Origin of the sequence: Hydrogenophaga sp. NH-16 (genome assembly GCF_004006415.1) — a bacterium.
GTDB lineage: Bacteria > Pseudomonadota > Gammaproteobacteria > Burkholderiales > Burkholderiaceae_C > Hydrogenophaga > Hydrogenophaga pseudoflava.
This window is the reverse complement of sequence record NZ_CP029344.1, coordinates 3,477,119-3,699,045: the sequence shown is the minus strand read 5'-3', so window position 1 is coordinate 3,699,045 and position 221,927 is coordinate 3,477,119. Positions and strand designations below refer to the sequence as shown.

218 protein-coding genes, 1 tRNA gene and 5 pseudogenes (2 of these 224 running past the window's edge) are annotated in these 221,927 nt (G+C 68.4%); 120 read left to right on the top strand and 104 right to left on the bottom strand.

Annotated elements, in window-relative coordinates; translation table 11 throughout:
* The 3 genes in view from DD542_RS17860 to DD542_RS17850 are tightly spaced (at most 35 nt apart) and all read right to left on the bottom strand, a layout consistent with a single transcriptional unit that may run on beyond the window.
* A protein-coding gene (locus DD542_RS17860; RefSeq protein ID WP_127806557.1) for an AarF/UbiB family protein crosses the window boundary here: on the bottom strand, nt 1-1,158 show its 5' portion. The gene continues 543 nt to the left of window position 1, outside the view; only the first 1,158 of its 1,701 coding nucleotides appear in the window; its start codon is at nt 1,156-1,158; the stop codon falls past the left edge of the window.
* 35 nt (nt 1,159-1,193) lie between these two features.
* Entirely contained in the window at nt 1,194-2,732 is a 1,539-nt protein-coding gene (locus DD542_RS17855; protein ID WP_241559587.1) for a hypothetical protein, read from the bottom strand.
* A gap of 1 nt (nt 2,733) precedes the next feature.
* Nucleotides 2,734-4,035 carry an SPFH domain-containing protein gene (locus DD542_RS17850; protein ID WP_127806556.1) on the bottom strand — a complete coding sequence of 434 codons (1,302 nt, stop codon included), beginning with the start codon at nt 4,033-4,035 and terminating at the stop codon, nt 2,734-2,736.
* A 167-nt stretch (nt 4,036-4,202) separates the two neighbouring features.
* Here DD542_RS17850 and DD542_RS17845 point away from each other — a divergent pair, with 167 nt between their 5' ends.
* The 3 genes from DD542_RS17845 to DD542_RS17835 are packed head-to-tail and all read left to right on the top strand — an operon-like array spanning nt 4,203 to nt 7,662.
* Nucleotides 4,203-4,898 (top strand): response regulator, encoded by a 696-nt coding sequence (locus tag DD542_RS17845; protein WP_127806555.1) that lies wholly within the window; start codon nt 4,203-4,205, stop codon nt 4,896-4,898.
* Entirely contained in the window at nt 4,895-7,045 is a 2,151-nt protein-coding gene (locus tag DD542_RS17840) for a HAMP domain-containing sensor histidine kinase (protein ID WP_241559586.1), read from the top strand. The genes DD542_RS17845 and DD542_RS17840 overlap by 4 nt, the downstream gene beginning before the upstream one ends.
* Nucleotides 7,042-7,662 (top strand): 3'-5' exonuclease, encoded by a 621-nt coding sequence (locus tag DD542_RS17835; protein WP_127806554.1) that lies wholly within the window; start codon nt 7,042-7,044, stop codon nt 7,660-7,662. The genes DD542_RS17840 and DD542_RS17835 overlap by 4 nt, the downstream gene beginning before the upstream one ends.
* A 443-nt stretch (nt 7,663-8,105) precedes the next feature.
* Here DD542_RS17835 and DD542_RS17830 read toward each other — a convergent pair whose 3' ends face one another.
* The 3 genes from DD542_RS17830 to DD542_RS17820 are packed head-to-tail and all read right to left on the bottom strand — an operon-like array spanning nt 8,106 to nt 11,049.
* Nucleotides 8,106-9,014: a transporter substrate-binding domain-containing protein gene (locus tag DD542_RS17830; RefSeq protein WP_127806553.1), complete on the bottom strand. Its 909-nt coding sequence runs from the start codon at nt 9,012-9,014 to the stop codon at nt 8,106-8,108.
* A complete protein-coding gene (locus tag DD542_RS17825; RefSeq protein WP_127806552.1) occupies nt 9,011-9,379 on the bottom strand; it encodes a c-type cytochrome in 369 nt (122 codons plus the stop codon). The genes DD542_RS17830 and DD542_RS17825 overlap by 4 nt, the downstream gene beginning before the upstream one ends.
* Before the next feature lie 2 nt (nt 9,380-9,381).
* Complete coding sequence (locus DD542_RS17820) at nt 9,382-11,049, bottom strand: PQQ-dependent dehydrogenase, methanol/ethanol family (RefSeq protein WP_127806551.1); 1,668 nt, start codon at nt 11,047-11,049, stop codon at nt 9,382-9,384.
* A 170-nt stretch (nt 11,050-11,219) separates the two neighbouring features.
* Here DD542_RS17820 and DD542_RS17815 point away from each other — a divergent pair, with 170 nt between their 5' ends.
* From DD542_RS17815 to DD542_RS17775, 9 genes are all read left to right on the top strand, one after another.
* Nucleotides 11,220-12,422, top strand: a complete 1,203-nt coding sequence (locus DD542_RS17815; RefSeq protein ID WP_127806550.1) for a helix-turn-helix domain-containing protein — start codon at nt 11,220-11,222, stop codon at nt 12,420-12,422.
* 123 nt (nt 12,423-12,545) lie between these two features.
* Nucleotides 12,546-14,270, top strand: coding sequence for a YbaL family putative K(+) efflux transporter (gene ybaL, locus DD542_RS17810; protein WP_127806549.1), 1,725 nt, complete (start codon nt 12,546-12,548; stop codon nt 14,268-14,270).
* Entirely contained in the window at nt 14,267-16,951 is a 2,685-nt protein-coding gene (locus DD542_RS17805) for an HAD-IC family P-type ATPase (protein ID WP_127806548.1), read from the top strand. Before ybaL ends, DD542_RS17805 begins: the two co-directional genes overlap by 4 nt.
* Before the next feature lie 21 nt (nt 16,952-16,972).
* On the top strand, nt 16,973-17,884 hold the full coding sequence (locus tag DD542_RS17800) for a universal stress protein (protein ID WP_127806547.1): 912 nt from the start codon (nt 16,973-16,975) through the stop codon (nt 17,882-17,884).
* Between the two features lie 13 nt (nt 17,885-17,897).
* A complete protein-coding gene (locus DD542_RS17795) occupies nt 17,898-18,893 on the top strand; it encodes a calcium/sodium antiporter (protein ID WP_206610688.1) in 996 nt (331 codons plus the stop codon).
* 47 nt (nt 18,894-18,940) lie between these two features.
* Nucleotides 18,941-19,417 carry a C40 family peptidase gene (locus DD542_RS17790; RefSeq protein ID WP_066152044.1) on the top strand — a complete coding sequence of 159 codons (477 nt, stop codon included), beginning with the start codon at nt 18,941-18,943 and terminating at the stop codon, nt 19,415-19,417.
* Between the two features lie 37 nt (nt 19,418-19,454).
* Nucleotides 19,455-20,549, top strand: a complete 1,095-nt coding sequence (locus DD542_RS17785; RefSeq protein WP_127806546.1) for a 3-deoxy-7-phosphoheptulonate synthase — start codon at nt 19,455-19,457, stop codon at nt 20,547-20,549.
* An 8-nt stretch (nt 20,550-20,557) separates the two neighbouring features.
* Nucleotides 20,558-21,589 carry a patatin-like phospholipase family protein gene (locus DD542_RS17780; RefSeq protein WP_127806545.1) on the top strand — a complete coding sequence of 344 codons (1,032 nt, stop codon included), beginning with the start codon at nt 20,558-20,560 and terminating at the stop codon, nt 21,587-21,589.
* 72 nt (nt 21,590-21,661) lie between these two features.
* The gene (locus DD542_RS17775; protein ID WP_127806544.1) at nt 21,662-22,462 is read left to right on the top strand and encodes a glucose 1-dehydrogenase; all 801 of its coding nucleotides are present in this window, start codon (nt 21,662-21,664) and stop codon (nt 22,460-22,462) included.
* A 25-nt stretch (nt 22,463-22,487) separates the two neighbouring features.
* Here the strand turns inward: DD542_RS17775 and infA are convergent, their stop codons facing one another.
* The 8 genes from infA to minC all read right to left on the bottom strand — a co-directional run bounded on the left by infA (nt 22,488) and on the right by minC (nt 28,185).
* Nucleotides 22,488-22,742, bottom strand: coding sequence for a translation initiation factor IF-1 (gene infA / locus DD542_RS17770; RefSeq protein ID WP_066152059.1), 255 nt, complete (start codon nt 22,740-22,742; stop codon nt 22,488-22,490).
* Between the two features lie 32 nt (nt 22,743-22,774).
* Nucleotides 22,775-23,059 (bottom strand): hypothetical protein, encoded by a 285-nt coding sequence (locus DD542_RS24020; RefSeq protein ID WP_241559585.1) that lies wholly within the window; start codon nt 23,057-23,059, stop codon nt 22,775-22,777.
* Nucleotides 23,060-23,425: 366 nt separating this feature from the next.
* Entirely contained in the window at nt 23,426-24,277 is an 852-nt protein-coding gene (locus tag DD542_RS17760; protein ID WP_127806543.1) for a hypothetical protein, read from the bottom strand.
* A gap of 18 nt (nt 24,278-24,295) precedes the next feature.
* Entirely contained in the window at nt 24,296-25,786 is a 1,491-nt protein-coding gene (locus tag DD542_RS17755; RefSeq protein WP_127806542.1) for a M48 family metalloprotease, read from the bottom strand.
* Between the two features lie 46 nt (nt 25,787-25,832).
* Nucleotides 25,833-26,273 (bottom strand): thioesterase family protein, encoded by a 441-nt coding sequence (locus DD542_RS17750; protein ID WP_127806541.1) that lies wholly within the window; start codon nt 26,271-26,273, stop codon nt 25,833-25,835.
* A gap of 18 nt (nt 26,274-26,291) precedes the next feature.
* Complete coding sequence (gene minE / locus DD542_RS17745) at nt 26,292-26,552, bottom strand: cell division topological specificity factor MinE (protein WP_066152072.1); 261 nt, start codon at nt 26,550-26,552, stop codon at nt 26,292-26,294.
* A 2-nt stretch (nt 26,553-26,554) separates the two neighbouring features.
* On the bottom strand, nt 26,555-27,370 hold the full coding sequence (gene minD / locus DD542_RS17740; RefSeq protein WP_066152075.1) for a septum site-determining protein MinD: 816 nt from the start codon (nt 27,368-27,370) through the stop codon (nt 26,555-26,557).
* 26 nt (nt 27,371-27,396) lie between these two features.
* The gene (minC, locus tag DD542_RS17735) at nt 27,397-28,185 is read right to left on the bottom strand and encodes a septum site-determining protein MinC (RefSeq protein WP_127806540.1); all 789 of its coding nucleotides are present in this window, start codon (nt 28,183-28,185) and stop codon (nt 27,397-27,399) included.
* A gap of 120 nt (nt 28,186-28,305) precedes the next feature.
* Here minC and DD542_RS17730 point away from each other — a divergent pair, with 120 nt between their 5' ends.
* The gene (locus DD542_RS17730; RefSeq protein WP_206610687.1) at nt 28,306-29,253 is read left to right on the top strand and encodes a prenyltransferase; all 948 of its coding nucleotides are present in this window, start codon (nt 28,306-28,308) and stop codon (nt 29,251-29,253) included.
* A 305-nt stretch (nt 29,254-29,558) separates the two neighbouring features.
* On the opposite strand, the gene DD542_RS17725 is transcribed toward DD542_RS17730, so the two are convergent.
* From DD542_RS17725 to DD542_RS17700, 6 genes are all read right to left on the bottom strand, one after another.
* Complete coding sequence (locus DD542_RS17725) at nt 29,559-32,237, bottom strand: bifunctional acetate--CoA ligase family protein/GNAT family N-acetyltransferase (protein ID WP_079366359.1); 2,679 nt, start codon at nt 32,235-32,237, stop codon at nt 29,559-29,561.
* A gap of 7 nt (nt 32,238-32,244) precedes the next feature.
* Nucleotides 32,245-33,171, bottom strand: a complete 927-nt coding sequence (locus DD542_RS17720; protein WP_127806539.1) for a histone deacetylase family protein — start codon at nt 33,169-33,171, stop codon at nt 32,245-32,247.
* A 221-nt stretch (nt 33,172-33,392) separates the two neighbouring features.
* Nucleotides 33,393-34,601, bottom strand: coding sequence for a 5-demethoxyubiquinol-8 5-hydroxylase UbiM (gene ubiM / locus DD542_RS17715; RefSeq protein WP_127806538.1), 1,209 nt, complete (start codon nt 34,599-34,601; stop codon nt 33,393-33,395).
* A gap of 123 nt (nt 34,602-34,724) precedes the next feature.
* On the bottom strand, nt 34,725-35,366 hold the full coding sequence (locus DD542_RS17710; RefSeq protein ID WP_164868425.1) for a Spy/CpxP family protein refolding chaperone: 642 nt from the start codon (nt 35,364-35,366) through the stop codon (nt 34,725-34,727).
* A gap of 165 nt (nt 35,367-35,531) precedes the next feature.
* Nucleotides 35,532-35,993, bottom strand: coding sequence for a Cu(I)-responsive transcriptional regulator (gene cueR / locus DD542_RS17705; RefSeq protein ID WP_127806536.1), 462 nt, complete (start codon nt 35,991-35,993; stop codon nt 35,532-35,534).
* Nucleotides 35,990-36,190 (bottom strand): cation transporter, encoded by a 201-nt coding sequence (locus tag DD542_RS17700; protein ID WP_066152097.1) that lies wholly within the window; start codon nt 36,188-36,190, stop codon nt 35,990-35,992. The genes cueR and DD542_RS17700 overlap by 4 nt, the downstream gene beginning before the upstream one ends.
* 216 nt (nt 36,191-36,406) lie before the next feature.
* Here DD542_RS17700 and DD542_RS17695 point away from each other — a divergent pair, with 216 nt between their 5' ends.
* On the top strand, nt 36,407-38,689 hold the full coding sequence (locus DD542_RS17695) for a heavy metal translocating P-type ATPase (protein WP_164868424.1): 2,283 nt from the start codon (nt 36,407-36,409) through the stop codon (nt 38,687-38,689).
* Nucleotides 38,690-38,704: 15 nt separating this feature from the next.
* Here DD542_RS17695 and DD542_RS17690 read toward each other — a convergent pair whose 3' ends face one another.
* Together DD542_RS17690 and DD542_RS17685 are read right to left on the bottom strand one after the other, a co-directional pair.
* On the bottom strand, nt 38,705-39,907 hold the full coding sequence (locus tag DD542_RS17690; RefSeq protein ID WP_164868423.1) for a peptidoglycan-binding domain-containing protein: 1,203 nt from the start codon (nt 39,905-39,907) through the stop codon (nt 38,705-38,707).
* Between the two features lie 261 nt (nt 39,908-40,168).
* Nucleotides 40,169-40,603, bottom strand: coding sequence for a lysozyme inhibitor LprI family protein (locus tag DD542_RS17685; protein WP_164868422.1), 435 nt, complete (start codon nt 40,601-40,603; stop codon nt 40,169-40,171).
* 220 nt (nt 40,604-40,823) lie between these two features.
* On the opposite strand from DD542_RS17685, the gene DD542_RS17680 reads away from it, so the two are divergent.
* Nucleotides 40,824-41,417, top strand: a complete 594-nt coding sequence (locus DD542_RS17680; RefSeq protein ID WP_127806535.1) for a hemerythrin domain-containing protein — start codon at nt 40,824-40,826, stop codon at nt 41,415-41,417.
* A gap of 150 nt (nt 41,418-41,567) precedes the next feature.
* Nucleotides 41,568-42,785, top strand: coding sequence for a YbfB/YjiJ family MFS transporter (locus DD542_RS17675; RefSeq protein ID WP_127806534.1), 1,218 nt, complete (start codon nt 41,568-41,570; stop codon nt 42,783-42,785).
* A 3-nt stretch (nt 42,786-42,788) separates the two neighbouring features.
* On the opposite strand, the gene gstA is transcribed toward DD542_RS17675, so the two are convergent.
* Nucleotides 42,789-43,400 carry a glutathione transferase GstA gene (gene gstA, locus DD542_RS17670; protein WP_127806533.1) on the bottom strand — a complete coding sequence of 204 codons (612 nt, stop codon included), beginning with the start codon at nt 43,398-43,400 and terminating at the stop codon, nt 42,789-42,791.
* Nucleotides 43,401-43,577: 177 nt separating this feature from the next.
* On the opposite strand from gstA, the gene speB reads away from it, so the two are divergent.
* A complete protein-coding gene (gene speB / locus DD542_RS17665; RefSeq protein ID WP_127806532.1) occupies nt 43,578-44,495 on the top strand; it encodes an agmatinase in 918 nt (305 codons plus the stop codon).
* Nucleotides 44,496-44,497: 2 nt separating this feature from the next.
* The gene (locus tag DD542_RS17660) at nt 44,498-45,811 is read left to right on the top strand and encodes an FAD-binding oxidoreductase (RefSeq protein ID WP_127806531.1); all 1,314 of its coding nucleotides are present in this window, start codon (nt 44,498-44,500) and stop codon (nt 45,809-45,811) included.
* 12 nt (nt 45,812-45,823) lie between these two features.
* On the opposite strand, the gene DD542_RS17655 is transcribed toward DD542_RS17660, so the two are convergent.
* A complete protein-coding gene (locus DD542_RS17655; RefSeq protein WP_127806530.1) occupies nt 45,824-47,314 on the bottom strand; it encodes a PLP-dependent aminotransferase family protein in 1,491 nt (496 codons plus the stop codon).
* A gap of 111 nt (nt 47,315-47,425) precedes the next feature.
* Here DD542_RS17655 and DD542_RS17650 point away from each other — a divergent pair, with 111 nt between their 5' ends.
* The 10 genes from DD542_RS17650 to DD542_RS17605 all read left to right on the top strand — a co-directional run bounded on the left by DD542_RS17650 (nt 47,426) and on the right by DD542_RS17605 (nt 59,720).
* Complete coding sequence (locus tag DD542_RS17650) at nt 47,426-48,226, top strand: gamma-glutamyl-gamma-aminobutyrate hydrolase family protein (RefSeq protein ID WP_079366558.1); 801 nt, start codon at nt 47,426-47,428, stop codon at nt 48,224-48,226.
* Nucleotides 48,227-48,278: 52 nt separating this feature from the next.
* Nucleotides 48,279-49,652, top strand: coding sequence for a glutamine synthetase family protein (locus tag DD542_RS17645; RefSeq protein WP_079366371.1), 1,374 nt, complete (start codon nt 48,279-48,281; stop codon nt 49,650-49,652).
* A gap of 21 nt (nt 49,653-49,673) precedes the next feature.
* A complete protein-coding gene (locus DD542_RS17640; RefSeq protein WP_127806529.1) occupies nt 49,674-51,113 on the top strand; it encodes an aspartate aminotransferase family protein in 1,440 nt (479 codons plus the stop codon).
* A 154-nt stretch (nt 51,114-51,267) separates the two neighbouring features.
* Nucleotides 51,268-52,449 (top strand): extracellular solute-binding protein, encoded by a 1,182-nt coding sequence (locus DD542_RS17635; protein WP_127806528.1) that lies wholly within the window; start codon nt 51,268-51,270, stop codon nt 52,447-52,449.
* 97 nt (nt 52,450-52,546) lie between these two features.
* Nucleotides 52,547-53,650, top strand: coding sequence for a polyamine ABC transporter ATP-binding protein (gene potA / locus DD542_RS17630; protein ID WP_066152134.1), 1,104 nt, complete (start codon nt 52,547-52,549; stop codon nt 53,648-53,650).
* A 22-nt stretch (nt 53,651-53,672) separates the two neighbouring features.
* Nucleotides 53,673-54,578, top strand: a complete 906-nt coding sequence (locus DD542_RS17625; protein ID WP_127806527.1) for an ABC transporter permease subunit — start codon at nt 53,673-53,675, stop codon at nt 54,576-54,578.
* Nucleotides 54,578-55,438, top strand: coding sequence for an ABC transporter permease (locus DD542_RS17620; protein WP_127806526.1), 861 nt, complete (start codon nt 54,578-54,580; stop codon nt 55,436-55,438). The genes DD542_RS17625 and DD542_RS17620 overlap by 1 nt, the downstream gene beginning before the upstream one ends.
* Nucleotides 55,439-55,443: 5 nt before the next feature.
* The gene (locus DD542_RS17615; RefSeq protein ID WP_127806525.1) at nt 55,444-56,793 is read left to right on the top strand and encodes a hypothetical protein; all 1,350 of its coding nucleotides are present in this window, start codon (nt 55,444-55,446) and stop codon (nt 56,791-56,793) included.
* Nucleotides 56,794-56,913: 120 nt separating this feature from the next.
* Entirely contained in the window at nt 56,914-58,392 is a 1,479-nt protein-coding gene (locus tag DD542_RS17610) for an aldehyde dehydrogenase (protein ID WP_206610686.1), read from the top strand.
* A gap of 2 nt (nt 58,393-58,394) precedes the next feature.
* Nucleotides 58,395-59,720 (top strand): type III glutamate--ammonia ligase, encoded by a 1,326-nt coding sequence (locus DD542_RS17605; RefSeq protein ID WP_127806523.1) that lies wholly within the window; start codon nt 58,395-58,397, stop codon nt 59,718-59,720.
* 6 nt (nt 59,721-59,726) lie between these two features.
* On the opposite strand, the gene DD542_RS17600 is transcribed toward DD542_RS17605, so the two are convergent.
* The 3 genes from DD542_RS17600 to DD542_RS17590 all read right to left on the bottom strand — a co-directional run bounded on the left by DD542_RS17600 (nt 59,727) and on the right by DD542_RS17590 (nt 61,541).
* Nucleotides 59,727-60,500: a class II aldolase/adducin family protein gene (locus DD542_RS17600; protein WP_127806522.1), complete on the bottom strand. Its 774-nt coding sequence runs from the start codon at nt 60,498-60,500 to the stop codon at nt 59,727-59,729.
* Nucleotides 60,501-60,597: 97 nt separating this feature from the next.
* A complete protein-coding gene (locus tag DD542_RS17595) occupies nt 60,598-60,789 on the bottom strand; it encodes a DUF2892 domain-containing protein (RefSeq protein ID WP_127806521.1) in 192 nt (63 codons plus the stop codon).
* Between the two features lie 98 nt (nt 60,790-60,887).
* Entirely contained in the window at nt 60,888-61,541 is a 654-nt protein-coding gene (locus tag DD542_RS17590) for a Crp/Fnr family transcriptional regulator (protein WP_127806520.1), read from the bottom strand.
* A gap of 136 nt (nt 61,542-61,677) precedes the next feature.
* Between DD542_RS17590 and DD542_RS17585 the strand changes: the two genes are divergently transcribed.
* From DD542_RS17585 to DD542_RS17570, 4 genes are all read left to right on the top strand, one after another.
* Nucleotides 61,678-62,232, top strand: a complete 555-nt coding sequence (locus DD542_RS17585; RefSeq protein ID WP_127806519.1) for a cytochrome b — start codon at nt 61,678-61,680, stop codon at nt 62,230-62,232.
* A gap of 19 nt (nt 62,233-62,251) precedes the next feature.
* On the top strand, nt 62,252-62,815 hold the full coding sequence (locus DD542_RS17580) for a YceI family protein (protein ID WP_127806518.1): 564 nt from the start codon (nt 62,252-62,254) through the stop codon (nt 62,813-62,815).
* A 50-nt stretch (nt 62,816-62,865) separates the two neighbouring features.
* Nucleotides 62,866-63,438, top strand: coding sequence for a YceI family protein (locus DD542_RS17575; RefSeq protein ID WP_079366381.1), 573 nt, complete (start codon nt 62,866-62,868; stop codon nt 63,436-63,438).
* A gap of 77 nt (nt 63,439-63,515) precedes the next feature.
* Nucleotides 63,516-64,433, top strand: a complete 918-nt coding sequence (locus tag DD542_RS17570) for an alpha/beta fold hydrolase (RefSeq protein WP_127806517.1) — start codon at nt 63,516-63,518, stop codon at nt 64,431-64,433.
* On the opposite strand, the gene DD542_RS17565 is transcribed toward DD542_RS17570, so the two are convergent.
* Nucleotides 64,408-64,692 (bottom strand): YkgJ family cysteine cluster protein, encoded by a 285-nt coding sequence (locus DD542_RS17565; protein WP_079366383.1) that lies wholly within the window; start codon nt 64,690-64,692, stop codon nt 64,408-64,410. The two genes, DD542_RS17570 and DD542_RS17565, sit on opposite strands and share 26 nt — an antisense overlap.
* Before the next feature lie 51 nt (nt 64,693-64,743).
* On the opposite strand from DD542_RS17565, the gene mprF reads away from it, so the two are divergent.
* Entirely contained in the window at nt 64,744-67,335 is a 2,592-nt protein-coding gene (gene mprF, locus DD542_RS17560; protein WP_127806516.1) for a bifunctional lysylphosphatidylglycerol flippase/synthetase MprF, read from the top strand.
* Nucleotides 67,332-68,717, top strand: coding sequence for an AcvB/VirJ family lysyl-phosphatidylglycerol hydrolase (locus DD542_RS17555; protein ID WP_127806515.1), 1,386 nt, complete (start codon nt 67,332-67,334; stop codon nt 68,715-68,717). The genes mprF and DD542_RS17555 overlap by 4 nt, the downstream gene beginning before the upstream one ends.
* A 25-nt stretch (nt 68,718-68,742) precedes the next feature.
* On the opposite strand, the gene DD542_RS17550 is transcribed toward DD542_RS17555, so the two are convergent.
* On the bottom strand, nt 68,743-69,333 hold the full coding sequence (locus tag DD542_RS17550; protein WP_127806514.1) for an NAD(P)H-dependent oxidoreductase: 591 nt from the start codon (nt 69,331-69,333) through the stop codon (nt 68,743-68,745).
* Between the two features lie 130 nt (nt 69,334-69,463).
* Between DD542_RS17550 and DD542_RS17545 the strand changes: the two are divergent.
* The 13 genes and pseudogenes from DD542_RS17545 to DD542_RS17485 form a co-directional block, all read left to right on the top strand.
* A pseudogene (locus tag DD542_RS17545) lies at nt 69,464-69,544 on the top strand (elongation factor Tu); the annotation flags it as partial.
* Nucleotides 69,545-69,562: 18 nt separating this feature from the next.
* The gene (gene rpsJ, locus DD542_RS17540) at nt 69,563-69,877 is read left to right on the top strand and encodes a 30S ribosomal protein S10 (RefSeq protein ID WP_066157716.1); all 315 of its coding nucleotides are present in this window, start codon (nt 69,563-69,565) and stop codon (nt 69,875-69,877) included.
* A 170-nt stretch (nt 69,878-70,047) separates the two neighbouring features.
* Nucleotides 70,048-70,716 (top strand): 50S ribosomal protein L3, encoded by a 669-nt coding sequence (gene rplC, locus DD542_RS17535; RefSeq protein WP_066157714.1) that lies wholly within the window; start codon nt 70,048-70,050, stop codon nt 70,714-70,716.
* Nucleotides 70,716-71,336 (top strand): 50S ribosomal protein L4, encoded by a 621-nt coding sequence (gene rplD, locus DD542_RS17530; RefSeq protein ID WP_066157712.1) that lies wholly within the window; start codon nt 70,716-70,718, stop codon nt 71,334-71,336. Before rplC ends, rplD begins: the two co-directional genes overlap by 1 nt.
* A complete protein-coding gene (rplW, locus tag DD542_RS17525; protein WP_079364209.1) occupies nt 71,333-71,644 on the top strand; it encodes a 50S ribosomal protein L23 in 312 nt (103 codons plus the stop codon). Before rplD ends, rplW begins: the two co-directional genes overlap by 4 nt.
* Before the next feature lie 2 nt (nt 71,645-71,646).
* On the top strand, nt 71,647-72,471 hold the full coding sequence (rplB, locus tag DD542_RS17520; protein ID WP_066157707.1) for a 50S ribosomal protein L2: 825 nt from the start codon (nt 71,647-71,649) through the stop codon (nt 72,469-72,471).
* A gap of 12 nt (nt 72,472-72,483) precedes the next feature.
* Entirely contained in the window at nt 72,484-72,759 is a 276-nt protein-coding gene (gene rpsS, locus DD542_RS17515; protein WP_066157704.1) for a 30S ribosomal protein S19, read from the top strand.
* 9 nt (nt 72,760-72,768) lie between these two features.
* On the top strand, nt 72,769-73,104 hold the full coding sequence (rplV, locus tag DD542_RS17510; RefSeq protein ID WP_066157701.1) for a 50S ribosomal protein L22: 336 nt from the start codon (nt 72,769-72,771) through the stop codon (nt 73,102-73,104).
* A gap of 16 nt (nt 73,105-73,120) precedes the next feature.
* Nucleotides 73,121-73,981 carry a 30S ribosomal protein S3 gene (rpsC, locus tag DD542_RS17505; protein ID WP_066157699.1) on the top strand — a complete coding sequence of 287 codons (861 nt, stop codon included), beginning with the start codon at nt 73,121-73,123 and terminating at the stop codon, nt 73,979-73,981.
* A gap of 2 nt (nt 73,982-73,983) precedes the next feature.
* Nucleotides 73,984-74,400, top strand: a complete 417-nt coding sequence (gene rplP / locus DD542_RS17500; RefSeq protein WP_066157696.1) for a 50S ribosomal protein L16 — start codon at nt 73,984-73,986, stop codon at nt 74,398-74,400.
* A gap of 15 nt (nt 74,401-74,415) precedes the next feature.
* Nucleotides 74,416-74,616 (top strand): 50S ribosomal protein L29, encoded by a 201-nt coding sequence (rpmC, locus tag DD542_RS17495; protein ID WP_066157692.1) that lies wholly within the window; start codon nt 74,416-74,418, stop codon nt 74,614-74,616.
* An 11-nt stretch (nt 74,617-74,627) separates the two neighbouring features.
* Complete coding sequence (rpsQ, locus tag DD542_RS17490; protein ID WP_066157687.1) at nt 74,628-74,897, top strand: 30S ribosomal protein S17; 270 nt, start codon at nt 74,628-74,630, stop codon at nt 74,895-74,897.
* 104 nt (nt 74,898-75,001) lie between these two features.
* Nucleotides 75,002-75,508 (top strand): peroxiredoxin, encoded by a 507-nt coding sequence (locus DD542_RS17485; protein ID WP_066157683.1) that lies wholly within the window; start codon nt 75,002-75,004, stop codon nt 75,506-75,508.
* Between the two features lie 3 nt (nt 75,509-75,511).
* Here DD542_RS17485 and DD542_RS17480 read toward each other — a convergent pair whose 3' ends face one another.
* Complete coding sequence (locus tag DD542_RS17480; protein WP_241559808.1) at nt 75,512-76,000, bottom strand: GNAT family N-acetyltransferase; 489 nt, start codon at nt 75,998-76,000, stop codon at nt 75,512-75,514.
* Nucleotides 76,001-76,107: 107 nt separating this feature from the next.
* A complete protein-coding gene (locus tag DD542_RS17475) occupies nt 76,108-76,782 on the bottom strand; it encodes a cytochrome b/b6 domain-containing protein (protein ID WP_127806513.1) in 675 nt (224 codons plus the stop codon).
* A 152-nt stretch (nt 76,783-76,934) separates the two neighbouring features.
* Here DD542_RS17475 and DD542_RS17470 point away from each other — a divergent pair.
* Nucleotides 76,935-77,388: pseudogene (locus DD542_RS17470) on the top strand (cytochrome c).
* 91 nt (nt 77,389-77,479) lie between these two features.
* Here the strand turns inward: DD542_RS17470 and DD542_RS17465 are convergent.
* Together DD542_RS17465 and DD542_RS17460 are read right to left on the bottom strand one after the other, a co-directional pair.
* Nucleotides 77,480-77,989, bottom strand: coding sequence for a TlpA disulfide reductase family protein (locus DD542_RS17465; protein WP_127806512.1), 510 nt, complete (start codon nt 77,987-77,989; stop codon nt 77,480-77,482).
* A 78-nt stretch (nt 77,990-78,067) separates the two neighbouring features.
* On the bottom strand, nt 78,068-78,481 hold the full coding sequence (locus DD542_RS17460; protein WP_127806511.1) for a thioredoxin fold domain-containing protein: 414 nt from the start codon (nt 78,479-78,481) through the stop codon (nt 78,068-78,070).
* 173 nt (nt 78,482-78,654) lie between these two features.
* Between DD542_RS17460 and DD542_RS17455 the strand changes: the two genes are divergently transcribed.
* From DD542_RS17455 to ptsP, 5 genes are read left to right on the top strand one after another with little or no spacing between them, the layout of a single operon-like run.
* The gene (locus DD542_RS17455; RefSeq protein WP_127806510.1) at nt 78,655-79,191 is read left to right on the top strand and encodes a hypothetical protein; all 537 of its coding nucleotides are present in this window, start codon (nt 78,655-78,657) and stop codon (nt 79,189-79,191) included.
* Nucleotides 79,188-80,447 (top strand): MFS transporter, encoded by a 1,260-nt coding sequence (locus DD542_RS17450; protein ID WP_127806509.1) that lies wholly within the window; start codon nt 79,188-79,190, stop codon nt 80,445-80,447. Before DD542_RS17455 ends, DD542_RS17450 begins: the two co-directional genes overlap by 4 nt.
* A gap of 10 nt (nt 80,448-80,457) precedes the next feature.
* Nucleotides 80,458-80,904 (top strand): PTS fructose transporter subunit IIA, encoded by a 447-nt coding sequence (locus DD542_RS17445; protein WP_066157664.1) that lies wholly within the window; start codon nt 80,458-80,460, stop codon nt 80,902-80,904.
* A complete protein-coding gene (locus tag DD542_RS17440; RefSeq protein WP_066157661.1) occupies nt 80,873-81,142 on the top strand; it encodes an HPr family phosphocarrier protein in 270 nt (89 codons plus the stop codon). Before DD542_RS17445 ends, DD542_RS17440 begins: the two co-directional genes overlap by 32 nt.
* A complete protein-coding gene (gene ptsP, locus DD542_RS17435; RefSeq protein WP_127806508.1) occupies nt 81,139-82,914 on the top strand; it encodes a phosphoenolpyruvate--protein phosphotransferase in 1,776 nt (591 codons plus the stop codon). Before DD542_RS17440 ends, ptsP begins: the two co-directional genes overlap by 4 nt.
* A 4-nt stretch (nt 82,915-82,918) precedes the next feature.
* Here the strand turns inward: ptsP and DD542_RS17430 are convergent, their stop codons facing one another.
* Nucleotides 82,919-83,761 carry a DMT family transporter gene (locus DD542_RS17430; protein WP_127806507.1) on the bottom strand — a complete coding sequence of 281 codons (843 nt, stop codon included), beginning with the start codon at nt 83,759-83,761 and terminating at the stop codon, nt 82,919-82,921.
* A gap of 97 nt (nt 83,762-83,858) precedes the next feature.
* Here DD542_RS17430 and DD542_RS17425 point away from each other — a divergent pair, with 97 nt between their 5' ends.
* The gene (locus DD542_RS17425; protein ID WP_127806506.1) at nt 83,859-84,224 is read left to right on the top strand and encodes a carboxymuconolactone decarboxylase family protein; all 366 of its coding nucleotides are present in this window, start codon (nt 83,859-83,861) and stop codon (nt 84,222-84,224) included.
* Nucleotides 84,225-84,249: 25 nt separating this feature from the next.
* Here DD542_RS17425 and DD542_RS17420 read toward each other — a convergent pair whose 3' ends face one another.
* The 4 genes from DD542_RS17420 to DD542_RS17405 are packed head-to-tail and all read right to left on the bottom strand — an operon-like array spanning nt 84,250 to nt 86,984.
* Nucleotides 84,250-84,954 (bottom strand): AraC family transcriptional regulator, encoded by a 705-nt coding sequence (locus tag DD542_RS17420; RefSeq protein ID WP_127806505.1) that lies wholly within the window; start codon nt 84,952-84,954, stop codon nt 84,250-84,252.
* 1 nt (nt 84,955) lies between these two features.
* Nucleotides 84,956-85,969, bottom strand: coding sequence for a lipoyl synthase (gene lipA, locus DD542_RS17415; RefSeq protein WP_127806504.1), 1,014 nt, complete (start codon nt 85,967-85,969; stop codon nt 84,956-84,958).
* A 30-nt stretch (nt 85,970-85,999) separates the two neighbouring features.
* Nucleotides 86,000-86,692, bottom strand: coding sequence for a lipoyl(octanoyl) transferase LipB (lipB, locus tag DD542_RS17410; protein ID WP_127806503.1), 693 nt, complete (start codon nt 86,690-86,692; stop codon nt 86,000-86,002).
* Between the two features lie 7 nt (nt 86,693-86,699).
* Nucleotides 86,700-86,984 carry a DUF493 family protein gene (locus DD542_RS17405; protein WP_127806502.1) on the bottom strand — a complete coding sequence of 95 codons (285 nt, stop codon included), beginning with the start codon at nt 86,982-86,984 and terminating at the stop codon, nt 86,700-86,702.
* Between the two features lie 243 nt (nt 86,985-87,227).
* Between DD542_RS17405 and DD542_RS17400 the strand changes: the two genes are divergently transcribed.
* From DD542_RS17400 to DD542_RS17355, 10 genes are all read left to right on the top strand, one after another.
* Nucleotides 87,228-87,764 carry an ATP synthase subunit I gene (locus DD542_RS17400; RefSeq protein ID WP_241559584.1) on the top strand — a complete coding sequence of 179 codons (537 nt, stop codon included), beginning with the start codon at nt 87,228-87,230 and terminating at the stop codon, nt 87,762-87,764.
* A gap of 24 nt (nt 87,765-87,788) precedes the next feature.
* A complete protein-coding gene (gene atpB, locus DD542_RS17395) occupies nt 87,789-88,667 on the top strand; it encodes a F0F1 ATP synthase subunit A (protein ID WP_066157634.1) in 879 nt (292 codons plus the stop codon).
* Between the two features lie 79 nt (nt 88,668-88,746).
* The gene (gene atpE, locus DD542_RS17390; RefSeq protein ID WP_066157632.1) at nt 88,747-88,998 is read left to right on the top strand and encodes a F0F1 ATP synthase subunit C; all 252 of its coding nucleotides are present in this window, start codon (nt 88,747-88,749) and stop codon (nt 88,996-88,998) included.
* Between the two features lie 124 nt (nt 88,999-89,122).
* On the top strand, nt 89,123-89,593 hold the full coding sequence (locus tag DD542_RS17385) for a F0F1 ATP synthase subunit B (protein WP_066157630.1): 471 nt from the start codon (nt 89,123-89,125) through the stop codon (nt 89,591-89,593).
* Nucleotides 89,594-89,639: 46 nt separating this feature from the next.
* Nucleotides 89,640-90,170 (top strand): F0F1 ATP synthase subunit delta, encoded by a 531-nt coding sequence (locus tag DD542_RS17380; RefSeq protein ID WP_066157626.1) that lies wholly within the window; start codon nt 89,640-89,642, stop codon nt 90,168-90,170.
* 61 nt (nt 90,171-90,231) lie between these two features.
* Nucleotides 90,232-91,788, top strand: coding sequence for a F0F1 ATP synthase subunit alpha (gene atpA, locus DD542_RS17375; protein ID WP_066157623.1), 1,557 nt, complete (start codon nt 90,232-90,234; stop codon nt 91,786-91,788).
* Nucleotides 91,789-91,817: 29 nt separating this feature from the next.
* Nucleotides 91,818-92,684 (top strand): F0F1 ATP synthase subunit gamma, encoded by an 867-nt coding sequence (gene atpG / locus DD542_RS17370; RefSeq protein WP_066157621.1) that lies wholly within the window; start codon nt 91,818-91,820, stop codon nt 92,682-92,684.
* 45 nt (nt 92,685-92,729) lie between these two features.
* Nucleotides 92,730-94,136 carry a F0F1 ATP synthase subunit beta gene (atpD, locus tag DD542_RS17365; RefSeq protein WP_127806501.1) on the top strand — a complete coding sequence of 469 codons (1,407 nt, stop codon included), beginning with the start codon at nt 92,730-92,732 and terminating at the stop codon, nt 94,134-94,136.
* Between the two features lie 67 nt (nt 94,137-94,203).
* Entirely contained in the window at nt 94,204-94,620 is a 417-nt protein-coding gene (locus DD542_RS17360; protein WP_066157615.1) for a F0F1 ATP synthase subunit epsilon, read from the top strand.
* 120 nt (nt 94,621-94,740) lie between these two features.
* Nucleotides 94,741-95,319 (top strand): cyclic nucleotide-binding domain-containing protein, encoded by a 579-nt coding sequence (locus DD542_RS17355; RefSeq protein ID WP_079364725.1) that lies wholly within the window; start codon nt 94,741-94,743, stop codon nt 95,317-95,319.
* Nucleotides 95,320-95,322: 3 nt separating this feature from the next.
* Here the strand turns inward: DD542_RS17355 and DD542_RS17350 are convergent, their stop codons facing one another.
* From DD542_RS17350 to DD542_RS17340, 3 genes are read right to left on the bottom strand one after another with little or no spacing between them, the layout of a single operon-like run.
* On the bottom strand, nt 95,323-95,850 hold the full coding sequence (locus DD542_RS17350; protein ID WP_127806500.1) for a TPM domain-containing protein: 528 nt from the start codon (nt 95,848-95,850) through the stop codon (nt 95,323-95,325).
* Between the two features lie 5 nt (nt 95,851-95,855).
* Nucleotides 95,856-96,761 (bottom strand): TPM domain-containing protein, encoded by a 906-nt coding sequence (locus DD542_RS17345; protein ID WP_127806499.1) that lies wholly within the window; start codon nt 96,759-96,761, stop codon nt 95,856-95,858.
* Nucleotides 96,758-97,357 (bottom strand): LemA family protein, encoded by a 600-nt coding sequence (locus DD542_RS17340; RefSeq protein ID WP_127806498.1) that lies wholly within the window; start codon nt 97,355-97,357, stop codon nt 96,758-96,760. The genes DD542_RS17345 and DD542_RS17340 overlap by 4 nt, the downstream gene beginning before the upstream one ends.
* Before the next feature lie 71 nt (nt 97,358-97,428).
* Here DD542_RS17340 and DD542_RS17335 point away from each other — a divergent pair, with 71 nt between their 5' ends.
* Genes DD542_RS17335 through DD542_RS17325 form a run of 3 tightly spaced genes read left to right on the top strand, consistent with a single transcriptional unit; the run spans nt 97,429 to nt 99,443 of the window.
* Nucleotides 97,429-97,866, top strand: coding sequence for a nuclear transport factor 2 family protein (locus DD542_RS17335; protein ID WP_066157599.1), 438 nt, complete (start codon nt 97,429-97,431; stop codon nt 97,864-97,866).
* A 2-nt stretch (nt 97,867-97,868) separates the two neighbouring features.
* Nucleotides 97,869-98,867 carry an alpha/beta fold hydrolase gene (locus DD542_RS17330; protein ID WP_079364222.1) on the top strand — a complete coding sequence of 333 codons (999 nt, stop codon included), beginning with the start codon at nt 97,869-97,871 and terminating at the stop codon, nt 98,865-98,867.
* Between the two features lie 9 nt (nt 98,868-98,876).
* A complete protein-coding gene (locus DD542_RS17325; RefSeq protein ID WP_079364223.1) occupies nt 98,877-99,443 on the top strand; it encodes a DUF2946 family protein in 567 nt (188 codons plus the stop codon).
* Nucleotides 99,444-99,505: 62 nt separating this feature from the next.
* Here the strand turns inward: DD542_RS17325 and DD542_RS17320 are convergent, their stop codons facing one another.
* From DD542_RS17320 to DD542_RS17275, 10 genes are all read right to left on the bottom strand, one after another.
* Complete coding sequence (locus DD542_RS17320) at nt 99,506-100,342, bottom strand: c-type cytochrome (protein ID WP_079364224.1); 837 nt, start codon at nt 100,340-100,342, stop codon at nt 99,506-99,508.
* A gap of 122 nt (nt 100,343-100,464) precedes the next feature.
* Nucleotides 100,465-102,186 (bottom strand): alpha-D-glucose phosphate-specific phosphoglucomutase, encoded by a 1,722-nt coding sequence (locus tag DD542_RS17315; protein WP_127806497.1) that lies wholly within the window; start codon nt 102,184-102,186, stop codon nt 100,465-100,467.
* Between the two features lie 92 nt (nt 102,187-102,278).
* On the bottom strand, nt 102,279-103,925 hold the full coding sequence (locus DD542_RS17310; RefSeq protein ID WP_066157584.1) for an alpha-glucosidase family protein: 1,647 nt from the start codon (nt 103,923-103,925) through the stop codon (nt 102,279-102,281).
* Entirely contained in the window at nt 103,922-105,271 is a 1,350-nt protein-coding gene (locus tag DD542_RS17305; protein WP_127806496.1) for a GH1 family beta-glucosidase, read from the bottom strand. Before DD542_RS17305 ends, DD542_RS17310 begins: the two co-directional genes overlap by 4 nt.
* Nucleotides 105,272-105,274: 3 nt before the next feature.
* On the bottom strand, nt 105,275-106,447 hold the full coding sequence (locus DD542_RS17300; protein ID WP_127806495.1) for a carbohydrate ABC transporter permease: 1,173 nt from the start codon (nt 106,445-106,447) through the stop codon (nt 105,275-105,277).
* On the bottom strand, nt 106,444-107,448 hold the full coding sequence (locus DD542_RS17295; RefSeq protein ID WP_127806494.1) for a sugar ABC transporter permease: 1,005 nt from the start codon (nt 107,446-107,448) through the stop codon (nt 106,444-106,446). Before DD542_RS17295 ends, DD542_RS17300 begins: the two co-directional genes overlap by 4 nt.
* A 33-nt stretch (nt 107,449-107,481) precedes the next feature.
* On the bottom strand, nt 107,482-108,783 hold the full coding sequence (locus DD542_RS17290) for an ABC transporter substrate-binding protein (protein ID WP_127806493.1): 1,302 nt from the start codon (nt 108,781-108,783) through the stop codon (nt 107,482-107,484).
* A 65-nt stretch (nt 108,784-108,848) separates the two neighbouring features.
* Nucleotides 108,849-109,850, bottom strand: coding sequence for a sn-glycerol-3-phosphate ABC transporter ATP-binding protein UgpC (ugpC, locus tag DD542_RS17285; RefSeq protein ID WP_127806492.1), 1,002 nt, complete (start codon nt 109,848-109,850; stop codon nt 108,849-108,851).
* A 267-nt stretch (nt 109,851-110,117) separates the two neighbouring features.
* On the bottom strand, nt 110,118-111,185 hold the full coding sequence (locus tag DD542_RS17280) for a substrate-binding domain-containing protein (protein WP_241559583.1): 1,068 nt from the start codon (nt 111,183-111,185) through the stop codon (nt 110,118-110,120).
* 154 nt (nt 111,186-111,339) lie between these two features.
* Nucleotides 111,340-112,245 (bottom strand): carbohydrate porin, encoded by a 906-nt coding sequence (locus DD542_RS17275; protein ID WP_066157567.1) that lies wholly within the window; start codon nt 112,243-112,245, stop codon nt 111,340-111,342.
* 351 nt (nt 112,246-112,596) lie between these two features.
* On the opposite strand from DD542_RS17275, the gene DD542_RS17270 reads away from it, so the two are divergent.
* Both DD542_RS17270 and DD542_RS17265 read left to right on the top strand, forming a co-directional pair.
* Nucleotides 112,597-112,672: transfer RNA gene (locus DD542_RS17270), tRNA-Arg, on the top strand.
* Between the two features lie 57 nt (nt 112,673-112,729).
* The gene (locus DD542_RS17265) at nt 112,730-113,731 is read left to right on the top strand and encodes a 3'-5' exonuclease (RefSeq protein WP_127806490.1); all 1,002 of its coding nucleotides are present in this window, start codon (nt 112,730-112,732) and stop codon (nt 113,729-113,731) included.
* Nucleotides 113,732-113,765: 34 nt separating this feature from the next.
* Here DD542_RS17265 and ytfE read toward each other — a convergent pair whose 3' ends face one another.
* Both ytfE and ccoG read right to left on the bottom strand, forming a co-directional pair.
* Nucleotides 113,766-114,434, bottom strand: a complete 669-nt coding sequence (ytfE, locus tag DD542_RS17260) for an iron-sulfur cluster repair protein YtfE (RefSeq protein ID WP_127806489.1) — start codon at nt 114,432-114,434, stop codon at nt 113,766-113,768.
* Between the two features lie 115 nt (nt 114,435-114,549).
* Nucleotides 114,550-115,977, bottom strand: coding sequence for a cytochrome c oxidase accessory protein CcoG (gene ccoG / locus DD542_RS17255; RefSeq protein WP_127806488.1), 1,428 nt, complete (start codon nt 115,975-115,977; stop codon nt 114,550-114,552).
* A gap of 105 nt (nt 115,978-116,082) precedes the next feature.
* On the opposite strand from ccoG, the gene DD542_RS17250 reads away from it, so the two are divergent.
* Both DD542_RS17250 and DD542_RS17245 read left to right on the top strand, forming a co-directional pair.
* Entirely contained in the window at nt 116,083-118,008 is a 1,926-nt protein-coding gene (locus DD542_RS17250; protein ID WP_127806487.1) for a type IV pili methyl-accepting chemotaxis transducer N-terminal domain-containing protein, read from the top strand.
* Nucleotides 118,005-118,715: a response regulator gene (locus DD542_RS17245; RefSeq protein WP_066157555.1), complete on the top strand. Its 711-nt coding sequence runs from the start codon at nt 118,005-118,007 to the stop codon at nt 118,713-118,715. Before DD542_RS17250 ends, DD542_RS17245 begins: the two co-directional genes overlap by 4 nt.
* 3 nt (nt 118,716-118,718) lie before the next feature.
* Here DD542_RS17245 and DD542_RS17240 read toward each other — a convergent pair whose 3' ends face one another.
* The 5 genes from DD542_RS17240 to DD542_RS17220 are packed head-to-tail and all read right to left on the bottom strand — an operon-like array spanning nt 118,719 to nt 122,892.
* Entirely contained in the window at nt 118,719-119,105 is a 387-nt protein-coding gene (locus DD542_RS17240; protein ID WP_127806486.1) for a hypothetical protein, read from the bottom strand.
* A 14-nt stretch (nt 119,106-119,119) separates the two neighbouring features.
* On the bottom strand, nt 119,120-119,863 hold the full coding sequence (locus DD542_RS17235; RefSeq protein ID WP_127806485.1) for an ABC transporter ATP-binding protein: 744 nt from the start codon (nt 119,861-119,863) through the stop codon (nt 119,120-119,122).
* A gap of 4 nt (nt 119,864-119,867) precedes the next feature.
* A complete protein-coding gene (locus DD542_RS17230; protein ID WP_066157542.1) occupies nt 119,868-121,058 on the bottom strand; it encodes an ABC transporter permease in 1,191 nt (396 codons plus the stop codon).
* Nucleotides 121,055-122,251, bottom strand: coding sequence for an efflux RND transporter periplasmic adaptor subunit (locus tag DD542_RS17225; RefSeq protein WP_127806484.1), 1,197 nt, complete (start codon nt 122,249-122,251; stop codon nt 121,055-121,057). The genes DD542_RS17230 and DD542_RS17225 overlap by 4 nt, the downstream gene beginning before the upstream one ends.
* Nucleotides 122,248-122,892 carry a TetR/AcrR family transcriptional regulator gene (locus DD542_RS17220; protein ID WP_127806483.1) on the bottom strand — a complete coding sequence of 215 codons (645 nt, stop codon included), beginning with the start codon at nt 122,890-122,892 and terminating at the stop codon, nt 122,248-122,250. Before DD542_RS17220 ends, DD542_RS17225 begins: the two co-directional genes overlap by 4 nt.
* Nucleotides 122,893-123,135: 243 nt before the next feature.
* Here DD542_RS17220 and DD542_RS17215 point away from each other — a divergent pair, with 243 nt between their 5' ends.
* Genes DD542_RS17215 through DD542_RS17175 form a run of 9 tightly spaced genes read left to right on the top strand, consistent with a single transcriptional unit; the run spans nt 123,136 to nt 135,001 of the window.
* Nucleotides 123,136-124,404 (top strand): nitrate/nitrite transporter, encoded by a 1,269-nt coding sequence (locus tag DD542_RS17215; RefSeq protein ID WP_127806482.1) that lies wholly within the window; start codon nt 123,136-123,138, stop codon nt 124,402-124,404.
* A gap of 20 nt (nt 124,405-124,424) precedes the next feature.
* Nucleotides 124,425-126,077: an MFS transporter gene (locus tag DD542_RS17210; RefSeq protein ID WP_127806481.1), complete on the top strand. Its 1,653-nt coding sequence runs from the start codon at nt 124,425-124,427 to the stop codon at nt 126,075-126,077.
* A 37-nt stretch (nt 126,078-126,114) separates the two neighbouring features.
* Nucleotides 126,115-129,909, top strand: coding sequence for a nitrate reductase subunit alpha (locus tag DD542_RS17205; protein ID WP_127806480.1), 3,795 nt, complete (start codon nt 126,115-126,117; stop codon nt 129,907-129,909).
* A gap of 20 nt (nt 129,910-129,929) precedes the next feature.
* A complete protein-coding gene (narH, locus tag DD542_RS17200) occupies nt 129,930-131,462 on the top strand; it encodes a nitrate reductase subunit beta (RefSeq protein WP_066157525.1) in 1,533 nt (510 codons plus the stop codon).
* Between the two features lie 11 nt (nt 131,463-131,473).
* Nucleotides 131,474-132,154 (top strand): nitrate reductase molybdenum cofactor assembly chaperone, encoded by a 681-nt coding sequence (gene narJ, locus DD542_RS17195; RefSeq protein WP_079364241.1) that lies wholly within the window; start codon nt 131,474-131,476, stop codon nt 132,152-132,154.
* Nucleotides 132,151-132,876 (top strand): respiratory nitrate reductase subunit gamma, encoded by a 726-nt coding sequence (gene narI, locus DD542_RS17190; RefSeq protein WP_066157520.1) that lies wholly within the window; start codon nt 132,151-132,153, stop codon nt 132,874-132,876. The genes narJ and narI overlap by 4 nt, the downstream gene beginning before the upstream one ends.
* Before the next feature lie 20 nt (nt 132,877-132,896).
* Nucleotides 132,897-133,730 (top strand): peptidylprolyl isomerase, encoded by an 834-nt coding sequence (locus DD542_RS17185; RefSeq protein ID WP_241559582.1) that lies wholly within the window; start codon nt 132,897-132,899, stop codon nt 133,728-133,730.
* A 21-nt stretch (nt 133,731-133,751) separates the two neighbouring features.
* A complete protein-coding gene (locus DD542_RS17180) occupies nt 133,752-134,423 on the top strand; it encodes a carbonic anhydrase (protein ID WP_066157514.1) in 672 nt (223 codons plus the stop codon).
* Nucleotides 134,420-135,001, top strand: coding sequence for a nitroreductase (locus DD542_RS17175; RefSeq protein ID WP_127806479.1), 582 nt, complete (start codon nt 134,420-134,422; stop codon nt 134,999-135,001). The genes DD542_RS17180 and DD542_RS17175 overlap by 4 nt, the downstream gene beginning before the upstream one ends.
* A gap of 43 nt (nt 135,002-135,044) precedes the next feature.
* Here DD542_RS17175 and DD542_RS17170 read toward each other — a convergent pair whose 3' ends face one another.
* From DD542_RS17170 to DD542_RS17160, 3 genes are all read right to left on the bottom strand, one after another.
* Nucleotides 135,045-135,275, bottom strand: coding sequence for a hypothetical protein (locus DD542_RS17170; protein ID WP_127806478.1), 231 nt, complete (start codon nt 135,273-135,275; stop codon nt 135,045-135,047).
* A gap of 41 nt (nt 135,276-135,316) precedes the next feature.
* On the bottom strand, nt 135,317-135,844 hold the full coding sequence (locus DD542_RS17165) for a hypothetical protein (protein WP_127806477.1): 528 nt from the start codon (nt 135,842-135,844) through the stop codon (nt 135,317-135,319).
* A gap of 310 nt (nt 135,845-136,154) precedes the next feature.
* Nucleotides 136,155-136,550, bottom strand: coding sequence for a RidA family protein (locus DD542_RS17160; RefSeq protein WP_127806476.1), 396 nt, complete (start codon nt 136,548-136,550; stop codon nt 136,155-136,157).
* 130 nt (nt 136,551-136,680) lie between these two features.
* Between DD542_RS17160 and DD542_RS17155 the strand changes: the two genes are divergently transcribed.
* On the top strand, nt 136,681-137,679 hold the full coding sequence (locus DD542_RS17155) for a LysR family transcriptional regulator (protein ID WP_127806475.1): 999 nt from the start codon (nt 136,681-136,683) through the stop codon (nt 137,677-137,679).
* On the opposite strand, the gene DD542_RS17150 is transcribed toward DD542_RS17155, so the two are convergent.
* From DD542_RS17150 to DD542_RS17135, 4 genes are all read right to left on the bottom strand, one after another.
* On the bottom strand, nt 137,607-138,422 hold the full coding sequence (locus DD542_RS17150; RefSeq protein ID WP_127806474.1) for a class III extradiol ring-cleavage dioxygenase: 816 nt from the start codon (nt 138,420-138,422) through the stop codon (nt 137,607-137,609). The two genes, DD542_RS17155 and DD542_RS17150, sit on opposite strands and share 73 nt — an antisense overlap.
* Before the next feature lie 76 nt (nt 138,423-138,498).
* The gene (locus tag DD542_RS17145) at nt 138,499-139,824 is read right to left on the bottom strand and encodes a sulfatase-like hydrolase/transferase (RefSeq protein WP_127806473.1); all 1,326 of its coding nucleotides are present in this window, start codon (nt 139,822-139,824) and stop codon (nt 138,499-138,501) included.
* Nucleotides 139,825-139,915: 91 nt separating this feature from the next.
* A complete protein-coding gene (locus tag DD542_RS17140) occupies nt 139,916-140,890 on the bottom strand; it encodes a tripartite tricarboxylate transporter substrate binding protein (RefSeq protein ID WP_127806472.1) in 975 nt (324 codons plus the stop codon).
* A 27-nt stretch (nt 140,891-140,917) separates the two neighbouring features.
* On the bottom strand, nt 140,918-141,883 hold the full coding sequence (locus tag DD542_RS17135) for a tripartite tricarboxylate transporter substrate-binding protein (RefSeq protein ID WP_127806471.1): 966 nt from the start codon (nt 141,881-141,883) through the stop codon (nt 140,918-140,920).
* Nucleotides 141,884-142,015: 132 nt separating this feature from the next.
* On the opposite strand from DD542_RS17135, the gene DD542_RS17130 reads away from it, so the two are divergent.
* Nucleotides 142,016-142,519: a MarR family transcriptional regulator gene (locus DD542_RS17130; protein WP_164868421.1), complete on the top strand. Its 504-nt coding sequence runs from the start codon at nt 142,016-142,018 to the stop codon at nt 142,517-142,519.
* 11 nt (nt 142,520-142,530) lie between these two features.
* Here the strand turns inward: DD542_RS17130 and DD542_RS17125 are convergent, their stop codons facing one another.
* Both DD542_RS17125 and DD542_RS17120 read right to left on the bottom strand, forming a co-directional pair.
* Nucleotides 142,531-143,124, bottom strand: coding sequence for a glutathione peroxidase (locus DD542_RS17125; protein ID WP_127806469.1), 594 nt, complete (start codon nt 143,122-143,124; stop codon nt 142,531-142,533).
* A gap of 66 nt (nt 143,125-143,190) precedes the next feature.
* Complete coding sequence (locus DD542_RS17120; RefSeq protein ID WP_127806468.1) at nt 143,191-144,150, bottom strand: ornithine cyclodeaminase family protein; 960 nt, start codon at nt 144,148-144,150, stop codon at nt 143,191-143,193.
* 89 nt (nt 144,151-144,239) lie between these two features.
* On the opposite strand from DD542_RS17120, the gene DD542_RS17115 reads away from it, so the two are divergent.
* Nucleotides 144,240-144,824, top strand: a complete 585-nt coding sequence (locus DD542_RS17115) for a hypothetical protein (protein WP_127806467.1) — start codon at nt 144,240-144,242, stop codon at nt 144,822-144,824.
* Here DD542_RS17115 and DD542_RS17110 read toward each other — a convergent pair.
* The 6 genes and pseudogenes from DD542_RS17110 to DD542_RS17085 all read right to left on the bottom strand — a co-directional run bounded on the left by DD542_RS17110 (nt 144,782) and on the right by DD542_RS17085 (nt 148,622).
* Nucleotides 144,782-145,918 carry an MFS transporter gene (locus DD542_RS17110; protein WP_241559807.1) on the bottom strand — a complete coding sequence of 379 codons (1,137 nt, stop codon included), beginning with the start codon at nt 145,916-145,918 and terminating at the stop codon, nt 144,782-144,784. The genes DD542_RS17115 and DD542_RS17110 overlap by 43 nt on opposite strands.
* A 148-nt stretch (nt 145,919-146,066) precedes the next feature.
* Nucleotides 146,067-146,144, bottom strand: a pseudogene (locus tag DD542_RS24015) (hypothetical protein); the annotation flags it as partial.
* 28 nt (nt 146,145-146,172) lie between these two features.
* Complete coding sequence (locus tag DD542_RS17100) at nt 146,173-146,454, bottom strand: hypothetical protein (protein ID WP_066157473.1); 282 nt, start codon at nt 146,452-146,454, stop codon at nt 146,173-146,175.
* A gap of 16 nt (nt 146,455-146,470) precedes the next feature.
* Nucleotides 146,471-146,905, bottom strand: a complete 435-nt coding sequence (locus DD542_RS17095) for a hypothetical protein (protein WP_079364257.1) — start codon at nt 146,903-146,905, stop codon at nt 146,471-146,473.
* Nucleotides 146,902-148,224 (bottom strand): hemolysin family protein, encoded by a 1,323-nt coding sequence (locus tag DD542_RS17090; RefSeq protein WP_127806466.1) that lies wholly within the window; start codon nt 148,222-148,224, stop codon nt 146,902-146,904. Before DD542_RS17090 ends, DD542_RS17095 begins: the two co-directional genes overlap by 4 nt.
* 86 nt (nt 148,225-148,310) lie before the next feature.
* Complete coding sequence (locus DD542_RS17085) at nt 148,311-148,622, bottom strand: hypothetical protein (RefSeq protein WP_127806465.1); 312 nt, start codon at nt 148,620-148,622, stop codon at nt 148,311-148,313.
* 66 nt (nt 148,623-148,688) lie between these two features.
* On the opposite strand from DD542_RS17085, the gene DD542_RS17080 reads away from it, so the two are divergent.
* The 4 genes from DD542_RS17080 to DD542_RS17065 all read left to right on the top strand — a co-directional run bounded on the left by DD542_RS17080 (nt 148,689) and on the right by DD542_RS17065 (nt 156,141).
* Entirely contained in the window at nt 148,689-149,741 is a 1,053-nt protein-coding gene (locus DD542_RS17080; protein ID WP_241559581.1) for a DMT family transporter, read from the top strand.
* Between the two features lie 372 nt (nt 149,742-150,113).
* Complete coding sequence (locus DD542_RS17075) at nt 150,114-151,643, top strand: BCCT family transporter (RefSeq protein ID WP_127806463.1); 1,530 nt, start codon at nt 150,114-150,116, stop codon at nt 151,641-151,643.
* Nucleotides 151,644-151,854: 211 nt separating this feature from the next.
* Nucleotides 151,855-153,942: a sensor histidine kinase gene (locus DD542_RS17070; RefSeq protein WP_127806462.1), complete on the top strand. Its 2,088-nt coding sequence runs from the start codon at nt 151,855-151,857 to the stop codon at nt 153,940-153,942.
* 105 nt (nt 153,943-154,047) lie between these two features.
* A complete protein-coding gene (locus tag DD542_RS17065) occupies nt 154,048-156,141 on the top strand; it encodes an ATP-binding protein (protein ID WP_127806461.1) in 2,094 nt (697 codons plus the stop codon).
* 14 nt (nt 156,142-156,155) lie between these two features.
* Here the strand turns inward: DD542_RS17065 and DD542_RS17060 are convergent, their stop codons facing one another.
* Together DD542_RS17060 and DD542_RS17055 are read right to left on the bottom strand one after the other, a co-directional pair.
* Nucleotides 156,156-157,226 (bottom strand): patatin-like phospholipase family protein, encoded by a 1,071-nt coding sequence (locus DD542_RS17060; RefSeq protein WP_127806460.1) that lies wholly within the window; start codon nt 157,224-157,226, stop codon nt 156,156-156,158.
* A gap of 4 nt (nt 157,227-157,230) precedes the next feature.
* Nucleotides 157,231-158,325 carry a calcium/sodium antiporter gene (locus tag DD542_RS17055; RefSeq protein ID WP_127806459.1) on the bottom strand — a complete coding sequence of 365 codons (1,095 nt, stop codon included), beginning with the start codon at nt 158,323-158,325 and terminating at the stop codon, nt 157,231-157,233.
* Nucleotides 158,326-158,441: 116 nt separating this feature from the next.
* On the opposite strand from DD542_RS17055, the gene dinG reads away from it, so the two are divergent.
* The 4 genes from dinG to DD542_RS17035 are packed head-to-tail and all read left to right on the top strand — an operon-like array spanning nt 158,442 to nt 164,338.
* Nucleotides 158,442-160,742, top strand: coding sequence for an ATP-dependent DNA helicase DinG (dinG, locus tag DD542_RS17050; RefSeq protein ID WP_127806458.1), 2,301 nt, complete (start codon nt 158,442-158,444; stop codon nt 160,740-160,742).
* Nucleotides 160,743-160,801: 59 nt separating this feature from the next.
* Complete coding sequence (locus DD542_RS17045) at nt 160,802-162,277, top strand: MBOAT family O-acyltransferase (protein ID WP_127806457.1); 1,476 nt, start codon at nt 160,802-160,804, stop codon at nt 162,275-162,277.
* A gap of 27 nt (nt 162,278-162,304) precedes the next feature.
* On the top strand, nt 162,305-163,828 hold the full coding sequence (locus DD542_RS17040; RefSeq protein WP_164868420.1) for a hypothetical protein: 1,524 nt from the start codon (nt 162,305-162,307) through the stop codon (nt 163,826-163,828).
* 39 nt (nt 163,829-163,867) lie between these two features.
* The gene (locus DD542_RS17035) at nt 163,868-164,338 is read left to right on the top strand and encodes a CopD family protein (RefSeq protein WP_127806455.1); all 471 of its coding nucleotides are present in this window, start codon (nt 163,868-163,870) and stop codon (nt 164,336-164,338) included.
* A gap of 20 nt (nt 164,339-164,358) precedes the next feature.
* Here the strand turns inward: DD542_RS17035 and DD542_RS17030 are convergent, their stop codons facing one another.
* Genes DD542_RS17030 through DD542_RS17015 form a run of 4 tightly spaced genes read right to left on the bottom strand, consistent with a single transcriptional unit; the run spans nt 164,359 to nt 169,447 of the window.
* Complete coding sequence (locus DD542_RS17030; RefSeq protein ID WP_127806454.1) at nt 164,359-165,393, bottom strand: metal-dependent hydrolase; 1,035 nt, start codon at nt 165,391-165,393, stop codon at nt 164,359-164,361.
* A 44-nt stretch (nt 165,394-165,437) separates the two neighbouring features.
* Nucleotides 165,438-166,079, bottom strand: coding sequence for a protocatechuate 3,4-dioxygenase (locus DD542_RS17025; protein ID WP_079364272.1), 642 nt, complete (start codon nt 166,077-166,079; stop codon nt 165,438-165,440).
* Nucleotides 166,080-166,113: 34 nt separating this feature from the next.
* The gene (locus DD542_RS17020; RefSeq protein WP_127806453.1) at nt 166,114-168,792 is read right to left on the bottom strand and encodes a GNAT family N-acetyltransferase; all 2,679 of its coding nucleotides are present in this window, start codon (nt 168,790-168,792) and stop codon (nt 166,114-166,116) included.
* A 10-nt stretch (nt 168,793-168,802) separates the two neighbouring features.
* A complete protein-coding gene (locus DD542_RS17015) occupies nt 168,803-169,447 on the bottom strand; it encodes a DUF502 domain-containing protein (protein ID WP_066157427.1) in 645 nt (214 codons plus the stop codon).
* Nucleotides 169,448-169,532: 85 nt separating this feature from the next.
* Here DD542_RS17015 and DD542_RS17010 point away from each other — a divergent pair, with 85 nt between their 5' ends.
* Nucleotides 169,533-169,850 carry a hypothetical protein gene (locus tag DD542_RS17010; RefSeq protein ID WP_127806452.1) on the top strand — a complete coding sequence of 106 codons (318 nt, stop codon included), beginning with the start codon at nt 169,533-169,535 and terminating at the stop codon, nt 169,848-169,850.
* A 3-nt stretch (nt 169,851-169,853) separates the two neighbouring features.
* Here the strand turns inward: DD542_RS17010 and rsmI are convergent, their stop codons facing one another.
* Complete coding sequence (gene rsmI, locus DD542_RS17005; protein ID WP_241559580.1) at nt 169,854-170,768, bottom strand: 16S rRNA (cytidine(1402)-2'-O)-methyltransferase; 915 nt, start codon at nt 170,766-170,768, stop codon at nt 169,854-169,856.
* Here rsmI and DD542_RS17000 point away from each other — a divergent pair.
* The 3 genes from DD542_RS17000 to DD542_RS16990 are packed head-to-tail and all read left to right on the top strand — an operon-like array spanning nt 170,768 to nt 172,455.
* Nucleotides 170,768-171,184 carry a YraN family protein gene (locus tag DD542_RS17000; RefSeq protein WP_127806451.1) on the top strand — a complete coding sequence of 139 codons (417 nt, stop codon included), beginning with the start codon at nt 170,768-170,770 and terminating at the stop codon, nt 171,182-171,184. The genes rsmI and DD542_RS17000 overlap by 1 nt on opposite strands.
* Nucleotides 171,185-171,211: 27 nt before the next feature.
* Complete coding sequence (locus tag DD542_RS16995; RefSeq protein WP_066157420.1) at nt 171,212-171,832, top strand: SIS domain-containing protein; 621 nt, start codon at nt 171,212-171,214, stop codon at nt 171,830-171,832.
* The gene (locus DD542_RS16990; protein WP_066157417.1) at nt 171,829-172,455 is read left to right on the top strand and encodes a BON domain-containing protein; all 627 of its coding nucleotides are present in this window, start codon (nt 171,829-171,831) and stop codon (nt 172,453-172,455) included. The genes DD542_RS16995 and DD542_RS16990 overlap by 4 nt, the downstream gene beginning before the upstream one ends.
* A 34-nt stretch (nt 172,456-172,489) precedes the next feature.
* Here DD542_RS16990 and DD542_RS16985 read toward each other — a convergent pair whose 3' ends face one another.
* From DD542_RS16985 to DD542_RS16970, 3 genes are all read right to left on the bottom strand, one after another.
* Nucleotides 172,490-173,392 carry an NAD(P)-dependent oxidoreductase gene (locus DD542_RS16985; protein ID WP_127806450.1) on the bottom strand — a complete coding sequence of 301 codons (903 nt, stop codon included), beginning with the start codon at nt 173,390-173,392 and terminating at the stop codon, nt 172,490-172,492.
* Nucleotides 173,393-173,512: 120 nt separating this feature from the next.
* Nucleotides 173,513-174,649, bottom strand: a complete 1,137-nt coding sequence (locus DD542_RS16975) for a PilT/PilU family type 4a pilus ATPase (RefSeq protein WP_066157411.1) — start codon at nt 174,647-174,649, stop codon at nt 173,513-173,515.
* A 19-nt stretch (nt 174,650-174,668) separates the two neighbouring features.
* Nucleotides 174,669-175,712, bottom strand: a complete 1,044-nt coding sequence (locus tag DD542_RS16970) for a type IV pilus twitching motility protein PilT (RefSeq protein WP_066157408.1) — start codon at nt 175,710-175,712, stop codon at nt 174,669-174,671.
* A gap of 38 nt (nt 175,713-175,750) precedes the next feature.
* On the opposite strand from DD542_RS16970, the gene DD542_RS16965 reads away from it, so the two are divergent.
* A complete protein-coding gene (locus tag DD542_RS16965) occupies nt 175,751-176,485 on the top strand; it encodes a YggS family pyridoxal phosphate-dependent enzyme (protein WP_127806448.1) in 735 nt (244 codons plus the stop codon).
* On the opposite strand, the gene DD542_RS16960 is transcribed toward DD542_RS16965, so the two are convergent.
* Nucleotides 176,457-177,002: a DUF3617 domain-containing protein gene (locus tag DD542_RS16960; protein ID WP_127806447.1), complete on the bottom strand. Its 546-nt coding sequence runs from the start codon at nt 177,000-177,002 to the stop codon at nt 176,457-176,459. The two genes, DD542_RS16965 and DD542_RS16960, sit on opposite strands and share 29 nt — an antisense overlap.
* Before the next feature lie 48 nt (nt 177,003-177,050).
* The gene (locus tag DD542_RS16955; protein WP_066157399.1) at nt 177,051-177,524 is read right to left on the bottom strand and encodes an Lrp/AsnC ligand binding domain-containing protein; all 474 of its coding nucleotides are present in this window, start codon (nt 177,522-177,524) and stop codon (nt 177,051-177,053) included.
* Nucleotides 177,525-177,630: 106 nt separating this feature from the next.
* Between DD542_RS16955 and DD542_RS16950 the strand changes: the two genes are divergently transcribed.
* A complete protein-coding gene (locus DD542_RS16950) occupies nt 177,631-180,594 on the top strand; it encodes an L-glutamate gamma-semialdehyde dehydrogenase (RefSeq protein WP_127806446.1) in 2,964 nt (987 codons plus the stop codon).
* A gap of 69 nt (nt 180,595-180,663) precedes the next feature.
* Nucleotides 180,664-182,481 (top strand): annotated as a pseudogene (locus tag DD542_RS16945) (carboxyl transferase domain-containing protein); the annotation flags it as partial.
* A gap of 25 nt (nt 182,482-182,506) precedes the next feature.
* Here DD542_RS16945 and DD542_RS16940 read toward each other — a convergent pair.
* The 3 genes from DD542_RS16940 to DD542_RS16930 form a co-directional block, all read right to left on the bottom strand.
* On the bottom strand, nt 182,507-182,992 hold the full coding sequence (locus tag DD542_RS16940) for a response regulator (protein ID WP_127806444.1): 486 nt from the start codon (nt 182,990-182,992) through the stop codon (nt 182,507-182,509).
* Entirely contained in the window at nt 182,989-186,708 is a 3,720-nt protein-coding gene (locus tag DD542_RS16935; RefSeq protein WP_164868419.1) for a PAS domain S-box protein, read from the bottom strand. The genes DD542_RS16940 and DD542_RS16935 overlap by 4 nt, the downstream gene beginning before the upstream one ends.
* A gap of 112 nt (nt 186,709-186,820) precedes the next feature.
* Nucleotides 186,821-188,323: an FAD-linked oxidase C-terminal domain-containing protein gene (locus DD542_RS16930; RefSeq protein WP_127806442.1), complete on the bottom strand. Its 1,503-nt coding sequence runs from the start codon at nt 188,321-188,323 to the stop codon at nt 186,821-186,823.
* A 194-nt stretch (nt 188,324-188,517) separates the two neighbouring features.
* On the opposite strand from DD542_RS16930, the gene DD542_RS16925 reads away from it, so the two are divergent.
* Nucleotides 188,518-188,946: an Hsp20/alpha crystallin family protein gene (locus DD542_RS16925; protein WP_066157385.1), complete on the top strand. Its 429-nt coding sequence runs from the start codon at nt 188,518-188,520 to the stop codon at nt 188,944-188,946.
* Here DD542_RS16925 and DD542_RS16920 read toward each other — a convergent pair whose 3' ends face one another.
* Complete coding sequence (locus DD542_RS16920; RefSeq protein ID WP_066157383.1) at nt 188,947-189,816, bottom strand: LysR substrate-binding domain-containing protein; 870 nt, start codon at nt 189,814-189,816, stop codon at nt 188,947-188,949.
* Between the two features lie 5 nt (nt 189,817-189,821).
* Nucleotides 189,822-190,670, bottom strand: a complete 849-nt coding sequence (purU, locus tag DD542_RS16915; RefSeq protein ID WP_127806441.1) for a formyltetrahydrofolate deformylase — start codon at nt 190,668-190,670, stop codon at nt 189,822-189,824.
* 140 nt (nt 190,671-190,810) lie between these two features.
* Here purU and DD542_RS16910 point away from each other — a divergent pair, with 140 nt between their 5' ends.
* From DD542_RS16910 to DD542_RS16900, 3 genes are read left to right on the top strand one after another with little or no spacing between them, the layout of a single operon-like run.
* Nucleotides 190,811-192,151: an aminotransferase class III-fold pyridoxal phosphate-dependent enzyme gene (locus DD542_RS16910; RefSeq protein ID WP_127806440.1), complete on the top strand. Its 1,341-nt coding sequence runs from the start codon at nt 190,811-190,813 to the stop codon at nt 192,149-192,151.
* 36 nt (nt 192,152-192,187) lie between these two features.
* A complete protein-coding gene (locus DD542_RS16905) occupies nt 192,188-193,270 on the top strand; it encodes an SPFH and helix-turn-helix domain-containing protein (RefSeq protein WP_127806439.1) in 1,083 nt (360 codons plus the stop codon).
* 12 nt (nt 193,271-193,282) lie between these two features.
* Nucleotides 193,283-194,350, top strand: a complete 1,068-nt coding sequence (locus DD542_RS16900) for a zinc ribbon domain-containing protein (protein WP_127806438.1) — start codon at nt 193,283-193,285, stop codon at nt 194,348-194,350.
* Between the two features lie 20 nt (nt 194,351-194,370).
* Here DD542_RS16900 and DD542_RS16895 read toward each other — a convergent pair whose 3' ends face one another.
* Complete coding sequence (locus DD542_RS16895; RefSeq protein ID WP_164868418.1) at nt 194,371-195,198, bottom strand: ChaN family lipoprotein; 828 nt, start codon at nt 195,196-195,198, stop codon at nt 194,371-194,373.
* A 57-nt stretch (nt 195,199-195,255) separates the two neighbouring features.
* Here DD542_RS16895 and DD542_RS16890 point away from each other — a divergent pair, with 57 nt between their 5' ends.
* On the top strand, nt 195,256-196,377 hold the full coding sequence (locus DD542_RS16890; protein ID WP_066157368.1) for an AbrB family transcriptional regulator: 1,122 nt from the start codon (nt 195,256-195,258) through the stop codon (nt 196,375-196,377).
* Here the strand turns inward: DD542_RS16890 and DD542_RS16885 are convergent.
* From DD542_RS16885 to DD542_RS16870, 4 genes are all read right to left on the bottom strand, one after another.
* Nucleotides 196,349-197,497, bottom strand: a complete 1,149-nt coding sequence (locus tag DD542_RS16885; protein ID WP_127806437.1) for an ABC transporter substrate-binding protein — start codon at nt 197,495-197,497, stop codon at nt 196,349-196,351. The two genes, DD542_RS16890 and DD542_RS16885, sit on opposite strands and share 29 nt — an antisense overlap.
* Before the next feature lie 113 nt (nt 197,498-197,610).
* The gene (locus tag DD542_RS16880; protein WP_066157363.1) at nt 197,611-197,895 is read right to left on the bottom strand and encodes a DUF3567 domain-containing protein; all 285 of its coding nucleotides are present in this window, start codon (nt 197,893-197,895) and stop codon (nt 197,611-197,613) included.
* A 148-nt stretch (nt 197,896-198,043) separates the two neighbouring features.
* On the bottom strand, nt 198,044-199,285 hold the full coding sequence (locus tag DD542_RS16875; RefSeq protein WP_127806436.1) for a DUF3108 domain-containing protein: 1,242 nt from the start codon (nt 199,283-199,285) through the stop codon (nt 198,044-198,046).
* Nucleotides 199,282-200,160 (bottom strand): IclR family transcriptional regulator, encoded by an 879-nt coding sequence (locus tag DD542_RS16870; RefSeq protein WP_127806435.1) that lies wholly within the window; start codon nt 200,158-200,160, stop codon nt 199,282-199,284. Before DD542_RS16870 ends, DD542_RS16875 begins: the two co-directional genes overlap by 4 nt.
* A 145-nt stretch (nt 200,161-200,305) precedes the next feature.
* Between DD542_RS16870 and DD542_RS16865 the strand changes: the two genes are divergently transcribed.
* The 5 genes from DD542_RS16865 (at nt 200,306) to DD542_RS16845 (ending at nt 206,312) form a co-directional block, all read left to right on the top strand.
* Nucleotides 200,306-201,319, top strand: a complete 1,014-nt coding sequence (locus tag DD542_RS16865) for a fumarylacetoacetate hydrolase family protein (RefSeq protein ID WP_127806434.1) — start codon at nt 200,306-200,308, stop codon at nt 201,317-201,319.
* A gap of 97 nt (nt 201,320-201,416) precedes the next feature.
* Nucleotides 201,417-202,910, top strand: coding sequence for a DUF4178 domain-containing protein (locus tag DD542_RS16860; protein ID WP_127806433.1), 1,494 nt, complete (start codon nt 201,417-201,419; stop codon nt 202,908-202,910).
* A gap of 40 nt (nt 202,911-202,950) precedes the next feature.
* Entirely contained in the window at nt 202,951-203,172 is a 222-nt protein-coding gene (locus tag DD542_RS16855) for a DUF350 domain-containing protein (RefSeq protein WP_127806432.1), read from the top strand.
* A 1-nt stretch (nt 203,173) separates the two neighbouring features.
* The gene (locus tag DD542_RS16850) at nt 203,174-204,730 is read left to right on the top strand and encodes a polyamine aminopropyltransferase (protein ID WP_127806431.1); all 1,557 of its coding nucleotides are present in this window, start codon (nt 203,174-203,176) and stop codon (nt 204,728-204,730) included.
* Between the two features lie 7 nt (nt 204,731-204,737).
* Nucleotides 204,738-206,312 (top strand): FAD-dependent oxidoreductase, encoded by a 1,575-nt coding sequence (locus DD542_RS16845; protein WP_127806430.1) that lies wholly within the window; start codon nt 204,738-204,740, stop codon nt 206,310-206,312.
* A 10-nt stretch (nt 206,313-206,322) separates the two neighbouring features.
* Here DD542_RS16845 and DD542_RS16840 read toward each other — a convergent pair whose 3' ends face one another.
* Genes DD542_RS16840 through DD542_RS16825 form a run of 4 tightly spaced genes read right to left on the bottom strand, consistent with a single transcriptional unit; the run spans nt 206,323 to nt 207,962 of the window.
* Nucleotides 206,323-206,706: an S-adenosylmethionine decarboxylase gene (locus DD542_RS16840; protein WP_079364291.1), complete on the bottom strand. Its 384-nt coding sequence runs from the start codon at nt 206,704-206,706 to the stop codon at nt 206,323-206,325.
* 5 nt (nt 206,707-206,711) lie between these two features.
* The gene (locus tag DD542_RS16835; RefSeq protein WP_127806429.1) at nt 206,712-207,146 is read right to left on the bottom strand and encodes a VOC family protein; all 435 of its coding nucleotides are present in this window, start codon (nt 207,144-207,146) and stop codon (nt 206,712-206,714) included.
* Between the two features lie 12 nt (nt 207,147-207,158).
* Nucleotides 207,159-207,536, bottom strand: coding sequence for a hypothetical protein (locus DD542_RS16830; protein ID WP_066157339.1), 378 nt, complete (start codon nt 207,534-207,536; stop codon nt 207,159-207,161).
* A gap of 39 nt (nt 207,537-207,575) precedes the next feature.
* Entirely contained in the window at nt 207,576-207,962 is a 387-nt protein-coding gene (locus DD542_RS16825) for a TraR/DksA family transcriptional regulator (protein WP_066157336.1), read from the bottom strand.
* A 204-nt stretch (nt 207,963-208,166) separates the two neighbouring features.
* Here DD542_RS16825 and DD542_RS16820 point away from each other — a divergent pair, with 204 nt between their 5' ends.
* The 3 genes from DD542_RS16820 to DD542_RS16810 are packed head-to-tail and all read left to right on the top strand — an operon-like array spanning nt 208,167 to nt 211,390.
* Nucleotides 208,167-209,006, top strand: coding sequence for an enoyl-CoA hydratase/isomerase family protein (locus DD542_RS16820; RefSeq protein WP_127806428.1), 840 nt, complete (start codon nt 208,167-208,169; stop codon nt 209,004-209,006).
* Nucleotides 209,007-209,029: 23 nt separating this feature from the next.
* The gene (locus DD542_RS16815) at nt 209,030-210,082 is read left to right on the top strand and encodes a PhaM family polyhydroxyalkanoate granule multifunctional regulatory protein (protein WP_079364293.1); all 1,053 of its coding nucleotides are present in this window, start codon (nt 209,030-209,032) and stop codon (nt 210,080-210,082) included.
* Nucleotides 210,083-210,106: 24 nt separating this feature from the next.
* Nucleotides 210,107-211,390 carry an FIST N-terminal domain-containing protein gene (locus DD542_RS16810; RefSeq protein ID WP_127806427.1) on the top strand — a complete coding sequence of 428 codons (1,284 nt, stop codon included), beginning with the start codon at nt 210,107-210,109 and terminating at the stop codon, nt 211,388-211,390.
* On the opposite strand, the gene DD542_RS16805 is transcribed toward DD542_RS16810, so the two are convergent.
* A complete protein-coding gene (locus DD542_RS16805) occupies nt 211,371-212,198 on the bottom strand; it encodes a ProQ/FINO family protein (protein WP_127806426.1) in 828 nt (275 codons plus the stop codon). The two genes, DD542_RS16810 and DD542_RS16805, sit on opposite strands and share 20 nt — an antisense overlap.
* A 72-nt stretch (nt 212,199-212,270) precedes the next feature.
* Complete coding sequence (locus DD542_RS16800) at nt 212,271-213,002, bottom strand: helix-turn-helix transcriptional regulator (protein WP_127806425.1); 732 nt, start codon at nt 213,000-213,002, stop codon at nt 212,271-212,273.
* 129 nt (nt 213,003-213,131) lie between these two features.
* Between DD542_RS16800 and DD542_RS16795 the strand changes: the two genes are divergently transcribed.
* The 3 genes from DD542_RS16795 to DD542_RS16785 all read left to right on the top strand — a co-directional run bounded on the left by DD542_RS16795 (nt 213,132) and on the right by DD542_RS16785 (nt 216,525).
* Nucleotides 213,132-213,974, top strand: a complete 843-nt coding sequence (locus tag DD542_RS16795) for a hypothetical protein (protein WP_127806424.1) — start codon at nt 213,132-213,134, stop codon at nt 213,972-213,974.
* Between the two features lie 35 nt (nt 213,975-214,009).
* Complete coding sequence (locus tag DD542_RS16790; RefSeq protein WP_127806423.1) at nt 214,010-215,968, top strand: MFS transporter; 1,959 nt, start codon at nt 214,010-214,012, stop codon at nt 215,966-215,968.
* Nucleotides 215,969-216,042: 74 nt separating this feature from the next.
* A complete protein-coding gene (locus DD542_RS16785) occupies nt 216,043-216,525 on the top strand; it encodes a hypothetical protein (protein ID WP_127806422.1) in 483 nt (160 codons plus the stop codon).
* 135 nt (nt 216,526-216,660) lie between these two features.
* Here DD542_RS16785 and DD542_RS24010 read toward each other — a convergent pair.
* Nucleotides 216,661-216,831 (bottom strand): annotated as a pseudogene (locus tag DD542_RS24010) (Arm DNA-binding domain-containing protein); the annotation flags it as partial.
* Nucleotides 216,832-217,335: 504 nt separating this feature from the next.
* On the opposite strand from DD542_RS24010, the gene DD542_RS16775 reads away from it, so the two are divergent.
* The 5 genes from DD542_RS16775 to DD542_RS16760 all read left to right on the top strand — a co-directional run bounded on the left by DD542_RS16775 (nt 217,336) and on the right by DD542_RS16760 (nt 220,651).
* Nucleotides 217,336-217,620 carry a type II toxin-antitoxin system HigB family toxin gene (locus DD542_RS16775; protein ID WP_004629355.1) on the top strand — a complete coding sequence of 95 codons (285 nt, stop codon included), beginning with the start codon at nt 217,336-217,338 and terminating at the stop codon, nt 217,618-217,620.
* A gap of 42 nt (nt 217,621-217,662) precedes the next feature.
* A complete protein-coding gene (locus DD542_RS16770) occupies nt 217,663-218,877 on the top strand; it encodes an ImmA/IrrE family metallo-endopeptidase (protein WP_004629352.1) in 1,215 nt (404 codons plus the stop codon).
* Nucleotides 218,878-219,405: 528 nt separating this feature from the next.
* Entirely contained in the window at nt 219,406-219,564 is a 159-nt protein-coding gene (locus DD542_RS23610; RefSeq protein WP_004629348.1) for a hypothetical protein, read from the top strand.
* An 83-nt stretch (nt 219,565-219,647) separates the two neighbouring features.
* Complete coding sequence (locus DD542_RS16765) at nt 219,648-220,016, top strand: hypothetical protein (protein ID WP_004629345.1); 369 nt, start codon at nt 219,648-219,650, stop codon at nt 220,014-220,016.
* Nucleotides 220,017-220,177: 161 nt separating this feature from the next.
* Complete coding sequence (locus tag DD542_RS16760) at nt 220,178-220,651, top strand: hypothetical protein (protein ID WP_004629343.1); 474 nt, start codon at nt 220,178-220,180, stop codon at nt 220,649-220,651.
* A gap of 160 nt (nt 220,652-220,811) precedes the next feature.
* Here the strand turns inward: DD542_RS16760 and DD542_RS16755 are convergent, their stop codons facing one another.
* Nucleotides 220,812-221,288 (bottom strand): hypothetical protein, encoded by a 477-nt coding sequence (locus DD542_RS16755; RefSeq protein ID WP_127806421.1) that lies wholly within the window; start codon nt 221,286-221,288, stop codon nt 220,812-220,814.
* Between the two features lie 11 nt (nt 221,289-221,299).
* On the bottom strand, nt 221,300-221,563 hold the full coding sequence (locus DD542_RS16750) for a hypothetical protein (protein WP_004629251.1): 264 nt from the start codon (nt 221,561-221,563) through the stop codon (nt 221,300-221,302).
* A 229-nt stretch (nt 221,564-221,792) separates the two neighbouring features.
* On the opposite strand from DD542_RS16750, the gene DD542_RS16745 reads away from it, so the two are divergent.
* On the top strand, nt 221,793-221,927 hold the 5' portion of the coding sequence (locus DD542_RS16745) for a helix-turn-helix domain-containing protein (RefSeq protein ID WP_004629250.1). 327 nt of this gene lie beyond the right edge of the window; the window shows 135 of its 462 coding nt (coding positions 1-135); the start codon lies at nt 221,793-221,795; its stop codon lies beyond the right edge, outside the window.

The window sequence follows — 221,927 nt, the reverse complement described above, 5'->3', positions numbered from 1 at the left end:
GCCCAGCATCTGGCCCAGGTTGAGCTCCGCCAGTGGCGCGCCGTGGTACTGGTCGACGAAGGTCTCGATCTCGGTTTCCAGCGAGGACAGGTTGGCGGTGTGGGCATCGCCCGCCCAGTCCAGCAGCACGTCGGCCACGGTGCGCGGGTCGCGCTCGACCAGGCCCATCAGCAGCTGCAGCAGCTCCTCGCGGCGGCGCGCCGAGAGGCGGCCGACCATGCCGAAGTCGATGAAGGCGATGCGGTTGTCCGGCAGGTAGAACACGTTGCCGGGGTGCGGGTCGGCGTGAAACAGACCGTCCTGCACGATCTGCTTGAGCACCGCCTGGGCGCCGCGGCGCGCCAGCAGGGCGCGGTCCAGCCCGGTTTCGTCGAGCTGGGCCAGCTCGTGGCCCGCGATGCCCTGGACGAAGTCCTGCACGTTCACGCGCGCGCGGGTGAAGTCCCAGTGCACCCTGGGCACCACGATCCAGGGCAGGCCGGCCATGTTGGTGGCGATGCGCTCGGCGTTGCGGCACTCACTGGCCAGGTCCAGCTCGCGGCGCAGCGACTGCGCCAGCTCGCGCACCAGCTGCTGCGGGCGGTAGGGCTTGAGAGCGGGCAGCTCGGCCTCGGCCAGCGCCGCCAGGCGGCCCATCAGCCGCAGGTCGGCCTCGATGGTGCGGTCGATGCCCGGGCGGCGGATCTTGACCACCACCTCGGTGCCGTCGTGCAGCTGCGCGCGGTGCACCTGGGCGATGGAGGCCGCGGCCAGCGGCTCGGTGTCGAAGCGCGCGAACACCGCCTCGGGCTCGTCGCCCAGGTCTTCGCGCAGCTGCGGCCGCAGATCGTCCAGCGGCAGGCCGGGCACGTTGCTGTGCAGCTTCTCGAACTCGGCGATGTACTCGGGGCCGAACAGATCGGCGCGCCCGGCGAGGATCTGGCCGAGCTTGACGAAGGTGGGCCCCAGCTCTTCGAGCACCAGGCGCAGCTGCACCGGCGGCTCCAGTTTTGCGAGGTCGGCCGCGTGCTCCCAGCGCAGCGCATGGCCGGCGCGCTCCAGCCGGTCGGCCAGGCCGAGCCGGCGCACGCTGTCGCCAAAGCCGTGGCGGATGAGCACGCCCAGGATCTGGTTGAGGCGGCCCATGTCGCGGGCCGAGCCCAAAGTTTCGATCAGCATGCGGCGATCATAGGGCGGAGGTGGCCCACTGTCGCTCACCGCAACGCCAGCGACGCCCGCTTCCACGCCGCATCGGGCCAGCGGCTGAACGGGCCCAGGGCTTCGGCGTCGAAGGCGGTGCGTTCGGGCGTCAGCGTGGCCACCTTCACCACCTCGAAGCGGCGGATGGTCTTGCCCTCGGCCAGGGCCTCGCGCGCCACCAGCATCCGCCGGCCGCCGGGCTCCCAGCCGGCGAACTCGGCGTAGCCGATGCCGGGCTGCAGCGCGGCCGGCGGCAGCACCTGCACGCCCCAGCCGCCCGCGTCCTTTTTGAACACCCACAGCTCGCGCCAGCCGTCCACCGGCTGCACCGCCAGCGCGAGCGCCGTGCCTTCGCGGTTGGGCGCGGCCGAGGCGGCCCAGACCTGGCCCCAGCTGCAGCGCTCGGCCAGCGCGGGGGCGTCGGCCCTGGCCTTCGGGTCGCGCAGCAACACGCAGGTCTGGCCGTCGTCGGCGCGGCGGGTGGCGACTGTGAGCCGTCCCGATGCGGGCCCGGCCGGCGCAGCGGCCCAGCGCACGGCGTTCACGCGCACGGCGGCGGCGTGGAAACGGGTCAGGTCGTCGTCGACCAGCTCGGCCTTCTCGATGCGGCCGATGGCGTCGATGGCCTGCTGCGCGGCGCTGCGTGCCCGGTTGGCCTGGTCGCGCTGGGCGCGGGCGTAGGCGATGCGGCTCCAGACCTCGGCCTGGCGCGTGGCGATGCGGGCGCGCCAGTGGGGCGCGAGCGCCGGTGCGTCGGCGTGGGCCAGCAGGTCGGCCAGGTCTTCGTCCAGCGCCTCGCGGTCGGCGAGGCGGGCCGGCTGTTCCACGCACTCGGCGCGGGTCAGGGCCAGGGCGGCGCGGGCCCTCTGTTCGGCGCTGGCGGCGGGCAAGACCAGCAGGCGGCGCCAGGCATCGCCCTCGTAACAGATGGTCATGCGGCCATCCTGCTCTCTGGTCGTCAGTTCGACACCATGGCGGCGCGCCACGTCCAGATGCGCCGTCAGCAGCGGGTCATCGGAGCGGCGGGCCCCGGCCGTGGCGCGTTCGGCCAGGCGCTCGGCCTGGCGGCCGATGGCGTCCATCACGGCCGCGCCGGGCGGCCCCTGCAGCGCTGCCGCGGGCAGGGCCTGGATGGTGGCGGCGGCCAGCGCCAGGCCCAGCGGCTCGGCGCCCGGCTGCTCGCTCACGAAGCCCAGCAGGGCCAGCAGCTGCGGCGCTTCGGCGGCGTCGCCGCCCACGCGCATCAGCTGGGTGGCGCGCACATAGCCGCCGCGTTCGCGGTGGTGGTCCCAGACCTGCAGGAAGTCGCCCCGGGCGCCGCGGATCTCCAGCGCCTCGCCGCGCCAGAGCAGGGTCTGGCTGGCGGCGCTCTCGCTCGGGGCGGCACGCAAGGCGACCTTGTCGCGCGTCACCAGGCCGACGGCAGTGGCCGGCGCGGACGCGGTGGTGGTGGCGGCGCGCGCCGTGGCGGTGTAGAGCGTGGCGGCCAGCGCGATGGCCAGGGTGCCGGCCCAGAGGTAGCGCGCCCAGCGGGTTTTGGGTCCGAGGTCCATCTCATTGCTCCCCGTGGTCGTCGAACCGTTCGGTGTCGCGCGGCGCGGCGGCGACATTGCCCAGCAGGTGGTTGCCGATGAAGCCGCCGCTGCTGGGCGGCGCGATGATGACCTGCACCTTGTCGCTCAGGCGGTCGGCCATGGTCTTCTGGATCAGCAGCGGGTGCCTGGTGATGAGCGCACCTTCCATCGCCATCTGTTCGGCGTTGACCTTGCCGATGTTCCTGAGGCGGTAGGCCTCGGCATCGGCCAGCTTCTGGCGCGCTTCGGCCTCGCCCTCGGCCTCGATGCGGCGCGCCTGGGCCGCGCCCTCGGCCTGCTTCACGCGCGAGACGCGCGCGGCCTCGGCTTCCAGCTGTCGCTGTTCGATCTGGCGCTGCTTGAGCGGCAGCACGTGTTTCATCGCCTCTTCCTGCGCCTTGGCCGCGATCACCTGCTCGCGCGCCGCGGCCTCGGCCGCGACCTCGCGCCGCGCCTTCTCGGCGGCGGCGGTGAGTTCACTTTCCTTCACCTGCTTCTCGCGCAGCTCCAGCGTGTAGCGCATCTTCTCGGCCGACAGGCCTTCGGTCAGCAGCACCTCCATACCGCGGCGGTAGTCCTCGGGCAGGTCGATCTGGCCGATGTGCACCGAGCGCAGCAGCAGGCCGTCGGTTTTCAGGCGCTCGCGGATCTGGGTTTCGATGTCCTGCTCGATCTGCGCGCGCTGCGAGGAGAAGATCTCGCGCACCGTGTGGCGTGCGACGATCTTGTAGACCGTGGCCTGCACGGCGGGCTCGATGATCTGGCCGTCGATGTCCTTCGGGTAGCTCAGCGCCTTCGCGCCGCCGATGCGCGAGGGGTCGATGGCGTAGCGCACCCGCAGGTCCATGCCGATGGACAGGCCTTCCACCGTCTGGGCTGGCGCGGCGCCGTCGGCGGTGGCCATGGCCGCCGCGGTCCAGCTGCGGTCCTGCAGCGAGAGGGTGGCGAGCTGGTGCAGGCCGGGCCAGACCCAGACCGGGCCTTCGCGCCAGACGCTGGTCTCGCCCGTCAGGTTGTTGGTGCGCACCGCCAGGTGGCCGGGCTCCAGCGGCTGCACCGGCGGGTGCTTCACCAGCACCCAGCCGGCGCCCGCGGCGATGGCGGCGGTGCCCAGGGTGAGCAGCACGGGGCGCAGGCCGACGCTGGGCATGGGGCGCATGGGGCGCACCGGGGGTGCGGAGGCCTCGTCGCCCTCTTCGGAGGCGGCGGCGCGGTCCCCGCGCAGCCATTGCGCCAGCGCCAGGCGGGTGGAACGGTTGAGGGTCTTGAGTCGGTGCAGCATGGGGTCCTCCGGGTGTTGTGGCTGGCGTTCCCAACCGCGGGTTCGCCATGCCCTGCATCGTTCCCAAGGCGCGCGGAAGTCTCAATGCGGTCGGCGGGCGGGTTTGCCACCGGCCCCGGAAGAAACACTCACAGGGGCCCATCCCGGGGCGCTTCGATAATCGGCCCATGCCCACCGTTGCCGTGATCGAAGACGACCGCCCCACCAGCGACCAGCTGGCCGGCTGGATCCAGGCCGCCCGCCCCGAACTGACCGTGCACCAGTGGTTCGACCGCGACAGCGCCGAGGCCGCGCTGGCGCGCGAGCGCTACGAGCTGGTGGTGCTGGACATCGAGCTGGGCCGCGAGCGGCACGCGGGCGTGGCCATCATCAACACCATCAACAAGCTGCACCAGGGCACGCCGGTGCTGGTGGTCTCGGCCATGCCGGCCGCCATCTACCGCAGCATCATGAAGGCGCTGGACGCCTGGGACTACCTGCAGAAGACCACCTTCGACGAGGCCGAATTCGTCGAGACCTTTCTGGACATCCTGCGCAGCGCGCGCTCGCAGAGGGGCGCTGAACCGGTGGCCGCGGTGGACGACGAACTGAGCCTGGACCCGCTGTGGCAGCGCTCGCCCACCTGGCGCGGCCAGCGCATCAACCTGCCGCTGACGGCCCAGCGCATCCTGGCCGTGCTGGTGCAGCACAAGGGCCAGACGGTGAGCTACGAGGACCTGTTCGAGGTGGTCAAGAGCGGACGCAACCGCGACAACGTGCGCAAGCACGTGAGCGCGATCCGCGACGCGTTCCGCGACCTCGACCCGGGCTTCGACGCCATTGAAAACGTGCCGATGCGCGGCTTCCGCTGGTCACGGCCGTGAAGTTCGGCCCGCTGGACCTGCCCTCGCTGCCGGCGCTCACGCTGCCGCGGCTGCCGCTGGCGGCGTTCCGGCGGCGCATCGTGTTCCACGGCGTGTTCCTGCTGCTGGCGTTGGCGGTGGTGGGGCTGGCGCTGACGCTGCTGGCCGAGGAGAAGCAGCGCGCGCGGGCGCGCTACGAGGCGGGCTTCCGGCAGACGCTCTCCACCCTGGCCGCGCAGCTGCGCCACCCCACCGGGCAGCTGGCGCTGATCAACGCCGACGCGGTGGCGCCTTCGGACGCGGGGCTCTCGCCGGTGGTGCTGCCGTTCTCGGCGCTCGACTACTCCGACCCGTTCAAGGCGCGGCAGGCGGTGGAAATGAGCGGCTGCGCGGTGCACTGGCCGAACGACGGCGGGCAGCTGTGTGTGGGTGTGGGCAACAGCGCCTACGCGGGCGGCGTGGTCTACCTGGTGGCCGACCTGGTGCTGCCACCGGCGGTGGCGCGCGAGAAGGGCACGCTGGAGCTGGACCCGGTGAGCCACGCGGTGATCCGCGCCGAGACCGCCGCCGGCACCGAGCGCTGGGTCGCGCCCTTCGAGGCACCGGGCGACGCACCGGCCGACCTGGGCGACGGCGGCCTGCGCGGCCGCATCACCGGCTTCGCGGGCGAGGGCACGCTGCTGGTCAAGGGCTCGCGGCCGGTGCGCGACTTCCGCGGCTGGCTCTGGCAGGAGGCCGGCTGCGCGGTGCCGGGCCAGGCCCTGCCGGACTGCGCGCGCCGCAGCCTGCTCTCGCTGCGGGTGCCGGTGGAGGCCTGGCGCAAGGCGCTGTTTGCCAAGGGGCCGCGCACCTGGCCGCCGGCCGATCTGGCGCAGACGCGGCTGCACCTGCAGTGGGTAGCGCCAGGGGGGCAGGTGCTGTTCGACAGCGCGCGGCCGGGCGCGGAGCGGGCGTTTTCGCTGCAGCAGCTGGCGGGCACGCTGTCCGAGGGCGAGGTGTTGCGCATCGAGCGCCTGGGCGGCACCGCGCCGCAGCTGGTGACGCAGCTGCGCGGCCAGGCGCAGGGCGAGGGCGTGGCCGCGCCCTGGCTCACGCGCCTGATCCTGCGGCTGCCCTCCAGCGACACCCGCACGCAGGTCACGGCCCGCGAGACCGTGAGCACCTCCAGCGGCCGCTACCAGCTGAGCCTGAGCGGCGAGCTCGCGAGCGTGGACCGCAGCCTGAGCGCGACCGCCACTCGCATGAGCGGCTTTGTCGGCGCGATGCTCGCCGCCATCTTCCTGGCCTGGCTGGTGATCGAGCTGGGCCTGATCCGGCCGGTGGCGCTGCTGACCCAGCGCGCGGCGGCGCTGAACTACAACATGCAGGACCCGCAGGTCGAGCGGCGGCTGGGCGATCTGGACGTGAGCGAGTTCCGCGGACGCGACGAGATGGGCATCCTGGCCGGCTCGCTGGCGGCGCTGCTGCAGCGGGTGAAGGAGGGCGTGCGGCGCGAGCACCTGCGCAACGAGCAGGAGCGCGACATGTGGCACGCGGTGGGCCACGAGATCATGTCGCCGCTGCAGTCGCTGATGGTGCTGCACGGCGACGCGGCCGACCCCAGCCACCGCTATGTGCACCGCATGCAGCAGGCGGTGCGCGCGCTCTACGGCACGGCCTCGCCGAGCGAGGCGATCACGGCGGCGACCGTGGAAGTGGACGCGCTGGACCTGGACACCTTCCTGCACCATGTGGCCGAGAACGCGCCCTATGCCGGCATCGCCGACGTGGTCTACGCGCCGGCCGGCGCGCCGGTGTGGGTGCAGGCCGACGAACACTCGCTGGAGGACGTGGTGACCCACGTGCTGCGCAACGCCGACCGCTACCGCCCGGCCGGCACGCCGGTCACGCTGGCGCTGTCGGGCCTGGGCGAGGCGATGGTGGCGCTGGAGATCCACAACACCGGCCCGGCGATTCCCGAGGCGCTGCTGGACAAGATCTTCGACTACGGCGTGAGCGACGGCGCGGCCAGCGGCGCGCAGGGAGAGGGCCGCGGCCAGGGCCTGTTCGTCGCACGCACCTACATGGCCAAGATGGGTGGCACCATCACGGCCGCCAACGCCGGCGACGGCGTCACCTTCACGCTGCGCCTGCCGCGCGCCACCTCACGAACGCCCACTTCCGCATGAACCGCATCGCCGTCATCGACTTCGAGACCACCGGAACCTCGCCGAACCTGGGCGACCGCGCGACCGAGGTCGCGATCGTGATGACCGAGGGCGGGCGCGTGGTCGACCGCTTCCAGAGCCTGATGAACGCGGGCGTGCGCATCCCGTCCTTCATCACGCAGCTGACGGGCATCACGAACGCGATGGTGCAGGCCGCACCACCCGCGGCGCAGGTGATGGCCGAGGCGGCGCGCTTTGTGGGCGATGCGCCGATGGTGGCGCACAACGCGGGTTTCGACCGGCGCTACTGGCAGGCCGAGCTGGCGCACTGCGGGCTGCCTGCGGCTCAGCCGTTTGCCTGCACGGTGCTGCTCTCGCGCCGGCTCTACCCGGAGGCGCCGAGCCACAAGCTGGGGCAGCTGGTGGACTGGTTCGGCCTGCCGCGCACGGGCAAGGCGCACCGGGCGCTGGCGGATGCGGAGATGGCGACGGAGTTGCTGGGGCGCATCCGGCACGACCTGATGTTGAAGCACGGGGTGGCGCGGCCGGACCACGCTTTTCTTTGTGCCCTTCAAGCCTGTTCCAAGGCTGCTTTGCCGAAGTTCTTTGCCCGTCAGGCTTCTGTGGCGTTGGCCTGAGTCTTTTCGTTCTGTTTCTTTCGTTGCTGTTGTTCTGAGCCGGGTATGCGCATGGGCGTTCTCCGGCCCACGCTCGCGGGCTGGCTCACCTGTTCGCTGTGTTTGCTTCGTCAACAGCGCTTGTTGTTCGCCTCCGCTCGGGCAACCGCGAATGGGGGCGGCGCCCGCCCATGCGCACACCCGGCTCCAGTAGCGTGAGAGTTTGTGAAGCATGCCCGACTCCACTGCCTTCTGATGCGTTCCCGCACGCCCCTCACAGGGTGATGGCGCCGTCCGCAGGCGCAGGCCCCATTCGCGCATGCCACAGAGTTGGGCGCGCCCACCCGGTGTTCATGAAGCAATGGCGGCGAACAGGCGAGCGCGCGTGCGAGGTGGGCCGGAGCCTGCGGACGGCGCCATCACCCTGGCGCGAGGTCCAAGCCCAGAAAAGACACGAAAGAAGCTCAGTCCCGAAGCAACCCAGCCAACGACAGAGTCCCGGTCACAGCAGGCACAGAAGGCGCCTGCCACGACAGACCCGCCTCCCGCGCCCACACCTGCAGCTCCCCGGAAGCCGAAGCACGCGCCACCACCCGGTTCACCGCCTCCAGCAGATCCGCCTTCGACGACAGCGCCACCCAGCCCAGGTTGATCCCCAGCGGCCGCGCGGGCCCCGCCTGCAGGGTCGTGCCCGGCTTGCGCGCCCGGTGCGTGTCGAACGCCGCAGAAGGCACCATCAGCGCGTCCACCCGGCCACTGTCCAGCGCCGCCCAGACATCCTCGCGCTGCCCCAGCGACACCATGTCCTTGGCCAGCGTACCGCCGCCGTACATGGCCACCAGCGTGCCTTCGAGCGTGCCCGCCACCGCGGCCACCTTGCGGCCCTTCAGATCACCCAGCGACGCCGCCGCAGGCGCACCGGCGCGCTGCACGATCACCAGCGCCGTGCCCTGGTAGGGCTGGCTCGACACCAGCGTGCCCAGCGGCACGAAGGGCCGCTCGCGCGGCGGCTTGGCGCCCGGGTGGTCCGGTGTCTTGAAACGCTCGCGCGTCGGCGGCCCCAGGTCCGAGGCCAGCAGCGGAAAGCCACTGGCCAGATCGCACAGGCCGGCCGAGAGCATGGCGTTGACCTCGTGCGTCAGCATCGCCTCCTTCTCGACCTCGGGCTCGAAGGGCATGAGCTTCAGCTCGCGCCCCAGCTCGCGCGCCACCGCCTCGGCCAGCTTCACGTCGAAGCCCGTGACCTGGCCCTTGCGCGCCATCGAGAACGGCGGGTTGTCCTCGGCCATGCAAACGGTCAGCGGTGCCGCCTGCGCGAAGGCCAGCACGGGCGCGAGCAGCAGCGGCGCCATCAGCGCGCGGGGGGTGTTCACAACTCCTTGCCTCCTCTTGTGGCGACGTAGTTCCACAGCAGCTCGATCGCCTCCGGCTCCAGCGCGCCCTTGAACGAGGGCATGTTGCCCTTGCCGTTGGTCACGGAGTTGTAGAAGCGCTCGCGCTGCTCGGTGGGGAACTTGCGCAGGTCATACACCGTGGTGCCCGCGTTGATCATGTTGCGGCCATGACACTGCGCGCAGGTGCGGTGGAACTGCTCGCGGCCTTTTTCCACCGCCTCGGCGGTGAAGGGGGCTGCGGGCGGGATCTCCACCGGCAGCGTCTGGGCCGGCACGGTGTTCGACTGCGCCAGCGCCGCGCCCGTGAGGGCGAGCGCACACAGGATGGGTTCACGCCAGCGCATCGTCAATCGACAGCAAAGGTCCAGACCGAACCGCCGGCGGGCACCTGCGACATGCGCTCGTCGCCCATCAGCGCCCACACGCCGCCCGCACCCGAGACGATGGTCACGTACTGCTTGCCCTTGTGCTCGAAGGTCACCGGCAGGCCGATGATGCCGCTGCTGGTCTGGAACTCGTAGAGCTTCTTGCCGTTGTTCGCGTCCACCGCGATGAACTCGCCCGTGGCCGCGCCGGTGAACACCAGGCCGCCGCCGGTCGAGAGCGTGCCGGCCATGCTCGGTTGGCCCGGCCACGCCATCTGCCACTTGCTCTTGCCGGTCATCGGGTCGATGGCGCTCAGATACCCGTGCGGTTCGTTCTTGGGCATGTTCACGCCGCGGAAGTTCACGCCCAGGTACCACTCGCCCTTCTTGTACTCGGGCTTGGCCAGCTGGTAGGGCCAGCTGATGTTGAGCGTGTTGGCGTAGGCGAGGCCCGTGGACGGGTTCCAGGACATGGGCGTCCAGTTCTTGCCGCCGAGCACGCTGGGGAAGATCTCCACGTCTTCACCGGCGCGCGCCTTCTTGTCGGTCTCGGTGGGCACCGGGCGGCCGGTCTTGAGGTCGATGCGTTCGGCCCAGTTGACCTTCACATAGGGGTTGGCCGCGAGCAGCTCGCCATTCGCACGGTCCAGCACGTAGAAGAAGCCGTTGCGGTTGGCCTGGGCCAGCACCTTGCGGTCCTTGCCGCCGATCTTCATGTCGACCAGCATGCCGACTTCGGTGGCGTCGTAGTCGTAGGGATCGTTGGGGCTGAACTGGTAGTGCCACACGAGTTCGCCGGTCTTGGGGCGGATCGCCACGACCGAGGCGATGTAGAGGTTGTCGCCCTGGCGCGCGTTCGGGTTCCAGGGGCCGCCGTTGCCGGTGCCCCAGTAGACGAGGTCGAGTTCGGGGTCGTAGGCGCCGGTCAGCCATGTGGGGGCCCCGCCCTTGAGGTGGGTGTCACCAGGCCAGGTGTCGCCGCCCTTCTGGTCGGGCGCGGCGGTGGTGTAGAAGCGCCAGAGCTGCTTGCCGGTGGCCGGGTCCCAGCCATCGATGAAGCCGCGCGTGCCGTACTCGCCGCCGGCGATGCCGGTCAGCACCACACCGTTGGCGATCAGCGGCGCGCTCGTCATGGCCTGGCCGTTCTGGTAGTCGGCGGCCTTGCTCTTCCACAGCTGCTTGCCGGTCTTGGCGTCCATCGCCATCACGTGGGCGTCCAGCGTGCTGCGGAACAGCTTGCCGTCGTAGATCGCGGCACCGCGGTTGAGGATGCCGCAGCAGGCCATCTTGAACACGTCCTGGGGCAGCTCGATCTCCTGCTTCCAGATCTGTTTGCCGGTGGCCGGGTCGATCGCCACCGTCGTGTTGTGCGTGGTCACGTACATCACACCGTTGTGCACGATGGGCTGCGACTCCTGGCCCTGTGGGTTGTTCAGGCTGTAGGCCCAGACCGGGCGCAGCTTGGCCGCGTTCCCCGTGTTGATCTGCTTGAGCGGGCTGTAGCGCTGGTTGTTGTAGCCCATGCCGTAGGTGAGCACGTCGCCGGGCGTGGCGCTGTCGCGCTTGAGGTCGTCCAGGGACTGGGCGTGCAGGCTGGTGGCGAGCAGCGCGAGCGCGGCCGCACCCGCCCATCGGGTGGTCTGTTGCATGGATGTCTCCTGTGGGATGAGGCTGCGCCTCTGGTTGTTGTCCGTCCTCGTTCATTGTGGGAATTTGGGCGCCGCGGATCACGTCCGGGTTTTCCCGGTGGGAAAAGTGTTCTGCGGTGGAACACTCACCCACACCGCCGCTTCGGACGCGAGACTTCGCCCCCACCACCATGCGCGCCACCCACCGAACCCTGTCCACCCAGGACCTGCCGCCGCAGCCGTTCTTCCAGACGCCCGAGCAGCGTGCGGCGCTGGCGCGCCAGCGCTTCTTCGAGGAACAGCAGCACCCCGCCGGTCTGGTGAGCGAGGCGGTGATCCGATCCTGGAGCCGCAGCCGCACGCTGGGCCACGCCAGCCACAAGATGCCCGCGCTGGACCCGGTCAACCGCAGCGCGCTGAGCGCCGCACTGGCGCGCAACCGGCGCCTGCTGGAGGCCGCGCACGGCGACCTGCAGCAGCTCGAAGCCGCGCTCGCAGGCACCGCCAGCCGCCTGTTGCTGACCGACGCGCACGGGGTCATCGTGCACTCCTCGCGCGGCACGGGCGACCCCGAACAGAAGGTGCTGGACGCCGCCACGCGCGTGGGCGTCCAGCTGGCCGAGGAGGTGCTGGGCACCAACGCGCCGGGCATCGTGGTGCAGACCGGCATGGCCTGCACCGTGCAGTGCTGCGAGCACTTCTACGAGGTGTTCGGCCAGGTGCGCTGCGCGGCCGCACCGATCCACGACGTGCACGGCCGGCTGGTCGGTGTGCTGGACGTGTCCACCGAATCGCGCGCCTTCGGCTTCGACGCCGCGGCCGTGGTCGGCGTGTACGCCACCTCGATCGAGAACCGCCTGCTGCAGGCGCAATCCGACGAGCACCTGGTGCTGCATTTCCAGGCCGCCCCCGCGCTGCTGGGCACGCCGATGGAGGGACTGGCCGGCGTGGACCACGGCGGTCGCGTGGTCTGGGTCAACGCCACCGGCCACAGCCTGCTGGGCCGCCCGTCGCGCCAGGAGGTGGCGCCGGTGGAAGAGCTGTTCGGCCACGGGCTGGCGCAGCTGCTGCCCCTGTGCGGCGCCACCGAAGCCCTGCGCCTGCAGCTGCCCAGCGGCCTGGGCATCTGGCTGCGCGCGACCCTGGGTCTGCGCGATGGCATCGACTTCCGGCACGCGGTCGCCTGGCCGGCCACCGTGCCACCCGCGCCCGGGCCGGTACCCGCCGCCGAGCCCGAGGCCCCGGCGCCCGCCCCGGCGGCCGCCCCCTCGCTGGCCCAGACCCAGCAGCGCCTGATCGAAGACGCGCTGCAGGCCAACGGCGGCAACGTCGCGCGCACCGCGCGCCAGCTCGGCGTCTCGCGCGGCCTGGTCTACCGGCACCTGCGGAAATAGGCGCCCGCCCGGGTCGCCCACGCCCACGCTCGGACACCCGGGCGGGTGGCCCCGCGCGTGATAAGGTCAAAAGCGCCACCCGCCAAAAGACCCTTTTTCCACGCCCGAAGGAAGCCCGCACGGATGCCCCATGACGTCACGCTGATCGCCACCATCGCGACCGCCTTTGGCCTGGCCATGGTGTTCGGACTGCTCGCTGCCCGGCTGAAGCTGCCCCCGCTGGTGGGCTACCTGCTGGCGGGCATCGTGGTCAGCCCGGCCACGCCAGGTTTCGTGGCCGATGTCGGCCTGGCCGGCCAGCTGGCCGAGATCGGGGTGATGCTGCTGATGTTCGGGGTGGGTCTGCACTTCTCGCTGGCCGACCTGATGTCGGTCAAGAAGATCGCTGTGCCGGGCGCGGTGGTGCAGATCGCCGTGGCCACCGCGCTGGGGGGCGGCGTGGCCATGCTCTGGGGCTGGGACCTGGGCGCCGCCATCGTGTTTGGCCTGTGCCTGTCGGTGGCCAGCACGGTGGTGCTGCTGCGCGCGCTGGAGGCCAAGGGCCTGCTCAAGTCGGTCAACGGCCAGATCGCGGTCGGTTGGCTGGTGGTGGAAGACCTGGTGATGGTGCTGGTTCTGGTGCTGCTGCCTGCGCTGGCGGGCGTGCTCAAGGCGCACGGCGGAGAGGCCGCGGTGGCGCCCCAGGCCGGCGAGATCTGGACCACGGTGGGCATCACCCTGGCCAAGGTCACGGCCTTCGTGGTGCTGATGCTGGTGGTGGGCCGACGGCTGCTGCCCAAGCTGCTGTGGTGGGTGGCGCGCACCGGCTCGCAGGAGCTGTTCACCCTGGGCGTGGTGGCCATCGCCGTGGGCGTGGCCTTCGGCGCGGCCATGCTGTTCGACGTGTCCTTCGCGCTGGGCGCCTTCTTCGCCGGCATGATGATGCGCGAGTCCGAGTTCAGCCACCGCGCGGCCGACGAGTCGCTGCCGCTGCGCGACGCCTTCGCCGTGCTGTTCTTCGTCTCGGTGGGCATGCTGTTCGAACCGGCGGTGGTCTTTCAGCAGCCGGTCAAGCTGCTGGCGGTGGTGGCCATTGTCCTGATCGGCAAGACCGTGGCGGCCGTGGCGCTGGTGCTGCTGTTCCGCTACCCGCTGAACACCGCGCTGACGGTGGGCGCAAGCCTGGCGCAGATCGGCGAGTTCTCCTTCATCCTGGCCGGCCTGGGGGTGGCGCTGGAGTTGATGCCGCGCGAGGGCCAGAGCCTGGTGCTGGCGGCCGCACTGATCTCGATCGCGGCCAACGCGGCGCTGTTCTCGGCCGTCGAGCCACTGCGGCGCTGGGTCCTGGCGCGGTCGGCCTTCGCGCGCCAGCTGGAAATGCGCGACGACCCGCTGGCCGAGCTGCCGACCTCGACCGACCGCAAGCTGCTCAGCGGCCAGGTGGTGCTGGTGGGCTATGGCCGCGTGGGCCGGCGCATCGCGGCGGCGCTGCGCGAACACCAGCTGCCGTTCGTGGTGGTGGAGCAGAACCGCGAGACGGTGGACGCGCTGCGGCGCGAGGGCATCGCGGCCGTCAGCGGCGACGCCATGACCCCCGAGGTGCTGGTGCAGGGCCACATCGCCGAGGCCGCCATGCTGGTGGTGGCCATCCCCGACGCGGTGGACGTGCGCAAGATGGTGGAGATCGCCCGCACGCTCAACCCCGGCATCGCCGTGGTGCTGCGCACCCACAACGAGGAAGAGGCCGATCTGCTGCGCAAGGAGAGCCTGGGCACGGTGTTCCTGGGCGAGCACGAGCTGGCGCGCGGCATGACCTCGCACATCCTGGACCGGCTGCAGGAGACCGCACCCGCAAGGGGGGCCGCATGAAGAACTCCTGGCATGCCCTGGAAGGACCCGAGGTGCTGCGGCGCCTGGGCGTGGACCCGGCCGACGGACTGGACGCCGGCGAGGTGGCCCGGCGGCTGGCCCAGCACGGCCCCAACCGCCTGCCCGAGCCGCCGCGCCGGCCGGCCTGGCAGCGCTTCGCGCTGCAGTTCCACAACCCGCTGATCTATGTGCTGCTGGCCGCCGGGCTGGCCACGCTGCTGCTGGGCAGCCTGGTGGACGCGGGCGTGATCCTGGGCGTGGTGCTGATCAACGCGCTCATCGGCCACATCCAGGAGGGCAAGGCCGAGCAGGCCCTGGCGGCGGTGCGCAGCATGCTGGCCGCACGCGCCACGGTGCAGCGCGGCGGCGAGCGCCACCAGATCGACGCCGGGGAGCTGGTGCCGGGCGACATCGTCTGGCTGGAGCCGGGCGACCGCGTGCCGGCCGACCTGCGCCTGCTGCAGGGCCGCAACCTGCGCACGGTGGAATCGGCGCTGACCGGCGAATCGGCCGCGGTGGACAAGGACACGGGCGCCGCGGCCGAGGGCGCGCCGCTGGGCGACCGCCACGGCATGGCCTTCTCGGGCACGCTGGTGGCCTACGGCAGCGGCAGCGGCGTGGTGGTGGCCACCGGCGGCGCCACCGAGATCGGCCACATCGGCCAGCTGGTCAGCGGCGTGCAGACCCTGGCCACGCCGCTGACGCGCCGGCTCGACCGCTTCGCGCGCCAGATCACCGCCTTCATCCTCGGGGTGTCGGTGCTGACCATGGCCTGGGGCCACTTCGTGGCCGGCATGGCGCTGTTCGACCTGTTTCTGGCGGTGGTGGGGCTGGCAGTGGCCGCCATCCCCGAGGGCATGCCGGCGGTGGTGACCATCGTGCTGGCCATCGGCACCCGGGTGATGGCGCGCAAGAAGGCCGTCGTGCGGCGCCTGCCGGCGGTGGAGTCGCTGGGCTCCGTCACCGTCATCTGCAGCGACAAGACGGGCACCCTCACCCGCAACGAGATGACCGCGGTGCGCGTGGTGCTGCCGTCGCGCGAGGTCATCGTCAGCGGCACCGGCTATGCGCCCGAAGGCGGCTTCCACCTTGCGGACGGATCGGTGCTGCACCCTGGCGACGAGCCGGCGCTGATGACCCTGCTGCACTGCGCGCTGCTGTGCAACGACGCGCGCATTCACCGCGAAGACGACAAAGGCTGGGTGCTCACGGGCGATCCGACCGAGGGTGCGCTGACCACCCTGGCGCACAAGGCCGACCTGGACGCCGCGACCGCGGCCCAGGCTTTCCCGCGGCTGGACGCGATCCCCTTCGAGTCCGAGCGGCAGATCATGGTCACGCTGCACCACGACCACGCCGGCCACCACGAGCTGCTGCTCAAGGGCGCGCCCGAGCGGGTGCTGGCGCTGTGCACGGGCGAAGCGGGCGGCCGCCCCCTGGACTGCGCGCGCTGGACCGCGGCGGTGGAGCGCGCCGGCGGCGCGGGCGAGCGCGTGCTGGCACTGGCCCGCTGCGACTGGCCCACAGGGCGCACCGAGGTGGACCTGGCCGACCTCACCCCGCGCTTCGAGATGCTGGGCCTGGTGGGCATCATCGACCCGCCGCGCGAGGAGGCGGTGGCTGCCGTGGCGGAGTGCCGAGAGGCCGGCATCCGCGTGAAGATGATCACCGGCGACCACGCGGTCACGGCCGCGGCCATCGGCCGACAGCTGGGCCTGCGGGCCGACCGGGCACTGACGGGTGACGCCGTCGCCGCGCTCGACGACGCGGCGCTGCGCCGCGCCGCCCAGGACACCGACGTGTTCGCGCGCGCCAGCCCCGAGCACAAGCTGCGGCTGATCGCCGCGCTGCAGGCCGAAGGCCACCAGGTGGCCATGACCGGTGACGGTGTGAACGACGCGCCCGCGCTTAAAGCCGCCGATGTGGGCGTGGCCATGGGCGGCAAGGGCACGGACGCGGCGCGCGAGGCCTCCGACCTGGTGCTGACCGACGACAACTTCGCCACCATCGCGCGCGCCGTGCGCGAGGGCCGGGTGGTCTACGACAACATCAAGAAGTCGCTGATGCACATGCTGCCCACCAACGGCGGCGAGGCCGGCGTGATCCTGCTGGCCATCTTCGCGGGCCTGCCGCTGCCGGTGACGGCCGGGCAGATCCTGTGGGTCAACACCGTGACCTCGGTGACGCTGGCGCTGTCGCTGGCCTTCGAGCCGGCCGAGCCGGGCGTGATGCGGCACCCGCCGCGGCCCCCGCAGGAATCCATCATCACGCGCGCGCTGGGCGGGCGCATCCTGTTCGTCATCGGGCTGATGATCGCCGCCACCTTCTGGGTGTTCCACTGGGAGCTCGCGCGCGGCACGCCACTGGAGACCGCGCGCACCGCGGCGGTCAACACCATCGTGATGTGCGAGCTGTTCTACCTGTTCAACGTGCGCCACTTCACCCGCCATGCCTGGCGGGCCGAGACGCTGACCGGCAACCCCGTCGCGCTGGGTGTGGCGGCCCTTCTGGTGGGGCTGCAGCTGCTGTTCACCTACGCGCCGCCGCTGCAGCGGCTGTTCCACACCACGCCGCTGCACGCCAGCTCCTGGGCCATGATCCTGGCCATGGGAGCGGGCGTGTTCGTGCTGGTGGAGGCCGAGAAGGCGCTGTTGCGTCGCCGCGGTGTGCGCCGCATCTGAAGAACCTGCGAGGAGAGAGCCATGACCATGACCCGACACATCCTGAGCGCCACCGACCTGTCGGCGTTCTCACTGCAGGCGGTGGACCGCGCGGCCGACCTGGCCACGGCCAACGGCGCCCGCCACACGGTGGTGCACGCGCTGGGGCTGGACGCGCTGGGCCCGCTGCGCAACCTGCTGGGCGAGCGCGCCGACAGCGTGGCCCACACCGCCATGCAGCAGCAGCAGGCCGCACTGGCCGCCGCCATGGCCGACCCGGCACGCCACCCCGGGCCGGCGCCCACCCTGCGGGTGGAAGAGGGCCTGGCCTCGCGCGTGGTGCCGTCGCTGGTGCGCGAGACCGACACCGACCTGGTGGTGGTGGGCGCGCGCGGGCAGAGCCTGCTGCGCCGCCTGGTGGTGGGTTCCACCGCCTCGCACCTGCTGCGCAGGAGCCATTGCCCGGTGCTGGTGGTCAAAAACCCGTTCCAGCAGCCCTACCGCCGCGTGCTGCTGCCCATGGACTTCTCGCCCGGTTCCGCGCTGGCGCTGGCACTGGCGCGCGAACTCGCGCCCCGGGCCGGCCTGGTGCTGCTGCACGCCTTCGACGTGCCCTTCGAGGGCATGCTGCAGTACGCCGGCGTGTCGCAGGACATCATCCACCAGTACCGCATCGAGGCGCGCGAGCGCGCCCTGCAGCAGCTGCGCGAGATGGCGGCCGAACAGGGCCTGGCGGCTGGCGACTACACACCGCTGGTCGAACACGGCGACGCCGTGGCGCTGATCACCGGCCACCAGCAACGCCTGGGCTGCGACCTGGTGGTGATGGGCAAACACGGCACCCATGTGACCGAAGAACTGCTGCTGGGCAGCGTGACCAAGCGGGTGCTCTCCGAGGGCGACGCCGACGTGCTGGTGGTAGTCGACAAGCGCGGTCCGCAGGACGCCGGCTGACGCGGGACAGGCCGTGGCGCTGCATCCCGCCCTGCTGTTCCTCGGTGGCCTGGTCGTGGTGGTGCTGGGCGCCGAGATGCTGCTGCGCGGCGCGACCCGCATTGCGACCCTGCTGCGCATCAGCCCCATCGTCATCGGCCTGACGGTGGTCTCGGTGGGCACCAGCGCGCCCGAGCTGGCGGTGGGCCTGACCGCCGCGCACGAGGGCAAGGGTCCGCTGGCGGTGGGCAACATCGCCGGCACCAACATCGTCAACATCCTGCTCATCCTGGGCCTGAGTGCGGCCATCCGCCCGCTGCCCACGCGTTCGCTGAGCGTGCGGCTGGACGTGCCGGTGATGATTGCCACCGCCGTGGCCGTGCTCGTCATGGCGATGGACGGCGTGCTCACCCGGGCCGAGGGTCTGGGCCTGCTGCTGGCGGCGGTGGTCTACACCGTGGCGCTGGTGCAGCTGAGCCGGCAGGAGGCGCCGGACACCCGACTGGCGTTCCGCGACGCGCTGGCCGCGCAGGCGCCTCCGCGGGTGAACCTGCCCACCGGTGCCGCGGCCTGGGCCTGGAACGGTGCGCTGCTGCTGGCAGGCATGGCGCTGGCGGTGCTGGGCGCCGAGCTGCTGGTGGCCGGCGCAGTCGAACTGGCCAAGGCCTACGGCGTGTCGGACGCCTTCATCGGCCTGAGCATCGTGGCCATCGGCACTTCGGCGCCGGAGCTGGTGACCACGATGATCTCGACCCTGCGCAACGACCGCGACGTGGCGATCGGCAACCTCATCGGCAGCAGCATCTACAACGTGCTGGTCATCCTCGGCCTGACCATGGTGGCCGCGCCCGCCAGCGGGGTGGACGTCAGCGCCGAGGTGCTGTGGATCGACCTGCCGCTGGCCGCGCTGGTGGCCATCGTCTGTCTGCCGGTGTTCCGCAGCGACCGGCTGGTCTCGCGCCGCGAGGGCATCGGCTTCGTGCTGGCCTACGCCGCCTATCTGGGCAGCCTGCTGCTCTGGCGGACCTGACACCGTTGGACACCAGCCCCCCGCGGGCATGCCGTAAGCTCGCCGCCATGCGTCTGGCCCTGCACACCCTGAGTCTCTCCGCCGCCCTGCTGCTGGCGGCCTGCGGCAGCGCACCACCGGCCCGCCCGCCTTCGTCGTCGCTGCCGCCGCTGTCGGCCGAACACAGCAGCGACCTCGCCATCCACGCCATGGGCCTGGTGGGCACGCCCTACCGCTGGGGCGGCAACACGCCGGAGAGCGGCTTCGACTGCAGCGGCCTGATCGGCTATGTCTACCGGCACCGCGCCGGTGTGGCGCCGCCGCGCACCGTGGCCCAGCTGTCGGGCTTCGGCCAAGCGGTGGATGCCGACGAGCTGCGCACCGGCGACCTGGTGATCTTCGGCCGCGACCCGGCCTGGCACGCGGGCATCTACGTCGGCGACGGCCGCTTCGTGCATGCGCCGTCCAGCGGCGGCACGGTGCGGCTGGACCGGCTGGACAACCGCTACTGGGCGCGCCAGACGGTGCGTTATCGCAGGCCCTGACACGGTTTTTTCGGACAAGCCGGCGACAATCGGGGCCATGACCCACGTTCCCGCCACCCCGCCGCTGTCCACCCACGACACCACCCGCATCGACGACCTGCGCATCGGCGCGGTGCGGCCGCTGATCACGCCGGCGCTGCTGCAGGAGTGGCTGCCCACGCCGCCGGCCGCGCAGGCCCTGGTGGAGAGCAGCCGCGCCGCGCTCTCGCGCGTGCTGCACGGGCAGGACGACCGGCTGATCGTCGTGGTCGGGCCGTGTTCCATTCACGACCATGGCCAGGCCATGGACTACGCGCGGCGCCTGAAGGAACAGGCCGACGCCCTGGCCGAGGACCTGCTGATCGTGATGCGCGTGTACTTCGAGAAGCCGCGCACCACCGTGGGCTGGAAGGGCTACATCAACGACCCGCACCTGGACGGCAGCTTCGCCATCAACGAAGGCCTGGAGCTGGCACGCCAGCTGCTGCTGGACGTGCTGGGCGCCGGCCTGCCGGTGGGCACCGAGTTCCTGGACCTGCTCTCGCCGCAGTTCATTTCCGACCTGGTCAGCTGGGGCGCGATCGGCGCGCGCACCACCGAGAGCCAGAGCCACCGCCAGCTGGCCTCGGGCCTGTCCTGTCCGGTGGGCTTCAAGAACGGCACCGACGGCAGCGTCAAGGTCGCCAGCGACGCGATCCAGGCCGCACAGGCGCCGCACGCCTTCATGGGCATGACCAAGATGGGCCAGGCCGCGATCTTCGAGACCCGCGGCAACCAGGACTGCCACGTCATCCTGCGCGGCGGCAAGACGCCCAACTACAGCGCCGAGGACGTCAACACCGCCTGTGCCCTGCTCAAGGCCGCCGGCCAGCGCGAGCAGGTGATGATCGACGTCTCGCACGCCAACAGCAGCAAGCAGCACCGCCGGCAGATCGACGTGGCGGCCGACGTGGCCGGCCAGATCGCCGCGGGCGACGCGCGCATCACCGGCATCATGATCGAGAGCCACCTGTTCGAGGGCCGGCAGGACATCGTGCCCGGCCAGCCGCTGCTGCCCGGCGTGAGCGTGACCGACGCCTGCATCAGCTTCGAGCAGACCGTGCCGGTGCTGCAGGGGCTGGCGGCCGCCGTGCGCCAGCGCCGCGCCCGCTGACGCGCGACATGCGCCTGCCCTGGCAGACCGCCACGCCCGCGCTGAACCTGGCGCTGCAGGGCGGTGGGGCGCACGGGGCCTTCACCTGGGGCGTGCTCGACGCGCTGCTGGAGGACGGACAGCTCGCCTTCGACGGCGTCAGCGGCACCAGCGCGGGCGCCATGAACGCGGTGGTGCTGGCCCAGGGCCTGATGCACGGTGGCCGCGAGGGCGCGCGCGCCGCGCTGCGCCGCTTCTGGACCGCCGTGGCCGGCAGCCTGCCGTTCGAGGTGGCGGTGCCGCGGGCCGACGGCTCGGGCTACCAGCTGGCGCCGGCCATGCGCCTGATGCTGCAGTGGACCCATCACTTCACGCCCGAGCAGCTCAACCCCTTCGACCTCAACCCGCTGCGCGACGTGCTGCGCCAGCAGCTGGACATCGAGGGCCTGCGCCAGCGCTCGCCGGTGCGGCTGTTCATCGCCACCACCGAGGCCAACACCGGCCGGCTGCGGCTGTTCCGCAACGCCGACCTGTCGCTGGACGCGGTGCTGGCCTCGGCCTGCCTGCCGCGCCTGCACCGCAGCGTGCTGATCGACGGCCAGCCGCACTGGGACGGCGGCTACGCGGCCAATCCCGCCGTCTACCCGCTGCTGCTGGAAACTCCCACACGCGACACGCTGCTGGTGATGCTCACACCGCTGCGCTACGCCGCCACGCCGCAGTCGGCGCAGGACATCGAACACCGCATGCAGGAGCTGGCCTTCAACGCCACCTTCCTGCGCGAGATGCGCATGTTCGCGCACCTGCGCGAGCGCATCGCCCACATCGGCTGGTGGCGCCGCGGCCCGCTGGAGCGGCGGCTGGCCGAGGCGCGCTTTCACGCCATCGAGCCCGGCCCGGTGCTGGGGGAGCTGGGCACCGACACCAAGGCGGCCGCCGGCCAACGGTTTTTCGAGATGCTGTTCGAGGCGGGTCGGGGGCAGGGCCGGCAGTGGCTGGATGCCCACCGGCCGGCCGTCGGCCGCCACAGCACTGTCGAACTTGCCGGGCTGTTCGGCTGACCCGGGACCGGCGCGGCCGAGAATGGCAGGCCCGGATCGCCCTGCGGGCCGTCCCCCACCGGAGAAACACCCATGAGCTCTCTCTTGCAAGGCCGCACCGCGCTGGTCACCGGCGGCGCCCGCGGTCTGGGCGCCGGCATGGCGCAGGCCCTCGCCGCGGCCGGCGCGGCCGTGATGATCGGCGACATCCTCGAAGACACGGGCCGCGAGACGGCCCGGTCCATCGCCGCCAGCGGCGCCCAGGCCGCCTTCGTGCAGCTGGACGTGACCGACGAGGCCTGCTGGCTGGCCGCCATCGCGGCGACCCACACCCGCTTCGGCGGCTTCGACATCCTGATCAACAACGCCGGGGTCGAGGAGACCGCGCTGGTGTCGGAGCTGGATGGCGATGCGCTGCGGCGCATGCTGGACGTGAACATCGTCGGCACTGCGCTGGGCCTCAAGCACGCATTCCGCGCCATGCGCCCGGGCGGCGTGGCCGGGAAAGGAGGGGCCGTGGTCAACGTGGCCTCGGTCGCGGCCACCATCGCCTTCCCGGCGATCGCCGGCTACTCGGCCACCAAGTCGGCGGTGGACCGGCTCACGCGGGTGGCTGCGATGGAAGCCGGCCAGCTGGGCTACGGCGTGCGGGTGAACTGCATCTACCCGGGTCTGGTGCCGACCGACATGGGCATGAAACTGGCAGCCGACGTGGTGACGGCCGGGCTGTTCCCGGCGCCGGAGGCCGCGGTCGGCGCCATCGTCGCGCAGACGCCGCTGGGGCGCCTGGGCACGGTGGCCGACATGGCCGATGCGGTGGTGTTCCTGTGTTCCGACGCCGCGCGCTTCATCACGGGCGCGGGCCTGCCGGTGGACGGCGGCATGGGGATGTGAACCCGACCATGCCGCGGTGGGCCGATCAGCGCGGCTTGCGCGGCGCCATCGGGCCGCGGCCCTCGATGTGGCGGAAGTTGATGCGGCCCTTGCTCAGGTCGTAGGGCGAGAGTTCGAGCGAGACCCGGTCACCCGCCAGGATGCGGATGTGGTTCTTCTTCATCTTGCCGGCGGAGTAGGCGATCAGCTGGTGACCGTTGTCCAGCGTGACGCGAAAACGGGTGTCGGGCAGCACCTCGTTGACGATGCCCATCATGTCGATCAGTTCTTCCTTGGCCATGGTGTGGTTCTCCTGGAGTCGTGGGATTCGGATCAGTTGGTGCGGATCGCGGGGCGCGCGGTCTCGCGCACCCAGTCGATGCCCTGGGCCATGGCGTATCTTGCCGCGGCTTCGTGGGTGGCGAAATCTTCGGTGAAGCGCATCACGCGGTCGGTGCTGGCGCTGCCGGTGCCGCTGGCGATGGACACGAGGGCGGCAAAGCGCCCGTCCGCCAGGGCCCGCGGACGGGCGCTGATGCGGTAACGCCCGAGGGTCAGAGGGGCGGAGGTACAAGGGGTCCGCACCACAGGCGCGGACGCGGGAAACGTCTGGATCATCAAGAACTTCTATGGGCAGGACCTGCGGCTGGGCCGCCAGCCCGACAAGGCCCGACATACACGGTGGCAGCCCCAGGGTGCCGGGGTGCCCGACTGCGCCAACCCGAAGCACCGCACCGCTTCAGCGGCATCGGGGCTTTCTGGTACCAGCCCTCGGCAGAGGCATGGGGAGAGCAGCGGGGAAAAAGTGCCTCGCCGGGGGACCGCGTTGGGTGCGGTGAGGGCTTGGCTCGCGTTGGAGGGGCTGGACAGACCGACCCTCTGCCGGGGTGGTGGGCCGCGCCAGGGGCGCTGCAACCGGGTCTGTCGCCCAAGGCGAAGCCGCTAATGTACCACGATGTGGAAAAAACTGCCAAGCGGGCCGGTTCAGCGGCCGCAGCGCAACCAGAACTGCTGATCGCGCAGCTCCCGGCGCTGCCGAGCCACCCGATCCTGCTCGCCCCCCGTCAGCGGCTGGCGAGCATAGTCATCGAGCGCAGCCACGTGGTCGTTCAAGCGTTTGCACTCGGCCGCCTTCATGCTGGCCGCATTGGACGGAGCTGGCGGACCTGAAACGACCACCGGTGGCCGCGCAGGACGGGTGAGCGCCGCTCGGTTCTGGGCAAACACGATCTGCTCGGCCAGCGAGAGGTTCGCCGGCACCGTGTGCATGCTGACGATCTCGGCACCGCGGTGCTGGCAATGCACCACCGACCAGAACCGGCCGGCACCGCGGCAGCGGTAGAGCGTGGTGCCCTGCGCGCCCTCGACGTTCAGCGCCGTCGTGGTGTCGACCGGGTGGCCGCGCATGCCGGCCGGGCAGGGGCCGTCGGTGTAGGTCACCTGGCTGGCGTTTTCGCAGCGGTGCACCGCCGACAACGGCTCGGCGGGTGGTGGCTCGGCAGCGGGCGCCGGGCCAGCGGCAGCGGTGACCGTGGGTTTTGGGACCACTGAGGGAGCGGCGGGCGCGGCGGGGACGGACGCAGCTGCCGGCTCCGCGACGGCCAACGGAGGTCGCGACCAGGGCCAGTTCACCAGCACATACAGCCCCAGGACCACGACCGCGGCCAGCAACCCGATGGTCAGGCCGCTCATGCCGTCTCGCTCGGGCGGACGGAACGCGGTGTCGGATACCTGGTGCGGCGTTGGCGGCGCCAAAGGCGCGGGCCGGGAAGGCGGGATGCCGGGCGTGGTGTCTGGCACGTTGTCGGGTTCGGGAGTTGTGTCGGGCGTCGCCATCGCAGCCACCAGGGTCGCTCACTGTTCGACCACGGTCTTGACCACCTGCCCCACCGGCGGATCGCTGCGGCCCCAGGTGCCGTTGAGCAGCTGCAGGCGCTTTTCGGTCAGGGGCGACTGTCGGGCCAGTTCGGCGAAGCCGCCGCGCGGCAGCGGCACGGTCTGCACCACCCAGGGCCGGGCGGCCTGCTGGTCGGCCGCGGTCATGGCGCGAAAGGACTTCTCGGCCGCCACCAGGCCGGGCATGGCACGGTTGCGCGCAGCAGCATCGGCCGCGAGGTAGAGCATCACGTAGCTGTTGTTCTTCGGGCCGGTGACCACGGTGGCCTCGATCGCCTGGGACTGTCCGTTCTGCGCCTTGCGGGCGCCGACGAAGTGGGTCGCGGCAAAGCCGTTGATCTGGCCGCGCGTCACCTTGCCCTCGCTGGGCTGCAGGGCGTTGCGGATGATCTCGTCGTGCGTGCCGCCGGCCCGGGGCGGCATGGCGACCATGCGCAACGCGGCGTCGCCCTGGGGTGCGACGAAGGTCAGCGCCTCGGGCTCGTTCTGGATGCGCCAGCCGGCCGGCGCCGTCATCGCCAGGCCCAGCCCGGCGTGGTAGAAGTTCTGGCCACGCGTCAGCCCCTGTTCGGGGCTCTCGCCGAAGCGCATGCCCCGGACCACCTGCAGGAAGCGCTGCGCGCCGTCGGAGGCGTAGCTGCCCTGGTACTTCGCGGCGTTCTGGCTGATCTGCTGCAGGCGCTGGTCGTTGCTGGGATGGGAGGACAGCCAGTTGGCGCCCTCGGGCGCGGGGCGGCCTTCGGCGCGCGCCTCTTCGACGGCGAACGCCTCCTGCAGCTTGAGCACCCGGATCACGTCGATCATGTTGCGCGGGTCGTAGTTGCTGCGCGCCAGGTACTCGGCGCCCAGGCTGTCGGCCTGCAGCTCCTGCTCGCGGCTGTACTTCGCGACGTACCCGGCCGCCACGCCCTGCGCCATCTGCCCGAACATCTCGGTGCCGCCCGAGACCCCGACCTTGCTCTCCAGCACCGCGCCCAGCACCGTCGCGGCCAGCACGCCCAGGCCCGCGGTCTGCTGGCGCGTGGCGCGCTGCGCACCGTGTCGGGCGGTGACGTGGCCGATCTCGTGGCCGATCACGCCGGCCATGTCGGCCTCGCTTTCCATGTAGGCCAGGATGCCGCGCGTGATGTAGACGTAGCCGCCGGGCAGCGCGAAGGCGTTGATCTCCGGGCTGTCGAGCACGGTGAAGGTCCAGGGGATGTTGGCGCGGTGCGACTGCTTCGCCAGCTTCTGGCCGACCTCGTTCACATAGGCCTGCAGGCGCTCGTCCTTGTAGACGCCGTATTCCTTGAGCACCTGGTCGTGGGCCTTCTTGCCCTCGGCCAGCTCGGTGCGCTCGTCCATGACCGTGCGCTCGGACTGGCCGGTGACGGGGTTGACCACGGTGGTGCCGCAGCCGGCCAGCAGGGTCGCGGCCAGCAGCAGGGCGCTGGCGAGAAGTCTCGGCATTCTGGGCTCCTGTCCGCGGCCTTCGCCGCCATGGAAGCCATGATAGTCAGCTCAGCGGTGCGAGGGTGCCCAGCTGCGCCAGAAATACCGGCGGCACGTCGGCCGGCTTGCGGGTGGCGGGGTCGATGAAGACGATGCCGATCTTGCCGCGCGCGACCTCGCGGCCGGTGTCCACGCAGTCCATGCAGTAGGCCAGGTCGAGGCCGCAGCGGCTGAAGTCCTGCGGCAGCATGCGCACCCGCATGGTCTCGCCGTGGAAGCCCTCGGACTTGTACTGGGCCACCAGGTCGCCCACCACGATGGGACAGCCCGCCACATCGGACTCGCGGTAACCGAGGGACTTGAAGAAGCGCACCCGCGCCTCGGACACCAGGGTCAGCAGCTGGGCGTTGTCCAGGTGCCCGCCCTGGTTGACGTGGCTGATGTAGATCTGGATCTCGGTCGAGAAGACGAAGTGTCCGGGCAGGTCGAACTGGATGCGGCTCAAGGGACTACCCGCCCGTCTTCACTTGCGATCCGGCAGCTCGATCTTGACCTCCAGCACCTCCAGGTCGTCCTGGCGCTCCAGGTGGACCTTGATGTCGTCCTGGTTGATCTGGATGTACTTGCTGATCACGGCCACCAGCTCGCGCTGAAGGGCCGGCAGGTAGTCGGGCGTGGAGGCGTTGCGACCGGCGCGCTCGTGCGCCAGGATGATCTGCAGGCGTTCCTTGGCGACGCTGGCGGTCTTCTTCTTCTCGCCCAGCAGAAAAGAGAGGAAGGACATGCTCATTTGCTCCCGAACAGGCGCTTGAAGAAGCCGGGCTTCTCGGCGTCAATGAAGCGCAGCGGCTTGTCCGCCCCCAGGAAGCGGTCGATGACGTCGCTGTAGGCCTCGGCCACGTCGGTGCCCTTGAGGTGGATCGCCGGCGTGCCCTGGTTGGAGGCCTGCAGCACGTTCTCGCTCTCGGGGATCACGCCGATCAGCTGGATGCGCAGAATGTCCTGGATGTCCTCCAGGCTGAGCATCTGGCCGTCGGCCACGCGGTTGGGGTTGTAACGGGTGATCAGCAGGTGTTCCTTGATCGGCTCCTTGCCCTCGATGGCGCGCTTGGTCTTGCTGCCCAGCATGCCCAGGATGCGGTCGGAGTCGCGCACGGAAGACACCTCGGGGTTGGTCACCACCAGGGCCTCGTCGGCGTAGTGCATGGCCAGCAGGGCGCCGGTCTCGATGCCGGCCGGCGAGTCGCAGACAATGTAGTCGAAGCCCATGCCGGTCAGGTCATTCAGCACCTTCTCGACGCCTTCCTGCGTCAGGGCATCCTTGTCGCGGGTCTGGCTGGCGGCCAGGATGAACAGGTTGTCGCAGGTCTTGTCCTTGATCAGGGCCTGGTTCAGGTTGGCCTCGCCGTGGATGACGTTGACCAGGTCATAGACCACGCGCCGCTCGCAGCCCATGATCAGGTCCAGGTTGCGCAGGCCGACGTCGAAGTCGATGACGGCGGTCTTGTGGCCGCGCAGGGCCAGGCCGGCGGCGAAGCTGGCGCTGGTCGTGGTCTTGCCCACGCCGCCTTTGCCGGAAGTGACGACAACGATCTTGGTCATGGTGAGGGTTCCTCGGGTTCAGGGATTCAGGGATTCAGGGATTCGATGACGAGCTTGTCGCCCTCGGGGCCGGAGACCAGGCGCACCTGCCCGGGTTTGCCGAGCACCTCGGCCGGCAGCGGGGTGTCGCTGGTGCGGTAGATACCAGCGATGGAAATCAGCTCGGGGTCCATGGACATCGCGAAGATGCGGGCCTCGGCGTTGCCGCGCGCGCCGGCAATGGCCTTGCCGCGCAGCGGCGCGTAGACGTGTATGTGGCCGTCGGCGATGACCTCGGCACCGGGGTTGACCATGGCCAGAACGACCAGGTCGCGGCCCCTCGCATAAACCTGCTGGCCGGAGCGCAGCGGCTTGTCGATGACCAGGGCGCTCGGCGGTGTGGTGGGAACAGGGGCCGACACCGGGGCCGGCGCGGCGGGGGCGGCCTGCTGGACGGGCGCCTCGGGCGTGCGCGCGGCGGCGCTGCGCTGCACGGTGGCGTCCTGGGCCGGCATCAGGCCGGCCAGCTCGGCGGCGGCGGTCTGGGCGTCGTTGCCACCGCGCACCGCCACCGGCTCCAGCCGGAACCGGCGCAACAGCGAGACCAGCGCGGGGAAATCGACCGGGCTGTCGGCCTGTTCGCCCGCCTGCAGCGGACCCAGGTCGACCAGCAGCGGGTCGTGGTCGAAGAAATCGGGGATGTCGCCGTAGCGCTGGGTCATTTCCTCGGCCAGCTGGCCGAGGTCGGCGGTCTTGAGCAGCAAAGCCACCAGCGGCAGCTGGGCGCTCTTGATTTCGAAACTGGTCGGGGCGCTGGCGCTGAGGACAGTGGACATGAATCCGGCGGGGAACAGAGGGCCGGAAAGGGTCCGGCCAGGTCGGCGGGCAGTTTACCAGCCGGCCACCGGCGGCCGGCGGCCACGCGGTGTCCACATGTGTCGGGCACACTGCGCGCCATGGATGCGCACGATACCCCCCCTGGTTCCTCCGCCTGGCGCCCCGGGCTCTGGTGGCGCATGACCCGGCCGGCCTTCCTTCTGCTGACCGTGGTGGCCTGTGCGCTGGGCACCGCCACGGCCTCGGCCTGCGGCTGCGGGCTGGACCTCCCGCTGGCCATCGGTACCACGGCGCTGGCGGTGATGGCGCACGCCGCCGGCAACGTGCTCAACGACCTGCACGACGCGCGCAGCGGCGCCGACGCCGGCAACACCGGTGGCCTCTTTCCCTTCACCGGCGGCTCGCGCCTGATCCAGAACGGCGAGACCAGCGAGCGCGAGACCGCCGATCTGGCCAGGGCCCTGTTGCTGCTGCTGGTGCCCGGCGGCCTGCTGCTGGCGGTGAAGGCGGGGGGCGGTGTGATCGGGCTGGGGCTGGCCGGCCTGCTGCTGGTCTGGGCCTATTCGGCGCCGCCGCTGAAGCTGATGTCGCGCGGCCTGGGCGAACTCACCGTGGCGCTGGCCTGGTTCCTGGTGGTGCTGGGTGCCGATTTCGTCCAGCGGCGCCAGTTCTTCGTGATCCCGGCCAGCGTGGCCCTGAACTTCGCGGCCATGGTGGCGGCCTTGCTGCTGATCAACGGGGTGCCGGACGCTGCCGCCGACGCCCTGGTCGGCAAGCGCACGCTGGCGGTCCGGCTGGGCCCCACCGGCGCCTGGGCGCTGTACACCGCGCTCACGCTCGGGGCACACGCGTGGCTGGCGGCATCGGTGTGGCTGCTGATTCCGCCAGCGCCTGCGCTGGGGGGGCTGGTCTCGCTGCCGCTGTCGTTGTTCGCCTCGGGCTGGCTGTCCCACCACCGGCACCAGACCGTCCGTCTGCGCCCGGCCCTGGCCGCGACGGTGGCGGCCACCTTGCTGCACGGCCTGGGCATGGCGGCCGGTTTTGCCTGGCTGGGCTGGAACCACTGAGAAGTTTTCAACAACTCTGTTGATAACTTTTTAAGAACACCATGGTTATCCACAATCGAAGCGGCTGTCGCCAAGTTGTTCCTTTTTCGACTGAACAGCGTCAGAACTTTTCGAACAGTGTTTTAAGGCCTTCAGAGGTTTGATTTCAAAAGGAAAAACAGACTTGTCCACACCAGAAGCCGCCCTCTACTACTACAACGAATTAGAGATATTGGAATAGTTAAACAAGATAGGGACAAAAAAAGCGCCGCCGGAAGGGGTTCCGGGGCGCTTTTTGACGGGTGTTCAGCCGCGCTGGTGGCCGTTCAGAGGGTGTGGGTGACGAGCTTGAAGTCCGGGTCTTCCGCGAAGGGCTTGATCTGGAAGCCCAGGCCCTTCATGAGCTTGAGCATGCCGGGGTTGTTGGCCAGCACCAGGCCCTCGATTTCGGCCAGCCCCTTGTCCCGGGCCTCTTCCATGATGCTGAGCATCAGGCGCGATCCCAGGCCCTTGCCGTTGAAGTCGTCGGCCACCACCAGCGAGAACTCGCAACTCGATTTGTCCGGGTTCGTGATGTAGCGCGAGACACCGACGACGCGCTCGGTCTCGACGAACTCGCCCCCGTCGGCGACCTTGCGCTCGCGGTGGATGGCCACCAGGGCCATTTCGCGGTCGTAGTCGATCAGGGTCAGGCGCGAGAGCATGGACGGCGGCAGCTCGGTCATGCTGGAGACGAAGCGGTAGTAACGGCTCTCGGGCGAGAGGTTCTGCACCAGGTCCTGCAGCATCTGGGCGTCGTCCGGGTGGATCGGGCGGATGGTGTACTCGCCGCCGCCGCGCAGCGGCCAGACCTGCTCGTAGCGCGCCGGGTAGGGCAGGATGGCCAGGTGGGCGTAGTTGCGCGCCGTGGCCGGCGCGCTCTCGATCACGATGCGGGCGTCCACCGCCACCGCGCCGTCCTCGTCGACGATGATGGGGTTGATGTCCATCTCGCGCAGCTGGGGCAGCTCGCAGACCATCTCGGAGACGCGCAGCAGCACGTGTTCCAGCGCGTCCATGTCGACCGCGGTGGCGCCGCGCCACTCGCCCAGGGTGTCGGCCACGCGCGAGCGCTCGATCAGGCGGCGCGCCAGGAACTGGTTGAGCGGCGGCAGCTCCATGGCCTGGTCGCCGATCAGCTCGATCATGGTGCCGCCGGCGCCGAAGGCGATCACCGGGCCGAAGGGGTCGTCGGTCTTGAGGCCGATGTAGAGCTCGCGGCCGCGCTTGCTGCGGGCCATCTTCTGGATCGTCACGCCGTTGATCCGGGCGCCGGGCTGCAGCCTGGCCACGCTCTGGATCATGGTGTTGTAGACGTCGCGCACCGCGGTCGCGTTCATCACGTTGAGCGCCACGCCGTTGACGTCGCTCTTGTGGCTGATGTCGGGCGAGTCGATCTTGAGGGCCACCGGGTAGCCCAGCTGGGTCGCGATCATCATGGCCTCGTTGGGCGAGCGCGCCAGGATGGTCTGGGTGACCGGGATGTGGAAGGCCGAGAGCAGGGCCTTGGACTCCATCTCCGTCAGCACCTTGCGGCGCTCGGTCAGCACGTTCTCGATGATCAGGCGCGCGCCCTCGATGTCGGGGTTGGCCAGGGTGGAGAGCGGCGGCGGCGTCTGCTGCAGCAGCTGCTGGTTCTGATAGAAGCTGGCGATGTTGCCGAAGGCGCCCACCGCTGCCTCGGGCGTGCGGAAGCTTGGAATGGCGGCCTTGCCCAGCACCTCGCGCGCCTCGCCGACGGACGCATCGCCCATCCAGCAGCACAGCAGGGGCTTGTTCATGCGCGCCTTGGCCTCGGCCATCACGCGCGCCACGTCGGTGGCGTCGACGCCGGCCTTGGGCGAGTGCACCACCAGCACGCCGTCGACCGAGCGGTCCTGACCGGCGGCGTGGAGGGCGGCCAGGTAGTGTTCGGCGACGGCTTCTTCGGACAGGTCGACCAGGTCGCTCAGCGATGCCAGCGGGGGCAGCTTGGGCTTCAGTTCGGCCATGGTCTCGGGCGAGAGCTTGCCCAGCTGCAGCGCGATCTCGCTGACCCAGTCGGCCGCCAGCACGCCGGGGCCGCCGCCGTTGGTGATGATGGCCAGCCGCTTGCCCACCGGGCGGTAGCGCGAGGCCAGGCACTTGGCGGCCGAAAACAGTTCGACGAAGGAGCGCACCCGCACCGCACCCGCGCGGCGCAGGGCGGCGTCGAACACGTCGTCGCTGCCGACGATGGCACCGCTGTGGGTCTGGGCGGCCTCGTTGCCGGCGGTCTTGCGGCCGGCCTTGAGCACCACCACCGGCTTGGCGTTGGCGGCGGCGCGCAGCGCGCTCATGAAGCGGCGCGCGTTGGAGATGCCTTCAAGATAGACGACGATGCTGTGCGTTTGTGCGTCGGACGCCAGGAAATCGAGCACCTGGGCGATGTCGACCGAGGTCTTGGGGCCCAGTGAGACCACGGTGGAGAAGCCGACGCCGTTCTGGGTGGCCCAGTCCAGGATGGACGAGGTCAGGGCGCCCGATTGCGACACCAGGGCCAGCGGGCCGACGGCCGCCAGCGGACCGGCGACGCTGGCGTTCAGGCCGCTGCGCGGGCGCTGGAAGCCTAGGCTGTTGGGGCCGAGCAGGTGCATGCCGTGGCGCCGCGCCACCTGGTGCATCTCGCCCGCGATCTCGGCGTTGGCACCGCTGCCCACCACCAGGGCGGCCTTGCACTTGATGCGGCCGGCCACTTCCAGCGCCGACAGGGCCTCGGCCGGCGGCAGCGCGATGATGGCCAGGTCGGCCCGGGTCTGGGCCAGGTCGGCCAGGGTGCCGCTGGTGTGGATGTCCAGGAAGACCAACGTGCCCGAGAAGCGCTGGCCGGTCAGCGCGGCGCAGAGGGTGCGCGCGTGGGCGATCTGGCTGTCCGGGTCTTCGTGGTTGCCGGCGAAGACGGCGATGGACTCGGGCTGGAAGAGGGGGGTGAGGTAGTGTTTGTCCATATTTCTTTCAGTCGGCCCCGATGAGGACCCTGACATGTGCGGCCACGCTGCGGGCCAGGGGGCTGAGCACGTAGCCACCTTCGAGGCAGGAGATGACACGGCCGTGGCAGTGTTTTTCGGCGACTTTCATCAGTTGTTGTGTCACCCAGGCGTAGTCGGCCTCGACCAGGCCGAGGTTGCCCATGTCGTCCTCGCGGTGGGCGTCGAAGCCGGCGGAGATGTAGACCAGCTGGGGCCGGAAGGCCTCGAGCGCGGGAAGCCAGTGCTCCATGACCGCGGCGCGAAAGGCGTCGCTGCCTGAGCGGCTGGGCAGGCCGACGTTGACCATGTTGGGTCCCACCGCCTGCTCGCCGTTGAAGGGGTAGAGGCCCTTCTCGAAGATCGAGCACATCAGCACCCGTTCGTCGCCGCGGAAGATGTCTTCGCTGCCATTGCCGTGGTGCACGTCGAAGTCGATCAGCGCCACGCGCTCCAGGTGGTGCACGTCCAGCGCGTGCCGGATGCCGACGGCCACGTTGTTGAAGAAGCAGAAGCCCATGGCGGCCGAGCGTTCGGCGTGGTGGCCGGGCGGGCGGATGTTGCAGAAGGCGGTGGGGGCTTCGCCGGCCAGCACCAGGTCGGTGGCCTGCACGGCCGCACCGGCGGCGCGCAGCGCGGCCTGCAGGGTGTGGGGGCACATGTTGGTGTCCGGGTCGACCGCGCGCAGGCCTTCGGTGGGCGCGGCATCGAAGATTTCCTTGACGTAGAGCGAGGCGTGGGCGCGGCCGAGCTGCTCTTCGGTGGCCAGCGGCGCGTCGTAGGGCACCATGTAGTCCAGCAGCCCCTTGACCAGCAGGTGGTCGTTGATGGCGCCCAGGCGTTCCGGGCACTCGGGATGGTGCGCGCCCATGTCGTGGCGGGCGCAGTCGGCGTGGCTGATGAAGGCGGACAGCATGGTTCGGGTCTCCTCGGGGCGGCGGATGCCTGCCGGGCGACTGCGCGCCCGTGCAGATTGACTTGTGTCAATCTAGACCCGAAGCCTGACGGCTGCCTTGACGCAACGCAACCAGAACAAGCAGGAACCCCTTGGCTCCTTTCCAGAATGCGGCGGAACTGGCTTCGCCAGGCCGCTCGCATTGCCCCCTGGGGGGTGACGCCGAAGGCGGCGCGGGGGGGTTAACGGAGCCCGGTGAGAGAAGCCGCGACCGCCCGCTTGAAAGGGGTGAAGCGCTCCCCGAGTTCCACCATGCCGCGGCGCAGCCAGCGCGCGGGCACGTGTTCGCGCGTGTAGAGGGTCGCCACGGCGTGGGTGGCCATGTAGAGGCCGCGCGCGGCGCGCTGGTGGACCAGCTGGTAGCGCTCCAGCAGCTGGGGCGAGGCGATGTCCTGGCCGTTGCGGTGGGCCTGGATCAACGCCTTCGACAGGGTGTCGATGCTGCGCAGGCCGAGGTTGAAGCCGTGCGCGGTGACCGGGTGCATGCCGACGGCGGCGTCGCCCACGACGGCGAAGCGCTGGGCCACGAAACGCCGCGCCCACACCCCCACCAGCGGGTAGGCGTGGCGCGTGCTGATCAGACGCATGTCGCCCAGCTGGCCACCGAAACGGCGCGTCATTTCGAGACCGAAGGCAGCCTCGTCCAGGCCCAGCAGCGGCTGGATGGCCTGGTGCGGCAGGGTCAGCACCACCGAGGAACGCGGACGGCCGCTGACCGGGTCGGGGTTCATCGGCAGCAGGGCCAGGGTCTGGCCGTGGTCGAACCACTCCCAGGCGGTCTCTTCGTGCGGCCGCTCGTGGGTCATGTTGCAGACCAGCATGGTGCGGCCGTAGTCGTGCATGTCGGCGGCGATGCCCATGGCGCGGCGGGTGCCGGAGTGGCGGCTGTCGGCGGCCACGACCAGGCGGGCCGACAGGGTCTCGCCGCTGGCCAGGGTCAGGCGGGCCGACTGGGCGTCGGTCTGGATGCCAGTGACCTGCTGGCCGCAGCGCAGCTGGGGCGCCGGCCCCTCGCCGTCGCCCATCGCGGCCTCGAAGGCGGCGCGGCGGATGTGGTGGTTGGCAACCAGGAAGCCCAGCTCGGACTTCGGGCTGAGGTCGTGGCCGATGCGCATGCGCGACTGCGCCCTGCCAAAGCCGCCGTCGAGCACCAGCGCGTCCTTCAGCGGCGCGATGTTCTCGTCGCCGAGCCGCGGCCACAGGCCCAGCTGGCGCAGCTGTTCGGCGCTGTGCTGGGTCAGCGCGATCTCGCGGCCGTCAAAAGCGGGTTTCTGCAGCGATTCGAGGGGGCTCTGTTCGATCAGGGTGGTGCGCAGGCCGCTGCCGCGCAGCGCCCGGGCCAAGCTCAGGCCGGCCGGCCCGGCGCCCACGATGAGGAGGTCGTGTTCCATGGCGCGGCAGCTTACGTGTGTGCCACGGCCACGGGATTGACTCAGGTCAACGGGCACAAAAAAGCCCCGGCGAACCGGGGCTGTGAGGGCTGAGGAGAACCGTTCAATGTAGGCTGTGACGCATCAACTGGCCTTGGCACCGGGGCCGTCGCAGCCCATGCCGCCGCCCATGGCGCCCATGCCGCGGTGGCCGCCGTGGCCGCCTTTTCCGCCCATGCGGTGTTCACCCTTCATGCCGGCGCGGTGGAAGCCGCCGTGGGCCTGGGTGTCGAACACCTTCTGCTGCTCGGGCGTGAGCGCGGCGTAGAAAGTCTTGACCGTCTCGATGCGCTTGGCCATCGCGGCATCGCGCTCGGCGCGCAGCGCCTGCATCTTGTCCAGGCGCTGCGGCGTGGTCAGCTGGCTCCAGTCTTCCCGGGCCATGCCGGGCGCGCCGGCTGGCGGGTTCGGCGCGGTGCCGGCGACGTAAGCGTTCCAGGCGGCTTCCTGCGAGGCGGTGATCTTCAGGGCCGACTTGAGCTGCGCCTGGTGTTCGGCGTGGCGCTTCTGCATGCGCTCCAGGCGCTGGGCGCGGCGCTCTTCCCACTGCTTGCTCTCGGCTCCGGCCTGGGTCCCCTGGCCGCGCTGGCCCATGTGCTGGGCGTGCATCTGCGGGTCCATGCCGTGGTGCTGGCCCATGCCCTGGGCGATGGCGGTGGCCGAGACGCCTGCGATGCCGGCGAGGATGGCGGCGACGACGAGGCTGCGTTTGGCGAAGGGTTTCATGCGTAGGCTCCTTGAGGTTGAGGGGGCGGACACCGGGGCGGGATGCCAGGGTGCCATGGGTTCAGTGTCATACCCCCGTGTGTACCGTTGTCTGCCCTTGTGATGCTGTCCGGTAAAGATTTGTTCCAGTACCGGCGCGCTGGGGAGCAGGGGGTTTGATCCTCGTCAAGGATGGGCCAGGTCGTCCAGGATCGGGCAGTCGGGCCGCTCGTCGCCGGGGCAGTGGCACAGCAGGGTGTGCAGGCTGCGCTGCATGGCCTGCAGCGCCTCGATGCGCTGGGCCAGATCGTCGTGGTGTTTCTGGGCAATGCGCTTGACGCTGGCGCTGCTGCGCCGCCGGTTGTGCCACAGGCTCACCAGCTCGGTGATGGCGTCCAGCCCGAAGCCCATGTCGCGCGCGCGGCGGATGAAGCGCAGCGTGTGCACATCGGCCAGGCTGTACTGGCGGTAGTTGCTGCCGGTGCGCGCCACCGCGCCCAGCAGGCCCAGCGACTCGTAGTGGCGCAGCATCTTGGGCGAGATGCCCGAGAGCTGCGCGGCGGTGCCGATGCTGACCGGCCAGCGGATGGTCGCGTCCTGGGCGGTGTCGCTGTCCGACACCGGAGTGCCGGCCGGATCGGATTTCATGCGGCGACCTGGTATCCCTCTTCCCGGATGGCGGCCGCCACCGCTTCGCGCGGCTGGGCGGTGTTCACCTCGACGAGGTTCTGCGCGCGGTCGATCTTGACCTCGGCCTGCGGGTCCAGGGTCTTGATGGCCGTCTGCACGGCGCGTTCGCAGTGGCCGCAGGTCATGCCCTGCACGGTGAAGGTCTGTTGGCTCATGGAGTGGCTCCAGGGTTGAAAGGCATCATCTTCAGGCTTGACACGGTGTTAAGGTCAAGCAATTGGTGAGCAGACGATACACCTTGTGGCTTGACCTTCCCATGGTGGGAAAGCTTATAAACGGGTTCCCCCTGCGCCGCTTCGCGTCTTCCCCCTTGGGGACCTTGCCAGTGGCCCGGCAGAGCCGGTTCCACGGCAAGTGCTTGAACAAAAACCATGAACACCCCTGTTGCTGCTATTTCCGACGACACCTGCCAGATCGACCTGGGCATCGGTGGCATGACCTGCGCCTCCTGCGTCTCGCGCGTGGAGAAGGCCTTGCGCAAACACCCGGGCGTGGAGGCGGCGACGGTGAACCTGGCGACCGAGTCGGCGCGCATCGTCTACCGCGGCAGCGACGCCACCCACGCCGCGGCGCTGATGCGGCGCGCGGTGCGCGATGCGGGCTACGAGCCGCGGGCCATGGACGCGCCCGAGGTGGAACAGGATCGTCTCTGGGGGCTGCCGGCGGACCTCTGGCCGGTGGTGATCGGCGCGCTGCTGTCGGCGCCGCTGGCCCTGCCCATGGTGGGCGACCTGTTCGGCAAACACTGGATGCTGCCGGCCTGGATCCAGTTCCTGCTGGCAACGCCGGTGCAGTTCTGGCTGGGCGCGCGCTTCTACAAGGCCGGCTGGCACGCGCTCAAGGCCCTGACCGGCAACATGGAGCTGCTGGTGGCCATCGGCACCACGGCAGCCTGGGCGCTGTCCACCTGGCTGTGGTTCAAGGCCGAACCTGGCGAGATGGTGCACCTCTACTACGAGGGCGGCGCGGTGGTGATCACCCTGGTGCTGCTGGGCAAGTGGCTGGAGGCGCGCGCCAAGCGCCAGACCACCGACGCGATTCGCGCGCTGCACGCGCTGCGGCCGGAAAGGGCCCATCTGGTGCCCGATGGCGTCAAGCGCACCGAGATGAGCGATGTGCCGGTGGACGAACTGCTGGCGGGCGACATCGTGCGCGTGCTGCCCGGCGAACGTTTTCCGGCCGACGGCGAGCTGCTGCTGGGCGAGACCCAGGCCGACGAATCCATGCTGACCGGCGAGGCGATGCCCGTGCCCAAGCGCCCGGGCGACCGCATCACCGGCGGCTCGCTCAACGGCGAGGGCTCGGTCGAGATCCGGGTGAAGGCGGTGGGCGCGCAGAGCGTGCTGGCCCACATCATTGCCCTGGTGCAGGACGCGCAGGCCGGCAAGGCGCCGGTGCAGCGCATGGTGGACCAGGTGGCGGCGGTGTTCGTGCCGGTGGTGCTGGTGATCGCGCTGGTCACGCTGGCGGGCTGGCTCTGGACCGGCGCGCCGATGGAGGACGCCCTGCTGCACGCGGTGGCGGTGCTGGTGATCGCCTGCCCCTGTGCGCTGGGCTTGGCGACGCCCGCGGCCATCATGGCGGGCACCGGCGTGGCGGCGCGCCACGGCATCCTGATCAAGGACGCACAGGCGCTGGAGATCGCGCACAAGGTGGACACCGTGGCCTTCGACAAGACCGGCACGCTGACGGTGGGAAAACCGCGCCTGCTGCTGATCGAGGCAGTGTCCGGGGCCGACGAGGAGGCGGTGCTGGGCGCGGCGGCGGCGCTGCAGGCGCAGAGTGCCCACCCGCTGGCGCATGCGGTGCTGGAGGCGGCCACGGCGCGCGGCCTGGTGGTGGCCGCCGACGCGGCCCGGGAGGTGCAGGCGGTGACCGGCCGCGGCACGCTGGGGCAGATCAAGGGCGTGACCCTGGCGCTGGGCAGCCTGCGCTGGATGGACGAACTGGGTGTGCCGCTGGGGCCGCTGGCGCTGTCGGTGCACCGGCACCAGGCCGATGGCGCCACGGTGTCGCTGCTGGCCAGCCGTGCGGGCGAGGACCAGCCCTGGTCGGCCCTGGCCCTGCTGGCCTTCGGCGACGAGCCCAAGCCCGGTGCGGCCGGGGCGCTGGCGGCGCTCAAGGCCCAGGGGTTGAAGACCTACATGGTCTCGGGCGACAACCGCGGCGCGGCCGAGGCCATGGCGCGGCGGCTGGGCATGGATGTGGACGGCGGTGCGGTGATCGCCGAGGTGCTGCCGGGCGACAAGGCGGATATCGTCAAACGCCTGCGCGAAGAAGCGGGGGCCGGTCACACACACACCGTGGCCATGGTGGGCGACGGGGTCAACGACGCGCCGGCCCTGGCCGCCGCCGACGTGGGCATCGCCATGGGCAGCCGCGAAGGCGGGTCCGACGTGGCCATGCACGCGGCCGGCATCACCCTGATGCGCGGCGACCCGGCGATGGTCCCGGCGGCGCTGGACATCTCGCGCCGCACGGTGAGCAAGATCCGGCAGAACCTGTTCTGGGCCTTCGCCTACAACGCGGCCGGCATCCCGCTGGCGGCGCTGGGCTACCTGAGCCCGGTGCTGGCCGGCGCGGCGATGGCGCTCAGTTCGGTCAGCGTGGTGAGCAACGCGCTGCTGCTCAAGCGCTGGAAGCCCGGGCGCTGAGGCGGTGGCGGACGGTCACTGCCGCACGGCGTCGGCCGTGCGTTCGGGCGCCTGCACAGGAGTGGCCGGCGCCTCCACCAGGGGCTGTGCGGGCCGGTAGCCGTCGAGCGCCTGCCGGGTGTCCAGTTCGCGCATCTGGCTGAAGCCGTTCTGGAACAGGATCTTCTGCCCGTCGTTGCGCAGCTGGACGCGGGTGACCTCGCCCAGCGCGGCGCGGTGCTCCAGCAGGTAGTGGTGCGACGACTCGGCGATGCGGTCGATCTGGTCGCCGCTGAACCGGCCACCCGTGCGCAGGCCGTCCACCATGCGCTGCAGGGAGGCCGAGCTGGTGGCGTCCAGCGCCGGCGCAATGCCCAGCGCCTGCAGGGTGGGGTGGTCGCCAAAGCCGGTCGGGGCGAGCCGGTGTTCGCGCTGGAACTCGGTGAGCAGGCGCTCGGTGCCCGCGCCGAAATCGCTGTCGTCCTTGAGGGACTTGCCGTTGCGCTGCAAGGCCTGCTGCAGCAGCCGGACCTCGTTGCCCTGGTCCCCGCGGTCGAGCACCGACGGGTCGTTGACATCGCGCCGGTAGGCGGCGAGGGCGGTCTGGATCTCGGGGATGTGGCGTTCTTCGGAAGGGCGGTAGCGGTCGCTGGCCACCTGGCGGTGCGCGGCTTCCATCGCCAGCGCGTTGCCGGGTTTCTGGAAGTTCTCCTGGTACTGGCGGGCGAGTTCGCCGGCTTTGTCCGCGTCGTAGTTGGGCACCGAACCGTTCAGTTCGGCCACTTTGTTCATGAACCTCTCATAGTCCGCTCCCCCCTTCAACGAACCGACCAGTTCCCGGTACGAGGCAGGGTGCTGGTTGGCGTTCTTTGCGAGGATGCACAGCACCTCGAAGCGGCGCTGTTCCGGAATGTGTTGGCCATGCTGGTCGATGACCTCCTTGGCTGCGTCGGCCACCGCCTGGACCTGTGGAAAGTCGATGTTTCTGTGAATCCACTGCTTTCCTGCATCTGAACCCGCCCAGGCGTTGAAGGTGTCCCGGTGCTCGGCGGAGATGAACCGAATGGAAGGTCGGTTCCGCTGGCCGTTGCCATGACTGAGCAGATCGCTTCTCAGTTCAGCGAGGCCGGCCCTGTCGTCGGGGAAGGGCAGCTGGTGGGTACGGGCATAGGCCGAAGTCTGGGTGATCACCGCATCCACATAGGTGGTCTCTCCGGGCAGGAGAGACCTGCCGTTCACGGCTCCCAATGGCCAGGTGCCACGCTGCCCGAGGTCGACCTGGATGGACCCGAGCGAATAACCACTGTTCGCTGCTACGGCAGAGACGGTTCCCCATTCCTGGGGGCCCACCCCGGCGACGCTCAAGCGGTACGAGGCAGGGCCTCCTTCGGTGCCTCGTCCCACGACGAAGTACACCGCTCCGGCACGTTGTGCCGCGTCATTGATATCGATGTGTTTCATTGTCTTTCCCCCTGAATCGGTCTCTCTGGACCGTGGTGCTTATTTGCCGAGCCTGGTGATGGTCAGGTGGCGTTGCAGCTGCTGGCGACGCTGTGCGGTCCAGCGGATTTCGTTCTCATCGACTCCCATGTCCAGTCCCTGCGGGTCGTAGACGCTCTGTGCCAGGGTGCCTTCCTGTTCGATGAACGTCTTCCATGCGTTCTGGGACTTCGTCAGCTCGGCCCGCTGCGACTCGTTCAGCTGTCTGGCCAGGGCTTCGTACAACTGGTTCAGCTGATCCTTCTGCCAGGCCAGCTCTTTCTGGATGCACGGCGCCTGCTCCACGCGCCCGTTGGCCTTCTTCATACAGTCCAGGTAGGTCTTGCTTTCCAGCAGCCCGAGCGGGGGCGGGGCTTCCGGGGTTTCGCTGGCGGTGGTGGCGCAGCTGGCGGCGCCCAGGGACAGGGCGAGGAGGGCGATTCGGATGGGTTTCATGGTGGGTGGTGTGACAGCGGTGGACAGAACCAGGCAAGGCCCGGGAACCCCAAAAATGCTAGCACTTTGGTATGCAACGACTTGTAAGACCCACCCCCTTCGGCGGGTGCCGCCCCGCGAGGCTTGACATGTATCAAACCCCCTGGCACCCGGTTCCGCCATATTCGGGGAACCATTCGCCGACCGGACGGTCGGCTATGCACAGCCGGAGACAACACCCATGACCCACGAAGCCCTGCGCGTCATTCGCGAAGAACACGCCACCCTGGCAGCCATGCTGCAGTCGCTGATGCAGCTGGTGCGGCGCGGGCCCGAGGTCAACGGCCTGGACGATTCCAGCCGCTTTTTTGATGTGCTGCGCGCGATGCTGTTCTACATCGACGAGTTTCCCGAACGTCACCACCACCCCAAGGAGTCGGACCTGCTGTTCCCGCGCGTGGTCAAGGCCGCGCCGCACACCATGGCCACCATCGACCAGCTGGAGCGCGACCACCTGCGCGGCGAGCCCCGGGTGCGCGAACTCATGCACATGCTGGTGGCCTGGGAGTTGCTGGGCGACGGGCGCCGGGCGGCCTTCGTCGACGAGGTCACGCGCTATGTCGACTTCTATCTGGAGCACATGCGGCTGGAAGAGACCGTGATCCTGCCGGAGGCCGAGCGCCACCTCACCGAAACCGACTGGCACGCGCTCAACGCCGCCTTCGCGACCAACCAGGACCCGCTGAACGGCCGCATTCCGCGCGACCCGCAGTTCGACCGCCTGTTCACCCGCATCGTGATGAAGGCGCCGGCGCCGGTCGGTCTCGGCGGGTAAGGCATGGCCCCCACGCTCCGCCGCTGACGCGGGTCGCTGCCCCCCGAGGGGGCGCGAATTCAGCTTGGGAGCGGCCCTGCGCTGAATTCGGAGCCCCCACGCCCCACCGCTGCGCGGGTCGCGGCTGCCTTGGCGCGCCACAATGGGCGGATGCCTCTTTCCTTGCCTCACGACCCCATTCCCTATGGGCGCCTGGCCCTGGCGCTCTCGCTCGGTGCGGCGGTGTCGCTGGGCATCACACGCTTTGCCTACGGGCTGCTGCTGCCACCGATGCGCGAGGACCTGGGCTGGAGCTATGCGCTGGCCGGGTCGATGAACACGGCCAACGCCGTGGGCTACCTGCTCGGCGCGATGGCCATGGCCCGGCTGCTGCAGCGCACGTCGCCCAGCCGGCTGTTCGTGGTCGGGGCCGTGCTGGCCACGCTGTTCATGGCGGCCAGCGGCTTTTTCACCAGTGCCGCGGCGCTGCTGCTGCAGCGGCTGCTGGCGGGTGTGGCCAGCGGCCTGGTGTTCAGCACCGGTGGCCTGCTGGCGGCGCGGCTGGGGACGCGGCAGCCACAGCGCAGCGGCCTGCTGCTGGGCCTGTACTACGGGGGCACGGGCATCGGCATCGCGCTGTCGGCGCTGGGGGTGCCGCTGGTGCTGGACATGGCGCAGGGACGGCCGCACGCCTGGTCCTGGGGCTGGTGGGCGATGGCGCTGCTGTGCGCGGGCGCCACGGCGCTGATGGTCTGGCCGGCCCGCGTGCTGGACCGGCTGGAGGCCACGCCGCCGCAGGCCGCCAGCGGTGCCGCCGGGTCCACGGTGTCGCTGCGCCCCTTCCGCTGGCGCGACTTTGCCTTCGGCCTGCTGGGTTACATGGGCTTCGGCATCGGCTACATCGGCTACATGACTTTCGTGATCGCGCTGCTGCGCGAGCAGGGCGCCAGCGCGGCGGCGGTGTCCACCTTCTACGCGCTGCTGGGCCTGGCGGTGATCGCGTCCTCGCGCATCTGGGCCGGCCTGCTGGACCGCCACCGCGACGGCCAGCCGCTGGCGCGGCTGAACGCGCTGCTGGGGGTGGCCGCCATCGTGCCGGCACTCACCACCGCCTGGCCGCTGCTGCTGGCCTCGGGGCTGCTGTTCGGCGCGGTGTTCCTGTCGGTGGTGGCCAGCACCACGGCCCTGGTGCGCCACAACCTGCCGCCGACGCAGTGGGCGGCAGGCATCAGCGCCTTCACCGTGACCTTCGCGGCCGGGCAGATCGTCGGCCCCACGGTGGTCGGCGTCATCGCCGACGGCCCCGGGGGCCTGGCGCGCGGCCTGGTGTTCTCGGCCGGCGCGCTGTGGCTGGGCGCACTGCTGGCCTTGCGACAGCGTGCCCTCTGAGGTTTATTTGGCCAGACCCTCGGCCTTGAGGGCTGCCTGCACCGCCGGGCGGGCACCCACGCGGGCCCGGTAGGCATTCAGGTTGGCCAGGCCGCTGATGTCCACGCCGACGAAGGCGGCCCAGTTGGTGACGGTGAACAGGTAGGCGTCGGCCACGCTGAAGGCGTCACCCAGCAGGTACTGCTTGCCGGCCAGTTCGCCGTCGACCCAGGCCAGGCGCTGCTCCAGGCGGTCCTTGAAGGACTGCTTGGCTTCGGCGGGCATGGCCGGGTTGAACAGGGGCGAGAAGCTCTTGTGCAGCTCGGTGCCGATGAAGGTCAGCCACTCCATCAGGCGGTAGCGGCCCAGGGTGCCGTAGGCCGGGGCGAGGTTCTTCTCGGGCGCCTGGTCGGCGATGTACTGGACGATGACCGGGCCTTCGCGCAGCTTCTCGCCGTCGGCCATCACCAGCAGCGGCACATAGCCCAGCGGGTTGATGGTGTAGTAGTCGGTGCCGTCGGGCAGCTGGTGGGTCTTGGTCGGGGCCGGGATGGCCTCGAAGGGCTGGCCGGACTCGTGCAGCACGATGTGGGGCGAAAGCGAGCAGGCGCCGGGCGAGTAGTAGAGCTTGAGCATGGGAGTCTCCTTGGGGGATGAACGACGAAAGCGGGTGATGCTATCGGGCCGCCGGAATTTCTGCAGGGCGCGGGCCTGGCCCGACGCGCAGGGCCTCAAGTGGATCTGTCAAGTTGAACGTATCAATGTATCTTTCGAGCCACTTGGGCCCTTGCCGCCCGCCACTTCCTCCAAGCCATGGCCACCGGTCAATTCGCCTTCGCCGTCAACACCAACCGCTTTCTCGCCTGCGAACCGCTGGCGGACCAGCCCTTCGCCATCTCGGGCGTGCCCTACGACGGTGTGGTGACCAACCGGCCTGGGGCCCGCTTCGGTCCGCAGGCGATCCGCGCCGCCAGCCTGATGCTGTGCGACGGCATCCACCCGGTGTTCGACGTCTCGCCGCTGGAGCTGCTGGGCGACGCGCTGGACATGCGCCTGCCCAACGCCTCGCCGCTGCCCGAGGTGCGCGCGCACATCGAGCGGCAGGCGGCCGAGCTGATGGCGAAGCACCACTGCGTGTTCCTCGGCGGCGACCACTCGGTCACGCTGTCGCTGCTGCGCGCCGCCAAGGCGCGCCACGGCGAGGCCCTGGCCTGCGTGCACTTCGACGCCCACTGCGACACCTGGACGGACCACTTCGGCGAGCCTTCGGGCCACGGCACCTGGACCTATGAGGCGATCCAGGAGGGCCTGATCAGCGCCGAACACACGGTGCAGATCGGCATCCGATCGGCCGGCGTGCGCGCCGCGCGCGAGTACGTGGCCGACCAGGGCGGGCAGATCTTCACGGCGCGGGCGCTGCGTGGTCTGGACGGCGCGGCGCTGGGTCCCGTGCTGGCAGCGATCCGCGAGCGCATCGGCGACCGGCCCTGTTACCTCACGCTGGACATCGACGTGCTGGACCCGGCCTTTGCGCCAGGCACCGGCACACCCGAACCGGGCGGCCTGACCAGCGCCCAGGTGCTGACCTTCATCGAGGAACTGGCCGGGCTGAACTGGGTGGGCATGGACTGCGTCGAGGTCGCGCCGGCCTACGACCACGCCGAACTCACCACCAACGCGGCCGCCACCTTCGTGTGGAGCTACCTCTGCGGCCAGGTCGCAAAACGTTGACCATGTTCGCGCGATCTCTCACCGGCTCCGACACCCAGCTCAACCAGAAGAGCTACTACGAGGCCAGCGTGGTCCGGCCGGCGGCCTGTGCGCCGCTGGAAGGGGCGGTCGAGGCCGACGTGGTGGTGGTGGGCAGCGGGTTCGCCGGGCTGTCGGCGGCGCTGGGGTTGCGGCAGAAGGGGTTGAGCGTGGTGCTGCTGGAGGCCGACCGCATCGGCTCGGGCGCTAGCGGCCGCAACGGTGGCCAGGCCATCGTCGGCTACGCCAGCGGCCAGGGACCGTTCGAGGCGCAGCTGGGCGCGGCGGACGCGCAGCGCGCCTGGGACCTGTCGGTGGAGGCGGTGGAACTGATCGAGCAGCGCATCGCGGCGCACGGTATCGATTGCGACTGGCGGCGCGGCTACACCTACGTCGCCGATTCGCCAAAGAAGGCGCGGGCCCTGCACGAAGAATTCGAGGACCACAGCCGGCGCGGCGTGGCCTGCGACTGGGCCGAGGGCGCGGACGTGGCGCGCTTCATCCGCAGCCCGCGCTACGTGGCGGCCTTCCGCGAAAACACCTCGGGCCACCTGCACCCGCTCAAGTACGCGCTGGGCCTGGCCCAGGCGGCGCGGGCGGCGGGCGTGCGCATCCACGAGCACTCGCCCGTGACGGGGCTGGACCGCGGCCGCACGCTGGTGGCGCGCACCGCCCGAGGCCAGGTGACGGCGCGCTTTGGCGTGCTGGCGGGCAACTGCATGCTGCCGGAGTTCGGGCCGGCGGTGGCGCCCGAGATCGCGCCGCGCATCATGCCGGTGGGCACCTACATCGTCGGCACGGCGCCGCTGGACCCTTCGCTGTGCGAGCGCCTGATCCCCGGCAACGCGGCGGTCTGCGACAACAACTTCGTGCTCGACTACTTCCGCTTCAGCGCCGACCACCGGATGCTGTTCGGTGGCCGCGTGAGCTACACCACCATGACCCCGCCCGACCTGAAGGGCGTGATGGCGCGGCGCATGGGCGCCGTGTTCCCCGAGCTGAAAGCTGCGCCGGTGGAGTACGTCTGGGGCGGTTTCGTCGACATCAGCATGAACCGCGCGCCCGACTTCGGGCGGCTTGGCGACAACCTCTACTACCTGCAGGGCTTCAGCGGCCACGGCGTGGCGCTGACCGGCCTGGCCGGCCAGATGGTGGCCGAGGCGGTGGCAGGGCAGGCCGGCCGCTTCGACCTGTTCGCGCGCCTGAAGCACCACGCGTTTCCGGGCGGCCCGCTGCTGCGCACGCCCACGCTGGCGCTGGGCATGCTCTGGCACCGCATGAAGGATGTGATCGGCTGATGCGCCGGCGGCTCAGGCCTTGAGCGCCTGCTGCACCGCGGCGGCCAGCAGCGGCCCGCCGCGCGCGATGCCCGCCAGTGGCGCGTAGCCGTAGCCGATCACCAGGCCCTTGAGGTCCTGGCGCGCCAGGCAGTAGGCCGAGAGCGGGCGCACCGTCAGACCCTGCTGCGCGATGCGCTGGGCCAGCGCGCGGTCGTCGGTCTGGGCCGGCAGGCGCAGGCACAGGTGCAGGCCCTGTTCGGCGCCGCTGATGAAGGGGCCCTCCTGGCCGGCGGGGGCGAGCACCGGTTTGAGCGCCTCCAGCAGGCACTGGCGGCGCTCGCCGTAGGTCTGGCGCGCGCGGCGCAGCGCGCTGCTGAAGTGGCCCATCTCCATGAACTCGGCCAGCGCCGCCTGCAGCGGCATCTGGCCCGGCCGGTTGAGGTCGTAGTGGGCCTGGCGGAACGCCGCCACCAGCGGCTTGGGCACCACCAGGTAGCCCAGCTTGATGCCGGGGTAGAGCACCTTGGAAAAGGTGCCCATGTAGAGCACGCGGCCGTCGGTGTCCAGGCCTTCGAGGCTGCTGATCGGCGGGCCGGAGAAGCGGTACTCGCTGTCGTAGTCGTCCTCCAGCACCCAGGCGTTGTGCGTGCGTGCGGTGGACAGCAGCTGGTGGCGCCGCGGCAGGCTCATCACTGCGCCGCTGGGGTACTGGTGCGAGGGCGTCAGGTAGATCAGGCGCGGCGGCTTGGCGTCGTCGGCCGCCGACGGCCGGATGCCCTCGTCGTCCACCGGCACCGGGTGCAGGTCCAGGCCGGTGGCCATGAAGGCCTTGACCGCGCCCCAGTAGGCCGGGTCTTCCACCCAGACGGTGTCGCCGTGGTCGGCCAGCAGGCGGGCGCAGAGTTCGAGCGACTGCTGGGTGCCGGTGGTGACGATGACCTGGTCGGCGTCCAGCTGCACGCTGCGGAACACGCGCAGGTAGTCGGCGATGGCCCGGCGCAGCGGCGCATAGCCGCCCGAGCTGTTGTAGTCCAGCATGTCCGGGTAGGTCATGCGCCAGTGTTTGTTCTGCAGCCGCTGCCAGAGCGTGAGCGGGAAGGCGCTGAAGTCGGCGATGCCGGGCGTGAAGGGCTGGACCTCCAGTTCGGTGGCGCAGAAGCGGGTGGCCAGGGCCTGGCCGCGCGCCGACATGCGGGGCGCCGGGGCGGGGCTGCGCACGCCCGTGAGGCCCGGATGGCGGCCGGGCGTGGCGCGTGGCACGCTGTCGTTCACATAGGTGCCGCTGCCGACCCGGCTGACCAGATAGCCCTCCACCGAGAGCTGGTTGATGGCTGCCACCACCGTGTTGCGCGAGAGGTTCAGGTCCTGCGCCAGGTCGCGGCTGGAGGGCAGGCGCTCGCCCGGGCCGAGCTTGCCGTCGAGCATGGCGCGGCGCAGCGCCTCGTAGAGCTGGCGGTGCAGCGGCAGCGCGTCCTGCGCGCCCAGGCGGTGCATTTCGGCGAGGAGGAATTCGGACAGCATGCGGGTGTGGGCGGGCCATGACAGCGGTCAAATGGCACCATCTTGTTTTAACAAATGGCCCTGATTGTGATCCAATTGCCTCGCCACAATCAAGTCTGGAGCTTCAAAGCCATGAATTCATCACCCTGCATGGTCTGGCTGCCGGCCGACCACCGCCTCATGGGCGACCACGGCCACCAGATGCCCTTCCTGCTGCTGGGCGACAAGTACGCCCGGGCCGTCAAGGTCGGCGCCGAGTGCCAGCCGGTCATGTTCCCGCTGGCCGACGCCGGGCAGATTCCCGAGCTGCTGCCGCTGGTCGACGGCGTGATGCTGACCGGCTCACCCTCCAATGTGCACCCTTCCCATTTTGACGAGGACGTGGCCGATCCCAGCCTGCCGCTGGACCCGGTGCGCGACTCGCTGACGCTGGCGCTGATCAAGGCCTGCGTGCACGAGGGCGTGCCGCTGCTGGGCATCTGCCGCGGCTTCCAGGAGATCAATGTGGCCCTGGGCGGCACGCTGCACCAGCGGGTGCACGAGGTGCCCGGCCGGATGGACCACCGCGAGTCCAAGACCGCGCCGTTCGAGGTGCAGTACGCACCCAGCCACCCGATCCGGCTGGTGCCGGGCAGCGTGTTCGAGACCTGGGCCGGCGGCCCCGAGGTGATGGTCAATTCGCTGCACGGCCAGGGCATCAGCAAGCTCGCCCCCGGGCTGGACGCGCTGGCCCACGCGCCCGACGGCCAGGTGGAGGCGGTGGCGGTGCAGGGCGCCCGCACGTTTGCCTACGCGGTGCAGTTCCACCCCGAATGGCGCTGCTGGGAAAACCCCTTCTACACCGCCATCTTCCAGGCCTTCGGCAAGGCCTGCCGGCAGCGCCGCAGCCTGCGGCTGCAGGCCGCCGACCTGGCGCGACACACACCGGCCTGACGGTCTCGAGACGGTCCGGCCCGACAGAATCAACACAGAGAGACAGCACTTTATGAACCAGCCGATCACCAGTCCCCAGACCTTCAACGACCTGGAGCAGTGGCTCAACCAGAACCGCGTGACCGAGGTCGAATGCCTCGTGCCCGACCTGACCGGCGTGGCCCGCGGCAAGATCCTGCCGCGCGAGAAGTTCACCGAAGATCGCGGCATGCGGCTGCCGCAGGGCATCGTGGCCATGGGCGTGACGGGCGAGTTCCCGGCCAGCGGTCCCTACTACGACGTCATCGAGCCGACCGACCGCGACATGCAGCTGCGGCCCGACCCGGCCACGGTGCGCATCGTGCCCTGGGCCACCGACCCCACCGCACAGGTGATCCACGACTGCTTCGACCACACCGGCAAGCTGGTGCCGTTTGCGCCGCGTTCGGTGCTGCGCCATGTGTGCGACCTCTACGCCGCCGAGGGCTGGGACCCGGTGCTCGCGCCCGAGCTGGAGTTCTACCTGACCGCGCGCAACACCGACCCCAACACCCTGCTGCGCCCGCCCATCGGTCGCAGCGGCCGCGCCGAGACCTCGCGCCAGGCGTATTCGATCGACGCGGTGAACGAGTTCGACCCGCTGTTCGAGGAGATCTACGACTACTGCGACAAGATGCAGCTGAACGTGGACACGCTGATCCACGAGATCGGCGCCGGCCAGATGGAGATCAACTTCTTCCACGCCCACCCGCTGGGCCTGGCCGACGAGGTGTTCTTCTTCAAGCGCACGGTGCGCGAGGCCGCGCTGCGCCACGACATGTACGCCACCTTCATGGCCAAGCCGATTGCCGGCGAGCCGGGCAGCGCCATGCACATCCACCAGAGCGTGGTGAACAAGCAGACTGGCAAGAACATCTTCAGCAAGGAGGACGGCAGCGCGTCCGACGCCTTCCACCACTACATCGGCGGCCTGCAGCGCTACATCCCGGCCGCCATGGCGCTGGTGGCGCCCTATGTGAACAGCTACCGGCGCCTGTCGCGCCACACGGCTGCGCCCATCAACATCGAGTGGGGCCACGACAACCGCACGGTGGGCATCCGCTCGCCGATCTCCAGCCCGCAGGCGCGGCGCGTGGAGAACCGCGTGATCGGTGCCGACGCCAACCCCTATGTGGCGATGGCGATGACCCTGGCCTGCGGCTATCTGGGCATGAAGAACCAGATCAAGCCCAAGCCGGAGATGCGCGGCGACGCCTACCTCTCGCCCTACGCGCTGCCGCGCAGCCTGGGCGAGGCACTCGACTGGCTGCGCCGCGAGACCGACCTGCACGAGGTGCTGGGCAAGGAGTTCATCACCATCTACACCGAGATCAAGGAGCTGGAGTTCGAGGAGTTCATGAAAGTCATTTCTCCCTGGGAACGCGAACATTTGTTGCTGCACGTCTGATCTGAAAGAAAGCGATACGCCATGAACACCTCCACACTCATCGCCCCACCCGCCCTGGTCCGCCGCGCCGAGCAGCAGGACACCAAGGCCATCCAGGCGCTGGACAGCGCGCACTACATCCATCCCTTCACCGACCACGGTGACCTGGCCACGCGCGGCGCGCGCGTGATGACCCACGCCGACAACATCTACGTCTGGGATTCCGAGGGCAAGAAGGTGCTCGACGGCATGAGCGGGCTGTGGTGCGTCAACGCCGGCTACGGCCGCAAAGAGCTGGCGGACGCGGCCTACCAGCAGATGATGACGCTGCCCTTCTACAACAGCTTCTTCCAGACCACCAACGTGCCGGCGGTGCAGCTGGCCACCAAGCTGGCGGCGCTGGCGCCCAAGGTGGGCGACCGCAGCTTCAACCACGTGTTCTTCAGCAGCAGCGGCAGCGAGAGCAACGACACCAACGTGCGCATGGCGCGCCGCTACTGGGACCTGATGGGCCAACCCCAGCGCAAGGTCATCATCAGCCGCCACAACGCCTACCACGGCAGCACCATGGCCGGCGCTTCGCTCGGCGGCATGAGCGGCATGCACGCGCAGGGCGACCTGCCGATCCCCAACATCACCCACATCGAGCAGCCGCACTACTGGGAGAACGCGCGCGCCGGCGAAACCCCGGCCGAGTTCGGTGTGCGCGCGGCCCGCTGGCTGGAAGAGAAGATCCTGGCCATCGGCCCTGACAAGGTGGCGGCCTTCATCGGCGAGCCGGTGCAAGGCGCCGGCGGCGTGATCATCCCGCCCGAGACCTACTGGCCCGAGATCCAGCGCATCGTCGACAAGTACGGCATCCTGCTGATCTCCGACGAGGTGATCTGCGCCTTCGGCCGCCTGGGCCACTGGTTCGCCTACGAGAAGTTCGGCATGAAGCCCGACCTGGTGACCTTCGCCAAGGGCGTGACCAGCGGCTACATCCCGCTGGGCGGCGTGATGGTGGGCAACCGCGTGGCGGACGTGCTGATCGCCAAGGGCGGCGAGTTCAACCACGGCTACACCTACAGCGGTCACCCGGTGGCCTGCGCGGTGGCGCTGGCCAACCTGGAGCTGATGGAGCGCGAGGGCCTGGTGGACCGGGTCAAGAACGACACCGGCCCCTACCTGGCCCAGCGCTTCGCCGAGCTCAAGGACCACCCGCTGGTGGGCGAGGCCGAGACCTGCGGCTTCGTGGCCGGGCTGGTGCTGGTCAGGGACAAAGTCAAACGCACCATGTTCGACCCCGACCTGGCGGTGGGCATGATCTGCCGCGGCCACTGCTTCAGGAACGGCCTGATCATGCGCGCCGTGGGCGACCGCATGATCATCGCGCCCCCGCTGGTGATGACCCGGGCGCAGATTGACGAGATGATGGGTCTGATCCGCCTCTGTCTGGATGCGACGCTGGACGATTTGCGCTCGCAGGGCCTGCTCGGCTGACCGAGCCGATGCGATTGTTTGTTACAGTAAATGACGCCCCAGTTTGGGGATAAAGTTGGTCTGCTATTTGCTTGTTCAACGCAAGCGTTGAAGCAGGGTGTCTGTACATCAACCGTTGGGAATTATTCCCCTCATACCTGGAGCGTTCCTCATCATGAAGAAGCAAGTCCTGGCCCTGGCCATCACAGCCGTCCTGCTGGCCGCCTGCGGCAAGAAGGAAGAGCCCGCGCCCGCGCCGGCCGCCCCGGTCGCCGCCGCCCCGGCGCCCGCCGCCGAACCCGCCAAGCCGGCCGGCCCGGTGTTCGACGACGAGAAAGTCCTGAACATCTACAACTGGCCCGACTACATCCCCGAGGGCATGATCGCCACCTTCGAGAAGGAAACCGGCATCAAGGTCAACTACGACACCTTCGAGACCAACGAGGCCCTGCATGCCAAGCTGGTGGCCGGCAACTCCGGCTATGACATCGTCGTGCCCGGCACCGTGTTCGCCAAGCCCCAGATCGAGGGCGGTCTGCTGCAGCCGCTGAAGAAGGACCAGATCCCCAACCTGGCCAACCTGGACGGCGAGTTCATGAAGACGCTGACCAAGGCCGACCCGGACAACCAGCACCTGGTGCCTTGGGGCTGGGGCTTCACCACCGTGGGCATCAACAAGACCAAGCTCGAGAAGGCCCTGGGCGGCATGCCCATGCCGGAAAACGCCTGGGACCTGGTGTTCAAGCCCGAGTACACCAGCAAGCTCAAGTCCTGCGGCATCGCCTACCTGGATTCGCCCACCGAGATCATCCCGGTGGCCCTGCACTACATCGGCAAGGACGCCTACTCGAACGACCCGGCCGACTACAAGGCCGCCAACGAGATGCTGGCCAAGGTCCGCAAGGACATCCGCCTGTTCAGCTCGACCATGATCGACGACATCGCCGGCGGCAAGGCCTGCGCGGCCATCGGCTGGTCCGGCGACATCAACCAGGCCGCTGCCCGCGTGAAGGAAAACGGTGGCAAGGACGTGATCGAGGCCCTGCTGCCGAGCTCCGGCGCGCTGCTGTTTGTCGATGCCATGGCCATCACCAAGGACGCCAAGCACCCGAACAACGCAATGGCCTTCATCGACTACTTCCTGCGTCCCGAGAACGCGGCCGCCATGGCCAACGAGATGGGCTACCCCACCGGCAACAAGGCAGGCATGGACAAGGTCAACCCCGAGATCGCCGGCAACAAGACGATCTTCGTGGAGTCGGACTACATGGCCAAGATGATCCCGCCCAGCAGCTTCACCAACGAGGCGCGCGAGGCGATGTCCAACGCTTACAACAGCTTCAAGAAGGGCAAGTAAGCACCACCGGCACCCAGGCATAGCCTGCACGGGCTGTTCGTACCCTGCGTATGAACAGCCCTTTCTGTTTCTGAATCACCAACAACGAGGGGTCACCATGGCAGCAGCCGGCACGCAAGAAGGCTATCTGGTCACGGAAAAACTGGTCAAGCGGTTCGACGAGGCGGTGGCTGTCGACGAGGTCTCGCTGTCCATCGGCAAGGGCGAGATCTTCGCCCTGCTGGGCAGTTCGGGCTGCGGCAAGTCCACGCTGCTGCGCATGCTGGCCGGCTTCGAGACGCCGACCAAGGGCCGCATCCTGCTCGGTGGTCAGGACGTGGCCAACATGCCTCCCTACGAGCGGCCGGTGAACATGATGTTCCAGAGTTACGCGCTGTTCCCGCACCTGAACATCTGGGAGAACGTGGCGTTCGGCCTCAAGCGCGAGGGCCTGCCCAAGGACGAGGTGGCCCGGCGCACCGACGAGATGCTGGCGCTGGTGCAGCTCACGCCCTATGCCAAGCGCAAGCCGCACCAGCTTTCGGGGGGGCAGCAGCAGCGCGTGGCGCTGGCGCGCAGCCTGGCCAAGAAGCCCAAGCTGCTGCTGCTGGACGAGCCGCTGGGCGCGCTGGACAAGAAGCTGCGCGAGCAGACGCAGTTCGAGCTGGTCAACATCATCGAGAAGGTGGGCGTGACCGTGGTGATGGTGACGCACGACCAGGAAGAGGCCATGACCATGGCCAGCCGCATCGCCGTCATGAGCAAGGGCCGCGTGCTGCAGGTGGGCACGCCGCAGCAGATCTACGAGTACCCGGGCAACCGCTTCGTGGCCGACTTCATCGGCAACGTCAACCTGTTCGACGGCAAGCTGACGCTGGACGAGCCCGACCGCTGCGCGGTGGGCACGGCGATCGGCGAGGTGCACGTGGGGCACGGCATCAGCGGCACCCTCGACATGCCGGTGGCGGTGGCGGTGCGGCCCGAGAAGATCGAGATCGCCAAGGAGCGCCCATCCCACATCGACCACAACCTGTTCGCCGGACGGGTCAAGGAAATCGGCTACTTCGGGTCGTACAACAACTACATCGTGGTCACGCCACAGGGCACCAAGGTGAAGATCACCGAGCCCAACGGCTCACGCCACGAACTGCTGGACATCACCTGGGAGGACGACGTGTTCTTCTGGTGGGACGACCTCGACGCCGTGGTGCTGCGCGACTGAACCCGAACCGAGGAGCACCACCATGGCGTCACCCCTTCCGGTTCCAGGCAAGCGCTTCGTCATCGGCGTGCCCTATGTCTGGCTGTTTTTCTTCTTCCTGCTGCCCTTCCTGATCCTGCTGTACATCAGCTTCGTCGACCAGGGCGAGAGCATCAACCCCTTCAAGCCGATCTGGGACCCTGTGACGGGCATCCTGAGCCTGAAGTACGAGAACTACTGGACCATCTTCCGCGACGACGAGGGCGGCGCGCTGTTCCAGACCATCTACATCGAGGCCTACCTGCGCTCGATCTGGTACGCGCTGCTGACCGCGCTGCTGTGCCTGCTGATCGGCTACCCCTTCGCCTACTTCATCGCGCGCTCGTCGCCGGCGGTGCGGCCGGCCCTGCTGATGATGGTGATGCTGCCGTTCTGGACCTCGTTCCTGCTGCGCGTCTACGCCTGGAAAGGCATCCTGGCCGACCAGGGTGTGGTCAACAAAGTGCTGATGGCGGTGGGCCTCACCAGCGAGCCGATCCAGATGCTCTACACCAATGTGTCGATGCTGGTGGGGATGACCTACGTCTACCTGCCCTTCATGGTCCTGCCGCTCTACGCCAATCTGGTGAAGATGGATTTCCGCCTGCTGGAGGCCGCCTACGACCTGGGCACCACACCCTTCAAGGCCTTCTGGCTGGTGACGGTGCCGCTGTCCAAGGCCGGCATCATCGCCGGCTTCATGCTGGTGTTCATCCCGGCGGTGGGCGAGTTCGTGATCCCCTCGCTGCTGGGCGGGCCGGAGAACATCATGATCGGCCGCGTGGTCTGGGACGAGATGTTCACCAGCAACAACTGGCCGCGCGCCTCGGCGCTGGCGGTGGTGATGATCGCGCTGATCATCGTGCCCCTGGCGATCTACTACCACTACACCGCCGAGGAGAAGAAGTGATGAAACGGATTCTCGAAAAGCACTTCGGCAAGGCCTGGATGGCGCTGGTCTACCTGTTCCTGTACCTGCCGCTGTTCTTCATGATCGTGTTCAGCTTCAACAGCACCCGGCAGGACGCGAACTTCACCGGCTTCTCGCTGCGCTGGTACGAGGCGCTCACGCGCGACACCAAGATCGTCGAAGGCTTCTGGCTGTCGGTGAAGGTCGCCGCGGTCACGGGCGTGCTCTCGGCCGTGCTGGGCACCTTCGCGGCCTTCGTGCTGGTGCGCTACCGCCAGTTCCTGGGCCGCACCATCTTCTCGGGCATGGTGAATGCCCCGCTGGTGATGCCCGAGGTGGTGATCGGCCTGTCGCTGCTGCTGCTGATGGTGGGCGCGCAGAACGTCTTCGGCTGGCCCGAGCGCGGCATGCTGACCATCATCCTGGGCCACACGTTGCTGGGCATGGCCTACGGCATGGTGGTGATTCAGAGCCGGCTGATGGAGATGGACCGCCGCATCGAGGAGGCCGCGATGGACCTCGGCGCGCGGCCGCACCAGGTGTTCTTCCTGATCACCCTGCCCAACATCTTCCAGGGCATCCTGGCGGCCTTCCTGCTCTCCTTCACGCTCTCGTTCGACGACGTGGTGATCTCCGAATTCCTCTCCGGCCCCGGTGTCTCCACGCTGCCGCAGGTGATCTTCGGCTACGCCCGCCGCGGCATCAACCCGACCATCTACGCCGCCGCCACGCTGCTGATCACCACGGTGACCATCGTGATCATCGGCTACAGCGTCTGGGTGGCGCGCCAGACGCGCAAGCGCGAGCGCGAGATCCAGGCCGCCACGCGGGCCGAGCTGTCGGCGCTGTCGGCGCGCTGAGCGCCTTGCGAGACCTGGTCGGCCCCACCGTGTTGCTTCGAGACAGCCGCCTCTGGCTGCTGCTTCTCTGCGCTCTGCACGCCGTGGTCCACCAGGCCGGCTTCCACGCCGTCTGGCTGGACCCGGACCAGCTGGTGGTGGCCGACCAGGCCGCCTGGATGGCGCGCGGCGAGTTCCACGAGCCCTTCTTCTACGGCCAGGCCTACCTGCTGCCGTTCGAGGCCTACCTGGCCGTGCCCGCGGTCTGGCTGGGCCTGGACCCGCTGGCGGCGGTCAAGGCGGTGGCGGCGCTGAGCTTCTACCTGCCCTGGGTGCTGACCACCTGGTGGCTGGGCCGCGAACGGCCCTGGGCGGCGCTCGGCGTAACCGCGCTGTTCTTCGCGCTGCCGCTGGAGTACACGCTGGCCGCGGCGCTGCCGCGCGGCTTCATCACCGGCATCGCGCTGGCCTGGCTGGGCCTGGCCATGCTGCTGCGCCCGGTGGCGCCGTCGGCCGGGGCGCAGATCGGCTGGGCGGCGCTGGTGGGCTTCTGCACCGGCTCGTACATGAGCAATGTGCTGATGCTGCCGGCCCTGGTGTTCCTGCCCGACCGGCGGCGCTGGCTGCTGGCCGGGGCCGGGTTGCTGCTGGGCTACGCACTGTTCAAGGCGTTGGGGCTGTTCTATGTGTGGCACCCGGACCATGTGGTGCACCGTTTCCCCGACCTGTTCTTCCGGCCCGGCTACCTGCTGGGCAACCTGCAGAACCCCGACGTGGTGGTGGCGCTGGGCGGCCTGCTGCTGCTGGGCCTGGGCGCCGGGGCGCTGGTGCTCCGGGCCGAGCGGCGCGACCCTGCGTCGCTGGCGGGGCCGGACGGCTGGCGCTGGGCGCTGGGCGCGGTGGGCCTGCTGCTGCTGATCGCGCTGATGGTGGGCAACAACAAGTTCGCCGAGTACAACGCCGGCTCGCCCTTCTTCTCGCTCTACCGGATGATGCTGCCGCTGCCCTTGCTGGCGCTGCTGGTGATCGCGCGCTGGGCGCCCACCGGGCAGGCCTGGCGGGTGCCGCTGTGGGGCGGGCTGGTACTGGCGGTGGCGCTGGCCGGGGTGCAGCTGGGGCGCTTCGTCTTGGGCCAGGAGCGCTTCATCGAGGCCGCGACCACGCTCGAACCCGTGACCCGCGACAAGCTGCGCCGCGTCTGCAAGCGGCTGGCGCAGGACTGGCGCCGCAGCGGCGAGCCGTATGTGGTGCTGCCGCACCGCGACGACCTGCGGGCCTACGGTTGCCATGCGCTGTACGGGGTGCCGGTGGTGCAGAGCGACTACGAGCGGCGCACCTGGTTGCGGCGGCGGTTCGAGCGGGACGCGGCGCAGTGAACGGGCTTCCCACGCGCCACCGCTGAGTCCACTCGGCCCTTCCGGGCGTTGGAAGTGGACGCAACATTTCACGGGATGTTGTCTTAGCATGGTGCCAATTCAATGTGGAGACCCGTGCCCATGTCCGACACCACCATCCCTTCTTTCGACGGCCGCGCCCTCATCAACGGTGAGCGCGTCGCCGCCCGCGACGGCCAGACCTTCGACTGCATCTCGCCGGTCGACGGCCGCGTGCTGACCCAGGTGGCCCGCTGCGGCCAGGCCGACATCGACGCCGCCGTGGCCGCGGCCCGCGCCGCTTTTGAAGACCGCCGCTGGGCCGGCAAGGCGCCCGCGCAGCGCAAGCGCGTGATGATCAGGTTCGCCGAGCTGATCCAGGCCAACGGCGACCTGCTGGCGCTCACCGAGTCGCTCGACATGGGCAAGCCGGTGAAGTACGCCAAGGGTGTGGACGTGAACAGCGCGGCCAACTGCGTGCGCTGGTACGGCGAGGCGGTGGACAAGGTCTACGACGAGATCGCGCCCACTCCCGACACGGCGCTGGCCCTGATCACCCGCGAGCCGGTGGGCGTGGTCGGCGTCATCGTGCCCTGGAACTACCCGATGATCATGGCGGCCTGGAAGATCGCGCCGGCCCTGGCCGCGGGCAACTCGGTGGTGCTCAAGCCGTCCGAAAAGAGCCCGCTGACGGCGCTCAAGCTGGCCGAGCTGGCGCTGGAAGCCGGCATCCCGCCGGGCGTGTTCAACGTGGTGACAGGCTACGGCCCCGAAGCCGGTTCGCCGCTGGCCCTGCACATGGACGTGGACTGCATCGCCTTCACCGGCAGCACGCGCGTGGGCAAGCAGATCCACGTGATGGCCGGGCAGAGCAACCTCAAGCGCGCCTGGACCGAACTGGGCGGCAAGTCGCCCAACATCGTGTTCGCCGACTGCCCCGACCTGGACAAGGCGGTCGAGGCCTCGGTGGGCAGCATCTTCTTCAACCAGGGCGAGAGCTGCAACGCGCCCTCGCGCCTGTTCGTCGAGGCCTCGATCAAGGACGCCTTCCTGGAGAAGGCCTTGAAACTGGTGCCGCAGTACCAGCCGGCCAACCCGCTGGACAAGAACACGGTGATGGGCGCCATCGTCGACCAGGTGCAGCTGGACAACGTGATGCGCTACATCGGCCTGGGGCTGAGCGAAGGCGCCAAGCTGCTGGCCGGCGGCGAGCGCGTGGCGCCCGTGGCCGGCGGCTGCTACGTGCAGCCCACCATCTTCGACGGCGTGACCAACAGCATGACGATCGCGCGCGAGGAGATCTTCGGCCCGGTGCTGTCGGTGCTCTCGTTCACCGACGCGGCCGATGTGGTGAAGCAGGCCAACAACAACGTCTACGGCCTGCAGGCCGCTGTGTGGACGCGCGACATCAACAAGGCGCACGGCGTGGCGCGCGCGCTGCGCGCCGGCACCGTTCATGTGAACTCGTACGACGAGGACGACATCACCGTGCCCTTCGGTGGCTTCAAGCAGAGCGGGGTGGGGCGCGACAAGTCGCTGCACGCGTTCGACAAGTACACCGAGACCAAAACCACCTGGATCCGCATCGACAGCCCGGTCTGAAGATGCTGGCGCAGCGCATGGAGGCCCTGCGGGCGCAGGGTGTGCACACGGTGATGGCCACCTTCACCGACCTGCACGGCGTGCCCAAGGGCAAGCTGGTGCCGCTGGAGGGCCTGTCCGACGCGGTGGTCACGGGGGCCGGCTTTGCGGGCCCCAGCATCTGGGGCACGGGCCTGCCGCGCATGGGCGCGCGCGGCGAGTACTTCGGCCGCGTCGTGCCCGAGAGCCTGCGACCGCTGCCCTGGCTGCCGGGTGTGGCGCACGCGGTGTGCGACGGCTTTGCGGGCGGGCAGCCGCTGGCCACCTGCTCGCGCCAGATGCTGCGGCGACAACTGGCGCGCCTGCGCGAGCGCGGCTGGACCTTCCATGTCGGCATCGAGCCGGAGTTCTTCCTGCTGCGCCGCGGTGAAGACGGCCGCTGGGTCGTGGCCGATGGTGAAGACCGGCTGGGCAAACCGTCCTACGACCTGAAAGCCATCGTGCGCAACCACGGCTTTCTGGACGACATGCGGCGCCACCTCACCGCCCTGGGCTTTGAGTTGCAGCAGATGGACCACGAGGACGCGACGGGCCAGTACGAGATCAACTACCGCTTCGACGAGGCCCTGGCCGCGGCCGACCGCTACCAGCTTTTCAAGCTCACCGCGCACGCGGTGGCGCAGCAGCACGGAAGCACCTTCAGCTGCATGCCCAAGCCGCTGGCGGGAGCGCCGGGCAGCGGCCTGCATTTCCACCTCAGCCTGACGGACGCCGATGGCAAACCCGTGATGGCCGACGCCGGCGGGCCGATGGGTCTGGGCGCCACCGGCCTGCAGTTCGCGGCCGGCCTGCTCGAACACGGCGACGCGCTGGCCGCGCTGTGCGCACCCACGGTCAACAGCTACAAGCGGCTGGCGGTCAGCGAGAGCGCCTCGGGCACCACCTGGTCGCCGGTGTGGAAGGCCGCGGGGGACAACAACCGCACCTGCCTCGTGCGCACCGTGGCGGGCCGCATCGAGTGGCGCCTGCCCGACCCCTCGTGCAATGTGTACGCCGCGCTGGCGGCCACGCTGGCCGCAGGGCTGGACGGCATCGACCGCGAGCTGCCCGCGCCCGAGGCCATCGACGCCGACCTCTACCAGCGCCACGCAGCCGGCGAGACGCTGCCGCCGCGGCTGCCGCGCGACCTGCACGAGGCCCTGGCCGCGCTGCGATCCGACGCCATCCTGCGCGACGACCTGGGCGAGGCTTTCTGCGAGCAGTTCCTGGCGCTCAAGCGCGCCGAGTGGGACGCCTACGCGCAGCAGGTGAGCGACTGGGAGCTGGCGCGCTATGCAGACGCCTTCTGAGAACGCTCAGGTCCTGTACGACGTGTCGCAGCGGTCCAGCTTGCGCAGCAGCGCCGGCCAGGCCAGCATCGCGCCCTGGCCGGCGGTCGCGATCTTCATCACCTCGGCCATGCCGGCGAGGATGCGCGGGTCCACCTGGGTGAGCTCACCGCCGCCGGCCAGCGCGTCGATCTGGATGCGGCAGGTGTTCTCGAAGGTGTACATCGAGAGGAAGGCGTCGGGGATCGAGCTGCCCACGGTCAGCAGGCCGTGGTTGCGCAGCACGAGGAAGTTGGCGCGGCCGAGGTCGGCCTGCAGCCGCGGCTTCTCGTCGGGGCGGAAGGCCACGCCTTCGTAAGCGTGGTACGCGAGCGAGGCGAGCACGAAAGTGCTCTGCTGGCTGATGGGCAGGATGCCGGCCTTCTGCGCGCTGACCGCCACGCCCGCACGGGTGTGGGTGTGCAGCACGCACTGCACCTCGGGCCGCGCCTCGTGCACCGCGCTGTGGATGACGAAGCCGGCCGGGTTGACCGGGAAGGGCGAGTCCAGCAGCTTGTTGCACTGCATGTCGACCTTGACCAGGCTGGACGCCGTGATCTCGTCGAACATGAGTCCGTAGGGATTGATCAGGAACTGGTGTTCGCCGCCGGTGACGCTGTCGGGCAGCTTGGCGCTGATGTGGGTGAACACCAGGTCGGACCAGCCGTAGGCGGCCACCAGGCGGTAGCAGGCCGCGAGGTCGCAGCGGATCTGCCATTCCTCGGTGCTGACCGAGTCCTTGAACGAGGGGATGTTGAGCATGCCGTGTCTCCTGCGCCGCATCAGGGTGCGCGGCGGTGCGCGACATGGTCGCGCGGACACGGCATGCAGGCTGTCGCAGGTCCGACAGCCGCGGGGCTTACTTCTTCATCGAGCAGGTGTTGAAGCCGAGCAGGGCATACGGCGGACACCAGCCCACCAGGCCGGTCAGCAGGGGCACGACGCCGATGTAGCCCCAGAGGCCGATGGTGCCGGTGGCGGCGGCGGCGATGAGGGCGAGGCCGACGACGATGCGGAGGGTGCGGTCAACGCCGCCAATGTTCTTGGTCATGTGAAGCTCCTGTGGTGAAAGAGGGTGCGGACGTATTGGAGCCGCGAAGGCCCAGTCAGTCTGTGACCGCGGTCACACAGGAAAAGGCCGGGCCGGGCTCAGCCGGCCTGGCCGGCGGCCAGCGTGCGCAGGCCGGCGCTGTCCTTGATGGCGATGCTCTCGCGCGAGAGCTCGACCAGGCCGTCGCGCTCGAAGCGGTGCAGCAGCCGCGTGACGATCTCGCGCACCGTGCCCAGCTCGTCGGCCAGCGCCTGGTGGGTGGTCTTGAGGGTCTGGCCGTGGCCGAGCAGGGCGGCGGCCAGGCGGCTGTCCAGGCGCTGGAAGGCAATCGCTTCGATCAGGCCGGTGAGGTCGGCCATGCGCGCTGCGAACAGGCCCAGCACGTATTCGCGGAACCCGGCGTCGGCCAGCGCGGCCTGGAAGTCCGGTGGCGGCAGCAGGCACAGCGTGGTCTCGCTGGTGGCGACGCCGCGCGCGGTCAGCGGCTGGTGGGCGAACAGGCCGGCCGAGGACACCAGGCACATCTCGCCGGGCGCCACCCGGTAGAGCTCCAGCTCGCGGCCGTTGGCGGCGCTGCGCGAGACCTTCACTTCGCCGGACAGCACCAGCGGAAAGCCCTGGCAGGGGTCGTTCTCGCGGAACAGCCGGGTGCCGGCGGGCACGGTCATGGGGGAGAGTCGGGCCACCAGCGCCGGCAGCCCGGCCAGCGCCGGGTACAGCGTCAGCAGGTCGGGCGGGGTGGTCTGGGACATGCGGCGCATTGTAGGGGCGGGGGCTTGTCCGGGGGACAGAGATGCGAACGCATGGGCAAAGTTCATTCGAAATTTTTGAATTCAGGCTTCAAGCGCTTTTGACCCGGGCGGCGCGGTCCATCCCTACACTGCCGCCATGGTTACCACCTCCGTCACCCCCTACCACCCGCTGGCCCGGGCCTTGCACTGGGCGCTGGCCCTGCTCATCGTAGGCAACTTCGCGCTGGGCCTCTACATGGCGGACCTGCCGTTCTCGCCCGCCCGGCTGCAGTACTACAGCTGGCACAAGTGGGCCGGTGTGCTGGTGCTCGCTTTCTCCGCGGTCCGCCTGCTGACACGCATCCTGAAATCGCCGCCCGCGCTGCCCCCGGCCATCGAGGCCGCCATGCCCGGCTGGCAGAAGCTGGCCCACCACGCCACCCACATCGGCCTGTACGCGCTGTTTTTTGCCGTGCCGCTGAGCGGCTGGGCCTTCAGTTCGGCCGCCGGCTTCCCGGTGGTGCTGTTCGGCGTGCTGCCGCTGCCCAACTTTGTGCCGGTGAGCGAAGGCCTGGCCGACGCGCTCAAGGAAGCCCACAAGATCGCGGCCCTGTCCATGGCCGGCCTGGTGCTGCTGCACGTGGCCGGGGCGCTCAAGCACCACTTTGTCGACCGCGACGGCCTGATGTCCCGCATGGGCTTCAGCCGCTGACCTTCCCAGGAGTCTTTTCATGCACACCCGTCTTCTTTCCCTGGCGCTGGTCGCCGCAAGCGTCTCGCCGCTGGCCGTGCAGGCGCAGCAGGCCATCGTGCCCGCCCAGAGCGAGGTCGCGTTCACCAGCCGCCAGATGGGCGTGCCCGTGGACGGCAAGTTCAAGAGCTTCAGCGCCCAGGTGGCGTTCGATCCGGCCAAGCTGGCCACCAGCAGCATCGCTTTCACCGTGGACACCGGCAGCGCCGACATCAGCCGCGAAGCCAACGCCGAGCTGCCCAAGGCCACTTGGTTCAACGTGGCCCAGTTCCCCAAGGCCACCTTCCAGTCCAGCGCCATCAAGCGCATCGACGCCACGAAGTACGAGGTCGCCGGCAAGCTGAGCATCAAGGGTGTGAGCAGCGACGTGGTCGTGCCCATCACGCTGGCGCAGAACGGCGCCACCACCGTGGCCAGCGGCGCCTTCCCGATCAAGCGCCTGACCTTCCGCATCGGCGAGAAGGAGTGGGCCGACACCTCGATGGTCGCCGACGAGGTGCAGGTGAAGTTCAAGATCGCCCTGACCGGCGTGCCCAAGCTCTGATTCCCCCTTCCCGTTTTTCAGTTTTCCAACCTCAATCCAGGAGTTCAACCATGCGCAAGTCCCTCTCCCTGCTGGCCGCCGCGGCCGTGCTTTCGACCGCCGGCATCGCCCAGGCCGCCGACTACGCGATCGACCCGACCCACACCTTTGCCACCTTCGAGATCGGCCACTTCGGCACCACGACCAACCGTGCCCGTTTCGACAAGAAGGAAGGCAAGGTCAGCTTCGACAAGGCCGCCAAGACCGGCAAGGTCGACATCAGCATCGACATCGCCTCGGTGAACTCCGGCACCGCCATGTTCGACAAGCACCTGGCCAGCGCCGAGATCCTGAACGCCGAGAAGTTTCCCAAGGCCCAGTTCGTCTCCAGCAAGTTCGTCTTCAGCGGTGACAAGGTCTCGGCCGTGGAAGGCAACCTGACCATCGCCGGCAAGACCCAGCCCGTCACGCTCAAGGCCACGCAGTTCAACTGCTACGACAGCCCCATGCTCAAGCGCGAAGTCTGCGGCGGCGACTTCGAAGCCACCATCGACCGCACCGCCTTCGGCGTGAACTACGGCATCGACTGGGGCTTCCCCAAGAACGTGCGCCTGGTGCTGCAGGTCGAGGCTGTGAAGCAGTAATCCCTGCGCCACCGTTCCTCACAAGAAGGCCCGCTGCTGCGGGCCTTTTGCTTTTCGGGCTGCGGTACAAACGGGCAATGAACACGGGGACCACCAACACCATCCACTGGGAAGCGCGGCGCGTGCCGGTGCCCGGGCTGGGCGATCTGTACAGCGAGGCCTGCGGGCCGGCCGACGGGCCGCCGGTGCTGCTGGTGATGGGGGCGATGAACCCGGCGCATTTCTGGCCACCGGGCTTCGTGGCCGCGCTGGTGCAGGCCGGGTGCCGGGTGCTGCGCTACGACCACCGCGACACCGGCCGCTCCTTCGTCCACCCGCTGCACGCGCCACCCTATGCGCTGGACGCCCTGGTGGCCGATGCGCTGCGCGTGCTCGACGCCTGGGACCTGGCGCGGGCGGCGGTGGTGGGCTGGTCCATGGGCGGCTACATCGCCCAGCACCTGGCGCACGAACAACCGCAGCGCGTGAGTCGACTGGTGCTGCTGGGCAGCTCGCCCGACCACCGGCCCTACATGGCCGCCACGCTGGGGCGGCCGGTGCCGACCGACGGCCTGCCCGGGCCGGCGCCCGGTTTCTTGCAGGCCCTGCTGGAGACCTCGGTGCGCGCGCGCGGCCTGCCGCCGGACGAAGTGGCCGTGCAGGGCTGGTCGGTGTTCCATGGCGGCTCGCACCCGTTCCCGGCCGACACCGTGCGCGAACAGGCGCGCGCCGCGACGGCCGCAGGGCACCAGCCGCTGGCCGCGATGCAGCACGCGCTGGCGGTGGACCGCGCGGCACCGCGCACCGGCTGGCTGCCGCAGCTGCGCGTGCCGACCCTGGTGCTGCACGGCGCCGAAGACCCCTGCCTGCCGCTGGCGCATGGCCAGGCGCTGGCGCGGCTGATTCCCGGTGCCCGCCTGACGGTGCTGGACATGGGGCACCTGCTGCCCGACGCGCTGGCGGCGCCGGTGGGCGCCCAGGTGGCCGACTTCATCCGCGCGGAAGCGGCTGCGTAGCCTGCTCCAGCCGCTGCAGAAAATGCAGCGCGTGCTCGCGGGTGTCGCCGCACATCTCGGCGCCGGGCTGCAGCGAGCCGCAGACCGCCGGACGCTCGGGCCGGCCGAACAAGCGGCAGCGCAGGGCCTCGTCCAGGTGGGGGCAGGGCACGCCCGCGGGCTTGCCGTCCGGCAGGCCGGGCATCGGGCTGCTGATCGAGGGCGCGATGCAGCAGGCCGCACAAGCGGCGCGGCAGGGCGGCGGGGTGCTCGAAGCCATGGCACCATTGTCGCCTTTCGGGCGGCTGGGCTCCCCGGTTTCAAGGTCTGCATGTCGTCCCCACGGTTCTCCTCCAAATGGTTGCTGTCAGCGCCCGAGTTGCTGACCGCGCGTCTGACGCGCTGGCGTTTCTGGCTCCGCCTCGGCGTGGGGCTGCTGCTGTTCGGGCTGGTGGCCGAGGCGGTGCTGCGCGTGCTGAACGGGTTCAGCTACGGCGCAGTGATGGCCGCGGCCAAGGACACTCCCGCCTGGGACCTGCTGGCGGCGGTCGCGGCCACGGCCCTGAGCTTTCTGGCGCTCACCTTCTACGACCGCTCGGCCCTTCAGTACGCCGGCGCGCGCCTGCCCTACCGCGTGGTGGCGCAGACCTCGTTCATTGCCTACGCGCTGTCCAACACGGTGGGGCTGGGCGTGTTCACCGGCGGTGCGGTGCGGCTGCGGCTGTACGGTGCGGCGGGGCTGGAGGCCGGGCAGATTTCGCGCGCCATCGCCTTCAACGCCCTGGGATTCACGGTGGGCATCGCGGTGGTCGGCGCGGCGGCGCTGGTCTGGGGCGCCGAGTCGGTGGCCTCGCTGCTGCGGGCTCCGCCCGAGCTGCTGCGCGCCGCCGGGTTGGCGTCGCTGCTGGTGACGGCGGCGGCGCTGGGCGCCTGTCGGCGCGGCGGTCGCTGGTCGTTCCGCGGCTGGACCTTCCGCCTGCCCAGCGCCTCGCTGGCCGGCCAGCAGCTGCTGATTTCCGCGCTGGACGTGGTGGCCGCCGCGGCCGTGCTGTGGGTGCTGCTGCCGGCGGGCTCGGTCGGCTTCCCGGCGTTCGTCGGTTTCTATTCGCTGGCCATCGCTGTCGGCGTGGTCAGCCACGTGCCGGGTGGCCTGGGCGTGTTCGAGGCCGTGCTGCTGCTGGCGCTGGGCCAGCAGGTGCCGGCGGACCGGCTGGTGGGCGCGCTGGTGCTGTACCGGGTGATCTACCACCTGCTGCCGCTGGCCCTGGCGCTGCTGTTGCTGGTGGGCTCGTCGTGGCGGCGTGGCGTGTCCACGCCGCTGGTGCGCGCGGCGTCCGCGCTCGCGCCGCTGCTGCTGTCGGCCTTCACCTTTGTCAGCGGCGTGGTGCTGCTGGTCTCGGGCGCCACGCCCGCCACCGAAGACGCCACCGCGCACCTGCGCCAGTTCATGCCGCTGCCCGCGGTGGAGGCGGCGCACTTCCTGGCCAGCGTGATCGGGCTGGCGCTGCTGTTCGTGGCGCGCGGCATGTTGCTGCGGCTGGACGTGGCCTGGTGGGCCGGGCTGGTGCTGGCGCTGGCGAGCCTGGTGCTGTGCCTGCCCAAGGGCATCGCGGTGTCCGAGGCGGTGCTGCTGGGCCTGCTGGCGCTGTCGCTGGCCCTGTCGCACCGCCACTTCAACCGGCGGGCAGCCCTGCTGTCGCTGGCCTTCTCGCGCGGCTGGCTGGCGGCGGTGCTGGCCGTGGTGGCGGCGGTGGCGGCGCTGCTGGTGTTCGTCTACCAGGACACGGCCTATGTGGACATGGTGTGGTGGCGCTTCGAGTTCGACGGTCACGCGCCGCGTTCGCTGCGCGCCATGGTGGCCGTGGCCCTGCTGACGCTGTGCGTGGCGCTGGCCCACCTGCTGCACCGCGCGCCACCGGCGCTGCCGCGGCCCGACGCGGCCGAGTTGGCCCGGGCGCAGGCGGTGGTGATGGCGCAGGACAGCGCCGGTGCGGGCCTGGCGCTGATGGGCGACAAGTGCCTGATGTTCTCCGAGTCGGGCCGGGCCTTCCTGATGTTCTCGCGCAAGGGCCGCTCCTGGGTGGCGCTGTACGACCCGGTGGGACCGCGCGAGGAATGGCCGGAGCTGGTGTGGCGCTTCGTCGAGCTGGCGGGCGAGTCGGGCGGGCGCGCGGCCTTCTACCAGGTGCGGCCGCAGGCGCTGCCGGTGTACCTGGACGCCGGCCTGCGGGTCTACAAGCTGGGCGAGTGTGCGACGGTGGAGCTGGCCGGCTTCAGCCTGGAAGGCAAGCGGCGCGCCAACCTGCGCCATGGCGTGGCGCGGGCCCAGCGCGATGGCCTGGTCTTCGAGTGGCTGCCCGCCGGAGCAGCCGAGGCGGAGTTCGACGCCCTGCAGGCGGTGTCCGACGACTGGCTGGGCCGCCAGGACACGGCGGAAAAAGCATTTTCGCTGGGCGCCTTCAGCCGCGAGTACGTGATGCGCCAGCCGGTGGCGCTGGTGAGGCACGAGGGCCGCATCGTCGCCTTCGCCACCATGCTGGTCACCGACCAGTCCGCCGAGGCCGCGGTGGACCTGATGCGCCAGCGCGGCGACGCCCCCAAGACCACCATGGACTTCCTGTTCACGCAGATCATCCTGCAGCTGCGGGCGCAGGGCGTGGCGCGCTTCAACCTGGGCATGGTGCCGCTCTCGGGCATGGCCAGCCACCGGCTGGCGCCGCGCTGGCAGCGCCTGGGGCGGCTGCTGTTCAACCACGGCGAGAACTTCTACAACTTCCAGGGACTGCGTTCTTTCAAGGAAAAATTCGACCCCGTCTGGGAACCCCGCTACCTGGCGGCCCCGGGCGGCTTGTCCCCGTTGCTGGTGCTGTCGGACACCGCCGCGCTGATCGCGGGTGGCTGGCGGCGCGTGATCACCAAATGAAAACCCTGCTTCTTTCGCTCATGCTCGGCGCCGCCCTGGCGCCCGCGGCCGCCCAGGAAACCGTCTCGCACGGCCGCTTCAAGGACGTGCGGCTCTACCGCCCCAAGGGCGAGGTCAAGACCGTGGCCCTGCTGTTCTCGGGCGCCAACGGCTGGGGCGCGGCCGGCCCCGGTGCCGCGGCCCAGGTGCTGCTGGACACCGGCGCGGTGGTGGCGGCCATCGACACACCCTCGCTGCTGGCCAACTTCAACCAGGACGGCGGCAGCTGCGTGGTGCCCGAGGGCGATGTGGAAAACCTCTCGCGCTTTCTGCAGGGCTACGCCCGGCTGCCGGCCTACTTCCCGCCGCTGGCGGTGGGCGTCGGTTCCGGCGGTGCGCTGGCCTACGCCATGGCGGCGCAGGCGCCCGAGGGCACCTTCTCCGGCGCGGTGTCGCTCGGCTTCTGCCCCAGCCTGCCGCTGACCAAGCCGCTGTGCAAGGGCGAGGGCTCGGTGTTCCGGGTCAACAAGGATAAGTCAGCCCTCACTCTTCTGCCAGATACGGCCATGCGGACCCCGTGGCTGGCGCTGCAGGGCGCGCAGGACCGCAGCTGCCCAGTGGCGGCGACGCAGGCCTTCGTGGCCAAGGTGCCGAGCAGCCACTGGGTGGGCGTGCCGGGCGTGGGGGAGGACCTGCTGGGCACGGCGGCGGGCCTGTCGGCCTACGAGGTGTCGTACCGGCGCATGGCGACCGAGGTGTCGACCAGCCGGCTCAGCGCCGAGGCCGGTGTCGAGGTGGGTGACCTGCCCCTGGTGGAGGTGCCGTCCAGCGTGGCCTCGGACACGCTGGCGGTGCTGGTCTCGGGCGACGGCGGCTGGGCCGGGCTGGACAAGCGGGTGGCCGCGGTGATGGCGGCCCGGGGCGTGCCGGTGGTCGGCTGGGACTCGCTGCGCTACTTCTGGTCGGCGCGCACGCCGCAGGGCTTTGCCGACGACCTCTCGCGGACCATCCGCGCCTACACCCGGCAGTGGAAGCGCAGCCGGGTGGTGCTGATCGGCTACTCGCAGGGCGCCGACGTGCTGCCCTTCGCGGTCAACCGGTTGCCGGCGGCGACGCGGGCCATGGTGTCGCAGACCGTGCTGCTGGGGCCGGGCGAGCGCGCGTCCTTCGAGTTCAAGCTGACCAACTGGGTCTCGCGCGACGCCAGGGGTGCGCCGGTGGCGCCCGAGCTGGCCGGCTTCACGGCCGCCAGCGCCACCTGCATCTACGGCACCGACGACCGCGACACCATCTGCCCGAAGCTGCCGGCCGAGCAGATGACCACGGTGCCGCTCAAGGGCGACCACCACTTCGGCGGCAACTACGACGGGCTGGCCGAGCAGATCCTGCTGCGCAGCCGCTGACGCGCAAGCCGCTGCGGGGAGGGGCTCAGGCGCCGAAGCGCCGTGCGGCCCAGAGAACCTGCTCGACCACGCCGCGCACGTTCTCGCGCGCGGCCTCGGCCACCAGCTGGCCCTCGGGCGTGAAGGCCTCGCCGGCCTTGGACAGGGCGAACTGTTTCGGCGAGACCCAGCATTGCAGGTTCATCAGCAGCGGCGCCAGGTGCGAGAGGCTGCGCAGGCCACCAAGCGCGCCGGGCGAGGCCGACAGCACCCCGACCACCTTGCCGGCGAACGGCTTGGTGCCGCTGGACCAGGCCGGGTCGCCCTTGATGGGGCTGGAGACCCAGTCGATGGTGTTCTTCATCAGGCCGGTGTAGCTGCCGTTGTACTCGGGCGAGACCACGACCCAGGCCGGGTGGGCGAAGAACAGTTCCTTCAGGCGCACCACGTCGCGCGGCGTGCCCTTGGCTTCGAGGTCGGCGTTGTAGAGCGGCACGTCGAAGTTGGCCAGCTCGATGTGGGTCACGGCGGCGCCGGCCTCACGACCGAGTTCGGCGGCGACGGTGGCCAGCTTGCGGTTGAAGGACTGGGCGCGCGTGCTGCCCGCGAAGACGAGGAGGGGGGTGGGGGTGCTCATGGGCGGCATTGTGTCAGCCAGCCGGCGCAGGATTTTTGCGTGGGGGTTAGGGTCAATACTGTTCAGATAGTATTTTTAAAGCCATAATCCTCATCCATCGAAGCTTCAATGGATGAGGGTGATGGCCAGAATGGAAGAAGGTCTGCGCTTTGCCATCCGTGAAGGCGGTCGTACCGTCGGCGCCGGCGTCGTGGCCAAGATCATTGCTTAACCGGATCCGGAGAACCGCATGTCTACCAAGCAAAAAATCCGCATCCGCCTGAAGGCGTTTGATTACAAGCTGATCGACACCTCGGCCGCCGAAATCGTCGACACCGCCAAGCGCACCGGCGCGATCGTCAAGGGTCCCGTGCCCCTGCCGACCCGCATGAAGCGCTTCGACATCCTGCGTTCGCCGCACGTCAACAAGACCTCGCGCGACCAGCTGGAAATCCGTACCCACCAGCGTCTGATGGACATCGTCGACCCGACCGACAAAACGGTAGACGCCCTGATGAAGCTGGACCTTCCGGCCGGCGTGGACGTCGAAATCAAGCTGCAGTAAACGCTGCGCGCAGGTCTGGCGATGGTCGGGCTTGCACAAACAAAGCCCGCTGGTTATACTGGCGGGCTTTTCGGGCTTCTGGCCCCCAACCGCGTTCGTCTTTCGGTCATGCGACCGGTGGGCTGCGCACCATCAGCCCCGGCCAATTGCAGTCGGGAACGGAGAAAACAATGAGTCTTAGCAACTCCCTCGGGTTGTTGGGTCGCAAGGTGGGCATGATGCGTCTGTTCACCGATGACGGGGACGCAGTGCCTGTCACGGTGGTCGATGTGTCGAACAACCGTGTGACGCAAGTCAAAACCCAAGCCAACGATGGCTACGACGCGCTGCAGGTCACCTTTGGCCAGCGTCGCGCCTCCCGCGTTACCAAGCCCATCGCGGGCCACCTGGCCAAGGCTGGTGTCGAAGCGGGTGAGATCATCCAGGAATTCCGCGTTGCCGCCGATGTGGCTGCCCAGTACCAGCCAGGCGCTACCGTGGCCGCCAACGCCATCTTTGCCGCCGGCCAGAAGGTCGACGTGCAGGGCACTTCGATCGGTAAGGGCTACGCCGGCACCATCAAGCGCCACAACTTCAGCTCGCAGCGCGCGTCGCACGGCAACAGCCGTTCGCACAACGTGCCGGGCTCGATCTCCATGGCCCAGGATCCGGGTCGCGTGTTCCCGGGCAAAAAGATGACCGGTCACATGGGCGATCAAACCAAGACCATCCAGAACCTGGACATCTTCCGCGTCGACGAAGCCCGTCAGCTGCTGATGATCCGCGGTGCCGTGCCTGGCGCCAACGGCGGTTTCCTGACCGTTCGTCCCGCCGTCAAGGCCAAGAAGGGAGCTAACTGATGCAAGTTGAACTCCTGAACGACCAAGGTCAGGCTGCGTCCAAGCTGGACGTGCCCGAGACCGTCTTCGGCCGTGATTACAACGAGTCCCTGATTCACCAGCTCGTGGTGGCGTATCAGGCCAACGCCCGTCAAGGTACGCGTGCCCAGAAGGACCGTGAGCAGGTCAAGCACTCGACCAAGAAGCCGTTCAAGCAGAAGGGCACCGGCAACGCCCGTGCCGGTATGACTTCCTCACCGCTGTGGCGCGGGGGCGGTCGCATCTTCCCGAACAGCCCGGACGAAAACTTCACGCAGAAGCTCAACAAGAAGATGTACCGCGCCGGCATGGCCTCCATCTTCTCGCAGCTGGTGCGTGAAGGCCGCCTGGCCGTTGTCGACTCCATCAAGGTGGACTCGCCCAAGACCAAGCAGCTCGCCGCCAAGTTCAAGGCCATGAACCTGAGCAATGTGCTGGTCATCGCCGAAGAAGTCGACGAGAACCTGTACCTGGCTTCGCGCAACCTGGCCAACGTGCTCGTGGTCGAGCCGCGTTACGCCGACCCGGTGTCGCTGGTGCACTACAAGAAGGTCATCGTCACCAAGGGTGCCATCGACCAGCTCAAGGAGATGTTCGCATGAGCGTCAAAAAATACGACGAAGGTCGTCTGATGCAGGTGCTCGTGGCACCGATCGTGTCGGAAAAGGCCACTCAAGCCGCCGAGCAGTCCAATGCGGTGCTGTTCAAGGTGCTGCAGGACGCCACCAAGCCCGAAATCAAGGCCGCCGTTGAACTGATGTTCAAGGTCCAGGTCAAGGGCGTGTCCGTGCTCAACCAGAAGGGCAAGACCAAGCGCTTCGGCAAGACCGTGGGTCGCCGTGACCATGTGCGCAAGGCCTATGTCACGCTGGCCGAGGGTCAGGAACTCAACTTCGGTGGGGAGGCCTAATCATGGCAGTGATCAAGATGAAACCGACTTCGCCAGGCCGTCGCGGCATGGTGAAGGTCACGCGCGAGAACCTGCACAAGGGTTCGGGTTTCGCGCCGCTGCTGGAGCCCCAGCACCAGAAGTCCGGCCGCAACAACAACGGCCACATCACGGTTCGCCACAAGGGCGGCGGTGCCAAGCACCACTACCGCGTGGTCGACTTCCGTCGCAACAAGGACAACATCCCGGCCAAGGTCGAGCGCATCGAATACGACCCGAACCGCACGGCGCACATCGCGCTGCTGTGCTACGCCGACGGCGAGCGCCGCTACATCATCGCCCCGCGTGGCGTTGAAGTCGGTGCCACGCTGCTGTCCGGTTCCGAGTCGCCGATCCGCGTGGGCAACACCCTGCCGATCCGCAACATTCCGGTCGGTTCGACGATCCACTGCATCGAGCTGCAAGTCGGCAAAGGTGCCCAGATCGCCCGTTCCGCCGGTGCTTCCGCCGTGCTGCTGGCCCGCGAAGGCATCTACGCCCAGGTTCGCATGCGTTCGGGCGAAGTGCGCAAGATCCACGTGGATTGCCGCGCCACCATCGGTGAAGTCTCCAACACCGAACACAGCCTGCGCCAGATCGGCAAGGCCGGTATCAAGCGCCACATGGGCATCCGCCCGACCGTGCGTGGTACCGCCATGAACCCGATCGACCACCCGCACGGTGGTGGTGAAGGCAAGACCGGCGAAGGTCGTGCACCGGTGGATCCGTGGGGCAACCTGACCAAGGGTTACCGCACCCGCAACAACCGCCGCACGCAGAACATGATCGTGTCGCGTCGCAAGAAGTAAGGGGTTGACGAAATGACTCGTTCTCTCAAAAAAGGTCCCTTCGTTGACCACCACCTGATGGCCAAGGTCGAGAAGGCTGTGTCCACCAAGGACAAGAAGCCGGTCAAGACCTGGTCGCGCCGCTCCATGATCCTGCCCGAGTTCATCGGTCTGACGATCGCCGTGCACAACGGCAAGCAGCACGTGCCCGTGTACATCACCGACCAGATGGTGGGACACAAGCTCGGCGAGTTTTCGCTGACGCGCACGTTCAAAGGCCATCCGGCCGACAAGAAAGCCAAGAAGTAAGGACCAACCATGAGTACAGAAACCCGCTCCGTCGTTCGCGGCGTGCGCCTGTCGGTGGACAAAGGCCGTCTCGTGGCCGACCTGATTCGTGGCAAGAAGGTCGATCAGGCCCTGAACATCCTGTCGTTCACGCAGAAGAAGGCCGCTGGCATCGTCAAGAAAGCCCTTGACTCCGCCATCGCCAATGCCGAGCACAACGACGGCGCCGACATCGACGAACTGTTCGTCAAGTCGATCTACGTCGAGCAAGGCACCACGCTCAAGCGTTTTGCTGCCCGTGCCAAGGGCCGCGGCAACCGCATCAGCAAACCCACGTGTCACATCTACGTGACGGTTGGCAACTGAAGAGGCTAGAGGACATATGGGACAGAAAATCAACCCCACCGGCTTCCGCCTTGCAGTTTCCCGCAACTGGGCCAGCCGCTGGTACGCCTCCAATCGTGACTTCGCCGGCATGCTGGCCGAAGACATCAAGGTCCGCGAGTACCTCAAGGGCAAGCTGAAGAACGCCGCCGTTTCGCGCGTCGTGATCGAGCGCCCCGCCAAGAACGCCCGCATCACCATCTACTCGGCGCGTCCGGGCGTGGTGATCGGCAAGAAGGGTGAGGACATCGAGAAGCTGAAGAAGGATCTGGCCGCCAAACTGGGCGTGCCGGTCGCTGTGAACATCGAAGAGGTGCGCAAGCCCGAAATCGATGCCAAGCTGATCGCCGACTCGATCACCCAGCAGCTCGAAAAGCGGATCATGTTCCGCCGCGCCATGAAGCGCGCCATGCAGAACGCCATGCGTCTGGGTGCCTTGGGCATCAAGATCATGTCTGCCGGCCGTCTGAACGGCATTGAAATCGCCCGCACCGAGTGGTACCGCGAAGGCCGTGTGCCGCTGCACACCCTGCGCGCCGACATCGATTACGGCACTTCGGAAGCCAAGACCACCTACGGCGTCATTGGCGTCAAGGTCTGGGTCTACAAGGGCGACACCCTGGGCCGCAACGACGCGCCTGTGGTGGAGACCCCGCGTCCGGAAGAGGAGCGCCGTCCCCGCGGTCCGCGCCGTGAGCGCCCGGCTGGCCCGGCTGCCCGCGCCGCCGTGCGCCGTGGTGGCAACGCCGCCCCGACCGATGGCTCCGACAAGCCCGCCGAGGCCACCGACAAACCCGCCGTTAAGCGCGTTCGCAAAGACGCACCCGCAGGGGCACCTGCGGACGGCAAAGGAGAATAAACATGCTGCAACCCGCTCGCCGCAAGTACCGTAAAGAGCAGAAAGGCCGCAACACGGGCGTCGCCACCAGCGGCGCCACCGTGGCCTTCGGTGATTTCGGTCTGAAGTCCACCGACCGCGGCCGCCTGACGGCCCGCCAGATCGAAGCCGCACGCCGTGCGATTTCCCGTCACGTCAAGCGTGGCGGCCGGATCTGGATCCGCGTGTTCCCGGACAAGCCGATCTCCCAGAAGCCTGCCGAAGTCCGTATGGGCAACGGCAAGGGTTCCGTGGAGTACTACGTGGCCGAAATCCAGCCCGGCAAGGTGCTGTATGAAATCGTGGGCGTGCCCGAGCAACTCGCTCGCGAAGCCTTTGCCCTGGCCGCCGCCAAACTTCCCCTGCGCACCACCTTCGTGGCGCGCATGCTGGGTCAGTGATTCAGGAGAACATAGATGAAAGCTGCTGAACTGCGCCAGAAGGATGTGGCCGGCCTGGAAGCCGAAGTGAAGTCTCTGCAGAAGGCCCATTTCGGCCTGCGCATGCAGAAGGCCACGCAACAACTCAACAACACCGCCACGCTGGGCGACACCCGCCGTTCCATCGCTCGCGCCAAGACCATCCTGGCCGAGAAGCAACGCGCCGCCGCCAAGTAAGGAGTGACGAAATGACGGAAGCCAAAACATCCCTCAAGCGCACCCTGATCGGCAAGGTGGTCAGTGACAAGCGCGCCAAGACCGTGACGGTTCTGGTCGAGCGCCGTGTGAAGCACGAGCTCTACGACAAGATCGTCGCCAAGTCGAGCAAGTACCACGCCCACGACGAAAAGGGTGAGTACAAGCTCGGCGACGTGATCGAGATCACCGAAAGCCGCCCGCTGTCCAAGACCAAGAACTGGGTGGCTACCCGCCTGGTTCAAAAGGCCGCCGTGGTGTAAGCCTGTTTGCGCCGATTCCTGCGCAAGCCCGGAAAGCGACCGAGAATCTCGGTCGCTTTTTTCATTTCCGGCCCACGGGTCACCACAAACGAGGAGAACACACCATGATTCAGGTAGGCGACAAGATTCCGGCGGTCACGCTGATGGAATACAGCGAAGTCGAGGGCAACGGCTGCAGCATCGGCCCTAACCCGGTGGACACGGCCACTGCCAGCGCCGGCAAGACCATTGCACTGTTCGCCCTGCCTGGCGCGTTCACGCCCACCTGCTCGGCCAAACATGTGCCGGGTTATGTGGAGCAGCACGACGCACTGAAGGCGGCCGGTGTGGACGAAATCTGGTGTGTGAGCGTCAACGATGCCTTCGTGATGGGAGCGTGGGCACGCGACCAGAAATCAGGCACCAAGGTGCGCATGCTTGCAGACGGCAGCGCCGATTTCGCCAAGGCGACCGGCCTGACGCTGGATCTGACCGCCCGGGGCATGGGCTTGCGCAGCAACCGGTACTCGATGCTCGTCAAGGACGGCGTCGTCAAGACACTGAATGTGGAAGGCCCGGGCAAGTTTGAGGTCAGCGACGCAGCGACGCTGCTGGCGCAGGCCCGCGGCTGAAGTTCAGGCGCCGCCCAGGGTCAGGGTGCGCAGATCCAGCTTGAGGTAGTGCGCGCCCGCCAGGGGGTTGTGGTAATAGGGCTCAGTCTCGACAAAGCCCACTTCCTGGTAGAGCGCGCGTGCTGCCTCCATGTCGGTCAGGGTGTCCAGCAGCATGGTCGTGTAGCCGGCTTGCTGGGCACCAGTAATCACGGCATCCACCAGTTGCCGGCCCAGACCAAGCCCGCGGAAAGCGGGACGAACGAACAGGCGCTTCATCTCACACGCATTGAGATGGTCGCTGTTGGCCAGAGGCCTGAAGGCGCAGCAACCGGCCGGTGCGCCATCGACCTGTGCGAGGAACAGTCCACCGGACGGTTCGGCATAGTCGCCAGGCAAGGTCCGCAGTTCTTCTTCAAATCCCTGGAAACAGAGATCGATGCCGAGTCCTGCCTGGTAGTCCAGGAACAGCGAGCGGACCGCCGCCAGTTCTACCGCCGAGCGGGCGTGCATGAGAGACAGCTGGGCGGTGTGACGGGGGGCGGACATCGGCGGCAGGATCGAGCGGTGCAGGCGAGCGGGCACTATACGACAGTGACGGGCGTCGGCCACGCGGGGTCTCATCCCCAGCTGGTCTGACCCAGGCCGACGATCCAGTACACCGCAGCGCCACAGACCGCCCAGATCACCAACGCGAGCAGCCGCGATGCCGTGCTGTCCGGTGCGCTGGGCATCGGTGCCTCGACTTGCTTGTCGCCCAGCACCATCGGTCGTACCAGGTTGTCCTTTTTGACCCATTTGTAGAACAGGATGGCCAGCACGTGCAGCGCGACCAGCGCGATGAGCAGGAGCTTGCCGATGGACTTGTGATACCGGGTGGCCTGGGTCACCGTGTCGCCAGACACCAGGCTGACCAACGGGCCGGTGAACGCAATTTCGTCGTCGGCGACCAGGCCGGTGCTCACCTGCAGCAGCAGCACCGCGATCAATGCGAACACCGACAGCATGCCCAGGGGGGTGTGACCGACGCGGTGCTCCGGCCGGTCGTTGCCCCGGAGATAGGCCAACACGTTTGCAGGGCTGTAGAGGAAGCTGCTGAACCGGGACCAGTGTCCGCCGACAAAACCCCAGGCGATGCGAAACAGCAGCAGGCTCAGAACCACGTAGCCCAGGCGCCCGTGCCAGGTCATCCAGTTGCCTCCCACATTGGCGGTGATGACCAGACCGATGACGCAGAGGGCCAGCGCCCAGTGGAACAGACGGGTTGGAAGATCCCAGACGCGGATGGTGTGCATGGTGAGGGCCAAGTGTTGACGCGAGGAACAGGTAGAGAAGATAAACCCTGACAGGTTCCTGCGGAACTTTTCCCCGTGCGGGAAGCTCCCGGCTCGGGTAGCCCCAGCGGCTGCACCTTCATCCATCCAGTCAACCCTGCGCAGGAGTCCTCATGAAATTGCTTGCTTCACTCACGCTGGCCGCCGTGGTGTCCACACTGTCGGTGCCTGCGATGGCCCAGTTCCAGAAGCCGGAAGACGCCGTCAAGTACCGCAAGGCAGCGCTCACGGTGATGGCCGCTCACTTCGGACGCCTCGGTGCCATGGCCAGCGACAAGGCACCGTTCGACGCCAAGGTGGCGGCAGAGAACGCGGCCGATTGTGGAGACCATGAGCAAGCTGCCCTGGGCCGGGTTCGTGGCCGGCTCCGAGAAGGGGGAAACCCGAGCCAAGCCGGAAATTTGGACCGACGGGGCCAAGTTCAAGAAGGCGTCGGAAGACATGATGGCGTCGGTCGCCCAGCTCAATGCGGCTGCCAAGACGGGCAATCTGGACAACCTGAAGAAAGCGTTCGGCGAATCTGCCAAGACTTGCAAGGCGTGCCACGACGCATTCCGCAAGGAGTGAGCGAGCACTTCATTGGCACCTCAATAACAGAAATGGGCGGGCACCCGTGAAGGTGTCCGCCCATTTCGTTGATGGCTCGGGTCTCTCTTGGTCAGCTCTTGGCGAGCAGGTCCTCGATCAGGTTGTGCAGCGCGGCAAAGTCGGGTTCGCCGACGAAGCGCTTGACGATGCGCCCCTGCTTGTCGACCAGGTAGGTGGTCGGGGTCAGCTTCACGTCGCCCCAGTTCTTGGCGAGTTCGCCGGTGTTGTCCAGCGCCACCTTGAACGGTAGCTGGCGCGACTGGGCGTAGTTGGCCACCCAGGCCGGCTGGTCGTAGCTCATGGCGACGGCGATGGTTTCGTACCCTTTGTCCTTGTATTTCTGGTGGGTGCTGACCAGAGAGGGCATCTCCTTGACACAGGTGACGCAGGTGGTGGCCCAGAAGTTGACCAGGGTCACCTTGCCCTTGAGGTCCGCGGTGGTGGTGGTGGTGCCGTCCAGCAGCACGAAACTGGAGGCAGGCGCCTCGTCACCGGAGGCGCAACCGGACAGGCCAACTGCTGCAGCGGCGACCAGAAGGGTGGCGAGCGAGCGGCGGTGGAGGAACAAAGTGGAGATCATGGGCGCAGGAAAGATTTCGGAATGGCCGAAGTGTGATCTTCCGATTGTCCCGGAGTTCATTCCGGTACCGCAACCGGTTCAGCGCAAACGGGCGCGGGCCTGCTGCAGGCGGGCATCGAGGTACTCGCCGTAAAAATCCGGAACCGCCACGCCGACCAGCCGCTCCGCCAGTTCTTCTCCCTTGGCGCCCAGGAACAGCACGGTGGGCGCGAAACGGGCTTTCCAGGCCTTGGCCTGTTCGGCGGGCGTGGTCATCGAGCCGTCGAATCCCTGCAGGTTGCTGGTGCGGTCGCGGACGTCGAGCTGGACGGCATGCAACTGCCCCTGCCTCAGCATGGGCAGCAGGTGGTGGTTGCGCACCAGGTCGCAGTACGGACAGCCGGCGAGGGTGGTCATCACGACCAGCGGTTCGCCACGCGCCACCGCCGCCAGGGCGCTGCCTCGCAGCGAAGTCGGGGTGGGGAGGGCGGATGAATGGCCGGGGGTGTTCATGGAAAACTCAGGGGAGTATGTTGGCGCGCCTCGGAAGATACCGCGATTGCGGCATTCCTCCAACCGTGTCGGATGCACCGGGCCGTTTGCGGATGCAGATACCATCCGGGGCTTTCCCAGGGCCTTGAGCCCTCCATGGTGGCATCACTCTGCCGCGCCTTCCGGAGACTCCTTTGTTGCACCCTTTGCGCGCCGCTGGCCTGGCGGCGCTGCTGGCCCTTGGGGCCTGCAGTCCCACGTTCAACTGGCGTGAGTGGCCGGTCGCTGGCACGCCCTTGCGTGCGCTGATGCCCTGCAAGCCGGAGAGTGCGAGCCGGCCGGTGCCGATGCTGGGGACGCCGGTGGAACTGCACATGCAGGCCTGCGAGACCGGTGGCATGCGGTTCGCCCTGGCCTGGGCCGACGTGGGCAGGGCCGACCAGGTGCCCGCCGCGCTGGCGGCCTGGCGTGTGGCGAGCCTCCAGACGCTCCGGGTGCCTGCGGCTTCGCCGGACGATCCAGGTCTGGCCTGGTCGGTCGGGGTCAAGGGCGCGCCGCAGGCACAGGGCGTGCAGGCCCGGGGCACCGATCCCCAGGGGCAGCCGGTGGTCATGCAGGCCGCGTATTTCGCCCGCGGCACACAGGTGTTCCAGGCCGCGGTCTATGGCGCCCGGCTGGATGAAGGGGCTCGCGAAGCCTTTTTCGCCGGGCTGAGCCTCGCGCAGCCATGAGAAGCACCGGGACCGAGTCGGGTAACCACCTCTTGCCGCCACTGGTGGCGGTTTCGGTGTTTCTGGCCTTCGCGCTGACGTACTTCCTGTCGGCGCTGATCCGTGCGGTCACCGCCACGCTGTCGCCGGTGCTCGGTGCCGAACTGTCGCTGCAGGCGAGCGACCTCGGGTTGCTGGCCGGTGGGTACTTCTTCGGCTTCGCCCTGACCCAGCTGCCCCTGGGCTCGTGGCTGGACCGATTCGGCCCGCGGCAGGTGATCCTGGCCTTCCTGGGGGTGGCGGTGGCGGGCTGTGCGGCCTTTGCCATGGCCACCAGCTTTTCAGGTTTGCTGGCCGCCCGCGTGCTCACCGGCATGGGCGTGAGCGCCTGCCTCATGGCGCCACTCACCGGCTACCGCCGCTGGCTGCAGCCGGCCACGCAACTGCGTGCCAACTCCTGGATGCTGATGACCGGGTCCATGGGCATGGTGGCGTCCACCCTGCCGGTGCAGTGGCTGATGCCGATGCTGGGATGGCGTGGGCTGTTCTGGTCGCTGGCAGCGCTGGTGCTGCTGTCCATGCTGGTGCTGGCGGCGCTGGTGCCGCGCTGGCGCAAGGAGCCCTCATCCGTGGTGGCTGCGCCCGAAGCGTTGGGCTACGGTGCGATCTGGCGCCACCCGTACTTCCGGCAGATGGCGCCCATCGGCTTCATCAACTACGGCGGCATGGTGGCGGTGCAGACCCTGTGGGCGGGTCCCTGGATGGTGCAGGTGGCCGGCTACACGCCGCAGCGCGCGGCCGTCGGGCTGTTCGGGATCAACCTGTGCATGCTGCTGAGCTTCTGGCTGTGGGGCATGGTCAACCCCCATCTGTCGCGGCGGGGCATCCCAGCCGAGCGGCTGATCGCCTGGGGTCTCCCCCTGAGCTTCGTGGTGCTGGCGGCCATTGTGGTGCTCGGGCCCCGTGCCGGCTGGCCCTTGTGGGCAGCGTTCTGTGTGGGCAGCACCTTCGTTTCTCTGTCGCAGCCCGCCGTGGCGCTGGCGCTGCCTGCGGCGGCGGCCGGGCGCGCGCTGTCGGCCTACAACCTGGTGATCTTTGCCGGCGTGTTCCTGGTGCAGTGGGCGATCGGCGGACTGGTGGACGCCTTCGCGCTGCTGGGCTGGGACACTGTGGCGCGCTTTCGGGGCGCGATCGCGGTGTTCGGGCTGTGCTGCGTGTCGGCCTATGGGGTTTTCCTGTTCGGATGCCGGCGCCAGCGCGCAGCCCCCGGGGGATAAACTCCGAACGATGAACGGCATCCTCATCGTTGCGCACGCGCCGCTGGCTTCGGCCCTGCGGGCCTGCGTGCTGCACGTGTTTCCCGACAGCGCGAATGCGGTGTCGGCCCTGGATGTCATGCCCAATGCTCCCCCCGAAGAGTCGCTGGCCCAGGCGCGCATCCTCATGCGGCAGCTGGACACGCCGCAGACGCTGGTGCTGACCGACGTGTTCGGTGCCACGCCCTGCAACGTGGCGCACAAGCTGGTCGACGGTGTGCGCTCCAAGCTGATCGCCGGCGTGAATCTGCCGATGCTGCTGCGCACCGTGTCGTACCGGCACGAGTCGCTGGACGCGCTGGTCTCTCGCGCCATGGTAGGGGCCACGCAGGGTGTGATCCAGGTGGCCGTGACGGCACCACAGAATCAGGCGAGAAGAACCACACATGATCAAGACCACCGCGACCATCAGCAATAAGCTGGGCCTGCACGCCCGCGCTTCGGCCAAGCTCACCAAGCTGGCGGGCAGCCACCAGTGCGAGGTGTGGATGTCCAAGGGGGACCGCCGCATCAACGCCAAGAGCATCATGGGCGTCATGATGCTGGCCGCCGGGGTGGGCAGCCAGGTCGAAATCGAGACCAGCGGCCCGGACGAGCAGGCCGCGATGGATGCCATCGTGGCGCTGATCAACGACAAGTTCGGGGAAGGCGAGTGAGCTTCACCGTCCACGGTCTGGCGGTCTCCCGGGGCATTGCCATCGGGCGGGCGGTGATCGTGGCGTCCAGCCGCATCGACGTCGCCCACTACTTCGTCAAGCCTGATCAGGTCGAGGCCGAGATCCAGCGCCTGCGGCGGGCCCGCAACGGTGTGGTCGAGGAGATCGAGAAGGTCCAGGCCAGCCTGGATGAGCTGGGTTCACAAGACGCGCACCCGGAGCTGAGCGCGCTGCTGGATGTGCACCTGATGCTGCTGCAGGACGAGCAGCTCACCAGCGGCGTCAAGCACTGGATCACCGAGCGCCACTACAACGCCGAGTGGGCGCTGACCACCCAGCTGGAGGTGATCGCGCGCCAGTTCGACGAGATGGAGGACCCTTATCTGCGCGAGCGCAAGGCCGACCTGGAACAGGTGGTCGAGCGCATGCTGCGCATGATGCGCGGTGTGGCTTCGCCCGTCGCCGCGCCACTGCCTCCCGCGGACGAGGGCGAGCCCAACGGCACCCTCTTCGATCCCTCGGTCGACGTGCCCCTGGTGCTGATCGCGCACGACCTGTCGCCGGCCGACATGCTGCAGTTCAAGCAGAGCGTGTTCGCCGGCTTCGTCACCGACGTGGGCGGCAAGACCAGCCACACCGCCATCGTCGCGCGCAGCATGGACATACCCGCGGTGGTCGGGGCGCGCTCGGCCAGTCACCTGATCAACCAGGACGACTGGGTCATCATCGATGGCGACGCCGGTGTGGTGATCGTCGACCCGTCGCCCATCCTGATGGCCGAGTACGGCTTCAAGCAGCGCCAGGGCGAGGTCGAGCGCGAGCGGCTCTCGCGTCTGAAGAACACCCCGGCCGTGACGCTGGATGGCCAGAAGATCGAGTTGCTGGCCAACATCGAGCAGCCCGAGGACGCCGCCGCGGCGCTCAAGGCTGGCGCCGTGGGCGTGGGACTGTTCCGAACCGAGTTCCTGTTCATGGGCCGCAACGGCAAGCTGCCCGACGAGGAAGAACAGTACGCCGCCTACCGCCGGGCCGTCGAGGGCATGCAGGGGCTGCCGGTCACGATTCGCACGGTCGACGTCGGTGCCGACAAGCCGCTGGACCGCACCCCGGTGCGCGCCGGCGAGGACCACCTCAACCCCGCGCTGGGCTTGCGCGCGATCCGCTGGAGCCTGGCCGACCCGGCGATGTTCCTGGCGCAGCTGCGCGCCATCCTGCGGGCGGCGGCGCTCGGCCCGATCAATTTGCTGGTGCCCATGCTGGCCCACGCCAGCGAGATCCGCCAGACGCTGGCGCTGGTCGACAAGGCGCGGGCACAGCTCGACGCCCTGGGGGTGGTTCACGGCCCGGTGCGGCTGGGCGCCATGATTGAGGTGCCTGCCGCGGCGCTGACGATCCCGCTGTTCCTGCGCCACTTCGATTTTCTCTCCATCGGCACCAACGACCTGATCCAGTACACCCTGGCGATCGATCGCGCCGACGAGGCGGTGGCGCACCTCTACGACCCGGTGCACCCGGCGGTGCTGCATCTGGTGGCCAACACCATCGCGCAGGCCCGTGCGCAGGGCAAGGGCGTGAGCGTGTGCGGCGAGATGGCGGGCGATGTCGGCATGACGCGCCTGCTGCTCGGGCTGGGCTTGCGCAGTTTTTCGATGCACCCCACGCAGATCCTGGCCGTCAAGCAGCAGATTCTGCGCTGCGACACCGGCAAGCTGGCGGCATGGGCGCAGAGCGTGCTGGCGGCCGAAGATCCGGCCGCGCTGATGGCCGACTGACCCCTCAGGCCGCCGGCCGCCGCGTGGCCAGCACCGCCGCGCCAATGATCAGGGCCGCGGCCATCCCGACCGACAGACTCGGTGCCTCGCCGCGCACCCACAGCAGGGTCAGCGTCGACAGCAGCGGGGTGAGAAAACTGAGCACACCGATCTGCCGCGCGTCGCCGCGCTTGAGCGCCGCGTCCCACAGGAAAAAGGCACCGCCCAGCGGCCCCAGGCCGAGCAGGGCGATCAGCACCCAGTCCTGCGCGGTCAGCGACACCGCCGGTTCCATGAGCGCGTGGCACAGCAGCGAAAGCAGGCCCGACACCAGGGCGAAGCTGCCAATGGCGGCGGTCGGAAACGGCGCCACGCGCTTGGTCAACAGCGAGTAGCTGGACCAGATGAAGGCCGAGCCGGCGGCGGGCAGGTAGCCCCACGCCCAGATGGCATCGGCCGTGCCGCTGCGTCCGAGGATGGCCAGTGCGGCACCTCCGAAACCCAGCAGGGCGGCCAGGATGTGGCGTCCGGTGAGCGTCGTCCCGGGCAGAAACAGGGGCGCCATCACGACGATGCCCAGCGGCCACAGGTAGTTCACCAGGTTGGCCTGCACTGGGGGTGCATGGCGCAGCGCGATGAAGAGCAGGAAGTGGAAGCCGAACAGGCCGTACACGCCCAGGGCCAGCGTGGCCGGCGGCACCCGCCAGCGACGCCAGTCGAAGCGCGAGAGCGGCAGGGCGATCAGGCTGCCGATCAGCAGCGACAGGCCGGTCAGCAGGAAGGGCGGGATGTGGGACAGCGCCACGCCCAGTGCGGCCAGAGAGCCCCAGAGGGCGACGGCGCCCAGCGCGAGCAGGTTGGCACTCATTTCTTCACGCCTTTCCGACTGGTTGCTTGATCAGGGACAAAGTCATGGGCACGGAACTTCCTTGATACTGCATGGGGTATTTTCACAGGACCTGCACGTGAGCACTTTCAATCACAACGACCTGATGCGCGACATCAATGCCAGTCTGGCGCCGTTCCGCAAGAGCCAGGGCACCGCCATGGCTGGCTTCGGACAGCTGGCCAAGGCGGCCATCACCGACGGCGCACTCAGTGCCAGACACAAGGAGCTGGTGGCGCTGGCGATCGCCGTCACCCAGCGCTGTTCGGGCTGCATCGGCTTTCACGTCAAGGCGCTGGTGCAACTGGGTTGCACGCGCGCCGAACTGGAAGAGATGCTGTCCGTCTGCGTCTACATGGGCGGCGGTCCGGCGCTGATGTATGCGGCCGAGGCCATCGCCGCCTGGGAGAAGATGGCGCCTCAGGACCTGCACGCGAGAGCTTAGTCAGGCTGTCGTCGCGCGGCGCGGGTCAATCGTCGGCGTTCGAGGGTGTCGGCTCGCCTTGCTTCCGCAGCGCCGCGGTGAGGGCGGACGGGGAGCGGTAGCCGCAGCGCCGGGCGACCTCGGCCACGGGCAGTCCTTGCGCGCGCAAGTGCCGCGCGCGGTCCAGCCGCAGGTTACGCAGCCAGGCCATGGGGCTCTGGCCGAGTTCCTGCTGGCAGCGTTCGGTGAACTGGGCCGGGCTGAGATGGGTGCGCGTGGCCAGATCGGCCACCGACAGCCGTTCGTCAACTGCCTTCAGCGCCCAGGCCTGAAGACTCTGCCAGTCGATGGCGCGCCGGGTGCGTCTGGGCAGCGCGGGCGGCGCCCAGGCTTCCAGCAGCAATGCCGGCCCCAGCTGGCGGGCCCGAACCAGACCCGATGCGCAGGCCGACGCCAGGTAGCGAGCCAGCGGCAAGGTGTCCGGCAGGGGGGCGCTGCGGTCCAGCCGGGTCCAGCCCATGTTGGAAGAGTCCAGCACCAGGCAGCGGGCGCCCCGGGTCGATTCAAAGTCGTGCCGCAGGCCTGGCGCAATCACCACCCCGTCGCCAGTGCCGACACGTCGCCCGCGGCCGTCGACCTCCAGCTCCAGCCAGCCCTCCAGACCCAGCAGGATCTGGAAGTGGTCGTGCGCATGGCTACCCGGCGAGGCGCCGTAGTGGCGCACCGACAGAGCGTCGTGCGCGGCGGCCACTTCAGGTCCTGGGGTTGTTCAGCACGTCGTGCGCCTGCTGGTCGGCGTGGTAGCTGGACCGAACCATGGCGCCGACGGCGGCGTGGGTGAAGCCCATCTCGTAGGCCTTTTCCTCGAACATCTTGAAGGTGTCGGGGTGCACGTAGCGGCGCACCGGCAGGTGGTGCCCGCTGGGCGCCAGGTACTGGCCGATGGTGAGCATGTCGATGTCGTGCGCGCGCATGTCGCGCATGACGTCCAGGATCTCTTCGTCGGTCTCGCCCAGGCCGACCATCAGGCCGCTCTTGGTGGGAATGCCGGGAAAGCGCTGCTTGAACTTCTTGAGCAGGTTCAGGCTGAACTGGTAGTCCGAGCCCGGGCGCGCTTCCTTGTACAGGCGCGGCACGGTCTCCAGGTTGTGGTTGAGCACGTCGGGCAGGCCGCCGGCCAGGATGTCCAGGGCCTTCTCGTCGCGACCGCGGAAGTCGGGCACCAGCACCTCGATCTGGGTGCCGGGCGAGAGCTCGCGCGTGCGCTGGATGCAGGCCACGTAGTGGCCCGCACCGCCATCGCGCAGGTCGTCGCGGTCCACACTGGTGATCACCACGTACTTGAGCTTGAGCTGGGCGATGGTTTTGGCCAGGTTCTCCGGCTCGTCCACGTCCAGTGGATCGGGGCGTCCATGGCCGACATCGCAGAACGGGCAGCGGCGCGTGCACTTGTCGCCCATGATCATGAAGGTCGCCGTGCCCTTGCCGAAACACTCGCCGATGTTGGGGCAGCTCGCCTCCTCGCACACCGTTACCAGCTTGTTGCTGCGCAGGATGTCCTTGATCTCATAGAAGCGCGTGGTCGGCGAACCGGCCTTGACGCGGATCCACTCCGGCTTCTTGAGCACCTCGGCCGGCACGATCTTGATCGGGATGCGCGCCGTCTTCGCCTGGCTCTTCTGCTTGGCGGTGGCGTCGTACTGGGCGGCGGGCTGGGCTTCGCGGACGGTGTGAGCGTCGGCCGCGGGGGTGTCGGGGCGGGTCATGGCAGGGGCGCGGTCGGCGCGCGTTGGTGGTCAGGGGCCGAGAAGGGCGCCGAGCTGGTTGCTCAGCACCCTGGCCGCTTCATCCCATGAAACGGCAACCCCTATTGTAGAAAGGTCGACCGTCTGCAGGCCTGCATAACCACATGGGTTGATGCGCCAGAAGGGCTGCAGGTCCATGGTCACGTTCAGCGCGACACCGTGGTAGGTGCAGTGCCGGCTGACCTTGATGCCCAGCGCCGCAATCTTGCCCAGGCCGGCGAAATCAGGTTCTGGGGCTGGTGAACCTTGCGTGCGTTTCTGCGGCCGCTGCGGCAAAGGGGCATGGCCGGTTGGGTCGCCCAGCCGCACGTAGATGCCGGGGGCGCCCGCAACACGGTGGCCAGTCACACCGAAGTGGGCCAGCGTGCGGATCACCGCCTCTTCGATGCGGTAGACGTACTCCTTCACGAAGTAGCCCGCGCGCTGCAGATCGATCAGCGGATAGGCGACGACCTGGCCAGGGCCGTGGTAGGTCACCTGGCCACCGCGGTTGGTCTTGACGACCGGAATGTCGCCCGGCGCCAGCAGGTGGTCATCCCTGCCCCCCAGGCCTTGCGTGAACACGGGTGGGTGCTCGCAGATCCACAACTCGTCGGGTGTCTGTGCCGACCGCGATTCGGTGAAGGCCACCATGGCGTCGAAGGTGGGCGCGTAGTCCACGCGCCCCAGCGGTCGGACGATCATGAGCGGATCAGAGGACGACCTTGACCATGGGGTGGGTGGTCAGGGTGCGGTACACCTCGTCCAGCTGCTCCCGGCTGGTGACGTACACCGTGAGCGTCAGGCCCAGGTAGTTGCCCGCCTTGCTCGGGCGGTGCTCGACGGAGGTCTCGTCGAAGCCGGGGTCGAACGCTCGCGCTACCGCGACCATGGCCGATACATAGCCCTCGACGTTGGCCCCCATCACCTTGATGGGAAATCGGCAGGGGTACTCGATGAGCGACTGTTCTGGCGGAATATCTCGTGGCAGGTCCATGGGGCGTGCGCAGCACGGGCTCGGCACTGGCTGCATCAAAGTGAGAATTTTTCAGATCGTCCTTCGGCGCATGTGCTGGCGGGCACGGGGCCAGCAGAGGTCTGCCCGAGGGACGCGCACCATTATGGTCGCGCGCGTCAAGTCCTTGGTCAGCGCAGAACGATTGACGTTGGCTTGGGGTTTCTACGTATAATGAGAGGCTTTGCGAACCTTCGCACACCTGTAAACCGTTTGTAATCTGCCATGCCGACAATGCCCGGGCCCGACAAAGACGGGCAGCCATTGCCGGCCGATCAGACAGAGGCCAAATCGGGGCGCGGATGGGAAGATGGGGAGCAAGAACCCGAATTCAAGCCACTGACGCGTGAACAGGCGCATCAGTGGCGCGCTGGTCAGCCGGAACTATCTGTCTGGCGTCTGGTGGGGGTGCAGGTGCTGGTGGGGGCGGTGTCGGGGTTGCTGGTCTGGCTGTTTTCGCGCCAGATGTCGCTGGCTCTGTCGGTGCTCTACGGCGCGGCTTCGGTGTTCATTCCGACGGCATTGATGGCCTACGGTCTGACCTCCAGTGCGTTGTCCCGTCTGATGCCGGGACATTCGCGGGCCACGTTCGCTGGCTTCCTGTTGTGGGAAGGGGTCAAGGTGTTGCTGGTGGTGGCCATGCTGTGGTCGGCGCCGGCGCTGGTCCCTGATCTCAGTTGGCTGGGTTTGCTGGCCGGGTTGGTTTTGACGCTGAAGGTGTACTGGTTTGGGCTGTGGTTCCAAACCAGGCGCCCACATTAATTTCCGTTGATTGGTGCAACGAACATGGCTGCTGAAGGTATCGGTCCTACCCCTGGCGAGTACATCCGCCACCACCTGACCCATCTGACGAACCACAAGCAAGGGTTCATCGTTGACTTCTCGGTGATCAACATCGACTCCGTGGTTTTCAGTTCGGTGCTGGGCGCCTTTGTCTGCTTCATGCTGTGGCTGGCGGCGCGCAAGGCGCATGCGGGCGTGCCGGGGCGCTTTCAGGCCGCAGTGGAGATGCTGGTCGAGATGGTCGACAGCCAGGCCAAGGGTGTGATCCACAACGCCAACAGCCGCAAGCTGGTCGCCCCGCTGGCGCTGACTGTGTTCTGCTGGATCTTCATGATGAACTTCATGGACATGCTGCCGGTGGACTTGCTGCCCCGCCTGTGGACCGAGTACTACGCAGCGACCGGCCACGATCCTCATCACGCCTACCTTCGGGTAGTGCCGACCGCCGATCTGTCGACCACGCTGGGTCTGTCCGTCTCTGTGCTGCTGATGTGCCTGTTCTACAACATCAAGATCAAGGGCCTGGGTGGCTGGGCGCACGAGTTGGTGACGGCTCCCTTTGGTACTTCCAAAAATCCTGTTTGGGCACTGCTGCTGGGCGTGACCAACTTCCTGATGCAAATGATCGAGTTCGTGGCGAAGACGGTTTCGCACGGCATGCGGTTGTTTGGCAACATGTTCGCGGGTGAACTGGTGTTCATGCTGATTGCGCTGCTGGGTGGTTTCGCCGCCTTCTCGCTCTCGGGTGGACTTTTCTTCGTCGGACACTTGATCGCAGGCACGGTGTGGACCTTGTTCCACATTCTGGTCATCACCTTGCAGGCGTTCATTTTCATGATGCTGGCCCTGATTTATCTGGGTCAAGCGCATGACGCTCACTAAGTTGCGCGGTTTCACCTCGCTCTCTAGTTCTTTCGGTTCCTTCCTTTCTTTTCAACTCTCAATCTCTTAAGGAGTCATCATGGAAAACGTTCTGGGTCTGGTTGCTCTGGCTTGCGGTCTCATCGTCGGCCTGGGTGCCATTGGCGCCTCTATCGGTATCGCCCTGATGGGTGGCAAGTTCCTGGAATCCTCCGCTCGCCAACCCGAGCTGATGAACGACCTGCAGACCAAGATGTTCATTCTGGCCGGTCTGATCGACGCCGCCTTCCTGATCGGCGTGGCCATCGCTCTGCTGTTCGCCTTCGCCAACCCCTTCCAGCTGGCTGCTTAATGGGTCTTGCTGCCGTGCGCGGCGGCATGCGGTGGGGCGATGAACATCGTCCCCTCCTTCCGGATGTCGTCGGTGCCGCAGCAATTGCGTCTCCACTCCCGTTCACACACAGAAAGGCGTTGCGATGAACATCAATGCAACCCTCTTTGCGCAGGCCATCGTCTTTGCGATCCTGGTGTGGTTCACGATGAAGTTCGTGTGGCCCCCGATTGCCAAGGCGCTCGATGAGCGTGCGTTGAAGATTTCCGAAGGTCTGGCCGCTTCCGAGAAGGCCAAGTCCGAACTGGCCGTGGCCAACAAGCGTGTCGAGGCTGAGTTGAGCCAGTCCCGCAACGAGGCAGCCACCCGTCTGGCCGACGCCGAGCGCCGTGCACAGACTGTGATCGAGGAAGCCAAGGCCCGTGCGACGGAAGAGGCTGCCAAGATCGTCGCCGCCGCCCGTCAGGAAGCCGAGCAGCAGGTCGTCAAGGCCCGTGAAGCCCTGCGCGAGGAAGTCGCCGCGCTGGCCGTCAAGGGTGCCGAGCAGATTCTCAAGCGCGAAGTCAACGCCGGTGTTCACGCCGAGTTGCTGGGTCGCCTGAAGACCGAGCTCTGACCCCAGGCCCACGTTCCGATTGAACCCCGGCATACGAAGGTAGAACATGGCCGAAATCGCCACCATTGCCCGTCCCTACGCTGACGCCCTGTTCAAGGCCGCTGGCGCCGATGCTGCGGGCGTTGCCTCTTGGCTCGACGAGTTGGCTGCTGTTGCTGGTAACGAGCAGCTGCGCCAGTTCGCCGAAGCGCCTCAGTCTTCGCCGACCCAGGTGTTCGACGTCATCACCGGCGTGCTCAAGAACGCGCTGCCGGAGATGGGCCAGAACTTCCTGCGCACGGTGATCGAGAATGGTCGCGTCGCGGCGCTGCCTGAAATCGCTGCCCAGTTCCGCGTGCTCAAGAACGCCCAGCAGGGCCGCTTTGATGCCGTGGTCTACAGCGCCTTCGACATCGAACCGTCTGCTCTGGCCGAGTTGTCGGGTGTGCTGGAGAAGCGCTTCGGGCGCCAGCTCAACCTGCAAGTCCAATTGCAGCCCGAGCTCATCGGTGGCGTGCGTGTGGTGGTGGGTGACGAAGTGCTGGACACCTCCATCAAGGCCCGCCTGGAACAAATGAAAGTAGCGCTGACGGCTTGAAGCCGTCTGCCCCGCCGCTCGGACGCGACCTCATCCCAATTAACGAAAGAAGGAAAGAGTCATGCAGCTCAATCCCGCCGAAATTTCTGAACTGATCAAATCCCGCATCCAGGGTCTGGGCGCGTCCAGCGATGTGCGCAACCAGGGCACCGTGGTGTCCGTCACCGACGGTATCGTTCGCATCCACGGCCTGTCGGACGTGATGCAGGGCGAAATGCTGGAATTCCCGGCCAACAAGGACGGCGTACCTTCCTTCGGTCTGGCCCTGAACCTCGAGCGCGACTCCGTCGGCGCCGTGATTCTGGGTGAGTACGAGCATATCTCCGAAGGCGACACCGTCAAGTGCACGGGCCGCATCCTGGAAGTGCCGGTGGGTCCCGAGTTGGTGGGCCGCGTGGTCAACGCCCTGGGTCAGCCGATCGACGGCAAGGGCCCCATCAACGCCAAGATGACGGACGTGATCGAGAAGGTCGCTCCCGGCGTGATTGCACGCAAGTCGGTGGACCAGCCGGTGCAGACCGGTCTGAAGTCGATCGACTCGATGGTGCCCGTCGGCCGTGGCCAGCGCGAGCTGATCATTGGCGACCGCCAGACCGGCAAGACCGCTGTGGCGATCGATGCGATCATCAACCAAAAGGGTCAGAACATGACCTGTGTGTACGTCGCCATCGGCCAGAAGGCGTCGTCCATCAAGAACGTGGTGCGCGCCCTGGAACAGGCCGGCGCCATGGAGTACACCATCGTGGTCGCCGCCTCGGCTTCCGAGTCCGCCGCCATGCAGTACCTGTCGGCCTACTCCGGCTGCACCATGGGCGAGTACTTCCGCGACCGCGGCCAGGACGCCCTGATCGTGTACGACGACCTGTCCAAGCAGGCCGTGGCCTATCGCCAGGTCTCGCTGCTGCTGCGCCGTCCTCCGGGCCGCGAAGCCTACCCCGGCGACGTGTTCTACCTGCACAGCCGCCTGCTGGAGCGCGCCGCTCGCGTGAACGCCGACTACGTCGAAGCTTTCACCAAGGGTGAAGTCAAGGGCAAGACGGGTTCGCTGACCGCACTGCCGATCATCGAAACGCAGGCTGGCGACGTGTCCGCTTTCGTGCCGACCAACGTGATCTCGATCACCGACGGCCAGATCTTCCTGGAAACCAACCTGTTCAACGCCGGTATCCGTCCCGCCATCAACGCCGGTATCTCGGTGTCGCGCGTCGGTGGTGCAGCCCAGACCAAGCTGATCAAGTCGCTGTCCGGCGGTATCCGTACCGACCTGGCCCAGTACCGCGAGCTGGCTGCGTTTGCGCAGTTCGCTTCCGACCTGGACGAAGCCACCCGCAAGCAGCTCGACCGCGGCGCCCGCGTGACCGAACTGCTCAAGCAGGCCCAGTACAGCCCGCTGCCCATCAGCCTGATGGCCGCTTCGCTGTTCGCGGTGAACAAGGGCTTCATGGACGACATCGATGTCAAGAAGGTGCTGGCCTTCGAAGGCGGTCTGCACGCTTTCCTGAAAGACAAGCACGCCGCGCTGGTGGCCAAGCTCGACAACGACAAGGCCATGGACAAGGACGCTGAAGCCCAGCTGCTCGCCGCCATCGCCGATTTCAAGAAGACCGGTACCTACTGAACCGTCCATTGACGAGCTAAGGAGCAGCAATGGCAGCAGGCAAGGAAATTCGCGGCAAGATCAAATCGGTGGAAAACACCAAGAAGATCACCAAAGCCATGGAAATGGTGGCCGCTTCCAAGATGCGCAAGGCGCAGGACCGCATGCGTGCGGCCCGGCCTTACGCCGAAAAGGTGCGCCAGATCGCTGGCAACCTGAGCAAGGCCAACCCCGAGTACACGCACCCCTTCATGGAGACCAACGACGCCAAGACCGCCGGTTTTGTCGTCGTGACCACCGACAAGGGCCTGTGCGGTGGCATGAACACCAACGTGCTTCGCGCGCTGACCAACCAGCTCAAGGACTTCCAGGGCCGGGGCGTTGGCGCGGAAGCCGTGGCCATCGGCAACAAAGGCCTGGGTTTCCTCAACCGCATCGGTGCGAAAGTGGTCTCCAGCGCCGTCGGCCTGGGCGATACCCCCCACCTGGACAAGCTGATCGGCCCGGTGAAGGTGCTGCTGGACGCGTACACCGAAGGTCGCATCAACTCGGTTCACGTGTGCTACACCCGCTTCATCAACACGATGAAGCAGGAAGCCGTGATCGAGCAGCTGCTGCCTCTGTCGGCCGCTGACCTGCAGGAAGGCAACAAGGGTCGTGACTGGGACTACGTCTACGAACCCGACGCGGCCACCGTCATCGACGAGCTGCTGTTGCGCTACATCGAAGCCCAGGTCTACCAGGCTGTGGCGGAAAACATGGCGTCCGAGCAGTCGGCCCGCATGGTGGCCATGAAGGCTGCCACCGACAACGCCGGTAACGTCATCAGCGAACTCAAGCTGGTCTACAACAAGACCCGCCAGGCCGGCATCACGAAAGAGCTGTCGGAAATCGTGGCCGGCGCTGCGGCGGTCTGACCCCGGCGCTCAACTGAAATCTAGAGAAACTCAAAGGTACACATCATGTCTCAAGCACAAGGCAAGATTGTTCAGTGCATCGGCGCCGTCGTGGACGTGGAATTCCCCCGCGACCAGATGCCGCGCGTTTACGACGCCCTGAAGATGGAAGGTTCCGCACTGACGCTGGAAGTCCAGCAGCAGCTCGGCGACGGCGTGGTCCGCACGATTGCACTGGGTTCGTCCGACGGTCTGCGCCGCGGCATGGTGGTCACCAACACCAACGCCAACATCACCGTGCCGGTGGGCAAGGCCACCCTGGGCCGCATCATGGACGTGCTGGGCCAGCCCATCGACGAGCGCGGCCCGGTCGACCAGAGCCTGACCGCCCCCATCCACCGCAAGGCCCCGGCCTACGACGAACTGTCCCCCTCGCAAGAGCTGCTGGAAACCGGCATCAAGGTGATCGACTTGGTCTGCCCGTTCGCCAAGGGTGGCAAGGTGGGTCTGTTCGGTGGTGCCGGTGTGGGCAAGACCGTGAACATGATGGAGCTCATCAACAACATCGCCAAGGCGCACAGCGGTCTGTCCGTGTTCGCTGGCGTGGGTGAGCGCACCCGTGAGGGCAACGACTTCTATCACGAGATGGCCGACTCCGGCGTCGTGAACCTCGAGAACCTGGCTGAATCGAAAGTGGCCATGGTCTACGGCCAGATGAACGAGCCCCCGGGCAACCGTCTGCGCGTGGCCCTGACCGGTCTGACCATCGCCGAGTCCTTCCGTGACGAAGGCCGTGACGTGCTGTTCTTCGTGGACAACATCTACCGCTACACCCTGGCCGGTACCGAAGTGTCCGCCCTGCTGGGTCGCATGCCGTCCGCCGTGGGCTACCAGCCGACGCTGGCCGAAGAAATGGGCCGCCTGCAAGAGCGGATCACTTCCACCAAGGTCGGCTCGATCACCTCCATCCAGGCCGTGTACGTGCCGGCCGATGACTTGACCGACCCGTCGCCCGCCACGACCTTCGCCCACCTGGATTCCACCGTGGTGCTGTCCCGTGACATCGCTGCGCTGGGTATCTACCCCGCCGTGGACCCGCTGGACTCCACCAGCCGTCAGCTGGACCCGCTGGTCGTGGGTCAGGACCACTATGAAACCGCCCGCGCCGTGCAGGGCACGCTGCAGCGCTACAAGGAACTGCGCGACATCATCGCCATTCTGGGCATGGACGAACTGGCGCCGGAAGACAAGCTGGCCGTGGCCCGCGCCCGCAAGATCCAGCGTTTCCTGTCGCAGCCGTTCCACGTCGCTGAGGTGTTCACCGGCTCGCCCGGCAAGTACGTGCCGCTGTCCGAAACGATCCGCGGCTTCAAGATGATCACCGCCGGTGAGTGCGACCACCTGCCCGAGCAGGCCTTCTACATGGTCGGCACCATCGACGAGGCCTTCGTGAAGGCGAAGAAGGTCGCCTGATGGAGCAGGGCGCCGTTCGCCGGCGCCCGTCCACCGAGCCACCTTTTCCCTTTTCACAGGAGTCAATATGAGCACCATCCACGTCGATGTGGTCAGCGCCGAAGAGTCCATCTTCTCCGGCGAGGCCAAGTTCGTGGCCCTGCCGGGTGAGGCGGGTGAACTGGGCATCCTGCCCGGCCACATTCCGCTGATCACGCGCATCAAGCCCGGTGCCGTGCGCATCGAAAAAGCCGACGGCGGCGAAGAGTTCGTGTTCGTGGCCGGCGGCATTCTGGAAGTTCAGCCCAACTGCGTGACCGTGCTGTCGGACACCGCCATCCGCGGCCACGACCTGGACGAGGCCAAGGCGAGCGAGGCCCGCAAGGCCGCCGAAGAGGCTGTCAAGAACGCCAAGAGCGACATTGATCTGGCCAAAGCCACCTCGGAGCTGGCGGTCATGGCGGCGCAGATCGCGGCGCTGCGCAAGTACCGTCAGAAAAAGTGATCTGCCCCGCGGACGCCTCATGAAGAAAACCGGCATCAGCCGGTTTTTTTTTGCCGCCCTGTGGCCTGTCGGGGATGCTGGTGAAATCATCTCCACTCTGACCTCCGGACACCCATGCCCATGCCCTCGATTTCCGAACGACCGGACCTGCCGCCTCAAGAGGTGGCCGCCCGCCTGCTCGTCACGCCTTCGGCCCTGGATGACCTGAAGCTGGCCGATGCCAAGCGGGTGGTGGGTTACATGAAACCGCAGCTGATTTCCGCGGGTACGGTCTTCATCCACGAGGGGGAGCTGCGCGGCAACGACTACATGATGCTGATCCTGGAAGGCGATATTTCGGTCGAGAGCGAGATGCCCGGCGCCGATGGCAGCATGGTGGTCAACGTGATCGGTCCGGGGCATCTGATCGGTGAAATGGGGGTGCTGGACGGCTCGCCACGGTCGGCGACCTGCGCAGCCATCACCGATGTGGCGGCCGCCGTGCTGTCCCGGGCTGCATTGCGGCGCCTGCTCAAGGCCGACCCGGCGGTCGGGGCCCGCCTCTTGCTCGCGATCTCCAAACGCATGGCCGACCGCCTGCGCGAGACCACGCGCAAGCTGCGCACCTTCGCTCAGATGAACAAGGCCCTGCAGCAGGAGCTGCAGGTGGTGATGAACAGCCGCACCGGTCGCGGTGGCCGCAGTTCCGGGGAAGGCTGAGTCTCAGGCCCGAACCACCAGATCGGGCAATTCGTTGGGGTTGGTTGCGCCGGCCTCGGTTGGAAAGAACTCCACCAGCAGCGCCGACACTTCCTCCAGGGCCTGGGTGAGCCCGTCCTCAAAGGCTCCATGACGCAGCTGGCCGGCCAGGCGGTCCACCATGGCCTGCCAGCGCGCCTGGTCCACACGGGCACTCAGCCCGCGGTCGGCCACCAGCTCGATCGAACGCTCGGCCAGCAGCAGGTAGATCAGCACGCCGTTGTTGTCCTGCGTGTCCCAGACGCCCAGCCGGCCGAACCAGCTCAGGGCCCGTTCCCGCGCCAGCAGGCGGACGGTGGACCCGTTCCCCAGGCGCCAGAGGTAGGACAGCGGCAGGGCGGCTTCGACGCACAGGCGGATCTCGCCGCTGTGGCGCGCCTCGCTGGCGGTGATGCGGCGGGACAGCCGAAGCGCCATGTCGTCGGGAATCAGTCTGCGGGAGTCGCGGCTGTCGAGCCAGCGGTGCCGGAGGATACGAAGCAGCTTGTTCATGGCCGTCACCAGCTGCCGGAGGCGCCGCCGCCACCGAAGTTGCCACCACCGCCCGAGCTGAAGCCACCGCCGCCGCTCCATCCCCCACCATGGCTACCCCCGCCAAAACCACCACCGCCCCAGTCGCCGCCCCGACGCCCGCGACCGGACGACGGCATCGACGGCAGCATCTGGAAGAACAGCGCAGCGAGCATGGCGAGCAGGCCGGCGCCCACGGCGATCCAGACCACCGCGGTGAGCACCCAGGCGATGGCGCCCGCGCTTGCGCCTGTGAGCAGGGTGCCCAGCTTGTTGCCGAACAGGCTGCGCAGCACCGCCGAGAACATGGGCACCGCGAAGACCAGGAAGATCAGCAGGTCCATCGGAGCGAACCCGGCGTCCTCCGGTGCGGAGCCGGCCTCGGGCAACGGCAGGTTTTCGCCGGACAGGCGGACCATGATCTGGTCGATGCCGGCTTCGATGCCGCCCGCGAAGTCGTTGCGGCGGAAGGCGGGCGTGACCGCCTGGTCGATGATGCGGCGGGCCACCAGGTCGGGAATCGCCCCCTCCAGCGTCTTGCTGGTGGCGATGCGCACCCGCCGGTCGTTCTTGGCCACCACGAACAGTACGCCGTCGCCCACGTCCTGTCGCCCGAGCTTCCAGGCATCGCCCAGCCGCTGGGTGTAGTCGGCGATGTCTTCGGGCTGCGTGGTGGGCACCAGCACCACCACGATCTGGGTGCCGCGCTGGGTCTCGAAAGTGGCCAGCCGGGACTCAAGCGCGGTCTGCTGGGCGGGGTCCAGCGTACCGGTCTGGTCGATCACGCGGCTGCGCAGCTCGGGCACGGGCAGCACGGCCTGTGCCCAGGCCAGCGCCCCCCACATTAGCCAGAGCACGCCCAGGCCGAGCGCGCGGACCCGGCGCAGCGTCATGGCTTGTTGAAGTCGACCTTGGGCGGCGCGCTGATGGCGGCCTCGTTCTCGACCTTGAAACCTTCCTTGGTCTTGTAGCCGAAGACCATGGCGGTGAGGTTGGTCGGGAAGCTGCGGGTCAGCACGTTGTAGGACTGCACCGCCTCGATGTAGCGGTTGCGCGCCACGGTGATGCGGTTCTCCGTGCCTTCGAGCTGCACGCGCAGATCGGAAAAGCCCTGGTTGGCCTTGAGGTTGGGGTACTGCTCGACCACCACCATCAGGCGGCTGAGCGCGCTGCCCAGTTCGCCCTGCGCGGCCTGGAACTTCGCCATGGCCTCGGGGTCGCTGAGCATCCCGGGCGTGACCTGGATCGACGTGGCCTTGGCGCGCGCCTCGACCACCTTGGTCAGCGTCTCCTGCTCGAAGTTCGCCTCGCCCTTGACGGTGGCGACGATGTTGGGAATGAGGTCGGAGCGGCGCTGGTACTGGTTGAGCACCTCGGCCCAGGCCGACTTGCTCTGTTCGTCCAGGCTCTGGAACTCGTTGTATCCGCAGCCGGACAGTGCGAGGGTGGCGGCGAGCACGAGGGAGGCGAGGGACAGACGGCGCTTCATGGTCACTCCTGGGGGCAAAGACCTATCATAGTGCCCGCATTTGAGTCTCCGACCACGTCCCTGCACCCTCCATGCCCCGCCCCAAGTTCTCCCCAGGCACCGCGGACGACACCGAAGCCGCTTTCTACGAGGCCCTGCACCAGGGCGACCTGGAGCGCCTGATGGCCTGCTGGGCCGATGAAGAGGACATCGTCTGCGTGCACCCGGGCGGACAGCGCCTGGTCGGCCACTCTGCCGTCCGGGCCGCGTTCGAGGCCCTGCTGGCCAATGGCGGCGTGCGCGTGCAACCCGAGCGGGCGCGCCGCATCGACGCCGGTGGCTGCAGCGTGCACAGCGTGATCGAACGCATCGAGGTGATGAGCGACGACGGACCGGCCCACGCCTGGGTGCTGGCCACCAACGTCTATGCCAAGACCGTGCACGGCTGGCGCATGGTGGCCCACCACGCCAGCCCGGGCAGCCGCAACGAGCCGGCGGACGCCCTGAGCACGCCGCCGGTGCTGCATTGAACATGGCGGCCCCAGCTTTCGACTACACGGCTCCCTGGTGGCTGCCGGGTGGCAACGCCCAGACCCTGTGGGCAGCGCTGTTTGCGCGGCGCCATGCGGGTGCCGCCCCGCAATGGCGGCGGGAACGCTGGCAGACCCCCGACGGAGACTTCGTCGACGTGGACACCACCACCCACGCGGCGTCGCCGGATGCGCCTCTGCTGGTGCTGTTCCACGGGCTGGAGGGCTCCTCGGCCAGCCAGTACGCGGTGGCCTTTGCCGACTTCGCAGCCCGCGAAGGCCTGGTGCTGGCCGTGCCGCACTTCCGGGGCTGCTCGGGCGAGCTGAACCTGGCACCGCGCGCCTACCACTCGGGCGATTTCCAGGAAATCGACTGGATGCTCCGCCGCTTCGCCACCACACACCCGGGGCGCCCGCTGCTGGCGGCCGGGGTGTCCCTGGGGGGCAACGCGCTGCTGCGCTGGGCCGGCGAGATGGGCACCGAGGCCGGGCGCACGGTGCGGGCGGTGGCCGCCGTCTGTTCGCCGCTGGATCTGGCCGCGGGCGGTCACGCCATCGGGCGCGGCTTCAACCGGCTGGTCTACACCCGCATGTTCCTCTCCACCATGGTGCCCAAGGCGCTGAAGAAGCTGGAGCAGCACCCGGGCCTGTTCGACCGCGAGGCGCTGCTGGCCGCGAACGACCTCTACCAGTTCGACAACCTCTTCACCGCACCGCTGCACGGCTTTCGCGACACCGACGACTACTGGGCCCGCGCGTCGGCCAAGCCGGTGCTCAGCGACATCCGCGTGCCGGCGCTGGCGCTCAATGCGCTCAACGACCCTTTCGTGCCCGCCGACTCCCTGCCCACACCGCGCCAGGCCGGTCCCCAGGTCACGCTCTGGCAGCCGGCGCAGGGCGGGCACGTGGGATTTCCCGTGTCCCTACCGCCCCTGGGCCTGCCCGGCCACGTGATGGCCATGCCGGCGGCGGTCGGTCACTGGCTGCTGGCCCACCGCTGAGGACACCCCGTGGACGACATCGTCAAGGCCGCGCTCGCCAAATGGCCCAACGTGCCCGACTGCCATGGCTGGCTGGGGCTGGACGCGCGTGGTGACTGGTACATGCGCGACGACCGCTGCCAGCGCTCCGGCCCCTTCGCCGCTGAACCAAGCGAAGGCGTGGCGCCGGTCAAGGGCTCGCGCCTGCTGCACGACAAGCTGATCGCCTTCATCGGCCGCAACTACATGCCCGACGAACAGGGCCGGTGGTTTTTCCAGAACGGACCGCAGCGGGTCTATGTGGAACTCGAAGCCACACCCTGGATCTGGCGCCTGCAGCCCGACGGCTCGGTGCTGGCCCACACCGGTGCGCCGGCCGGCGCCGTGGAGCGCGCCCTGCTGGACGAGGCCGGGCGCCTGTACCTCGTGACCGCTTTGGGCCTGGGGCTGGTGCACACCAGCGACATGGCGCAGGCGGCCGACCAGGTGGAGCAGGGCGCCTGGCAGCCCGAGCCGGTGGCGGCGGACAGCCTGCCGCAGCGCTGGGCGTTCGTGCGGAGCCCTCAGCGCGCCCTGGGGCCGGGCCCCTGGGCCTGAGCCCGGCGCGGGCAACAAAAAAAGCCGGTCAAGTGACCGGCTTTTTAGTGGGGCGCTGCGCCTTACTTGACAGCGGTCAGCATGTACTCGACGGCGGCCTTGATGTCGGCGTCGGAGGCGGTGGAACCGCCCTTGGGCGGCATGGCGTTCTTGCCCTTGATGGCGCTGGCGGTCAGGCCGTCCAGACCCAGGCCGACGCGCGCCGACCAGGCGGCCTTGTCGCCGAACTTGGGCGCACCGGCCACACCGGCGGCGTGGCAGACCGAGCAAGCCTGCTTGTACAGAGCCTCACCAGCGCCGGCGACGGGCACGGCCGCAGCAGCGGGCGCGGCGGCCACCGGGGCGGCAGCGGGCGCAGCCGTGGGAGCGGCTTCAGCGGCCGGAGCAGCCGCGGCGTCGGCTGCTGCCGGGGCCTGCGGCTCGGCGAACTTGCCGCCGGCGGCATTCGCCAGGTGGACCACGGCGCGACCGATCTCGACGTCGCTGAACGCGCCACCACCCTGGGCCCCCATGGCGTTCTTGCCCTTGAGGGCCGAGTTCAGCAGGGCCTCATAACCGGTGGCGATGCGGGGGGCCCAGGCGGCGGCGTCGCCGAACTTGGGAGCACCGGCGGCGCCGGTGGCATGGCAGGCCGAGCACTGGGCGGTGTAGACCGCTTCGCCAGTGGCCAGCGGACGGTTGGCGTCGCGCAGCTCGACCGAGCCGATCTTCTGGATGCGCATGGCCGTGGCCAGCTCGGGGTCGACCGCGCCGGCGGCCGGCTTGGTGTCCGAGGTGACGTAGTACACCAGGCCGATGATGACGAAAACGGGTGCCACGAAGAAAAAGAACGACGTCCAGAGCAACTGGGCGGGGGTTTTGATCGGGCCGGTGTGGGAGTCGTGCGCGTGGTCGCTCATGGGTTCCTCGGATGGCGAGTCGGTCTGTTGGGGGTGGGGCCCCTGCACAGGGCAAATAGCCGCGAATTATAGCCAGCCGACCCTGACGGCCCGCTGCCTGGCGGCCCCGCTGGGGCAGGGGATCAGGTCATGACGGTGGGTTGCGCCATGCCGGTGTGGTGTTCGATGCGTGCCAGGGTGCGGGCGAGTGCGACCAGCGGCGCCAGCGCCTCCTGCGCGGGCACGTCGTGGCGCGAGGCGTCGGGTTCGTGGCGTTCCAGGTAGACGCGCAGCGTCGCGCCTTCGGTGCCGGTGCCCGAGAGGCGGAACACGACGCGCGAGGAGTCTTCCAGCACCACGCGCACGCCCTGTTTCTGGCTGACCGAGCCGTCCACCGGGTCGGTGTAGGCGAAGTCGTCGGCCCACGAAATGGTCACCCCCACGCTCTCCGCTTCGCGAGGTTCGCTGCCCCCCGAGGGGGCGCCGTCTGTCTTGGGGCGGCCCGGCGACAGACGATGCCCATCGAAGGTCTGGCCGGCCAGCGTCGGCAGCTGCGCGCGCAGTTCGGCCATCAGAGCGTTGGCGCGTTCGGTGGGAATGCCGTCGTAGTCGTGCCGCGAGTAGACGCAGCGGCCGTGTTCGGCCCACAGGCCGCGCACCAGCTGCTCGACCGACTGGCCGGTGACGGCGACGAGGTTGAGCCAGAACAGCACGGCCCACAGGCCGTCCTTCTCGCGCACGTGGTTCGAGCCGGTGCCGTAGCTCTCTTCGCCGCAAAGCGTGATCTTGTCGGAGTCCAGCAGGTTGCCGAAGAACTTCCAGCCCGTGGGCGTTTCGTAGCAGGCGATGCCCAGCGCCTTCGCCACGCGGTCGGCGGCGGTGGAGGTGGGCATGGAGCGTGCCACGCCGGCCAGGCCGCTCGCGTAGCCCGGCACCTTGGTGGCGTGCGCGGTGAGCACGGCCAGGCTGTCGGAAGGCGAGACGATGAAGCCGCGCCCGAGGATCATGTTGCGGTCGGCGTCGCCGTCGGAGGCCGCCCCCATGTCGGGCGCGTCGGGCGCCATCAGGTGGGCGATCAGGTCGTCGGCGTAGGCCGGGTTGGGGTCGGGGTGCAGACCGCCGAAATCCTCCTTCGGTTCGGCGTTGACCACGGTGCCGGCCGGGGCGCCGAGCTCGCCCTCGATGATGGCCTTGGCATACGGCCCGCCGACCGCCCACATGGCGTCGTAGCGCAGGCGGAAACCGCTGGCGAACAGGCGGCGAATGGCGGCGAAGTCGAACAGCTCGCGCTGCACCGCAGCGTAGTCGGCGACGGGGTCGATCACCTCGATCGCCATGCCTTCCATCATGTGCGTGCCCAGGGCGTCGAGCGGGATGTCGGGGGCGTCGCTCAGGCGGTACTGGCCGAGCGTCTGCGTGCGTTCGTAGATCGCCTGGGTCAGCTTCTCGGGCGCTGGGCCGCCGTTGGTGGCGTTGTATTTGATGCCGAAGTCGCCGTCGGGGCCGCCGGGGTTGTGGCTGGCCGAGAGGATGATGCCGCCGCTGGCGCCCCGGCGGCGGATGACGGCGCTGGTGGCCGGCGTGGACAGGATGCCGCCCTGGCCGACCAGCACCCGGCCGTAGCCGCGCGCGGCCGCCATCTTCAGGATGGTCTGCACCGCCGCCCGGTTGTGGAAACGCCCGTCGCCGCCGAGCACCAGGGTCTGGCCCGCGGCCGGCGCGTCGCCGTGCAGCACGTCGAACAGGGCCTGGACGAAGTTCTCCAGGTAGTGCGGCTGCTGGAACACGGTGACCTTCTTGCGCAGGCCGGAGGTGCCCGGCAGCTGGCCGGCAAACGGGGTGGTGGCGACAGTCTGGATGCTCATGTGGGCTCCTGAGGGGATGGCAATGGCGTTCCGGCCGGTGATGGCCGGCCACAGCCGCCAGTGTCGCCCAACTCGGGAGCCTGTCCCGCGGGTCAGGTGCGGTGCAGGAACAGGCCCCCGTAGGGTTCGCAGCGCACGCAGTCGCCTTCCAGCCGGGCGCCCGGCAGGCCGCTGCCGTCGAGCACCGTGGCGCTGCGCCAGTCCTCGGGCAGCGCCAGCTTGGCCACCTGATCGCTGAAGTTGAAGACGCACAGCAGCGTCTGGGTGTCGTGTTGCCGGATGAAGGCCAGCACCTGCGGATGCGCGGGCAGCAGGGTGAGGCGGCCTTCGCGCAGGGCGACCTGCTGGCGGCGCCAGTGCAGCAGGTGGGTGAAGAACGAGAGCATCGAGTCCGGCGCGCCGGCCTGGCGGTCCACCGCCAGCGCGCGATGCGCCTCGGCCACGGGCAGCCAGGGCCTGTCGCCGGTGGTGAAGCCGGCATGCGGCGCGTCGCCGGACCACGGCATGGGCGTGCGGCAGCCGTCGCGGCCCTTGAACTCGGGCCACATGGTGATGCCGTAGGGGTCCTGCAGGTCCTCGTAGCGCAGCTCGGCCTCGGGCAGGCCCAGCTCTTCACCCTGGTAGAGGCAGACCGTGCCGCGCAGGCTGGCCTGGAAGGCGGCGGCCAGGCGCAGCAGGCGCGGGTCGGGGTTCGGTCCGCCCCAGCGCGTGGCCGAGCGCACCACGTCGTGGTTGGACAGCGCCCAGCAGGGCCAGCCGTCGCCCACGATGGTGTTGAAGCGGGTCAGGAAGCCGTGCAGGAAGGGCGCGTCGTGCGCCTCGCCCAGCAGGTCGAAGCAGTAGGCCATGTGCAGCTTGTCGCCGCCCGCGGTGTACTCGGCCACGCGGGCCAGGCCGTCGTCGTCGCCGATCTCTCCGACCATGGTGGTGTCCGGGTACTGGTCGAGCAGGGCGCGCAGGCGCTGCAGGAAGGGCAGGTTTTCCGGCCGGCTCTTGTCGTAGACGTGGCGCTGCCAGCCGTAGGGGTTGAAGGGGTTGACCGCCGGGTCGGGGTTGCTGCGGTCCGGTGCGCCGCGGCCGGGGTTGTCGCGCAGCTGGGCGTCGTGGAAGAAGAAGTTGACCGTGTCCAGCCGGTAGCCATCCACGCCCAGGTCGAGCCAGAACTTCACTGTGTCCAGCAGCGCGTCCTGCACGGCGGGGTGGTGGAAGTTCAGGTCGGGCTGGCTGGTCAGGAAGTTGTGCAGGTAGTACTGGCAGCGGCGCGTGTCCCACTGCCAGGCGCTGCCGCCGAAGATCGAGAGCCAGTTGTTGGGCGGGTTGCCGTCGTCCCTGGGGTCGGCCCAGACGAACCAGTCGGCCTTGGGGTTGTCGCGGCTGCTGCGGCTTTCCACGAACCAGGGGTGCTGGTCGCTGCAGTGCGAGAGCACCTGGTCGATCATGACCTTCAGGCCGAGCGCGTGGGCGCGCGCCACCAGGGCGCGGAAGTCGTCCAGCGTGCCGAACATCGGGTCGACATCGTTGTAGTCGCTGACGTCGTAGCCGAAGTCCTTCATCGGGCTCTTGAAGAAGGGCGAGATCCAGATGCCGTCGGCGCCCAGCGCCGCGATGTGGTCCAGCCGCTGCGTGATGCCCGGCAGGTCGCCGATGCCGTCGCCGTTGGAGTCCTGGAAGCTGCGCGGGTAGATCTGGTAGATGACGCCGCCGCGCCACCAGCCGTTGTTGGGTGCCTTGTTGCTCATGTTTGCGGAGAAGAAATCAGTTGCTGGAGCCAGCGCGCGCTGGCCTTGGCCGTGCGCTGCTGGGTGGAGTAGTCGACGTGTACGACGCCGAAGCGCTGGGTGTAGCCGTGCGCCCACTCGAAGTTGTCGAGCAGGCTCCAGACGTAGTAACCGCGGATGTCCAGCCCGCTGGCCACCATCTGCGCGAGCTGGGTCAGGTGCGATTGCAGGTAGCTCAGGCGCAGGCGGTCGTCGCAACCGCCGGCCTCCACCGGCGTGTTGTCGGCCGCGCCGTTTTCGGTGATCCAGATAGGAGGCAGCGGCCACTTTGCGAGCAGATTGCGCGTCACCCGTTCCAGCCCCTGCGGGTAGATCTCCCAGCCGATGTGGGTGAGGTCGGGGCGCTGCGGGTCGGGCGGCACGAAGCGGTAGCCGCGGCGCTGCTCGGCGGCGCTTTGCGGCGCCTGCGCGATGGAGCGCGTGTAGTAGTTCAGGCCGATGAAGTCCAGCGGCTGGGCGCAGATGGCCAGGTCGCCGGGACGGCGCTGCTCGGCGAATGCGCCGATCTGTTCGATCATCTCGGCCGGCCATTCGCGGCCGAACAGCGGGTTGAGGAATACGTCGTTGCGCTCCAGCTCCGCCAGCCGCGCTGCGGCCACATCGGCAGGTGCATCGCTGGCCGGGTCGCACAGCTCGGGGTTGAGCACGATGCCCAGCTGCGTGTCGCTGCGCACGCTGCGCCAGGCCTGCAGGCCCAGGCCGTGCGCCAGCATGAGGTGGTGCGCCACCAGCAGCGACGAGGACCGGTCCTGCACGCCGGGCGCGAACACGCCGATGTCGTGGCCCAGGAAGGCGCTGCACCAGGGTTCGTTGAGCGTGGCCACGCGCGGCAGTTGGTCGCCCAGCTCGCGGGCCACGATCTGTGCGTACTCGGCGAAGCGCTGGGCGGTGTCGCGGTGCAGCCAGCCGCCGTGCGCGCGCTGCAGCTGCGCCGGCAGGTCCCAGTGGAACAGCGTGGCGTTGGGCGTGATGCCCTTGTCGTGCAGCGCGTCGAGCAGGCGGCGGTAGAAGTCCAGCCCTTCGGGGTTGGGGCTGCCGTCCTCGCGCACCACGCGGGTCCAGGCGATGGAGAAGCGGTAGTGCCGGAATCCGAGATCGGCCATCAGCGCCACGTCCTCGCGGAAACGGTGGAAGTGATCGCAGGCCACCAGGCCGTCGCTGGCATCCTTGATGCGGCCGGGCTGGGCGCAGAAGTCGTCCCAGATGCTGGGGAGCTTGCCGCCTTCGAGGGCGCCGCCCTCGATCTGGAAGGCAGCGGTGGCACAGCCCCATTCGAACGAAGGGGGAAACTGGAGGGAATCGGTCATGGGTTATTTGACGGAGCCTGAGAGCAGGCCGCGCACGAAGAAGCGTTGCAGCGAGAAGAACACGGCCACGGGCACCGCGATGGAGACGAAGGCACTGGCGGTCAGGATTTCCCAGCTCTCGCCGCGCGAACCCAGCAGGTCGTTGAGCTTGATGGTCAGCACCACCTGGTCGGGCGACTTGCCCAGGAACACTAGGGCCACGAGGAAATCGTTCCAGACCCAGAGGAACTGGAAGATCGCGAAGCTCGCCAGCGCCGGCACCGACAGCGGCAGCACGATGCTGGTGAAGATCTGGAAGTGCGTGGCGCCGTCCATGCGCGCGCTTTCGATGATGTCGCGCGGCAGCGAGGCGATGTAGTTGCGCAGCAGGTAGATCGCCAGCGGCAGGCCGAAGGCCGAGTGCGCCAGCCACACGCCCAGATAGGACTTGGACGCCACGCCCATGCTCTCGCCCACGTCGTTGTAGAGCCGCAGCAGCGGGATCAGCGACATCTGCAGCGGCACCACCAGCAGGCCCACCACCACCACGAACAGCCAGCGGCGGCCGGGGAACTCCATCCAGCTGAACGCGTAGGCCGCAAAGGCCGCGATCAGGATCGGGATGAAGGTGGCGGGGATGGTGACCTTGAAGGTGTTGAGGAAGGCGTTGCCCACGCCCTCGGAGTCGACCACCTTCTGGTAGTTGGTGGCGGTGAAGCTCGGCGGCGTCTCGGCCACGTAGAAGATGCGCACGCCGCGCTCGCTCTCATACGGCTGGTTGAGCACCAGCCGGTACTGGCCGTCGGCGGCCACGGTGACCGTGCCGTCGGGCTTTCCATCTTCGTCGTCGAAGATCTGCGCGTCGCCCAGCTCGATGGTCTGGCCCACCGGGTGTTCGCCGGGGTCGGACGACTTCATCGAGAAGCGCTGCAGGCGCGTGGCGTTGCCCTCGGGGAACAGGCGCCCGGCGATGACAAACTTGTCGCCGTCCTTCACCACGCTCTGCTCGCCGGCGGTGCGGCGCATGTCGGGGCGGGTCTGGGTCGACAGCGCGGTCCACCAGCCGCTGCTGACGATCTGTTCGCGGTCGCGGAAGCTGGAGACCAGCAGGCCGAAGGTGGGCAGCACCCAGGCCAGCACGATGACCAGCAGCAGCGCGTGGGCGGCCAGCGCGGTGGGAGAGAGTTTGAGTTTCATCGCTGGGCCTCCTCGGCGCGGAAGCGGCGGATGTTGAAGGCCATCACCGGGATCACGGCGAGCATGAGCACCATGGCCAGTGTGGAGCTGCGGCCGTAGTCACCGCCGCCACGGAACATCCAGTCGTACATCAGGTTGGCCAGCACCGAGGTGTCCCACTGGCCACCGGTCATGGCCATCACGATGTCGAACACCTTGAGCACGGTGATGGTGATGGTGGTCCAGACCACGAGGATGGTGGACATCACCTGCGGGATCATGATTTCAAAAAAGATCTGCAGCTCGGTGGCGCCGTCGATGCGCGCCGCCTCGATGGTGTCGGTGGGCACGCCGCGCAGCGCGGCGGAGAGGATGACCATGGCGAAGCCGGTCTGGATCCAGATCAGGATCGCCATCAGGAAGAAGTTGTTCCAGAACGGCAGCGTCACCCAGGCCTGGGGTTCCAGGCCCATGCCCTGCACGATGGCGTTCAGGATGCCGATCTGGTCGTTCTCGGGGCCGCGGAAGTCGTAGACGAATTTCCAGATCACGCTGGCGCCGACGAAGCTGATCGCCATCGGCATGAAGACCAGGGTCTTGGCCGCGTTGCCCCACCAGACGCGGTCGGCCAGCACGGCGACGATCAGGCCCAGCGCGGTGGCCGCGGCCGGCACCACCAGCAGCCACAGGAAGTTGTTGCGGATGGTGATGAGGAAGTTCTCGTCGGTGAACACCCAGGCGTAGTTGGACAGGCCGACGAAGCCCTCGCCGGTGGCGTCCATGAAGCTCAGGCGCAGGGTCTCGAAGAACGGGTAGACCAGGTACACGCCCAGCAGCAGCAGGGCCGGCGCGATGAAGAGCCAGGGCCGCACGCCCGCGCGCAGCCGTTCGCGGCGCTGGCGCGGCATGGACGGCCGCGCCAGCACGTTGTCGAGCAGCCAGTTGCTGCCCGCGAAGTACAGCAGGCAGACACCGACGCTGACCGCCACGGCCAACAAGGTCTGGAAGATGGAGTCGGTCATGGTGGTCCGTCCGTGTCTGTTCTGCTCAGGGGGTCACTTCAACGCGTCCCAGCTCTTCTGGATGTCGTCGGCCACGGCCTGGGCCGACTTGCCGCCCGAGTAGTCGACCATGCCCTTCCAGAAGCTGCCGGCACCGACGGCGCCGGGCATCAGGTCGGAGCCGTCAAAGCGGAAGGTGGTCGCGTTCAGCAGGATCTCGCCCTGCTTGCGCTGCGCCTTGGTCTTGTACTTGGCCAGGTCCGTGCCCTTGTGCGGGGTCAGGAAGCCGTCCTCGGCCATCCAGATCTCGTGGGCCTGCGGGTGCTGCAGGTACTCCATGAAGGCTCGGGCGCCCTTGCTGTCCTTGGTGATCGTCATGATCGTGCCGCCGCCCAGCACCGGGTTGCCCAGGTTCTTGGACTTGTAGGCCGGGAAGTAGAAGAAGTCGGCGTCGGCCGCCTTGCCCTCGGGGAAGAAGGCCGGGATGAACGAGGCCTGGCGGTGCATGTAGCACTTGGGCGGCGAGCCGAACATGCCCTTGGGGCTGTCCTTGAAGCTCACCGTGGCCACGGCCTTGGCGCCGCCGTCCACGTAGGCGTCGTTGCGGGCGAACCAGCCGTAGGCTTCGATGGCCTCGACGACGCGCTTGTCGTTGAACTTCATCTTGTTGCTGGTCCAGTCGTCGTAGACCTGCGGGCTCTGGGTGCGCAGCATCATGTCCTCGACCCAGTCGGTGGCGGGCCAGCCGGTGGCGGCGTCCGAACCCAGGCCGATGCACCAGGGCTTGCCACCGTCGGCGGCGATCTTCTTGGTCAGGTCCTGCAACTCCTCCATGGTCTTGGGCACCTTGTAGCCCTTCTCCTTGAAGTTCTCGGGGATGTACCAGACCAGGCTCTTGACGTTGACGTTGAAGAACAGGCCGTAGAAGTTGCTCTTGCCGTCCTTGCCCTTGTAGGTGCCCAGGTCGGCCCAGGAGCTGCCCGCGGCGTAGTTGGTCTTGACCCAGTCGCGCGCCTTGTCGCCCAGCGGCACCAGGCCACCGATGGCGGCCATGTTGGCGGCCAGGCCCGGCTGCGGGAACACCGAGATGTTGGACGGCGAACCGGCCTTGATGTCGATCACGATCTGCTGCTCGGAGCTCTGCGAGCACGAGTGCTTCACCGTCGCACCGGTGGCCTTCTCGAAGTTCGCGACCACCTTCTTGAAGAAGCCTTCCTCCGCGCCCGTCCAGGGGCAGGTGACGGTGATCGTCTCGCCCTTGAGGTCGGGGCCCTTGTAGTCGGCGGCGTGGGCGGTGGCGCCCAGTGTGCCCAGCGCCAGCGCGGCGGCACCGGCGATCGTGGTGGTTTTGAACATCGTGCTTGTCTCCAGAGTGAAGCTTCGCGGCCCATCCGCAAAGCGGGGTGAAAACGGGGGTGAGGTCAGAGCCGCAGGCCGGCGGCGTCGAAGCGGTACAGGTGCTCGCTGCGGTGGCCCAGGCGCAGCGTCTCGCCCGGCCGCACCGCCACCGAGCCGTCGACGCGCGCCGTGAGCTCGCCCAGCGCACCGGCGTCGATGTAGGCGAAGGTCTCGTTGCCCAGCTGCTCGGCGTGGCGCAGCGTGCCTTCGATGGGGCCGTCGGCCGCCAGGTGCAGGTGCTCAGGCCGCACGCCCACGCAGTGCGCGCCCTGCGCCTGGGCGTAGGCGCCTTCGATGAAGTTCATCTGCGGCGAGCCGATGAAGCCGGCCACGAAGCGCGTGGCCGGGCGGTGGTAGAGCTCCAGCGGCGCGCCCACCTGTTCGATGCGGCCCTTGTTGAGCACCACGATCTTGTCGGCCAGGGTCATGGCCTCGACCTGATCGTGCGTCACGTAGACCATGGTCGCGCCCAGGCGGCGGTGCAGGGTGGCCAGTTCGACGCGCATCTTGGTGCGCAGGGCGGCGTCCAGGTTGGACAGCGGTTCGTCGAACAGGAACACCTTGGGATTGCGCACGATGGCGCGGCCGATGGCCACGCGCTGGCGCTGGCCGCCCGAGAGCGCCTTGGGCAGGCGCTGCAGGTAGTCGGTGAGCTGCAGGATGCCGGCCGCCTCGCGCACCCGGCGGTCGATCTCGTCCTTGGGCAGCCTGGCGATCTTCAGGCCGAAGGCCATGTTGTCGTAGACCGTCTTGTGGGGGTAGAGCGCGTAACTCTGGAACACCATCGCGACACCGCGTTCGCTGGGCGGCAGGTCGTTGACGACCTGCTCGCCGATGGACAGCTCCCCGCCGGAGATGTCCTCCAGGCCGGCGATCATGCGCAGCAGCGTGGTCTTGCCACAGCCCGAAGGGCCGACGAATACCGCGAATTCCCCGGGCTGGATGTCCAGGTCGACACCGTGGATGACGTCCACGCGCCCGTAACTTTTTTTGATGCCTCGCAAACGCAAGCCGGACTGCGCCATGGGTAGAAACCTTTCGTGTCGGCCGTCATGAAGCGACTGGCCGGAACCGGTCAGCACGCCTGACCGTCACAAAATTACATCACCAATGCAATCGATTGCATTATGGGGTTTGCCCTATGTCCCAGGAACAAGTGGGTTACGAAAACAGGTGCGCAGCGGCGGAGCGTGGGGGCAGGGAACTCAGCGCTGGGCCGCCCCGAGCTGAGTTCGCGCCCCCTCGGGGGGCAGCGACCCGCGCAGCGGCGGAGCGTGGGGGCACGATACCCTTCAGGCGCTGCTCTCGCGCACGATGAGCGAGGCAGGCAGGACGATGGAGCGCCGAGGCTGGCCGGCCAGGGCCTCGAACAGCAGGTCCACCAGCGCGCGGCCGGCCTGTCCGGTGGGCTGGCGGATGGTGGTCAGGGTCGGGTGCACGTGCTCGGCCAGCGCGATGTCGTCGTATCCGACGAGCTTGACGTCGGCCGGCACGGTGATGCCGCGCTCGTTGAGCGAGCCCATGAGCGAGATGGCCGTGACGTCGCTGGAGGCAAAGATGGCGTCGAAGGGGGTGGCCTGGTTGAGCCAGCCGTCGATCACCTCGCGGATGCGCGAGTCGCCGAACAGGAAGGACTGCAGCAGGCGGGGGTCCATGGCGATGCCGGCCTCGTCCAGTGCGCGGGTGTAACCCAGGTACCGCTGGCCGGCCTCGGGGTGGGTGATGTCGCCGAAGAAGGCGATCCGGCGGCAACCCTTTTCGATCAGGTGGCGCGTGGCCAGGTAGCCGCCCATGGCGTTGTCGCCGCCGACCACCGGGTACAGCGCATCGGGCAGGGGCGCGCCCCAGACCACCATCGGGAAGCCGTTGCGCGTCAGTTCGTTGAGGTAGTCGTGCAGCGTCAGCTGGCCGATGACGATCAGGCCGCCGACCTGGCCGCTCTCGACCAGGTCCGACAGCACGTGCTGCCGGTCGGCCTTCAGGCGCGTCAGCAGCAGGCTCATGCCCCGTTCGTCCAGGGTGTCGGCCACCGAGCCGAGGATGCTCAGCAGGAACGGGTCCGAGATCATCTGCATGCTGTCGCCCAGGATGACGACGCCGATGGTCTGTACCCCGCGCTTGCGCAGGTTGGCCGCGCCGACGTTGACGCGGTAGCCCAGGGAATTGGCCAGTTCGGTGATGCGCTCGCGGGTGGCCTGCGGAATCAGCGGGCTGCCGCTGAGGGCGCGCGAGACGGTGGACGCCGACACGCCGGCCAGGCGGGCGATGTCGGCCATCTGCATGCGCTTGCGACCCCGGGCGGGTGCCTGTGCGGAGGGCGTGGAATCGTCGGGGGCGGGGGCGGCTGGCTTGCGAGGCATCGGCAGATTATTTCACCCGATAACGATCGGGCGGGTGAAGAGGAAAAAAAGCCCGGGAGCCTTGCGACGCCCGGGCCAACTCTGATTGCCGAGAGGAAATGGGATCGATCACCCTTTCAGGATCTCTCACCCCGGAAAGATCGGGAACCCCCGATCAAAACGCGTAATTGATGCGCACGCGGGCCGCGGTCTGGCCCTTGGTGCCGGAGCCACCTTTGGCAAAGCTCAGGGCCGGCGTGATGGTCGCGCCCTTGACGCCGAACAGCGGCAGCGAGTAGGCGGCGTAGAAGGTGTTGTTCTTCGCGCCGTTGGCGCCCTTGTCCAGGATCAGGCCGAAACCGGCCGGACCGAAGGTGCCGTTCAGGCCGACGGACTTGTCGTCTTCCATCTTGGCGAAGTTCACGTTCATGCTGCTGTCCGAAGACAGGGCGTAGCCCAGGGACACGCCGGCGCCGTTGGTGCTCTCGGTGCCGCCGACCACCTTGACGGACTCGACACCCACACGCACGGTCACCGGGCCGGAGCCGAAGCTCACGGCCGGGCGGACACCGCGGGCCTCACCGGCTTCCTTGCTGTAGACCAGGCCGACTTCGATGCGGGCCGGGCCGGCGTTGAAGCCGGGGGCGATGTGCACCGTGTCCTTGCCGAAACGGCCGCGCAGGCGGTTGGCGCGGTAGCCGCCGTAGCCGCTGTTCTCGACCAGGGTGTCCTTGCCCAGGGGGAACAGGTCCATGGCTTCGAAGCGGCCCATCTTCACGTCGCCGGCGGCGTTGCCGAACTGGACCCACATGTCATCGGTGGCGGTGTCGCCGTCCTTCTTGATCAGCAGGCTGGCACGGGCTTGCACGAAGGCGTCGCCGTTGGTGGCCTTGCCGCCCACGTTGAACTCCACGCGGCCGCCCATGTTCAGGTCGCTGTCGCGGGCGTTGGAAGCGTCTTCCACCTTGTTCTGGTAGGTGGTGTCCAGTTCCAGGTTGGCGTCCATGGTCATGTCGGCATGGGCGGCGAAAGCGGTGGCGCAAAGGGCGGCGGCGGCCGCAAGTTTGAAGCTCTGTTGCATGAGGTACTCCGGAGTGTGAATGTTGTGAACCACTCTCTCCTGTACCGATGTTTCATGTTTGAACGTACAACACCGGTCGGGAAAGCCACCGAATTCGACCATTGATGCAAACGGTTGCATTCGGTAGAAACCCTGAAGAAATGCCCCGTAACTGTTACGTAACTGTCTAAAAACAACAAATTTACGCCTCGGGAAAACCCGACTGGTGCAATGGTTTGCACAGTAATAAAGATACAAAAAATACTGGCAATCGGGCCACGCATGCGGGTCTTGTGCCGGTGGCGCGGCGCGGCGGCGGTGGGCCGGTGCCGCCGGGCGCATGTGAGACAATGGCGGGCTTTCCAAGCATGCGCGGCTGTAGCTCAGTGGATAGAGTATTGGCCTCCGAAGCCAAGGGTCGTGGGTTCGATCCCCGCCAGCCGCGCCACCTCAATGACTTGCGTGGGTTTTTCATGGCCCGCGGCCCGATGAGTGGCCTTTCTTCATGAGCCAACTCAGCTTCGAATTCGAGCCGCCGCAGGGGCGCAATGCCCCGCCCGCTGTGGCCGACGCCGCCCAGCCACTCACACCCGAAGACATGGCCCGGCAGCTGGAACAGCACCCCGACTTCAAGGTGCTGCGCCGCCTGGTGCCGGTGCCGGACTACGGACCTCCGGTTCCTGCGGGCACCGACGCCGTGCCCCAGGCCGCTGTGCGCGTGCTCATCCTCGACACCGAAACCACCGGCCTGTCCCACGCCAGCGACCGCATCATCGAGCTGGCCCTGTTGCTGGTGTCGGTCGACGCCGCTTCCGGTCGCCCCTTCGGCCCGGTGGAGACCTTCGAGGGCTTTGAAGACCCGGGCATGCCCATTCCGGAGGTGGCGAAACAGGTCACGGGCATCAACGACGACATGGTCCGCGGTCAGCGGCTGGACGATGCGCGCGTGCAGGCCCTGATCGACCGCGCCGATCTGGTGGTGGCGCACAACGCCGGCTTCGACCGGCCCTTTGTCGAGGCCCGGTTTCCCGGCTTTGCCCACAAGCGCTGGGCCTGCTCGTTCGCCGACATCGACTGGAAAGCGCAGGGCGCCGATTCGGCCAAGCTCGGCGCTCTGGCGCAGGACCAGGGCTGGTTCTACGACGCGCACCGGGCGCTGGTCGACTGCCACGCGCTGCTGCAGGTGCTCGCCAGCCCGCAGGCCGATGGCAGCGGAACGGGCCTGGCCCGCCTGATGGCCGCGGCCGCCCAGCCCAGCTACAAGCTGCGGGCCACCGGCTCGCCCTTCGAGAGCAAGGACCAGCTCAAGGCCCGCGGCTACCGCTGGGATGGCGACGCCAAGGTCTGGTTCTGCAGCCTGGGCAGCGAAGCGGCGCTGGCCGAAGAGCTGGCCTGGCTCAAGGCCGAGGTCTACGGCAGCCGGCGCGCGCAGGTCGAGGTGGAAGCCCTGGATGCGCTGACACGCTATTCACCGCGCCCGGGACGGATGGAGAGACGGGCGCTCTGAAGTGGGTTGTGGCCCGATGTGACCGGTGCCGGCCTCAGGCGCCGAAGCGCGGGAACAGCACGTTGTTCTCCAGGTGAATGTGGCTGATCAGGTCGTTGGTCAGCTGCGCCGTGCCGGCATAGAGCGCGCGCCAGGTGTTGCACGCGCCCTGCGGCGGGGTGTGGTCGTGGGTCAGCGCCGCAAGCCGCTCCAGATGTTCACCGTGGCCGATGTGCTCGTCGCGCATCACGGTGATCGGGCCTTGCAGGCCGGAGCCACCGCCTTCGATGGCCGGGAACAGCACCTGCTCTTCCTTCTCCATGTGCTCCAGCAGCTCGACCTCCATGATCTCCAGGTGCTCGGCCAGGCCGTGCGGTGCGTCCGGGTGGTCGCTGTGCACCGCCTCGACACGGCGCGCCATGCGCACCAGCTCGGGCAACTGCTCGCGGTGCACCGCGTGGTAGCGGGTGAGGATGTGGTCGATCAGCGCGTTGGCGTCCGGCGTTTCCGGCGCGGCGTCGTCGCGGCGCAGCGCGGCCAGTTCGGCCACCACGCGGGCGGTGTCCAGCCCCTTGCGTTCGCAGGCCTCGCCCAGGCTGACCTGGCCACCGCAGCAGAAGTCCAGCTTGAGGCGCCGGAAGATGGCGGTGGCGCCGGGCAGGTCGACGGCGATCTGGCCGATGGCCTGCTGCTCGATGGGGCGTTCGGTGGTGAGGGTGTTCATGGGCGTCCTTTAAATATTCATTTCTGATGCATGTATTGAGCCATAAAAAGCATCGAAGATGCATATTTCCTTTGGACGAGTCCGGGCTTCCGGAAGAACGAGCCCGGCGCAGGCCTCAGCGGGGAACGATGAAGGCGGCGTCGATGCGCACCGCCCGTTCGTTCCCGTCCTCCGCCCCCTCGGGGGTCACCGACACCGTGGCGCGCAGGGTCTGGCCGGCGTGTGGCTGGGCCGCCTCGGCCGGCAGCACCAGGCGCAGGGGCACCGAGGCGCTGCCGGCGGCCTCCACCGACAGCGTGGTGGCCGAATCGATGCGCAGGCCGGGCACGCCGTCCACCGCCAGGCGGAAGCGCCGCGCCGTCTCCTGGCTGTTGGTCACCTGCAGGCGGTAGGTGTTCTCGATCGCACCGCGGTCGACCATGCGCGCCAGCGCCCCGCGGTCCTTGATCAGCACGGCGTCGACGTCGCTGCGGTGTCCCAGGCTCCAGAGCCATGCGCCGGTGAGGCCGGCGAGCAGGGTGCCGTAGATCAGCACGCGCGGGCGCCAGACCCGGCGCAGCATCTGGCGCGCGCTCCAGCCCTTCGCCACGGCATTGCCTGTGGTGTAGCGGATCAGTCCCTGGGGGTAGCCCATCTTGTCCATCACGTCGTCGCAGACGTCGATGCAGGCGGCGCAGGCGATGCACTCGTTCTGCAGGCCGTTGCGGATGTCGATGCCGGTGGGGCAGACCTGCACGCACAGGGTGCAGTCCACGCAGTCGCCCAGGCCGGCGGGGCGTTCCTCGGCCTTGCGCGAGCGCGGACCGCGGCGTTCGCCACGCGCGCTGTCGTAGGCGATGACCAGCGAGTCCATGTCGATCAGCGCGCTCTGGAAGCGGGCGTAGGGGCACATGTACTTGCACATCTGCTCGCGCAGGTAGCCGGCGTTGCCGTAGGTGGCGGCGGCGTAGAACAGCACCCAGAACCACAGCCAGGGCGACTGCGCCGGGTTCAGCAGGGCAGGGGCCAGTTCGCGGATGGGATGGAAGAAGCCGACGAAGGTGAAGCCGGTGAGCAGCGCCAGCCCGATCCAGCCGGCCTGCTTGGCGCCCTTGCGCGAGAGCTTGTTCAGCGACCAGGGCTGGGCGTCCAGGCGCATGCGGGCCGAACGGTCGCCCTCGGTCTTGCGCTCGATCCACAGGAACATCTCGGTGTAGACCGTCTGCGGGCAGCTGTAGCCGCACCACAGGCGCCCGGCGATGGCGGTGAAGAAGAACAGCGCCAGCGCGCTGATCACCAGCAGGGCGGCGAGGTAGATGAAGTCCTGTGGCTGCAGCACCAGGCCCAGCACGTAGAAGCGGCGCTGCTCCAGATCGAACAGCAGGGCCTGGCGCCCGTTCCACTGCAGCCAGGGCATGCCGTAGAAGAACAGCTGCGTCACCCACACCATGACCCAGCGCCAGCGCGCGAACACGCCGGTGACCGAGCGCGGGTAGATCTTGATGCGGCTCTCGTACAGCGAGCCGCCGGGCTGCGCATTCGCGGCGGGGGAAGGGATGCTCATGGGAAAGGCCGGTGCCACCTAAAAGATGCAGAGTACATGAATCTTAATGTCTGTCGTTCAAAGACCCTGTTGCTCCCGCTGATCGAACGGGTACAGTGCCGAGCCATGCGCCCCAACGCTTCCCTCTCCACCAAACTGATCCGCATCGGGGCGGCGCTGCTGGTGCTGGCGCTCGCGTCCATCGGGCTCACGCTGTGGGTGACCTGGCAGCTGGAGGGCGGTGCGGCCGCAGTCAACGAGGCCGGCCGCATGCGCATGCAGACCTGGCGCCTGACCAGCGCGGTGCAGGCCCAGCGGCCGGCGGCGGAGGTGCAGGCGCTGGTGCAGCAGTTCCACCAGAGCCTGGGCGTGCTGCGCGAGGGCGATCCGTCGCGCCCCCTGTTCGTGCCCTGGGACCCGGACGTGGCGCGCGAGTTCGCCGCGGTGGAACAGCTCTGGCGGGTCCAGCGTGCCCTCTGGACCTCGCCGCTGCAGCCGGGCGATCCGGTGCTGCTGCGCTCGGCCGACGAATTTGTCATGGCCATCGACCGGCTGGTGTTGTCCATCGAGCACCAGCTCGCGGGTTTCACCGCGCTGCTCAACCTGTTCCAGTTCGCCATGATGGCGCTGGCCATCGCCGGGGCGGTGGTCATGCTCTATACCGGCTATCTCTATGTGATCAACCCGCTGGCCCATCTGCGGCGGGGTCTGGCGCAGGTGGAGGGCGGTCAGTTCGGTGCCCGCATCGACGTGGACACGCAGGACGAGTTCGGGCAGGTGGCGGCGGGCTTCAACCGCATGGCCGCCACGCTGCAGTCGCTCTACCAGGGACTGGAGGCCAAGGTGCAGGCCAAGACGCAGCGCATCGAGGCGCAGCGCGCGAGGCTGGAAGCGCTCTACGAGGTCAGCGCCTTCCTGGCCAAGGCCAACACCATCGAGGAACTGTCCAGGGGCTTCTCGCAGCGCGTGCGCGCGGTCATGAAGGCCGATGCTGTGGCGGTGCGCTGGTCCGACGAGGCCAACCAGCGCTACCTGATGCTCGCCTCCGACTGCTTTCCGCAGGAAATGCAGGCCGAGGAGCGCAGCCTGATCGCGGGCGCGTGCGCCTGCGGCAACCTGCAGCCCGATGCGCGCATCCGCGTCATCCCCATCCACAGCCACGAGGCCGCGCCCATGCGCCACTGCGCGCGCGTGGGCTACCAGAACCTGGTGAGCGTGCCGGTGCGCCTGCAGCAGCGGGTGATCGGCGAGATCGACCTGTTCTTCCGCAGCGAGGTGGCACTCAATGCCGACGAGACCGAGCTGCTCGACGCGCTCGCCAGCCACCTGGCCAGCGCGCTCGAAGGCCTGCGCGCGGCGGCGCTGGAGCGCGAGGCCGCGGTGGGCGAGGAGCGTGCGCTGCTGGCGCGCGAGCTGCACGACTCCATTGCCCAGTCGCTGGCCTTCCTCAAGATCCAGGCGCAGCTGCTGCGCAGCGCGGTGCAGAAGCAGCAGCCCGAGAAGGTGCAGTCCACGCTGGACGAGCTCGACACCGGTCTCAAGGAAAGCATCAGCGACGTGCGCGAGCTGCTGGTGCACTTCCGCACCCGCACCAACACCGGGGACATCGAGGCTGCGCTGCAGGAGACGCTGCAGAAGTTCCAGCACCAGACCGGCCTGCCCACGCGGCTGCATCTCGACGGCGAGGGCCTGCCGCTGCCGGCCGACGTGCAGGTGCAGGTGCTGCACGTGGTGCAGGAAGCGCTGTCCAACGTGCGCAAGCACGCCGGCGCCAGCCACGTGAGCCTGGACGTGCACAAGGGCGAACAGTGGCGCTTCGTGGTGCGCGACAACGGCAGCGGTTTCGACACCGCGCAGCAGCGCGGCGAGACCCATGTCGGCACGAAAATCATGCGCGAGCGGGCCGACCGCATCGGCGCCACCGTGCAGATCGAATCTCGCCGCGGCCAGGGCACCTCCGTCACGCTCACGCTGCCCAGGAACCCGGTGACCGCCGTCGGGACGGGCACGGCGGGCCTGGACCTCTCCGAATCCGTACTGACCACCCCATGACCTCTTCCATCGAGCTGCTGCTCGTCGACGACCACACCCTGTTCCGCCGCGGCCTCAAGGCGCTGCTGGAGCAGGACGAGCGCTTCACCGTCACCGCCGAGGCCGGCGACGTGGGCGAGGCCCTGCGCTGCCTGCAGCGCCGGCCGCCGCAGGTGATCCTGCTGGACAACCACCTGCCCGGCGTGCGCGGGGTGGACGCCATCCCCGCGCTCAAGGAGGCCGCGCCCGAAGCGCGGGTGCTCATGCTCACCGTGAGCGAGAACGAGAACGACCTGGCCGCCGCGCTGCAGGCGGGGGCCGACGGCTACCTGCTCAAGACGGTGGAGTCCGACCAGCTCTGCGAGACCATCATCAAGGTCATGGACGGCGAGTCGGTCATCAGCCCCGAGATGATGACCAAGCTGGTGGCGGTGTTCCGCTCGCGGCCGTCGGTCGCAAACGCCGCCCCGCCCGCGGCGGCTCCAGTCAGTGCGCCGGTGCCGCTGGAGGCGCCGCGCGAGGCCGCCTCCGGCGCCGACCTGCTGTCGCCGCGCGAGCGCGAGATCCTGCTGCTGATCGCGCGCGGCGATTCCAACAAGCTGATCGCGCGCGAACTGGACATCGCCGAGACCACGGTGAAGATCCACGTGCAGCACATCCTGCGCAAGCTCGGCCTGAGCTCGCGCGTGCAGGCGGCGGTGTTCGCGACCAGCCAGGGCCTGGCCTGAGCCTCAGGCCCTGGCGTCCCGGCGCCAGCCCACGGCGGCCACCAGGACCCAGAAGCCCAGGCGCAGCGCCAGCGCACCCACCGTGCGCATCTCGAAGGCGCCGCCCGCCAGCACGTGCGCGCCAAAGGCGATGGCCACCAGCGCGGTGCCCAGCGCCAGCGCGGTGGCCAGCCAAAGGCCCCAGCGCCGGCCGAGCCACAGGCCCAGCCCGGCCACCACATAGACGAAGCCGGCCAGGAAGTTGAACCACAGCACGAAGCCCACCGTGTGGCCCAGGGCCGCGCGGGTGTCGGCCGGGCCGAACAGGCCCTGCCCGCCGCTGAACACCGTGAGCGCGCCGAACACCATGGCCACGGCGGCGAGAACTTTCAGGGGACGGTGGGAAGTCATGGCGGTTCTCCCGTTCAAGAGGGGGTGTCGTTCCCGTGGTCATCCAGGGCGAGGCCTTCGCCGGCTTCTTCCACTGTCTGGCCGTCGCGGATGTGGTAGATCCGTTTGAAAGTCGGGATGATCTTTTCGTCGTGTGTGACGACGATGATCGCGGTGTGGGCCCGCCGCGCCATCTGGTTGAGGATGCGCATCACACCCAGCGCGCGCTCGCTGTCCAGGGGCGCGGTGGGTTCGTCGGCCAATATGACCGGAGGCTTGTTGGCGAGCGCGCGGGCGATGGACACGCGCTGCTGCTCACCACCGGAGAGCTGCGATGTCTCGGCGCTGGCGCGGTGCTGCACGTCCAGCGCAGTCAGCAGTTCCAGCGCGCGTTCGCGCGCATTCGCATTGGACAGGCCCGCCAGCATCGGCAGCAGCGCCACGTTGTCGGTCACGTCCAGGAACGGAATCAGATACGGCGCCTGGAACACGAAGCCGATGCGGTCGCGCCGCAGCGCGCGCAGGTCTTTGACTTTCCAGCCGTTGTCGTAGATGACTTCGTTGCCCAGCGTCATCCTGCCGCTGGTGGGTTCGATGATGGCGCCCAGGCATTTGAGCAGTGTGCTCTTGCCCGAACCCGAGGGGCCGACCAGGCCCACTACCTCGCCGGGCGCCACCTGCATGTTCACGTGCCTCAGCGCTTCCACGGCCGTGTCGCCTTGACCATAGACCTTGCGCAGGCCTTCGATACGGATGCCGCCCAGGGGGGTGTCGTTCATGGCTTCATCCGATCGCTGCGCCGGGGTCGACCTTGAGCGCCACGCGAATCGCCAGCGTGCTGGCCAGCGCGCACATCAGCAGCGTGGCCACCAGGCCGGCCACCGCGTCGCCCGGAAGCAGCAGCACGTATTTCGGGAACGCCGGTCCCCACACCGTGGCCGCCACCTTGCCCACGGCGAAGCCGATCAGGCCAAGGCCCAGGGCCTGCTGCAGGATCATGCCGGCGATGGTGCGGTCGCGTGTACCGATGAGCTTGAGGACCGCGATCTCGCGCAGCTTGCCCATGGTCATGGTGTAGATGATGAAGGCCACGATGGCGGCGCTCACGATGGCCAGGATCACCAGGAACATGCCGATCTGTTTGGCCGAATTGGCGATCAGCTTGACGATCAGGATGTCTTCCATCTGGTCGCGGGTGTGCACGCTCAGGTGCTTCCAGCGCCGGATCGGCCCGGCCACTTGCTCGGGTGTGAAGCCCGGTGCGATCTGTACGAGCACCGCGTTCACGCTGCGGCTGCTGGTCTGCAGGCTTTGCACCGCCTCCAGCAGGCCGGGGCTGCCCGGGCGGTTGAAGGCCGGATTGGCGGCGGTGCGCGCGCGGTCGTTGACGATGGCGTCGTTGTCTTTCAGGAACTGCGTTTCCTGCGCGTCCTTCATCGGCACGAACAGCATCGGGTCGCCGCCCGAGGACACCATGCGCCGCGTCAGTCCCACCACGGTGTAGTCGTGGCGGCGGATGCGCACCACATCGCCCAGCGCGAACCCTGTCTTCACATCGGCCACCGCCTCGTAGTGGTTGCGCGTGATGTGCCGTCCCGCCACCAGGTAGCCCGGCGCGCCGGGCATGCCCGGCTCCATGCCCACCACCATCACGCGCTGGTCTCGGCCATTCCTCTGCACCTGCATCGTCAGATAGGCCACATTGGCCGCCGCGGCCACCCCCGGCATGCCGCGCATACTGCGCACCACGTCGTCCTTGATGCTCGACGATTCCGCGTACGGGCCCTGCGTGTCCTTCTGCACCACCCAGAGGTCGGCGCGGCTGTTGGCCAGCAGCGCGTGCGCGTCGTCCACCATGCCTCGGTACACGCCCGCCATCGTCAGCGTCACGCCGATCAGCAGCCCCAGGCCCAGCCCGGTCAGCACGTACTTGCTCCAGCCGTGCAGGATGTCGCGGCCCGCCAGGCTGATCACCTTGCTGCTCCCGACGGAACCAGCCTGTCCACCACTGCGATGCGTGCCCCCGGCTTCAGGGCGGTCTGGCTGTACAGCACCACCGTGTCGCCTTCGTTCAGGCCTTCGAGCACCTGCACCTGACCGTCCAGACCCTGGGCCCCCAGCACCACCGGCGAGAAGGCGGGAACGCCATCCGTGAGCCGCCACACCCCGGTTTTTCCCTCGTGCTGCACCACGGCCGCATTGGGCAGCAGCAGGCGCTCGGGGGCAGCGGGCAACTGCACCGTCACTTCCGCCATCTCGCCCACCGACACGCCGGCGGGCAGGCTGTCAAATGCCACCATCGCCAGCCGTTCCTCCGTCACGGCATCGGCCAGCGACTCCACCCGGGCCACTTTGCCGATCACCGTCTCGCCCGGGCGCGAGCGCAGGGCGATGCTCGCCACCAGTCCTGGCGCCAGTCCGGCGCTTCGGCCCTGATCCACCCGCAGCTTCACCCACAGGCTGGCCGGGTCCATCAGCCGCAGCACGGCCTGGCCCGCCACGACTGTGGTGCCGGCTTCGGCCTCGCGCGCCGTGACCACCGCCGTGCCGGGGGCCAGCAGCCTCAGGTTGCTGCGCTGCTGTGCCAGGGCTGCGCGCTCGGCGCGCAGCCGCGCGATGTCCTGTGTGCTGCCACCGAGGTTGGCCTGTGCGGCGGCCACGCCCGCATGGGCCGACGCCACCTCTTGTGTGCGTGCCTCCAGCGCCCCGGGGCTGATGAAGGCTTGCCGCGCCAGTTCCTCGTTGCGCTTCAGGTTCGCCATCGCCAGCGTGCGCCGCGCCTGCGCATCGCCAAGCTGCGCATCGGCGGCTCGCTGCACGCTCTGCGCACGGGCCAGCGAGGCGTCCAGTGCCGCCAGCCGCTGGTCCAGGTCCACCGGGTCCATTTCTGCCAGCACCTGACCCGGTTGCACCGTCTGACCCGCGTCCACCCGCACGCCGAGCACACGGCCGGCCGTGGTGGGCCCCACCATCCAGCTGCGCTGCGCCTCGACCAGGCCGATGCCAAAGATCTCGGGTGTCACGCGGCCCTTGGTCACTGGCGTCACCTGCACCTTCACCGGCGCCAGCGGCCCGGTGCGCAGCGCCACAAACGCCAGCGCACCCACCAGGGCCAGCGCCAGGCCGCCCAGCAGCAGCCGGCGCGAGGTTTGTGGATTTGTCTTCATTCGGTGGTCTCCGGGGGGCGCCGTGTGGGGTTGGTGGGTGCGGCAACAGCGTGCTGGAACAGGTCGAACACCGCGGGTGCCAGCGTGCGGATGGCCCCGACCTGTCCGCTCAGCAGCGACTGCATCACCAGCCCCTGCACCGAGCCGATGAACAGCACCGCACTGGCCTGAAGGTCGGTGCCTGGTGCCAGCTGCCCCGCCGCCTGCGCCTGCTGCAGCAGTCGGGTGACCAGCGAGCGGTAGTCCTGCATCAGCACGCGCACGCGCGCCTTCAGTGCTGTGTCCTCCGGGTGCTGCAGCTCCTGAAAGATCACCCGCGGCACACCCGGCTGTTCCACCACGAAATCCACGTGCGCCATGAACACCGCACGCAGCGCGGTCAGCGGCTGCACATGCGACTGGGCCGCGGTGTGCAGCCGTGCCAGCAGGGCCTGGTGCGCGAAGTCGATCACCGCCAGCCAGATCGCTTCCTTGCTCTCGAAGTGGCGGAACACCGCGCCCTGCGAGAGCCCCACCGCTCGGGCCAGGTCGGCGGTGGTCACTCTGGCCGGGCTGTGCTGTGCGGCCAACGCGAGCGCCGCCGACACCAGGCTGGCCTGGCGCTGTTCGGTGGCTTGTTTGGGGGTGTTCGGGAGCGGCATGGTCACCAATGTAATTTATTAATTACTTATATTCAAGGTGATTCCTGCCTGGTTCCGGCAGGACGCTGTCCGACATCGACTTGATGTAAATCAAATCACACCGCAAAACACGGACTATAGTTCTTCAGGACGATGCCGATGGGGTGACCCCTCGTCCTTCTGCCGCGGCCACGTGTGCCTCCGGCGGATGTTCAGCCCTCCCCTGAAAAGGGACATTCATGCCACGTCTTTCGGAGAGAAAACATGACTTCAGAGCTGAGAAATGAAAGAAAGGCCTGGTCCGTCCTGATCGTCAGCACGCTGGCGTTCACGGTCTGCTTCATGGTCTGGATGATGTTCGGCGTGATCGGCATCCCGATCAAGAAGATGCTGAACCTGAACGCGACCGAGTTCGGTCTGCTGACCGCGATGCCGGTGCTCACCGGCTCGCTGATCCGGGTGCCCCTGGGCATCTGGACCGACCGCTACGGCGGCCGCATCGTCATGGCCACCCTGATGGCGATCACCGTGCCGGCCATCTACCTGATGAGCTACGCCACCGAGTACTGGCACTTCCTGGTCATCGGCCTGTTCGTGGGTCTGGCCGGCGGCTCCTTCTCGGTCGGCACGCCCTACGTGGCGCGCTGGTTCCCCAAGAGCCGCCAGGGCATGGCCATGGGCGTCTACGGTGCCGGCAACTCGGGCTCGGCAGTCAACAAGTTCGTGGCGCCGGTGCTGCTGGTGGCCTTCGGCTGGACCATGGTGCCGCAGGTGTACGCGGCCATCATGCTCGGCACCCTGGTGCTGTTCTGGCTGTTCAGCCACAGCGACCCCGCCCACCTGGTGCCCAGCAACGTGAAGTTCAGCGACCAGCTGCAGGCGCTCAAGGACCCCAAGGTGCTCAAGTACTGCCAGTACTACAGCATCGTGTTCGGCGGCTACGTGGCGCTGGCGCTGTGGATGGTGCAGTACTACGTGGGCGAATACGGCCTGGACATCCGCGTGGCCGCGCTGCTGGCCGCCTGCTTCTCGCTGCCCGGCGGCGTGCTGCGCGCCATCGGCGGCGTGCTCTCCGACAAGTACGGCGCCCACAAGGTCACCTGGTGGGTGCTGTGGGTGAGCTGGATCTGCCTGTTCCTGCTGAGCTACCCGCAGACCGACTTCACGGTGCAGACCGTCAACGGCCCGACCACCTTCCACATCGGCCTGAACGTCTACACCTTCACCGGCCTGATGGCGATCCTGGGCGTGGCCTGGGCCTTCGGCAAGGCCAGCGTCTTCAAGTACATCAGCGACGACTACCCCAAGAACATCGGCGCCATCAGCGGCATCGTCGGCCTGGCTGGCGGCCTGGGCGGCTTCGTGCTGCCGATCCTGTTCGGCGTTCTGATGGACCTCACCGGCATTCGTTCCAGCGCCTTCATGCTGATGTACGGCGTGGTCTGGGTCTCGCTGATCTGGATGTACTGGACCGAGGTCCGCCAGACCGAGGTCATGGGCGCCAACGCCAAGTCCTTCTCCCTGCAGAACTGATCACCCCGGTTCCACACCCCATGAACACCCACACCAAAACCATCGCCTCACCCGGCGCGTCCACGGGCGCGGACGTCCAGGACTGGCGTCCCGAAGACGAGCGCTTCTGGAACACCACCGGCAGCAAGATCGCCTACCGCAACCTCTGGATCTCGATCCCCGCGCTGTTGTGCGGCTTCGCGGTCTGGGGCATGTGGGGCATCATCACCGTGCAGATGCTCAACCTGGGCTTCCCCTTCACCCAGGCCGAGCTGTTCACGCTGACCGCCATCGCGGGCATCTCCGGCGCCACCATGCGCATCCCGGCGTCCTTCCTGATCCGCCTGGCCGGTGGCCGCAACACCATCTTCCTGACCACCTCGATGCTGCTGGCCCCGGCGATCGGTACCGGCATCGTGCTGCAGCACCCCGAGTGGCCGCTGTGGTCCTTCCAGCTGATGGCCCTGTGGTCGGGCGTGGGCGGCGGCAACTTCGCCAGCTCGATGTCCAACATCAGCACCTTCTTCCCCAAGCGCCTGCAGGGCACGGCGCTGGGCCTGAACGCCGGCCTGGGCAACTTCGGCGTGACCACGATGCAGATCGTGATCCCTGTGGTCATGACGCTGCCGCTGCTGGGCGCTTTCGGCGGTGAGCCCATGACGCTGGTGAAGGACAGCGGCTGGCTGTTCGGCAAGATCGCCGCCGGCACACCGACCTGGGTACAGAACGCCGGCTTCGCCTGGGTGTTCTCGCTGGTGCCGCTGGGCGCGCTGTGCTGGTTCGGCATGAGCAACCTCAAGACCGTCTCGCCCAACACCGGCAGCCCGATCGTCGCGTTCGCCAAGATCACCTACCTCTACACCCTGGCCTTCGTGCCCACGGTGTTCATGCTCTGGCTCTACCTGCCCAAGCCCACCGGCCTGGGCGTGCTGAGCATGTGGGTCGCGATCCCGCTGGACATCGTGATGGCGCTGGCCGTGATGCGCCTGGCCGCCTTCGGCGAGATGAAGGAAGGCGTGAAGAAGCAGTTCGCCATCTTCAGCAACAAGCACACCTGGTCGCTGACCGCGCTCTACATCGTCACCTTCGGTTCCTTCATCGGCTTCTCGATGGCGCTGCCCCTGGCCATCACCGTGATCTTCGGCTTCCAGCACATCCCCGACGCGGCCGGCGTCATGCAGCACACGCTGAAGAACCCCAACGCCCCCTCGGCCCTCACCTACGCTTGGATCGGCCCCTTCGTCGGCGCCGCGGTGCGGCCCATCGGCGGCTGGATCAGCGACAAGATCGGGGGCTCCATCGTGACCCAGGTGATCACCGCGGTCATGGCCGCCGCCGCCGTGGCCGTGGGCTACGTGATGATGCAGGCCTACAGCTCGGCCACGCCCGAGCAGTACTTCCCGATGTTCCTGGGCCTGTTCATGGTGCTGTTCTTCGCCAGCGGCATCGGCAACGGCTCCACCTTCCGCACCATCGGCGTGATCTTCGACCGCGCCCAGGCCGGCCCCGTGCTGGGATGGACCTCGGCGGTCGCCGCCTACGGCGCCTTCATCGCGCCGGTGCTGATCGGCCAGTACATCAAGGCCGGCACCCCGCAGCTCGCCTTCTACGGCTTCGCCGTCTTCTACGCCCTGTGCCTGGTGCTGAACTGGTGGTTCTACCTGCGCAAGGGTGCCGAGATCAAGAACCCCTGAGCGCCCCCAAGACACGCTTTTTTCGGAGACCCCCACGATGAGTCACTTCCTCGACCGCCTGAGCCATTTCACGGCTCCCACTGAAAGCTTCTCCGGTTCGCACGGCATCACCACCGGCGAGGACCGCACCTGGGAAGACGCCTACCGCGACCGCTGGGCGCACGACAAGATCGTGCGCTCCACCCACGGCGTGAACTGCACGGGCTCCTGCTCGTGGAAGATCTATGTCAAGGGTGGCATCGTCACCTGGGAAACCCAGCAGACCGACTACCCGCGCACCCGCGCCGACCTGCCCAACCACGAGCCGCGCGGCTGCGCCCGTGGCGCGTCCTACAGCTGGTACCTGTACTCCGCCAACCGCGTGAAGTACCCGATGGTGCGCGGCAAGCTGCTGCAGCACTGGCGCGCCGCGCTGGCCGTGGCCAGGAGCCCGGTGGACGCCTGGGCCGCCATTGTCGAGAACCAGGATGCCCGACGCGAATGGCAGCAGCAGCGCGGCCTGGGCGGCATGGTGCGCAGCACCTGGGACGAAGTGAACCAGCTGGTGGCCGCCGCCAACGTCTACACCGCCAAGAAGTACGGCCCGGACCGTGTGATCGGCTTCTCGCCCATCCCGGCCATGTCCATGATCAGCTACGCCGCCGGCTCGCGCTATCTCTCGCTCATCGGCGGCGTGTGCATGAGCTTCTACGACTGGTACTGCGACCTGCCGCCGGCCAGCCCGCAGGTCTGGGGCGAACAGACCGACGTGCCCGAATCGGCCGACTGGTACAACTCCACCTACATCATCGCCTGGGGCTCCAACGTGCCCCAGACCCGCACGCCCGACGCCCACTTCTTCACCGAAGTCCGCTACAAGGGTGCGAAGACCGTGGCGATCACGCCCGACTACGCCGAGATCAGCAAGCTCTGCGACCTCTGGATGCACCCCAAGCAGGGCACGGACGCGGCGATTGCCATGGCCATGGGCCACGTGATCCTCAAGGAGTTCTATTTCGACAAGCGCTCGTCGTACTTCGACGACTACGTGCGCCGTTACACCGACATGCCCAACCTGGTGCAGCTGGAAGAGCGTACCCTGCCCGACGGCCGCAAGGTCGTGGTGCCCGGCCGCTACCTGCGCGCCAGCGACTTCAACGGCAAGCTGGGCCAGGCCAACAACCCCGACTGGAAGACGGTCGCCATCGACCAGGACGACAAGGTCGTGCTGCCCAACGGCTCCATCGGTTTCCGCTGGGGCGCCGAAGGCCGCACCGACGCCGGCAAGTGGAACCTGGAAGACAAGGAAGCGCGCGGCGACGAGCAGGTCAAGCTCAAGCTCAGCCTGATGGAAGGCGAGGGCAGCGAATACGAAGTGGGCGAGGTCGCCTTCCCGTATTTCGGCGGTATCGACACCCCCAACTTCACCGCCAACAAGCAGGCCAGCGCCACCGACGACGTGCTGGTGCGCCAGGTGCCGGTGCGCCGCATCAAGCTGGGCAAGGCCGGTGAAGAGCGCTACGCGCTGGTCGCCACCGTGTTCGACCTGACGGTCGCCAACTACGGCGTGAACCGTGGCCTGCCGGGCGACACCGGCGCCACCAGCTACGACCAGGACACGCCCTACACGCCCGCCTGGCAGGAGAAGATCACCGGCGTCAAGCGCGACCAGGTGATCGCCGTGGCGCGCCAGTTCGCCGACAACGCCGACAAGACCAAGGGCAAGTCCATGGTCATCATCGGCGCGGCCATGAACCACTGGTACCACAGCGACATGAACTACCGCGGCATCATCAACATGCTGATGATGTGCGGCTGCATCGGCCAGAGCGGCGGTGGCTGGGCGCACTACGTGGGCCAGGAAAAGCTGCGCCCGCAGACCGGCTGGACCGCTCTCGCGTTTGCGCTGGACTGGGTGCGTCCGCCGCGCCAGATGAACTCCACCAGCTTCTTCTACGCCCACACCGACCAGTGGCGCTACGAGAAGCTGGGCGTGGACGAGATCCTTTCGCCGCTGGCCGACAAATCGAAGTTCGGCGGCAGCCTGATCGACTACAACGTGCGCGCCGAGCGCATGGGCTGGCTGCCCAGCGCACCGCAGCTGCAGACCAACCCGATGCAGGTGGTGAAAGACGCCACCGCCGTCGGCATGGACCCCAAGGACTACGCGGTCAAGGCGCTCAAGGACGGCTCGCTGAAGATGAGCTGCGAGGACCCGGACCACCCGGCCAACTGGCCGCGCAACATGTTCGTCTGGCGCTCCAACATCCTGGGCTCCAGCGGCAAGGGCCACGAGTACTTCCTCAAGCACCTGCTGGGCACCACCCACGGCGTGCAGGGCAAGGACCTGGGGCCCAACGATGCGAAACCGACTGAAGTCGAGTGGCACGCCCAGGCGCCCGAAGGCAAGCTGGACCTGGTGGTCACGCTGGACTTCCGCATGAGCACCACCTGCCTGTATTCGGACATCGTGCTGCCCACCGCCACCTGGTACGAGAAGAACGACCTCAACACCAGCGACATGCACCCCTTCATCCACCCGCTGTCCACCGCGGTGGACCCGGCCTGGCAGAGCAAGAGCGACTGGGAGATCTACAAAGGTTTCGCCAAGGCCTACAGCGAGGTCTGCGTCGGCCACCTGGGGGTCGAGAAAGAGCTCATGCTCACGCCGCTGATGCACGACACCGCGTCCGAGCTGGCCCAGCCGTTTGACGTCAAGGAATGGAAGAAGGGCGAGTGCGATCTGGTCCCGGGCGTCACTGCTCCGAGCATCTCGGTGGTCGAGCGCGACTACCCCAACACCTACGCCCGTTTCACCGCCCTGGGCCCGCTGATGGACAAGGTGGGCAACGGCGGCAAGGGCATCGGCTGGAACACCCAGACCGAGGTCGGCCAGCTCAAGGAACTCAACGGCACCGTGCACACCGAGGGTGCGGCCAAGGGCCTGGCCCGCATCGACAGCGACATCGACGCCTGCGAGGTGGTGCTGCAGCTGGCGCCCGAGACCAACGGCCATGTGGCCGTGAAGGCCTGGGAGGCTCTGAGCAAGATCACCGGCCGCGACCACACCCACCTGGCCCTGCACCGCGAGGACGAGAAGATCCGCTTCCGCGACATCCAGGCCCAGCCGCGCAAGATCATCAGCTCGCCCACCTGGTCCGGGCTGGAGTCCGAGAAGGTTTCGTACAACGCCGGTTACACCAACGTGCACGAGCTGATCCCATGGCGCACCCTCACCGGTCGCCAGCAGTTCTACCTGGACCACCCCTGGATGCTCGCCTTCGGTGAGGGCCTCTCCAGCTACCGCCCGCCGGTCGACCTCAAGACCGTGGGCGACATGATCGACCGCCGTCCCAACGGCAACAAGGAGATCAGCCTCAACTTCATCACGCCGCACCAGAAGTGGGGCATCCACAGCACGTACAGCGACAATCTGCACATGCTCACGCTCAACCGCGGCGGTCCGGTGATCTGGCTCAGCGAAGACGACGCGAAGAATGCCGGCATCGCCGACAACGACTGGGTCGAGCTGTTCAACACCAACGGCGCCATCGCGGCGCGAGCGGTGGTGAGCCAGCGCGTGAACCCGGGCATGGTGCTCATGTACCACGCGCAGGAAAAGATCATCAACACCCCCGGTGCCGAGATCACCAACACCCGCGGCGGCATCCACAACTCGGTCACCCGCATCGTGACCAAACCGACCCACATGATCGGCGGCTACGCGCAGTTCAGCTACGGCTTCAACTACTACGGAACCATCGGCACCAACCGCGACGAGTTCGTCATCGTGCGCAAGATGCGCAAGATCGACTGGCTCGACGGCGAAGGCAACGACACGGTCCAGGCTTGATCAGCACAGGAGAAAACAAGATGAAAGTACGTGCCCAAATCGCGATGGTGCTGAACCTGGACAAGTGCATCGGTTGCCACACCTGTTCGGTCACCTGCAAGAACGTCTGGACCAGCCGCCCCGGCGTGGAATACGCCTGGTTCAACAACGTGGAAACCAAGCCCGGCATCGGTTACCCCAAGGAATGGGAGAACCAGGACAAGTGGAACGGCGGCTGGGTCCGCAAGGCCGACGGGTCCATCGTGCCCAAGCAGGGTGGCAAGTGGTCGCTGCTGATGAAGATCTTCAGCAACCCCAACCTGCCGCAGATCGACGACTACTACGAACCCTTCACCTTCGACTACGACCATCTGCAGTCGGCGCCCGAAGTGAAGGCCGCGCCCACCGCACGGCCGCGCAGCCTGATCACCGGCCAGCGCATGGAGAAGATCGAGTGGGGCCCGAACTGGGAAGAAATCCTGGGCGGCGAGTTCAGCAAGCGCAGCGCGGACGCCAACCTCGCGAACTTCGAGCAGGTCCAGAAGGACATGGTCGGCCAGTTCGAGAACACCTTCATGATGTACCTGCCGCGCCTGTGCGAGCACTGCCTCAACCCGGCGTGCGTGGCATCGTGCCCCTCGGGCTCGATCTACAAGCGCGAGGACGACGGCATCGTCCTGATCGACCAGGACAAGTGCCGCGGCTGGCGCATGTGCGTCAGCGGCTGCCCCTACAAGAAGATCTACTACAACTGGCAGACCGGCAAGGCCGAGAAGTGCATCTTCTGCTACCCGCGCATCGAGGCCGGCCAGCCCACCGTGTGCAGTGAGACCTGCGTGGGCCGCATCCGCTACCTGGGCGTGGTGCTGTACGACGCCGACCGCATCGCCGAGGCCGCCAGCGTGCCCGACGAGAAGGACCTCTACCAGGCCCAGCTCGACCTGTTCCTCGACCCCAACGACCCGGCCGTGATCGAGCAGGCCCGTGCCGACGGCATCCCCGAGAGCTGGCTCGAAGGCGCGCGCAAGAGCCCGGTCTACAAGATGGCCATCGACTGGAAGATCGCGCTGCCGCTGCACCCCGAGTACCGCACCCTGCCCATGGTCTGGTACGTGCCGCCGCTCTCGCCGATCAGCGCCGCCGCCAACGCCGGCCAGATCGGTGCCAACGGCGAGCTGCCCGACTTCAGCCAGATGCGCATTCCGCTGCAGTACCTGGCCAACCTGCTGACCGCGGGCGACACCGCGCCGGTGGTGCGCGCGCTCGAACGCATGCTGGCCATGCGCGCCTACCAGCGCGGCAAGCACGTGGACGGCGTGGAGAACCTCAAGGTGCTGGAGCAGACCGGCCTGAGTCGCGCCGAGGTCGAGGAGATGTACCAGATCATGGCCATTGCCAACTACGAAGACCGCTTCGTCATTCCCAGTTCGCACCGCGAGTACGCCGAAAACGCCTTCGACCTGCGCGGTGGCTGCGGCTTCTCGTTCGGCAACGGCTGCTCGGACGGCGCCTCGGAAACCAGCCTGTTCGGTGGCAGCAAGCGCCGCACCATCCCGATCCAGTCGGTGGTCTGAAAGGAAACGCCATGAAGAACACCCGCTATTCCCTGCGCGCGCTGGCGCGCCTGCTGGCCTACCCCGATGCGCAGCTGCGCAGCGAGCTGGCGCCGCTGATCGCGGCCATCGACGAAGAGGCCGCGGTGCCCGCCGCGCGCCGCGCCGAGCTGCGCGCGCTGGCCGCCGACCTGGTGCGCCGCGACCCGCTGGAGGTGGAAGCCCGCTACGTCGAGACCTTCGACCGTGGCCGCGCCACCTCGCTGCATTTGTTCGAACATGTGCATGGCGACTCGCGCGACCGCGGCCCGGCCATGATCGACCTGGTGCAGACCTACGAGAAGGCCGGCCTCTACCTCGGCCCCGAAGAGCTGCCCGACCACCTGGGCGTGGTGCTGGAGTTCGCCTCCACCCAGCCGCCCGCGCTGGCCAAGGCCTTCCTCGGCGAGGTGGCGCACATCCTGAACGCCATCTTCAGCGCCTTGCTCAAACGCGAGAGCCCCTACGCCGCCGTCGTCGCCGCCGTGCTGGAGCTGGCCGGCCAGAAGGCCGAGGCCGTGCCCTTCAAGGCCGACGAGGCGCTCGACGAGGCCTGGGCAGAGCCCGAGGCCTTCGACGGCTGCGCCACCCGCGGCCAGAACCGGCCCGGCCAGGCACAGCCCATCCACATCGTCCGCCAGAAATCCAACGCTTCTCAAGGAGTCGCAGCATGAACGGCTTCCACAACTTCGTCTTTGGCATCTATCCATACATCGCGCTCACTGTCTTTTTGCTGGGCAGCCTGATCCGCTTCGACCGCGACCAGTACAGCTGGAAGAGCGATTCGTCGCAGCTGCTGCGCAAGGGACAGCTGCGCTGGGGCAGCAACCTGTTCCACGTCGGCATCCTGTTCCTGTTCTTCGGCCACACGGTGGGCATGCTCACGCCGCACGCGGTGTACGAGCCCTTCATGACCGCGGGCGCCAAGCAGCTCATGGCCATGGTCTCGGGCGGCCTGTTCGGCCTGTTCGGCTTCATCGGCGTGAGCCTGTTGCTGCACCGCCGCCTGTCGGACGCGCGCATCCGCGCCACCAGCAAGACGAGTGACATCGTGCTGCTGTGGTTGCTGTGGGCGCAGTTCGCGCTGGGCCTGGCCACCATCCCGCTGTCGGCCCAGCACCTGGACGGCGGCATGATGATGCTGCTGGCCGAATGGGCGCAGCGCATCGTCACCTTCCGCGGTGGCGCGGCCGAGCTGATCGCCGATGCCAGCTGGGTGTTCAAGGCCCACATGTTCCTGGGCATGAGCATCTTCCTGATCTTCCCGTTCACCCGCCTGGTGCACGTGTGGAGCGGCTTCGGCACGCTGGCCTACATCACGCGCCCCTACCAGGTGGTGCGCAGCCGCCGCGTCGGCATGACGCCCCAGCAACCCCTGAGCCAGCGGGGTCGCTGAACATGCAACAAGGAATGACCATGAGCGACAGCACCTCCCAAGGCTGCGGCAGCGCGCACTGCGCCTGCTCCGGCCAGATGCAGATCGTGCCCGCCAGCATCAACGGCATCGCGCTGCACGAGCCGGGCGAGGCACTGGACGCCGAGACCCTGCGCGAGCGCGCCTACACCGAACTGCTGCGCCAGCGCGCGGTGCACAAGGGCCTGTTGCCCCGCTTCAGCGGGCTGGTGGCGCCCACGCTCAACGAGGCCGAGCGCCACGTGATCGAGGCCATGACCGACGACGAGGTCGTCTCGCCCGATCCGACCGACGACGAGTGCCAGCGCTACTACGAAGCCAACAAGAACCACTTCATCGTTGGCCAGGCACTGCATGTGCGGCACATTCTGTTCGCCGTCACGCCGGGTGTGAACGTGCACGCGCTGACGCAGCGCGCCGAAGCCGCGCTGCTGGAACTGATCCGCAAGGACGTGCCGCCCGGCCGCTTCGAGCAGCTGGCGGCCGAGCTGTCCAACTGCCCGTCCAGCGCCGAAGGCGGCGACCTGGGCTGGGTCACGCCCGAAGACTGTGCGCCCGAACTGGCCAACGAGCTGTTCTTCCAGAGCGACTCGCGCTGGGGCATGGGCGTGCACCCGCGCCTGGTGCACACGCGCTTCGGCCTGCACATCATCGAGGTGCTGGGCCGCAAGAAGGGCACCCTGCCCGCCTACGAAGAGGTGGCCGACGCGATCCGCCAGCGCCTGCAGCACCAGTCGCGCGCGACCGCGCTGCGGCAGTACATGCGGCTGCTGGTGGGGCAGGCCAAGGTGGAAGGCATCGAACTCGAAGGTGCGGACTCGCCCCTGGTGCAGTGACGCGCTGAGCCGGAGACCGCCATGCCCGACGACCTCCTGCTGCGCCTGCGCGATTTCCACGAGGACTACTTCCCCCGCCACCAGCAGCGCTTTCAGGACCTGGTGGCGCAGGGCCAGCACCCCAAGACCCTGTTCATCGGTTGCAGCGACTCGCGCCTGGTGCCCTACCTGCTGACGGGTGCCGCCCCGGGCGACCTGTTCATCGTGCGCAACGTGGGCGCCTTCGTGCCGCCCTACGACCAGTCGCACGGGCTGCATGGAACGATGGCGGCGATCGAGTTCGCGGTGCTTGGCCTGAAGGTTGAACGCATCATCGTCTGCGGCCACAGCCACTGCGGCGCCATCCGCACCGCCTACGAAGGCGCACCGGAAGAGGCGGTGGCCCTCAAGGCCTGGCTGCGGCTGGCCGACGAGGCTCTGCTGCCGGTGCAGCCCAGCCCCGAGGCGCTGTGCCGCACCGAGCAGCGCGCCGTGGTGCTGCAGCTGATGCGCCTGATGGACTACCCCATGGTGCGCCGCGCCGTCGAGGCCGGCCACCTCACGCTGCACGGCTGGCACTACGTGATCGAACAGGGCGAGGTGCATGTGTTCGATGCGGTGCGCGGCGCCTTCGTGCCGGCCTCGGAGTCGGACCACAGCGGCACCGGCCCCTACCTGCCCTATGTGGAGCACGACGGACAGGTGCTTGAATGATCCCTTTGCTGGAGCTGATGCAGACGCGGCGCACCACGCTGCCCAAACGCCTGGTGGCGCCTGGCCCGTCCGAAGACCAGCTGCGCCAGTGCCTGGCCGCCGCCGCCACCGCACCCGACCACAACCAGCTGCTGCCCTGGCGCTTCGTGCGCATCCCGACAGCGCAGCGCGGGAGGCTGGGCGACGCGCTGGCGCAGGCCCTGATCGAACGCGACCCCGACGCCACCGCCGAACAGCAGGCGCAGGCGCGCGAGAAGGCCGAGCGCGCGCCCGAGCTGCTGTTGCTGGTGGTGGACGACGACCGCGGCGACCCCGAGGTGGACGTGCTGGAGCGCACCCTCTCGGCCGGTTGCGCGGTGCAGAACCTGCTGCTGATGGCCACCGCGCTGGGCTACGGCTCGGCGCTGACCTCGGGCAAGGGCTTGAAATCCAAAGCCGTGCGCGAACTGTTCGGCCTGGGGCCGGGGGAGCATGCGATCTGCTTCGTGAGTATGGGCACACCGACGCGGGCACCGCAGGGGCGGGCGCGGCCGGGGGTGGAGGCGTTCACCGGGGTGCTGGCGGCGCCGGGGCTTTGATAGCGCGGCCGCCTCCGCGCCTCTACCCGACCGTTCTCCCGCGCTACTGATCGGCCGCAGCGGTCGACGCTTCTCTCGCCTTGACGGCGGCTTCCAGGTCCTGTTTGAGTTTCGCCGCCTGTGCCTGGGCGCGCTCTGCGCTGTCGGCCTGCAGCTTGGCGGCCGTGGCGGCCGCCCCCACCGTATCGGGCCCGCAACCGGCGAGGCTCACGCAGAGACCGAGCGCCCACAACCAGTGGGCGGACATGTGGCAAAGAGAGGGCAGACGCTTCATGGGGCTGGGGATGATGCTGGGGAATACGAGGCGTCACCGTGCTACGGCTCGACGGTGACTTCAAGGTCGTTCGCTTGATCAACGAATGTGCTGAACATGTCTTTAGTGACGAGTAGGGGCCCCGGTTTGAGTGACCAACGCAGGGCGGTCAGCTTGGTATGTTTCGTCGCGAGCGTTGATCGATCATGAACGATGCAGTTTCGGATCTGGCGAAGGTCACCAAGTAGATCGCACCGAACCATGTTCTTCTCGGTCCCGATGGCGGTTGCAAAGCGTGGGCGAAAGTACTCCTCCCACTCAGAGTAGATCTCAACGAGTAGCGCCTTTGCCAAAACATCTGAAAACTCGCCATCAGGCTTCATTTTGGAGTGAAGCTCAAGCTGGCTCATGCTCGCAGTCGCTCGGTGCTTTGAAGGGTCTCGTGGACCAATGAAGACGCGGTTCGAGGGGGCCGCGTTGGCGTAGACCGCGCGAGCCGAGTTCATGCCCATCGTCGCCATGATGTAGCAGGTGTAGTGCGCTTGGAGGGCGCGTTGAAACTCGGCGAGGATGGGATGGCCCTGCGGCATGTCCTGTGACGCCTAACTTGTGATCTATCCCGCAAAGCGGAGGACAACACCTTTGCCAGTCGTTAAACAAAGTCGCATGACACCTCCAAAAGCCATTTGAAATCACCCTGTATCGCGTTCGACCGGAAGCCTGACCAGGTTCAACAGATTCGACAAACCCGACGGATTGCGGCCGCCACCTGTGCAGCAGTCTAGCGGCTTGTCGATGGCCTGAGCGACAGGGCCTGCCGGGGTCCGGCGGAGCGGAGTTGGTTTCGCGTACGGGGGCGGTGCGGGCCGAAATCCAGGGGCAGAGGCTTGCTCCGCCAGTTCACGAAGGCAGCTTTGCAATCACCTTGATTTCGAACTGGAAGCCGAAGAGCCAGGTGACGCCGATGCCGGTGAGTGTGGGGTGCGGTGCTTCGCCCCAGTGCTCCTGCACCACGGGCCAGGCCACCTCGAAGTTCTGCTCCGGGTTCACCATGAACACGGTCACGTCGATGACGTCCTTGAAGCTGCAGCCTGCGGCTTCGAGGATGCTGTTGAGGTTCTGGAACGCCAGGCGCACCTGCGCGGGCAGATCGTGCTCGGGCGAGCCGTCTGGCCGGCTGCCCACCTGGCCTGAGACGAACAGAAAGCCGTTGGAGCGGATGGCGGGCGAGTAGCGGTTCTGCTCGTACAAGGCCTGGCGGCCGGCGGGGAAAACAACGTCGCGTGGGCTGGTCATGGATCGGCTTTCTGAAACAATGGTTGGGAAGGTCGGGGAGTCTAGGAACGCCGCTCGCGCGCATCAACCGGCTACCACCACAAACACTTTTTGCGGAATCCGAACAATCACGGAGGCCCTGGGAAACGCCATGGACCGATTCGATGCCATGCAGGCATTTGCGCGTGTGGTGGAGGCCGGCAGCTTCACCAAGGCGGCCGACACACTGCGCCTGAACAAGACCAGCGTGACCCAGCTCATCCAGCAGCTTGAAGCGCACCTGCGCGTGAAGCTGCTCCACCGCACCACGCGCAAGGTGCAGGTGACGGCCGACGGCGCGGCCTACTACGAGCGTGTGGTGCGTCTGCTGGCCGATCTGGACGACGCCGAGACCAGCCTCTCCAGCGCCAAGACCTCACCCCGCGGCCGGCTCCGCGTGGACGTACCCAGCCCGCTCGCGCGCTTCGTGCTCGTGCCCGCGCTGCCGGGCTTTCATGCGATGTACCCCGACATCCAGATCGACATGGGCGTGAGCGACCGCATGGTGGACCTGATCGGCGACAGCGTGGACTGCGTGATCCGCGGGGGCGACATCACCGACCCGTCGCTGGTCGCGCGCCGGGTGGGCGAGCTGCAGATCGGCGCTTACGCCGCGCCCGCCTATCTGCAGCGCCACGGCATGCCGGAACACCCCCAGGACCTGGAGAACTCGCACCACCGCATCGTGGGGTTCATGAGCATGCGCAGCGGCCGCGTGCCGCCCTACGCCATGCAGCGCGGTGACGATGAGCGCGTCACCGTGCAGGGCCGCCATGTGCTGGCGCTGGACGACGGCAACGCCTATCTGGCGGCGGGCCTGGCCGGGCTGGGGGTCTTGCTGCTGCCCACCTATATGGCCGATGAACACGCGGCCCGCGGGGACCTGGTGCCCGTGTTCAATGGCTGGCGCTTTGACCCGATGCCGCTGTACCTGGCGTACCCGCCGAACCGGTACGTGAGCGCGAAGCTGCGCGTGTTCGTGGACTGGGTGGTGGACGTGGTGGGCGAGAAGGCGCCGGTGGGCGTGCGCCGCCCGCGTCAGCCCGCCGCCACCGCCCCGAAGCGGAAACTCGACGCTGCCACCACGCCCATGAACAGGTCCTCGTGGTAGACGCAGGCGCCGGCGTCGCTGTGCGCCGCGCCCACCGCCACCATCAGCGGGATCAGGTGGTCTTCGCGCGCATGCGCGATGCGGGCCGACGGCGCCTGCTCCCATTGCAGCAGCTGCGCTTCGCGCTCGTCGGGTGTGGCCGCGGTCAGTGTCTGCTGCAGCCAGGCGTCGAACTGCTGCGAGGGCACGGTGCCGGCCGCGTTGAGCAGGCGCAGGTTGTGGTAGCTCAGGCCGCTGCCGATGATGAGCACGCCTTCGTCGCGCAGCGGCGCCAGCAGGCGGCCGGCGGCGATGTGGGCGGCGGGGTCGAAGCTCTGCAGCACCGAGAGCTGCACCACCGGAATCTGCGCCTCGGGGTAGGCGGCCTGCAGGGCGGAGAAGGTGCCGTGGTCGAAGCCGCGTTCGGGGTCGAGGCGGGCCGTCACGCCGCCGGCCTGCAGCAACTCCAGCGCGCGCTGCGCCAGCTCGGGCGAGCCGGGGGCGCGGTAGTGGACCTGGTAGGTGTGGGGCGGGAAGCCGTAGTAGTCGTAGAGCATGCCCGGCTGGGCCGACGACGACAGCGTGAAGTCGGGCGTCTCCCAGTGCGCGGTGACCATCAGGATTGCGCGCACCTGGCCTTCGTGGGCCTTGGCCATGGCCTGCAGCGAGGCTTCGAGGCGGTCGTAGCGGCCGCCGGTCTGCTCGCGCATCCAGGGCCAGGGGCCGCCGCCGTGCGAGACGTAGTAGGTGGGCAGACGGGACATGGTGCAGCTCCTTGCGTCGGGGGCCGATCCAGCCGTCGGCCAGCACCGATGCTACCGGGCGGTGGCGAACCGTGGGTCAGCGCTGGGGCATGTCCTTGGCGCCGTAGCCCAGACTCACCGTGGCGTCGGCCGGAATCGGCGGCAGGCTGGCGTCCCAGTCCAGCCAGCGCTGGCGCATGTCGGCCAGGCGCTGCGGTTCCAGCGGCGCGCGGTTGGCGCGTTCGCGCGCGTCGGCGGCGATGTTGAACAGGTACTCGTGGCCGTCCACCATCAGGTACTTCCAGTCGCCCTCGCGCAGCGCGCGCTGGCCGCGGTGGTTCATGCGCCAGGCCATGGGCCGCTCGAAGCGGTGGGCCGGGTCGTGCAGCAGCGCCGCCAGCGACACGCCGTCCAGCGGGTAGTCGGGGTGGGGCTGGCCGCCGCCGAGTTCGAGCATGGTGGCCGACCAGTCCATGGTCAGGCAGTGTTGTCCGCTCACCGAACCGGCCGAGACCACGGCCGGCCAGTGGGCGATCCAGGGCACGCGGATGCCGCCCTCGGTCAGGTCCATCTTGCCGCCCACCAGCGGCCAGTTGTCACTGAAGCGCTCGCCGCCGTTGTCGCTGGTGAAGACGATCAGCGTGTTCTCCAGCAGGCCTTCCTCGCGCAGCGCGGCAACCAGCCAGCCGATGCCCTCGTCCATGTGGTGGATCATGCGGCGGTAGGCCTCGACGTTGCCGCCGTGCAGGTGGAACAGGTTCTTCGCCACCTCGGGCGCCACGTGCGCGTCGTCGCGCGTCTCCCAGGGCCAGTGCGGCGCGGTGTAGTGCAGGCTCAGGAAGAACGGTGTGCCGGCGCGGGCCTCGGCGGCGCGCGCCTTCACATGCTCCACCGCCTTGTTCGAGAACACGTCGGTCAGGTAGCCGACCTCCTTGTGGGTGTCGTCGTTGATGTAGAGGTCGTGGTCGCCATTCGACGAGCAGTGGGTGAAGTAGTCCACGCCGCCGGCCATGATGCCGAAGAACTCTTCGTAGCCCGAGCGCAGCGGGCCGAAATGCGGCGGGTAGCCCAGGTGCCACTTGCCGATCAGCGCGGTGCGGTAGCCGGCGTCTTTCAGCAGCGAGGGCAGGGTGGGGATTTCGGGCGGCAGGCCCAGTGTGTCGCTGCCCTTGCTGCGGCTGTTGATGGGCTCTTCCAGCGCGCCGCGCAGCCGGTACTGCCAGCGCATGGTGGCCATGGCAAAGCGCGTGGGCGAACACACGGGCGAGTTGCTGTAGCCCTCGGTCAGGCGCAGGCCGCCGGCGGCCAGGGCGTCGATGTTCGGCGACACCGCGCCGAAGCCGGCGGGCCGGCCGCCGTAGCAGCCCAGGTCGGCGTAGCCCAGGTCGTCGCTGACGATGTAGATGATGTTGGGACGTTTCATGTCAGTGGCGCCCGGCCGCCCGAAGGCACTGACGCCCCCCTCGGGGGGCAGCGGACCGCGCGCAGCGGGGGAGCGTGGGGGCAGGTTCATCTCAGTCCGCCTTCATGCCGGTGGCGCGCACGATCTGGCCGTAGCGCGTGTTCAGGTCGGCCAGCCGCTGGGCCGCGGCGGCGCCGGTCTGGCCTTCGAAGAACAGGTCCAGGCCCTTCATGCGCTCCTTCACGTCGGGTCGCTGCAGCGCGTCGGTGATGCCCGTGGCCAGGGCCTGCACCACGGCGTCGGGCGTGGCGGCGGGCACCATCACCAGGTACAGCACCTCGGATTCGAGCGCCTTGAAGCCCAGCTCGGCCACCGTGGGCAGCTGCGGCGCCAGCTGCGAGCGGCGCGCGCTGGTGACGGCCAACGCAGTGATCCGGCCGCTCTGCACATGCGGCAGCATGCCGGGCGTGGCCAGGATGCCGCCGTCCACCTCGCCGCTGAGAATGGCGGTCACGGCCGGGGTGTTGCCGCGGTAGGGCACGTGCAGGGCCTTGACGGGCGTGCTGTTGCCGAGCGTGGCCGCCGCCAAGTGGCCCGGGCTGCCGTTGCCGGCCGAACTGAAGTTCAGGCCCTTGCTGCGGCCCTGGCTCAGCAGGTCGCCAAAGCTCTTGATGCCGGTGCCGGGGTTCACCCCCAGCAGCAGGCCCGACGAGGCCATGATCACCACCGGCTTGAGGTCCCCCGGCTTGAACGGCATGGTCGGGTACAGGTGCGGGTTGATGGTGAACGTGGTGTCGATGCCGACCAGCACGGTGTGGCCGTCGGGCGTGGCCTTGGCCACCTGCGCCGCGCCGATGTTGCCGCTGGCACCGGCCTTGTTCTCCACCACGAAGGGCTGCTTGAGGCCCGCCTGCAGCACGGCGGCGACCGAACGCGCCAGCAGGTCCGACGGGCCGCCGGGCGGGAAGTTGTTGACGAAGGTGACGGGCTTGGCGGGCCAGGCCGGGGCCTGGGCGTGCGACGCGGCGAAGGGCAGAAGGGCCGCGCAGGCGAGCGCGGCCACGGTGTGGCGACGGAAGCGGTTCATGGAAATCCTGAGAAAAAAACGGGAAGGTCAGTCCAGCTGCACGCCGGTGGCCTTGATCGGGCCTTCCCAGCGCTTGAGGTCGGCGGCCTGGGCGGTGGCCAGTTCGGCCGGGGTCGAGCCCACCGGCTCGTAGCCCTGCTCGAGCAGCTTGGCGCGCAGCGCGGGCGTGCGCACCGCCTTGGCCACGGCGGCGCTGATCATGTCGCGCACCTCGGGCTTGAGGCCGGCCGGGCCGTACATGGCGAACCAGGCGGTGGCGACCATGTCCACGCCCTGTTCCTTGAGCGTGGGCACCTCGGGCACCTGCGGGTCGCGCTGCGCGCCGGTCACGGCGAGGATGCGCACCTTGCCCGAGCGGTGCAGCTCGGCGGTCTCGGTGACCACGTCGAACTTGTACTGGATGTGGCCGCCCAGCAGCGCGGTGTTGGCCGGGCCGCCGCCCTGGAAGGGCACGTGCGTCAGTTCGGCGCCGGCCTTCTGGCCGAACATCACGCCCATGAAGTGCGGCAGCGTGCCCGAGCCGGGCGTGCCGTAGGTGGCGCTGCCGGGCGCGGCCTTGGCCTTGGCCAGCATCTCGGCCACGGTCTTGGCGCCTGCGGACGGGCCGGCCACCACGCTGAACTGGAAGTGCGCGATCTGCGAGATCGGCGTGAAGTCGGCCACCGCGTCGTAGTCCAGCTTCTTGTAGACGTGCGGGAACAGCACCATCGGTCCGCTGGGCAGCAGCACCACGGTCTGGCCGTCGGCGGGCGCGCGCTTGACATGCGAGAGCGCGATGCGGCCGCCCGCGCCGGGCTTGTTCTCCACGATCACCGACGAGAAGTCGTTCTTCAGGCCCTCGGCCAGCAGGCGCGCGAGCAGGTCGGCCGAACCGCCGGGCGGAAAGCCCACGACGATCTTCAGCGGCGGTTTGTCCTGCGCCAGCGCGGGCAGGGGCAGCACACAGAGGGTGGCGAGCGCGGCGGCGGCGCCCAGCAGGTGGCGTTTGTTCATGGTGTGTCTCCGGTTTGTCGTATGTCAAACGGGTTTGCCCCGCTGCAGGTCCGCATGCTAGGCAGCGACAATCAATTGCAGAAATCAATCGTTCCCGGTGTTTTCCCTGAGCCCTCTGCCGACCCGCCACCCATGAGCGCCGACGACCCGCTCCAGCACCCGCAGCAGCAGAACGACCTGCTGCTCTACCGCCTCTACCGCATCCACGCCACGGCCGGGCCACTGGTGGTGCGCATGTGCGAGCGCGACTACGGCATCACGCGGCGAGAGTGGCGCGTGCTGTCCTGCCTGGCCGACGTGGAGGGTGTGCAGTCGTCCGAACTGGCGGTGCGCGCCATGCTAGACCGCGCCCGCACCTCGCGCGCCATCACCAGCCTGGCGGACAAGGGCCTGCTGCGGCGCGAACCCAAGCCGTCGGACCGGCGCGAGGTGCACGTGTACCTGACCGACGAGGGGCGGCGCGTGTACGGCGAGGTGTTCCCGCGCATCGCGGCGATCCAGCGCGAGCTGCTCTCCCCGTTCAGCGACGCGGAGCGCCGGCGGTTCAGCGAACTGATGGCGCGGCTGCAGGCCAGCGCTTCGCGGTTGAACCCAGGAGGCGACCTGCTGCCGCCCCTCGAAGACGCGCCCGACTGAACCGCCTCAGGTCAGCCGGTTTTGAGCGCCGCCTCGATCGCCTGTATCAGCGGTGCACTGCCGGGCTCCACCTCGCTGGCGAAGCTGCGCACGGTCTGGCCGTCGCGTGCCACCAGGTACTTGTGGAAGTTCCAGCGCGGCACGGCGCCGGTGGCCTTGGTCAGCTGCTCGTAGAAGGCGTTGCGCCCGGTGCCCCTGACCACGGTCTTGGCGAACATCGGGAACTTCACGCCGTAGGTGTTGAAGCACAGCTCGGCGATCTGCTTCGCGTCGCCCGGCTCCTGCTGGCCGAAGTCGTTGGACGGAAAGCCCATCACCACCAGGCCGCGCGCCGCGTACTTCGCGTGCAGCGCTTCCAGCCCTTCGTACTGCCTCGTGAAGCCGCAGTAGCTGGCGGTGTTCACCACCAGCAGCACCTGGCCCGCGTACTGGCAGAGGTCTTGCGGCGCCTCGTCCTGCAGGCGCGGGAAGCGGTGCGCCAGCAGGGGCGGGCAAGCGGCGGGGCGGGCCGTCTGGGCGTGGGCGGCGGGCCAGGCGTGCGCCAGCAGCGCGGCGCCCAGGCCCAGCTGGACATCCCGGCGGTTGGGGTGGCGGTTCGGGTGCATCGCGGCATTGTCCGGTCGCGCGCTTGACCCTGATGCCGGCGCGGGCGGGTGCAGAAGGCGGCGGTCTCAGCCGCGCGACTCGCTCACCAGAATCGCGGCGGCCAGGTCCTCCAGCGCGTTACCGACCGACTTGAAAACCGTGCGTTCGCCCGGGCTCTTGCGGCCGATGGCGACCCCGCGCGAGAGCGTGGTCAGCGTGCCGCGCACCTCGTTGGCGCTGAAGACGCCGTGCTGCATCGGCACCAGCAGGTCGCCGCTCTTGGTCAGGGCCTCGTCGGTGTCGACGAACACCCGTGCGTGCTCGAAGCAGGCGTCGTCGGCCTCACGCATCGCGGGGGTGAACGAGCCGATCAGGTCCAGGTGGGCGCCCGGCGCGAGCCAGCTGCCGCGCACCACCGGCTCGTTGGCCATGGTGGCGCAGCTGACGATGTCGGCCGAGGCGCAGGCGCCGGGCAGGTCGGTGTTGGCGCTGGCCGAGAAGCCTTCGCGCGCGAGCTGCGCCGCCAGCGCCTGCGCCTCGCTCTCTCGGCGGGCCCAGACGGTGACGTGTTCGATCGGGCGCACGGTCTTCCAGGCCGCGGGCAGCAGCCGCGCCACGCGCCCCGCGCCCACCAGCACCAGGTGCTTGGCCTCCTCGCGCGCGAGGTAGGAACCGGCCAGCGCCGAGGCCGCCGCGGTGCGGCGCGCGGTGATGACGTCGCCGTCCATCTGCGCCAGCGGCACGCCGGTGCGCGCGTCGAACAGCAGGTAGGTGGCGTGCAGGCCGGGCAGGCCGCGGCGCGCGTTGCCGGGCGCGATGTTGACGATCTTCACGCCGTAGTGCTTGCCCGGAATCCAGGCCGGCATGATCAGCGAGGTCACGCGCCGGCCGGCGGCGTCCTGGCCGGCCTCGCCCAGCGGGTTGACGATCTCGTGCACATGGCGCGGTGGCGCCTCGCAGCCGCCCGCGAAGCGTTCGCGCAGGGCGGGGATGAGGCGGTCGAAGGGCAGGGCGGAGCGGGTGGCGTCGGCGTCGAAGAAGTGCATGCGGCGATGGTAGCGGGGCCGGCTGCCTTGAAGATGAAACGGGATAATCCGGCGCTTCTCCGCGGCTTGTCCGCGCAGGCTGAGTCCTCATGAAACGCCACACCATCCGGGCCGCTTCGGCGGCTTTTCTTTTTGCGGCCCTCGGCAGCGCACAGGCCGCCGACCGCAAGGGCCACACCCTTCCCACGCGCGACGGCCGCTGCGCGATGTGGATCACCGCCGAGGCCGACCCGCCGCCGGGCGAAAGCACCACCTGGAGCGGCGACTGCCGCAACGGCCTGGCCCAGGGCGTCGGCACCCAGGAGTTCGTGCGCGCCGACCGCAGCCGCCTGCGCTACACCGGCCCTGTGCGCGACGGTCGCTGGCACGGCCGGGGCCGTTTGCAGCACTTCGCCGCCGACGGCCGGCTGCTGCACGTGGTCGAAGGTATGTTCGAGCACGGCGTCGAGCAGGGGGTGTTCAACGAGCTGTTTCTGGAGCATCCCCAGAACGGTTCGCTCGACGCCATCCGCCAGACCGGGCGTGCGGTCGGGGCCGACGGCGTGCAGGTGCAGCAGTTCTACGTCGACGGTGCCGCGGTGCTGATGTGCGCACCCGACGCCGACTGCCTTCGGGAGGCTGCGGCCGAAGGCTACGAGATCCGGGAGGCCGGCCCGGGCGAAGCACAGCGCTGAAGCAGCAGGCCGCCCAGCGCCAGCGCGCTGAACACCGCGCCGGCGTGGAAGGTGAAGGACGCGCCCAGCCGGTCCCACAGCACACCGGCCACCACGCTCGCCAGCAGCAGCGCCCCGCCGCTGACCAGGTTGAAGAAGCCGAAGGCCGTGCCGCGCAGGTCGGCCGGCGCCGTGTCGGCCACCATGGTGGCCAGCAGGCCCTGCGTCATGCCCATGTGTACGCCCCACAGCGCCACACCGGCCAGCAGCGTCCACCAGTGCGTGCCGCTGGCCAGCACCAGATCGGCCGCGATCAGCACCACCAGGCCCAGCGCCAGCAGCGTGCGGTGGTCCATGCGGTCGGCCAGCCGGCCGAAGGGATAGGCCGAGGCCGCGTACACACCGTTCATCGCCACCATCACCAGCGGCACCAGGGCCAGCGGCACACCGCTCTGCTCGGCCCGCAGCACCAGAAAGGCCTCGCTGAAGCGCGCCAGCGTGAACACCGCGCCCACGCCCACCACCCACCAGTAGCCGCCGCCCAGGCGGTGCAGGTTCTCGCTCCGGATCGGGTTGCCGCGCCGCTGGCCCGCGGGCCGATCGGGCTCGCGCACCCCGGCCACCAGCAGTGCCACCGCCAGCAGGCCTGGCACCACGGCGACCCAGAACACGGCGCGGAAGTCGTTGGCCCACAGCAGCATCAGACCCACGGCCAGCAGCGGCCCGAGAAAGGCGCCCACCGTGTCCAGCGACTGGCGCAGGCCGAAGGCGGCCCCGCGCATGTCCGGCGGTGCGATGTCGGCCACCAGCGCGTCGCGCGGCGCCCCGCGCACGCCCTTGCCCACGCGGTCCAGCAGGCGCGCGGTGAGCACCAGGCCCATGCCCGGCGCCAGCGCGAACAGCGGCTTGCTCAGCGCCCCCAGCGCGTAGCCGGCCACCGCCAGGCCCTTGCGCCGGCCCCACCAGTCGCTGAGCACGCCCGAGAACACCTTGACCACCAGCGCCGTCGCCTCGGCCAGCCCTTCCACCAGACCCACCACCAGCGCGCTCGCGCCCAGCGTGCCCACCATGAACAGCGGCAGCAGGCTGTGGATCATCTCGGAGGAGATGTCCATGAGCAGGCTCACGAAGCCCAGCACCCAGATGGCGGCGGGCAGCTTTCCGCGGGTGACGGTGTGGGGATTCACGTGCGGGCTGTGTTCATTGTTCAGTGCGGCTGGAAGGCGATGATGGCCATGCCCGCCAGCGCCACGGCGCCGCCGGCCGCAGCCACAGCCAGGGCAGGTAGCAGCCGATGATCTCGGCCAGCGCGGTGGCGAGGTAGAGCAGCAGGGTTCTCATGCGCCGGATTGTCGCGCCCGGTGGCGACTCACACGGCCACGAACAGCACCAGCCAGAACACGCTTGCGCCCAGCACGATCTTCGGCCGCTGCGGTGCCGACCAGATCGAGGACACGATCAGCAGGTTGTAGGGCAGCGGCAGCAGGTGCGCGAGCAGCACCCACTGGATGGGCGCGTCCTGCGACAGCAACGCCAGTGCCAGCCCGGTCATGAGCAGGTTCAGGCTGGTGCCGACGACCAGCAGGTCGCGCCAGAACAGGGTGCGCCAGCCGACGAGGCCGTGCCAGCGCTGTGCAATGAAGGTCTTCACGGCAGGCAGTATGGCCTCAGCAGGTGCTGGGCAGGTACTCCAGCAACCACTTCATCTGCGTGGCGGTGGTCCACGGGACGCCGTGCATCACGGTCTGGCCCGGGTCGCCGGAGCCGCCGCTGCGGTGCAGGGCGACGCGGTAGCTGTCGCTGTCCGGTGCTTTGGTGGCGACCGCCCGCGCGCCCTTGAGCGGCAGCGTGCGCGATTCCCGGCCATCCGCCGGGCGGCGGGCGTGCACCTCCAGCACGCAGCCCTCCAGCATGGCGAAGCGGGCGGGGCTTTTCTGCTGCTTCCCTTTGACCACCTGGTTCATGGCCTGGATCGCCTCGGCCTGCCCCATGCCGTAGTGCAGGGTCACGACCTCGGACCGGTCGGGGTAGCCTTCGGCGCAGGCGCCCAGCAGCAGGGCCACCACCACGGGCAGGAAGGCCGTGTGAATGCCGCGGGTCATGGCGCCACCACCTCGTCGGTGCCTTCCGGCGCGTCCGGGTCGCGGCGCGTGGCCAGCACCTTGTCGATGGTGCGGCCGTCCATGTCCACGATCTCGAAGCGCCACAGCTCCCACTCGACCTGGTCGCCTTCCCTGGGCAGGCGGCCGGTGAGCAGCATCATCAGGCCGCTGAGTGTGTGGTAGCGGCCGCGTTCCTCGTCGGGCACGGTGTCCAGCGCCAGCCGGTCCTTCAGCTCGGGCACCGGGATGTGGCCGTCCAGCAGCCAGCTGCCGTCCTCGCGCTGCACCGCCCACGAGGTTTCCGGGTCGCGCGGGCTGAACTCGCCGGTGATGGCCTCGATCAGGTCCTGCAGCGTGACGATGCCCTGCACCTCGCCGTACTCGTCGATGACGAAGGCCATCTGGCCGCCCGACTGCCGGAAGTTGTCCAGCAGCTCCATGCCGGTGATGGTCTCGGGCACGTACAGCGCCTCCTGCAGCGGCTGGTTCGCCAGCTCGCGCTCACCGCCGCGCAGCGCCTGCGAGAGCCACTTGCGCGCGTTCACCACGCCGGCCACGTGGTTCATGTCGCCGCGCACCACCGGGAAGCGCGCATGGTCCGAGGCCTCGACCCGCGCCATGTTGACCTCGAAGCTCTGGTCCAGGTCGAGCACCACCACGTCGCTGCGCGGCACCATCAGCGAGCCGATCTGCCGGTCGTCCAGCCGGAACACGTTGCGCACCATGGTGTGCTCGTGCGACTCGATCACGCCCGCGCTGGTGCCTTCTTCGAGCATGGCGTGGATCTCTTCCTCGGTCACCGCCGCGCCGCTGTTGTCCTTGATGCCCAGCAGGCGCAGCAGCGCCTTGGTGGAGACCGACAGCAGCAGCACGAAGGGCTTGGTGGCGATGGCCAGGGCGTTGATGGGGCGGGCCATGAAGCGGGCCAGCATTTCCGGGTTGGACTGGCCGATGCGCTTGGGCACCAGCTCGCCGACCACGATGGAGAAGTAGGTGATCAGCACCACCACCAGGCCGGTGGCGCCGAGCTGGGCGACGTTCCCGGCCACGCCCAGCGAGACCAGCCAGTGCGCCAGCGGCCCGGCCAGCGCCGCCTCACCGACGATGCCGTTGAGCACGCCGATGGAGGTGATGCCGATCTGGATGGTGGAGAGAAAACGCGTGGGGTCTTCGCCGAGCTTGAGGGCCGCCGCGGCGGCGCCGTCGCCTTCGTCAATCAGTTTTTGCAGACGCACCTTGCGGGCGGTGACGAGCGCGATTTCGGACATGGCGAACAGGCCATTGAGCACGATGAGCGCAAAAAGCAAGGCAATTTCCATGAGGAACGGGTTCCATGGGACACGCCCGCGAACGCGCGGGCAGACGGGAGAACAAGGGGGCAGGCGGGCGGATGCCGCGCCCGCGGTCAGGCGCGCGCGGAGCGCTGGGGAGGGCGGTCGGGGCCGTTGGGGTCCGGGTCGTCCCGGGTGCCGAACACCCAGGGCGTGGCGGGCAGTGGCGGGTGGGACACCCTGAGCACGGGGATGGCGCGCAGCGGGCCGTCGGGCATGTCGGGCGCGTCGTCGGTGAGCCCGTGCTGCACGCTGGAGCCGAGCCCGTCGACGTCGGCGGTCAGGGCGGACTCGGTGAGGTCCGGTGGCGGCAGGTGCAGCGTGAAGCCGCCCAGGCTCAGCAGGAAGTGCAGGGCAAACAGGGCAACGAGGCACCGGCGGAACATCGCGCAATTATAGAAATGGGGTGCGGCACCGTCTGGGCTCGGTGGGGCGCCGATACACTGCGGCGCGTGATCCCCGCCACCCTCTCCCCCGTGCTGCGCGGCGGCCTGCTGGCCCTGCTGGCGGCGGCCCTGTTCGGTCTGAGCACACCGCTGGTGCAGCGTTTCGGCCAAGGTCTGGGACCGTTTTCCACCGCGGCGCTGCTGTATGGCGGCGCGGCGCTGGTGGCGGTCTTCACGCGACGGCGCGCTTCGGTGGAGGCGCCGCTGCGCCGCAGCGACTGGCCGCGTCTGCTGGCGATGGTGGGGGCTGGCGCGGTGCTGGGGCCGGTGGCGCTGGCCTGGGGGCTGCAGCGCACCAGCGGCGCCAGCGCCTCGCTGCTGCTCACGCTCGAAGCCGTGTTCACCGCGGTGCTGGCCTGGCGCTGGTACGGCGAGGTGCTGGACGGGCGGGTGAAGTCGGCGGTGGCGCTGCTGCTGGCCGGCGGCGCGCTGCTGGTGATCGACCAGGGCCTCACGGGCCAGGTGCAGTTGCTCGGCCTGCTGGCGGTGGCCGTGGCCACGGTGGCCTGGGGCGTGGACAACACGCTTTCGCGCGGCGTCGCCGACCGCGACCCGGGGCAGGTGGTGCTGGCCAAGGCCGCGCTGGGCGCAAGCGTCACCACCGGCATCGCGCTGGTCTGGGGCGAGCCTCGGCCCGGGTGGACGGCGGTTGCGGCGCTGCTGGCCGTGGGCGCGACGGGCTACGGTCTGAGCCTGCGCTTCTACCTGCTGGCACAGCGCCACTTCGGCGCGGCCCGCACCGGCTCGGTGTTCGCGTTTGCGCCCTTCATCGGCGCGCTGGGCGCGTTCGCGCTCGGCGAGCGTTCGGCCAGCCTGCTGTTGCTGGGCGGCGGGGCACTGATGGTGGCGGGGGTGCTGGTGCACCTGGCCGAAGACCACAGGCATGTCCACGAGCACGAGGCGCTGGACCACGAACACGCCCACACCCACGACGACGGCCACCACGACCACACCCATCCGGTGATGCCCCAGGGCGCACACAGCCACCCGCACCACCACAGCCCGCTGCGCCACAGCCACCCGCACGCACCGGACCTGCACCACCGGCACAGCCACTGAGCGGGCCGCATCTCCGTGCCGGCCACTCAGGTATGTGAGCACGGGCTCACGCGCTGAAGCACATCCGCGCACAATACGGCCCTCGTTCATGACGGCATGGCCGGCGCCCCCCTTGCGCTGGCGGTGCCGGTCCTTGCTGACAGCCCCGGCTCAGCGTGCTGCAATGGCACCGCTGCCACCGCCCCGAAGCGCCCCGCATGGGCCAGGCGGGCCGGGCGACACCGTCACATCGGGCCGGACCGCCGCCGTCTTCTGGCTTGATTCCCCGGCTGCGCCGGCACCCGCACCACCCAGGCTCGCACCTGAGCGGTGCCGTGCCGTCTTACTGCGTTGCAGCCGAAGGGTGGGCCGTTTTCCCGGAGGAGGAATCTCATGCAACTCATCGTGTCGGCCGGTCTGATCCTGGCCATTGTCCTGTGGGGCGTCATTGCCCCCGCGTCGCTGGGCGGCGTGTTCGACACCGCGCTGGCGGGCATCACACGCAACTTCGGCTGGTTCTACCTCTGGGTGGTTCTGGGCCTGGTGGTGATGGCGCTGATCCTCGCGGTCAGCCGCTATGGCGATCTCAAGCTCGGCGGCGAGGACGACGAGCCGGAGTTCTCCATTGGCGCCTGGTTCGCCATGCTGTTCGCCGCGGGCATGGGCATCGGCCTGGTGTTCTGGGGCGTGGCCGAACCGATCTCGCACTATGGCGCACCGCCGCCGGGCATCGCACCCCACACGCCGGAGGCCGCCAACGCGGCCATGCGCTACAGCTTCTTCCACTGGGGGCTGCACCCCTGGGCGGTGTACAGCATCGTGGCGCTGGCGATCGCGTTTTTCCAGTTCCGCCACGGCGGCTCTGCGCTGGTGAGCACGGCGGTGGAAGCGCTGCCCTGGGCGCCGATGAAGAAACTCGGCCCGGTGGTGAACGTGTTGGCGGTGATCGCCACGGCCTTCGGTGTGGCGGCCTCGCTGGGCATGGGGGCACTGCAGATCAACAGCGGCCTGGCGGCGGTGATGGGGGTGCCGGTGAACAGCACCGCGCAGGTGGCCATCATCGTGGTCACGACGGTGCTGTTCCTGACCTCGGCCGTGACCGGGGTGAGCAGGGGCATCAAGTGGCTTTCAACCTTCAACCTGATCGTGGCGGGTGCGCTGGCGCTGGCGGTGTTCGTCCTGGGGCCGACGGTGGCGATCATCGACACCTTCACCAACACGCTGGGCAGCTACCTGAGCGAGTTCGTGCGCATGAGCCTGCGCATGACGCCGTTCCGCGACAGCGGCTGGGTGGGTGGCTGGACGGTGTTCTACTGGGCCTGGTGGGTGAGCTGGTCGCCCTTCGTGGGCCTGTTCATCGCGCGCGTTTCGCGCGGACGCACCATCCGCGAGTTCGTGCTGGGCACGGTGCTGGCACCCACGCTGGCGGCGTTCGTGTGGTTCTCGGTGTTTGGCGGCACGGCGCTGCACCTGGAAATCCTGCAGGACCTGCCCATCGCCGAAGCGGTGAGCGCCGACGTGTCCACCGGTCTGTTTGCCATGTTCGACCACCTGCCGATGGGGGGGCTGATGAGCGGCGTGGCCACGGTGCTGGTGCTGGTGTTTTTCGTGACGTCGGGAGACTCGGCCACGCTGGTGCTGGGCATGATGAGCACCGGCGGTCAGGAAAACCCGGGCGCGCGGGTGAAGATTGTCTGGGGCCTGCTGGTTTCGGGCATCGCCATCAGCCTGCTGCTGGCCGGTGGCGTGAAGGCGGTGCAGACGGCGACCATCGTGTTTGCGCTGCCGTTCGCCGTGGTGATTCTGCTGATGGCGCTGGCGCTGTGGCGCGGCGTGCGCGAGGACTGGAACGAGGAACAGCGGCGCGACCGCGCGATGCGACGGCGCATGCGCGACATGGTGGACCGCACGCCCGCGCCCTGACAGACGGACTCAACTTGCACCACTTCGTGACGAAATGAACGGTAGGGGGCGCTGATATCGGCTGCGCGTAAGGTTCGCGCACCAGAATCAGCCCCGCTCGCCAGCCGCCGGGTTGGTGTTCGTACATATAAAGAGAGATCGTCGTTGTGGATTGGTGCATTGCGTCCGCGCGCCCCGTGGGGTGCCGGGATCGTGGCGTGAGGGTGTCGCCTTGAAGGCGCTTTCCCGCTCCTTTGCGCTGCTGGTCGCGTTGTTCACGGTGGTGGCGGCCGGTGTGCTGTGGTGGCAGTCGCTGCGCTCCCAGAATCAGCTGCGCGATCAGGTGCTGTTGCAGGCCGACCAGCGCAGCCTGCAGGTGGCCGATGCGATGGCCGGGCAGGTGCAGGCGCACCTCAACACCATGGACGTCACGCTTCGCACGCTGCGCGAACACTGGGTGCGTGAGCCGCGGGAGCGTTTCGACCTGCTGGCCAAGGACGCGCTGGCCAGCCTGCCGCCGGGCCTGGTCTCGCACGTGTCGGTGGCCGACGGCAGTGGCCACCTGGTCTACAACAGCCTGGGGCTGGACAACGGGGGCTATGTGGGCGACCGCGAAAGCTTCCAGTTGGCGCGCCTGGGCTCCGACCTGATGCGGGTGTCGGCGACGGTGCGTTCGCGCCTGACCGGGCGCTGGGTGTTTGCGGTGGACCGGCCGGTGCTGCGCCAGGGGCGCTTCGACGGCGTGGTCTACCTGGTGGTGGAGTCGGCCTACATCGCCCGCGAGCTGGGCAAGCTGGAACTGTCGGATCAGGACGTGGTGTCGCTGGTGCACGCCGACGGCCGCTACGTCGCGCGCAGCGAGGCCAACGAGGCGTCCGTGGGCAAACTGGTGCCCGCCGACCGGCCCTACCGCGCGCAGCCGGCGCTGATGCACGGCACCTACCGGGTCGACGATGTGATGGACCACGCGCCGCGCACCTACGGCTGGCACCGGCTGCCCGATTCGGGGCTGGTGGTGTCGGTCGGCCTGGCCGACGACTCGGTGCTGGCGCCGCTGGCGCCCGCGATGTGGCGCAACCTGCTGGTGACCGGGGTTTTGTCCCTGCTGCTGCTGGGTTTTGGCGGCGTGATCGTGCGCGACCAGCTGCGCATGGCGCGCAGCCAGCGCGCGCTGGCGCGCAGCGAGGCCGGGCTGAAGGAGGCGCAGCAGCTGGCGGGTCTGGGCAGCTGGGAATGCAATCTGGCCACGGGCCAGCTGCACTGGTCCGACGAGGTCTACCGCATCTTCGAGGTTGATCCGGCCATGGTGCGGCCCTCGTTTGAACGTTTCCTGGAGTGGGTGCATCCGGACGACCGGACGATGGTGAAACAGGCCTTCGACGGCTCGATCCGCGACCGCCGGACCTACAACGTGGTGCACCGGCTGGTGCTGCCTGGTGGGCGCATCAAGTACGTGCGCGAGCGCGGCGTGACCGAATACGAAGGCGACCGCCCGGCGCGCAGCAGGGGCACGGTGCTGGACATCACCGAGGTGCGCGAGGCGCAGCTGGCGCTGCAGCAGCTCAACGATGAGCTGGAGTCGCGCGTGAGCCGGCGCACCAGCGAACTGGCCCAGGCCAACCGCGAACTGGAGGCGTTCGCCTACAGCGTCTCGCACGACCTGCGCACGCCGTTGCGCAGCATCCACGGCTTTGCCTGCGTGCTGGAAGAGGAGGAGTCGGACCGGCTCTCCGACGCCGGTCGCCGGCACCTGCGCCGCATCCAGGACGGGTCGCGCCGCATGGGGCAGCTCATCACCGACCTGCTGTCGCTGGCGCACCTGGGCCGCGCCAAGATGGACTTGGCGCCGGTGGACCTGAGCGAGATGGCGCTGCAGCTGGCGGCCGAGTTGCAGCGCTCGGAGCCCGGGCGCGAGGTGGACTGGGACATCCAGCCGGGCCTGCTGGCCATGGCCGACCCGGGCCTGATGCGGGTGGTGCTGCAGAACCTGCTGGGCAACGCCTGGAAGTACACCGGGCAGACGCCGCAGCCACGCATCAGCCTGACCCGCGAACACAGCGCCGATGGCCTGGTGACCTTCTGCGTGCGCGACAACGGCGCGGGCTTCGACATGGCCTACGCGACCCAGTTGTTCCAGCCCTTCAAGCGGCTGCACGCCCACCACGAATTCGAGGGCTCGGGCGTGGGCCTGGCCACCGTCAGCCGGGTGGTCCGCCGCCACGGCGGGCAGGTGCGCGGCGAGGGGGCGGTGGGGCAGGGTGCCGCGTTCTATTTCTCGCTGCCCGAGGCGCCGGTGCTGGCGCCCTTGACAACCTGGTGAACCCAGACCGGTCAAAAAAGAGTACAAATCGATACATGTCCGTGGGGCCCACCCGCCGCCAGAGCACAGGGGGTTCCGTCTTCTGCGGACGCAACAGGGGGTGTCTTGATTTCTCGTCTGCGATCCATGGTCACGGCCGTGGCGCTGTTCACAGCGCTGGCCGTGCTGCTGCTCTGGGGACTGAGCCTGCAGTTGCAGCGTCAGTTGCGCGATCAGGTGCTCGAGCGCGCGCAGCTGCGCAGCCAGCAGCTGGCCGACGCCATGGCCGGGCAGATGGACACCAGTCTCGCGGTGCTGGACCTGGGGTTGCTGAGCCTGCGGACGGCGTGGCCCAAGTCCCGCGAAGCGTTCGACGAGGTCGAGCAGCAGGTGCTCGCCACCCTCCCCAGGGGGCTGGTGTCCCACCTGTCGGTGATCGATGCGGGCGGTACGGTGGTCTACAACAACCTGGGGGTGGCACCGGGCACCTTTGTCGGTGACCGGCCGCATTTCCAGGCGCTGCGCCAGGGCGGCGACCGGCTGGTGGTGGGGGAGCCGGTGCGTTCGAGGCTCACCGGTGAGTGGCTGGTCATCGTGGGGCGGCCCATGTTCCGCGACGGGGTGTTCGCGGGTGCGGTGCATTTCAATGTGCCATCCGAGCACCTGGCCCGGCTGTTGGGCCGGCTGGCGCTGTCGGACAACGATCTGGTGGGTCTGGTCCACCCGGGCGGGGCGTTCCTGGCGCGCAGCCTGGACAACGCCTCTGCCATGGGCCAGCAGGTGCCGCCAGACCGCCCCTTTCTGCAGGACCCCGAGGCAAGCCGGGGCACTTTCCGGGTCGATGGTGTGGTCGATGGCGTGTCGCGCCTGTTCGGCTGGCAGCGTCTGTCCAACAGCCGTGTGGTGGTGGTGGTCGGCCTGTCGCATGCCTCGGTGCTGGCACCGCTGGAGCACACGCGCCGGCAGGCGCTGCTGCTGACGGCGCTGCTCTCGATGGCGCTGCTGGCTGCGGGGGGCTGGATCGGCTGGCTGCTGCACAACCTGGAGCGCCAGCAGGAACAGGCGCGGGTGAACCGCCAGCAGATGGAAGAGGCGCAGCGTCTGGCGCGGGTCGGGCACTGGACCTACGACCCGGACACCGGGGCGACGACCTGGTCGCAGGAAATCTGCCGGATTTTCGGTCGGGACCCGTCGACGTTCCGGCCGAGCTTCGAGGGCTACTGGCAGCACGTGCACCCGCAAGACCGTGGCCAGCTGGAAGCGGCCGTTGCCCGGTCGCGGGCCTCGCACACCGACCTCGACGAGGTGCACCGCATCGTGCTCGCCGACGGCAGCGTGCGCTGGGTGCGCCTGCTCGCGCAGACCGATCCGGTCGCCAAGGGAACGAGCTACAGCGGCACCCTGCAGGACATCACCGAGTTACGCGAGGCACAGCTTGCGCTGGAGCGGCTCAACACCGAGCTGGACCGGCGGGTGAAATCGCGCACGCGCGAGCTGACCATGCTCAACCGCGACCTGGAGTCTTTCACCTATTCGGTCTCGCACGACTTGCGCACGCCGCTGCGCAGCATTCATGGCTTTGCGACCCTGCTGCAGGAGAGCGACGCGGACAAGCTCAGCGACGACGGGCTGGACGCGCTCAAGCGCATCCAGAGCAGCGCACGCCGCATGGGGCTGCTGATCAACGACCTGCTGTCGATGGCGCAGCAGAGCCGGGCCGAGCTGCGCACGCAGCACGTCGACCTTTCCGAGCTGGCGCGGTCTGTGGCCCGGGAACTGAGGCAGACCGATCCCGAGCGCCAGGTGCGCTGGGAAATCGCCGACGGCCTGTCGGCACAGGCCGACCCGGGTCTCATGACGGTGGTGATGCAGAACCTGCTGGGCAACGCCTGGAAGTACACCGGCCGCACCGAGGCGGCGCACATCGAGTTCTTCGGTCTGGGCGAGGCCGAGGGCATGGCGAATTTCTGCGTGCGGGACAACGGCGCGGGCTTCGACATGGCCTACGCCGACCAGTTGTTCCAGCCCTTCAAGCGGCTGCACCGGCTGGAAGAGTTCGAGGGCACGGGTGTGGGGCTGGCCAGCGTGCAGCGCATCCTGCAGCGCCACGGCGGCAGCGTGCGCGGCGAAGGAGCGGTCGGGCAGGGCGCGATGTTCTGCTTCAGTCTGCCGCTGGAGCCGGTGCGACAGTTCCTGGACTCCACGCCGGACCAGCGCTGAAGCGATCGCCCGCCTCAGCCGGAGTGCGTCGATGGCAGCGGGCAGGTCGAGCGGCGACCGATGTCCTGCGCGTGCGCCAGCAGCCAGTCGTGGGCGGCCTGGTGGCCGACGCGGTGCAGCTCCAGCAGGAAGCGGCGGCTGGTCTGCAGCTTGCTCGAGGCGCCGAACCGCGAGAGTTCGGCGTCGGCGTCCAGCCGGTGCAGGCGCAGGTCGTCGATGCGGCGGAACAGCGGGCGCTGGTAGCAGGCGTCGGGCCGGCCGGCGTCCTCGATCAGCTCCTTGATCAGCGCGATGGTGCGCAGCTCCTTGAGCAGGCTGGCGTTGAAGACGACTTCATCGGCGCGGTCGAGGATGTCGCTGGCCCGCGTCGGCACGGCGTCGCGCCGGCTCGGGTTGATCGGCACCAGCAGCAGGTCGTCGGCGTCGGTCTCGCTGATCAGCGGCATCAGGGTGGGGTTGCCGGCGTAGCCGCCGTCCCAGTACGCCTCGCCGTCGATCTCCACCGCCTGGAACAGCAGCGGCAGGCAGGCCGAGGCCAGCACCATGTCGGCGGTGAGTTCGTCCTGCCGGAACACGCGCAGCTCGCCGGTGGCGACGCGGGTCGCGGCGATGAACAGCTGGGTGTGGTGGCAGCTGCGCACCCGGTCGAAGTCGATCGTGTGCTGCAGGATGTCGCGCAGCGGGTTGAGGTTCAGCGGGTTGAGCTGGTAGGGTGAGAACTGGCTGCCCAGCGCCTGGGCCGCCTGCCGCCAGGGCGCGATCCAGGGTTGCAGCCAGGGGTTGTCGGGGCCGAGCACCGTGGCCAGCGGGCCGTGGTGCAGTGGGCCGAAGGGCGCGGTGTCGGCCACCTTCATCCAGAAGCGGCGCAGCGCGGCCTGGGCGCCGACGCGGCCGCCTTCCATCAGGCCGGCCGCCAGCGCGACGGCGTTCATCGCGCCCGCGCTGGTGCCGCTGACGCCGGCGATCTCCAGCCACTCCTCTTCCAGCAGGCGGTCGAGCACGCCCCAGGTGAAGGCCCCGTGCGAGCCACCGCCCTGCAGGGCGAGGTCGATGCGCTTGCGGGGCGGTGTTCGGTGGCTGGTCATGCGGTCAGTGTCCTCCGGACGGGGGGGCGGGTTTGCGGCCCAGCAGCGCGACCACCAGGGTGATCACGGTCAGCGGCACGACAAAACCCATCATCACCGCCGAGTAGGCGCCCAGCGCGGCGTGCTGCTGCGCGGCCAGGATCAGGTAGGCCACATAGGCCACGTAGTAGAGCAGGAACACACCGCCCTCCCAGCGCGCGATCTCGCGCCCGGTCATGAACACCGGCACGCAGGCCAGTGCCACCGCCAGCATCACCCAGATGTCGAAGTTCATCACCGACTCGGGCACCGCCAGACCGGTCGCGCCGGCGGCCACGCCGGCAATGCCCAGGCAGCCCAGGATGTTGAAGATGTTGCTGCCCACCACATTGCCCACCGCGATGTCGCGCTCGCCCTTGACGGCGGCCATCACCGAGGTGGCGACCTCGGGCATCGAGGTGCCGGCGGCCACGATGGTCAGGCCGATCACCACATCGCTCACGCCCAGCGACTGGGCGAACACCACCGCCGCGTCCACCAGCCACTGCGAACCGACCACGAGCAGACCCAGCCCGGCGGCCATCAGCGCCAGCTGCACCGGCAGCCGGCTGTCCCAGCTGCCCGGCGCCGCCGGCTGGACCTCGGCTGCGTATTCGTCGACCGCCGCCTGTGTTTCCCGTCGCGACTGCACCACCAGGAACACGGTGTAGGCCACCATCAGCGTGCACAGCATCACGGCGTCCCACAGGCCCAGCGAGCGGTCGAGCGCCAGCACCAGCAGCAGCAGGGAGATGCCCAGCATGATGGGCACCTCCTGGCGGATCAGCTGGATGTTGACCACCAGCGGCGTGATCACCGCCGACAGGCCGAGGATGAACAGCACGTTGAAGATGTTGCTGCCCACCACGTTGCCGATGGCCAGGTCCGTCCGGCCGTCCAGCACCGCACCGACCGAGACGGCCACCTCGGGGGCGCTGGTGCCGAAGGCCACGATGGTCAGCCCCACCACCAGGGGCGAGATGCCGAACGAGAGCGCCAGTTTCGACGAACCGCGCACCAGCAGTTCGGCGCCGGCGATCAGGGCCACGAGGCCCGCCACAAACATGCCCAGTGTCCACATCGGTTGCGCTCCTTGGGTGGTTGGTCCGGACGGCATGTTGCCACGGCGGCGGGCAGGCCCCAGGCGTGGGGTCTCCGGGCGGTCGGAGACAATCGGGGTCCTTTTTTCCTGGCCCGATGCCCTTGACCGACGAACCGACCGACCGACCCTCCGGACCGCTGGCGCGCGAAGCCCTGGCGTTGGGCGCTTTCGACCACGTGGTCTCGCGGCTGGACGGTTTCCGCGCGCGCGCCGGCCAGCGCGAGATGGCGGCCCACATCGCCGAAACCCTGAGCCTGGTCGACTGGCCCGCCAAACCCGAGAAGGGCGACGACCCGCCGCCTGCCGGCCCGCGCGCCATCGCGGTGGTGCAGGCCGGCACGGGCGTGGGAAAGTCGGCCGCCTACGCCTCGACCGTGATCCCGTTGGCGCTGGCCCAGGGCAAGCGCGTGATGATCTCCACCGCCACCGTGGCGCTGCAGGAGCAGCTGATCGCGAAAGACCTGCCGGCGCTGGCCGCGGTGCTGCCGCAGCCCTTCGTCTTCACGCTCGCCAAGGGGCGCGGGCGCTACGTGTGCCGCCTCAAGCTCGACCAGATGGCCGGCGGTGATGCGGCCACCTCGGACCTGTTCGGCGACGAGCCCGACGACAAGCCTTCCAGCGCTGACAAAGGCGACGCGCTGGAGCGCGTGTGGGCCGAGCGCGGACGGATCTACGAGCGCTGGGGCCAGATGCTCGACAGCGGCGACTGGGACGGCGACCGCGACCGCCTGGCCGAGCCGCCCGAGGGCGATGTCTGGACCCCGGTCGCGGCCGAGCGCCACACCTGCACCGCGCGCCACTGCCCCAGCTACAACGGCTGCAGCTACTACCGCTCGCGCGCCAGGCTGGCGCAGTCGCAGGTGATCGTGGTCAACCACGACCTGTTGCTCTCCACGCTGGGCCTGCACGCGCTGCCCGACCCGTCCGACTGCTACCTGGTGTTCGACGAGGCCCACCACCTCGGGGCAGTCGCGCAGGGCCAGTTCACCGAAAGCATGGACCTGATGCGCGGCGGCTGGCTGGACAAGCTGCCGCGCGCCGTGACCGACGTGGCCGGTGCCATCGCCCACCCGCTGGGCGTGGACGTGACCACGCTGGCGCGCGAGCTCAAGGCCGCGCAGGCCGAGCTGGCGCGGCGCGCGATGGCGCGGCTGGCCGAGTCGCCCGAGTGGCTGGCGCTCTCGGGCAAGCAGGGCGGCATGCGCCCGCGCAACGGCCGCGACGGCGGCGCCGGCTTCGAATTCAGCCTGCCCAATGCGACCGAACGGCTCGAAGGCGGGCTGCTGCCGGCCGACTGGGAAGAAACCGTGGGCCAGATTGCCACGCGCGCCGGGGCGCTGCTCAAGGAGTTCGAGTTGATCGCGGCGCAGCTCAAGGTGCTGGCGCGCGACGACCCCGGCGACGCGCCGCGCTGTGCCCAGCTCTACAGCCGCATCGGCACGTTCGCCCCGCGCCTGCAGCACATGGCGGCCACGGCCGAGCTCTGGCTGCAGGCCCCGGTGGAGGGCCAGGCGCCGCTGGCCAAGTGGCTCGAAGCCGGCATCCAGAACGGCCTGGTCACGCTCAGCGCCCACGCCTGCCCGCTCAACCCGGGCGGCCTGCTGCGCGCCCACCTGTGGAGCAAGGTGCGGGCGGCGGTCGCGACCTCGGCCTCGCTGGTCACCTGCGGCGGCTTCGACCACTTCCTGCACGAGAGCGGCCTGGCCTGGGACGAGGATGTGAAGACGCGCGAGGTGCAGAGCCCCTTCGACCACGCCAGCCAGGGCCGGCTGGTGGTGGTGCAGACGCAGCACGACCCGAAAGACGTCGAGGGCTATTCGCGCGAGATGCTCGACCTGCTGATGGACGACCTGCGCCACGTGAAGCGCGGCGCCCTGGTGCTGTTCACCTCCAAGGCGCTGATGAAGCGCGCGCAGGACCTGCTGGAGCGAGGGCTGCACAGCGAGCTTCGCGAGAAGGTGCTGGTGCAGGGCGAGTCCTCGCGCACGCAACTGCTCAAGCGCCACGCCGAGCGCGTGGCCGACGGTGGCGCCTCGATCCTGTTCGGCCTGCAGTCCTTCGGCGAAGGGCTGGACCTGCCGGGCGAGCTGTGCGAGTGGGTGTTCATCACCAAGCTGCCGTTCGCCTCGCCCAGCGATCCGGTGGGTCAGGCGCGCGCCGACTGGCTCAAGGCCCAGGGCCGCGATCCGTTCAGCGAGCTCGTGGTGCCCGCCACCGGTGCGCGCCTGCTGCAGTGGACCGGCCGCGCCCTGCGCACCGAGACCGACGAGGCGGTGGTGGTTTGCTACGATGCGCGCCTTTTGCGCCAGAGCTACGGCCGGCGCATGCTCAAGGGCCTGCCGCCGTATCGGCTGCAGCGGCGCGACGGCGACCGTCTGACCGAGGTGGCGCGTTGACCCCCTTCGCCGTGAAACAGCCCGTGCATGCCGCGCGGGCCTGAAGGAAGTTTGTCTCCGTGGTTTTCAGCAGCTGGCCCTTCATCTTCGTCTTCCTGCCGGTGACGCAGCTGGTGTATTTCCAGCTCAACCGCGCGCGCCGCACGGTGCTGGGCAAGGCCTGGCTGGTGCTGGCCAGCCTGTTCTTCTACGCCTACTGGAACTGGGTCCACCTGCCGCTGATCCTGGTGTCCATCGGCCTGAACTTCCTGCTGGGCCGGCGCCTGGCGCGCTGGCCGGCAGGAGGTGACCTGCGGCACAAGCGCCGCTGGCTGATCGCGGGCATCGCCGCCAACCTGCTGGCGCTGGCCTACTACAAGTACATCCACTTCATCACCGAGAACCTGTCCTGGCTCTGGGGCCTGCCGGTGCAGATGGACCCGGTGGTGCTGCCGCTGGCGATCAGCTTCTTCACCTTCACCCAGATCGTCTACCTGGTGGACAGCTACCGCGGTGAAACCGGGCACTACGACCTGCTGAACTACGCCCTGTTCGTGACCTTCTTTCCGCACCTGATCGCAGGCCCGATCGTGCAGCACAGCCAGATCATGCCGCAGTTCAATTCGCGCTGGACCTGGCTGCCGCGCGAGTCGAACCTCGTCAAAGGCCTGCTGTTGTTCGGGCTGGGGCTGTTCAAGAAGGTGGCCATCGCGGACGTGTTCGCGGTGTGGGCCGACGCCGGTTTCGATGGCACCGGTCCGCTGGACCTGGTCGGCGCCTGGGTTGCCAGCCTGTCCTACACCTTCCAGCTCTACTTCGACTTCAGCGGCTATTGCGACATGGCCATGGGCGTGGCCCTGCTGTTCAACATCTGGCTGCCGATCAACTTCAACTCGCCCTACCGCGCCACCAGCATCCAGGACTTCTGGCGCCGCTGGCACATCACGCTCAGCCACTTCCTGCGCGACCACCTCTACATCCCGCTGGGCGGCAACCGCGCCGGGCGCTGGCGGACCCACCTCAACCTCGTCATCACCTTTGCGCTCGGCGGCCTGTGGCACGGCGCCTCGTGGATGTTCGTCATCTGGGGCCTGCTGCATGGCCTGGCCCTGGTGGTCCACCGGCTCTGGGGCGGTCTTGGCTGGCGCATGCCACGCGCGCTGGCCTGGAGCCTGACCTTCCTCTTCGTGAATGTGGCCTGGGTGTTCTTCCGCGCCAAGGACTGGGACAGCGCCCGGCGCGTGCTCGCCGGCATGGTGGACTTCTCCTCTCTGCGTGCCGTGCCGCTGGCGGATGTGCCCACCGAGGCGCTGGCCTGGTCGGGCTGGCTGGGCGATGCGCTGCTGCGCACCATGCCCGCGCAGCTTGTCGCGCACCTGCCGGCGCTGCTGCTGATCGCGCTGGCCTTCTGCATCGTGCCCCGGCCCAATGCGATCCACTGGGCCACCACCGAGGTTTCCGGCACCAAGCAGGTGGCGGGCACCCCGGTCCTGATCGTGGCCCTGCTCGCCACCCTCGCAAGCACCAGTTCCGTGTTCCTCTACTTCAACTTCTAGATGCTGCCCCGGCGCCGATCCCTTCGCATGCTGCTGGCCACGTTGCTGGGCCTGGCGGTGCTGCCGCTGCTCAACGGGTGGCTGGTGACACCGCCGCCGGGTGCGGCCTGCTGCAGCGTCGAGCGCTGGTTCTCGTCGGAGCCCTTGCTGCGCGTGGCCAGCGCGGTGCTGCACCGCGTGGGCATCAGCGTTGCGCCCCGGCAGGTGGTGGTTGGCCGTGATGGCTGGCTGTACCTGGGGGACGACCAGGCCGTGTCGCTGTCGACCCACCGCCGCGCCGGCCAGCCCAGCGACATCCGCATGGGCACGTCCTACGGCGAGGGCGCCCGCCGGTGGGACGCGTTCCTGCGGAGCCGGGGTGTGAAGGCCTTCCGCATCCTGGTGGCAGCGGACAAGGAGTCGGTGTACCCGGAGCACCTGCCGCAATGGGCCTCGCCGCCGGCCGTGCCCGGCGTGGCCGACACGTTGCTGGCCCACGCCGACGCGGACCTGTTTGTCGACTCCCGCGCGCTGCTGCGGCGCGCGGCGGCCACCGCGCCGAGTCCGCTGTTCTATCGCCACGACACCCACTGGAACACCCTGGGCGCATCCCATGCCTTTGACGCGCTGGCGCGCTCGCTCAGGGCCGATCTGCCCGACGTGGTGTGGCCATCCGCGGAGGAGCGCCGCCTGCTGGGGCTGAGATCCCGAACCGGTGGCGACCTGGCGGACTTCTTGCGACTGGAGACCTGGCTGACCGAAACCGAACCGGTGCTTGCGGTCTCCGAAAAGCTCGGTGCGCGCGTGCACCGGCGGTATGCCAGCGGTGACCAGCTGGACCCGGCCCGTGTGGCCGACTCGCGGGTGGCGCTGACCTTTCCCATCCAGACCCAGCACGACCGGGCCCTCAATGCGCGGCGTGTGCTCTGGCTCACCGACTCGTTCGGCAGAGGCATGGACGACCTGATGCACCGGACCTTTGCCGAGGTGGTGAGCCTGCACTGGCGGGACGTGCACAAGGACGGCGGCCAGCTGATCCGGCTGATTGAGGAGGTCCGCCCCGAGGTGGTGGTGGTGACCGTGGTCGAGCGCGCGCTCACCACTCCCACCTTTGCCGGCATCCTGCAGTACCCGCCTGGCCCGGATGCCGGCGAGGCCGGTGGTGTCTCCCACACGGCGGAGCTGGTCGAGATGAGCGGCGTGGAGCGCCACGGTGAGGGCTTCCGCGCCACATCGGGGGCCGCCTCGATGATCTTCCGTCTGCCCCGGCCGGCGGCAGGGGTTGGCGGCGTCTCGCTGCACCTGGTCTGCGCGGACGGGGCGGCCTCGCTGCCCGTCCAGCTGTTCTGGCGCGGCGCGAACGAGCCGCGCTTCCACCGCGACCACAGCGTGCGCTGGTTGCACGTCGGGGACCGCAGCGCTCTGGACGGGCTGACCACGGTCGACGGGCGATCGGCCGGCGAGATGGCGGTGTTGCGTCTGGACCTGCGCGGGCAGGGGCATTGCCGCGAGTTCCGGCTGCAGGAGCTGGCGCTGCGGCCCAGCCTCTCGGCGGTGGGGCGACCGCAATGATGACTGGGCCAGCAGGACCGATGTCCGTATGATGGCCGCATGCTCTACGCCACCCTCAAACTGCTGCACGTGCTGTCCATCGTCGTCTGGGTCGGCGGCATGGTGTTCGCCCACTTTTTCCTGCGCCCGGCCGCGATGCAATTGCCGCCGCCACAGCGCATCCCGCTGATGCATGCGACGCTGCAGCGCTTCTTCCGTGCCGTGGTGGTGGCGGTGCTGGTGGTGTTCGTCACCGGTGGCTGGATGATCGGCCGCGCCGCGAAGGAAACGGTGCAGGCCGGGCTGGCGTTCAACATGCCGCTGGACTGGACGCTGATGGCAGCGTTGGGCGTGCTGATGATGGCCATCTTCGCCCACATCCGCTTCGCGCTCTACAAGCGCCTGGACAGGGCCGTGGCCGCGCAGGACTGGCCCGCAGGCGGCTCCGCGCTGGCCTCGATCCGCACCTGGGTTGGCGCCAACCTGGCCATCGGTGTGGTGATCATCGCCTTCACCCTGCTGATGGCCTGAGGGGCGGTCGGCCAGGCCGCTCAGGGGTTGCGACCCTTCCAGGGCGGGGGCAGATCCAGCCCCCACATGCGCCGACCGATCCAGCGCAACGCCGGGCCCACGAGCGGGCGTTCGCTGACCTGCTTGGTGGGCTCCGAGCCCACCGCGTGCAGCGGCCCGAGGTGGAAATTGAACACGTAGTCCGGCTCCTGGCCCATGCGCAGGTCGGTGAGGCGCAATTGGCCGTCTGGTGTGGTCGAGAGTTTCACGAAGCCGCCGGCAAAGTTCGCGAGTCGCGAAACCGGAGCCGCCTGGCCGTGGGTCGCCATCAGCCTGGCTCCCCGGTCGTGGGCGGTAAAACGCACCGGCGCCGGTCCGTCGAACAGCGACACATAGGCCTCGTGGAAATGCGGATCGGCCGGATCGTCGGGCAACGCCACCACGCGCCAGAGCAGGGTCTGGAAGGGTGCCGGCGTGACCAGCACCTGCTCGGCCGATAGGCCCTGTTCACGCAGCGAAGTCCGCGCCTGTTGTTCCACGCGTTCCTGTGCGAGGACGCTCCACGCGAGGTAGGCGGTGGACAGCACCAGCCCGACCGCGTTCCAGCGCAGACCGCGCGCCGCGTCCTTCATGCGCAGGGCCGCGACCACGCCCACGACCAGCGGCAGGGTGTAGGCCGGGTCGATGATGAACATGCTGCCCACACCGAAGGGGTGGTTGGTGAACGGCAGCAGCAGCTGGGTGCCGTAAACGGTCATTGCGTCCAGCAGAGGATGGGTGATCAAGACGAGCCAAAGCGCCAACCACCAATGCCTGAACAAGGGCCCCTCGCGATGGACGCGCGACACGATCCACGCCAGCAGCGGCGCGAACAGCGTCAACCAGAACAGCGCGTGGCTCTCGGCGCGGTGCAGCACCATGTTGAGCAGGGCGTCGCCGTGGTCGATGACCACGTCCAGGTCGGGCAGGGTGCCGGCGATGGCGCCCCAGGTGGCGGCCTTCCAGACCGCGGTGCGGCGGCCCATGACGCCGATGGCGACGGCGGAGCCGAGGGCGATTTGTGAGAGGGAATCCATGCGCCGAGCTTAGGGGCCGGCGATTTAAATATGGTGTTGTGGGGTCATGCCTGGACGACGACGGCGTACTCCGCCTTCATGCCGTCCGGGCCGTTCACAAAGGGCCGCGTCAGGGCCGCCTGTCCCTCCTCGCCCAGCCGCCGCCAGAGAAAGTCGCGCGCGTTGCCCGGGTCGCCCTGCACATAGAACTGCGTGGTCAGCAGTTCCTGCCCGTCGAGCTTGACCTTGACGTGGATGTGCGGCGTGCGGCCGCTGTAGGGCGCGGGTTTGAGGGTGCGGAAGCGGTAGCCGCCATCTTTCCCGAGGGTGACCTTGCCGAAGCCCTGGAAGGTCGGATCGGCGCGTCCGCCGTCGCCGGGGTGGTGGTAGTGGCCGTCCTGGTCGCACTGCCAGATCTCGATCACACCGCCGGCCAGCGGCACGCCGCGGGTGTCGGTCACCGTGCCGCTCACCCAGGCGGGCTGGCCCTTGCCGTAGGCTGCGGCGCCAGTGCGCAGCAGGTCGAAGTCGGTGTCGGGGGGAAAGGCCACCGGGTAGTAGGGGCCTTCGGTCTGGCCTGGGGTCGGGCGCAGGGTCTTGCCCTGGGCCCGGGCGGGCGTGAGCCAGGCGGGTGCGGCGGTGGCGGCGATCAGGCCGGCGCCGCCCTTGAGCAGCGATCGGCGCGAGGACAGCGGGGCGGTCGGCATGGCAGGCTCCATGGAGAGGTGGCCCGCCACCGGTTCAGGTGCGGGACGGGTTCTGAAGATCCAGCGAGACGAAGCGCAGGCTGAGGTCGTCCGGTTCGCCGGGGTGGGCGCCCTCTTGGAAGCCCAGCGCGCGCGCAAGTTCCAGCATGCCGGCGTTTTCGCGCAGCACCACACCCACCAGGCGCTGCGTGCCGCGCTGGCGCAGGTGGCCGATCATCTTGTCCATGAGCCGGCGCCCGAGGCCGCCGCCCTTGAGGTCGCTGCGCACGATCACGCCGAACTCGGCGTCGCGGTTGTCCGGGTCGATCGCCACCCGCACCGCGCCCAGCGTTTCCTCGCCGCCACCCTCCAGCAGCCGGGTGGCGATGAAGACCATCTCGCGCGCGTAGTCGATCTGCGTCAGCCGCGCCAGCTCGCTGTGCTCGATGTGGCGGCGGCTGTAGAACACGCGCAGGCGGATGTCCTCCGGGTCCAGCTGTTCCAGGAAGGCGCGGTGCTGGGGCTCGTCCTCCGGCCGGATCGGGCGCAGGGTGATCGCCTGACCCCGCCAGTCCCAGATCTCGACCAGCTCGACCGGGTAGGGCTGGATGGCGAAGTTCGCCGCGCCGGCCGGTCGCTGGGCCGACACCCGCACGCGTGCATCCAGCACGATGGCGCCCTCGTGGTTGGTCAGCAGCGGGTTGATGTCCAGCTCGGCGATTTCGGGCACCTCGGCCAGCAGCTCTGAGACGCTCACCAGCACCTGCGCCACCGTGTCGATGTCGGCCGCCGGCTCGTCGCGGTAGCCCTGGAGCAGGCGGTGGATGCGGGTGCGCGCGATCTGCGCCAGCGCCAGCGGCGTGTTCAGCGGCGGCAGCCCCAGCGCCCGGTCGGCCAGCACCTCGACCGCTGTGCCGCCGGCGCCGAACAGGATGACGGGGCCGAACAGGCTGTCGACGCTGGCGCCCACGATCAGTTCGTGCGCGTGCTTCTTGCGGATCATGGGCTGCACGGTGAAGCCCTGGACATCGGCGTCGGGCCGCAACTCGCGCACGCGCTGCAGCATGGCGGTGCAGACCTGCGCCAGCTCGGTCGCGCTGCCGATGTTCAGGCGCACGCCGCCAACATCGCTCTTGTGCGAGATCGCGTGCGAGAGGATCTTGACCACCACCGGGTAGCCCAGCGCTTCGGCGGCGGCTTCGGCCTCGGCGGCGCTCGGTCCGACCACCCGGGTGGGGACCACCGGCAGGCCGGCCGCGGCCAGCAGCGACTTGGCCTCGGGCTCGGTGAGGATCTCGCGGCCATCGGCCAGCACCGCGTCCACGATGGTGCGCACGTCGGGCAGGTCCATGGCGTGCGAGGCGTCGCGCGCGGGTGGCGTCTGCAGCAGCTCGGCCTGGTGCTGGCGGTAGCTGCGCAACATCGAGAACGCGCGCACCGCGTCCTCGGGCGTGGCGTAGTCGGGCACGCCGGCATCGCGGAAGGTCTGGCGCGCCTGCGCCACCGCGCTGTCGCCCAGCCAGGAGCCCAGCACGCGCCGCGGCCTGGCCGTGACCTGGGGCAGCACGGCCTGCGCGATCTCGGCGCTGGGCACGATGGCGGTGGGTGCGTGGATGAGCAGCACCGCGCTGGCCGGGTCGTGCGCCAGCGCGTCCAGCGCCGCCACATAGCGCTCGGCCGGCGCGTCGCCAATGATGTCCACCGGGTTGGCGCGCGACCAGTGGGTGGGCAGCACCGCGTCCAGCCGCGCCAGCATGGCCTCGTCCAGCGGCGCCAGCGGCACGCCCAGGGCCGAGGCCTCGTCGGCGGCCATCACGCCGGCGCCACCGCCGTTGGTGAGCACCACCAGTTTCTCGGAGGGACCATCGCGGAAGCGCGCCAGCGTCTCGGCCGCCAGGAACAGGTCGTCCAGCGTGAGCACGCGCAGCATGCCGGCGCGCGCGATGGCGGCATCGAACACCGCGTCGGAACCGGCCAGGGCGCCGGTGTGCGAGGCGGCCGCGGCCTGGCCGGCGGCCGAACGGCCCGCCTTGACCACGATGACCGGCTTGTTGCGCGCGGCGGCGCGCGCGGCCGACATGAACTTGCGGGCCTCCTCGACCGACTCGATGTAGAGCAGGATGGCGCGCGTGTGCGGGTCGCTGCCGAGGAAATCGAGCATGTCGCCGAAGTCCACGTCGGCGTGTTCGCCCAGCGAGACGAAGTGCGAGAAGCCGATGCCGCGCGCCGAGGCCCAGTCGAGCATGGCCGTCACCAGCGCGCCCGATTGCGAGACGAAGGCCAGTTCGCCGGGCTGGGCGCCGATGTGGGCGAAGCTGGCGTTCAGGCCCAGGTGCGGCACCAGCATGCCGATGCAGTTGGGGCCGAGGATGCGCAGGGTGTGGGGCCGTGCCGCGTCCAGCATGGCCTGCCTGGTGGCCTTGTCCAGGCCCGCGGTGACCACCACCGCCGCCCGGGTGCCGCGCTCGCCCAGCTGGGCGATCAGGCCGGGCACGGTGGCGGCCGGGGTGCAGATGACCGCCAGGTCCGGCGCCTCGGGCAGGGCCTCAACGCTGGCATAGGCCCGGGCATCGCCGATGTGGCGGTGTTTGGGGTTGACCGGGTAGAGCCGGCCCTTGAACCCGTTGGACAGGTTGCGCCAGACGGTCGCGCCCACGCTGAAGGGCCGTTCGGAGGCACCGAAAACCGCCACCGAGGCGGGCGAGAACAGGGCGTCGAGGTGGCGGATGCTCATTGGATGGCCCTCATGCCGCGCCCTTGCCGTTCTGGTTCGACGCCATGAACGCGATCAGCGCCATGCGCATGGCCTCCTCGACCGACATGTCGACCGGCGTGGTCCAGCTGCGGGGCACGAACACGGTATAGCCACCGATCATGTAGCCCATGGGGAGGTAGACGGCCACCTGGTCGTCGAGTTCGGCCAGGCCCCGGGGCAGGCCTTTCATGCTCTGGCGCGTGACCAGCCCGACGGTGCTCAGCTCGTGCCCGGGCATCTTCAGCAGCACGACCTGCTGTGCGTCCTGTTCATGCGGGGCAAAGTAATCGGCGAAGTTCTTCAGCGAGGAATAGATGCTCTTGACCACCGGGAGGTTGGTGAAGGGCAGCTCGACATAGGACAGCAGCTTGCCTGTGACGCGCATCGACATCAGACCGCCCAATGCCACGATCAGCAGCGCCCCCAGCGCGATGCCCAGGCCAGGCAGGTAAAACTCGCCGGTGAGCGGGCGCAGCAGCTGCATGGCGGTGCGCTCGGTCCAGGTGATGAAGATCACCAGCACGTAGACCGTGATGGCCAGCGGCAGGAAGGTGATCAGCCCGCGGAAGAAGTACTGCGACAGGCGGTTTGCGAGCGGGGGGCGCGGTTCTGGCGCTGGGGCGGGCGGTTTCATGGATTCAGCATAGCAGCGGCAGGCGACAACCGGTTGACCTGGCGGAACTTGCAGGCGCGCAAAATGTCCCTATCTGATGCCTCACATGAATCTTGTGTCCGATCTGTTGTCCCGAATTTTCCGTGGTGCCCTCAAGCTGGTCCTGGTGCTGGCTGCGATGGTGTTCGTGCTGAGCTTTCTGCTCGCGGCCCTGGTGGCGGTGCTGGTGATGTCTGCGTGGTCGCTGATCACGGGGCGCAAGCCGGCGCCGGTGGTGATGTTTTCCCGCATGCGCGAGCAGTCTCGTCAGTACACGCAAGGCATGTGGCCAGGCCGGGCACCGGTGGGCGACGTGGTCGACGTGGACGCGACCGAGGTGGGCGAGCGCCCGGGCGCCGAGTCGCCGCTGCAGCGCCTGCGCTGAGCTTCAGTCTTCCTGTGCGCCCTTGCGCCGGGCCAGGGCGGCCTGGTACAGCGCATTGCGCGGCGCGCCGCTGATCTCGGCGCACAGCTTCACGGCGGTTTTGACGGGCAGTTCGGCCAGCAGCAGGTCGAGCGTGCGCAGCGTGGCCTCGTCCATGTTGTCGTCGATGGCTGCGGTGGCGGGATGCACCAGCAGCACGAACTCGCCGCGCGTGCGGTGGGCGCCTGCCTGCAGCCAGGCCGGAAAGTCCCGGGCCGCCACCTGCGCCACTTCCTCGAACTGCTTGGTCAGCTCACGGCCGATGGTGAGCGGCCGCTCGCCCAGCGCGGCCAGGTCGCGCGCCAGGGCCTCGATGCGGTGCGGCGCCTCCAGCAGCACGCAGGCGCGCGGGTCGGCCGCGATGGCCTGCACCTCGCGCTGACGCTCGGTGGTCTTGGGCGAGAGAAAACCAGTGAACACAAAGCCCCCGTCGTGGCCGCCGGTGCCGGCCACGCTCAGCAGCGCCGTGATGCTGCTGGCGCCCGGCAGGGGCAGGGCGCGCAGGCCGGCGGCGTGCACGGCGGCACACAGTCGCGCGCCCGGGTCGCTCACCCCGGGCGTGCCGGCGTCGCTCACATAGGCCACGCGCTGACCCTCCCGCAGGCGCTGCACCACGGTCTGCGCGGCCTCGGCCTCGTTGTGTTCGTGCAGTGCCAGCAGTGGCTTGTGCAGGCCGTAGCTCTGCAGCAGGGCCGCGGTGTGGCGCGTGTCCTCGCAGGCGATGCAGTCCACCAGGTCCAGCACGTGCAGCGCGCGCAGGCCGATGTCGGCGAGGTTGCCGATCGGGGTGGCGACCATGTAGAGCGCGCCCTGCGGATAATGCTGCTGCCCCGCCATGTCACGGGCGGCGGCCAGCAGGGAAGGGGAGGGTGCGGACAATGTGGGATTCCCGGAAACAGGGGACTTCGGTCACGACCAAGCAGCGCGGCGATGCGGCCGAAGACGCCGCCCTGCGGCATCTGCTGCGACACGGATTGCGGCTGGTGCAGCGCAACTTCCGCACGCCCGGCCGCGGCGGCGGCGAGATCGATCTGATTATGCGTGAGCCCGATGGCACGCTAGTCTTCGTCGAGGTGCGCCAGCGGGCGAGCGCCAGCCGCGGCGGGGCGGGTGCGAGCATCACCGGGGACAAGCAGCGGCGCATCGTGTTCGCCGCGCGGCACTTTCTGCTGCGGCTGGGGTCGGAACCCGCGTGCCGTTTCGACGTGGTCTTGATCCAGGGGGCGCGGGACGGCGCGGAGGCTCCGCACATCCAGTGGCTGCGCGCGGCCTTTGATGCATCCGGTACCTTTTGATACCCTGCGCGCCGCTATCATCGCCCCATGCTTCTGCAACGCATCCAGCAACAGTTCATCGACAGCGCCGACCTCAAGTATCAGTGTGCCCAGGCGCTCGCGCCCATGGTGGAAGCCGCCACGGCGGCGGTCTTGGCCAGCGTCACCGGCGGCGGCAAGGTGCTGTCCTGTGGCAACGGGGCTTCGGCGGCGGCGGCGCAGCTGTTCGCGGCCAGCTTCGTGGGGCGCCACGAGCGCGAGCGGCCCGAGCTGGCGGCGTTCTCGCTCTCGGCCGACGCCTCGGTGCTGACCGCGCTGGCCACCGACTTCGACGTGCGCGCCGTGTTTTCGCGCCAGGTGCGCGCCCTTGGCCAGGCTGGCGACGTGCTGCTCGTGCTCTCGACCTCGGGCAACTCCCAGAACGTCATCGCCGCGGTCGAGGCCGCGCACGAGCGCGACATGACCGTGGTGGCGCTCACCGGTGCGCGCGGTGGCCGGCTGGCCCAGTTGCTGCGCGACACCGACGTTCACATCTGCGTGCCACACGACGTGCCGGCACGGATTCTCGAGGTGCATCACCTGGTGCTGCACTGCATCTGCGACGGAGTGGATGCCCAGCTGCTGGGCCTGCCCGAAGCCCTGCCCAATGAAACGGAGAACCTCGCATGAAGACCATTGTTTCCCATGGCCGTCTGACCCTGGCCGTCCTGAGCGTGGCTGCAGCCGCAGCGACCCTCTCGGCCTGTGCGCCGCTGGCGGTGGGCGGGGCGGCACTGACCGGCGCCATGGTGGCCGGGGACCGCCGCAGCTCGGGCTCTCAGCTGGACGACCAGGGCATTGAACTGCGCGCCGCCAACCGACTGCGCGAGCAGATGGGGTCGCGCGCGCGCATCAGCGTCACCAGCTACAACCGCCGCGCGCTGCTGACCGGCGAGGTGGGCAGCGTCCGCGACAAGGAACTGGCCGAGTCCATCGTGAAGCAGGTGGACAACGTCGCCGTGGTCCACAACGAATTGGACGTGGCCAACAGCCCGACCTTCACCGAGAAGGCCGAGGACACGCTGCTGACCGGCAAGGTCAAGGCCGGCCTGATCGACACCAAGCAGATCTCGGCCAACGCCTTCAAGGTGGTCACTGAACGCGGTACCGTGTTCCTCATGGGCCGCGTGACCCAGCGCGAGGCCGACATCGCCACCCAGGTCGCGCGCACCACCAAGGGCGTGCAGCGCGTGGTCCGTCTGCTGGAGATCATCAGCGAGGAAGAGCTGGCGCGCATCGCGCCCAAGTCCTGAGGCCGCTTTCCTGTACCGCGGTGCAGGGAGCTGGTCACTTCAAGCGTTTGATCAGGCTGGAGGTGTCCAGCCAGTTCCCGCCCATGGCCTGCACGTCGGCGTAGAACTGGTCCACCAGGGCGGTGACCGGCAGGCGGGCGCCGTTGCGCTTGGCTTCGTCCAGCACCAGACCGAGGTCCTTGCGCATCCAGTCCACGGCAAAACCGAAGTCGAACTTGTCGGCCACCATGGTCTTGCCGCGGTTGTCGAGCTGCCAGCTCTGGGCCGCGCCCTTGCCGATCACCTCGAGCACCTGGTTCATGTCCAGTCCGGCTTTCTGCCCGAAGGCGATGGCTTCGGACAGGCCCTGCACCAGCCCGGCGATGCAGATCTGGTTGACCATCTTGGTGAGTTGGCCGGCACCGCTCTCGCCCATCAGCGTGAAGGCGCGCGAGAACGCCATGGCCGCGGGCTTCACGGCGTCGAACGCAGTGGCATCACCGCCACACATCACCGTCAGCGCGCCGTTCTGCGCGCCCGCCTGACCGCCCGACACGGGCGCATCGACAAAGGCCAGTCCGAGGTTCCTGGCCGCACCGTACAGCTCGCGCGCCACATCGGCCGACGCGGTGGTGTGGTCCACGAAGAGGGCGCCCGGCGCCATGCCGGCGAAAGCACCGTCGGCACCCAGCGCGACCGAGCGCAGGTCATTGTCATTGCCCACGCAGCAGAACACGATGTCGGCACCGGCCGCCGCTTCGCGGGGGGTGGGTTTGGCCGCACCGCCGAACTCGGCCACCCAGGCCTGCGCCTTGGCCGCCGACCGGTTGTAGACCGTCACCGAATGTCCGGCCCGGGCCAGATGCCCCGCCATCGGGAAACCCATCACACCCAGACCGAGAAAAGCCACCTTCTTCGGTGTCGTTGATTCGTAGGTTTTGGAGGCGATGCTGCTCATGTGAAGTCATCCGCGAAGTGAAGGAGAGTCCGTCGAGAAATGCCGCGGAACCGGCTTCGCCGGGCCGCAGGCATTGCCCCCTTGAGGGGGTGACGCACCGCAGGCGCGGCGCGGGGGTGGTCAAACGATCGTGAGGTGTTCGGTGCCCGCCGCCAGATCTTGCGTCTTGGCGCGCTGGCTGTTGAGCTTGATCTGCAGCCGCAGGTCGTTGAGCGAGTCGGCGTTGCGCAGCGCATCCTCGTAGCTGATGATGTTCGCCTCGAACGCATTGAACAGCGCCTGGTCGAAGGTCTGCATGCCGATGTTGGTGCTTTTCTTCATGATCTCCTTGATCTCGGCGACTTCGCCCTTGAAGATCAGGTCGGCGATCAGCGGAGAGTTGAGCATGATCTCCACGGCCGCGTGGCGTCCCTTGTTGTCCTGGCGCGGCACCAGCCGCTGCGAAATCATGGCGCGCAGGTTCAGCGACAGGTCCATCAGCAGCTGCGGACGGCGCTCCTCCGGGAAGAAGTTGATGATCCGATCCAGGGCCTGGTTGGCGCTGTTGGCATGCAGGGTGGCCAGACACAGGTGACCGGTTTCGGAGAACTGGATCGCGTACTCCATGGTCTCGCGGTCGCGGATCTCACCCATCAGGATCACGTCGGGCGCCTGCCGCAGCGTGTTCTTCAGCGCCACGCCCCAGTCGTCGGTGTCCAGTCCCACTTCGCGCTGCGTGATCACGCAGTTTTTGTGGGCATGGATGAACTCCACCGGGTCCTCGATGGTGATGATGTGGCCGTGGGTGTTCTCGTTGCGCCAGTCGACCATGGCCGCCAGGGAGGTTGACTTGCCCGAGCCGGTTGCGCCGACCACGATGCACAGGCCGCGCTTGGACAGCGTGATGTCCTTGAGCACCTGGGGCAGGTTGAGCGAGTCGATGGTGGGCAGCACCGCGGGAATCGTCCGCATCACCATGCCGACCTTGCCCTGCTGGACAAAGGCGCTGACGCGGAAACGCCCGATGGCCGGCGGCGAGATTGCAAAGTTGCACTCCTTGGTGCGCTCGAACTCGGCGGCCTGCTTGTCGTTCATGATGGCGCGCGCCAGGGCCAGGGTGTGTACGCCGTTGAGTGGCTGGGGCGAGACCTTCACCACCTTGCCATCGACCTTGATGGCGGGCGGGAAGTCGGCCGTGATGAACAGATCGCTGCCGCCGCGGCTGAGCATCAGCTTGAGCAGGTCGTTGATGAATTTCGATGCCTGATCGCGTTCCATGAGGTCGTACCTTCTGGGCTCAGCCGGGGAAGTTCTCGGGGATTTTTGCCTTGCTGCGCGCTTCGGCCGGGCTGATGACGTTGCGCTTGACCAGCTCGGCCAGGTTCTGGTCGAGTGTCTGCATGCCGACGTTCTGGCCGGTCTGGATGGCCGAGTACATCTGGGCCACCTTGGCTTCGCGGATCAGGTTGCGGATGGCGCTGGTGCCGATCATGATCTCGTGCGCCGCCACACGGCCGCTGCCGTCCTTGACCTTGCACAGCGTCTGAGAGATCACGGCCACCAGGGACTCCGACAGCATGGCGCGGACCATGTCTTTTTCTTCGGCAGGGAACACGTCGATGATCCGGTCGATGGTCTTGGCGGCGCTCGAGGTGTGCAGGGTGCCGAACACCAGGTGACCGGTTTCGGCGGCGGTCATGGCCAGGCGGATGGTTTCCAGGTCGCGCATTTCACCCACCAGGATCGCATCCGGGTCTTCCCGCAACGCCGAGCGCAGGGCGTTGGAGAAGGAGAGGGTGTGCGGGCCGACCTCGCGCTGGTTGATCAGGCACTTCTTGGATTCGTGCACGAACTCCACCGGGTCTTCCACCGTCAGGATGTGGCCGTACTCGGTCTCATTGAGGTGGTTGACCATGCCGGCGAGGGTGGTCGACTTGCCCGAGCCGGTCGGACCCGTCACCAGCACCAGACCCCGCGGACGCAGCGCCAGATCCGCAAAAATCTTGGGCGCGTTGAGCTGTTCCAGCGTGAGGATCTTGCTCGGAATCGTCCGGAACACCGCGCCTGCACCGCGGTTGTGGTTGAAGGCGTTCACGCGGAAACGAGCCAGGCCCTCGATCTCGAACGAGAAGTCGCATTCCAGGAACTCCTCGTATTGCTTGCGCTGCGCGTCGTTCATGATGTCGTACACCATGCTGTGCACCATCTTGTGGTCCAGCGGCTCGACGTTGATGCGCCTGACATCGCCATGCACCCGTATCATGGGCGGCAGCCCGGCAGAGAGGTGAAGATCGGAGGCTTTGTTCTTGACGCTGAAGGCGAGCAGTTGGGTGATATCCATCCCGTGATCCCGTGCAGTGTTGGTGTAACGGACTGATTATGACGACGATTGAAGGCAATCTCCAACAGGTGCGGGAGCGGCTCGCCAGGGCCTGCGAAGCGGCAGGTCGCGATGTGAATGCCGTCACATTGCTGGCGGTTTCCAAGACCTTCGGGCCAGAACAGGTGTTGGACGCAGTGGCGGCCGGACAACGCGCGTTTGGCGAGAACTACATCCAGGAGGGTGTCGAGAAGGTGCTGGCCCTGCAGGCGCTGCTCCCTGGAGGCGATCTGGAATGGCACTGCATCGGCCCGGTGCAGAGCAACAAGACACGGCTGGTGGCCACCCACTTCGACTGGGTGCATTCAGTGGACCGACTCAAGATCGCGCAGCGCCTGTCCGAGCAGCGACCCGAGTACCGCGCGCCCCTGCAGGTGTGCCTGCAGGTGAACGTCGACGGAGGGGCGAACAAGTCGGGTGTGGCGCCGGACGAACTCCCCGCGCTGGCCCACGTGGTGGCGACCTTGCCCCGCCTGCGTCTGCGGGGGCTGATGTGCATCCCCGAGCCGAGCGAGGATGTTGTGGTCCAGCGCGCAGCGTTCCGGCGGGTGCGGGAACTGCAACAGGTGCTGATCGGTCAAGGGCTGGCGCTCGACGTGCTGTCCATGGGCATGAGCGACGACCTGGAGCCGGCGGTGGCCGAGGGGGCCACGCTGGTGCGCGTCGGCCGGGCCATCTTCGGTCACCGGCCGCGCAAGGAGCCGGTCACTGCTTCGGCGGCTGGATCGGCTTGATGTTGCCGCAGTCGGCCGAGAGCCACTTGCCCTGACCTTCCATGGTCATGGTCTCGGGTTTGCCGTTGCGGACGGTCTGCATGACCATCTTGGTGGCAAAGGCCTTGTCGCCGCTGAAGGTGTAGGTGCCTTCGCCGGTGGTCGGCGGGTTCTTGCAGGCGAACTTCGACTTCAGGGTGTTGCCCGTGCGCGAGGTGATGGTCGAGGTGCAGTCGCCCTCGGTGTGGCTGGGCAACTCGGACTTGGCGGCCATTTCGGGGGTGATGCAGACCTTGACGGTCACCGCGCCGCCGGCACCGACGCTCATGCCGTTCTGGCCCATCATGGCTTCCATCTGCTTGCGCTGCGCGGGCGGCATGGCGGCCAGTTGCTTCTGCATCTCGGCCATGGCCTTGTCCAGCTCCGGGTTGCCTCCCATCTTGTTCTGGATGGCCCACAGGCCGGGCGCGGTGGTCTGGGCGAAGGCGCTGGCGGAACACAACAGAAGGCAGGTCAGCAGTCGGGACGGGGCACGCATAAGAACTCCGGTGGGTGAGGGATCGTTCTATTGTGCGTCGCCAAGGCCTCACAGCGGCAGCCGGCTGCTGTTCTTCACCTCTTCCATCACTGCGTAGGTGCGCGTCTCGCGCACGCCCGGCAGCTGCCACAGCACGCTGCCGGCGAAGTCGCGGAAGGCGGCCATGTCGGCCATGCGGGTCTTGATCAGGTAGTCGAAGCCGCCGGCCACCATGTGGCATTCCAGGATTTCGTCGCGCACCTGCACCGCGGCCTTGAACTCGTTGAACACGTTGGGCGTGGTGCGGTCGAGCAGCACCTCGACGAAGACCAGCATGCCGCGCCCGAGCTTGAGCGGGTTCAGCCGCGCCTCGTAGCCCAGGATGTAGCCCTCGCGCTGCAAGCGCTGGGTGCGCGCCAGCACAGCGGTGGGCGACAGCGACACCGCCTCGGCCAGTTTGAGGTTGGAGATGCGGCCGTCGGCCTGCAGGACGTTCAGGATGCGCAGGTCGATGCGGTCGAGGTCGGGGGCGGCTTCGCTCATGGATAGTGAATTATCCTATTTTACGCCGAAAATTAGACAAAAATTCGTCAAATGGTTCTTCAGACTCCTGGCATTCACCAATTTGTCCTGTTTCAGGAGACCCGCCATGCCCCGCAGAACCGACCGCCTGCCCTTCCCCTACCGGCCCGAGGCCGAGACTGTTGCCCAGCGCCTGGCCGCGCTGCAGGGGGCGCTGGATTGGGCCGCCGCCGCCCACGTCGCGGCGCCCTGGGTGCGCGCGGTGCGCGAGAACCCGCCGCCGTTCTGGGCCATGGAAAGCCTGCTCAAGGAATACCCGATTTCCAGTGCCGAAGGCCTGGCCCTGATGCGCCTGGCCGAGGCCCTGCTGCGCGTGCCCGATGCCGAAACGGCGATCGCGCTGACGGCCGACCAGCTGGGTCGCGCCGACTTCGACGGCGCGGCCGACTCGACACTGGCGAGGCTGTCGTCGACGGCCATCGCCATGTCCAAGCACTTCCTGCCCGAGTCCGGCCACGAGCCGGGCCTGATGGCCAAGCTGGGCGCGCGCACCGTGGTGGCCGCCACGCTGCGCGCGGTGCAGCTGCTGGGCCGCCAGTTCGTGCTGGGGCAGACCATCGGCGAGGGCATGAAGGAGGCGACAGCGGCGCGCAGGAAGCAGCCCAACCTCCAGTTCAGCTACGACATGCTGGGCGAAGGTGCGCGCACCGCGGCCGACGCGCTGCGCTACCAGGCCAGCTACGAGAACGCCATCGCCGCCATCGCCCAGGGCGCGGACCCGGCGCGCCACCCGGCTCAGAACGACGGCATCTCGATCAAGCTCAGCGCGCTGCACCCGCGCTACGAAGATGCCCAGCACGAGCGCGTGATGAACGAGCTCGTGCCGCGCGTGTGGACTCTGTGCCGCGCGGCCGCGGCGGCCAACCTGAACCTGACCATCGACGCCGAGGAGGTGGACCGGCTCGAACTCTCGCTGGACGTGTTCGAGGCGCTGGCCGCGCTGGTGGCCGAACATTGCCCGCAGTGGCAAGGTCTGGGCCTGGCCATGCAGGCCTACCAGACGCGCGCGGTCGAGCTGATCGCGCACATCGCCGCGCTGGCCCGCCAGTACCGTATCAAGTTCATGTGCCGCCTGGTCAAGGGCGCCTACTGGGACGCCGAGATCAAGCGCGCGCAGGAACAGGGCCTCCCCGCTTACCCGGTGTTCACCCACAAGCACCACACCGACGTGAGCTACCTGGCCTGCGCCAAGACGCTGCTGGACGCGCCCGACGCGATCTTTCCGCAGTTCGCCACGCACAACGCCGGCACGATTGCGGCCATCCTGCAACTTGCATCGCGCAAGGCGGTTCCGTTTGAATTGCAAAGATTGCACGGCATGGGCGAGGGCATCTACCGCGAGGTGCTGAAGAACCCGCTGGTGAGCTGCCGCGTCTACGCCCCCGTGGGCGCGCACCGCGACTTGCTGGCCTACCTGGTGCGCCGCCTGCTGGAGAACGGCGCCAACTCTTCTTTCGTGCATCAGCTGGCCGACGAGTCGGTGGGCATGGACGAGCTGCTGATCTCGCCGCTGCGGCTGGAGCCGCAGGCCTCGTTGCCGTTGCCGATGGACCTGTACGGCACGGCTCGCGCCAACAGCAGCGGCCGCGACCTGACCGTGATTGCACAGCGCGATGAGCTGCTGGCGGCGCACGCGGCCTGTGTTGTGCCGGTGGTGGCGGAGTCCCGCGCTGGCGACGCCACCGCCGCCGTGGCGCGCGCCATCGGCGCGTTCGGCGCCTGGAACCACACGCCCGTGGCGCAACGCGCGGCCGTGCTGCGCTTCGCCGCTGACGCGCTCGACGCGGCTCTGCCGCGCTTCTGCACCCTGCTGGTGAAAGAGGCGCACAAGACCTGGGGCGACGCCGTGTCCGAGGTGCGCGAGGCGGTGGACTTCCTGCGCTACTACGCCAACGAAGCCGAGCGCGTGCAGGCGCCGCAGACCCTGCCCGGCCCCACGGGCGAGAGCAACACGCTGCGCCTCGAAGGCCGCGGCGCCTGGGTCTGCATCAGTCCCTGGAACTTCCCGCTGGCCATCTTCATGGGCCAGGTCGCGGCGGCGCTGGCCACCGGCAACACGGTGCTGGCCAAGCCGGCCGAGCAGACGCCGGCCGTGGCGCTGGAAGCGGTGAAGCTGCTGCACAGTGCCGGCATCCCGGCCGACGCGCTGCAACTGCTGCACGGCCCCGGCGAGACGGTGGGTGCGGCCCTGGTCGCGGCGCCCGGCGTGGCCGGCGTCGTGTTCACCGGCTCGACCCAGGTGGCCAAGATCATCCAGCGCGCACTGGCGGCCAAGGACGGCCCCATCGTGCCGCTGATCGCCGAGACCGGTGGCATCAACGCCATGCTGGTCGACAGCACGGCCCTGCCCGAGCAGGTGGCCGACGCGGTGGTGCAGAGCGCCTTCCGCAGCGCGGGCCAGCGCTGCTCGGCCCTGCGCCTGCTCTGCGTGCACGAGGCGATCGCCGACGGCGTGATCGAGATGATCCAGGGCGCGGCGAAGGAGCTGGTGGCCGGCGATCCATCGCTGTTGTCTACCGACCTCGGTCCGGTGATCGACGCTGAAGCTTTTGAGAACATCCAGCGCCACGTCGCGCGTCTGCGTGGCAATGCCAGGGCCTTGCTGCCCGAAGCCGCCCCGGCGCAGGCCCTACCCAATCTCGTGCCGCCGCAGATGTTCGAGGTCGGCCCCATCGCCGAAGTGACGCAGGAAATCTTCGGCCCGGTGCTGCAGGTGGTGCGCTGGGGCGGCGATCCGATGGACGTGATCCGCCAGATCAACGCGCTGGGCTACGGCCTCACGCTGGGTATCCAGACCCGCATCGACAGCCGCGCCCAGGCGCTGGCCGCCGCGGCGCGGGTGGGCAATGTCTACGTCAACCGCAACATGATCGGTGCCGTGGTGGGCGTGCAGCCCTTCGGCGGCGAAGGCCTGAGCGGCACCGGCCCCAAGGCGGGCGGGCCGAACTACCTGCTGCGCTTCTGCGCCGAGCAAACCCTGACCATCAACACCACCGCGGCGGGCGGCAACGTGGCGCTGTTCGCCGGCTGAGTCGCTGTCGCACGCTTGACGGGGAGTGCAGGAGGTGGGCGGAACAATGCCGCCATGACACCCTTTTGCGCCCCGCTGCAGTCCCAGGTCGTCGAATTGTGCGTATCCGTGGGGGATACGGTGCGCGCCGGCGACCCGCTGGTGATCGTCGAGGCCATGAAGATGGAGCACGAGCTGCGCGCCGTGGCCGATGGCCATGTGACCGAGCTGTGTTGCGCGGTCGGGGACGTGGTTCAGGAGGGCGATGCGCTGCTGGTGCTCGCACCGGTGGTGATTGCCCCTGAAGCCGCTTCAGTGCCGGCGGAAGTGCCGGCAGGAGCGCCGGTGGCCGGGGGCGCCGGGCGGGCCGATCTGGCGCGGCTGCGCGAGCGCGAGCGCTTTCTGCTGGACGCTGCAAGACCGGAGGCGGTGGCGAAACGCCATGCGCTGGGCCTGCGAACCGCGCGAGAGAACATCGCCGACCTGTGCGACGAGGGCTCGTTCATCGAATACGGCGCGCTGGCCGTGGCGGCGCAGCGCAACCGCCGCAGCGCCGAGGACCTGATCGCGAACACGCCCGCCGACGGCATGGTGACCGGCATCGGTTCGGTCAATGGCGCCGAGTTTGGCGCAGGGCGTTCGCGCACTGTGGTCATGGCCTACGACGCCACCGTGCTGGCGGGCACACAGGGCATGCGCAACCACGCCAAGACCGACCGCCTGCTGGGCATCGCGCTGGCGCAGAAGCTGCCCGTGGTGCTGTTCGCCGAAGGGGGCGGCGGGCGGCCCGGCGACACCGACATGCCCATCGTCGCGGGCCTGCACGTCGGCACCTTCGCCGCGTTCGCGAAGCTGTCCGGCCAGGTGCCGGTGGTTGGCATCGCGGCGGGCCGCTGCTTCGCGGGCAACGCGGCCCTGCTGGGCTGCAGCGATGTGGTCATCGCCACCCGCAGCAGCAACATCGGCATGGGCGGCCCGGCCATGATCGAGGGCGGCGGGCTGGGCGTGTACCGGCCCGAAGAAATCGGCCCGTCGGAAGTGCAGCACGCCAACGGCGTGATCGACATCCTGGTCGAGAACGAAGCCGAGGCGGTGGTGGCCGCAAAACACTACCTGTCGTTTTTCCAGGGCTGCACGATCGGCTGGGCGGCGCCCGACCCGCAGACCTTGCGCGACGTGGTGCCCGAGAACCGGGTGCGCGCCTACGACAGCCGGGCCGCGATGGCAGGGCTGGTGGACGTGGGCAGCCTGCTGCCGCTGCGCACCGGTTTTGGCGCCGGCATCCACACCGCGCTGGGCCGCATCGAGGGTCGGCCGGTGGGGCTGATGGCCAACAACCCCTTGCACCAGGGCGGCGCCATCGACGCCGATGCGGCCGACAAGGCGGCGCGTTTCATGCAGCTGTGTGATGCCCACGGCCAGCCCATCGTCAGCCTGGTCGACACCCCTGGCTTCATGGTCGGTCCGGCCACCGAGGCCACGGCCCAGGTGCGGCACGTCAGCCGCCTGTTCGTGCGCGCGGCCCACCTGCGGGTGCCGGTGTTCGCGGTGGTGATGCGCAAGGGCTATGGCCTGGGGGCGATGGGCATGAGCGCCGGGGGCTTCCACGCGCCGGTCTTCACGGTCGCCTGGCCCTCGGCCGAGTTCGGCGCCATGGGGCTGGAGAGGGCGGTGCGGCTGGGCTACCGCAAGGAGCTGGAGGCGGTGCCCGAGGGATCGCAGCGCGAGGCTTTGTTCCAGTCGCTGCTGGCGCAGATGGTGGCGCGGGGTGCGGCGACCGAGATGGCCGCCACGCTGGAGATCGATGCGGTGATCGACCCGGCCGACACACGGGCCTGGCTGGCCCGGGGGCTGGCCGGCTCAAGGGTGGCCGCACCGCCCGAACGAGGCGGCATCGACACCTGGTAATTGCGCGCCGCAGGCAGGCTGGCGCTCAGTGCAGGTCGCCGAACGAGGTGGAGCGCACGCCGGCGCTGGGGGATTGCGGTGCGGTCTGGTTGATGTTGATCCAGAACTCGCAGACGTGTTTCATCGCGCTGAGGAACTGCGCGAATTCCGTTGGTTTGGCGATGTAGGCGTTGGTGCCGGCCTCGTAGGCGCGCTGCAGGTCGCTGGGCTCGGTGGACGAGGTCAGCACCACCACCGGGATGTTGTGCAGCGTGTCCGAGCCTTTGATTTCCTTGAGCACCCCGATGCCGTCGAGTAGGGGCATCTTCAGGTCCAGCAGCACCAGCACGGGGTTGCCGCCCGGACGGTCGGCATAGTCGTCGCGCTGGTACAGGTAGTCCAGCGCCTGCATGCCGTCGGAGACGTGGGTCACGCGTCCGTCCAGTCCGTGGCGGGCCAGCGCCAGTTTGGTCAGTTCTGCGTCGTCCGGGTTGTCCTCGACCAGCAGGATGGCTTCAGCGTTCTTGTTCATGGTTTCAGGACCGAAGGTAGGGTGTCGTGCGACGAGTCTGACGGGCTGCAGCCTTCAAAAGGCAGCGAGAAGTGGAACGTGCTGCCTTCGCCCTGTTGGCTCTCGGCCCAAATGCTACCACCGTGGCGCTCGAGAATGCGCCGGGTGAGGGCCAACCCGATGCCGGTGCCCTCGAATTCCGAGGCCCGGTGCAGGCGCTGGAAAACGCCGAACAGCTTCTGCGCGTACTTGGTGTCAAAACCGACGCCGTTGTCCTTGACGTAGAAGGTGTAGCCCACGGCGGGGTCGACGCTCCAGCCGACCTCGATGCGGGCGCGTTCGCGGGGACGGGTGTACTTGAAGGCATTGCCCAGCAGGTTGGCCCAGACCTCGCGCAGCAGCAGCGCGTCGCCCTGGACCACCGGCAGGTCGGGGGCGATCACCCAGTCGACCACGCGGCCTTCGGTGTCGTGCGCGATCTGGCTGACCACCGCCTCGACCAGCATGGTGAAGTCCACGGGCATCACGTTGACCGCCGAGCGGCCCAGGCGCGAGAACGCCAGCAGGCCGTCGATGAGCTGGCTCATGTGGCGTGCCGAGTTGCCGATGGTGCCCAGGTAGCGCTGCGTGGTGTCGTCGCCCTTGTCGGCCAGGTGCTCCTCCAGCAGGCTCACGAAGCTGGAGATGTGGCGCAGCGGCGAGCGCAGGTCGTGCGAGACCGAGTAGGAGAAAGACTCCAGGTCCTTGTTGGCGGCCAGCAGCTGCTCGGTGCGCTCGACCACCCGGTTCTCCAGCTCGTCGTTGATGTTGCGCATCAGATCGTCCAGCCGCTTGGCATCGGTCATGTCGCGGCTGATCTTGGAGAAGCCGCGCAGCTCGCCGCTGTCGTCCCGCAGCGCGATCAGGATCGAGTGGGCCCAGTAGCGCGAGCCGTCCTTGCGCGTCTGCCAGCTGTGCAGCTCGTGCTGGCCCCGGGATGCCGCCATGCGCAGCATCTGTGCGGCGATGCTCGATGCCTCGTCCGGGTTGTCCGGCTGCAGCAGCTTGGCGTAGTGCTGCCCGAGCATCTCGGAGGGCGAATAGCCTTCCATGCGCTGGGCACTGTCGGTCCAGTCGGTGATGCAGCCCTGGGCGTCCAGGAAGTAGATGCTGTAGTCACGCAGGTTGTCCGCCATGAGGCGGAAGCGCTGCTCGCTCTCCAGCAACTCCATCGACCGTTCACGGATCCGCATCTCCAACTCGTCGTTGAGCTGGTGCACGCGTTCCTCGACGCGCTTGCGTTCGGTGATGTCGATGATCTGGACGATGATGCCTTGCACCAGGCCTTCGTAGATGTCTGGCAGAAGGGTGGCCCGGATGTAGATGTCCTCTCCGCTCACGGTGTGGCGCCAGGATTCGTAGTGCTGGACCTGTCCGTCCAGGGCCGCCTGGTACCGGGGCTGGACCTCCTGCCAGACCAAGGCCGGCAGGCACTCGCTGATGTGGAGTCCGAGAATGCGAGCCGGGTCCAGACCATAGAGCCGGCGGTGTTCTTCGTTGGCGAACCGGAACCTGAGCATGGCGTCCAGGTAGGCGATCACGCCGGGCACGTGGTTGGTCACCGTCTGCAGGAAGCGCTGGTTTTCCTGCAGCGCCAGCTCGGCCTGCCTGCGCTGGGTGATGTCCACCACCGTGGTGTTGCTGCGCAGGAAGCGTCCCTGTTCGTCGCGCACGGCTGCTGACGACAGGAGCGCATGGAACACGGAGCCGTCCTTGCGGCGCATCTCGTACTCCACACCGGCCAGCACGCCTTCACGGATCAGCCGCTCCATGCGGTCTTCCAGCAGCGGCACTCGGGAGGGCAGGACCACATCGCGGTAGCTCAGCCGGCCGATGACCTCGTCGCGCTCGTAGCCCAGCCATTGCAGCTCGGTGTCGTTGATCGACTCGTACACACCGTCGGCGTTGAGGGAGTGGTAGCCGCAGGGGGCCTGGTTGTAGAGGGCCTGCGCCTGCTGCAGGGCGTCGGCCAGCTGGCGGTTGGTGCTCTGCACACGGTCTTCAGAGGCCTTGCGCTCGGTGATGTCGACCATCTGGATGATCAGCCCCTGCACCTGGCCGTTCTCGATGTATGGCGTGTACCCGATGCTCGCGTAGAACTCGTGGCCGTCCGGGAAGCGGCGCAAGCCTTCAAATTGCTGGGGTTCGCCGTGCAGCGCGGCTTCCAGGCGCGCGCCGGCCGTGGCAAAGTCCTCGGGCCTGGCGATGTCGCGCAGGTGCAGGCCGATCAGGCTGGCCGGCTCGGTGCCCACCCAGCGGGCGTAGCTGGCGTTGGCGAAGCGGCAGATCAGGTCGCGGTCGTAGAAGGCGAGCTGCACCGGCACGGTGTTGGTGACAGTCTGCAGGAAATTGCGTTGGACGTGCAGGGCGTGTTCGGCCAGCTTGCGCGCCGAAATGTCCACCAGGGTGTTGTTGGTCCGGACAAAGCGCCCCTGTTCATCGACCACGGCCGTGCTGCTGAGCAGGGCCACGAAGGTCGTGCCGTCACGGCGGCGCAGGCCCAACTCGACCGATTCCAGCTTTTCGCCTTCGATCAGGCGCTGAAGTCGGTCCCTGATCATGGGCCTGTCTTCGGGCAACACCTGGTCACGGAAGGTCATCTTGCCGATGGCTTCCTCCCGTGTGTATCCCAGCCAGTCCAGTTCTGTCTGGTTGATCAGGACGAAGATGCCGTCGGCGTCCACCGAGTGGTAGCCGCAGGGGGCCTTGTTGTAGAGCGTCTGGGCGTCGTGCAGCGTCTGCCGCAGCCGCTCGTTGACCGTCGCCAGCTGGCTGGTCCGTTCCTGGACCCGAGACTCCAGCTCGCTGTTGAGCCGCTGGATCTGGTGCTGCTGCTCGTGGGTCTCGGTGATGTCGCGCGACACCGCCAGCAGCATCACCGGCTGGCCGCTGCTGTCGGTGATCGGAGAGACCACGGTGTCCCACCACTTGGGTGTGCCCTTGAACGTGTTGCCGAAGGCCACAAAGCGCGCGCCGCCGGCAGTGCGCGCCTGGTCGAGTGCCGAGCGTGCGAGGTTCTGTCCTTCTTCGGGCCACCAGGTGGTCCAGTCGCTGCCGCGGACCTGCTCAAAATCATCGACCTCCACCAGCTTGCAGCCGCGTGCGGTCATCTGGAGCACATGGCCCTGCAGGTCCAGCACCTTGGTGCAGTCCGGGCTGCTGGCAATGATCTGGCGGTTGAGCTCGTCCTTGATGCGTGCTTCTGCTTCCAGCTTGCGCAGCTGGCTGATGTCCTGCACGAAACCCAGCTGTCCGGTGAGCCGGCCCTGTTCGTCAAACTGGGGTATGTTTCGCGCAATCACATGGGCGATGTCCTCGCTGCCTGGCCGGATGATGCGGAATTCAAGGCTCGTGCTCGTGCCTGTGGCCACGCCGCGTTCCCAGTATTCCTTCACAACCGCCACGTCGGCCGAATGAACGCAGCGCATCCAGCCGAAATTGAAGAAATCCTGCTCTTCCAGGCCGAAGATCTGCTGCAGCATCTGATCGACCTGTATCAGAGAACCATCGGGCTGGATGCGCAGCATGCCAATGGGGAACACGCTGTTGAGGGCCGCGAACAGAGAGCTGTAGGGGTCCGGCGATTCGCTGCGGAGACCATGGGCGGGGCCGGGCGATGCGGCGGGGCGCCGCAACTGCGCCAGCTCGGCGCGCAGGGCCTGCACCTCGGCTTCGAGCGCGCGCTCACGATCGGACATCTGCTCTTCGTCAGGTGTCTTTCTGGCTTTGTTCCCAGGAAACGGGTGGATCGCGCTCATCGCGGACCCACTTTACCGCAGGGGGCCGCAGCCCAGATGTGAAATCTGACCGTCAGAACCGGGGCAAATCCGGGTGGCTGATCTGGCCTGCGCGCACCAGCATCTTTCCGTATTCGGCACAACGTTGCAGCGTCGGAATCACTTTTCCGGGGTTTAGTAGCTCTTTGGTATCAAAGGCACGTTTGACGGCGAACATCTGTGCGTTTTCCTCTGCGGAAAACTGAACGCACATGCTGTTGACTTTTTCCACACCCACGCCGTGTTCGCCTGTCACCGTGCCGCCCATGGCGACGCTGGTTTCCAGGATGTCGGCGCCGAACAGCTCGCAGCGGCGCAGCTGGTCCGGGTCGTTGGCATCGAACAGGATCAGCGGGTGCAGGTTGCCGTCGCCGGCATGGAACACGTTGGCGCAGCGCAGGCCGTACTTCTTCTCCATCTCGCCGATGGCGATCAGGATGTCGGCCAGGCGCTTGCGCGGGATGGTCGAGTCCATGCACATGTAGTCGGGGCTGATGCGGCCACTGGCCGGAAAGGCGTTCTTGCGGCCGCTCCAGAAGCGCAGGCGCTCGGCCTCGTCGCGGCTCACGGCGATGGCGGTGGCACCGCAGCCGCGCAGCACCGCGCTCATGCGGCCGATTTCCTCTTCCACCTCTTCGGGTGTGCCGTCGCTCTCGCACAGCAGGATCGCCTCGGCGTTCAGGTCGTAGCCGGCCTTGACAAAGTCTTCCACCGCGGCGGTCATGGGCTTGTCCATCATCTCCAGCCCGGCCGGGATGATGCCGGCCGCGATGACCGAGGCCACTGCGTCGCCCGCCTTCTGGATGTCGTCGAAGCTGGCCATGATGCAGCGCGCCAGCTGGGGCTTGGGCACCAGCTTGACCACCACCTCGGTCACGACCGCCAGCATGCCCTCGCTGCCGATCACCAGCGACAGCAGGTCCAGGCCCGGCGTGTCCAGCGCGGTGCCTCCGAAGGTGACCGGTTCACCCTCGACCGTGAAGCCGCGCACCTGCAGCACGTTGTGCACCGTCAGGCCGTACTTCAGACAGTGCACGCCGCCCGAGTTCTCGGCCACGTTGCCGCCGATGGTGCAGGCGATCTGGCTGCTCGGGTCCGGCGCGTAGTAAAGGCCGTGCGCCGCGGCCGCTTCGCTGATGGCGAGGTTGCGCACGCCGGCCTGAACCACCGCGGTGCGCGATCGGGCGTCGAGCGACACGATCTTGTTGAACTTGGCCAGCGACAGCGTCACGCCCATGGCGTGCGGCATGGCGCCGCCGGAGAGGCCGGTGCCGGCGCCGCGCGCCACCACCGGCGCATTCAGTGCGTGGCAGGCCTTGAGCACGGCCGCCACCTGGGCTTCGGTCTCGGGCAGGGCCACCACCAGCGGCCGCTGGCGGTAGGCGGTGAGGCCGTCGCACTCGTAGGGCACGGTGTCCTCGGCGTGCCAGAGCAGGGCGTGGGCCGGCAGCACGGCCTGCAGGGCGCGCACCACCTCAGCCTGGCGGGCGGCGCGTTCGGCGCGGGTGACTTCGGCGGGGGAGGTGGGGGCGTTCATGCGCGGCAGTGTACGGCTGGCCGTCCGCTTGTGCATTGAAGAAACTTGCAGCCCGATGTGAGAGGACTTGAGTGGTTTTGACCCGCGTCAAATGCCGGGGTCTTGAAAAGCGCAGGATGGGAATCTATCTGTCTGGCACGGGAGCGGCGATGACCGGTCCCCCGAATGCACCACCACCTTCAGGAGTGAACGCCATGAACCATCTGATCGCACGCACCGGCCTGTTCGACGACTTCTTCAAGGACGTCGCCCCCGGTTTTTATGTCCGTCCGCTGCACGGAGACTCGTTGCCCTCGCCCTCGCAGATCAAGATCGACGTGAAGGAAACGCCGTCGGCCTACACCGTGGTCGCCGAGGTGCCTGGCGTGGCCAAGGAAGACATCCACGTGACCGTCGAAGGCAGCGTGGTGACGCTGCGCGCCGAGATCAAGCAGCAGGACAGCCAGACCCAGGACGAGAAGGTGCTGCGCACCGAGCGCTACTATGGTGCCGTGGCCCGCAGTTTCCAGCTGGCCACCGACATCGACAACGAGAAGTCGAAGGCGAAGTACGAAAACGGCGTGCTGACGCTCACGCTGCCGAAGAAGCTGGCGCTCGCGGGCCAGCGACTGAACGTCGAATGATCAGCTGAGGGAGTTGCGCAGCCACTCGGCGAAGGCGGCGCACTCCCAGCGGTCCATGGTGCCGGTCCGCCAGCACAGGTAGTGCGCGTGCGGGCTGGGCACATGGCGCGGGTAGAGCGGCACCAGCGTGCCGTTCTCCAGCCAGGGCGCGGCCAGCTTCATGCGCACCAGGGCCACACCCATGCCGGCTGCAGCGGCGTCGCACATCAGGCCGATGTCGTTGAATTGCGAGCCGTCCACCGGCTCGGGCCAGTCCAGATCGTGCGCCGCGAACCAGGTGCGCCAGGGCTCCAGCGGGCTGCGCAGCAGCGGTTCGCCCTCCAGATCCTGCGGCGTCTCGAACGGGCCGTGCTCGCGCACGAAGGTCGGCGAGGCCAGCGGCGTCACCTCGTCCTTCATCAGGCAGACGTGCTCCACGTCGGCGTAGCGACCGGTGCCGAAGCGGATCATCAGGTCCGCGTCCTCGGCCACCACGTCCAGCAGCGGGATGCTGACCTGCAGCGTCAGGTCGATCTCGGGGTAAGCGTCGGAGAACTGCTTGAGGCGCGGCAGCAGGATGGAGCGCGCAAAGGTCGGCGTGACCGCCAGCCGCAGCTTGCGCCGGCCCGGCGAGGCCGCGCTGCTGGGAAACTTCTGCAGCGAGGCCAGGCCCTCGCGCACCTGCGCCAGGTACTCGCTGCCCTCGGTCGTGAGGGAGAAATCCGCCCGCCCGAACAGCTTGGTGCCCAGGATCTGTTCGAGCTGCTTGATGCGGTGGCTCACCGCGCTGGGTGTCACGCACAGCTCTTCTGCCGTCTGCGTCACGCTGCGCAGGCGCGCCAGCGCCTCGAAGGTCAGCAGACACTGGATGGGCGGAATCCTGATCGCCATCTGGTTTATTTGAAGACAACGGTCTTGTGGCCGTTGAGCAGCACGCGGTGCTCGCTGTGCCACTTCACCGCGCGCGCCAGCACTTGGCTCTCGGTGTCGCGGCCCAGGGCGGTGAGGTCTTCCACCGTGTCGGTGTGGTCCACGCGGGCCACGTCCTGCTCGATGATCGGGCCCTCGTCCAGATCCGCCGTCACGTAGTGAGCGGTGGCGCCGATCAGCTTCACGCCGCGGTCGTGCGCCTGGTAGTAGGGCTTGGCGCCCTTGAAGCTGGGCAGGAAACTGTGGTGGATGTTGATCGCCTGGCCCGAGAGCTCGCGGCACAGGTTGTCCGACAGGATCTGCATGTAGCGCGCCAGCACCACCAGCTCCGCGCCTTCGCTGCGGATCACCTCCAGCTGCTTCGCCTCGGCCTGCGCCTTGGTGGCGGCCGTCATCGGAATGTGGTGGAACGGCACGTTGTAGCTGGCCGCCAGCTGGTAGAAGTCGCGGTGGTTGCTGACGATGGCCCGGATGTCCAGCCGCAACAGGCCACTCTTCCAGCGGAACAGCAGGTCGTTCAGGCAGTGGCCTTCCTTGCTCACGAAGATGACAGTCTTCATCGGCTCGGCCAGGGGGTGCAGTCCCCATTGCATGCCGAACGGTTCGGCGAACAAGCTCAGGTGGGTGCGCAAGTCGTCCTGGGTCAGTTGGCCGCAAGTGAACTGGACCCGCATGAAGAACAGGCCGGTGCCGTGGTCGTTGTACTGGGCGGCTTCTTCGATGTTGCCGCCACGCTCCAGCAGGAAACCGGAGACGGCGTGCACGATGCCGGGACGGTCCTGGCAGGAGAGGGTGAGAACGTAGGTGTGGATCATGGTCGGGCGGATTGTCGCAGGGTGGCTGGGGGTGGGTCCGGGTGGTCCGAGGTCAGTGGACCTCACGATTCGATGTTTCCGGTGCCAGAATCCGTCCACTTCATTGTCTGCGCACGCTGCGCCCGCCCAGGAGACCGACCATGGCCTACAACGACTTCCGCATGGACAACCAGTGGTTGCCCTTCACGCCCAACCGTGCTTTCCAGAAAGACCCGCGCGTCTTCGTCGGCGCCGACGGCATGTACTTCACCACGCACGACGGCCGCCAGATCATCGACGGCATTTCCAGCCTGTGGTGCGTGGGCGCGGGCCACAACCGCAAGGCCATCAACGAGGCCATCAAGGCCCAGCTGGACACGCTGGACTATTCGACGGCGTTCAGCGTCAGCAACGACAAGGCCTTCCGCGCCGCCGAGATGATCGCGGCCATGGCGCCCGGCGACCTCAACAAGGTGCTGTTCTGCAACTCCGGCTCGGAAGCGGCGGACACCTCGCTGAAGGTCGCGCTGGCCTACCACCGCGCGCGCGGCGAAGGCCACCGCAACATCTTCATCGGCCGCGAGCGCGGCTACCACGGCGTCAACTTCGGCGGCATGAGCGTGGGCGGCATTCCGGCCAACCGCAAGGTCTACGGCGCCGCGCTGCTGCCGCGCGTGGACCACCTGCGCTTCATCCACGACCCGGTGAACCACGCCTACATCCACAACCAGGAACCGGTGTGGAACGAGGACATCCTGCTGGAGCTGGAAAACCGCATCCTGCCGCTGCACGACCCGAGCAACGTGGCGGCGGTCATTGTCGAGCCGGTCGCCGGCAGCGCGGGCTGGTACATCCCGCCGCAGGGTTACCTCAAGCGCCTGCGCGAGATCTGCGACAAGCACGGCATCCTGCTGATCTTCGACGAGGTCATCACCGGCTTCGGCCGCCTGGGCACGCCGTTTGCCTCCGACTACTACGGCGTGCAGCCCGACATGCTGAACTTCGCCAAGGCGGTGACCAACGGCGTCATCCCCATGGGCGGCGTGGTCTGCAGCGACCGCATCTACAACGCCATGATGGGCGCCCACGGCAGCGCGCCGGAGCACGCCATCGAGTTCTTCCACGGCTACACCTACTCGGGCCACCCGGTGGCCTGCGCGGCGGCGATCGCCACGCTGGAGCTGTTCCAGCAGGAAAGCCTGTTCGCCCGCGCCGGCGAGATGGGCCCTGTGCTGGGCGACGCCGCCCACAGCGCGATCAAGGGCCTGCCCAACGTCATCAGCATCCGCAGCCTGGGCCTGGCGGTCGGCGTGGAGCTGGCCTCGATTCCTGGCCTGCCGGGCAAGCGCGCCTACGACATCTTCCTGGACTGCTACCACCGCGGTGTGCTGGTGCGCAACGCGGGCGAGAACCTGGTGTTCGCGCCGCCCTACATCGTGGAGCGCGAGCAGATTGATACCATGGTCAACGTGCTGGCCGACGCGATCAAGCGCCACGCCTGACACCCGTCCACCCTTTCCGCCGCAAGGAGGCTCCGCATGGCCATCATGGATTTCCTGAACCGCCAGTTCATCGACGTCATCGAGTGGACCGACGACTCGCGCGACACGCTGTCGTACCGCTTCCCGGACGACGACAAGCAGATCAAGAACGAGGCCCAGCTGATCGTGCGCGAGAGCCAGGTGGCGCAGTTCGTCTACGTCGGCCAGTTCGCCGACACGCTGGGGCCGGGCCGCCACACGCTCAAGACCGAGAACATCCCCATCCTCTCGGACCTGCTGGGCTGGAAGTACAAGTTCCAGACGCCGTTCAAGGCGGATGTCTACTACGTCGTCACGCGCGTCTTCACCGGCAACAAGTGGGGCACGTCCAACCCGGTGATGATGCGCGACGCCGATTTCGGCGTGGTGCGCATGCGCGCCTTCGGCACCTACGACTTCAAGATCGTCGACCCGGTGAAGTTCCTCAAGGAAGTCGCGGGCACCGACCACCACTTCCGGCTGGACGAGTTCAACGACGTGATGCGCTCACGCCTGGTCAGCGTGTTCAGCGAGACCCTGGCCAAGGCCAAGGTGCCGGCGCTGGACGTGGCCACGCGCTATGGCGAGCTGGGCGAGGCGCTGCTGGAGCCGATCAACGTCGCCACGCGTGAGAAGTACGGCATCGAGATGACCGCCTTCGTGGTGGAAAACGTGTCGGTGCCGCCCGAGCTGGAGCAGGCGATCGACAAGCGCGGCTCCATGACCGCCATCGGCAACCTCAACGACTACATCAAATACAACATGGGCAATGCCCTGGCCGAAGGCAAGGCGGGCACCGCCGGCATCGGCGCCGAGCTGGCGGCCGGTCTGGCCATGGGCCAGTCGATGATGCAGGGCATGGCCGGTGGCGCCGCGCAGGCGCCTTCGCAGCCGGGTCTGGTGCCCCAGGCCCCCGCGGCGGCGGCGGCCCCGGCGGCGGCGCCCATCGCGCTGATGACGCCCGAGCAGGTGGCCGAGGCCCTGGGGGTGAGCCCGGCCGACGTGCTGCAGGAGCTGGAGGCGGGCAATCTCAAGGGCCGCAAGATCGGCAGCCAGTGGCGCGTGCCGCAGGCGGCTCTGGACGAGTTCCTCAAGGGCTGACCGCACCAACGCATGCAGCTGAGCGAAGTCACCGCCCGCCAGAAGCTGGCCTGTCCGGCCTGTGGCGGCGAGGCGCAGTGGAACCCGGCCAAGAAGGCGCTGATCTGCGCCTACTGCGGCACCGAGTCGCCCTACGAGGTGCAGGCCGACGGCGAGATCGTCGAGCACGATCTGGTCGCGGCGCTGCAGTCGATTCCGCAGAGCGCGCGCGGCTGGCAGGACCAGCGCCGGCCCGTGCGCTGCCAGCACTGCCAGGCCATCAGCACCTTCACCAACGCCCAGCAGGGCAAGGCCTGCGATTTCTGCGGCTCGACGGCGCTGGTGGCGTTTGAGGAGACCGGCGACATCATCCGGCCCGAGAGCCTGCTGCCCTTCGACGTGAGCGAGCCCGCCGCGCGCGACAAGCTGCGCAGCTGGTACAAGTCGCGCTTCTGGGCGCCCAACAACCTCGGCGGCAAGGCGCTCACCGACACCGTCAAGGGCGTCTACCTGCCGTACTGGACCTTCGACGCCGAGGTCAGCGCGCGCTACACGGCCGAGGGCGGCGAGTACTACCAGAACCAGAAGGGCGAACGGCAGGTGCGCTGGTTCCCGGTCAGCGGCCAGGTGCGGCACTTCTTCGACGACACCCTGGTCTGCGGCTCGCGTGGGGTGCACCCGCGGCTGGTGGAGGCGGTCGAACCGTTCCCCACCGCGTCCGAACGGCTCAAACCCTACGACCCGGGCTACCTCAGCGGCTGGACGGTGGAGCGCTACCAGCTCGACCTCGTGGCCGCCGCCCAGCGCGGGCGCGAGCGCATGGTCGCGGCGATCCGCCAGATGTGCGCGCAGGACATCCGCGCCGACACCCACCGCAACCTGCAGGTGGCTCCGAGCTTCGACCGCCAGACCTTCAAACACGTGCTGCTGCCGGTCTGGCTGGTGGGCTACCGCTACGGCGCGAAGGACTACCAGGTGGTGGTGAACGGCGCCACCGGGCAGGTGGCGGGCGAGTACCCCAAGAGCTGGGTCAAGATCGCGCTGGCGGTGATCGCCGGGCTGATCCTGCTCTACATCCTGATGTCGCTCGAAGGGCGCTGAGCGCCGGGCCTCGGGCCGGCTCAGCGGCCCATCTGCTGCCGCATCTCGGCGCAATGGTCTTTGGCGGGTGTCGGCGGCGTGACCCACTGGCGGTCGGCCACGGCCGGATCGACCGGCCCGGCCACGTCGCCGGCCAGCACCATCACCACGCGGTGCGGCTGCCCGGCGGGCAGGTGGCTCGGCACCCCCAGGTCGCGTTGCACGTGGCCGTTGCCCGCGATCAGCAGCACCGTGCGCCCCGGCTGGAGCGCGCCCACGGCGGTCTGGGCCATGGCCCGGTCGCGGGCGATCTGGATGCGCGTCATCGGTGCGATCTGGGTGTCGGGCAGCAGCTGGCAGTGGCCGTCGCGGATCGCCTCGCGCTGCCGCTGCAGGGCCGGCGCAGGCAGCGTGCCGTCCAGGGTGGCATCGGCCATGGCCGTGCGCATCCCGGCGCGGGGCAGGTTGCCGCCCAGCACCGGCGCCCCGGCGCGCACCGCCGACAGGATGGTCGGGCCGTACACGGCCCAGGGCCAGGCGCCCGTGTTGCGTTCGGCGGTCCAGTCCAGCGCCTCCCGCACCTGGGCTTCGGTTGCGTCGGGCGGCAAATGGCGGGTGTCCCGGCCCTGCTCGACCATCTCCAGCACCAGCGCCCCCAGTTCGCCGCGGGCGGCCAGCTGATGCACGGTGTCGCGCTGCAGGGCCTGGTGTTCGGGTGCGTCGTGCTGCTCCCCGACCAGCAACAGCGGCGTGGGCAGCAGGCCCTGGAGATCCGCCGTGGCCAGGGGCATGGCACTGCAGGCACCAATCGTCAACGCCATCAGGGCGACGGTGAACCGGCGGACGATGACAGCGGGGCGACAGATCATGACCCGATACTACGCGTCCTGCTGTTGTTGCGTCGGCGCCTTACCGGTGCCCTGTCCGTGTCGCCCGTTCCCGATCCTGAGGCCCCGACCACCCGGGGCGCCCCCTTCGTCCTTCGAGTCTTGCTGACCCTGGTGCTGGCCTTCGGGGCGGCGCGCCTGTGCGTCTGGCTGAACACGCCCATCCCCTGGATGCTGGGGCCGCTGCTGGCGACCGCGCTGGTGTCGGTGTTCGGTGCGCCCACGGCGAGCTGGATCCCGTTGCGCAACGGCGGCCAGTGGGTGATCGGCGCCGCGCTGGGCCTGTACTTCACGCCTGCGGTCGGGGTGCTGGTGGTCGGGCTCTGGTGGGCGATCGCCCTGGGCATCGTCTGGGCGCTGGCACTGGGCCTGGGGTTCGGGGTCTGGCTGCGGCGTGTCCATGCACAGCAGCTCGGGCATCTGAGCCCGGCACAGCTGCGCAGCACCACCTATTTCGCCGGCGCCATCGGTGGTGCCTCCGAGATGACCCTGATCGCGGAGCGCCACGGCGCGAGCACCGATCTTGTGGCGGCGGCCCACAGCCTGCGCGTGCTGCTCGTCACCGTGACCATCCCGTTCGCCATGCAGGCTTGGGGCGTGTCCGGTCTGGAGCCGGCGCCCCCCGGTGCGCGCGCCGTGGACATCGTAGGACTCGCCCTGCTGGGCGGCCTGACCCTGGCGGGCATTCTGGTGATGCGCCGGCTGGGCCGCGCCAACCCCTGGTTCATGGGGGCCCTGGTGGCCACCATGGTGCTGACGCTCGGCGGCGTGACGCTGTCGGCAATCCCGCCTGCGCTCAGCGCCGCGGCGCAACTGGTGATCGGCGTGAGCCTGGGGGTGCGGTTCACGCCCGCGTTTGTACACACCGCGCCGCGCTGGCTGGGCTCGGTGGCGCTGGCCAGCCTGTTCATGATGGCGGTCTGCGCCGGCTTCGCCTGGCTGCTGTCCCTGATGACCGGACTGCACCCGGCCACCATGGTGCTCGGCACCTCGCCGGGTGGCATCGCCGAGATGTCCATCACCGCCAAGGTGCTGCAGCTGGGCGTGCCCATGGTGACGGCGTTCCAGGTCTGCCGCCTGGTGGCGGTTCTGATCCTGGCCGAGCCGGTGTACCGCTGGTGGGTGCGCCGGCTCAGTGCCGGAAGCGACCCTCGCGGGTGACGATCGCCAGGTCGACCAACGACATGCCGGTGTGGGCCCCGTCGCGGTAGCTGATTTTCATTCCCTCGATGGACAGCTCGGTGTTGCGCAGGCCGGCCAGGAACGAGTCGCGGCTCGGGTTGGGCCCGGCACGCCGCAGGGCTTCGATCAGCGCCCTCGCGGTGAGGTAGCCCTCCAGGCTGCCGTACGAAAAGGGCTGTCCCGGCTGGCCACTGGAAAAGGTGTCCTGGTAGGCGCGCGTCAGCGCCGTCTTGCGTTCCCACGGGCTGGGCATGACTTGCGCAAAGATCATGCCGTGCGCCAGGTCCCCCAGATGGCTCGCGAGCTGCGAAGAGCCCGAGTTGACGCCGTAGAAGGCGGCCTTCACGCCAGCCTGCCGCGCCTGACGGATCAGCTTCTCGTACATGCCGGCCCCGCCATGGTTGAACACCATCTGCGCCTTGCTGTCCGCCAGCTGCCGGACCATGGCCGCGATGTCCGCGTCGCCGATGTCCGATTTGAACGGCAGGTCGGTCACCGCCTCGATGCCCGTTTCCCTGGCCAGTCGCTGGACGTTGGCCAGGTGCAGCTGACCCGTTTCCGAGTCCGAGCGCACGAAGGCCACGCGGCCCATGCCCAGGCTCCGGGCGTGCAGCATCAGGGCCCGAAACTCGTCCTTGTGTTCGGCCCGCACCGGGAATACCAGGGGCTGGTGTGGCGTGCGCAGGGTGGGCGATCCCGCCATCGGGCCGAAAAACGGCACCTTGAGGTCGACTGCGGCCTTCATGACGGCGGTGGACGGCCCCCCCTCGATCGATCCGAACAGCAGGAACACCTTGTCCTGGATCACCAGCTGCCGGGCATTGGCCTCGGCCAGCGCCGACTTGTTGTCGTCGTCCATCACCTTGAGGACCAGCTTGCGACCCGCGACGCCGCCGTTGCGGTTGGTCTGCTCGATGGCCGCCTGGACGCCGGCCAGCACGGCGGTGCCATATTCGTTCTTGCCGCCCTGGAGGGTCAGCGTCTGTCCGATCAGGATCTGCTCGGGGGTCACGCCGTCGGCGGCCGCCTGGGTGAGGCTTGGGGAAAGACCCAGAAGGACCAGGGGCAGCAGGGCGGCGGCCAGGGGCGGACATTTCATCGGATACTCCTCTGTGTATTTCGCCAGTGTATGAACATGCCCCGCCAGCGGACAACAAAAAAGCCGGTGCAGGTCACCGGCTTTGTGTTGAAAGTCAACGGTTTCGCTGAATTTCAGTGCATGACCACCGGCATCTGGGCCAGCGAGGCATAGCCTTCGAGCGTGTCTTCCACTTCTTCCTGAGAGGGCGTGTTCTGTTGCCAGGCCTGGATCTGCTCCTGGAACATCTCGGCCCAGGAGCCGTCGAGGTAGACCTCCTTGCCCGAGCGCTTGTCGACGATTTCGAAACCGTGGCGGGGAATCTGCGGGCCCAGGAGGCGCTGCGCTTCGCCGTCTTCCGGCGCGTTGGCCAGGATGTGGACCACCGCAAAGGCATCAGAGTCGTAGAGCATGTGCATGGCTGTATTTCCTTCCACAGGGCGAAACGGGGACCTGTTGTCACTTATATCGGCAATTCGCTGCCGGGCTTCAGGCCTGTTGCAGATTTAGATGGTCCTGTGCGCCGAAGTTTCAAGATGCGTGTGTTTTTCGGCACAGTTCCAACGATCAGGGCGGGTCGTTTCGCTGCGGCAGCACGGGCAGGTCCTGAAGGACCATGTCCAGGTAGTCGCCATTGGGCTCGGTGATGCGGATGCGACCGGGCAGGTGGGCGTAGGCCGGCATCAGCCAGACCTCCACCTTTCTGTCGAACTCCTTGCGGGGTGAGCGGGTCAGCCGCACGGTCTGCACCTCGCCGGCGGGCAGGGTTTCGCTGGCGACCGGCCCGACCTGGAACAGCCAGACCTCGGCGGTGTCCACGCCACTGACGGGCAGCCGCAGCACCTTGCCCTCGGTGTAGGCCTCCGGCCGTGCATTGAACAGCGCCGACAGCTGGAAGTTCACCGACAGGCGGTCCTGCGCGCCGGGCAGCAGCTTGGCGTCCGGCGCGTTGTTGCTGAAGCGCAGCCGCTGGCCCTCGCGGTCGAAGTGTGCGGCGCGTTCGCTGCTGCGGCGCTGGTCGGTGAACCGGTCGGGCGCCAGACCCTTGGCTCCGAGCTGGCCCTTGCTGCCCTGCGAGAGCACAGTGAACACCAGCACGCGCACGGTCAGCCTGGCTTCGTACGTATTGCCGTCGTTGGACCATTCCAGCTGCGCAGAGCCGTTGTAGGTCTTGCCTTTGGAGATGGATGTGGCGGAGAAGCGCAGATCTGCGCCCGGCGGCGGCAGGGCCGGCGGCAGGCCGGCGTCGGCCAGTCCCGCGCCCTGGCCCTGGACCGTGCTGGCAGCGACCTCGGTGGCTGCAGGCAGGTCCGACACCGGGGCGGGCGGATTGACAGGCGTGGCCTCGACCGCCGGCGGAGCAGGCGGCTCCGGAGGCGGCGCAACGGCCACTTCGACCGGCGGGGGCTCGGCCGGAGGTTCGGCGGGGGGCGCCACCACGACCGCTTCCACCGGCGGGGGCGGCGGGGGTTCGACCACCTTGGGCGGAGGGGGCGGTGGGGGAGGTGGCGGCGCCGGTTCGGGCGCCGGCGGCTTGGGCAATATCCAGCGCACGCGGCTGCTGCGCACGGGCGGCGGCAGTTCCTCGCTCATGGCGGCGGCCAGTTCGGGTGGTGGCGGCGCACCGGTCGCATCGGGTGCGCTCGCGGGATCGGAGGCGGTCGCGGTGAACATGTCCAGCGACAGGCCGGACAAGCCGCCGCTGAGCAGGCTCAGGTGTGCCAGCAGCACGCCCGCACCCAGCGCGAACAGCACGCGCCGGCGCGGCGCCGCGCGCTCGACGGGAAAGTGCGGCACGGCAGCGGTCATGGCGTCGGCCGGTGGCCCAGATCGTCGCTGAGCTGGCGGGCGCAGCGCCGCACCGCCTGGGCGGGTGCGCCGTTCCAGTCGGTGTCCAGCGTCGCCACCGAGCCCAGCACCACGAGGCCCAGCGCCAGCCGGCCCTGGGCGTCGAACACCGGCGCGCAGAAGCCGCCCACGCCGGGCAGCAGGCTGTGCACCACCCGGCCCAGGCCCTGGGCGCGGGTTTCATCGAGCATGGCCTGGACATCCTGCAGGGTCTGAGGCACGTCTTCCAGCGGCAGGCCGTTGCGTGGCAGTTTTTTCACCCGTGCCAGTTCCTCTCGGATCATGGGCGCGATGCGCTGGGCGTCGCGGCCTTCCTGGCCCATGAACGCGGCGAAACAGCGCCCGGTGGCCGAGGTCAGCAGCGGCATCACGTCGCCCAGGCGCAGGGTGACCGGCACGGTCTGCGGGGCCTCGGCCCAGTGCACCATGGTCGGCCCCTGGTTGCCCCAGACGGCAATCGCCAGCGTGTGGCCGGTCTCTGCCAGCAGCGCGGGAACGCGGTCGCGCGCCAGTTTCACGGCGTCCAGCCGGCTCAGGCTGGCCAGCCCCAGGCGCAGCGAGGCCGGGCCCAGGTCGTAGCGCGTGCTCACCGGGTCCTGCATCACCAGGCCCATGCGCTGGAAGCTCACCAGATAGCGGTGGGCCTTGGCCGCGCTCATGCCGGCGGCGGCGGCCAGGTCGCGCAGCATCAGCGCACCGGGGGCCTGGGACAGGGCATTGAGCAGCTCGAACCCGACCTCGACCGACTGGATGCCGGCGCGCAGGTGCTCGGTGTCCGTTTCGGTGGTGTCGCGTCGGTGGGAGGCCTCGGGGGCAGGGGTTTTCGCGGCAGGCATCGGAACAACGTCGGGAGCGCTGGGGTGGAATGAGGGGCTTTCACACTCAAATGTGCGCCGTGAACTAGAATGCGATTTTTACGTATAGGTTAACGAATTTCACTATTCGTAATCATGTAAACCCCACACACCGCAGGAGACTCGCATGAAACTCGCCACCTACAGGGACGGCTCGCGTGACGGACAACTGGTGATCGTCTCGCGCGACCTGACGACCGCCCATTATGCGACGGGCATCGCCACCAGGCTGCAGCAGGTGTTGGACGACTGGAACTTCCTGGCGCCGCAGCTGCAGGACCTGTACGTCACGCTCAACCAGGGCAAGGCGCGCCACGCCTTCCCGTTCGACCCGGCCATGTGCATGGCGCCGCTGCCGCGCGCCTACCAGTGGGCCGACGGCTCGGCCTACATCAACCACGTGGAGCTGGTGCGCGCCGCCCGCAACTCCGAAGTGCCGGCCAGCTTCTACGAAGACCCGCTGATGTACCAGGGCGGCAGCGACGACTTCATCGGCCCGCGCGACGACGTGGTCGTGCCCAGCGAGGACTACGGCATCGACTTCGAGGCCGAGATCGCGGTCATCACCGGTGACGTGCCGATGTGCGCCACGCCCGAACAGGCGCTGGACGGCGTGCGCCTGCTGATGCTGGCCAACGACGTCAGCCTGCGCAACCTGATCCCGGCCGAGCTGGCCAAGGGCTTTGGTTTCTTCCAGAGCAAGCCGGCCACCGCGTTCAGCCCCGTGGCCGTGACGCCCGACGAGCTGGGCGACGCCTGGCAGGGCGGCCGCGTGCACCTGACCCTGCAGAGCACCTGGAACGGCCGCAAGGTCGGCATGTGCGACGCCGGCCCCGACATGACCTTCCACTTCGGCCAGCTGATCGCCCACATCGGCAAGACGCGCAACGTGCGCGCCGGCTCCATCGTCGGTTCGGGCACGGTGAGCAACCGCGGCGTCGAGGTCGACGGCAAGAAGGACTGGCCCAAGGGCTATTCCTGCATCGCCGAGAAACGCGCCATCGAGACCATCCTGGACGGCAAGCCCTCGACCGAGTTCATGAAGTTCGGCGACACCATCCGCATTGAAATGAAGGGCAAGGACGGCCAGAGCATCTTCGGCGCGATCGAACAGAAGATCGCCCCCCTGGCCCGGAGCTGAGCCGCTCGCACCGCCCTTATGATCGGCCGCACCATGCGAAGGGTGCGGCCGATTTCTTTTGTGCAGTACGAGACGGCGGCACCCGTCGGCAGCGGCCATGGCTGAGGGCACCCAGCGTCGCTACGAGGCACCTTGCCCGGGTTGCGGCGCTCCGGTGCCGTTCCAGAGCGCCCAGTCCACCCACGCCGTCTGCGCCTACTGCCACTCCAGCGTGGTGCGCCAGGCCGATGCGCTGGCCCGCCTGGGCCGCATCGCCGACGAGTTCACCGACTACAGCCCGCTGAAGATCGGCGCCACCGGCCAGTGGCGCGGCAAGGCCTTCACCCTGGTCGGTCGCCTGCAGCTGGGCAACGCCGCGGCGCGCTGGACCGAGTGGCAGGCGGTGTTCGACGACCAGAGCCTGGGCAGCCTGAGCGAGGACAACGGCAGTTTTGTCTTCAGCGTGCCGCGCCCGGTGTCTGGCAGCCTGCCCGCGTTCAAGGACTGGCGCGTCGGCCGCAGCCACGTGCTGGGCGGCGAGACCTTTGCCGTCGGCGCGGTCACCGAGGCCTCGGTCCTTGCGGCGCAGGGTGAGCTCTCGCACCTGCCGGAGCCCGGCAAAGTGTTCGGGGTGGTCGAGCTGCGCAACGACGCCGGGTCGGTCTGCAGCATCGACTACGCCAGCGAGCCACCCGCGGTCTGGCTGGGCGCGCAGGTCCCGCTCGACGAACTCCAGCTCGCTGGTCTGGCCGGCGATTCGGTGCGCAAGGACGAAGGGCGGCACTTCAACTGCCCGAACTGCGCGGCGCGGCTGGAGGTCAAGCTCGAAACCACCAAGAGCATGAGCTGCCCCTCGTGCGACGCGCTGATCGACCTGTCGGCCGGCATCGGCGGCGAGCTCAAGCATGCGATCCAGGACGAGCCGGTGCGCCCGCTGATCCCGCTGGGCACCGTCGGCCAGCTGCGCGGTGCGTCCTGGCAGGTCGTGGGCTACCAGCACCGCAGCGGCACCGAGCCGGGCGAGGACGAGGTGTTCGCCTGGCAGGAGTACCTGCTCTACAACCGCAAGGAAGGCTTCCAGTTCCTGGTGGACGCCGAAGACGGCTGGAGCCTGGTCAAGCCCGCCACCGGTGCACCCAAGGTGTCGTCGGGCGGCAAGACCGCCACCTACCTGGGCAAGCGCTACCAGCTGCAGTACAGCTACCGCGCCGAGACGCAGTACGTGGCCGGCGAGTTCTACTGGAAGGTCGAGCGCGGCCAGGTGACCGAGAACTCGGACTACGCCAGCGGCCAGCACCTGCTGTCACTGGAGAAGTCGCGGGACGAGTGGACCTGGTCGGTGGGCGAGCGGCTGGACAGCGCCACGGTGGCCAAGGCGTTCAAGCTCGACCAGAAGAAAGACCTGTTCAAGCGCGGCGATGCGACGCCCCTTAGCGGCGACAGCTGGTCGGTCGGCAAGGTGGTCCTGTTCGTGGTGGCCGTGCTGATCGTGGTGATGCTCGAGCGGGGCTGCGACGACTGCGATCCCCAGGTCGAGAACTGCAGCTCCACCTCCGGCCGCTGGGGCGGCGGCTCCTACGGCGGCAGCTCCAGCGGCGGCTGGCACAAGTAAAACGGATATTCCCTTTCCCCATTTCGACAGGAGCAAGCACATGGACATTGAATGGCTCAGGCCCGCAGCGTTTCTGGGATCGATCCTGTTCGCGCTGATCGGCGTGGTGGTGTTCTGGATCAGCTTCATCGTGATCGACAAGCTCACGCCCTACGACCTCTGGAAGGAGCTGGTCGAGAACCGCAACATGGCGCTGGGCCTGGTGGTGGCGGCGATGTCGCTGGGCATCTCGATCATCGTGGCCGCCGCAATACACGGCTGACGTGTCGGTCACCGACGACCGACCGGCCTCAGCCCCCGGCCCGGTCGAAATCGCGCTGCTGGCCAGCGTCTTTCTCGTGGCCGCTTGCGGCCTGGTGTACGAGCTCGCGGCGGCGGCGCTGGCGTCCTACGTGCTCGGCGACTCGGTGTTGCAGTTCTCCACCGTCATCGGCACCTACCTGTTCGCCATGGGCATCGGCAGCTGGCTTTCGCGCCACATCGAGCGCCAGCTGCCCGCGCAGTTCCTGCGCATCGAGCTGCTGATCGCGTTGATCGGCGGCCTGCTGCCGGCGCTGCTGTTCCTGGCCAACGCCTACCTGCCCGGGGCCTTCCGCGGGCTGCTCTACGGGCTGGTGCTGCTGGTTGGCACGCTGGTGGGGCTGGAGATCCCGCTGGTGATGCGCATCCTGCGCCGCCACGTGGTGCTCAAGGACCTGGTGTCGCAGGTGCTGACCTTCGACTACCTGGGCGCGCTGGCGGTGTCGATCGCCTTCCCGCTCTGGCTGGTGCCACAGCTGGGCCTGGCGCGCACCGGTCTGCTGTTCGGCCTGATGAACGCGGCCGTGGCCTTCTGGGCGCTGTGGCTGTTCCGGCACGAGATCCGCGCGCGCGCGGCGCACGCGGCGTCGGCCGTGCTGGTGCTGGCGGCGCTGCTGGTGGCCTGGGCGCTGGCCGACCGCATCACCACCGCCGCCGAAGACCGCTTCTTCGAGGACAAGGTGGTGCTGGCCGAGACCTCGCCCTGGCAGCGCATCGTGCTCACGCGGGGCGCCCAGGGTCACCGGCTGTTCCTCAACGGCAACCTGCAGTTCGCCGAAAGCGACGAGTACCGCTACCACGAGGCCCTGGTGCACCCGGTGATGTCGGCCTACGCGCGCGGGGGCGGTGCGCCGCGGCGCGTGGCGGTGCTCGGCGGTGGCGACGGCATGGCGGTGCGCGAGGTGCTGCGCTACCCGGGCGTGCAGCAGGTGACCCTGGTCGAGCTGGACCCGGCCATGACGCGGCTGTTCTCCAGCGATCCGGCGCTGCAGCGGCTCAACGGTGACGCGCTGCGCTCGCCGCGCGTGCAGATCGTCAACACCGACGCCTTCCGCTGGCTGGAGGAAGGCACCGAGATGTTCGACGTGATCGTGGTGGACTTTCCCGACCCGACCAACTTCTCGGTCGGCAAGCTCTACACCGAGTCCTTCTACGCGCTGCTGTCGCGGCGCCTGTCGGCCAGCGGCTTTGCCGTGGTGCAGACCACCTCGCCGCTGGTGGCGCGCCAGAGCTACTGGACGGTGGCGACCACCATCGAGGCCGCCGGCCTGCGCACCGCGCCGTACCACGCGCACGTGCCCAGCTTCGGCGAGTGGGGCTTCATCGTCGCCAGCCACCGGCCGTTCACGCCGGCCGTCACACCGCTGCCCGAGGGCCTGCGCTTCCTCACGCCCCAGACCCTGCCGCTGCTGTTCGACTTCCCGGCCGACATGGGGCGCGTGCCGGCCGAGGTGAACCGCCTGTCGAACCAGGTGCTGGTGCACACCTACGAAACGGAATGGGGAAAGGTCTCGAAGTGAAGGGCCCATGTCACTGACGCGGCGCGACTGCCTGGGCTGGCTGGGCGCGTCGGCGGGGGCGGGCCTGCTCGGCTGCCAGCCGGCGCCGAGCGAGGTGACGGGCGGCTTCACCGGACCCGACCCGGCGCGCGGCCACCGCTGGCGCGATGCGGCGCTGGCCCAGCCGGCCGAACAGCGCCGCGCCGACGTGCTGGTGCTCGGCGGTGGCGTGGCCGGGCTGGCGGCGGCGCGGGCGCTCACGATGGCCGGGATCGAGGACTTCGCGCTGCTGGAACTGGAGCCCGAGGCCGGCGGCAATGCGCGCGCCGGGCGGCTGGGTGGTCTGGCCTGTCCACTGGGCGCGCACTACCTGCCCGTGCCCTCGGACGACGCGCCCGAGCTGCAGGGCTGGCTGGAGCAGATCGGCCTGCGCCAGCGCGTGGCCGGCCGCTGGACCTACGACGAGCGCCACCTTTGCCACAGCCCGCAGGAGCGTCTGTACTGGAACGGCACCTGGCACGACGGCCTGCTGCCGCTGGACGGTGTGGCGGCGTCCACGCTGGAGCAGTACCGGCGCCTGAGCCGCCTGATCGACGAGGCCCGGCGCTCGCAGCGCTACGCCATGCCGGCGGTGCGCGTGCCGGTGACCGACACCGTGCGCGCGCTCTGGGCGCAGAGCTTTGCGCAGTGGCTCGATGGCCATGGCCTGAACGACCCGCAGCTGCGCTGGTACCTCGACTACGCCTGCCGCGACGACTACGGCGCCGGTGCCTCCGCGGTGAGTGCCTGGGCCGGCATCCACTACTTCGCCAGCCGCCACGGCTTTCCCTCACCGGGTGATGAGGGCGAGGCCGAGCCCCTGCTGACCTGGCCCGAGGGCAACGCCTGGCTGGTGCAACGGCTGGCCATGGGACTGGGCGACCGCCTGCACACGGGGCAGGGCGTGCTGCGCGTGCGCCCGGGGCGCCAGGGTGTGGCGGTCGACAGCGTGTCGCCGGACGACGGGCGGATCACCCGCTGGCAGGCCCGCGCGGCGGTGGTGGCGCTGCCGGTGTTCATCGCCCGGCGGGTGATCGATCCGCTGCCGCCGGTGGTGTCGGCGCGGGCGGCCGGCCTGCGCATGGCGCCCTGGGCCGTGGTCAACCTGCTGCTGGACGACGCTCCCAAGGACCGCGGCGGCGCCCACCCAGGCTGGGACAACGTCACCTATGGCACCGCCGGCCTGGGCTATGTGGACGCCAGCCACCAGTCGCTGCAGCGGGTGGCCGGGCCGCGCGTGTGGACCTGGTACCTGCCGCTGGGCGACGAGCCGGGCGCGCGCCAGGCGCTGCTGGATCGGCCCTGGACCCACTGGCGCGACCGCGCGCTGGCCGAGCTGTCGCTTCCGCACCCGGACCTGCCGGCGCGGGTGCGCGAGGTGGCGGTGACGCGCTACGGCCATGCGATGGCCATCCCGGCGCCCGGATCGCTGTACGAGGGGCCGTGGCACGACGACCGGCTGGTGTTCGCGCACGCCGATTGGGCCGGCTACTCGGTGTTTGAGGAGGCTTTCACGCGCGGCCACCTGGCCGGGCAGCACATCGCGCGCCGGCTGCGCGGCTGAACGAGAGGGATCAGGCGGCGGGCGCCGCGCCGCGCTCGACCGAACGCCGGACGACCTCGGCCGGTGCAAACAACACCAGCAGCGCATCCATCAGCTGTTGCGCGCGCGCCGAGTGGTCGGCGCCGAAGTTGCAGACGTACACGTCCAGGCTCACGCTGCGCGACTCCGGCCAGGTGTGCACGCACAGGTGCGACTCGGCCAGCAGCACCGTGGCGGTGACGCCGCCCGGGCCCTGCGGCGTGTCGGGGAAGCGATGCCCCAGTTGCGCCACGGCCTGCAGGCCGCTGGCCTGCACCCGCTGCACGGAGGCGGCCAGCAGCCGCTCGGCGTCGGTCAGCCAGGCCTGGTCGCAGCGGCAGCCGCGCAGGTCGGCGGTCAGGTGCAGGCCGTTCACGGCGCTCAGGCGGCGAAGATGGCCTCGGTGCTGGCGAAGCCCTTGACCTCGATCGGGTTGCCGCAGGGGTCGCAGAAGAACATGGTCCACTGCTCGCCCGGCTGGCCCTCGAAGCGCACCTGCGGTGGCAGCACGAAGTCCACGCCCGCAGCGGTCAGGCGATCGGCCAGCGCGCGCCACTCGGACAGCAGCAGCACCAGGCCGAAGTGTGGCATCGGCACCAGGTGCTCACCCACGCGGCCGGTGCGCGTGGTCTTGAACGGCTCGCCCAGGTGCAGCGAGATCTGGTGACTGAAGAAGTCAAAGTCGACCCAGGTGTCGGTGCTGCGCCCTTCGGTGCAGCCGAGCACGCCGCCGTAGAAGCGCCGGGCCTCGTCCAGGTCGGTGACGTGGAAGGCGAAGTGGAACAGGCTTCGGGCGGGCAGCGTGCTGGAGGTCATCCGCGCAGGATATCAGCGCTGTGTCGGGTCGGCGGCCTTCTGGTCGAACTTCAGGAAATACTGGCGCGCCATCGCGACCAGCTGGGCATCGCTGGGGTGGTCGCTGTTGACCACATCGACCACGGCCTTGTCCGTCGCGTGCGCGTTGTGCTTGCACCAGTCGCGGAACTCGATCTTGGCGCTGGCCGGACCGGTCAGCAGCACCTCGGATACACCCTCCAGCGAGTCCGCGATGGCCTTGAAGAAGTCCTTGTCGGCGCCGACGTGCCCGTGCTTGGGCGTGTGCTGCTGGCGCGCCTTGACGCGCTGCGCCTCGATGTGCTCCTTGTCGAACATCAGCACGTGGGCCTGGCTGTGGTCCATCCAGACGACGGCGTGGAATGTGGTCATGCAAAGTACTCCTGAAAAAAGTGAGGAAAGAAAAAAAGATCAGTAGCCGGCCGGCTTGGTGGCGCCGCTGGCCTGTTCGGCCTTGTCCTGGCAGGCCACACAGCGCAGGGCCACAGGGTTGGCGTGCAGGCGGGCGGTGGCGATCGCATCGCCGCAGTCCACGCACAGGCCGTAGCTGCCGTCGGCCACGCGCTGCAGCGCCTCGTCGATGGCGACCAGCTCGGCCGACTCGCGCTCTTCCATGGCAAACGCCAGGTCGCGCTCGGCATCGGCCTGCGCCCAGTCGTCGCTTTCGGTTTCGCGCGCGTTGGCCGCGGCCTCGGCGCGGCCGATCTTGCCGCCACGCTGCGCCCGCAGCTGCGCCAGCACGTCGGCGCGCATGGCCTGCAGCTGCTGTCGGAAGGTGTCGGAAATGGGGGTGTTCATGGTTCTCCTCGTGTGTGGGTTCTGGGTCGGGCGGGTCCTGGGACCACGGTTTCATGGTGCGCCCGACTGTGTGTGACTGCCTTGATCAGCGTCAAGCCTGCCGCCGTTCAGGCCCGTTGCCAAGGGGAAATCCCCGGCGGAAAACACGGCATTCCCACGCAGAATCGGCGGCTTCACTTTCAAGAATCTGCAGGAGAAACAACGATGTCCGCTGTCGACTACAGCCGCTACCAGACCCTCGACATCACACGCCGCGGACCGACCGTGGACGGCGTGCCCTCGGTGCTGGACATCCGCATGAAGGCCGACGGCCCCGGCGGCAATGGCAAGCTGCCCACCGCCGGCCACGAGGGCCACTGGGAACTGAGCGAAATCTGGCGCGACGTCGGCCGCGACGACAGCGTGCGCTGCGCTGTGCTGCGCGGCAGCGGCATGGGCTTCTCCGGTGGCGGCGACCTGGCGCTGGTGCAGGACATGGCGACCGATTTCGAGGTCCGCACCCGGGTCTGGAAAGAGGCGCGCGACCTGGTCTACAACGTGATCAACTGCGACAAGCCCATCGTCAGCGCGATGCACGGCCCGGCGGTGGGTGCGGGCCTGGTGGCCGGCCTGCTGGCCGACATCTCGATGGCCGCGAAAAGCGCGAAGATCGTCGACGGCCACACCCGCCTGGGCGTGGCAGCGGGCGACCACGCCGCCATCGTCTGGCCGCTGCTGTGCGGCTTGGCCAAGGCCAAGTACTACCTGATGCTGTGCGACCCGATCAGCGGCGAGGAGGCCGAGCGCATCGGCCTGGTGTCGCTGGCCGTCGACGACGACGCGCTGCTGGACAAGGCCTGGGAGGTCGCTGATCGCCTCGCCTCGGGCAGCCAGACCGCCATCCGCTGGACCAAGTACTCGCTGAACAACTGGCTGCGCCAGGCCGGCCCGGCCTTCGACACCTCGCTGGCGCTCGAATTCATGGGTTTTGCCGGACCGGATGTGCGCGAAGGTGTGGCATCCTTGCGCGAGCGCCGTGCGCCGCGTTACGGTGCCGACACCTGACCATGTTCCACCAGGAGACCGCCATGAGCGACACCAGCGGATTCGGCAAGTTCGTCCCCGGTTTCGAGTTCCTGCAGAACCTCGCGGGGCAGGCCGCCGGCGGCGTCGCGGAGGGCCTGGGCAAGAGCCTGCCGCAGATGCCCAACCTGGGCCACTGGGTGGCGCCGACCTTCAACGTCGAGGACCTGGAAAAGCGCATCGAGGAATTGAAGGCGGTGCAGTTCTGGCTCGACCAGAACGCCAAGGCCCTGGGCGCGACCGTCCAGGCGCTGGAGGTGCAGAAGATGTCGCTGGCCACGCTCAAGGCGATGAACTTCAACCTCGGCGATGTGGCCAACGCGCTCAAGCTCAAGGCGGCCGACACGGTGTCGGGCCTTACCGGCAAGGTGCCGACACAGTTCGCGGGGCTGGAGATTCCCGAGCGCACCTACGGCAACCCCGGCGCCCCGTCCGAGGCGGCCGAACCGGCTCCGGGGCCCGCCGCGCAGCCCAAACCCCGCAAACCCGCCGCCAAGGCTGCGCCGCCAGCCGATGCCGCGCCGGGCGTGGTCGATCCCATGGCCTGGTGGGGCGCGCTGTCGCAGCAGTTCCAGCAGATCGCCAGCACCGCGATGAAGGACATGGCCAAGCAGGGCGCACTGGACGCCACGCGCAACGTGGCCAGCGGGTTGACCGAGCAGGCGGTCAAGACCGCCACGGGCATGGCCGCCAAGGCGGGCCGCTCGGTGGGCGACACCGTCGGCCGCGCGGCCGGCATGGGCTCGGCGGCGGTGCGCGCCGTCACTGGTGGCTCGTCGGCGGCGGACAAACCGGCGGCCGCCAGAAAGCCCGCACCGAAGGCCCGCCGCGCCGCACCCAAGAAGGTTGCCGCGAAGAAACCAGCCACGAAGGCTGCACCTGCCGCGCCCACACAGCCCCTGGGTGCGGGCGACTGGCCCATGCCCACCGCGTTCTTCCCTGGCTTCCTGCCGGCGTCCGGTGCGGCCGCGAAAAAATCGCCCGCCGCCAAGGCCCCTGCGACCAAGAAGACCGCTGTCCGCAAGACCGCGGCCAAGAAGGCCCCGCGCCGTCGCTGAACTCCGGGAAGGTCTGCCACCGCCATGAAGCTGTTTCCCTACGCCCACGCGACCCACCCGCAGTGGCGCATGGCCGCGGCCCTGGTGCTGGCCCAGCTGCGCGCGCAGATGGCCCTGCCGGCCTACGCCGCCACGCCGTCGCTCGGTCTGCTCTACATCACCGACCACTACGCCACCCAGGCGCAGGCCATCCTCGACCACCTGAGCGCCGAGCTGCCCGAGATCACCGACTGGTCCGGCACCGTGGGGGTTGGCATCGCGGCCAACAACGTCGAGTACTTCGACGAACCTGCGCTGGCGGTCATGCTGTGCGACCTCAGCCCCGACCAGTACCGCGTCTTCAGCGGTGTCGCGCCGCTGCCGGCCAGCGGCAGCGAGCCGTCGGGCTTCGTCGCGCACACGGCGCTGCTGCACGCCGACCCGGGCGCGCACGACCTGGGTGAGCTGGTGGCCGAGGTCGCCGACCGCACGCAGTCGGGCTATGTGTTCGGTGGCCTGGTGGGCAGTCGCTCGGCCAGCGTGCAGTTCGCGGCCAGCAGCGCCGGCCATCTGCGGGGGCAGGGGGCGGTGGGCGGGGTGTTCAGCGGCGGCATCAGCGGCGTGGCCTTCGGTCCGGATGTGGAGCTGATCTCGCGTGTGACCCAGGGCGCGCAGCCGATCGACCGCGAGCGCACGATCACCGCGGTCGAGGGCAACCTGGTGCTGGAACTCGATGGTGAAGCCGCGCTGGACGTGTTGCTGCGCGAACTGGGTGTGTCGCTGGCGCAGCCGCAGCAGGCCATGGAGCGGCTGCGCCGCACCCTGGTCGGTCTCACGCTGCCGCAGCACCGGCAGGACGATGCGCCCGCGCAGCGCCATGCGCGCGGCCAGTTCGGTCCGGAGGTCATGGTGCGCCACATCATCGGGCTGGACCCGGCCCGCCACGGCGTGGCGGTGGCCGAGCACCCGCCGCTGGGCGCGCGGCTGGCTTTCTGTGAGCGCCATATGCAGGCAGCGCGCGCCGACCTGATCCGTGTCTGCAGCGAGATCCGCGAAGAACTGGAGCCCGAGACCCTTGGCATGGGCTCCAGCATGGTGGCGGCCGACCCCGAGCCGGTGGCGGCGCGCCACATCGTCGGCGCCATCTACGTCAGCTGCTCGGGCCGTGGGGGGCTGCACTTCGGGGCGCCCAGCGCCGAACTGCAGATCGTGCGCCGCGCGCTGGGCGACGTGCCGCTGGTGGGCTTCTTCGCCGGTGGCGAGATCGCACACCAGCAGCTCTACGGCTACACCGGTGTGCTGACGGTGTTCACGGCGCCGGTGGTTTAGCGGCCGCCTGCCGCGCCCGGGCGCGCTCGAGCGAGCGGTTGGCGTCCAGCACGTGCAGGCCGTACATGTCGGCGAACTCGTTGATGCCCTTGCCGCTGGCCTCGAAGGCGCGCAGCAGCGCGTCCTCGCGGGCGGCGCGGGCGCTGACCTCGGCCAGCGCGTCGCGGCTGATCTGGTTCACCTCCTCGTCGCGGCCGTGCACGCGCTGCAGGTACTCGTCGGGTGAGAGGCCCGAGGCCTCGTAGGCCTTGAGGATGCGCTGGCGCAGCTTGGGGCGCAGGTCCTCGCGGCTGCGCGCGCCGCGGCGGCGGAACACCTCGATCAGCGCGTGGTGCACCTGTTCAGGCGTCAGGGCTTCCACCGGCTGGCCGCTGAGGTCGTGGCGCTGCTGGCCCGAGGCGATCACCGTGAGGTAACGGGTGGAGCGCGCGTGCAGCGCCAGCGCGGCCTTCAGGCTGTCCTTCTCCAGCACCCCGGGGTGGGCGGCCAGCAGGTCTTCAAAGATGCCGCGCTTGAGGGGCAGCGGTGTCTCGCCGAACAGCACCGGGCAGAGCGAAGCCAGCTGGTCCAGCACCGGGTGCTGGCGCGCAGGTGCCGCCTGGGCGGGCCGCTCGGCACTGGCCGCTCCTGGGGCCTGCGGGCGCCGGCCACCGCCGTTGCGGCCGCCTTGATTGCCACCATTGCGGCCGCCACGTGGCCGTTCGTTTCGGCGCGGTGGGCGGGCGTCACTGGCGGGCTGGGTGGCAGGGCTTTCAGCGGGCGCCGCAGCGGTGTTGTCGGGCATGTCGTGGTCGGCGGAAGCGGTCATGGCGAAGCAGAAATGAAACAGCCCGGGGTCCGGGCAAGCCCGACATCATGCCAGCACGGGCAAAGGCAGCCTTCACCGGCGCAGCCGACTGAAGGCCTCGAACTCCCAGCTGCGCATCGCCAGCACCAGCGTGTAGCCCTCGCGGTCTTTGTGCGCCAGCTTCTGGTCGGTCTGGTGCTGCTGCGCGAAGTCCTGCGCCACCTTCTGCAGCCTTTCAAGGAACACCGGCGCCAGTGCGCGGCTGACCGAGCCGTGCACCAGCATCACGCCCTCGCCCGCGCCGTCGAAGCCGCCTGCGAAATAGTCCAGCAGCGCGTGCTCGCGGAAGTAGTTCATCACCGGGCCGTGCGGGCGCCAGCGAAAGGTCTTGGCGAGCTTGAGGCGGTAGCGGTTGAGCGGCCTCAGCTCGATGATGCCGATGCGGTCGAGCTGCGCGAGGTATTTCACGCATTCGGCCTCGGTGAGCCGGTAGGCCGCGGTGATCTGCTCCAGCGTCCACTGGCTGAGCACGCAGATCGCCACCAGCAGCAGCTTTTTGTCGGCCACCACGGCGCGCTCCTGCTCGGCCGTCATTTCCTTGAGCAGCGGCTGCGCGTCGGCCACGCGGCGCGCCAGTTCGGCGAAGTCGATCTTGAGCGCGCGGCAGATCTCGTCCACCCGCGACAGCGACATGTCGCCCTTGGCCAGCATGCGCTTGACGCTGGACTCCGCCATGCCGAGGGCCTGCGCCAGGTCGGCGTAGGTCATCTGCGCGGCCTTGAGTTCCTTCTTGATGGTGGCGACGAGGTCGAGGGTGGTGCTCATGCGGTGCGGGTACCGCATGGCGATACCGGTGGTGAAGAGGAAGGCCACTGTATCGCACGGTGCGCCCTGATCTGAGGGGTCGGCCGGGACACTGCGCCCGCCGTTCCACCGACCCACGAGTGTCCTTCCATGCGCCTTCCCGCCGTTGCTCCCTCTCCCGCCTTCGGGCGCTGGGCCGCCGCTCTGCTGCTGCTCTGGCTGATTGCGCTGACCGCCGGCCCTGCGCTGGCCGAGGCGCTGGGCCTCGCGCTCAACGCCCACGGCCATGCGCAGCTGCACGCACACGGCCACCCCTTCGTCGATGCGCGCATCCTGCTGGGTGTTCCGAACGCGATGGACGTGCTGACCAACGCCCCGCTGGCGCTGGCGGGCCTCTGGGGCCTGCTGGTCATGCGGCGCCGCGCGTTGCCCGCCGCGACGCGGCAGGCAGCCCGGATGTTCTTCGCCGGCCTGGTGGCCACCGGTTTCGGCTCGGCTTGGTACCACTGGGCGCCCGACGCCACCGGCCTGGTCTGGGACCGCCTCGGCATGGCGGTGACCTTTGCCGGTGCGCTCGCGATGGCGGTGGCCGAACGCGTGGGCCAGGTGCCGGCGCGGCAGGCGCTGCGGGTGCTGCTGCCGCTGGCGCTGCTCTCGGCCATCCTGCCAGCGTCCAACGGCAACGTCCTGCCCTGGGCCGTGCTGCAGTTCGGCGGCATGGCGCTCATCGTCCGGCTGGCGCTGCTCACGCCGGTCGCGGGCGCCATCGGCATCCGCCTGGGCGCCCTGATCGGCCTGTACGCGCTGGCCAAGCTGCTGGAGCTGGGCGACGAAGCCGTGTTCCGCGCGACCGCCGGCGCGGTTTCTGGCCACAGCCTCAAGCACCTGGTCGCGGCCCTGGCGGCCTGGCCCGTCATCGCGGCGCTGGCGCCTCGGCGCGCGGGCGGATTGCCGGACGGCCTGCGGCAGAATGCAGCGGGCCGCGCCGCGTGAACCCCACCCGCAGGACCCCACAGGAGGAGACCCGAATGTCCACCCCGCAAGCGGCGATGAGCGCCGACACCGGCGCACACGCCACGCACAGCAACCAGTTCGCCCTGCTCACGCAACGCCGATTCGGCCCCTTCTTCTGGGTGCAGTTCCTGGGCGCGGGCAACGACAACGTCTTCAAGTTCGCCTTCACCGTGCTGGTGACCTACCAGCTGCAGGTGCAGTGGCTGCCGGCCTCGATGGCCGGCCTGGTCATCGGCGCACTCTTCATCCTGCCCTTCCTGCTGTTCTCCGCCACCAGCGGCCAGCTGGCGGACAAGTACCCCAAGGAGGTGCTGATCCGCTTCGTGAAGAACCTGGAGATCGCCATCATGCTGCTGGCCGGCTGGGGCTTCATGCAGCAGAACGTGCCGGTGCTGCTGGGCTGCGTCTTCCTCATGGGCCTGCACTCCACGCTGTTCGGTCCGGTCAAGTTCGCCTACCTGCCGCAACACCTGAACGAGCGCGAACTCACGGGCGGCAACGGCATGGTCGAGATGGGCACCTTCGTCGCCATCCTGCTGGGCAACGTCGCGGGTGGCCTGCTGATCGCGCTGCCCCTGGTCGGCCCGAGCTATGTGGCCGCGGCCTGCCTGCTGCTGGCCCTGCTGGGGCGTGTGCTGGCGCAGGCCGTGCCGGTCTCGCCCGCCACCGACCCGGCGCTGCGGATCAACTGGAACCCGTTCACCGAAACCTGGCGCAACCTCAAGCTCGCGCACGGCAACGTGGTCGTGTTCCGTTCGCTGCTGGGCATCAGCTGGATGTGGTTCTTTGGCGCGGTGTTCCTGGCCAACTTCCCGGCCTTCGCGCGCGACACGCTGCACGGCAACGAACAGGTCGCCTCGCTGCTGCTGGTGGTGTTCTCGGTGGGCATCGGCGTGGGCGCACTGCTGTGCGAGATCCTCAGCCGCCGCCATGTGGAGATCGGCCTGGTGCCGATGGGCGCGATCGGCATGACCGTGTTCTCGGTCGACCTCTACTTCGCCTCGCGCGGCCTGCCACCGCACACCGTGTCGCTCACGCTCGGCCAGTTCCTGGGCGAAGCGGCGCACTGGCGCGTGCTGGCCGACCTGGCGCTGCTCTCGCTGTTCGCGGGCATCTACAGCGTGCCGATGTACGCGCTGATCCAGATGCGCAGCCAGCCCACGCACCGCGCCCGCATCATCGCGGCCAACAACATCCTCAACGCGCTGTTCATGATCGCCAGCTCGCTGCTGGCCGGCGCGCTGCTGAGCGCGGGCTTCACCATCAGCGAGCTGTTCCTCATCATCGGCCTGGCCAACGCGGTGGTGGCGTTCTACATCTTCATGCTGGTGCCCGAGTACCTGCTGCGCTTCGTGGCCTGGATCGCCTCGCGCTTCGTCTACCGCTTCAAGGTCACCGGCGACCTGAACATCCCGACCGAAGGCGCGGCGGTGCTGGTGTGCAACCACGTCAGCTTCGTCGACGCCGTGCTGCTCATGGCCGCCAGCCCGCGCCCGATCCGCTTCGTGATGGACCACCGCATCTTCAAGGTGCCGGTGCTGGGCTGGCTGTTCAAGCTGGCCAAGGCCATCCCCGTCGCGCCGCAGAAGGAGGACCCGGCTGCCTACGAAGCCGCGTTCCGAGAGTCGGCCCAGGTGCTGCGCGAAGGCGACCTGCTGGGCATCTTCCCCGAAGGCGCGATCACCAAAGACGGCACGCTGCAACCCTTCAAGGGCGGGATCATGAAGATCCTCGAAACGGCGAAGGTCGACGGTGTGAAGGACGTCAGCGTGATCCCGATGGCACTGACCAACCTCTGGGGCTCCTACTTCAGCCGCATCGAACTCAGCGGCGGCCAGCCGACCGCGATGGTCAAACCGTTCCGGCGCGGGCTGTTCAACCGGGTGGGGCTGAATGTGGGGGCACCGGTCCCGGCGGAGAACGTGACGCCGGAGGGGTTGCGGGATCGGGTGGCGGGGTTGCTGCTCTCCTGAGCCTTGGGGTTCTTGAATATGCGTTGTCGCCGCTTGGTGAATCCAATCAGCGACTGGCTATCTTGGGAAAAAGAATGGAACCGCAGACGTATCTCCGTGAGCTAAATCGACAGTTCACCTACCTCTTCGCATATGCGTGCAGGATCAACGAAATTGACACTGCAGCAGCTTTGTCGGGTGAATTCCGAGGAGCTCAGGCAGCTGGTTGGAACACTGTTGTCACAGCTCATGAAGTGTTCCACGAACTGCAGATACTCGGAGCCAAAGCGGCGCCATTTGAGCAGGCTGAGCTTCGTCAAGTGCTTTGCCTCTACTCGCAACTTGCAGAGGCAGGTGGCGTTTACGAGGGCCTGCTGAACACCATGCAGGTGGCGCAAACAAAGCCCTACAACTTGTGGCCGTTTCATAGCCTCGTTCGAGTCCGTCAATCTCCACCCGCAGTGATTGGTCCCAACGCCAACGCTATGTTTCGACGCCTCGCTGAGGTCGCGACCTCAATCGGGATGACGGGGCTTTCAAGGTTGTTGGAACGTATGCGTCCGGTAAACCCATCTTGAAGCGAAGGCGGTAATCGAGGATCGTCCCCACGAAGGAGATCGTGGAGACGATGGAACGATTGAGCCGCTGAGCTTTGAGATGGGCGAAGCCTTCCAGTTCGACTGGAGCGAAGAGCCGCTGGTCATCGGCGGGCAGTACCTGCCCAAGGCCAGCCTTCCCTCCTTGCCATCGACGTAGGTTTTCCAGAACCAGCGCTTTGACCCCCCAGGGCTGACCTCCAAATAGAGGCCTTGGGCGTCGGTGAATCGCATGCGCTTCTTGTCAGGTGGACAGATCGCGTTTTTGCAGTGTTTGTCGGTCAGCATGTCGGTGGCTAAGTCGTGGAACAGGCGACACCGGGGAACAAAACCCCGGGGAACAGCCTTTTTGGGGATGCGTTCCCCGGTCTGTTCCCCGGTTTTACCGTGGCTGCACGCGAACGTCAACGGACAAGAACGAACACAATTATGTTGATTTACAAAGAAAAAGGGCGTTCACCGGATGATGGTGAACGCCCTTGAACACTGAATTGGTGGTGGAACACGGAACCGAACCCGCGTCCGCTTTCAGAACCAGATAGTACTGCATGGGTCTTGAGGGCGTGGATTCGACGATTTGGCCCAATTACCCCGCCATCCAGCAACTATGTGATGTCGAGCAGCGCCGTGTCGGGCTCACGAGCTTCCTGCCAGCCTCTCGAACATGCCACTGGTGACTGTCCGCCGGTCGATGGTTTGCACCGACTTCCCTCGCTTCATCGAGGTCCGTCATTGACATTTCCCTTTTTGGGAAATACAATGCAAGCCTGACCATGAACACATCGTCCCTACATGCGAATTCTGGGTTTGCCCATCCTCGAGGCGTTCAAAAAAGATCATGCAGCCTCGCGTGGGCCACTGGACGCGTGGCAGACGGATGTCGAGCGTGAGAACTGGAAAACGTCGCATGACATCAAGCGCAGATACAGAAGCGCGGATTTCTTGGCCGACAACAGAGTCATCTTTGACATCAAGGGCAACTCATATCGGCTTGTGGTCAAGGTCCGATATCAGAACGGACTGGTGGTGGTGGAGTGGGTCGGGACACATGCCGAGTACGACAAGAAAAAGTTCTAGGCAGACGTGTGTAAGGCAAGCAAACGACAGGTGGAGATGGCGATGAATGTGAAGATCATCAAGAGTGCGGAAGACTACGAAGCAGCGATGGCGCGCTTGTCTGCGCTCATGTCGCTCGACCCCAAGGCCAACTCTAAAGAAGAAAACGAGCTCGAGCTGCTGGCCTTGGTCATCCAGGACTTCGAACGCCAAACCGTTCCCCCGGTCAAGGCCGACCCGATCGAGTCGATTCTTTTCCGCATGGATCAGATGCAGCTCTCCCGCAAGGATCTGATCCCTTACATCGGCTCGATCTCCAAGGTCTCGGAGGTGCTGTCGCGCAAGCGCCCACTGTCCCTGCCCATGATCCGCCGACTCAACCAGGGCTTGGGCATCCCCGCAGACATCCTGATCGAAGACGTCGAAACGGACAGTTCGGTCGTCGATCAGGAGCCGGAGATGGACTTCACACGGTTCCCACTCAAGGAAATGCTGGAGCGAGGCTGCTTCGGGGATTTCGAAGGGAATGCACAGCGTCTCAAAGAATACGCCGAAGATCTGGTCAGAAAATTCATGCAAGACCTGCTGCCCAAGCAAGTCAGTCCGGCTTTTCTGCGCGCTCCGATGCATCAGCGCGGGGATCGCCAAGCCGATGAGATGGCCCTCTTGGCTTGGCGTATGTGCGTCTTGCGACAAGCGCGAGCCGTCAACGCCGTCAGAGAGTACAAGCACGGAACCATCACACCGGCCTGGATGCGTGAGCTGGCCAAGCTGTCCACATTCGATGAGGGGCCAAAACTTGCGCGCGAGTACCTTGCGCGCCACGGCATCACGCTCGTCATCGAAAAGCACTTCAAACGCACGTTCCTCGATGGCGCAGCAATGCTCGATAACGATCGACCGATCGTCGCCCTGACGTTGCGACATGACCGATTCGACAACTTCTGGTTTGCCTTGCTCCACGAGTTGGCGCACGTTGCCAAGCATCTGACAGCCGAGGCACCGGTGTTCATCGACGACTTGGATCGCAGCAATCCCCAAAAGGTCGAAGCGGAAGCCGATGCCATGGCCGGGGAAGCATTGATCCCTGAAAAGAGCTGGCGTACGGCCAAAGTGCGGACAACGCTTCTGTCCGAAGACGCCATTGCTTTCGCCGATGAGATCGGCGTGCATCCGGCCATCGTGGCAGGACGTCTGCGCCACGAAGAGAAGAACTTCCGCCTGCTCTCGCACCTCATCGGCAAGACGGGACAGGTCAGTCAGCTACTGGATCAATGAACAAAAGTCCCAAAAAGGGAATCTACCATTTGCATTGATCCTTTTTCGGGATTATCATAGAATCCACTTGCCAGTACGGAATCGAACTCGCTATCGAGTCAGTGCCCGTGCCGACAGACATCACGGTGTTGCCGCAGTTGGGCCAGTGCCCAGCCGCCAACACCAAAGAAAAAGGCCCTGAAGTGCTACCAACACTCCAGAGCCTTTGGTGAGGTGAATAGGGGGCTACCAAACCACCCATGCACATCATGTCTTGAACGGACAGCGGATTTTACCAGTTCGCGGTGTGCTGGCAAGCCCAAACCCCCTCAACTTTCATGAGGAGTTGGCCATGGCCTACCACCGATGGAAGAGCGTCTTCGTGCGCGCATACACCCGGTTCCGGTTCGGACGCCGGGAGGCTGTGTGTCAGCACTGGCGCTCGCATCCGGGTCAGATGCAATTGTTTGCCTGATCCATCCCGGGCGGGAGTCAGCAGGACCTGACTCCCGTCTTTCCCTCTTTCCGCGAACTGATAAGGAAAATCCCATGTCCTCCAAGAAACCTACGAACGAACAGACCTCCGCCCGCGTGGCATCGACAGCCGCCAAGTTGTTGAGCAATCCACGTACACCTGCATCCGTCAAATCCGTGGCGGCATCGGCACTGACCCAAAAGGCCAGTCCCAGCAAGTCAAAAGGCAAGTAATCGTTGTTGCCCCCGATGCCCGCCCTGCGCGGGCGTCGGCCGGGGCGCTGCGTCAATGCAGACGACGACATCAGGAGGCTCTCTTGTTCTTCAACATCCATCCGATCAGAATCGTTTCTCGACCCAAGCTGACTGGCCTGGGGGAACACTGGGGCGTTCAACTGCCCGACGGTAACGTCGCGCACCTGACCCCGGACGGCGAACACGTCGTGACCTTCGCGGAGTTCGCACAAGGTCGGCCCATCAAAGAAATCCGACGCGCCGCACCCGAGCAGCGGGCGCAAATCATGCAGCGGCTCACCCTATCGCTGCAGCACCGGGGCCCCTACCGACTGCTGGACCGCAATTGCGAAACCTACGCTACATGGCTGTTGGGTGAAACGCCCCAGAGTCCCCAAGTGCAAGGCGTCATTTTCCTGGGCCTGATCGCGGCATTCCTGCGTTTCGCGTGATCGCGTCCACGCACATGTCCAGGACTCCCCTGCAGCGTGCGCTGAAACTGGCCACCTTCGTGGCCTGGCTGGCTGACAGGAGATTTGCCGGATAAGGTGGGCGATCAGAAATAGCCAATCTGCTCGCGGGTTTCCATACGAATTTTGTATGGAGCCTACCAATGACGACCAAGCACTGCGCTTGCTGCGGCTTGCACTTCGTGCCCCGCCCTCAAGTTCCCGACCAAGCCTACTGCTCTGCACCTGACTGCCAGCGCGCCCGTAAGCGCCAGTGGCAACGGTCCAAGCTCCAGTCCGATCCAGACTACCGGATCAACCAGCGCGCCGCCCAGCAGGCGTGGTCGCAGCGCCATCAGGACTATTGGCGCAACTACCGTGATGATCGGCCCGAGTATGAGCAGCGCAACCGCGAGCAGCAGCGACTGCGTGATGCCAACGGGGCAGATGTCGATCTTGCAAAGATGGACGTGTGCGACCTGCCGACCGGCCTGTACCGCATCACGCGACACCCAGCGTTTCCGAGGGGAAACGGCGATTCCTGGATCGTCGAGATCACACCGGTCTGCATGACGTGTCCGTGCAAGATGGACGTGTCAAGAGAGGACTTGATCGACATACTGGCCACACGCCCGTAACTTCGACCCCAAACAGGCTCTCGAATGTTCTGCATGGCAACGATTCCGACCGTGTGCGCTGCCGCCTTGGTGCGGCATCGCGTCCATTGAAAGGAGTGGCGGACCTGAACGCGCACAGCGTGCGCTTCAAACTGGAAGGGAATGATTGCACTCATGGCCATTACTCCGAATCAAGGGAAAGAGTGAAAGACGGCTTGCCGGAATCCACGGTGCGAGCGGCAGCGAACTGCTGCTGCAAGGCAGGCGGCCAGTTCGTGAAGCGGGGTTCGGAGACGGACATCTTGATGTCGAGGTAGCCCTCGACCTTCTCGCCTGACGCCACGATGCGTTCGGCGATTTCGGTCAATTGCTGCTGGTTCCAGCTGACCTTCTTGGGCAACTCGAACTTGAGCCGCAGCGGGCCATCGCTGATGTGGGCGGTGCCGAAATCGCGGCCGGATTCGCGCAGCGCGGCGCGGGCCTGCTCCCCGTAGGCGGCGTCGAGCGCCGCATCGAACTTGGTGCGCGCCTTCTTGAGCCAGTCGATAGCCGCGTCGAGGTTCTTGTCGATCTCGCGCTTCTGCTCGGGCGGCAGTGCGGCCAGTTGGCTGACGGACATCTCGGCGATGTCGGCGGGGAAGATAGTCAGATCGCTCATGGCCGTCCTCCTCACTGATACGCACGGGCGAAGGTCGAGTAGCGCGCAACACGCCGCTCGAAGGCCTCGATCTCGGAGATCAGGTAGGTGACGCGCGAGCCGACCTTGCAGAAGATCGGGCCCAGCTGGTCTTGACGCCACCGACGCAAGGTGTGGACGGACAGACGCCAGCGGGCGGCAAGTTCGAACTCGTTGAGCGCGAGCAGTGGCTCACCCTCTGGCAGCGGCGGAAAGAAGGTCCGCGCGGATTGAACAGGTGCAGGGTGTTTTTGCATGGTGGAACTCCTTTTGTTTGGGAGTTCCTATTCAATTCCTCCATGTCTTGGGCTTGCGCATGTCCGTTTTTGGCTTTGACTGGCAAGCAGCCGTCGCATGATCCGTGCGGCAATTCTTGTAAGTTGTTGATCTATATTGAATCTTCGCCTCTGTTTCGGATATTGCGATTTCGGTTATTTCGTTTATAATGGCTTCAATGCGTACCTTGACCCGACGAGGAGACCCCTTATGAACGCTCCCGCCATCCCCAAAACCCTGCCTTCTGCCGAAGACATTGCCCTGGCCCGAGAGTCCGGCCGGGCGCTGTCGACCGTCCTCAAGACCCGTGCTGATACCCAGCAGATCGACTTCCATGACGACCAG

Bases quoted from the DNA above. Each gene is read 5' to 3' on its own strand.
- DD542_RS16770 (WP_004629352.1), top strand. From the start codon at position 217,663: ATGAATGTGAAGATCATCAAGAGTGCGGAAGACTACGAAGCAGCGATG.
- DD542_RS17650 (WP_079366558.1), top strand. From the start codon at position 47,426: ATGAATTCATCACCCTGCATGGTCTGGCTGCCGGCCGACCACCGCCTC.
- DD542_RS17120 (WP_127806468.1), bottom strand. From the start codon at position 144,150: ATGCACTTCTTCGACGCCGACGCCACCCGCTCCGCCCTGCCCTTCGAC.
- DD542_RS17790 (WP_066152044.1), top strand. From the start codon at position 18,941: ATGCGTCTGGCCCTGCACACCCTGAGTCTCTCCGCCGCCCTGCTGCTG.
- minE (WP_066152072.1), bottom strand. From the start codon at position 26,552: ATGTCCTTCCTCTCTTTTCTGCTGGGCGAGAAGAAGAAGACCGCCAGC.
- DD542_RS17265 (WP_127806490.1), top strand. From the start codon at position 112,730: ATGAGCCAACTCAGCTTCGAATTCGAGCCGCCGCAGGGGCGCAATGCC.
- DD542_RS17555 (WP_127806515.1), top strand. From the start codon at position 67,332: ATGAAAACCCTGCTTCTTTCGCTCATGCTCGGCGCCGCCCTGGCGCCC.
- gstA (WP_127806533.1), bottom strand. From the start codon at position 43,400: ATGCTCAAGCTCTACTACTCGCCCGGCGCCTGCTCGCTTTCGCCCCAC.
- DD542_RS17675 (WP_127806534.1), top strand. From the start codon at position 41,568: ATGCCTCTTTCCTTGCCTCACGACCCCATTCCCTATGGGCGCCTGGCC.
- DD542_RS17240 (WP_127806486.1), bottom strand. From the start codon at position 119,105: ATGACTTCCCACCGTCCCCTGAAAGTTCTCGCCGCCGTGGCCATGGTG.
- DD542_RS16795 (WP_127806424.1), top strand. From the start codon at position 213,132: ATGCGCCTTCCCGCCGTTGCTCCCTCTCCCGCCTTCGGGCGCTGGGCC.
- DD542_RS17135 (WP_127806471.1), bottom strand. From the start codon at position 141,883: ATGAACAAACGCCACCTGCTGGGCGCCGCCGCCGCGCTCGCCACCCTC.
- DD542_RS16860 (WP_127806433.1), top strand. From the start codon at position 201,417: ATGGCTGAGGGCACCCAGCGTCGCTACGAGGCACCTTGCCCGGGTTGC.
- DD542_RS16875 (WP_127806436.1), bottom strand. From the start codon at position 199,285: ATGACCGCTGCCGTGCCGCACTTTCCCGTCGAGCGCGCGGCGCCGCGC.
- DD542_RS16825 (WP_066157336.1), bottom strand. From the start codon at position 207,962: ATGAACACCCCCATTTCCGACACCTTCCGACAGCAGCTGCAGGCCATG.
- DD542_RS17130 (WP_164868421.1), top strand. From the start codon at position 142,016: ATGAGCGCCGACGACCCGCTCCAGCACCCGCAGCAGCAGAACGACCTG.
- DD542_RS16820 (WP_127806428.1), top strand. From the start codon at position 208,167: ATGTCCGCTGTCGACTACAGCCGCTACCAGACCCTCGACATCACACGC.
- DD542_RS16895 (WP_164868418.1), bottom strand. From the start codon at position 195,198: ATGATCTGTCGCCCCGCTGTCATCGTCCGCCGGTTCACCGTCGCCCTG.
- DD542_RS17575 (WP_079366381.1), top strand. From the start codon at position 62,866: ATGCGCAAGTCCCTCTCCCTGCTGGCCGCCGCGGCCGTGCTTTCGACC.
- rplB (WP_066157707.1), top strand. From the start codon at position 71,647: ATGGCAGTGATCAAGATGAAACCGACTTCGCCAGGCCGTCGCGGCATG.
- DD542_RS17150 (WP_127806474.1), bottom strand. From the start codon at position 138,422: ATGTCCCGTCTGCCCACCTACTACGTCTCGCACGGCGGCGGCCCCTGG.
- DD542_RS17360 (WP_066157615.1), top strand. From the start codon at position 94,204: ATGAGCACCATCCACGTCGATGTGGTCAGCGCCGAAGAGTCCATCTTC.
- DD542_RS17110 (WP_241559807.1), bottom strand. From the start codon at position 145,918: ATGGACATCTCCTCCGAGATGATCCACAGCCTGCTGCCGCTGTTCATG.
- DD542_RS17345 (WP_127806499.1), bottom strand. From the start codon at position 96,761: ATGACGCTGCGCCGGGTCCGCGCGCTCGGCCTGGGCGTGCTCTGGCTA.
- DD542_RS16760 (WP_004629343.1), top strand. From the start codon at position 220,178: ATGACGACCAAGCACTGCGCTTGCTGCGGCTTGCACTTCGTGCCCCGC.
- DD542_RS17440 (WP_066157661.1), top strand. From the start codon at position 80,873: ATGATCAAGACCACCGCGACCATCAGCAATAAGCTGGGCCTGCACGCC.
- DD542_RS23610 (WP_004629348.1), top strand. From the start codon at position 219,406: ATGTCCTCCAAGAAACCTACGAACGAACAGACCTCCGCCCGCGTGGCA.
- DD542_RS17725 (WP_079366359.1), bottom strand. From the start codon at position 32,237: ATGGACAAACACTACCTCACCCCCCTCTTCCAGCCCGAGTCCATCGCC.
- atpB (WP_066157634.1), top strand. From the start codon at position 87,789: ATGGCTGCTGAAGGTATCGGTCCTACCCCTGGCGAGTACATCCGCCAC.
- DD542_RS16905 (WP_127806439.1), top strand. From the start codon at position 192,188: ATGGCCATCATGGATTTCCTGAACCGCCAGTTCATCGACGTCATCGAG.
- DD542_RS17220 (WP_127806483.1), bottom strand. From the start codon at position 122,892: ATGCCGCTCCCGAACACCCCCAAACAAGCCACCGAACAGCGCCAGGCC.
- DD542_RS17310 (WP_066157584.1), bottom strand. From the start codon at position 103,925: ATGAGCAACAAGGCACCCAACAACGGCTGGTGGCGCGGCGGCGTCATC.
- DD542_RS17275 (WP_066157567.1), bottom strand. From the start codon at position 112,245: ATGCAACAGAGCTTCAAACTTGCGGCCGCCGCCGCCCTTTGCGCCACC.
- DD542_RS16940 (WP_127806444.1), bottom strand. From the start codon at position 182,992: ATGAACAAGAACGCTGAAGCCATCCTGCTGGTCGAGGACAACCCGGAC.
- DD542_RS17600 (WP_127806522.1), bottom strand. From the start codon at position 60,500: ATGCTCAACATCCCCTCGTTCAAGGACTCGGTCAGCACCGAGGAATGG.
- DD542_RS16835 (WP_127806429.1), bottom strand. From the start codon at position 207,146: ATGACCTCCAGCACGCTGCCCGCCCGAAGCCTGTTCCACTTCGCCTTC.
- DD542_RS17820 (WP_127806551.1), bottom strand. From the start codon at position 11,049: ATGCAACAGACCACCCGATGGGCGGGTGCGGCCGCGCTCGCGCTGCTC.
- DD542_RS17800 (WP_127806547.1), top strand. From the start codon at position 16,973: ATGACCATGACCCGACACATCCTGAGCGCCACCGACCTGTCGGCGTTC.
- DD542_RS17710 (WP_164868425.1), bottom strand. From the start codon at position 35,366: ATGAAACCCTTCGCCAAACGCAGCCTCGTCGTCGCCGCCATCCTCGCC.
- ytfE (WP_127806489.1), bottom strand. From the start codon at position 114,434: ATGAACACCCTCACCACCGAACGCCCCATCGAGCAGCAGGCCATCGGC.
- DD542_RS17720 (WP_127806539.1), bottom strand. From the start codon at position 33,171: ATGCTGTCCGCCTTCATCAGCCACGCCGACTGCGCCCGCCACGACATG.
- DD542_RS16930 (WP_127806442.1), bottom strand. From the start codon at position 188,323: ATGAACGCCCCCACCTCCCCCGCCGAAGTCACCCGCGCCGAACGCGCC.
- DD542_RS17305 (WP_127806496.1), bottom strand. From the start codon at position 105,271: ATGACCGATTCCCTCCAGTTTCCCCCTTCGTTCGAATGGGGCTGTGCC.
- atpE (WP_066157632.1), top strand. From the start codon at position 88,747: ATGGAAAACGTTCTGGGTCTGGTTGCTCTGGCTTGCGGTCTCATCGTC.
- DD542_RS16925 (WP_066157385.1), top strand. From the start codon at position 188,518: ATGAACCATCTGATCGCACGCACCGGCCTGTTCGACGACTTCTTCAAG.
- DD542_RS17635 (WP_127806528.1), top strand. From the start codon at position 51,268: ATGAAGAAGCAAGTCCTGGCCCTGGCCATCACAGCCGTCCTGCTGGCC.
- ubiM (WP_127806538.1), bottom strand. From the start codon at position 34,601: ATGGAACACGACCTCCTCATCGTGGGCGCCGGGCCGGCCGGCCTGAGC.
- DD542_RS17445 (WP_066157664.1), top strand. From the start codon at position 80,458: ATGAACGGCATCCTCATCGTTGCGCACGCGCCGCTGGCTTCGGCCCTG.
- rplV (WP_066157701.1), top strand. From the start codon at position 72,769: ATGAGTACAGAAACCCGCTCCGTCGTTCGCGGCGTGCGCCTGTCGGTG.
- DD542_RS17485 (WP_066157683.1), top strand. From the start codon at position 75,002: ATGATTCAGGTAGGCGACAAGATTCCGGCGGTCACGCTGATGGAATAC.
- DD542_RS17755 (WP_127806542.1), bottom strand. From the start codon at position 25,786: ATGCCGAGACTTCTCGCCAGCGCCCTGCTGCTGGCCGCGACCCTGCTG.
- DD542_RS17035 (WP_127806455.1), top strand. From the start codon at position 163,868: ATGCTCTACGCCACCCTCAAACTGCTGCACGTGCTGTCCATCGTCGTC.
- cueR (WP_127806536.1), bottom strand. From the start codon at position 35,993: ATGAAATCCGATCCGGCCGGCACTCCGGTGTCGGACAGCGACACCGCC.
- DD542_RS16910 (WP_127806440.1), top strand. From the start codon at position 190,811: ATGGCCTACAACGACTTCCGCATGGACAACCAGTGGTTGCCCTTCACG.
- DD542_RS17685 (WP_164868422.1), bottom strand. From the start codon at position 40,603: ATGAAACCCATCCGAATCGCCCTCCTCGCCCTGTCCCTGGGCGCCGCC.
- DD542_RS17015 (WP_066157427.1), bottom strand. From the start codon at position 169,447: ATGAAACCGCCCGCCCCAGCGCCAGAACCGCGCCCCCCGCTCGCAAAC.
- speB (WP_127806532.1), top strand. From the start codon at position 43,578: ATGGCCACCGGTCAATTCGCCTTCGCCGTCAACACCAACCGCTTTCTC.
- DD542_RS17185 (WP_241559582.1), top strand. From the start codon at position 132,897: ATGAGCGACAGCACCTCCCAAGGCTGCGGCAGCGCGCACTGCGCCTGC.
- DD542_RS24020 (WP_241559585.1), bottom strand. From the start codon at position 23,059: ATGATCCAGACGTTTCCCGCGTCCGCGCCTGTGGTGCGGACCCCTTGT.
- rplW (WP_079364209.1), top strand. From the start codon at position 71,333: ATGAGCGTCAAAAAATACGACGAAGGTCGTCTGATGCAGGTGCTCGTG.
- DD542_RS16990 (WP_066157417.1), top strand. From the start codon at position 171,829: ATGAAGACCATTGTTTCCCATGGCCGTCTGACCCTGGCCGTCCTGAGC.
- DD542_RS17215 (WP_127806482.1), top strand. From the start codon at position 123,136: ATGACTTCAGAGCTGAGAAATGAAAGAAAGGCCTGGTCCGTCCTGATC.
- DD542_RS17330 (WP_079364222.1), top strand. From the start codon at position 97,869: ATGGCGGCCCCAGCTTTCGACTACACGGCTCCCTGGTGGCTGCCGGGT.
- DD542_RS16975 (WP_066157411.1), bottom strand. From the start codon at position 174,649: ATGGAACGCGATCAGGCATCGAAATTCATCAACGACCTGCTCAAGCTG.
- DD542_RS17180 (WP_066157514.1), top strand. From the start codon at position 133,752: ATGCCCGACGACCTCCTGCTGCGCCTGCGCGATTTCCACGAGGACTAC.
- DD542_RS17205 (WP_127806480.1), top strand. From the start codon at position 126,115: ATGAGTCACTTCCTCGACCGCCTGAGCCATTTCACGGCTCCCACTGAA.
- atpG (WP_066157621.1), top strand. From the start codon at position 91,818: ATGGCAGCAGGCAAGGAAATTCGCGGCAAGATCAAATCGGTGGAAAAC.
- DD542_RS17140 (WP_127806472.1), bottom strand. From the start codon at position 140,890: ATGAACCGCTTCCGTCGCCACACCGTGGCCGCGCTCGCCTGCGCGGCC.
- DD542_RS17170 (WP_127806478.1), bottom strand. From the start codon at position 135,275: ATGAAGCGTCTGCCCTCTCTTTGCCACATGTCCGCCCACTGGTTGTGG.
- DD542_RS17300 (WP_127806495.1), bottom strand. From the start codon at position 106,447: ATGAAACTCAAACTCTCTCCCACCGCGCTGGCCGCCCACGCGCTGCTG.
- DD542_RS17605 (WP_127806523.1), top strand. From the start codon at position 58,395: ATGCTGGCGCAGCGCATGGAGGCCCTGCGGGCGCAGGGTGTGCACACG.
- DD542_RS17355 (WP_079364725.1), top strand. From the start codon at position 94,741: ATGCCCTCGATTTCCGAACGACCGGACCTGCCGCCTCAAGAGGTGGCC.
- DD542_RS17350 (WP_127806500.1), bottom strand. From the start codon at position 95,850: ATGAACAAGCTGCTTCGTATCCTCCGGCACCGCTGGCTCGACAGCCGC.
- DD542_RS17090 (WP_127806466.1), bottom strand. From the start codon at position 148,224: ATGGAAATTGCCTTGCTTTTTGCGCTCATCGTGCTCAATGGCCTGTTC.
- DD542_RS17780 (WP_127806545.1), top strand. From the start codon at position 20,558: ATGCGCCTGCCCTGGCAGACCGCCACGCCCGCGCTGAACCTGGCGCTG.
- DD542_RS16985 (WP_127806450.1), bottom strand. From the start codon at position 173,392: ATGAGCAGCATCGCCTCCAAAACCTACGAATCAACGACACCGAAGAAG.
- DD542_RS17625 (WP_127806527.1), top strand. From the start codon at position 53,673: ATGGCGTCACCCCTTCCGGTTCCAGGCAAGCGCTTCGTCATCGGCGTG.
- DD542_RS16920 (WP_066157383.1), bottom strand. From the start codon at position 189,816: ATGGCGATCAGGATTCCGCCCATCCAGTGTCTGCTGACCTTCGAGGCG.
- ccoG (WP_127806488.1), bottom strand. From the start codon at position 115,977: ATGAGCATCCCTTCCCCCGCCGCGAATGCGCAGCCCGGCGGCTCGCTG.
- DD542_RS17075 (WP_127806463.1), top strand. From the start codon at position 150,114: ATGCAACTCATCGTGTCGGCCGGTCTGATCCTGGCCATTGTCCTGTGG.
- DD542_RS17295 (WP_127806494.1), bottom strand. From the start codon at position 107,448: ATGACCGACTCCATCTTCCAGACCTTGTTGGCCGTGGCGGTCAGCGTC.
- DD542_RS16900 (WP_127806438.1), top strand. From the start codon at position 193,283: ATGCAGCTGAGCGAAGTCACCGCCCGCCAGAAGCTGGCCTGTCCGGCC.
- ugpC (WP_127806492.1), bottom strand. From the start codon at position 109,850: ATGGCGCAGTCCGGCTTGCGTTTGCGAGGCATCAAAAAAAGTTACGGG.
- purU (WP_127806441.1), bottom strand. From the start codon at position 190,670: ATGATCCACACCTACGTTCTCACCCTCTCCTGCCAGGACCGTCCCGGC.
- DD542_RS16845 (WP_127806430.1), top strand. From the start codon at position 204,738: ATGTCACTGACGCGGCGCGACTGCCTGGGCTGGCTGGGCGCGTCGGCG.
- DD542_RS17280 (WP_241559583.1), bottom strand. From the start codon at position 111,185: ATGCCTCGCAAGCCAGCCGCCCCCGCCCCCGACGATTCCACGCCCTCC.
- DD542_RS17385 (WP_066157630.1), top strand. From the start codon at position 89,123: ATGAACATCAATGCAACCCTCTTTGCGCAGGCCATCGTCTTTGCGATC.
- DD542_RS17030 (WP_127806454.1), bottom strand. From the start codon at position 165,393: ATGGATTCCCTCTCACAAATCGCCCTCGGCTCCGCCGTCGCCATCGGC.
- minD (WP_066152075.1), bottom strand. From the start codon at position 27,370: ATGACCAAGATCGTTGTCGTCACTTCCGGCAAAGGCGGCGTGGGCAAG.
- rplC (WP_066157714.1), top strand. From the start codon at position 70,048: ATGAGTCTTAGCAACTCCCTCGGGTTGTTGGGTCGCAAGGTGGGCATG.
- DD542_RS17450 (WP_127806509.1), top strand. From the start codon at position 79,188: ATGAGAAGCACCGGGACCGAGTCGGGTAACCACCTCTTGCCGCCACTG.
- DD542_RS17460 (WP_127806511.1), bottom strand. From the start codon at position 78,481: ATGAACACCCCCGGCCATTCATCCGCCCTCCCCACCCCGACTTCGCTG.
- DD542_RS17335 (WP_066157599.1), top strand. From the start codon at position 97,429: ATGCCCCGCCCCAAGTTCTCCCCAGGCACCGCGGACGACACCGAAGCC.
- minC (WP_127806540.1), bottom strand. From the start codon at position 28,185: ATGTCCACTGTCCTCAGCGCCAGCGCCCCGACCAGTTTCGAAATCAAG.
- DD542_RS17785 (WP_127806546.1), top strand. From the start codon at position 19,455: ATGACCCACGTTCCCGCCACCCCGCCGCTGTCCACCCACGACACCACC.
- DD542_RS17020 (WP_127806453.1), bottom strand. From the start codon at position 168,792: ATGAGCATCCGCCACCTCGACGCCCTGTTCTCGCCCGCCTCGGTGGCG.
- lipA (WP_127806504.1), bottom strand. From the start codon at position 85,969: ATGACCCGCCCCGACACCCCCGCGGCCGACGCTCACACCGTCCGCGAA.
- rplP (WP_066157696.1), top strand. From the start codon at position 73,984: ATGCTGCAACCCGCTCGCCGCAAGTACCGTAAAGAGCAGAAAGGCCGC.
- mprF (WP_127806516.1), top strand. From the start codon at position 64,744: ATGTCGTCCCCACGGTTCTCCTCCAAATGGTTGCTGTCAGCGCCCGAG.
- atpA (WP_066157623.1), top strand. From the start codon at position 90,232: ATGCAGCTCAATCCCGCCGAAATTTCTGAACTGATCAAATCCCGCATC.
- DD542_RS17400 (WP_241559584.1), top strand. From the start codon at position 87,228: ATGCCGACAATGCCCGGGCCCGACAAAGACGGGCAGCCATTGCCGGCC.
- DD542_RS17245 (WP_066157555.1), top strand. From the start codon at position 118,005: ATGACCTCTTCCATCGAGCTGCTGCTCGTCGACGACCACACCCTGTTC.
- DD542_RS17855 (WP_241559587.1), bottom strand. From the start codon at position 2,732: ATGGACCTCGGACCCAAAACCCGCTGGGCGCGCTACCTCTGGGCCGGC.
- DD542_RS17570 (WP_127806517.1), top strand. From the start codon at position 63,516: ATGAACACGGGGACCACCAACACCATCCACTGGGAAGCGCGGCGCGTG.
- DD542_RS17235 (WP_127806485.1), bottom strand. From the start codon at position 119,863: ATGAACGACACCCCCCTGGGCGGCATCCGTATCGAAGGCCTGCGCAAG.
- DD542_RS16805 (WP_127806426.1), bottom strand. From the start codon at position 212,198: ATGACCGCTTCCGCCGACCACGACATGCCCGACAACACCGCTGCGGCG.
- rpsJ (WP_066157716.1), top strand. From the start codon at position 69,563: ATGTCTACCAAGCAAAAAATCCGCATCCGCCTGAAGGCGTTTGATTAC.
- atpD (WP_127806501.1), top strand. From the start codon at position 92,730: ATGTCTCAAGCACAAGGCAAGATTGTTCAGTGCATCGGCGCCGTCGTG.
- DD542_RS17645 (WP_079366371.1), top strand. From the start codon at position 48,279: ATGAACCAGCCGATCACCAGTCCCCAGACCTTCAACGACCTGGAGCAG.
- DD542_RS16810 (WP_127806427.1), top strand. From the start codon at position 210,107: ATGAAGCTGTTTCCCTACGCCCACGCGACCCACCCGCAGTGGCGCATG.
- DD542_RS16995 (WP_066157420.1), top strand. From the start codon at position 171,212: ATGCTTCTGCAACGCATCCAGCAACAGTTCATCGACAGCGCCGACCTC.
- DD542_RS17175 (WP_127806479.1), top strand. From the start codon at position 134,420: ATGATCCCTTTGCTGGAGCTGATGCAGACGCGGCGCACCACGCTGCCC.
- DD542_RS17115 (WP_127806467.1), top strand. From the start codon at position 144,240: ATGAAACGCCACACCATCCGGGCCGCTTCGGCGGCTTTTCTTTTTGCG.
- DD542_RS17380 (WP_066157626.1), top strand. From the start codon at position 89,640: ATGGCCGAAATCGCCACCATTGCCCGTCCCTACGCTGACGCCCTGTTC.
- DD542_RS16870 (WP_127806435.1), bottom strand. From the start codon at position 200,160: ATGCCTGCCGCGAAAACCCCTGCCCCCGAGGCCTCCCACCGACGCGAC.
- DD542_RS17225 (WP_127806484.1), bottom strand. From the start codon at position 122,251: ATGAAGACAAATCCACAAACCTCGCGCCGGCTGCTGCTGGGCGGCCTG.
- DD542_RS17340 (WP_127806498.1), bottom strand. From the start codon at position 97,357: ATGAAGCGCCGTCTGTCCCTCGCCTCCCTCGTGCTCGCCGCCACCCTC.
- DD542_RS16750 (WP_004629251.1), bottom strand. From the start codon at position 221,563: ATGCAAAAACACCCTGCACCTGTTCAATCCGCGCGGACCTTCTTTCCG.
- rplD (WP_066157712.1), top strand. From the start codon at position 70,716: ATGCAAGTTGAACTCCTGAACGACCAAGGTCAGGCTGCGTCCAAGCTG.
- rpsC (WP_066157699.1), top strand. From the start codon at position 73,121: ATGGGACAGAAAATCAACCCCACCGGCTTCCGCCTTGCAGTTTCCCGC.
- DD542_RS17565 (WP_079366383.1), bottom strand. From the start codon at position 64,692: ATGGCTTCGAGCACCCCGCCGCCCTGCCGCGCCGCTTGTGCGGCCTGC.
- DD542_RS17640 (WP_127806529.1), top strand. From the start codon at position 49,674: ATGAACACCTCCACACTCATCGCCCCACCCGCCCTGGTCCGCCGCGCC.
- DD542_RS17145 (WP_127806473.1), bottom strand. From the start codon at position 139,824: ATGAAACGTCCCAACATCATCTACATCGTCAGCGACGACCTGGGCTAC.
- DD542_RS17095 (WP_079364257.1), bottom strand. From the start codon at position 146,905: ATGACCCGCGGCATTCACACGGCCTTCCTGCCCGTGGTGGTGGCCCTG.
- DD542_RS17125 (WP_127806469.1), bottom strand. From the start codon at position 143,124: ATGCACCCGAACCGCCACCCCAACCGCCGGGATGTCCAGCTGGGCCTG.
- DD542_RS16790 (WP_127806423.1), top strand. From the start codon at position 214,010: ATGTCCACCCCGCAAGCGGCGATGAGCGCCGACACCGGCGCACACGCC.
- DD542_RS16885 (WP_127806437.1), bottom strand. From the start codon at position 197,497: ATGAAATGTCCGCCCCTGGCCGCCGCCCTGCTGCCCCTGGTCCTTCTG.
- DD542_RS17155 (WP_127806475.1), top strand. From the start codon at position 136,681: ATGGACCGATTCGATGCCATGCAGGCATTTGCGCGTGTGGTGGAGGCC.
- DD542_RS17815 (WP_127806550.1), top strand. From the start codon at position 11,220: ATGCGCGCCACCCACCGAACCCTGTCCACCCAGGACCTGCCGCCGCAG.
- DD542_RS17475 (WP_127806513.1), bottom strand. From the start codon at position 76,782: ATGCACACCATCCGCGTCTGGGATCTTCCAACCCGTCTGTTCCACTGG.
- DD542_RS17845 (WP_127806555.1), top strand. From the start codon at position 4,203: ATGCCCACCGTTGCCGTGATCGAAGACGACCGCCCCACCAGCGACCAG.
- DD542_RS17850 (WP_127806556.1), bottom strand. From the start codon at position 4,035: ATGCTGCACCGACTCAAGACCCTCAACCGTTCCACCCGCCTGGCGCTG.
- DD542_RS17025 (WP_079364272.1), bottom strand. From the start codon at position 166,079: ATGCCGACCGCCCCGCTGTCCTCGCGCCGATCGCTGCTCAAGGGCGGC.
- DD542_RS17320 (WP_079364224.1), bottom strand. From the start codon at position 100,342: ATGAGCGACCACGCGCACGACTCCCACACCGGCCCGATCAAAACCCCC.
- DD542_RS16950 (WP_127806446.1), top strand. From the start codon at position 177,631: ATGCCCCGCAGAACCGACCGCCTGCCCTTCCCCTACCGGCCCGAGGCC.
- DD542_RS16880 (WP_066157363.1), bottom strand. From the start codon at position 197,895: ATGCACATGCTCTACGACTCTGATGCCTTTGCGGTGGTCCACATCCTG.
- DD542_RS17040 (WP_164868420.1), top strand. From the start codon at position 162,305: ATGCTGCTGGCCACGTTGCTGGGCCTGGCGGTGCTGCCGCTGCTCAAC.
- DD542_RS16775 (WP_004629355.1), top strand. From the start codon at position 217,336: ATGCGAATTCTGGGTTTGCCCATCCTCGAGGCGTTCAAAAAAGATCAT.
- DD542_RS17595 (WP_127806521.1), bottom strand. From the start codon at position 60,789: ATGACCAAGAACATTGGCGGCGTTGACCGCACCCTCCGCATCGTCGTC.
- DD542_RS17695 (WP_164868424.1), top strand. From the start codon at position 36,407: ATGAACACCCCTGTTGCTGCTATTTCCGACGACACCTGCCAGATCGAC.
- DD542_RS17405 (WP_127806502.1), bottom strand. From the start codon at position 86,984: ATGGACCTGCCACGAGATATTCCGCCAGAACAGTCGCTCATCGAGTAC.
- lipB (WP_127806503.1), bottom strand. From the start codon at position 86,692: ATGATCGTCCGACCGCTGGGGCGCGTGGACTACGCGCCCACCTTCGAC.
- potA (WP_066152134.1), top strand. From the start codon at position 52,547: ATGGCAGCAGCCGGCACGCAAGAAGGCTATCTGGTCACGGAAAAACTG.
- DD542_RS17620 (WP_127806526.1), top strand. From the start codon at position 54,578: ATGAAACGGATTCTCGAAAAGCACTTCGGCAAGGCCTGGATGGCGCTG.
- DD542_RS16800 (WP_127806425.1), bottom strand. From the start codon at position 213,002: ATGAGCACCACCCTCGACCTCGTCGCCACCATCAAGAAGGAACTCAAG.
- DD542_RS17550 (WP_127806514.1), bottom strand. From the start codon at position 69,333: ATGAGCACCCCCACCCCCCTCCTCGTCTTCGCGGGCAGCACGCGCGCC.
- DD542_RS16830 (WP_066157339.1), bottom strand. From the start codon at position 207,536: ATGACCACATTCCACGCCGTCGTCTGGATGGACCACAGCCAGGCCCAC.
- dinG (WP_127806458.1), top strand. From the start codon at position 158,442: ATGCCCTTGACCGACGAACCGACCGACCGACCCTCCGGACCGCTGGCG.
- DD542_RS16935 (WP_164868419.1), bottom strand. From the start codon at position 186,708: ATGTCCGATCGTGAGCGCGCGCTCGAAGCCGAGGTGCAGGCCCTGCGC.
- DD542_RS17085 (WP_127806465.1), bottom strand. From the start codon at position 148,622: ATGTTCCGCCGGTGCCTCGTTGCCCTGTTTGCCCTGCACTTCCTGCTG.
- DD542_RS17210 (WP_127806481.1), top strand. From the start codon at position 124,425: ATGAACACCCACACCAAAACCATCGCCTCACCCGGCGCGTCCACGGGC.
- infA (WP_066152059.1), bottom strand. From the start codon at position 22,742: ATGGCCAAGGAAGAACTGATCGACATGATGGGCATCGTCAACGAGGTG.
- DD542_RS17165 (WP_127806477.1), bottom strand. From the start codon at position 135,844: ATGCCGCAGGGCCATCCCATCCTCGCCGAGTTTCAACGCGCCCTCCAA.
- DD542_RS17590 (WP_127806520.1), bottom strand. From the start codon at position 61,541: ATGTCCCAGACCACCCCGCCCGACCTGCTGACGCTGTACCCGGCGCTG.
- DD542_RS17585 (WP_127806519.1), top strand. From the start codon at position 61,678: ATGGTTACCACCTCCGTCACCCCCTACCACCCGCTGGCCCGGGCCTTG.
- DD542_RS17660 (WP_127806531.1), top strand. From the start codon at position 44,498: ATGTTCGCGCGATCTCTCACCGGCTCCGACACCCAGCTCAACCAGAAG.
- DD542_RS17760 (WP_127806543.1), bottom strand. From the start codon at position 24,277: ATGGCGACGCCCGACACAACTCCCGAACCCGACAACGTGCCAGACACC.
- DD542_RS17160 (WP_127806476.1), bottom strand. From the start codon at position 136,550: ATGACCAGCCCACGCGACGTTGTTTTCCCCGCCGGCCGCCAGGCCTTG.
- ybaL (WP_127806549.1), top strand. From the start codon at position 12,546: ATGCCCCATGACGTCACGCTGATCGCCACCATCGCGACCGCCTTTGGC.
- DD542_RS17250 (WP_127806487.1), top strand. From the start codon at position 116,083: ATGCGCCCCAACGCTTCCCTCTCCACCAAACTGATCCGCATCGGGGCG.
- DD542_RS17315 (WP_127806497.1), bottom strand. From the start codon at position 102,186: ATGAGCATCCAGACTGTCGCCACCACCCCGTTTGCCGGCCAGCTGCCG.
- DD542_RS17805 (WP_127806548.1), top strand. From the start codon at position 14,267: ATGAAGAACTCCTGGCATGCCCTGGAAGGACCCGAGGTGCTGCGGCGC.
- DD542_RS17655 (WP_127806530.1), bottom strand. From the start codon at position 47,314: ATGCTGTCCGAATTCCTCCTCGCCGAAATGCACCGCCTGGGCGCGCAG.
- rpsQ (WP_066157687.1), top strand. From the start codon at position 74,628: ATGACGGAAGCCAAAACATCCCTCAAGCGCACCCTGATCGGCAAGGTG.
- DD542_RS17290 (WP_127806493.1), bottom strand. From the start codon at position 108,783: ATGTTCAAAACCACCACGATCGCCGGTGCCGCCGCGCTGGCGCTGGGC.
- DD542_RS17060 (WP_127806460.1), bottom strand. From the start codon at position 157,226: ATGACCAGCCACCGAACACCGCCCCGCAAGCGCATCGACCTCGCCCTG.
- DD542_RS17680 (WP_127806535.1), top strand. From the start codon at position 40,824: ATGACCCACGAAGCCCTGCGCGTCATTCGCGAAGAACACGCCACCCTG.
- DD542_RS17700 (WP_066152097.1), bottom strand. From the start codon at position 36,190: ATGAGCCAACAGACCTTCACCGTGCAGGGCATGACCTGCGGCCACTGC.
- narH (WP_066157525.1), top strand. From the start codon at position 129,930: ATGAAAGTACGTGCCCAAATCGCGATGGTGCTGAACCTGGACAAGTGC.
- DD542_RS16965 (WP_127806448.1), top strand. From the start codon at position 175,751: ATGACGACGATTGAAGGCAATCTCCAACAGGTGCGGGAGCGGCTCGCC.
- DD542_RS16970 (WP_066157408.1), bottom strand. From the start codon at position 175,712: ATGGATATCACCCAACTGCTCGCCTTCAGCGTCAAGAACAAAGCCTCC.
- DD542_RS17430 (WP_127806507.1), bottom strand. From the start codon at position 83,761: ATGAGTGCCAACCTGCTCGCGCTGGGCGCCGTCGCCCTCTGGGGCTCT.
- narJ (WP_079364241.1), top strand. From the start codon at position 131,474: ATGAAGAACACCCGCTATTCCCTGCGCGCGCTGGCGCGCCTGCTGGCC.
- DD542_RS17055 (WP_127806459.1), bottom strand. From the start codon at position 158,325: ATGTGGACACTGGGCATGTTTGTGGCGGGCCTCGTGGCCCTGATCGCC.
- DD542_RS17775 (WP_127806544.1), top strand. From the start codon at position 21,662: ATGAGCTCTCTCTTGCAAGGCCGCACCGCGCTGGTCACCGGCGGCGCC.
- DD542_RS17480 (WP_241559808.1), bottom strand. From the start codon at position 76,000: ATGCACGCCCGCTCGGCGGTAGAACTGGCGGCGGTCCGCTCGCTGTTC.
- DD542_RS16815 (WP_079364293.1), top strand. From the start codon at position 209,030: ATGAGCGACACCAGCGGATTCGGCAAGTTCGTCCCCGGTTTCGAGTTC.
- DD542_RS16865 (WP_127806434.1), top strand. From the start codon at position 200,306: ATGAAACTCGCCACCTACAGGGACGGCTCGCGTGACGGACAACTGGTG.
- rpmC (WP_066157692.1), top strand. From the start codon at position 74,416: ATGAAAGCTGCTGAACTGCGCCAGAAGGATGTGGCCGGCCTGGAAGCC.
- DD542_RS16785 (WP_127806422.1), top strand. From the start codon at position 216,043: ATGGAACCGCAGACGTATCTCCGTGAGCTAAATCGACAGTTCACCTAC.
- DD542_RS17580 (WP_127806518.1), top strand. From the start codon at position 62,252: ATGCACACCCGTCTTCTTTCCCTGGCGCTGGTCGCCGCAAGCGTCTCG.
- DD542_RS16960 (WP_127806447.1), bottom strand. From the start codon at position 177,002: ATGCGTGCCCCGTCCCGACTGCTGACCTGCCTTCTGTTGTGTTCCGCC.
- DD542_RS17010 (WP_127806452.1), top strand. From the start codon at position 169,533: ATGAATCTTGTGTCCGATCTGTTGTCCCGAATTTTCCGTGGTGCCCTC.
- DD542_RS16955 (WP_066157399.1), bottom strand. From the start codon at position 177,524: ATGAGCGAAGCCGCCCCCGACCTCGACCGCATCGACCTGCGCATCCTG.
- DD542_RS16855 (WP_127806432.1), top strand. From the start codon at position 202,951: ATGGACATTGAATGGCTCAGGCCCGCAGCGTTTCTGGGATCGATCCTG.
- rpsS (WP_066157704.1), top strand. From the start codon at position 72,484: ATGACTCGTTCTCTCAAAAAAGGTCCCTTCGTTGACCACCACCTGATG.
- DD542_RS17730 (WP_206610687.1), top strand. From the start codon at position 28,306: ATGGATGCGCACGATACCCCCCCTGGTTCCTCCGCCTGGCGCCCCGGG.
- DD542_RS17000 (WP_127806451.1), top strand. From the start codon at position 170,768: ATGTGGGATTCCCGGAAACAGGGGACTTCGGTCACGACCAAGCAGCGC.
- DD542_RS17825 (WP_127806552.1), bottom strand. From the start codon at position 9,379: ATGCGCTGGCGTGAACCCATCCTGTGTGCGCTCGCCCTCACGGGCGCG.
- narI (WP_066157520.1), top strand. From the start codon at position 132,151: ATGAACGGCTTCCACAACTTCGTCTTTGGCATCTATCCATACATCGCG.
- DD542_RS17835 (WP_127806554.1), top strand. From the start codon at position 7,042: ATGAACCGCATCGCCGTCATCGACTTCGAGACCACCGGAACCTCGCCG.
- DD542_RS17610 (WP_206610686.1), top strand. From the start codon at position 56,914: ATGTCCGACACCACCATCCCTTCTTTCGACGGCCGCGCCCTCATCAAC.
- DD542_RS17465 (WP_127806512.1), bottom strand. From the start codon at position 77,989: ATGATCTCCACTTTGTTCCTCCACCGCCGCTCGCTCGCCACCCTTCTG.
- DD542_RS16755 (WP_127806421.1), bottom strand. From the start codon at position 221,288: ATGAGCGATCTGACTATCTTCCCCGCCGACATCGCCGAGATGTCCGTC.